Annotated in this window: 216 protein-coding genes, 1 tRNA gene and 3 riboswitches (2 of these 220 running past the window's edge); of the genes, 123 read left to right on the top strand and 94 right to left on the bottom strand. The window is 59.0% G+C overall.

Annotated features, from left to right (window positions below):
- The 4 genes from ACR0FE_RS07545 to ACR0FE_RS07560 all read right to left on the bottom strand — a co-directional run.
- Positions 1-170 carry the 5' portion of a queuosine precursor transporter gene (locus ACR0FE_RS07545; RefSeq protein ID WP_170612918.1) on the bottom strand. The gene continues 475 nt to the left of window position 1, outside the view, so the window shows 170 of its 645 coding nt (coding positions 1-170); the start codon lies at positions 168-170; its stop codon lies beyond the left edge, outside the window.
- A gap of 96 nt (positions 171-266) precedes the next feature.
- Positions 267-1,151, bottom strand: coding sequence for an esterase-like activity of phytase family protein (locus tag ACR0FE_RS07550; RefSeq protein WP_480912117.1), 885 nt, complete (start codon positions 1,149-1,151; stop codon positions 267-269).
- On the bottom strand, positions 1,124-1,987 hold the full coding sequence (gene mepA, locus ACR0FE_RS07555; protein WP_170807062.1) for a penicillin-insensitive murein endopeptidase: 864 nt from the start codon (positions 1,985-1,987) through the stop codon (positions 1,124-1,126). The genes ACR0FE_RS07550 and mepA overlap by 28 nt, the downstream gene beginning before the upstream one ends.
- On the bottom strand, positions 1,984-3,351 hold the full coding sequence (locus ACR0FE_RS07560; protein WP_480912120.1) for an MFS transporter: 1,368 nt from the start codon (positions 3,349-3,351) through the stop codon (positions 1,984-1,986). The genes mepA and ACR0FE_RS07560 overlap by 4 nt, the downstream gene beginning before the upstream one ends.
- A gap of 129 nt (positions 3,352-3,480) precedes the next feature.
- Between ACR0FE_RS07560 and ACR0FE_RS07565 the strand changes: the two genes are divergently transcribed.
- The 3 genes from ACR0FE_RS07565 (at position 3,481) to yaaA (ending at position 6,690) form a co-directional block, all read left to right on the top strand.
- Complete coding sequence (locus ACR0FE_RS07565) at positions 3,481-3,768, top strand: YggT family protein (protein ID WP_170568510.1); 288 nt, start codon at positions 3,481-3,483, stop codon at positions 3,766-3,768.
- Positions 3,769-3,846: 78 nt separating this feature from the next.
- Entirely contained in the window at positions 3,847-5,886 is a 2,040-nt protein-coding gene (recQ, locus tag ACR0FE_RS07570) for a DNA helicase RecQ (RefSeq protein WP_480912122.1), read from the top strand.
- A gap of 33 nt (positions 5,887-5,919) precedes the next feature.
- Positions 5,920-6,690 carry a peroxide stress protein YaaA gene (gene yaaA, locus ACR0FE_RS07575; RefSeq protein WP_480912125.1) on the top strand — a complete coding sequence of 257 codons (771 nt, stop codon included), beginning with the start codon at positions 5,920-5,922 and terminating at the stop codon, positions 6,688-6,690.
- Here the strand turns inward: yaaA and ACR0FE_RS07580 are convergent.
- Together ACR0FE_RS07580 and ACR0FE_RS07585 are read right to left on the bottom strand one after the other, a co-directional pair.
- A complete protein-coding gene (locus ACR0FE_RS07580; RefSeq protein WP_170612906.1) occupies positions 6,681-7,157 on the bottom strand; it encodes a VOC family protein in 477 nt (158 codons plus the stop codon). The genes yaaA and ACR0FE_RS07580 overlap by 10 nt on opposite strands.
- Before the next feature lie 9 nt (positions 7,158-7,166).
- Positions 7,167-9,374 (bottom strand): response regulator, encoded by a 2,208-nt coding sequence (locus tag ACR0FE_RS07585; protein ID WP_480912128.1) that lies wholly within the window; start codon positions 9,372-9,374, stop codon positions 7,167-7,169.
- A gap of 115 nt (positions 9,375-9,489) precedes the next feature.
- Here ACR0FE_RS07585 and ACR0FE_RS07590 point away from each other — a divergent pair, with 115 nt between their 5' ends.
- From ACR0FE_RS07590 to ACR0FE_RS07605, 4 genes are all read left to right on the top strand, one after another.
- The gene (locus ACR0FE_RS07590; protein ID WP_480912131.1) at positions 9,490-14,916 is read left to right on the top strand and encodes an alpha-2-macroglobulin family protein; all 5,427 of its coding nucleotides are present in this window, start codon (positions 9,490-9,492) and stop codon (positions 14,914-14,916) included.
- A 36-nt stretch (positions 14,917-14,952) separates the two neighbouring features.
- On the top strand, positions 14,953-16,989 hold the full coding sequence (pbpC, locus tag ACR0FE_RS07595; RefSeq protein WP_480912134.1) for a penicillin-binding protein 1C: 2,037 nt from the start codon (positions 14,953-14,955) through the stop codon (positions 16,987-16,989).
- A gap of 13 nt (positions 16,990-17,002) precedes the next feature.
- Positions 17,003-17,506, top strand: coding sequence for a hypothetical protein (locus ACR0FE_RS07600; protein ID WP_480912137.1), 504 nt, complete (start codon positions 17,003-17,005; stop codon positions 17,504-17,506).
- A gap of 68 nt (positions 17,507-17,574) precedes the next feature.
- The gene (locus ACR0FE_RS07605) at positions 17,575-17,841 is read left to right on the top strand and encodes a hypothetical protein (RefSeq protein WP_480912139.1); all 267 of its coding nucleotides are present in this window, start codon (positions 17,575-17,577) and stop codon (positions 17,839-17,841) included.
- 1 nt (position 17,842) lies between these two features.
- On the opposite strand, the gene ACR0FE_RS07610 is transcribed toward ACR0FE_RS07605, so the two are convergent.
- The 4 genes from ACR0FE_RS07610 to ACR0FE_RS07625 are packed head-to-tail and all read right to left on the bottom strand — an operon-like array spanning position 17,843 to position 24,520.
- Entirely contained in the window at positions 17,843-19,885 is a 2,043-nt protein-coding gene (locus ACR0FE_RS07610) for a DUF7408 domain-containing protein (RefSeq protein ID WP_480912141.1), read from the bottom strand.
- Positions 19,882-22,644 (bottom strand): DUF4159 domain-containing protein, encoded by a 2,763-nt coding sequence (locus ACR0FE_RS07615; protein ID WP_480912143.1) that lies wholly within the window; start codon positions 22,642-22,644, stop codon positions 19,882-19,884. The genes ACR0FE_RS07610 and ACR0FE_RS07615 overlap by 4 nt, the downstream gene beginning before the upstream one ends.
- A complete protein-coding gene (locus tag ACR0FE_RS07620; protein WP_480912144.1) occupies positions 22,641-23,516 on the bottom strand; it encodes a DUF58 domain-containing protein in 876 nt (291 codons plus the stop codon). The genes ACR0FE_RS07615 and ACR0FE_RS07620 overlap by 4 nt, the downstream gene beginning before the upstream one ends.
- Complete coding sequence (locus tag ACR0FE_RS07625) at positions 23,513-24,520, bottom strand: AAA family ATPase (protein WP_170612890.1); 1,008 nt, start codon at positions 24,518-24,520, stop codon at positions 23,513-23,515. The genes ACR0FE_RS07620 and ACR0FE_RS07625 overlap by 4 nt, the downstream gene beginning before the upstream one ends.
- 64 nt (positions 24,521-24,584) lie before the next feature.
- Between ACR0FE_RS07625 and ACR0FE_RS07630 the strand changes: the two genes are divergently transcribed.
- Positions 24,585-25,157, top strand: coding sequence for a DUF1285 domain-containing protein (locus ACR0FE_RS07630; RefSeq protein ID WP_480912146.1), 573 nt, complete (start codon positions 24,585-24,587; stop codon positions 25,155-25,157).
- A gap of 5 nt (positions 25,158-25,162) precedes the next feature.
- Here ACR0FE_RS07630 and ACR0FE_RS07635 read toward each other — a convergent pair whose 3' ends face one another.
- Positions 25,163-26,107, bottom strand: coding sequence for a DMT family transporter (locus ACR0FE_RS07635; RefSeq protein ID WP_480912148.1), 945 nt, complete (start codon positions 26,105-26,107; stop codon positions 25,163-25,165).
- Positions 26,108-26,279: 172 nt separating this feature from the next.
- Here ACR0FE_RS07635 and ACR0FE_RS07640 point away from each other — a divergent pair, with 172 nt between their 5' ends.
- Both ACR0FE_RS07640 and ACR0FE_RS07645 read left to right on the top strand, forming a co-directional pair.
- The gene (locus ACR0FE_RS07640) at positions 26,280-27,056 is read left to right on the top strand and encodes a hydroxypyruvate isomerase family protein (protein ID WP_480912150.1); all 777 of its coding nucleotides are present in this window, start codon (positions 26,280-26,282) and stop codon (positions 27,054-27,056) included.
- A 41-nt stretch (positions 27,057-27,097) separates the two neighbouring features.
- The gene (locus tag ACR0FE_RS07645) at positions 27,098-27,328 is read left to right on the top strand and encodes a DUF2798 domain-containing protein (RefSeq protein WP_170612884.1); all 231 of its coding nucleotides are present in this window, start codon (positions 27,098-27,100) and stop codon (positions 27,326-27,328) included.
- Positions 27,329-27,378: 50 nt separating this feature from the next.
- Here ACR0FE_RS07645 and polA read toward each other — a convergent pair whose 3' ends face one another.
- The 3 genes from polA to ACR0FE_RS07660 form a co-directional block, all read right to left on the bottom strand.
- On the bottom strand, positions 27,379-30,177 hold the full coding sequence (polA, locus tag ACR0FE_RS07650) for a DNA polymerase I (protein ID WP_480912152.1): 2,799 nt from the start codon (positions 30,175-30,177) through the stop codon (positions 27,379-27,381).
- 93 nt (positions 30,178-30,270) lie between these two features.
- Positions 30,271-30,933: a YrbL family protein gene (locus ACR0FE_RS07655; protein ID WP_480912155.1), complete on the bottom strand. Its 663-nt coding sequence runs from the start codon at positions 30,931-30,933 to the stop codon at positions 30,271-30,273.
- Between the two features lie 34 nt (positions 30,934-30,967).
- Positions 30,968-31,147 carry a zinc-finger domain-containing protein gene (locus tag ACR0FE_RS07660; RefSeq protein ID WP_170807080.1) on the bottom strand — a complete coding sequence of 60 codons (180 nt, stop codon included), beginning with the start codon at positions 31,145-31,147 and terminating at the stop codon, positions 30,968-30,970.
- An 87-nt stretch (positions 31,148-31,234) separates the two neighbouring features.
- Between ACR0FE_RS07660 and ACR0FE_RS07665 the strand changes: the two genes are divergently transcribed.
- On the top strand, positions 31,235-32,227 hold the full coding sequence (locus ACR0FE_RS07665) for an ABC transporter ATP-binding protein (protein WP_480912457.1): 993 nt from the start codon (positions 31,235-31,237) through the stop codon (positions 32,225-32,227).
- Here the strand turns inward: ACR0FE_RS07665 and ACR0FE_RS07670 are convergent.
- Positions 32,224-32,688, bottom strand: a complete 465-nt coding sequence (locus tag ACR0FE_RS07670; protein WP_170612876.1) for a DUF1203 domain-containing protein — start codon at positions 32,686-32,688, stop codon at positions 32,224-32,226. The two genes, ACR0FE_RS07665 and ACR0FE_RS07670, sit on opposite strands and share 4 nt — an antisense overlap.
- A 108-nt stretch (positions 32,689-32,796) precedes the next feature.
- Between ACR0FE_RS07670 and ACR0FE_RS07675 the strand changes: the two genes are divergently transcribed.
- From ACR0FE_RS07675 to ACR0FE_RS07685, 3 genes are all read left to right on the top strand, one after another.
- The gene (locus tag ACR0FE_RS07675) at positions 32,797-35,709 is read left to right on the top strand and encodes an error-prone DNA polymerase (protein ID WP_480912157.1); all 2,913 of its coding nucleotides are present in this window, start codon (positions 32,797-32,799) and stop codon (positions 35,707-35,709) included.
- Between the two features lie 54 nt (positions 35,710-35,763).
- Positions 35,764-36,177, top strand: coding sequence for a group III truncated hemoglobin (locus ACR0FE_RS07680; protein WP_170807083.1), 414 nt, complete (start codon positions 35,764-35,766; stop codon positions 36,175-36,177).
- 153 nt (positions 36,178-36,330) lie between these two features.
- A complete protein-coding gene (locus ACR0FE_RS07685) occupies positions 36,331-37,269 on the top strand; it encodes a DMT family transporter (protein WP_170807084.1) in 939 nt (312 codons plus the stop codon).
- Between the two features lie 31 nt (positions 37,270-37,300).
- Here ACR0FE_RS07685 and ACR0FE_RS07690 read toward each other — a convergent pair whose 3' ends face one another.
- Entirely contained in the window at positions 37,301-38,011 is a 711-nt protein-coding gene (locus ACR0FE_RS07690; protein ID WP_480912160.1) for an NYN domain-containing protein, read from the bottom strand.
- Between the two features lie 101 nt (positions 38,012-38,112).
- Entirely contained in the window at positions 38,113-39,225 is a 1,113-nt protein-coding gene (locus tag ACR0FE_RS07695; protein WP_170612866.1) for an S-(hydroxymethyl)glutathione dehydrogenase/class III alcohol dehydrogenase, read from the bottom strand.
- A gap of 131 nt (positions 39,226-39,356) precedes the next feature.
- On the opposite strand from ACR0FE_RS07695, the gene ACR0FE_RS07700 reads away from it, so the two are divergent.
- On the top strand, positions 39,357-39,644 hold the full coding sequence (locus ACR0FE_RS07700) for an I78 family peptidase inhibitor (protein ID WP_170612864.1): 288 nt from the start codon (positions 39,357-39,359) through the stop codon (positions 39,642-39,644).
- A 67-nt stretch (positions 39,645-39,711) separates the two neighbouring features.
- Positions 39,712-41,364 (top strand): Y-family DNA polymerase, encoded by a 1,653-nt coding sequence (locus tag ACR0FE_RS07705; RefSeq protein ID WP_170612862.1) that lies wholly within the window; start codon positions 39,712-39,714, stop codon positions 41,362-41,364.
- Positions 41,365-41,366: 2 nt separating this feature from the next.
- On the opposite strand, the gene ACR0FE_RS07710 is transcribed toward ACR0FE_RS07705, so the two are convergent.
- Complete coding sequence (locus ACR0FE_RS07710; RefSeq protein ID WP_480912163.1) at positions 41,367-42,092, bottom strand: SDR family NAD(P)-dependent oxidoreductase; 726 nt, start codon at positions 42,090-42,092, stop codon at positions 41,367-41,369.
- A gap of 187 nt (positions 42,093-42,279) precedes the next feature.
- Here ACR0FE_RS07710 and ACR0FE_RS07715 point away from each other — a divergent pair, with 187 nt between their 5' ends.
- From ACR0FE_RS07715 to ACR0FE_RS07735, 5 genes are read left to right on the top strand one after another with little or no spacing between them, the layout of a single operon-like run.
- Complete coding sequence (locus ACR0FE_RS07715) at positions 42,280-43,611, top strand: NAD(P)/FAD-dependent oxidoreductase (RefSeq protein WP_480912165.1); 1,332 nt, start codon at positions 42,280-42,282, stop codon at positions 43,609-43,611.
- Positions 43,565-44,107 carry a hypothetical protein gene (locus ACR0FE_RS07720; protein WP_170680047.1) on the top strand — a complete coding sequence of 181 codons (543 nt, stop codon included), beginning with the start codon at positions 43,565-43,567 and terminating at the stop codon, positions 44,105-44,107. Before ACR0FE_RS07715 ends, ACR0FE_RS07720 begins: the two co-directional genes overlap by 47 nt.
- On the top strand, positions 44,107-45,330 hold the full coding sequence (locus tag ACR0FE_RS07725; RefSeq protein ID WP_480912458.1) for an MFS transporter: 1,224 nt from the start codon (positions 44,107-44,109) through the stop codon (positions 45,328-45,330). The genes ACR0FE_RS07720 and ACR0FE_RS07725 overlap by 1 nt, the downstream gene beginning before the upstream one ends.
- A complete protein-coding gene (locus ACR0FE_RS07730; RefSeq protein ID WP_480912168.1) occupies positions 45,327-45,944 on the top strand; it encodes a DUF3833 domain-containing protein in 618 nt (205 codons plus the stop codon). Before ACR0FE_RS07725 ends, ACR0FE_RS07730 begins: the two co-directional genes overlap by 4 nt.
- Positions 45,941-46,483: a DUF3833 family protein gene (locus ACR0FE_RS07735; RefSeq protein WP_480912171.1), complete on the top strand. Its 543-nt coding sequence runs from the start codon at positions 45,941-45,943 to the stop codon at positions 46,481-46,483. The genes ACR0FE_RS07730 and ACR0FE_RS07735 overlap by 4 nt, the downstream gene beginning before the upstream one ends.
- Before the next feature lie 77 nt (positions 46,484-46,560).
- Here ACR0FE_RS07735 and ACR0FE_RS07740 read toward each other — a convergent pair whose 3' ends face one another.
- From ACR0FE_RS07740 to ACR0FE_RS07750, 3 genes are read right to left on the bottom strand one after another with little or no spacing between them, the layout of a single operon-like run.
- Positions 46,561-48,048: a heme biosynthesis HemY N-terminal domain-containing protein gene (locus ACR0FE_RS07740; RefSeq protein WP_480912173.1), complete on the bottom strand. Its 1,488-nt coding sequence runs from the start codon at positions 48,046-48,048 to the stop codon at positions 46,561-46,563.
- A 10-nt stretch (positions 48,049-48,058) separates the two neighbouring features.
- A complete protein-coding gene (locus ACR0FE_RS07745; protein ID WP_480912176.1) occupies positions 48,059-49,306 on the bottom strand; it encodes a COG4223 family protein in 1,248 nt (415 codons plus the stop codon).
- Between the two features lie 54 nt (positions 49,307-49,360).
- A complete protein-coding gene (locus ACR0FE_RS07750) occupies positions 49,361-50,002 on the bottom strand; it encodes a uroporphyrinogen-III synthase (RefSeq protein WP_480912179.1) in 642 nt (213 codons plus the stop codon).
- 169 nt (positions 50,003-50,171) lie between these two features.
- Here ACR0FE_RS07750 and tsaD point away from each other — a divergent pair, with 169 nt between their 5' ends.
- From tsaD to ACR0FE_RS07775, 5 genes are all read left to right on the top strand, one after another.
- Positions 50,172-51,269 carry a tRNA (adenosine(37)-N6)-threonylcarbamoyltransferase complex transferase subunit TsaD gene (gene tsaD, locus ACR0FE_RS07755; protein ID WP_480813454.1) on the top strand — a complete coding sequence of 366 codons (1,098 nt, stop codon included), beginning with the start codon at positions 50,172-50,174 and terminating at the stop codon, positions 51,267-51,269.
- Positions 51,266-52,228: an NAD(P)H-dependent glycerol-3-phosphate dehydrogenase gene (locus ACR0FE_RS07760; RefSeq protein WP_170612839.1), complete on the top strand. Its 963-nt coding sequence runs from the start codon at positions 51,266-51,268 to the stop codon at positions 52,226-52,228. Before tsaD ends, ACR0FE_RS07760 begins: the two co-directional genes overlap by 4 nt.
- 1 nt (position 52,229) lies before the next feature.
- On the top strand, positions 52,230-52,499 hold the full coding sequence (locus ACR0FE_RS07765; protein WP_170612837.1) for a YciI family protein: 270 nt from the start codon (positions 52,230-52,232) through the stop codon (positions 52,497-52,499).
- Positions 52,499-52,921 (top strand): EVE domain-containing protein, encoded by a 423-nt coding sequence (locus ACR0FE_RS07770; protein WP_170612835.1) that lies wholly within the window; start codon positions 52,499-52,501, stop codon positions 52,919-52,921. The genes ACR0FE_RS07765 and ACR0FE_RS07770 overlap by 1 nt, the downstream gene beginning before the upstream one ends.
- A gap of 440 nt (positions 52,922-53,361) precedes the next feature.
- Entirely contained in the window at positions 53,362-54,405 is a 1,044-nt protein-coding gene (locus ACR0FE_RS07775; RefSeq protein ID WP_480912182.1) for a hypothetical protein, read from the top strand.
- A gap of 236 nt (positions 54,406-54,641) precedes the next feature.
- On the opposite strand, the gene ACR0FE_RS07780 is transcribed toward ACR0FE_RS07775, so the two are convergent.
- A complete protein-coding gene (locus ACR0FE_RS07780) occupies positions 54,642-54,983 on the bottom strand; it encodes a DUF2853 family protein (protein WP_170807098.1) in 342 nt (113 codons plus the stop codon).
- A gap of 191 nt (positions 54,984-55,174) precedes the next feature.
- On the opposite strand from ACR0FE_RS07780, the gene ACR0FE_RS07785 reads away from it, so the two are divergent.
- Positions 55,175-55,822, top strand: a complete 648-nt coding sequence (locus ACR0FE_RS07785) for a DUF899 family protein (protein ID WP_480912185.1) — start codon at positions 55,175-55,177, stop codon at positions 55,820-55,822.
- A 51-nt stretch (positions 55,823-55,873) separates the two neighbouring features.
- Here ACR0FE_RS07785 and ahcY read toward each other — a convergent pair whose 3' ends face one another.
- Together ahcY and ACR0FE_RS07795 are read right to left on the bottom strand one after the other, a co-directional pair.
- Complete coding sequence (gene ahcY / locus ACR0FE_RS07790; protein WP_480912188.1) at positions 55,874-57,262, bottom strand: adenosylhomocysteinase; 1,389 nt, start codon at positions 57,260-57,262, stop codon at positions 55,874-55,876.
- A 101-nt stretch (positions 57,263-57,363) separates the two neighbouring features.
- Positions 57,364-57,678 carry a hypothetical protein gene (locus ACR0FE_RS07795; protein ID WP_170612824.1) on the bottom strand — a complete coding sequence of 105 codons (315 nt, stop codon included), beginning with the start codon at positions 57,676-57,678 and terminating at the stop codon, positions 57,364-57,366.
- 206 nt (positions 57,679-57,884) lie between these two features.
- On the opposite strand from ACR0FE_RS07795, the gene ACR0FE_RS07800 reads away from it, so the two are divergent.
- Positions 57,885-58,478 (top strand): HD domain-containing protein, encoded by a 594-nt coding sequence (locus ACR0FE_RS07800; protein WP_170612822.1) that lies wholly within the window; start codon positions 57,885-57,887, stop codon positions 58,476-58,478.
- A 28-nt stretch (positions 58,479-58,506) separates the two neighbouring features.
- Here ACR0FE_RS07800 and ACR0FE_RS07805 read toward each other — a convergent pair whose 3' ends face one another.
- The 4 genes from ACR0FE_RS07805 to ACR0FE_RS07820 form a co-directional block, all read right to left on the bottom strand.
- Positions 58,507-58,902 carry a DUF805 domain-containing protein gene (locus ACR0FE_RS07805; protein ID WP_170612820.1) on the bottom strand — a complete coding sequence of 132 codons (396 nt, stop codon included), beginning with the start codon at positions 58,900-58,902 and terminating at the stop codon, positions 58,507-58,509.
- A gap of 84 nt (positions 58,903-58,986) precedes the next feature.
- Positions 58,987-59,481, bottom strand: coding sequence for a lactoylglutathione lyase family protein (locus ACR0FE_RS07810; protein WP_170612818.1), 495 nt, complete (start codon positions 59,479-59,481; stop codon positions 58,987-58,989).
- Between the two features lie 131 nt (positions 59,482-59,612).
- A complete protein-coding gene (locus tag ACR0FE_RS07815) occupies positions 59,613-60,167 on the bottom strand; it encodes an ActR/PrrA/RegA family redox response regulator transcription factor (protein ID WP_170612816.1) in 555 nt (184 codons plus the stop codon).
- A gap of 76 nt (positions 60,168-60,243) precedes the next feature.
- Entirely contained in the window at positions 60,244-60,864 is a 621-nt protein-coding gene (locus tag ACR0FE_RS07820) for an SCO family protein (RefSeq protein ID WP_480491025.1), read from the bottom strand.
- A 91-nt stretch (positions 60,865-60,955) separates the two neighbouring features.
- Between ACR0FE_RS07820 and regB the strand changes: the two genes are divergently transcribed.
- The 10 genes from regB (at position 60,956) to ACR0FE_RS07870 (ending at position 73,761) form a co-directional block, all read left to right on the top strand.
- On the top strand, positions 60,956-62,353 hold the full coding sequence (gene regB / locus ACR0FE_RS07825) for a sensor histidine kinase RegB (RefSeq protein ID WP_170612813.1): 1,398 nt from the start codon (positions 60,956-60,958) through the stop codon (positions 62,351-62,353).
- 64 nt (positions 62,354-62,417) lie between these two features.
- Entirely contained in the window at positions 62,418-63,926 is a 1,509-nt protein-coding gene (locus ACR0FE_RS07830) for a PAS-domain containing protein (RefSeq protein ID WP_480912194.1), read from the top strand.
- A 41-nt stretch (positions 63,927-63,967) separates the two neighbouring features.
- Positions 63,968-64,441: a tRNA (adenosine(37)-N6)-threonylcarbamoyltransferase complex ATPase subunit type 1 TsaE gene (gene tsaE, locus ACR0FE_RS07835; RefSeq protein WP_480912196.1), complete on the top strand. Its 474-nt coding sequence runs from the start codon at positions 63,968-63,970 to the stop codon at positions 64,439-64,441.
- A complete protein-coding gene (locus ACR0FE_RS07840) occupies positions 64,438-65,442 on the top strand; it encodes an aminoglycoside phosphotransferase family protein (RefSeq protein WP_480912198.1) in 1,005 nt (334 codons plus the stop codon). The genes tsaE and ACR0FE_RS07840 overlap by 4 nt, the downstream gene beginning before the upstream one ends.
- Complete coding sequence (locus tag ACR0FE_RS07845) at positions 65,439-66,125, top strand: nucleotidyltransferase family protein (RefSeq protein WP_480912201.1); 687 nt, start codon at positions 65,439-65,441, stop codon at positions 66,123-66,125. Before ACR0FE_RS07840 ends, ACR0FE_RS07845 begins: the two co-directional genes overlap by 4 nt.
- Positions 66,118-69,045: a double-strand break repair protein AddB gene (gene addB / locus ACR0FE_RS07850; protein WP_480912203.1), complete on the top strand. Its 2,928-nt coding sequence runs from the start codon at positions 66,118-66,120 to the stop codon at positions 69,043-69,045. The genes ACR0FE_RS07845 and addB overlap by 8 nt, the downstream gene beginning before the upstream one ends.
- Entirely contained in the window at positions 69,042-72,401 is a 3,360-nt protein-coding gene (addA, locus tag ACR0FE_RS07855) for a double-strand break repair helicase AddA (RefSeq protein ID WP_480912206.1), read from the top strand. Before addB ends, addA begins: the two co-directional genes overlap by 4 nt.
- A 60-nt stretch (positions 72,402-72,461) precedes the next feature.
- Entirely contained in the window at positions 72,462-72,782 is a 321-nt protein-coding gene (trxA, locus tag ACR0FE_RS07860) for a thioredoxin (RefSeq protein WP_170612799.1), read from the top strand.
- 269 nt (positions 72,783-73,051) lie between these two features.
- Positions 73,052-73,402 (top strand): Lin0512 family protein, encoded by a 351-nt coding sequence (locus tag ACR0FE_RS07865; RefSeq protein WP_480912209.1) that lies wholly within the window; start codon positions 73,052-73,054, stop codon positions 73,400-73,402.
- Positions 73,399-73,761, top strand: coding sequence for a Lin0512 family protein (locus ACR0FE_RS07870; protein ID WP_170807107.1), 363 nt, complete (start codon positions 73,399-73,401; stop codon positions 73,759-73,761). Before ACR0FE_RS07865 ends, ACR0FE_RS07870 begins: the two co-directional genes overlap by 4 nt.
- Before the next feature lie 57 nt (positions 73,762-73,818).
- Here the strand turns inward: ACR0FE_RS07870 and ACR0FE_RS07875 are convergent, their stop codons facing one another.
- A complete protein-coding gene (locus ACR0FE_RS07875; RefSeq protein WP_170612793.1) occupies positions 73,819-74,013 on the bottom strand; it encodes a DUF1127 domain-containing protein in 195 nt (64 codons plus the stop codon).
- Positions 74,014-74,211: 198 nt separating this feature from the next.
- Here ACR0FE_RS07875 and hslV point away from each other — a divergent pair, with 198 nt between their 5' ends.
- Positions 74,212-74,769 carry an ATP-dependent protease subunit HslV gene (hslV, locus tag ACR0FE_RS07880; protein ID WP_170612791.1) on the top strand — a complete coding sequence of 186 codons (558 nt, stop codon included), beginning with the start codon at positions 74,212-74,214 and terminating at the stop codon, positions 74,767-74,769.
- On the opposite strand, the gene ACR0FE_RS07885 is transcribed toward hslV, so the two are convergent.
- A complete protein-coding gene (locus ACR0FE_RS07885; RefSeq protein ID WP_480912212.1) occupies positions 74,761-76,002 on the bottom strand; it encodes an MFS transporter in 1,242 nt (413 codons plus the stop codon). The two genes, hslV and ACR0FE_RS07885, sit on opposite strands and share 9 nt — an antisense overlap.
- A gap of 116 nt (positions 76,003-76,118) precedes the next feature.
- Positions 76,119-76,520: a DM13 domain-containing protein gene (locus ACR0FE_RS07890; protein WP_321249889.1), complete on the bottom strand. Its 402-nt coding sequence runs from the start codon at positions 76,518-76,520 to the stop codon at positions 76,119-76,121.
- Positions 76,521-76,719: 199 nt separating this feature from the next.
- Here ACR0FE_RS07890 and hslU point away from each other — a divergent pair, with 199 nt between their 5' ends.
- The 3 genes from hslU (at position 76,720) to ACR0FE_RS07905 (ending at position 80,441) form a co-directional block, all read left to right on the top strand.
- Entirely contained in the window at positions 76,720-78,027 is a 1,308-nt protein-coding gene (gene hslU, locus ACR0FE_RS07895; protein WP_170807110.1) for an ATP-dependent protease ATPase subunit HslU, read from the top strand.
- A gap of 96 nt (positions 78,028-78,123) precedes the next feature.
- A complete protein-coding gene (locus ACR0FE_RS07900) occupies positions 78,124-79,224 on the top strand; it encodes an alpha/beta hydrolase (RefSeq protein WP_480813440.1) in 1,101 nt (366 codons plus the stop codon).
- Positions 79,221-80,441, top strand: a complete 1,221-nt coding sequence (locus ACR0FE_RS07905; RefSeq protein WP_480912215.1) for an MFS transporter — start codon at positions 79,221-79,223, stop codon at positions 80,439-80,441. The genes ACR0FE_RS07900 and ACR0FE_RS07905 overlap by 4 nt, the downstream gene beginning before the upstream one ends.
- On the opposite strand, the gene ACR0FE_RS07910 is transcribed toward ACR0FE_RS07905, so the two are convergent.
- The 3 genes from ACR0FE_RS07910 to ACR0FE_RS07920 are packed head-to-tail and all read right to left on the bottom strand — an operon-like array spanning position 80,438 to position 82,718.
- The gene (locus ACR0FE_RS07910; protein ID WP_170612781.1) at positions 80,438-81,025 is read right to left on the bottom strand and encodes a Smr/MutS family protein; all 588 of its coding nucleotides are present in this window, start codon (positions 81,023-81,025) and stop codon (positions 80,438-80,440) included. The genes ACR0FE_RS07905 and ACR0FE_RS07910 overlap by 4 nt on opposite strands.
- Positions 81,025-82,065: a murein transglycosylase A gene (mltA, locus tag ACR0FE_RS07915; RefSeq protein ID WP_480912218.1), complete on the bottom strand. Its 1,041-nt coding sequence runs from the start codon at positions 82,063-82,065 to the stop codon at positions 81,025-81,027. Before mltA ends, ACR0FE_RS07910 begins: the two co-directional genes overlap by 1 nt.
- Complete coding sequence (locus ACR0FE_RS07920) at positions 82,062-82,718, bottom strand: Tim44/TimA family putative adaptor protein (protein WP_170612777.1); 657 nt, start codon at positions 82,716-82,718, stop codon at positions 82,062-82,064. The genes mltA and ACR0FE_RS07920 overlap by 4 nt, the downstream gene beginning before the upstream one ends.
- A 108-nt stretch (positions 82,719-82,826) precedes the next feature.
- Here ACR0FE_RS07920 and ACR0FE_RS07925 point away from each other — a divergent pair, with 108 nt between their 5' ends.
- Positions 82,827-83,327, top strand: coding sequence for an FxsA family protein (locus ACR0FE_RS07925; RefSeq protein ID WP_480912221.1), 501 nt, complete (start codon positions 82,827-82,829; stop codon positions 83,325-83,327).
- 54 nt (positions 83,328-83,381) lie between these two features.
- The gene (gene secB, locus ACR0FE_RS07930) at positions 83,382-83,879 is read left to right on the top strand and encodes a protein-export chaperone SecB (protein ID WP_170612773.1); all 498 of its coding nucleotides are present in this window, start codon (positions 83,382-83,384) and stop codon (positions 83,877-83,879) included.
- A gap of 27 nt (positions 83,880-83,906) precedes the next feature.
- Here the strand turns inward: secB and dnaQ are convergent, their stop codons facing one another.
- From dnaQ to ACR0FE_RS07950, 4 genes are read right to left on the bottom strand one after another with little or no spacing between them, the layout of a single operon-like run.
- A complete protein-coding gene (gene dnaQ, locus ACR0FE_RS07935; protein ID WP_480912224.1) occupies positions 83,907-84,629 on the bottom strand; it encodes a DNA polymerase III subunit epsilon in 723 nt (240 codons plus the stop codon).
- Positions 84,622-85,215 (bottom strand): dephospho-CoA kinase, encoded by a 594-nt coding sequence (gene coaE, locus ACR0FE_RS07940; RefSeq protein ID WP_170612769.1) that lies wholly within the window; start codon positions 85,213-85,215, stop codon positions 84,622-84,624. Before coaE ends, dnaQ begins: the two co-directional genes overlap by 8 nt.
- Positions 85,212-86,045 (bottom strand): shikimate dehydrogenase, encoded by an 834-nt coding sequence (locus ACR0FE_RS07945; protein WP_170612767.1) that lies wholly within the window; start codon positions 86,043-86,045, stop codon positions 85,212-85,214. Before ACR0FE_RS07945 ends, coaE begins: the two co-directional genes overlap by 4 nt.
- A complete protein-coding gene (locus tag ACR0FE_RS07950; protein ID WP_170612765.1) occupies positions 86,042-86,641 on the bottom strand; it encodes a nucleoside triphosphate pyrophosphatase in 600 nt (199 codons plus the stop codon). Before ACR0FE_RS07950 ends, ACR0FE_RS07945 begins: the two co-directional genes overlap by 4 nt.
- Before the next feature lie 404 nt (positions 86,642-87,045).
- On the opposite strand from ACR0FE_RS07950, the gene ACR0FE_RS07955 reads away from it, so the two are divergent.
- From ACR0FE_RS07955 to ACR0FE_RS07985, 7 genes are all read left to right on the top strand, one after another.
- On the top strand, positions 87,046-87,495 hold the full coding sequence (locus tag ACR0FE_RS07955) for a CopD family protein (protein ID WP_170612763.1): 450 nt from the start codon (positions 87,046-87,048) through the stop codon (positions 87,493-87,495).
- 122 nt (positions 87,496-87,617) lie between these two features.
- Positions 87,618-88,889, top strand: a complete 1,272-nt coding sequence (rho, locus tag ACR0FE_RS07960) for a transcription termination factor Rho (protein WP_170619061.1) — start codon at positions 87,618-87,620, stop codon at positions 88,887-88,889.
- 30 nt (positions 88,890-88,919) lie between these two features.
- Positions 88,920-90,206: a tRNA uridine-5-carboxymethylaminomethyl(34) synthesis GTPase MnmE gene (gene mnmE / locus ACR0FE_RS07965; RefSeq protein WP_480912228.1), complete on the top strand. Its 1,287-nt coding sequence runs from the start codon at positions 88,920-88,922 to the stop codon at positions 90,204-90,206.
- A gap of 12 nt (positions 90,207-90,218) precedes the next feature.
- Positions 90,219-92,087, top strand: coding sequence for a tRNA uridine-5-carboxymethylaminomethyl(34) synthesis enzyme MnmG (mnmG, locus tag ACR0FE_RS07970; RefSeq protein WP_480912230.1), 1,869 nt, complete (start codon positions 90,219-90,221; stop codon positions 92,085-92,087).
- On the top strand, positions 92,084-92,704 hold the full coding sequence (rsmG, locus tag ACR0FE_RS07975) for a 16S rRNA (guanine(527)-N(7))-methyltransferase RsmG (RefSeq protein WP_480912231.1): 621 nt from the start codon (positions 92,084-92,086) through the stop codon (positions 92,702-92,704). The genes mnmG and rsmG overlap by 4 nt, the downstream gene beginning before the upstream one ends.
- Positions 92,697-93,500 carry an AAA family ATPase gene (locus ACR0FE_RS07980; RefSeq protein ID WP_321249902.1) on the top strand — a complete coding sequence of 268 codons (804 nt, stop codon included), beginning with the start codon at positions 92,697-92,699 and terminating at the stop codon, positions 93,498-93,500. The genes rsmG and ACR0FE_RS07980 overlap by 8 nt, the downstream gene beginning before the upstream one ends.
- A gap of 20 nt (positions 93,501-93,520) precedes the next feature.
- Positions 93,521-94,414 (top strand): ParB/RepB/Spo0J family partition protein, encoded by an 894-nt coding sequence (locus tag ACR0FE_RS07985; RefSeq protein ID WP_480912234.1) that lies wholly within the window; start codon positions 93,521-93,523, stop codon positions 94,412-94,414.
- Here the strand turns inward: ACR0FE_RS07985 and ACR0FE_RS07990 are convergent.
- From ACR0FE_RS07990 to rph, 4 genes are read right to left on the bottom strand one after another with little or no spacing between them, the layout of a single operon-like run.
- A complete protein-coding gene (locus ACR0FE_RS07990; RefSeq protein WP_170612749.1) occupies positions 94,404-94,757 on the bottom strand; it encodes a YbaN family protein in 354 nt (117 codons plus the stop codon). The two genes, ACR0FE_RS07985 and ACR0FE_RS07990, sit on opposite strands and share 11 nt — an antisense overlap.
- Before the next feature lie 3 nt (positions 94,758-94,760).
- Positions 94,761-95,915: a radical SAM family heme chaperone HemW gene (gene hemW, locus ACR0FE_RS07995; RefSeq protein ID WP_480912237.1), complete on the bottom strand. Its 1,155-nt coding sequence runs from the start codon at positions 95,913-95,915 to the stop codon at positions 94,761-94,763.
- The gene (gene rdgB / locus ACR0FE_RS08000; protein WP_480912240.1) at positions 95,905-96,519 is read right to left on the bottom strand and encodes an RdgB/HAM1 family non-canonical purine NTP pyrophosphatase; all 615 of its coding nucleotides are present in this window, start codon (positions 96,517-96,519) and stop codon (positions 95,905-95,907) included. Before rdgB ends, hemW begins: the two co-directional genes overlap by 11 nt.
- Entirely contained in the window at positions 96,516-97,229 is a 714-nt protein-coding gene (gene rph / locus ACR0FE_RS08005; protein ID WP_170612743.1) for a ribonuclease PH, read from the bottom strand. Before rph ends, rdgB begins: the two co-directional genes overlap by 4 nt.
- A gap of 112 nt (positions 97,230-97,341) precedes the next feature.
- On the opposite strand from rph, the gene hrcA reads away from it, so the two are divergent.
- Both hrcA and ACR0FE_RS08015 read left to right on the top strand, forming a co-directional pair.
- Positions 97,342-98,406, top strand: coding sequence for a heat-inducible transcriptional repressor HrcA (gene hrcA / locus ACR0FE_RS08010; protein WP_170612741.1), 1,065 nt, complete (start codon positions 97,342-97,344; stop codon positions 98,404-98,406).
- Positions 98,407-98,416: 10 nt separating this feature from the next.
- Positions 98,417-98,980: a nucleotide exchange factor GrpE gene (locus ACR0FE_RS08015; protein WP_480912243.1), complete on the top strand. Its 564-nt coding sequence runs from the start codon at positions 98,417-98,419 to the stop codon at positions 98,978-98,980.
- Positions 98,981-99,037: 57 nt separating this feature from the next.
- Here ACR0FE_RS08015 and mutS read toward each other — a convergent pair whose 3' ends face one another.
- Entirely contained in the window at positions 99,038-101,653 is a 2,616-nt protein-coding gene (gene mutS / locus ACR0FE_RS08020; protein WP_480912460.1) for a DNA mismatch repair protein MutS, read from the bottom strand.
- A gap of 162 nt (positions 101,654-101,815) precedes the next feature.
- Here mutS and ACR0FE_RS08025 point away from each other — a divergent pair, with 162 nt between their 5' ends.
- A complete protein-coding gene (locus tag ACR0FE_RS08025) occupies positions 101,816-104,071 on the top strand; it encodes an NADP-dependent malic enzyme (protein WP_480912246.1) in 2,256 nt (751 codons plus the stop codon).
- A gap of 3 nt (positions 104,072-104,074) precedes the next feature.
- On the top strand, positions 104,075-104,947 hold the full coding sequence (locus ACR0FE_RS08030; RefSeq protein ID WP_480912249.1) for a ribokinase: 873 nt from the start codon (positions 104,075-104,077) through the stop codon (positions 104,945-104,947).
- On the opposite strand, the gene msrA is transcribed toward ACR0FE_RS08030, so the two are convergent.
- The 3 genes from msrA to ACR0FE_RS08045 all read right to left on the bottom strand — a co-directional run bounded on the left by msrA (position 104,944) and on the right by ACR0FE_RS08045 (position 107,366).
- Entirely contained in the window at positions 104,944-105,615 is a 672-nt protein-coding gene (gene msrA / locus ACR0FE_RS08035; RefSeq protein WP_170680156.1) for a peptide-methionine (S)-S-oxide reductase MsrA, read from the bottom strand. The two genes, ACR0FE_RS08030 and msrA, sit on opposite strands and share 4 nt — an antisense overlap.
- A gap of 98 nt (positions 105,616-105,713) precedes the next feature.
- On the bottom strand, positions 105,714-105,995 hold the full coding sequence (locus ACR0FE_RS08040) for an SCP2 sterol-binding domain-containing protein (RefSeq protein WP_170612731.1): 282 nt from the start codon (positions 105,993-105,995) through the stop codon (positions 105,714-105,716).
- Positions 105,996-106,139: 144 nt separating this feature from the next.
- On the bottom strand, positions 106,140-107,366 hold the full coding sequence (locus ACR0FE_RS08045; protein ID WP_170680158.1) for an argininosuccinate synthase: 1,227 nt from the start codon (positions 107,364-107,366) through the stop codon (positions 106,140-106,142).
- A gap of 141 nt (positions 107,367-107,507) precedes the next feature.
- Between ACR0FE_RS08045 and ACR0FE_RS08050 the strand changes: the two genes are divergently transcribed.
- Complete coding sequence (locus tag ACR0FE_RS08050) at positions 107,508-108,269, top strand: hypothetical protein (RefSeq protein WP_170612727.1); 762 nt, start codon at positions 107,508-107,510, stop codon at positions 108,267-108,269.
- A gap of 58 nt (positions 108,270-108,327) precedes the next feature.
- Positions 108,328-109,554, top strand: coding sequence for a threonine ammonia-lyase IlvA (gene ilvA, locus ACR0FE_RS08055; RefSeq protein ID WP_480912253.1), 1,227 nt, complete (start codon positions 108,328-108,330; stop codon positions 109,552-109,554).
- A gap of 16 nt (positions 109,555-109,570) precedes the next feature.
- On the opposite strand, the gene ACR0FE_RS08060 is transcribed toward ilvA, so the two are convergent.
- Positions 109,571-109,900, bottom strand: coding sequence for an Hpt domain-containing protein (locus ACR0FE_RS08060; protein ID WP_480912254.1), 330 nt, complete (start codon positions 109,898-109,900; stop codon positions 109,571-109,573).
- Between the two features lie 161 nt (positions 109,901-110,061).
- Here ACR0FE_RS08060 and ACR0FE_RS08065 point away from each other — a divergent pair, with 161 nt between their 5' ends.
- A complete protein-coding gene (locus tag ACR0FE_RS08065) occupies positions 110,062-111,336 on the top strand; it encodes a PP2C family protein-serine/threonine phosphatase (RefSeq protein WP_480912256.1) in 1,275 nt (424 codons plus the stop codon).
- On the opposite strand, the gene ACR0FE_RS08070 is transcribed toward ACR0FE_RS08065, so the two are convergent.
- Positions 111,333-111,776 carry an NUDIX hydrolase gene (locus ACR0FE_RS08070; protein ID WP_170612719.1) on the bottom strand — a complete coding sequence of 148 codons (444 nt, stop codon included), beginning with the start codon at positions 111,774-111,776 and terminating at the stop codon, positions 111,333-111,335. The two genes, ACR0FE_RS08065 and ACR0FE_RS08070, sit on opposite strands and share 4 nt — an antisense overlap.
- A 76-nt stretch (positions 111,777-111,852) precedes the next feature.
- On the opposite strand from ACR0FE_RS08070, the gene hslO reads away from it, so the two are divergent.
- The 8 genes from hslO to ACR0FE_RS08110 all read left to right on the top strand — a co-directional run bounded on the left by hslO (position 111,853) and on the right by ACR0FE_RS08110 (position 121,114).
- A complete protein-coding gene (gene hslO, locus ACR0FE_RS08075; protein WP_480523080.1) occupies positions 111,853-112,839 on the top strand; it encodes an Hsp33 family molecular chaperone HslO in 987 nt (328 codons plus the stop codon).
- The gene (locus ACR0FE_RS08080; protein WP_480912259.1) at positions 112,814-113,428 is read left to right on the top strand and encodes a CoA pyrophosphatase; all 615 of its coding nucleotides are present in this window, start codon (positions 112,814-112,816) and stop codon (positions 113,426-113,428) included. Before hslO ends, ACR0FE_RS08080 begins: the two co-directional genes overlap by 26 nt.
- Positions 113,425-114,579, top strand: a complete 1,155-nt coding sequence (locus tag ACR0FE_RS08085; protein ID WP_480912262.1) for a CCA tRNA nucleotidyltransferase — start codon at positions 113,425-113,427, stop codon at positions 114,577-114,579. Before ACR0FE_RS08080 ends, ACR0FE_RS08085 begins: the two co-directional genes overlap by 4 nt.
- Before the next feature lie 192 nt (positions 114,580-114,771).
- Positions 114,772-116,610, top strand: coding sequence for an ABC transporter ATP-binding protein (locus ACR0FE_RS08090; RefSeq protein ID WP_480907294.1), 1,839 nt, complete (start codon positions 114,772-114,774; stop codon positions 116,608-116,610).
- On the top strand, positions 116,607-118,439 hold the full coding sequence (locus ACR0FE_RS08095; RefSeq protein WP_480912265.1) for an ABC transporter ATP-binding protein: 1,833 nt from the start codon (positions 116,607-116,609) through the stop codon (positions 118,437-118,439). Before ACR0FE_RS08090 ends, ACR0FE_RS08095 begins: the two co-directional genes overlap by 4 nt.
- A gap of 59 nt (positions 118,440-118,498) precedes the next feature.
- On the top strand, positions 118,499-119,728 hold the full coding sequence (locus ACR0FE_RS08100; RefSeq protein WP_480912267.1) for a class I SAM-dependent RNA methyltransferase: 1,230 nt from the start codon (positions 118,499-118,501) through the stop codon (positions 119,726-119,728).
- A gap of 20 nt (positions 119,729-119,748) precedes the next feature.
- Positions 119,749-120,534, top strand: a complete 786-nt coding sequence (locus ACR0FE_RS08105; protein ID WP_480912269.1) for an ion transporter — start codon at positions 119,749-119,751, stop codon at positions 120,532-120,534.
- A 61-nt stretch (positions 120,535-120,595) separates the two neighbouring features.
- Positions 120,596-121,114: a L,D-transpeptidase family protein gene (locus ACR0FE_RS08110; protein WP_170612703.1), complete on the top strand. Its 519-nt coding sequence runs from the start codon at positions 120,596-120,598 to the stop codon at positions 121,112-121,114.
- A gap of 2 nt (positions 121,115-121,116) precedes the next feature.
- Here ACR0FE_RS08110 and ACR0FE_RS08115 read toward each other — a convergent pair whose 3' ends face one another.
- From ACR0FE_RS08115 to cysQ, 7 genes are all read right to left on the bottom strand, one after another.
- Positions 121,117-122,541 (bottom strand): nodulation protein NodH, encoded by a 1,425-nt coding sequence (locus ACR0FE_RS08115; RefSeq protein WP_480912271.1) that lies wholly within the window; start codon positions 122,539-122,541, stop codon positions 121,117-121,119.
- Between the two features lie 6 nt (positions 122,542-122,547).
- On the bottom strand, positions 122,548-124,248 hold the full coding sequence (locus ACR0FE_RS08120) for a DUF5927 domain-containing protein (protein WP_480912273.1): 1,701 nt from the start codon (positions 124,246-124,248) through the stop codon (positions 122,548-122,550).
- On the bottom strand, positions 124,245-125,231 hold the full coding sequence (locus ACR0FE_RS08125) for a glycosyltransferase family 2 protein (RefSeq protein ID WP_480912275.1): 987 nt from the start codon (positions 125,229-125,231) through the stop codon (positions 124,245-124,247). Before ACR0FE_RS08125 ends, ACR0FE_RS08120 begins: the two co-directional genes overlap by 4 nt.
- A 186-nt stretch (positions 125,232-125,417) precedes the next feature.
- A complete protein-coding gene (locus tag ACR0FE_RS08130; RefSeq protein WP_480912277.1) occupies positions 125,418-126,461 on the bottom strand; it encodes a glycosyltransferase family 2 protein in 1,044 nt (347 codons plus the stop codon).
- Between the two features lie 7 nt (positions 126,462-126,468).
- Positions 126,469-127,452 (bottom strand): UDP-glucose 4-epimerase GalE, encoded by a 984-nt coding sequence (galE, locus tag ACR0FE_RS08135; RefSeq protein ID WP_480912280.1) that lies wholly within the window; start codon positions 127,450-127,452, stop codon positions 126,469-126,471.
- 70 nt (positions 127,453-127,522) lie between these two features.
- The gene (locus ACR0FE_RS08140) at positions 127,523-128,323 is read right to left on the bottom strand and encodes a 3-deoxy-manno-octulosonate cytidylyltransferase (protein ID WP_480907278.1); all 801 of its coding nucleotides are present in this window, start codon (positions 128,321-128,323) and stop codon (positions 127,523-127,525) included.
- Positions 128,323-129,120, bottom strand: a complete 798-nt coding sequence (gene cysQ, locus ACR0FE_RS08145) for a 3'(2'),5'-bisphosphate nucleotidase CysQ (RefSeq protein ID WP_480813415.1) — start codon at positions 129,118-129,120, stop codon at positions 128,323-128,325. Before cysQ ends, ACR0FE_RS08140 begins: the two co-directional genes overlap by 1 nt.
- Positions 129,121-129,242: 122 nt before the next feature.
- Here cysQ and ACR0FE_RS08150 point away from each other — a divergent pair, with 122 nt between their 5' ends.
- On the top strand, positions 129,243-130,064 hold the full coding sequence (locus tag ACR0FE_RS08150; RefSeq protein ID WP_170807140.1) for an ABC-2 transporter permease: 822 nt from the start codon (positions 129,243-129,245) through the stop codon (positions 130,062-130,064).
- On the opposite strand, the gene ACR0FE_RS08155 is transcribed toward ACR0FE_RS08150, so the two are convergent.
- Positions 130,061-130,663, bottom strand: a complete 603-nt coding sequence (locus tag ACR0FE_RS08155; protein WP_170612687.1) for an alpha-ketoglutarate-dependent dioxygenase AlkB — start codon at positions 130,661-130,663, stop codon at positions 130,061-130,063. The two genes, ACR0FE_RS08150 and ACR0FE_RS08155, sit on opposite strands and share 4 nt — an antisense overlap.
- A gap of 214 nt (positions 130,664-130,877) precedes the next feature.
- On the opposite strand from ACR0FE_RS08155, the gene dnaK reads away from it, so the two are divergent.
- The 13 genes from dnaK to radC all read left to right on the top strand — a co-directional run bounded on the left by dnaK (position 130,878) and on the right by radC (position 142,579).
- Positions 130,878-132,785, top strand: a complete 1,908-nt coding sequence (gene dnaK / locus ACR0FE_RS08160) for a molecular chaperone DnaK (RefSeq protein WP_321249926.1) — start codon at positions 130,878-130,880, stop codon at positions 132,783-132,785.
- 74 nt (positions 132,786-132,859) lie between these two features.
- Positions 132,860-134,005, top strand: coding sequence for a molecular chaperone DnaJ (dnaJ, locus tag ACR0FE_RS08165; protein WP_170612683.1), 1,146 nt, complete (start codon positions 132,860-132,862; stop codon positions 134,003-134,005).
- A 262-nt stretch (positions 134,006-134,267) separates the two neighbouring features.
- A riboswitch (TPP riboswitch) is annotated at positions 134,268-134,374 on the top strand.
- A gap of 45 nt (positions 134,375-134,419) precedes the next feature.
- Entirely contained in the window at positions 134,420-135,223 is an 804-nt protein-coding gene (thiD, locus tag ACR0FE_RS08170; protein WP_480912285.1) for a bifunctional hydroxymethylpyrimidine kinase/phosphomethylpyrimidine kinase, read from the top strand.
- A complete protein-coding gene (locus tag ACR0FE_RS08175) occupies positions 135,220-136,197 on the top strand; it encodes an FAD-dependent oxidoreductase (protein ID WP_480912288.1) in 978 nt (325 codons plus the stop codon). Before thiD ends, ACR0FE_RS08175 begins: the two co-directional genes overlap by 4 nt.
- Complete coding sequence (gene thiS / locus ACR0FE_RS08180; RefSeq protein WP_170807144.1) at positions 136,181-136,375, top strand: sulfur carrier protein ThiS; 195 nt, start codon at positions 136,181-136,183, stop codon at positions 136,373-136,375. Before ACR0FE_RS08175 ends, thiS begins: the two co-directional genes overlap by 17 nt.
- 1 nt (position 136,376) lies before the next feature.
- A complete protein-coding gene (locus tag ACR0FE_RS08185; RefSeq protein ID WP_480907268.1) occupies positions 136,377-137,147 on the top strand; it encodes a thiazole synthase in 771 nt (256 codons plus the stop codon).
- The gene (locus tag ACR0FE_RS08190) at positions 137,144-137,740 is read left to right on the top strand and encodes a thiamine phosphate synthase (RefSeq protein ID WP_480912292.1); all 597 of its coding nucleotides are present in this window, start codon (positions 137,144-137,146) and stop codon (positions 137,738-137,740) included. Before ACR0FE_RS08185 ends, ACR0FE_RS08190 begins: the two co-directional genes overlap by 4 nt.
- On the top strand, positions 137,737-138,702 hold the full coding sequence (locus tag ACR0FE_RS08195; protein ID WP_480912462.1) for a HesA/MoeB/ThiF family protein: 966 nt from the start codon (positions 137,737-137,739) through the stop codon (positions 138,700-138,702). Before ACR0FE_RS08190 ends, ACR0FE_RS08195 begins: the two co-directional genes overlap by 4 nt.
- 20 nt (positions 138,703-138,722) lie before the next feature.
- Positions 138,723-139,658: an ABC transporter substrate-binding protein gene (locus ACR0FE_RS08200; protein ID WP_480912295.1), complete on the top strand. Its 936-nt coding sequence runs from the start codon at positions 138,723-138,725 to the stop codon at positions 139,656-139,658.
- Positions 139,655-140,329: a thiaminase II gene (gene tenA, locus ACR0FE_RS08205; RefSeq protein WP_480912298.1), complete on the top strand. Its 675-nt coding sequence runs from the start codon at positions 139,655-139,657 to the stop codon at positions 140,327-140,329. The genes ACR0FE_RS08200 and tenA overlap by 4 nt, the downstream gene beginning before the upstream one ends.
- On the top strand, positions 140,326-141,054 hold the full coding sequence (locus ACR0FE_RS08210) for an ABC transporter ATP-binding protein (protein WP_480912301.1): 729 nt from the start codon (positions 140,326-140,328) through the stop codon (positions 141,052-141,054). The genes tenA and ACR0FE_RS08210 overlap by 4 nt, the downstream gene beginning before the upstream one ends.
- Positions 141,051-141,788 (top strand): ABC transporter permease, encoded by a 738-nt coding sequence (locus ACR0FE_RS08215; protein ID WP_170612665.1) that lies wholly within the window; start codon positions 141,051-141,053, stop codon positions 141,786-141,788. The genes ACR0FE_RS08210 and ACR0FE_RS08215 overlap by 4 nt, the downstream gene beginning before the upstream one ends.
- 35 nt (positions 141,789-141,823) lie before the next feature.
- The gene (gene radC, locus ACR0FE_RS08220; protein WP_170612664.1) at positions 141,824-142,579 is read left to right on the top strand and encodes a RadC family protein; all 756 of its coding nucleotides are present in this window, start codon (positions 141,824-141,826) and stop codon (positions 142,577-142,579) included.
- Positions 142,580-142,598: 19 nt separating this feature from the next.
- On the opposite strand, the gene ACR0FE_RS08225 is transcribed toward radC, so the two are convergent.
- The 3 genes from ACR0FE_RS08225 to secA form a co-directional block, all read right to left on the bottom strand.
- The gene (locus tag ACR0FE_RS08225; protein ID WP_170612663.1) at positions 142,599-144,155 is read right to left on the bottom strand and encodes a phosphate ABC transporter substrate-binding/OmpA family protein; all 1,557 of its coding nucleotides are present in this window, start codon (positions 144,153-144,155) and stop codon (positions 142,599-142,601) included.
- A 24-nt stretch (positions 144,156-144,179) separates the two neighbouring features.
- Complete coding sequence (locus ACR0FE_RS08230) at positions 144,180-145,109, bottom strand: hypothetical protein (RefSeq protein ID WP_480912305.1); 930 nt, start codon at positions 145,107-145,109, stop codon at positions 144,180-144,182.
- A gap of 100 nt (positions 145,110-145,209) precedes the next feature.
- Positions 145,210-147,927 (bottom strand): preprotein translocase subunit SecA, encoded by a 2,718-nt coding sequence (gene secA / locus ACR0FE_RS08235; protein WP_480912307.1) that lies wholly within the window; start codon positions 147,925-147,927, stop codon positions 145,210-145,212.
- Positions 147,928-148,103: 176 nt separating this feature from the next.
- Here secA and ACR0FE_RS08240 point away from each other — a divergent pair, with 176 nt between their 5' ends.
- The 14 genes from ACR0FE_RS08240 (at position 148,104) to ACR0FE_RS08305 (ending at position 163,466) form a co-directional block, all read left to right on the top strand.
- Complete coding sequence (locus ACR0FE_RS08240) at positions 148,104-148,952, top strand: peptidylprolyl isomerase (RefSeq protein WP_170612657.1); 849 nt, start codon at positions 148,104-148,106, stop codon at positions 148,950-148,952.
- 5 nt (positions 148,953-148,957) lie between these two features.
- Complete coding sequence (gene argJ, locus ACR0FE_RS08245; RefSeq protein ID WP_480912310.1) at positions 148,958-150,184, top strand: bifunctional glutamate N-acetyltransferase/amino-acid acetyltransferase ArgJ; 1,227 nt, start codon at positions 148,958-148,960, stop codon at positions 150,182-150,184.
- 55 nt (positions 150,185-150,239) lie between these two features.
- Complete coding sequence (gene mutT / locus ACR0FE_RS08250; protein ID WP_170612653.1) at positions 150,240-150,638, top strand: 8-oxo-dGTP diphosphatase MutT; 399 nt, start codon at positions 150,240-150,242, stop codon at positions 150,636-150,638.
- Between the two features lie 224 nt (positions 150,639-150,862).
- Positions 150,863-151,897 (top strand): NADP-dependent oxidoreductase, encoded by a 1,035-nt coding sequence (locus ACR0FE_RS08255; protein WP_170612651.1) that lies wholly within the window; start codon positions 150,863-150,865, stop codon positions 151,895-151,897.
- Positions 151,898-152,514: 617 nt separating this feature from the next.
- On the top strand, positions 152,515-154,458 hold the full coding sequence (locus ACR0FE_RS08260) for an AMP-binding protein (RefSeq protein ID WP_480912464.1): 1,944 nt from the start codon (positions 152,515-152,517) through the stop codon (positions 154,456-154,458).
- A gap of 78 nt (positions 154,459-154,536) precedes the next feature.
- A complete protein-coding gene (locus ACR0FE_RS08265) occupies positions 154,537-155,355 on the top strand; it encodes an ABC transporter ATP-binding protein (protein ID WP_170680230.1) in 819 nt (272 codons plus the stop codon).
- Positions 155,356-155,384: 29 nt separating this feature from the next.
- Entirely contained in the window at positions 155,385-156,371 is a 987-nt protein-coding gene (locus ACR0FE_RS08270) for a branched-chain amino acid ABC transporter permease (RefSeq protein ID WP_170612647.1), read from the top strand.
- Positions 156,372-156,374: 3 nt separating this feature from the next.
- Positions 156,375-156,632, top strand: coding sequence for a hypothetical protein (locus ACR0FE_RS08275; protein ID WP_170612645.1), 258 nt, complete (start codon positions 156,375-156,377; stop codon positions 156,630-156,632).
- A 3-nt stretch (positions 156,633-156,635) separates the two neighbouring features.
- A complete protein-coding gene (locus tag ACR0FE_RS08280) occupies positions 156,636-157,712 on the top strand; it encodes a branched-chain amino acid ABC transporter permease (protein WP_480912315.1) in 1,077 nt (358 codons plus the stop codon).
- 74 nt (positions 157,713-157,786) lie between these two features.
- On the top strand, positions 157,787-159,070 hold the full coding sequence (locus ACR0FE_RS08285) for an ABC transporter substrate-binding protein (RefSeq protein ID WP_480912317.1): 1,284 nt from the start codon (positions 157,787-157,789) through the stop codon (positions 159,068-159,070).
- Between the two features lie 113 nt (positions 159,071-159,183).
- Positions 159,184-160,017, top strand: coding sequence for an ABC transporter ATP-binding protein (locus ACR0FE_RS08290; RefSeq protein ID WP_170612639.1), 834 nt, complete (start codon positions 159,184-159,186; stop codon positions 160,015-160,017).
- Positions 160,018-160,036: 19 nt separating this feature from the next.
- On the top strand, positions 160,037-161,254 hold the full coding sequence (locus ACR0FE_RS08295; RefSeq protein ID WP_480912318.1) for a phenylacetate--CoA ligase family protein: 1,218 nt from the start codon (positions 160,037-160,039) through the stop codon (positions 161,252-161,254).
- A gap of 121 nt (positions 161,255-161,375) precedes the next feature.
- On the top strand, positions 161,376-163,040 hold the full coding sequence (locus ACR0FE_RS08300) for an ABC transporter permease (RefSeq protein ID WP_480912320.1): 1,665 nt from the start codon (positions 161,376-161,378) through the stop codon (positions 163,038-163,040).
- 75 nt (positions 163,041-163,115) lie between these two features.
- Positions 163,116-163,466 carry a DUF2794 domain-containing protein gene (locus ACR0FE_RS08305; RefSeq protein ID WP_170680238.1) on the top strand — a complete coding sequence of 117 codons (351 nt, stop codon included), beginning with the start codon at positions 163,116-163,118 and terminating at the stop codon, positions 163,464-163,466.
- On the opposite strand, the gene ACR0FE_RS08310 is transcribed toward ACR0FE_RS08305, so the two are convergent.
- From ACR0FE_RS08310 to ACR0FE_RS08320, 3 genes are all read right to left on the bottom strand, one after another.
- Complete coding sequence (locus ACR0FE_RS08310) at positions 163,463-164,200, bottom strand: C40 family peptidase (RefSeq protein ID WP_480912323.1); 738 nt, start codon at positions 164,198-164,200, stop codon at positions 163,463-163,465. The genes ACR0FE_RS08305 and ACR0FE_RS08310 overlap by 4 nt on opposite strands.
- Positions 164,197-165,579, bottom strand: a complete 1,383-nt coding sequence (locus ACR0FE_RS08315) for a leucyl aminopeptidase family protein (RefSeq protein ID WP_480912325.1) — start codon at positions 165,577-165,579, stop codon at positions 164,197-164,199. Before ACR0FE_RS08315 ends, ACR0FE_RS08310 begins: the two co-directional genes overlap by 4 nt.
- Positions 165,580-165,642: 63 nt before the next feature.
- A complete protein-coding gene (locus ACR0FE_RS08320; protein ID WP_170613141.1) occupies positions 165,643-166,032 on the bottom strand; it encodes a hypothetical protein in 390 nt (129 codons plus the stop codon).
- Between the two features lie 204 nt (positions 166,033-166,236).
- Between ACR0FE_RS08320 and ACR0FE_RS08325 the strand changes: the two genes are divergently transcribed.
- Complete coding sequence (locus ACR0FE_RS08325) at positions 166,237-166,773, top strand: SRPBCC family protein (RefSeq protein WP_480912327.1); 537 nt, start codon at positions 166,237-166,239, stop codon at positions 166,771-166,773.
- 38 nt (positions 166,774-166,811) lie between these two features.
- On the opposite strand, the gene ACR0FE_RS08330 is transcribed toward ACR0FE_RS08325, so the two are convergent.
- The 4 genes from ACR0FE_RS08330 to ACR0FE_RS08345 form a co-directional block, all read right to left on the bottom strand.
- Positions 166,812-167,603, bottom strand: coding sequence for an endonuclease/exonuclease/phosphatase family protein (locus ACR0FE_RS08330; RefSeq protein WP_480912329.1), 792 nt, complete (start codon positions 167,601-167,603; stop codon positions 166,812-166,814).
- Positions 167,604-167,900: 297 nt separating this feature from the next.
- Complete coding sequence (locus ACR0FE_RS08335; protein WP_321249950.1) at positions 167,901-168,923, bottom strand: aspartate-semialdehyde dehydrogenase; 1,023 nt, start codon at positions 168,921-168,923, stop codon at positions 167,901-167,903.
- A 114-nt stretch (positions 168,924-169,037) separates the two neighbouring features.
- On the bottom strand, positions 169,038-170,105 hold the full coding sequence (locus tag ACR0FE_RS08340) for a glycosyltransferase family 4 protein (RefSeq protein WP_480912331.1): 1,068 nt from the start codon (positions 170,103-170,105) through the stop codon (positions 169,038-169,040).
- Positions 170,105-171,277 (bottom strand): MFS transporter, encoded by a 1,173-nt coding sequence (locus tag ACR0FE_RS08345; protein WP_170612619.1) that lies wholly within the window; start codon positions 171,275-171,277, stop codon positions 170,105-170,107. Before ACR0FE_RS08345 ends, ACR0FE_RS08340 begins: the two co-directional genes overlap by 1 nt.
- Positions 171,278-171,428: 151 nt before the next feature.
- On the opposite strand from ACR0FE_RS08345, the gene ACR0FE_RS08350 reads away from it, so the two are divergent.
- Positions 171,429-172,571, top strand: a complete 1,143-nt coding sequence (locus ACR0FE_RS08350; protein ID WP_480912333.1) for a DUF3095 domain-containing protein — start codon at positions 171,429-171,431, stop codon at positions 172,569-172,571.
- 3 nt (positions 172,572-172,574) lie between these two features.
- On the opposite strand, the gene ACR0FE_RS08355 is transcribed toward ACR0FE_RS08350, so the two are convergent.
- A complete protein-coding gene (locus ACR0FE_RS08355; RefSeq protein WP_480912335.1) occupies positions 172,575-173,990 on the bottom strand; it encodes a pyridoxal phosphate-dependent decarboxylase family protein in 1,416 nt (471 codons plus the stop codon).
- Positions 173,991-174,200: 210 nt separating this feature from the next.
- On the opposite strand from ACR0FE_RS08355, the gene ACR0FE_RS08360 reads away from it, so the two are divergent.
- Positions 174,201-174,899 (top strand): fumarylacetoacetate hydrolase family protein, encoded by a 699-nt coding sequence (locus ACR0FE_RS08360; protein ID WP_480714333.1) that lies wholly within the window; start codon positions 174,201-174,203, stop codon positions 174,897-174,899.
- A gap of 3 nt (positions 174,900-174,902) precedes the next feature.
- On the opposite strand, the gene ACR0FE_RS08365 is transcribed toward ACR0FE_RS08360, so the two are convergent.
- Both ACR0FE_RS08365 and ACR0FE_RS08370 read right to left on the bottom strand, forming a co-directional pair.
- The gene (locus tag ACR0FE_RS08365; RefSeq protein ID WP_480912337.1) at positions 174,903-176,117 is read right to left on the bottom strand and encodes a winged helix-turn-helix domain-containing protein; all 1,215 of its coding nucleotides are present in this window, start codon (positions 176,115-176,117) and stop codon (positions 174,903-174,905) included.
- Positions 176,118-176,121: 4 nt separating this feature from the next.
- Complete coding sequence (locus ACR0FE_RS08370; protein ID WP_170612609.1) at positions 176,122-177,147, bottom strand: LacI family DNA-binding transcriptional regulator; 1,026 nt, start codon at positions 177,145-177,147, stop codon at positions 176,122-176,124.
- Positions 177,148-177,505: 358 nt separating this feature from the next.
- A riboswitch (cobalamin riboswitch) is annotated at positions 177,506-177,705 on the top strand.
- 129 nt (positions 177,706-177,834) lie between these two features.
- Between ACR0FE_RS08370 and ACR0FE_RS08375 the strand changes: the two genes are divergently transcribed.
- The 5 genes from ACR0FE_RS08375 to ACR0FE_RS08395 are packed head-to-tail and all read left to right on the top strand — an operon-like array spanning position 177,835 to position 181,251.
- A complete protein-coding gene (locus ACR0FE_RS08375) occupies positions 177,835-178,620 on the top strand; it encodes a DUF4198 domain-containing protein (RefSeq protein WP_480912339.1) in 786 nt (261 codons plus the stop codon).
- A 6-nt stretch (positions 178,621-178,626) separates the two neighbouring features.
- A complete protein-coding gene (gene cbiM / locus ACR0FE_RS08380) occupies positions 178,627-179,238 on the top strand; it encodes a cobalt transporter CbiM (RefSeq protein WP_480912340.1) in 612 nt (203 codons plus the stop codon).
- A complete protein-coding gene (locus ACR0FE_RS08385) occupies positions 179,235-179,816 on the top strand; it encodes a cobalt ABC transporter permease (protein WP_170680263.1) in 582 nt (193 codons plus the stop codon). Before cbiM ends, ACR0FE_RS08385 begins: the two co-directional genes overlap by 4 nt.
- On the top strand, positions 179,816-180,598 hold the full coding sequence (gene cbiQ, locus ACR0FE_RS08390; protein WP_480912344.1) for a cobalt ECF transporter T component CbiQ: 783 nt from the start codon (positions 179,816-179,818) through the stop codon (positions 180,596-180,598). Before ACR0FE_RS08385 ends, cbiQ begins: the two co-directional genes overlap by 1 nt.
- Complete coding sequence (locus ACR0FE_RS08395) at positions 180,595-181,251, top strand: ABC transporter ATP-binding protein (RefSeq protein WP_170612598.1); 657 nt, start codon at positions 180,595-180,597, stop codon at positions 181,249-181,251. Before cbiQ ends, ACR0FE_RS08395 begins: the two co-directional genes overlap by 4 nt.
- 45 nt (positions 181,252-181,296) lie before the next feature.
- Here ACR0FE_RS08395 and ACR0FE_RS08400 read toward each other — a convergent pair whose 3' ends face one another.
- Positions 181,297-182,325: an AraC family transcriptional regulator gene (locus ACR0FE_RS08400; protein WP_480912346.1), complete on the bottom strand. Its 1,029-nt coding sequence runs from the start codon at positions 182,323-182,325 to the stop codon at positions 181,297-181,299.
- Positions 182,326-182,437: 112 nt separating this feature from the next.
- Between ACR0FE_RS08400 and ACR0FE_RS08405 the strand changes: the two genes are divergently transcribed.
- Genes ACR0FE_RS08405 through ACR0FE_RS08420 form a run of 4 tightly spaced genes read left to right on the top strand, consistent with a single transcriptional unit; the run spans position 182,438 to position 187,767 of the window.
- The gene (locus tag ACR0FE_RS08405) at positions 182,438-184,201 is read left to right on the top strand and encodes an acyl-CoA dehydrogenase family protein (protein WP_170680269.1); all 1,764 of its coding nucleotides are present in this window, start codon (positions 182,438-182,440) and stop codon (positions 184,199-184,201) included.
- A 21-nt stretch (positions 184,202-184,222) separates the two neighbouring features.
- A complete protein-coding gene (gene dmdD / locus ACR0FE_RS08410; protein WP_170612592.1) occupies positions 184,223-185,032 on the top strand; it encodes a methylthioacryloyl-CoA hydratase in 810 nt (269 codons plus the stop codon).
- A gap of 16 nt (positions 185,033-185,048) precedes the next feature.
- Complete coding sequence (locus ACR0FE_RS08415) at positions 185,049-186,662, top strand: AMP-binding protein (protein WP_480912350.1); 1,614 nt, start codon at positions 185,049-185,051, stop codon at positions 186,660-186,662.
- Between the two features lies 1 nt (position 186,663).
- Entirely contained in the window at positions 186,664-187,767 is a 1,104-nt protein-coding gene (locus ACR0FE_RS08420; RefSeq protein ID WP_480912352.1) for a dimethylsulfoniopropionate demethylase, read from the top strand.
- A 102-nt stretch (positions 187,768-187,869) separates the two neighbouring features.
- Here ACR0FE_RS08420 and ACR0FE_RS08425 read toward each other — a convergent pair whose 3' ends face one another.
- The 8 genes from ACR0FE_RS08425 to ACR0FE_RS08460 all read right to left on the bottom strand — a co-directional run bounded on the left by ACR0FE_RS08425 (position 187,870) and on the right by ACR0FE_RS08460 (position 195,279).
- Complete coding sequence (locus tag ACR0FE_RS08425; RefSeq protein WP_480912355.1) at positions 187,870-188,493, bottom strand: hypothetical protein; 624 nt, start codon at positions 188,491-188,493, stop codon at positions 187,870-187,872.
- A 174-nt stretch (positions 188,494-188,667) separates the two neighbouring features.
- Positions 188,668-188,967: a hypothetical protein gene (locus ACR0FE_RS08430; RefSeq protein WP_480523161.1), complete on the bottom strand. Its 300-nt coding sequence runs from the start codon at positions 188,965-188,967 to the stop codon at positions 188,668-188,670.
- A gap of 413 nt (positions 188,968-189,380) precedes the next feature.
- Positions 189,381-190,136 carry an ABC transporter ATP-binding protein gene (locus tag ACR0FE_RS08435; RefSeq protein WP_170680279.1) on the bottom strand — a complete coding sequence of 252 codons (756 nt, stop codon included), beginning with the start codon at positions 190,134-190,136 and terminating at the stop codon, positions 189,381-189,383.
- A 9-nt stretch (positions 190,137-190,145) separates the two neighbouring features.
- Entirely contained in the window at positions 190,146-190,901 is a 756-nt protein-coding gene (locus ACR0FE_RS08440) for an ABC transporter ATP-binding protein (RefSeq protein WP_321250001.1), read from the bottom strand.
- A gap of 10 nt (positions 190,902-190,911) precedes the next feature.
- Entirely contained in the window at positions 190,912-192,117 is a 1,206-nt protein-coding gene (locus ACR0FE_RS08445) for a branched-chain amino acid ABC transporter permease (protein WP_170612578.1), read from the bottom strand.
- 3 nt (positions 192,118-192,120) lie between these two features.
- Complete coding sequence (locus ACR0FE_RS08450) at positions 192,121-193,152, bottom strand: branched-chain amino acid ABC transporter permease (protein WP_170612576.1); 1,032 nt, start codon at positions 193,150-193,152, stop codon at positions 192,121-192,123.
- A gap of 103 nt (positions 193,153-193,255) precedes the next feature.
- A complete protein-coding gene (locus tag ACR0FE_RS08455) occupies positions 193,256-194,602 on the bottom strand; it encodes a substrate-binding protein (protein ID WP_480912360.1) in 1,347 nt (448 codons plus the stop codon).
- Positions 194,603-195,203: 601 nt separating this feature from the next.
- Positions 195,204-195,279: transfer RNA gene (locus ACR0FE_RS08460), tRNA-Lys, on the bottom strand.
- 209 nt (positions 195,280-195,488) lie between these two features.
- Between ACR0FE_RS08460 and dapF the strand changes: the two genes are divergently transcribed.
- Together dapF and mtaB are read left to right on the top strand one after the other, a co-directional pair.
- The gene (dapF, locus tag ACR0FE_RS08465; RefSeq protein WP_480912363.1) at positions 195,489-196,331 is read left to right on the top strand and encodes a diaminopimelate epimerase; all 843 of its coding nucleotides are present in this window, start codon (positions 195,489-195,491) and stop codon (positions 196,329-196,331) included.
- Positions 196,328-197,584: a tRNA (N(6)-L-threonylcarbamoyladenosine(37)-C(2))-methylthiotransferase MtaB gene (gene mtaB, locus ACR0FE_RS08470; RefSeq protein WP_480912365.1), complete on the top strand. Its 1,257-nt coding sequence runs from the start codon at positions 196,328-196,330 to the stop codon at positions 197,582-197,584. Before dapF ends, mtaB begins: the two co-directional genes overlap by 4 nt.
- Before the next feature lie 141 nt (positions 197,585-197,725).
- Here mtaB and ACR0FE_RS08475 read toward each other — a convergent pair whose 3' ends face one another.
- Genes ACR0FE_RS08475 through petA form a run of 3 tightly spaced genes read right to left on the bottom strand, consistent with a single transcriptional unit; the run spans position 197,726 to position 200,456 of the window.
- Positions 197,726-198,511 (bottom strand): cytochrome c1, encoded by a 786-nt coding sequence (locus tag ACR0FE_RS08475; RefSeq protein WP_480912367.1) that lies wholly within the window; start codon positions 198,509-198,511, stop codon positions 197,726-197,728.
- Positions 198,512-198,528: 17 nt separating this feature from the next.
- The gene (petB, locus tag ACR0FE_RS08480) at positions 198,529-199,860 is read right to left on the bottom strand and encodes a cytochrome b (protein WP_170682649.1); all 1,332 of its coding nucleotides are present in this window, start codon (positions 199,858-199,860) and stop codon (positions 198,529-198,531) included.
- Between the two features lie 11 nt (positions 199,861-199,871).
- On the bottom strand, positions 199,872-200,456 hold the full coding sequence (gene petA, locus ACR0FE_RS08485) for a ubiquinol-cytochrome c reductase iron-sulfur subunit (RefSeq protein WP_170612564.1): 585 nt from the start codon (positions 200,454-200,456) through the stop codon (positions 199,872-199,874).
- 487 nt (positions 200,457-200,943) lie between these two features.
- Between petA and ACR0FE_RS08490 the strand changes: the two genes are divergently transcribed.
- A complete protein-coding gene (locus ACR0FE_RS08490) occupies positions 200,944-201,387 on the top strand; it encodes a cytochrome c family protein (protein ID WP_170612563.1) in 444 nt (147 codons plus the stop codon).
- Between the two features lie 13 nt (positions 201,388-201,400).
- Here ACR0FE_RS08490 and ACR0FE_RS08495 read toward each other — a convergent pair whose 3' ends face one another.
- On the bottom strand, positions 201,401-202,015 hold the full coding sequence (locus tag ACR0FE_RS08495) for an FMN-binding negative transcriptional regulator (protein WP_480912370.1): 615 nt from the start codon (positions 202,013-202,015) through the stop codon (positions 201,401-201,403).
- A 53-nt stretch (positions 202,016-202,068) separates the two neighbouring features.
- A riboswitch (FMN riboswitch) is annotated at positions 202,069-202,216 on the top strand.
- A gap of 128 nt (positions 202,217-202,344) precedes the next feature.
- Here ACR0FE_RS08495 and ACR0FE_RS08500 point away from each other — a divergent pair.
- The 5 genes from ACR0FE_RS08500 to cobO all read left to right on the top strand — a co-directional run bounded on the left by ACR0FE_RS08500 (position 202,345) and on the right by cobO (position 206,295).
- Positions 202,345-202,785: a 6,7-dimethyl-8-ribityllumazine synthase gene (locus ACR0FE_RS08500; RefSeq protein WP_170612559.1), complete on the top strand. Its 441-nt coding sequence runs from the start codon at positions 202,345-202,347 to the stop codon at positions 202,783-202,785.
- 126 nt (positions 202,786-202,911) lie between these two features.
- A complete protein-coding gene (gene aroC, locus ACR0FE_RS08505; protein WP_480912373.1) occupies positions 202,912-204,012 on the top strand; it encodes a chorismate synthase in 1,101 nt (366 codons plus the stop codon).
- On the top strand, positions 203,996-204,658 hold the full coding sequence (locus ACR0FE_RS08510) for an HD domain-containing protein (RefSeq protein ID WP_170612555.1): 663 nt from the start codon (positions 203,996-203,998) through the stop codon (positions 204,656-204,658). The genes aroC and ACR0FE_RS08510 overlap by 17 nt, the downstream gene beginning before the upstream one ends.
- 45 nt (positions 204,659-204,703) lie before the next feature.
- Positions 204,704-205,639 carry a DMT family transporter gene (locus ACR0FE_RS08515; RefSeq protein ID WP_480912376.1) on the top strand — a complete coding sequence of 312 codons (936 nt, stop codon included), beginning with the start codon at positions 204,704-204,706 and terminating at the stop codon, positions 205,637-205,639.
- A gap of 56 nt (positions 205,640-205,695) precedes the next feature.
- Positions 205,696-206,295 carry a cob(I)yrinic acid a,c-diamide adenosyltransferase gene (gene cobO, locus ACR0FE_RS08520; RefSeq protein ID WP_321250028.1) on the top strand — a complete coding sequence of 200 codons (600 nt, stop codon included), beginning with the start codon at positions 205,696-205,698 and terminating at the stop codon, positions 206,293-206,295.
- A 395-nt stretch (positions 206,296-206,690) separates the two neighbouring features.
- Here cobO and ACR0FE_RS08525 read toward each other — a convergent pair whose 3' ends face one another.
- The 3 genes from ACR0FE_RS08525 to ACR0FE_RS08535 all read right to left on the bottom strand — a co-directional run bounded on the left by ACR0FE_RS08525 (position 206,691) and on the right by ACR0FE_RS08535 (position 209,107).
- On the bottom strand, positions 206,691-207,056 hold the full coding sequence (locus ACR0FE_RS08525) for an SPW repeat domain-containing protein (RefSeq protein WP_170612549.1): 366 nt from the start codon (positions 207,054-207,056) through the stop codon (positions 206,691-206,693).
- A gap of 108 nt (positions 207,057-207,164) precedes the next feature.
- Positions 207,165-208,115 (bottom strand): AraC family transcriptional regulator, encoded by a 951-nt coding sequence (locus ACR0FE_RS08530; RefSeq protein WP_170613139.1) that lies wholly within the window; start codon positions 208,113-208,115, stop codon positions 207,165-207,167.
- A gap of 125 nt (positions 208,116-208,240) precedes the next feature.
- Positions 208,241-209,107, bottom strand: coding sequence for a branched-chain amino acid aminotransferase (locus ACR0FE_RS08535; RefSeq protein WP_170612547.1), 867 nt, complete (start codon positions 209,105-209,107; stop codon positions 208,241-208,243).
- Between the two features lie 157 nt (positions 209,108-209,264).
- On the opposite strand from ACR0FE_RS08535, the gene ACR0FE_RS08540 reads away from it, so the two are divergent.
- From ACR0FE_RS08540 to dxs, 6 genes are all read left to right on the top strand, one after another.
- Positions 209,265-209,777 (top strand): MarR family transcriptional regulator, encoded by a 513-nt coding sequence (locus ACR0FE_RS08540; protein WP_170612544.1) that lies wholly within the window; start codon positions 209,265-209,267, stop codon positions 209,775-209,777.
- Positions 209,774-210,475: a response regulator gene (locus ACR0FE_RS08545; RefSeq protein ID WP_170612542.1), complete on the top strand. Its 702-nt coding sequence runs from the start codon at positions 209,774-209,776 to the stop codon at positions 210,473-210,475. Before ACR0FE_RS08540 ends, ACR0FE_RS08545 begins: the two co-directional genes overlap by 4 nt.
- A 70-nt stretch (positions 210,476-210,545) precedes the next feature.
- A complete protein-coding gene (locus ACR0FE_RS08550; protein ID WP_480912381.1) occupies positions 210,546-211,472 on the top strand; it encodes a histone deacetylase family protein in 927 nt (308 codons plus the stop codon).
- Positions 211,469-211,711 carry an exodeoxyribonuclease VII small subunit gene (locus ACR0FE_RS08555; RefSeq protein WP_170682639.1) on the top strand — a complete coding sequence of 81 codons (243 nt, stop codon included), beginning with the start codon at positions 211,469-211,471 and terminating at the stop codon, positions 211,709-211,711. Before ACR0FE_RS08550 ends, ACR0FE_RS08555 begins: the two co-directional genes overlap by 4 nt.
- A complete protein-coding gene (locus tag ACR0FE_RS08560) occupies positions 211,712-212,578 on the top strand; it encodes a polyprenyl synthetase family protein (RefSeq protein ID WP_480912384.1) in 867 nt (288 codons plus the stop codon). It begins immediately after the preceding gene.
- Between the two features lie 16 nt (positions 212,579-212,594).
- On the top strand, positions 212,595-214,523 hold the full coding sequence (gene dxs / locus ACR0FE_RS08565; protein WP_480912387.1) for a 1-deoxy-D-xylulose-5-phosphate synthase: 1,929 nt from the start codon (positions 212,595-212,597) through the stop codon (positions 214,521-214,523).
- A 114-nt stretch (positions 214,524-214,637) separates the two neighbouring features.
- Here the strand turns inward: dxs and ACR0FE_RS08570 are convergent, their stop codons facing one another.
- The 5 genes from ACR0FE_RS08570 to ACR0FE_RS08590 all read right to left on the bottom strand — a co-directional run bounded on the left by ACR0FE_RS08570 (position 214,638) and on the right by ACR0FE_RS08590 (position 221,614).
- Positions 214,638-217,202 carry a M10 family metallopeptidase C-terminal domain-containing protein gene (locus ACR0FE_RS08570; protein ID WP_480912390.1) on the bottom strand — a complete coding sequence of 855 codons (2,565 nt, stop codon included), beginning with the start codon at positions 217,200-217,202 and terminating at the stop codon, positions 214,638-214,640.
- 302 nt (positions 217,203-217,504) lie between these two features.
- A complete protein-coding gene (gene arsB / locus ACR0FE_RS08575; protein ID WP_480912392.1) occupies positions 217,505-218,527 on the bottom strand; it encodes an ACR3 family arsenite efflux transporter in 1,023 nt (340 codons plus the stop codon).
- A 17-nt stretch (positions 218,528-218,544) separates the two neighbouring features.
- On the bottom strand, positions 218,545-219,789 hold the full coding sequence (arsJ, locus tag ACR0FE_RS08580; protein ID WP_480912395.1) for an organoarsenical effux MFS transporter ArsJ: 1,245 nt from the start codon (positions 219,787-219,789) through the stop codon (positions 218,545-218,547).
- Complete coding sequence (locus ACR0FE_RS08585) at positions 219,786-220,784, bottom strand: ArsJ-associated glyceraldehyde-3-phosphate dehydrogenase (RefSeq protein ID WP_480912398.1); 999 nt, start codon at positions 220,782-220,784, stop codon at positions 219,786-219,788. The genes arsJ and ACR0FE_RS08585 overlap by 4 nt, the downstream gene beginning before the upstream one ends.
- Complete coding sequence (locus ACR0FE_RS08590) at positions 220,781-221,614, bottom strand: arsenate reductase/protein-tyrosine-phosphatase family protein (protein ID WP_170807194.1); 834 nt, start codon at positions 221,612-221,614, stop codon at positions 220,781-220,783. Before ACR0FE_RS08590 ends, ACR0FE_RS08585 begins: the two co-directional genes overlap by 4 nt.
- Before the next feature lie 854 nt (positions 221,615-222,468).
- Here ACR0FE_RS08590 and ACR0FE_RS08595 point away from each other — a divergent pair.
- From ACR0FE_RS08595 to ACR0FE_RS08605, 3 genes are all read left to right on the top strand, one after another.
- The gene (locus ACR0FE_RS08595) at positions 222,469-223,053 is read left to right on the top strand and encodes a VOC family protein (protein ID WP_480912467.1); all 585 of its coding nucleotides are present in this window, start codon (positions 222,469-222,471) and stop codon (positions 223,051-223,053) included.
- A gap of 79 nt (positions 223,054-223,132) precedes the next feature.
- Positions 223,133-223,651 (top strand): GNAT family N-acetyltransferase, encoded by a 519-nt coding sequence (locus ACR0FE_RS08600; protein ID WP_480912401.1) that lies wholly within the window; start codon positions 223,133-223,135, stop codon positions 223,649-223,651.
- Between the two features lie 155 nt (positions 223,652-223,806).
- The gene (locus ACR0FE_RS08605) at positions 223,807-224,010 is read left to right on the top strand and encodes a hypothetical protein (RefSeq protein WP_480912404.1); all 204 of its coding nucleotides are present in this window, start codon (positions 223,807-223,809) and stop codon (positions 224,008-224,010) included.
- Here ACR0FE_RS08605 and ACR0FE_RS08610 read toward each other — a convergent pair.
- The 4 genes in view from ACR0FE_RS08610 to ACR0FE_RS08625 are tightly spaced (each overlapping or abutting the next) and all read right to left on the bottom strand, a layout consistent with a single transcriptional unit that may run on beyond the window.
- Entirely contained in the window at positions 223,996-224,964 is a 969-nt protein-coding gene (locus tag ACR0FE_RS08610; RefSeq protein ID WP_480912406.1) for a sugar-binding transcriptional regulator, read from the bottom strand. The two genes, ACR0FE_RS08605 and ACR0FE_RS08610, sit on opposite strands and share 15 nt — an antisense overlap.
- The gene (locus ACR0FE_RS08615; protein ID WP_480912408.1) at positions 224,961-225,983 is read right to left on the bottom strand and encodes an ABC transporter permease; all 1,023 of its coding nucleotides are present in this window, start codon (positions 225,981-225,983) and stop codon (positions 224,961-224,963) included. Before ACR0FE_RS08615 ends, ACR0FE_RS08610 begins: the two co-directional genes overlap by 4 nt.
- Entirely contained in the window at positions 225,983-227,011 is a 1,029-nt protein-coding gene (locus tag ACR0FE_RS08620; RefSeq protein ID WP_480912410.1) for an ABC transporter permease, read from the bottom strand. Before ACR0FE_RS08620 ends, ACR0FE_RS08615 begins: the two co-directional genes overlap by 1 nt.
- Positions 227,008-227,145 carry the 3' end of a sugar ABC transporter ATP-binding protein gene (locus ACR0FE_RS08625; RefSeq protein ID WP_480912413.1) on the bottom strand. 1,377 nt of this gene lie beyond the right edge of the window, so the window shows 138 of its 1,515 coding nt (coding positions 1,378-1,515); its start codon lies off the right edge, out of view; it ends in the stop codon at positions 227,008-227,010. Before ACR0FE_RS08625 ends, ACR0FE_RS08620 begins: the two co-directional genes overlap by 4 nt.

A 227,145-nucleotide genomic window follows, 5' to 3' on the forward strand; every position in this document is an offset into this window, starting at 1 on the left:
GGACCCACGCCATAGACGCGGTTCATGATGTCAGTGACCAGAAAGGCCAGCGGATATGTGAAGGCACCCCAGGTCAGCAGGCCGTCAAGGATCAGGAACTGGACCAGGATGTTCGAGGCCACAACGATAGTGGCCATGGCAATAATGCCGGGAATAAAGCTGCGTTGCATTTTCAGATGCCCGTTTTGACAAGGTAGCGGCGACTTGGCCAAGGGTTCATCCCAAGGCAAGCCGCGCTTCTAGCGAGTCGAATCGTGTTTGGCAAGTCATTCGGGCAGCAGGTATTCCACCAGCTCGGTACTCTGTAGGGCCAGAAAATTGTCGTCCGAGATCATCGTCGCCCGCAGACGCCCCTGACCGTCGCGCCAGACCGACAACCCTTCGAGGTTATCATGCGTTCCGGTACCGGTTTCAAACAGGGTCTCTTCGGACATGGGTGTGTCTGCATTGATCTGCCAACGGCGCAGGCGCGAGCGAAAGCCGGTCAGCGATACGGCACGTTCGAGAACATACAATCGGCCATCCGGGCCGAAATCTGCGGACACCGGCAGGAACCGGCCCCGCTGCGGCAGGACAAACGGCATGGACCACGCCTGACCGTTCCAGCGATAGACCGGGATATTGCCTTCGGCGGTGCGGTTCTTTTCCGGCAGGGTATACAGCCGCCCCTGAGTGTCGATCGCCAATCCCTCGAACGATCCGTTGCCCTCCAGACCGTCGAACGCCTTGGGGCGCGGCAGAACGCGCGCGGCACCGCCCGGGCCCGAATAGCGGGCAACACGGTGAACACCTTCGAAAGAGATATAGAAGCTTTCGTCAGGCGCGACGGCGAGTCCTTCTGAATCACCTGTGTAACCGGGCAAGGCGCGCCCTGTGCTGGACAGGACAGGCCAATGCCCCAATACTTTGACCTCGCTGATACGGTCCCCGTCCCGGTCAATCCGCGCGGACACAAGGACAGCCCGGTCGCTGAGCGCGATCAGCTTTCGACCGTTTTCGGACAGATGGATCGCCGAAAAACCGCCAAACCAGCCCGATCCGTGGGTCCACGTAAAACTGCCCAGATGGGTGGCGGCAGGACCCTCGGCTGCCCGAAGAGGCCCCGCCAGCACCAGTGTCGCAATCAGTTGGACTGCAAGACGGCGGTGCATTGCTGGGGCAGATCGGCCAATCGGTATTCGCGGCGTTTCTTGGGGGCCGGTGCGTTTGGATCAGGCGGCGGTGGGTTGAGGATATTCTGCACCCATTGCTGCGCTTCGGCACAGCCATCACCTTTGGGCGGCGTATCCTGATTGACGCAGCCACGCGATCCTCTGGGGCATTTCAGCCGGACATGGAAGTGATAGTGATGCCCCCACCATGGCCTGATCTTGCGCAGATAGGCGCGGTTGCCCTTTTCGTCGTTGCACATCTGAACTTTGGCGCCCGGGAAGACGAATATCCGGGCCACGCGCTTGTCCTTGGCGGCCTCTCGCAGAACAGCATGGTGCTGTTTTGTCCAGTTGCCGTTCACATATGCCCCGTTCGAGCGGCGCAGGGAAATCGACGAGATATTCTCGCGTGCCTTGCGGGACAGCCTCATGTCGTTGCCCGGCAGCATCCATATATCGATGTCCAGACCAAGCTGATGGCTGCGGTGGCCGGATGTCATCGGACCGCCACGCGGCTGGCTGATATCCCCGACATAGAGACCATTCCAACCTGGTTGCTTCGCCGCAAAACGGCTGAGGTCCTGCACGTAATCGATCGCTTCGGGATGCCCCCAATTTCGATTTCGCGACAGACGCATGGCCTGCCATGTCGGCCCGGTTTCGGGCAATTGCACCGACCCAGCCGCACATCCGCGCGAATAACTGCCGAAGGCGGCGGGTTTTTGTTGCGAACTGACTCTCTGCGCCCCGAACAACTGCTTGGCCAGGGGTTGCGCCCCCGCCGCGCCTGCCAGCGTCAAAGTCGCAAGAATTGCCAAAAAACGTAATAAAATCATCTGCTCTGATCCCCTTCCGGTTTAACCCAGCGCATTAGGAACAGGCCCAGAATAAACAACAGAACGATGGGTGACACCCCCAGTCTTGCGCTGCCCGTCGCGGTGGTCGCGATCCCGATCAGCAGGGGCGCGGCAAAGGCGGTGGCGCGACCGGACAGCCCGTAAAGCCCGAAACTCTCGACCGGCGCCTCGGGATCGGTGTGGCGCACCATCATGGATCGGCTGGCCGATTGCAGGATACCGCCCATGCCACCGATCAGGACGCCGCAACCAAAGAAGACCAGATCCGGCAGGTTTGATCCCTCGGGCAACGCGATGCCGTAAATCTGCGTCCGGTCCATCAGAACGACAGTGACGCAGACAAAGATCAGAACCCAGATAGCGACCAAAATAACCGGTTTAGGGCCGTATTTCCGGTCCATCTTGCCGCCAATCCAGGCAAAGATGGCCGAGGCAAGAACGCTGACGATTCCAAACACACCGATCTTGATCAGATCCCATTCCAGCACCAGGCGCGCGTAAACGCCGCCAAAACTGTAAAGCCCGTTCAGCGCGTCGCGGTAAAACATGGACGAACCCAGATAGGCCGCAAGACTGCCCCGGTGCCGCAGGGCAGCAATCGACTTCCCGAGCAGGCGCAAAGCCTCGCCGACACTGCCCTTCTTGTTCGTCTGCGCATCGTCGCGCACCCACAGGAAATAGGGCACCATGAACAGAACGAACCACCCTGCGGTAAAGGGCCCGACAAAGCGCGTGCCCTCACGCGCGCCAGCGTCCAGCCCGAACAACGGCTCCATCCCGATCAGCGTCTTGCCGTTGGGCTGTTCAACAAACAGCGTCAGCATGATCGCCAGCGAGATCAGACCGCCAAAATACCCAAAGGCAAAGCCCGAGCCTGAAATCTCTCCGACTTCATTGTCATCGCCCAGATCGGGAAGCTGCGAGTTGATGAAGATCAGCGCATATTCCGCACCCACAAACCCCAATCCGAAGGCCGACAGCATCAGCCACATGTTCGAACCATCCGGCAGCGTGTACCATAGCGCGGCGGACCCCACCGCATACATCACCGAAAATGCGAAAATCCACGGGATGCGGCGGCCGGACACATCTGCCATGGCCCCCAACAAAGGCGCGCCAAACGCGATGATCAGCCCGGTGATGGTCAGGCAGTTCGCCCAGACTGTCTGCGCCTGCGCGGCGGCGGCTTCTGTTTCCAGTCCGGTATTGGCATAGTATCCGGCTGCGACCCCTGCAAAATAGGGGCCGAACACAAATGTCACCAGCAGCGTGTGATATGGCTGACTGGCCCAGTCGAAAAACCACCATCCCCAGATGCGCTTGCGCTTGGAAATCTCTGCCATCACTGCCTCTTTGTGCGTTTTGCTTCATAAGACGGGGCTTTGCGGCATTTCGCAAGCGTTCTGTTGGCCTGCACTTGCTCTTTGCGGCCGGGGCGCTTAGGTCTCAGCAAACGCGCAAACGGAGTGCCCATGCTGTCGCTGATCCAAATCCTTCTGCTGATCCTGGACATTGTCTGGTTCATCATTCTGGCCCATGTGATCATGAGCTGGCTGATCAACTTTCAGGTGCTCAACCTGCATCAACAGCTTGTGGCGCAGATCTGGTACGGCCTGAACCGACTGTTGGAACCGATCTATGGCCCGATCCGGCGCGTTCTGCCCAACATGGGCGGACTGGACCTGACACCATTGGTAGTGCTGGTCGCGGTCTACGCGCTGCGGATCATCCTGATCAACAATGCGGTCTATTTCGTCTGACCTCTTGTTCACCGAATCTTAGTGTGTGATTGTCCTGTCTTAAGAGCAGATAAACCTTAAAACAGGGCACCCCCGCACATGTTCGACGCCGCACCCCTGCTGCGAAATGTCTTTGGATTCGACGACTTCCGCCCCGGGCAGGAAGAGATCGTCGATGCCGTGACCGCAGGCGAAAACGTGCTGGCGATCATGCCCACTGGCGGTGGTAAATCCCTGTGTTATCAGCTTCCTGCCCTGCTGCGCGACGGGGTGACGGTGGTGATCTCCCCTCTGATCGCCCTGATGCGCGACCAGGTGCGCGGGCTGCAAGAGGCTGGAGTCGAGGCGGGGGCCCTGACATCCGGCAACACGCCCGAGGAAACCGACGCCGTGTGGGAGGCGCTGGAAGCCGGGCGGCTCAAGCTGCTTTACATGGCCCCCGAACGTCTGGCCGCCGGGTCGGCCTTGGGTATGTTGCGGCGGATCAATGTCAGCCTGATCGCCGTGGACGAAGCGCATTGCGTCAGTCAATGGGGGCATGACTTCCGCCCCGACTATCTGCGGATCGGAGAGTTGCGGCGCGCGTTGGATGTACCGCTGGCCGCCTTCACCGCGACGGCGGATGCGGAAACGCAGGACGAGATCGTCGAGAAACTGTTTGACGGCACCGCTCCGCGTAAGTTTCTGCGTGGCTTCGACAGGCCGAACATCCATCTGGCCTTTGCCGCCAAGGACGGGCCGCGAAAGCAGGTGCTCGACTTCGCCGCCGCCCGAAATGGGCAATCGGGCATTGTCTATTGCGGCACTCGCAACAAGACCGAAGTTCTGGCGCAGGCCCTGCGGGCCGAAGGCCATTCTGCCTGCCACTATCACGGTGGCATGGACGCCGAGGATCGCCGCATCGTCGAAACCCGCTTCGCGCGCGAAGATGGCTTGATCGTTGTCGCCACCGTCGCCTTCGGCATGGGCATCGACAAGCCCGATATCCGTTGGGTCGCTCATGCGGACCTGCCCAAATCCATCGAAGCCTATTACCAGGAAATCGGCCGCGCCGGGCGGGACGGCAGCCCTGCGGAAACCCTAACCCTGTTCGGCCCCGACGACATCCGCCTGCGCCGTTCGCAAATCGACGAAGGTCTGGCCCCGCCTGAACGGCGCATGGCCGATCACGCACGCCTGAACGCCCTGTTAGGACTGGCCGAAGCGCTGGAATGCCGCCGCCGGAGCCTTCTGGGTTATTTTGGTGAACAGGCTGAACCTTGCGGTAAATGCGATCTGTGTGACAGCCCGCCCGAAGTATTCGACGGCACCACACCTGTTCGCATGGCCTTGTCCGCGATCCTGCGGACCGAGGAATGGTTTGGATCGGGTCATCTGATCGACATTCTGCTGGGCAACGAGACCGACAAGATCCGTGCACGCCGCCACGATGATCTGTCGACATGGGGTATCGGCAAGGAATGGTCGCGCCCGCAATGGCAGGCGATTTTCCGGCAGATGATGGGCCACGACCTGGTCCGCCCCGATCCTGAACGCCACGGTGCCCTGCGCATGACCGAGGCCGCGAAACCCATCCTCAAGGGCGAGGCGCATATCAACTTGCGTAAGGATACAATACGCAAGGCGACCCGTCGGCCTGCGGTCAAGATGATGGTGTCGGAAGAAGACGCGCCTCTGCTGTCTGCGCTGAAGGCCAAACGCCGGGCGCTGGCGGAATCAGCCCGGGTTCCGGCCTATGTCATCTTCCCTGACCGCACCCTGATCGAGATGGCCGAAAAGCGCCCCGCCACGCTGGATGACATGGCCCGGATCGGTGGCGTCGGCGCGAAGAAACTGGAGCGGTACGGCGATACTTTTCTTGAAGTAATCGCGGGTGCGGTCGAATCCGTGCATCCCGCACGGCGCAAGCTGGCCGGACGCGATCAGGGCGACATCTACGATCGCCTGCTTGAAATTCAGACTCGCTTGTCACGCGGTCCCGACGGGATCGACAAACCGCTGACTTGCTCGGCTTCTCAACTGGCAAAGGTGGCGCAACTCCGCTCTGACGATCCAAGAGCGATCGAGCAGGTTCTGGGAGACCGCCGTCACGAAAGGTTTGGCGCTGCCTTTCTGGACGTGCTGCGTCAGGCGGGCTAGATACCCTGCATCAGGCAAGAAACGAGGGCGGATATGCTGGTAGTCATTTCCCCGGCCAAGCGGCTGGACTGGGCAGAGCGGGATGTCGATGTCACGCAACCGGACTTTCAGGATGATGCGATCCGCCTTTCGAAAACCGCCAGAAACCTGACTCTGGGCGATCTGAAGAAACTGATGGACCTGAGCGACGATCTGGCCCGGTTGAACCGCGACCGGTACCGCGTTTTTTCCGATGCGCCGGACGCAGAAGTGACCCGCCCCGCCGCATTGGCATTTGCCGGTGACACCTATCAAGGGCTCGAAGCAACCTCATTGGACGCCGAGGAATTGGTCTGGGCGCAGGATCATCTGCGCATTCTGTCCGGCCTTTACGGTGTGCTGCGACCGTTGGATGCCATTCAGGCCTATCGGCTGGAAATGGGCAGCAAGCTTAAGACCCGGCGCGGCAAAAACCTTTATGAATACTGGCGCGACCAGTTGAGCAAGGCCCTTAACGCGCAGGGTAGCGCCATTGGGTCTGACATTCTGATCAACTGCGCCAGTCAGGAATATTTCGGCGCTGTCGACCCGAAGACGCTTAAACTGCGGGTTATCACACCGGTGTTCATGGAAGACAAAGCCGGTACGCCGAAGATCGTCAGTTTCTTCGCCAAAAAGGCGCGCGGTGCCATGGCGCGGTATGTTATCCAGCACCGGCTGACCGATCCCATGGGGCTGCTGGATTTCGATACCGGGGGCTATCAGTACCGTCCACACCTATCGGAACAGGACAAACCGGTCTTTGTGCGCCCCTATCAGGCCTGATCCAGCATTGAAGGATCAAAAGCCACCAGTTCAACGGTGTTGCCTTCGGGGTCCTCTGTGAAGACTCCACGCCAGCCGATCCAGCCGAATTTTTCGACGCGGTAGGGTTGTCCTAATTCGGTGTACCAGCGCATGACGGCCTCCTGCTCGGAAAACGGCAGAGAAAGGGCAATGTGATGTAAGGATGACCTGCCTCCGGTCACGGGCTTGTTTGCGCTGTTCGGGTGCAACCCGGGCCGCGGAGCCGCCGTGTGATGAAACAACGCCAGCACCTGTATATGTCCGCCAAACGCTTCGGCGATGCGAAAAAAGGTAATGGCGCTGTTGTGATCGCCCGACAGACGCTCAAGCCCGATCACACTTTCATAGAACGCAACCATCGCGGGCATGTCGGCGCAGCGGATCGCAATCTCGCCCAACGCACGAGGGCGAAATCCGCGGTGATCTGAGGTTTGCTTGCGGGTCATGCGATCAGGCTATTCGACATGTCCGGGTTCGGCAATGACCGGGCAGGCGCCATCGGGACAGTGGTCCAGGATCATCTGAAGTATGCGCTGCTTGTGTAGCGGTTTCGTCAGATAGTGATCCAGCCCGGCTGACAAAATTCCGGTGTCGTCCCCGTCCATCGCATGGGCGGTCAGGGCGACGATGGGTACATGGCGCCCTGTCCAAACCTCGCGCCGCCGAATTTCAGCCGTAGCCTGTTTGCCGTCCATTTTCGGCATCGAGATGTCCATGAAGATCAGGTCCGGGTCAAAATCCAGATGGGCCTGCACCGCATCAATCCCGTTATCTGCAAATCGCAGATAGATATTCGCATCCTTGACCATCTTTTTCAGGATCAGTTGATTGGTGCGATTGTCCTCGGCCGCCAAAACCCGCATCAGACGCTGCCCGGAAGGCAATTTGAGCCGGGTGGGTGCATCGGTGACAGAGACCGCTTCCACTGTTTTGCTGGCTTTTCCAAGCGCCATCAACTGGGAATACAGTTCGGCCCGGGGAATCGGTTTCTGCAAGACACCTTCAACCAGGTGCCGGGACGCGCTGGCGTGGATCAAAGCCGGGTTGGCGGACATGACGACGACGGGTGTGTCACCCAGTCCGCGTTCTTTCAGGATTGCCGCCAATTCAAGCCCGTCCATATCGGGCAGGTCATGGTCGCATAGTAGCAGGTCGACCGTCTCATCCACGATTTTCAATGCCTCTGACCCGGTCTCGCAAACTGTGACCCTGAATCCCAGGCGCCCCAACTGCTTGCTCAGGATGGCTCGATTTACAGCCAGATCCTCAACCACGACCACATGACGCAAACGTCCCCCCAGATCAGGTGGCTCCGGCTGTGGTCCCGGCATGGTCGGCAAAGAGATGCGAAACCCAAAACACGACCCCTTACCAGGATCGCTCTCGACCCAGATGGTCCCATCCATCAGGGTGATCAGTCGCTTGGTAATGGCAAGCCCCAGGCCGGTCCCCTCGAACAGCCGGTTTCTTTCATCTTCCACCTGGTTGAATTCACCGAATATGTGGCCGATCTTGTCTTCGGCAATTCCGATCCCGGTATCTTCGATCGCGACATGGATGTCGCACGTCTGCGCCTTGGCATTGGGGACTCCGGTTACGCGGATCAGGACGTGGCCCTGTGCGGTGAATTTCACCGCGTTGCCTACCAGATTGGTCAGAACCTGCCGAATACGCCCCGGATCGCCCATGAACAACGTTGGAAGAAACAGATCATAATCCACCAGTAAGGTCAGGCCTTTTTCCCGAACGCCGGGCTGCAGCAGCATCGCCACTTCGAGAATGCACCGTTCGAAATCGAACTGCTCGGGGTGCAGGGTCAGCCTGTCTGCTTCGATCTTTGAATAATCCAGCACATCATTGATGATGACCAGTAGCGCCTCGCCCGAGTTCCGGATGGTGTTGACGTATAAACGCTGCTCTTCCCCAAGCTGCGTCTCGGCCAGCAACTCGGTCATGCCGACAATGCCGTTCATCGGGGTTCTGATCTCGTGGCTCATATTGGCCAGAAACGAGGATTTGGCGCGGTTGGCGGCTTCGGCCCGTTCCCGCGCCGCCGTCAGTTCGGCCTCATGCCGGACCGAGGCGGTTATGTTCAACGCCAGGCTGACCACGTCCCCGCCATTGCCGCGTTGATCGATGAGCTTGATATACTGGCCATTCCAAAGCTGAATGACCACAGGTTCGGGGTTTGCCTGCATCCACCGCGACTGCATCCGCGCCTGCCAGTCGGCCGCGCACTCGGGTCCGGTATCGACGATCCCCTCGGTGGTCAGGATCTCGAGGATACGCGCGTAGGATATGCCCGCAGCGATCTCTTCCAAGCCTTCGAACACGCTCAGATACGCGGCATTGGCTCCAATCAGGCTGTGGTTTGCGTCAAAGAAGGCAAACCCGTCCTGAATGGTCTGGATCGAATGCCACAGACGCCGCTCGGCCACTTCGATCTTGGCGTGGGCGACGGTCAGGTCGGACTTGACCCGTTCGTTCTCGCCGCGAACCGCCTCAACCTCGGCCTGGGTTTCGCCGATGCGTCTGGTCAGGGCGATGGCGTGCTGGCCCAGTTTGCGGTTCGCTGCCGACAGTTCTGCCTGTTTCAACTCCAACAACCGTTCGGCTGCCAGCCGCGCACGCCGTTCCTGCGCCAGTTTGTTTGCAAGACTCATTTCTGATGATCCCGGAACACATTCCCGCACCATCCCGCCAGACCGTGAAGAAGTGTTTAAGCCGTTGCCAAACAAGCGGGCCACATGCGAGGGTTGCTGCAAATAGGAGGTTGCGATGCACCGCTTGGTTTTGATTGCAATAGTTTATTTTCTTTCACATTTTTTCCAGCCAGCCCCAGGTCAGGCACAAACTGCCGCGCCAGAGTTCCGATACATCACGACCCGCGACGCTGATTTAATCGGAACCGATCTGAATGCGCTGTTCGACACGGATCTGAAATCCTGCATTCAGGCGTGTTCGGCCATCCAAAGCTGTACCGCATTTACCTTCAACACTCGTTCGGATGCCTGCTTTCCAAAGAAGGACATAACCCGGCAGGAACCCTACAACGGCGCTTTGTCCGCACAGAAGGTTTCAACGCCAGAATCGACCCTAACACTGGCCGATACCCGCAAAGGCACGCTGGATTTCCTGCGACCGACCGATTTTGAACGGGCTCGTGACCAGGCCAGGAATCTTGGATTTCTGCACTCGGCCGGCGGGTTCAATGTCGAAGACGCGATGAACGCGGCCCGCGCCGCCAATACGCCGGCACTGGCCATGCAGTGGACCGGTGTGGCCCTGTCGATCAATGATACCTCTGACCTGTGGACAGATTACGCCCGCCTGCTGCTTGCCATCGAAGCGTCGGGTTGGAACGAAAAAAATGTCCTTCACGATCGGGCGCTTGGCGCCGCCATAAACGGATACTTGCGCGCGGAATCAGAGGGCGCTCAGGTATCAGCACTGATAATCCTGTCGAACGCGCTTGAAGCTGTCGAACGCGGGCGTGACATGATCCCTGCGCTGCGACTGGCCCAGCAGCTTCAGCCGCGCGAGGATGTTCTGGCCGCTCTGGATCAGGCGATCGGCAAATACGGGTTCCGGGTTTTGGACAGCAGCGTTGAAAGCGATGCCGCTGCGCCGCGCATCTGCGTTGAATTCTCGGAACCGCTTGTCAAAGCCGGTGTCGACTATGACCCCTTTGTTCAGCGCAGCGTCGATGGTCTGGTGGTGCAGGCAGACGAGAAGCAGCTTTGCGTCGATGGTGTCGCGCATGGTGCGCGGTATCAGTTCACCTTGCGCGAGGGGTTGCCAGCCGCCTCGGGAGAAGTGCTGAACCGCAACGTCAGCCTGACCCACTACGTGCGCGACCGTTCGCCAACGGCCCGGTTTCCCGGGCGCGGATATGTGCTGCCTAAGTCAGCGGATGCGGCCTTGCCCGTTGAAACGGTCAACGTCGCCGAACTGGATCTGACCTTGCGCCGTATCAGTGACCGGAACCTGTTGCGTGCGGTTCAGCAGGGCTTTTTCGGCCGCCCCCTCAGCGAATGGGAGGAACGCGAGTTCAGCAACGAGATTGCCGAGGATATCTGGACAGGTACAGCGGAAGTCAAAAACCAGCTGAACCAGACCATGACAGCGCGCCTGCCGCTGGCCGAGGCGATTGCTGATCAACCGGCCGGTATCTACACGCTGTCCGCGCGGGTACCCGGCAGTGACCCTTACGACGACCCGTCAGCCACGCAGTGGTTCGTTCTGTCTGATCTGGGTCTCTCAACTGCTCAAGGCACGGACGGCCTGCATGTCGCGGTCCGTGGCCTGACCGACGCCGCACCCCGCGAAGGGATCGAGGTTTCGGTGATCTCGAATGCAAATGCGGTTATTGCCCAGGCCAAGACGGATGCCGACGGCCATGCCTTGTTTGATGCCGGTCTTGTTCGGGGAACGGGGGCAAGCTCGCCCGCGCTGGTCGTGGCTGTCGATGGTGACAGCGATATCGGGTTCCTGTCGCTGACCGACCCGGCCTTTGACTTGTCCGACCGTGGTGTCGAGGGTCGGGCACCAGCAGGACCAATCGATGTCTTTCTGACCACCGACCGGGGCGCCTACCGCGCCGGTGAAACGATTCACCTGACGGCCCTGACGCGTGACGATCAGGCGCAGGCCATCGAGGGTTTGCCGCTGACTGCTAAACTGCACCGCCCGGACGGGGTTGAGTATCGACGCGCCGTGTCGGACGGCGGTGTTGCCGGAGGTCAAGTTTTTGCGTTGCCCGTGGCTGTGGATGCACCGCGCGGAACATGGCGGATCGAAGTCAAGTCGGACCCGAAGGCTGATGCGCTGGCGCAGCAGACCGTACTGATTGAAGACTTCCTGCCCGAGCGGATCGACTTCGACCTGTCCTTGCCGGACGCCCCGCTGCACCCTGGCGACAACCCGCCCCTGCGGATCGAAGCCCGCTATCTGTTCGGCGCACCAGGGTCGGATCTGAGCATCGACGGCCAGGTCCTCGCGCGCCCGGCGGAAGCGGTTTCCGGATATGACGGATATCGGTTTGGCCGCTATGACGCAGCTGTTTCCACCAAAAGCACCTATTTTGGCAATACGCGCACCGACGCCGCCGGTCTGGCAACTGTCGCGGTGGAAATCCCCGTATTAGAGACTGAAGGGAAGCCAGTTGAAGCCACGGTGATTGCCCGGCTGGCAGACGGGTCTGGACGACCGGTCGAGCGTCGCATGACGGCTCCGGTCCGGCCAACGCAGCCGGTCATAGGAATCAAACCACTGTTTGACGGTGTTGTGCCTGAAGGCACCGAAGCCGGATTTCAGGTCGTCGGACTGTCGCCGGACCTGTCGGCAACCCCGATGCGCCTGCGCTGGACCCTGAACCGGATTGAAACCCGGTATCAGTGGTACCAGCTGTACGGAGAATGGAAGTGGGAACCCACCACTCGGCGCACACGGATCGCCACCGGAGAGGCCGAGTTTCAGTCAGACCCGCTGACTTTGACATCTGCGGTCGACTGGGGCCGGTACGAGCTTGTGGTGCAGCGGATCGATGGCGCATACGCCGAAGCGGCCTTCGATTTCTACGCGGGCTGGTACCAGGCCGCCGACGCCACAAGCACTCCGGACAGGTTGCACATGTCATTGGACCGTGACAGCTATCGCCCCGGTGACACCGCTCAGTTGAGGATTGTGGCCCGCATGGCAGGTGTTGCGCAGATCGACGTTCTGTCGAACCGGCTGATCCAACGCCAGATGATCGAAGTCCTTGAAGGGGAAACCGTTGTTCCCATCGATGTCACGCCGGAATGGGGCGCGGGCGCCTATGTCGCCGCCACCCTCATCCGGCCGATGGACGTATCCGCCGGCCAGAACCCGGCCAGGGCCATGGGGATCGCTCACGCCAGTGTTGAACCGGTCGGGCGCAGGCTGCAGGTCGGGATTGAGGTGCCCGAACTTACGACGCCAAGACAGGTGCAAAAGACCCGCATCAGGGTCGAAAACGCCCCGGCCAATGATCCCGTCTGGCTGACGTTGGCAGCGGTAGATGTCGGTATCCTGAACCTCACGGGTTTTGAAACACCGGACCCGCAATCCTATTACTTCGGGCAACGCCGTCTGGGCGTCGAATTGCGGGACGTCTATGGCCGACTGATCGACGGGATGAACGGGACCATGGGACTCGTTCGTTCCGGAGGTGACAGCGACGCTGGTATGCGGCGGCAGTCGCCACCGCCGACACAGGATCTGATGGCCGTGTTCAGCGGTCCGGTTCAGGTCGGTGAAACGGGCGAAGTCGAACTGGACATTCCTCTGCCCGATTTTAACGGCACCGTGCGTCTGATGGCCGTCGCCTGGTCGCGCAACGCGGTCGGTCAGGCGGAAGCTGAGATGGTCGTTCGCGACCCGGTTGTCGTATCGGCCAGCCTGCCACGTTTTCTGGCCCCTGGCGACCAAAGCCGGATGCTGCTGGAGATCGTGCATGCCGACGGTCCGGCAGGTGAAATGGCACTGGGTCTGGCGGCTTCGGCCGGGCTGGAACTGGCCGCAACCCCGACCAGTTTCACGTTGCAACCCGGCGGCAAGACCGTTTTGGAAGTTCCAATTCGCGCAACTGCGGTTGGTGACCCTGAGATCAACCTGTCAATCACAACACCGGACGGCCGCGATCTGTCTCAGACGTTGCGGATGCCGGTTCGCGCAAACGATCCTGCCGTTGCTCTGACACGCCGGTTTTCGCTGGGCGCGGGTGACAGCTTTCTGTTTTCGCAGGATGTCTTCGACGGATTCCGGCCCGGATCGATCAAGGCGATCCTGTCCGCCGGTCCGCTGGCGAAATTCGACACGCCCGGCCTGCTGGATTGGTTAAACAGGTACCCATATGGCTGCACCGAACAGATCACCAGTCAGGCGCTGCCGCTGCTGTATTTGTCTTCGGTCGCCCAGGCCTCGGGGCTGGGGAACGGACCGGCGATCGAAGCGCGGATCAGCACGGCCATCCGCAGCATACTGACCCGGCAAACCTCGAATGGTGCCTTTGGGCTGTGGCGCGCCCAAGGCGGCGAATTCTGGTTGGATGCTTATGTCACCGACTTCCTGTCCCGCGCCCGTGCGCAGGGTCATACAGTGCCGGACCGTGCCTTTGCACAGGCGATGGACAACCTGCGAAACAGGATCAGCTATGCCCCTGATTTCGATGAAGGCGGGCAAGACATCGCTTATGCGCTGATGGTTCTGGCCCGCGAAAGCGCGGCATCCATGGGCGATCTGCGCTATTACGCCGACGTCAAGGGCGATGCTTTCGCCACGCCTCTGGCAGCCGCTCAGCTTGGGGCGGCGTTGGCATCTTATGGGGATCAGACACGAGCCGACAGGATGTTTGCCCGCGCTGCCCAGCTATTGGCCGAACGGTCGGATCAAAGACAAACTTACTGGCGCACCGATTACGGAACCGAACTGCGCGATGCGGCCGGACTGCTGACGCTGGCCGTGAACGCAGGCAGCGAGGTGATCGACCGGGACGATCTGATCCGGCGGGTCAGTTCCGCCCCGGCGCATTTGTCAACGCAAGAGGCATCATGGTCGCTGCTGGCGGCGCATGCGCTGATCTCAAACCCGGAAAGCGCCGGGCTGCGTGTGAACGGTGCGCCGGTCGAGGGACCGTTTGTGCAGGTCCTGCATTCGGACAGCGACGATGTTCTGAACATAACTGCCGCAGACGGGCAGGCCACGGATATCACGATGACGGTGACGGGAATACCCGACATCCCACTTGCGGCGGGCGGCACCGGATATGCGATCGAGCGTGTGTATTTCTCAATGGAAGGTGAACCGCTGGAACAGTCCGCACTTTCAGTGGGCACGCGATTTGTCACGGTTCTGACCGTCACGCCGTTCGAGGATGGCGGTGCGCGCCTGATGATCGACGACCCGCTGGCCGCTGGTATCGAGATCGACAATCCCAACCTGTTGCGTTCGGGTGATGTGCGGTCGCTGGACTGGCTGGATTTGTCCGAAGCCAGGCATACCGAATTCCGGTCTGACCGGTTTTTGGCAGCGGTTGACTTGCAGGACCGCAAGCCGGTCACGCTTGCGTATGTGGCACGCGCCGTAACACCCGGTGCCTTTCATCACCCGGCGGCCTCGGTCGAGGATATGTATCGCCCGCAGAACCGGGCGCACACCAACACTGGGCGCGTTTTAGTCGAATGAACGGGGGTCAAACATATCGAAGTTTTGGCAAGGCCGATGCCTAGGGCCAACCTTCTTTTATTGGCACTTGCGGGGCTATTGTATGTGACCGGCTTTGCCCGCGACCGCTTCGCGGACTGGGTCGACGCCACATCGCTGCCTGCGGTTCTGACAGAAACCTCGGTCGAGATGCGGGACCGGAACGGCGATCTGCTGCGCGCGTTTTCAGTGGCGAACGGCATCTGGCGGATGCAGCATGGCCCGGTCGATCCGGGTTTTGTCAACATGCTGATCCGGTACGAAGACAAACGGTTTCGCGCTCACTCCGGCATCGATCCGCTGGCCATGGCGCGGGCTGCCGTGCAGTCGCTTTGGAACGGCCGACCTGTTTCCGGCGGATCGACCCTGACCATGCAGGTTGCCCGCCTGATCGAGGATGGCCCGACAGGTCGGTGGAGCGGTAAGCTCCGCCAGATCCGGGTGGCTTTGGCGTTGGAACAGCGCCTGAACAAGGATCAGATCCTGTCGCTGTATCTGACCCATGCCCCTTATGGTGGCAATCTTGAAGGGATCCGGGCGGGCAGTCGGGCGTGGTTCGGCAAGGATCCGTCCCGTTTGACGCCTGCGCAGGCGGCCTTGTTGATCGCCCTGCCACAATCCCCCGAGGCACGGCGACCCGACCGCAATCTTCAAGCAGGGCGCAAAGCCCGCGACCGGGTTTTGCAACGGCTACATCGCAATGGTCTTTTGTCCAGACCCGAGACGCAAAGCGCCATGGCAGACCCGGTGCCAACCAGAATGCGGCCCTTTCCCCAGCTGGCACCCCACCTGACGGACCGGGCCCGTGCGGGGTTGCCCGAAGCTCTGGCGCAGGACCTGACACTGGACGGGGCATTGCAGGCAAAGTTGGAACCGCTGATCGCGCAGGCCGCCAAACGGGCCGGACCCCGCGTTTCCGGCGCGATGATCGTGGCTGACCATGAAACCGGCGCGATTCTGGCTTCGGTCGGGTCGGCGGGTTATCAGGACGCGCGTCAGGGGTTTGTGGACATGACGCAGGCGTTGCGTTCACCCGGATCAACCCTGAAACCCCTGATCTATGGACTGGCCTTCGACCAGGGTCTGGCGCATCCGGAAACCCTGATCAGCGACAGCCCGGTGATGTTCGGGCGATATGCACCCCGCAACTTCGACGGCGTGTTCAGGGGTGACGTGCGTATTCGCGATGCGCTGCAACTGTCGCTGAACATCCCCGTGGTGCGCCTGACGCAGGAACTGGGACCTGCCCGCGTTATGGACGCCCTGCAGCGTGCCAACACCGAACCGCGCCTCAACGGAGGCGCACCGGGTCTGGCGATCTCGCTTGGTGGTGTCGGGCTTAGCCTGCAAGATCTTGTGCAGCTTTTTGCGGTGGTGGCGGCAGGTGGCCAAGGCCCCGTCTTGCACTATCGGGCATTGGATGGCGACGATTATACGCGACGTGTCCTGTCGGAACCGGCGGCCTGGCAGGTTGGCAATATTCTGACCGGACTGACCCCGCCATCAGGTGCGCAATCCGGTGTATTGGCATATAAGACCGGAACCTCTTACGGGCACCGTGACGCCTGGGCGATCGGCTATGACGGCCGTCACGTCATCGGTGTCTGGCTGGGGCGGGCGGACGGCACACCGGTGCCCGGTGCGTTTGGCGGCGCGCTTGCGGCCCCAGTTTTGTTTGAAGCCTTCGGTCTTCTGAAACCCAAATTCACTCCGATGCCGCCGCCGCCGCCATCAACCCTGCTTGTCGGTGCCGCGCAACTGCCCCAGCCTTTGCGGCGGTTCCGCCCTCGCCAAGCTGCTTTTGAGGCGGACCCTTCTGCGCCGCAATTATTGTTTCCGCCCAAGGATGCCTTGTTAGAGACAAATGGAGCCTCCCTTACGCTGAAGCTGAGGGGCGGAACCGGGCCGTTTTCCGTCCTGTCTGACGGCGTGCCCGTCGTAACCGGCCAGCACCACAGAGAGATTGAAATTCCCAACCCCGGGCCCGGACACACCGCCCTTGTCGTGTTGGATGCACTGGGCAAATCCGACAGGGTTTCGTTCAAGATCAGATGACAGGAGAAAACGAATGCGCAATTGGCTTGTTTTACTTCTTGCTTTGACGGCCACTCAAACAGCGGCTGAATGCGCGTCTGACGCCCAGATCGACCGGTTTGTTCAGGACTATCTTGCGAACACACCTACCGTTGCTCTGACCCCGGACGGAAGCATGGCGGATGCGCTTTGCACGCAGGCGAAACTTGTCACTGCGATGCAGCCGCATCTTGGACCGTTGATTGGCTACAAGGCGGGCCTGACCAGCAAACCCGCGCAGGACAGGTTTGGAGCAAGTGAACCGGTTCAGGGTATTCTGTATCGCGACATGATGCTGGATGACGGGGCAAGTGTTTCAGAAAACTGGGGGGCCCGTCCGGTATTCGAGGCGGACCTGATCCTGGTGGTCGGCGACGCAGCGATCAATCAGGCAACCACACCCAACGAAGTGATGGAACATGTCTCGTCTGTTCGCCCCTTCATCGAACTGCCTGACCTGACCCTGGCCGACGGAGAACCCATTACCCCGTCACACTGACCGCAATCGGGGTTGCGCCGAAACTCGGCGTTTTAGGGTCTGAAATCGCCGTCACCGATCCCGCCGCCATGTCGCAGGATTTGATGGGCATGACGGTCACGCTGAGTGCTGCCGACGGTGAGGTTCTGGCACAGGCGCCTGGCACAGCCGTGTTGGGTCATCCGGCAAACGCGGCACTCTGGCTGATGTCAAAAGGGATCGAATTTGCGCCCGGCGATCTGTTTTCGGTTGGGTCGTTCGGACCGCTGTTTCCACCTGCCAAAGGCAAAGGCGGCGCGTCCGTCAGGTATGACGGCCTGCCCGGCAATCCTACCGTCAGCGTGACATTCGAGTAGCTTATCGCCGCCCCTCACGCAGCCAACCAGCCAGCAGGAACCCGCCAGCCAACAGCAAGACCAGCCAGGGCGGCAGCAACCCGGCCTGTGTGACATCGCGCGTCTCATAGGCGTTTCTTTGGGTCAGACCGATCCAGCCGCGCCCCGAGGCCGGCCGCCCGGCGCGCACATTGCGGATCGACGGCAGCCCGTCCTCCAGACGGACAACACCACCGCGCAAATCTGCCAGAAGCGGTTCCAGCAGGTCGCCGGTTGCTATGGTCTGCTCGAACTCTTTCGGCGCAGCGGGCCCAAGACCGATCACCGCTGAATTCTCACCTTCTTCAAGGCGGTAGAGCCCGATCTCAGGTCCGATATATTGGGCCTCGAACCGTCCCGGTGACACCTCCTCAAGCGTGATGTCCAGCGTTTCGCTATTTGGGCGTGTCACGGTCACGGTCCCAACCTCATCGCTGAGCGTCTGGCGGATGATGCGCATGACCTGACCGTTAGCTTCGGCCCACAGGGCTTCTTCCTCAAGTTCGGGTTCTTTCATCATCCAATGCGCAAGCCTGCGCAGCAGTTCCAGTTGTGGGCCACCGCCTTCGAAGCCCCGGCTCCACAGCCAGGCGTGGTCCGACGCCAAAAGCGCCACGCGTCCTTCGCCCACACGGTCGAGCACTAGCAACGGCCGATCATCAACCCCGGACATCAACGCCTCACCTGACCGGTGTTTGACATCGATCTGACGCAGCCACGCGCCCCAGGTTTCGGGATCGCCGAGATCGGTTGTAACCGGGTGGCGCTGACCAAGATCCGTGACTTTCGGCACATAGCGTTCCTCGATCACACGCGCTGTCGGCTGCGCGGGCAGGATCGGAGCAAGCGGAGATCGGAAAATGCTGTCAGCCGTCGCAAAATCCGGCCCGGCCGCAATTAGAACCGCACCACCTTCGTTGATGTAGTTGGTGACATTGTCCAGATAGATCGCGGGCAGGATGCCGCGTCGCTTGTAGCGGTCAAAGATGATCAGGTCGAAATCGTTGATCTTTTCAAGAAACAGCTCGCGCGTCGGGAAGGCGATCAAAGACAGCTCGTCCACCGGCACCCCGTCCTGTTTTTCCGGTGGACGCAGGATAGTGAAGTGGACGAGATCAACAGAACTGTCCGATTTCAGAAGGTTACGCCATGTCCGCCCGCCCGGATGCGGTTCTCCGGAAACAAGCAGAACCCGCAGCCGATCACGGACACCGTTCATCTGAATCAGCGCGGTATTGTTGCGATCGGTCAGCTCGCCCTCGGCCTGCGGCACCGAGAACTGGATGACGTTCCGCCCACCATGCGGCAGCGTTATGGGAAGCTCGACATCCACCCCGATGGGAATGCTGAAGCTTTCCGGCGCGGCCCCGTCGACCGAGATTTCAAGCGGCGCGGTGGCTGCTCCGGTAGGTGCGGCGCCGCTGTCCTCGACCCGCAAGGTCAGCGTCACGGGCTCTCCGATAATGGCAAAGGCAGGCGCGTTGCGGACAATCAGCCGACGGTCCCAATCGCTGGCACGGCCGGTTTGCAGCAGATGCAATGGCGCGGGCAGGTCCGGGGCCTGATCGACGTCATGCACGATACCGTCCGAGACCACCAGCATCCCGGCGATGCGCGCACGGGGTTCTTCCGCCAGCGCCTCGTTGAGGGCAGCCATCACCCGCGTGCCTTCATCCCCGTCACCGTCGCCGACGGCGATGCGGCGCAGTTCGGTATTGTCGCGGGATTCGATTTCTGCCGCCAGTTCCTCTGCGGCCCGTGCCGTCTGATCGGCGCGATCCGACAGGGTCTGACTGGCGCTTTCATCCTCGATCATCAGGACGATATCCGTCAGAGGCGCGCGATCCTCGACCTGATAGACCGGACCGGACAGCGCCGCGACAACGACCAAAGCCGCCAACCCGCGCAAGGCCCAGCCGGACAGACCACGCAACAGCGCAAGAATGACGCCGCCCAGCGCAACCCCGGCGACAATGGCCAATACCGGCCATGGGATCAGCGGATCGAAGATGACGGTTCCGGTCATTGCCCCAACCTGTCTAGCAAAGCGGGCACATGGACCTGATCGGATTTATAGTTCCCGGTCAGAACATGCATCACCAGGTTCACACCAAAACGGTTGGCCAGTTCGCGCTGACGTTCGCCGGCATAACCGCGGCCAACCGGCAGCAGGGCCTGCCCGTTTCGGTCGATGGCCCAGGCACCGGCCCAGTCATTGCCGCCGATCACCACCGGGGTGACATTGTCGTTGAGGTTTCGGAACGGCATCCCTTCGATCTGTTCCGCATCCGGCGGCGCGGCTTCGACCCAGACCTCTGCCCCGCCATATCGTCCCGGAAAATCCTGCAGCAGATAAAAGGCACGTGTCAGAACATGATCGCGCGGAACAGGCTCTAACGACGGGATATTCAAAGGTCCGGCCAATTGTTGAAGCTTGCGCCCGTTTGGACTGGCGGCGCCAAAACGGGCCACATCCGAGTCGCGGGTATCAAACAGGATCATTCCACCCGAGCGCAGATACGCGTTGAGTTTCGCGTACGCCTCGGAGGAAGGCTGAGGCTGGTCCGGTGTAATGGGCCAGTACAAAAGAGGAAAGAACGCAAGTTCGTCGCGTTCCAGATCGACGCCGATTGGCTCGGCTGGTTCCACGGAAGTTCGGAACAACAGTGTTTGCGAAAGCCCGCGCATACCGGCCCCGGCAATCGCATCCACATTCTCGTCACCCGTCAGTACATGAGCCAGAACCAGTTCCTGCGTGGCGCTTAGCGCAAATTCGGTGTCTTCGGGTGATTGGGCCTGTACCTCGGGGGTCAGCATCAATGCGCCAAGGGCCACCACCGCCGTACGCGCCATGCCCAACCGCCCGGACAAGGCCAGCGAGGCGATCACGTCCACCGTCAGTAACAACAGCGCAAGGCTCAGCAACAGGCCCCCGATCGGGGTTTCCGTGTTAACCTCCTGACCCCTGATCGTCACATCCCCAGACCAAACCGCCGGTTGAAATGTCGCGTCATCGGTCAGCGCGTTCAGCGCCAGTTTCTGTTTACCGCTTTCATACAGTCCCGGCCGCAATTCCGGACCGACCGCCCGAGATACTAGATCAACACCGTCCACCCCGGCCAGATTGCCCGCATCCGAAAGCGACCCGAACCCGTCCAGAACTTGAATCGGCTCCCAGACGGTGCCCTGCAACTGAGCCTCTTGCCGGGATTTTGCGGCCGAGGCCACGGCCAGACGGTCCAGCATTTCAACAAACAAACCGGACAGTGGAACAGTCGACCATTCCGCGTCAGCCGTGACGTGAAACAGGACGACCTGGCCCAGACCCAATGTCTTTCGCGTGACCAGCGGCGTTCCGTCAGACAGCGATGCAATCACCCGATCGGCCAGATTAGGGTCTGGTTGGGCCATGACCTGCGTAGTGACAGTCACATCACCGGGGATCTGCAGGCCATAGAATGGCGAGCCTTCGACAAATGGCGCCAACCCCTTGGCTTCTCCCCAACTCATCGCGCCGCCGACCGAACGCCCGCCGCTTCGCAGACGAACCGGCAGCAAGGCGTCCTCATCCTTGCGGCCCAGATCACTTGCCGCCATGCGCGGGCCGGCAAAGCGCAGCAACAGCCCACCCTGTTCGACCCATTGAACCAGTTCAGCCTGTTCCGTGTCAGAGAGTTTGGCCACATCGGCCAGCACGATCACATCAGGGTTAGCAGGCAACACGTCCAGCAGACCGCCATCGACAAAATCAGCGGTCGGTCTGAGAACCTGCGTGAGATAATGCAGCGGTGACAATAACTCCAACCCCTCGCGGTTCAGCGTACCGGCGATCAGGGCAACCTCGCGCCGCCTCAGGCTGTCATCGGTCAGCGTCGTGGTCCCGGCTGAGCGCTGGCCTTGAATTTCGAACCGCGTAATCCGGGCGCGCAACTCGGAAGGCAGTGACAGATCAACCTGCGCCTGGCTTTCACCATCCTCGAACGTCACATCGACCGATTGCAGAACGCGCATTGCACCTGCGGGGTCGCGGCCCTGAGCCAGGATCGTCAGCGACATGGCCGGTCCGGGTTCCGACCGCAGCGCTATCACCTGAATAACGCCGTCCTGATACGCTGCGGGCAATAGTGCAAAAATCGGCGCAGACGGGCGGTAGACCGTGACGCTCCCGCGCCCCTGTAGGGCGGACAACATCCGGTCGTGGCCGGGGTAGTTCAGCCGGTCGCTGAACCAGCGTGTCTCGAACCCGCCGTCAACATCGGCTAGCGCCGCCAATACCTGATCCAACTGTTTCGGGTTGGGCTGCCAAGGCATCGGCATCAGGCCAGGCAGGCGCCCGCGCCATGCCTCAGCGGCCTGAAATACAGGTGTTTCCGGGTCGGTCAGGCGTAAAATCGATACGGGGCGACCGGCACGGCCGGCCTCGGTCAATTGCGCGTCGATCTGATCCAGCGTAGCTGACCAACGCGTTCCACCGGCCCAACTGGCGTCCAAAACCATCAGAAGCGGCCCCGGTCCTGCCTGATCGCGCGACGGGTTCAGAACCGGCCCGGCCAGCCCGATGATGATCGCCGCCGCCGCCAGCATCCGTAACAGCAGCAGCCACCACGGGGTCCGGTCCGAGACGCTTTCGTCATCTTTCAACCCAAGTAGCAATGTAACCGCCGGGAACAGTCGGCGAATGGGTGCCGGTGGCACGGCGCGCAGAATCAGCCACAGGATCGGCAGGGTCAGAAGGCCCAGCAGCACCCATGGGGCTGTAAATCCGATGCCTGCCAGAACCGTCATCGCGTACCCCCGTCCAACGCACGATAGAGCCACAACAGAGCCGCTTGCGCGCTTTCACCGGTGTGGTGCTGACCCAGTTGCCAGCCAGTTGCACGACAAAGCTGTGTCAGCGCATCCTTGCGCGCGGCCAACCTGCCAAGATAGCGGTCGCGCAGATCTCCGGCCTTGAGGGTTTCATGCCGGACCGAGCCGCCGACGCTTTCGAAAATAGTGCGGCCCTGGAAGGGAAAGGTCTCCTCGCCGGGGTCCAGAACCTGCAGCAACACACCGCGAACGCCGCGATCCGCAGCCTTGGTGAGCGCCAGTTCAACCTCATCCAGCGGACCCAGGAAATCAGAGATGAACACAGCCCGGGCATGCGGAACCATGGCCCGGTGTTCCGGTGGTGCATAGTCGACCTCGGTGTCCTCGGACCAGGCTTGCGCCAGCCGGATGATCTGGGCGTTGCCCCGCCGCGGCGGCAGCGTGGTGCCGGTCAGTCCGACGCGCTCACCACCCCGCACCAGCAAGATCGCTGTCGCCAGACCCAGCAGCCGCGCCCGGTCCGCCTTGGTCGGCAGCGCCCTGTCCGAGGCAAACCGCATCGATGCACCCTGATCGACCCATAGCATGATCGACTGGGCGATCTGCCATTCCCGCTCGCGCACGAACTGCTGATCCCCCCGCGCCGAGCGTCGGTGGTCGATCAGACGGCGGCTGTCACCGGCCTGCGCCGGGCGGTATTGCCAGAAATCGTCACCCAGGCCCGAACGCCGTCGCCCGTGGTCACCCAGCAGGACGGTTCCGGCCAGGTGTTCGGCCCGCGCCAAAAGGGGCGGCAGCCGGGACGCCTCGGCCTCGGATCTTTCACGAAGGGTCAGCGCGGCATTCACGCCGCGGCCTCGGTACGCACCAATCCGGCGGCGGTGGTGTCGATCAGGCTGGCCAGACTGTCGCCACGCGCACGCGCTGCAAAGTTCAGCGCCATGCGATGGCTGAGTACCGGACGCGCCATGTCCAGCACATCCTCGGCATTGGGCGCCAGACGCCCCTGCAACATCGCGCGGGCGCGTACGGTCATCATCAGCGCCTGTGCCGCACGGGGGCCAGGGCCCCAGGCGACTGTTTCAGAAACACGGTCCGAAACGCCCGGTTCTTCGGGGCGGAAGGCGCGGACCAGATCAAGGATCAGTTCGACCACCGATTCACCCACCGGCATCCGGCGCAACAGGACCTGTGCCGCCAGCAATTCCTCTTTGGTGAAAATCTGGCTGGCCTCGTCTTCTTCCACGCCTGTCGTCGCCAACAGAATGTCCCGTTCGGTTTGGCGATCCGGGTATTCAACATCGATCTGAACCAGGAACCGGTCCAGCTGCGCTTCGGGCAATGGATAGGTGCCTTCCTGTTCGATCGGGTTCTGCGTTGCCAGCACATGGAACGGGACACCCAGCGAGCGATCTTCGCCCGCGACCGTCACCGTGCGCTCCTGCATCGCCTGAAGCAGCGCCGACTGGGTGCGCGGGCTGGCGCGGTTGATCTCGTCCGCCATCAGCAATTCGCAGAAAATCGGGCCGGGGATGAACCGGAAATGACGGCTGCCATCATCGGCGGTATCCAGAACTTCGGACCCCAGAATATCGGCAGGCATCAGGTCAGGCGTGAACTGGATGCGATTGCCATGCAGGCCCATCACGGTCGACAGCGTTTCCACCAGCCGCGTTTTACCCAGCCCGGGCAGACCGATCAACAATGCGTGACCACCACATAAAAGCGCCGTCAGGGTCAGGTCCACGACCCTCTCCTGCCCGATAAAGCGGCGGGTGATCGAGGTCTTGGCCTCTTGCAGCTTGTTTTCCAGCGCTTCGATCTCGGCGACGAGGTCGGCAGGTTCGGACATGGTTTTCCCTTCCGTGGACGAATATGATTGAAGTGTATCGCGCTGACAGGAAATGGCAAAAGCAATGAGCGGACAAAAACCTGTGACACCTTCTCCCGATGGTCTTGCGGCCTCGGTCAAATCAGTCAAAAGGCGGGGTTTACCGCCCGTTCACCTTTGGAATCCTCCGTATTGCGGCGATCTGGACATCCGTATCGCCAAAGATGGTTTGTGGAGTTATTTAGGCTCACCCATCAACCGTTTCGAGCTTGTGAAGCTTTTTTCCTCAATTCTTAAGAAAGAAGACGGGAAGTATTTTCTGGTGACCCCGGTCGAAAAGGTGGGAATCACCGTCGAGGATGCACCCTTTGTCGCCGTGGACTTTGACAACACCAATGAAAGCGGTGTGCAAGTCCTGACGTTCACAAGCCAGGTGGGCGATACCGCTGTTGCAGGGCCCGATCATCCGATCCGCATTGTCATCGATCCGGAAACGAATGAGCCGTCCCTTTACATATTGATGCGCGCAAACCTTGAAGCGCGTGTTGACCGCAAAAGCTTTTACCGCCTTGTAGACATTGGCACTGACCATGACGGCTGGTTCGGCGTCTGGTCAGGGGGCGTTTTCTTTCCCCTGATCCAGTCTGATGCGCTGTAGCGTAACTAGGCCAGGCGCACGGACCTTCGGTCTTGTGCCAGCACAACCGCCAACGCGACGATGCCCGCGCCCAGCGCGCGGGTCCAGTTCCACTCATCTCCAAGCATCACCATGATCAGCATTACGTAGAACGGCGCGATGTTGATGTGAAACGAGGCCAGCGCGACGCCCAGCCTTGCGATGGAACCGACAAACAGAATCTGACTGATCCCCATCGAAATCAGCGCATAGATCGCCAGCATCCCGACCTGATCAACGTCAATCGGAGCAGACGGCAGAATATCCATCCCCAACTGATGCGACACGATCATCAGAATGGTCGCCATGACCAGACCACCGACAAAAACGATCGTGGTGCGCCCGGTCTGGCTCAGTTCGGGGAAATCCCTCGCCGTTGCCTGACTAGCCCAACAGAACAGAGCCGTTGAAAGCACGGCGCAGACCGCGCCCAAGCCCAGCTGCGCCGGGGCCATTGAACTGGTGGCGATCAGGCCTCCGATAATCGATACAGCAACGCCAAGGGCAAAGTTCCACTTGAGACGCCGCGTACCTGCGGCAAGCTCGAGCAGGGTCGCCGTCAGCGGGGCGCAGGACGCGATGATCGCGACGGTGACGGGATCCGTCAGTTTCTGTGCGAGGATGATCAGGAACATGCCGGTGCCTATGCCAAGCCCGCCCACCAACAGCGCGTGCCGCCACCGTGCGCGAAGAACACGTGTCGGACCGTCGATCAGGATCCAGACCGGCACCAGAACAAGCACCGCCAAAGCCAGGCGCGCCGCCAACAGGGCGACCGGGGGCCAGCTTTGAAGCAAAACCTCAGCTGCCGGAAACCCGGCAGCCCAGCACAGCATGGACGCAACCGCCAGGCCATTGCCCGACAAGGCAGAGCTCTGGCCTTGGGGCACAGACGCGGATTGACCGCGAACGGTTTCAGAGCTCATCGCCATGAATTTCAGACCTTCTGTTGGCAGGGCGTCGCAAAATTGATTCGCCGCACAGGCCCGACGGTCGGCGATGTGCCACCGCTATTCTGGTCGATTTTCGACAATCTGTCGTTTTCAGTCCCTTTCCCGGACATCACCCCGGGTCTAAGGTCCCGGCGAAAGGAACACCGAGCACATGCCAAGATTTGCCGCAAATATCTCGCTTCTGTTTGCCGAACTTCCCTATCTGGACAGGTTCGAGGCGGCCGCGCGTGCCGGGTTTTCGGCCGTGGAAATACTGTTTCCATACGATCTGGCGGCCCGTGAAACCAGCCGCGCCCTGCTGGAGAACGGGCTTGAGCTATTGCTGATCAATGCCCCACCGCCCAATTACACAGGCGGACAGCCCGGCTATGCCGCCGTTCCGGGCGGCGAAGCCCGGTTTCAGACCGATATCCGCCGGGTCCTGAGATATGCGCAGGTGCTGCGCGCGGGTCAGATCCACATCATGTCCGGCTATGCAGAAGGCTCAGCAGCGTTTGAGACCTTTGTGCGAAATCTTCAATGGGCCGCTGATTTCGCGCCCACGCAGAAATTCACGATCGAACCGCTGAACACGACGTCGCAACCCGGATATTTTCTGAATGACTATGATCTGGCCGCCAATGTGCTGGACCGCGTGGATCGCCCAAATCTCGGCCTGCAATATGACAGCTTTCACGCAGAAATGATCCACGGTGATGCGCTTGCCATCTGGGACCGTTTTCACCCCCTTGTTACTCATGCGCAGATCGGGGCGGCCCCAGACCGCGCTGAACCGGGGCGTGGTGAAACGGATTTTCCCGCGCTTTTCGATGCAATGGATCGCTGCGGCTATACCGGGTGGGTCAGCGCCGAATACACCCCGTCAACAGACCGAACCGCAGCCTCGCTGGGCTGGATGCAGGGATGGGGTACTGGAATTCAGGCCTGAAATGCCACACATGGGGGGCAATCAACTGACAGGATAACCGGATGATACCCGCTCGTTACGCTCATGCCCTGTACGGCCTAATCATGTCTGGTCTGATGTCCTGCATGGTGACCGGCATTGCCACGGTTAAGGCGGTGGGGTTTGGGCCGGGCACACTGAGCGACTGGATCTCATCCTGGATGTTTTGCTGGCCAATCGCATTTACCGTGATCCTGCTGCTGGGTCCCGCAGTGAAACAGCTGGTAGAACGACTGGTCAGGCCCGAAGCCTGACCCGCCGCAAAGATGGCCCGCCGGGCCTGATGCGCGGCGCGTTCCCCGGGTTAGTGCGCATCGGCCCAGTTGGCGCCCTTCCCTGCATCGACAACCAGTTTGACATCCAGCCTGACCGCGGGATCGGACGCGCCTTCCATCACATCGCGCGCGATACGGATCGTTTCGTCCACAGCGTCTTCGGCCACTTCGAACAACAATTCGTCATGCACCTGCAGCAACATCTTGGCGGGCAACCCCCTGATCGCTTCCGGCATCCGCACCATAGCGCGGCGGATCACGTCCGCCGCCGTGCCCTGAATCGGCGCATTGATCGCCGCGCGGCGCGAAAACCCGGCATGCGGCCCTTTGGCGTTGATCTCGGGCGTATGGATTTTGCGCCCGAACAAGGTCTGCACATAGCCATGCTCTTTGGCAAAGGCGACCGTGTCATCCATGTATTTCCGTATCCCGGGGAACCGTTCGAAATAGCGGTCGATAAAACCCTGCGCCTCGGCCCTTGGGATACGCAGATTGCGGGCCAGACCAAAGCCCGAGATTCCGTAGATCACACCAAAGTTGATCGCCTTGGCCTGACGGCGAATATCCGGTGTCATTTCGTCCAACGGCACGTCGAACATTTCGGACGCGGTCATGGCGTGAATGTCCAGCCCATCAGAAAACGCCTGTTTCAAGGCGGGGATATCGGCAATATGCGCCAGAATCCGCAGTTCGATCTGACTGTAGTCCAGACTGACCATCACATTTCCCGGCTCGGCGATGAACGCCTCACGAATGCGCCGCCCTTCCTCGGTCCGCACCGGAATGTTCTGCAGGTTCGGATCGGTCGAGGCCAGACGGCCCGTATTGGCCCCGGTGATCGAATACGACGTATGCACCCGGCCTGTATCCGGGTTGATATGGGTTTGCAGCGCGTCGGTGTAGGTCGATTTCAGTTTGGACAACTGCCGCCAGTCCAACACCCGGCGCGGCAGTTCGTGCTCGGTCGCGAGATCCTCCAGAATATCGGCCCCAGTCGAATACTTCCCGGTCTTGCCCTTCTTGCCGCCCTCAAGCCCCATCTTGTCGAACAGGATTTCGCCCAACTGGGCAGGAGAACCGACGTTGAAATTCTCACCCGCCAGTTCGTGAATATCAGCCTCTAATCCGGCCATTTTCTGTGCAAATGCGTTGGACATTCGGCTCAGAACATCTCGGTCGACCTTGATGCCGTGCATTTCCATTTCGGCAAGTACCGGGACCAGCGGGCGTTCCAGCGTTTCATAAACCGTCGTCACCTGAACCTGATGCAGTTGCGGCTTGAACAGCTTCCACAGGCGCAAGGTTATGTCCGCATCCTCGGCGGCATAAGCCGTCGCCTCGTCAATCGGAACCTTGTCAAAGGTAATCGCCGATTTTCCGGACCCCAGCAGCGGTTTGATCGGGATCGGTGTGTGGCTCAGATACCGTTCGGACAGCGTATCCATGCCATGGCCATGCTCTCCGCCATGCATGGCGTAGGACATCAGCATCGTGTCATCGATCGGCGAAACGTTGACACCATAGCGCGCAAAGATCTTGGCATCGTATTTCATGTTCTGCCCGATTTTCAGGATCGAAGGATCCTCGAACATCGGTTTCAACAGAGTCAGAGCCTCATCCAGCGGCATCTGCCCCTCGGCCAGTGCATCCGAACCGAACAGATCATCAGCGGATCCATCGCGGTGCGTCAGCGGAATGTAACAGGCCTCGCCCGCCTCCACGCACAGCGATATGCCAACAAGACCGGCGATCATTTCATTGAGGCCGGTGGTTTCGGTGTCCACGGCGACCCAGCCGCGTTCATAGGCCTGATCGATCCATTTCTGCAGCGCGCCTGCGTCCCTGACGCATTCGTATTTCGACGCATCGAACGGAACCGCTTCGGCTTCCTCAACCTCGGCGGCAGGCGCGGGCGCATCTGCAATGACAGGAGCCTCGGCCCCGAGCTTGTCAGCAATACGCTTGGTAAGCGTCCGAAATTCCATCTCGGCCAGAAAACCCAGCAGGGTTTCGGCATCCGGGTCCTTCACCTCCAGATCGTCCAGCGAGAAATCCAGCGGCGTGTTTTCGTCCAGTTGCACCAGTTTCTTCGACAACTCGATCTGGTCACGCTTCTCGATCAGGGTCTGGCGGCGTTTGGGTTGTTTGATCTCTTCCGCACGGTCCAGCAGGGTTTCGAGATCACCAAATTCGTTGATCAGCAGCGCTGCGGTCTTGACCCCGATCCCCGGCGCGCCTGGCACGTTATCCACACTGTCCCCGGCAAGCGCCTGCACATCCACCACGCGCTCCGGCCCGACGCCGAATTTTTCGACTACGCCGTCGCGATCGATACGCTTGTTTTTCATCGCATCCAGCATCTCGACCCCGTCACCGACCAGTTGCATCAGGTCCTTGTCAGAGCTGACGATGGTCACACGGCCCCCCGCCGCACGCGCCTGAACCGCCAGCGTGGCGATGATGTCATCCGCCTCATAACCCTCCAGTTCCTTGCAAGCGATATTGAAGGCGCGCGTCGCTTCACGGGTCAGAGGCATCTGCGGGCGCAGGTCTTCGGGCATTGCCTCGCGGTTAGCCTTGTACTGATCATAAAGATCATTCCGGAACGTGTGCGAGCCCTTATCGAAGATCACCGCCACATGAGTCGGCGCATCCGCCCCGGCGTTCCCTTCCACATATTTCTGCAGCATGTTGCAAAAGCCCGACACAGCACCGATCGGCAAGCCATCGGATCTCCGCGTTAGCGGCGGCAGCGCGTGGTAAGCCCTGAAAATAAAGGCCGATCCATCGATCAGATGCAGGTGACACCCTTTTCCGAAATTGCTCATGCGCGCTCTCCCTGTCGGTCAGGGATGGTTCTGCCACAGGGGCGCTCGGGTGGCCAGTCAAGAAGGTGATCTATCTGGCGCAGATATGTCGACCTACGCTGTGCTGAACGCCCTGCGTGCCTTGTCCCAACGCAACCCCGTGCGATCTGCGATCATCTGCATCTGCTTGTTCAGCGAGCGATCATTCAATCGGCGGTTCAGCGTGCGCAAGGGAATGAGGTTACGTTCCCCGTACCCATCAATCAAAAGAAACATGCGGACCTGACCACGCAGCCCGTAGACGATGTTCTGTTCGTGGATATCGCGCCCCACGATCTGATATTCGAACAGCTTTTGAACAAATCGATTGAGGTCGGCCAAGACTTCCTCGGTCAGCTTGTGCTGCTCACACATCCACAACAGATGTTTTGCCAGTTTGGAGTCTTCGGATTGAACACGCTCCACCACAACCCCCGGCCCGACATCCGTCTGTACGACGCCAAACGACCGCGCCAAAGGCAGTTGCGCAATGTCCTCACCGCTTTTCAACGCGGCTTTCAGCTCACACTCGATCTCTTTCAGGGCGTTACGATATGCGGTGTCCGGCATGATCCGCCTGATCAGCCGCTTGGAAAACGAACGGTTTCGACGTGTTCGCGGGCGCGTTACCTTGATCAACAGGTCAGGGTGGCCCGGATACGCGTAAACGTTTCTGTGGCCGCCTTTTGCCAAGGGCTCCTGATCTGACAGGTGCAAAAGCTGTACTGCACAAAGCATCCGGCCTCCGTTCCGCGCGGCACGTGTCACGCTGTCAGCTGTGTGCCTCGCTGCCAGACAGCACGTATTTGCAGTCGCAATAGGGGCATTCAACCCAGCCGGTATCCTCGGGGATCTGCAACCAGACGCGCGGATGGCCCAATGCCCCCTCGCCGCCATCGCAGGCGACACGAGCGGTTTCGACGATCTTGGTTTCCGGCGCTTCGATGGTCACGGCTGGCGATCCTTCTTCGGTTGTCGGCCTCGCGGGCATGTATTAGGTGCGTTTATGAGCGATGAGCAAACCGGGGGCAAGAGCCACATGAGCGATGCGGCAATCAGGATCGAAGGGTTGCGCAAGACCTATCGCGGCGGCAAGGGCCAGCCCGAAAAGCAGGCGCTGAAAGGTATTGATCTTACGGTTCCGCGTGGATCGGTTTTTGGTCTGCTGGGACCGAACGGGGCCGGGAAGTCCACCCTGATCAATATTCTGGCCGGGTTGGTGATAAAATCCGCGGGCAACGTGTCGATCTGGGGCTTTGATCAGGATCAGCATCCCCGCCAGTCGCGGGCGGCCATCGGCGTGATGCCGCAGGAATTGAACCTTGACCCCTTCTTCACACCGCGCGGCGCTTTGGAGGTTCAGGCAGGTCTATATGGCGTTCCCAGGGCGCAGCGCCGCAGCGATGAGATTCTCGAACTGGTTGGCCTGAGCGACAAGGCCGAAGCCTACGCCCGCACCCTGTCGGGTGGTATGCGGCGGCGGTTGTTGCTGGCCAAGGCACTGGTCCACCACCCCAAGATACTGGTTTTGGATGAACCGACGGCCGGCGTGGATATCGAACTGCGCCAGATGCTTTGGGCCAATGTCCGAAAGCTGAACGAGCATGGCATGACCATTATCCTGACCACGCACTACCTGGAAGAAGCGCAGGAGATGTGTGACGAGATCGCCATCATCAACCATGGCGAAAAGATCGCGCAGGACAGCACCGCGAACCTGCTGGGCCGCATGGACAGCCGCACCATGGTGATCGTGCCGGACAACCCGGTCGCCGACCTGCCCGCGACGCCGGGGGTTGGGGCCACGCTGCGCGAAGATGGCAACCTTGTCCTTCAGTATCGAAGCGCCCAGACCAGCGCCGAACAGGTTCTGGAATCGGTGCGCGCGGCCAATATTCGTATCCGCGATGTCCGTACCGAAGAGGCCGATCTCGAGGATGTGTTCCTCGCGCTGACGTCCAGCCGCACGGATGATCCCCCGGCTGCCGATCAGGACCAGCCGCGCCGGGGCATGCACCGGGTCAAGCTTTAGGCCCGGTCTATCCGCGCCTGATAGCAGTTGTTTCGTGCAGACCGGACGTGGATATATGCAACGTCCGGGCGAGTGAAAATCTCCGTGACCTTTTTACTGATCTGATCCGTTGCGGTGATCGCGCCGGTGCCATAGACGATCCGGTCGTCCTGCCCGTAGCCCTTGATCAGATAGTCGGGCGATGTGGTCAGAATCTCGGGCAGCGCTTCACCCCCGTACTGCTCGCAAGGGGCGGCACATAAGAAGATCGGGCCGGTTTCGGCGTAGGGATGTGTCTCTAAAAAAGGCCTATGTGCCAATATCAGCATTTCCTCGCCCTCAGGAATGTTCTTCAGACAGTGTCGGCAGGGATTCCCAGCCCCGGTGGAAACAACACGTTCCGGGGTGGCGCCATAGGCATCCGGTCCTCCTTTCTGAAGGGCGCGTACATTTTCGGTCGGTAATGCGGTGATTTTGAACATTTCGGTTCTCCTTTTGGCAACCATGCCCGTGACCTCAAGCCCAGGCGACCCGTTTCCTGCGCAAAGGACTCGAAAAAGAACAAAACGTGAATATAATATGGAATCGCCATGTATGCCGAACTGTCGATCACATCGAATTTCACCTTCCTCACCGGAGCTTCGCACCCCGAGGAGTACATGGAACGTGCCGTCACCCTGGGCCTGCCCGCCATCGCGATTGCCGATGACAACTCGGTCGCCGGCATCGTCCGCGCCCACACGCAGGGACGCGAGATCGCCCGCAAGGTGCGTGAACGGCTGGAGTGGGAGGCGCAGAACACCTCGATCGGCCCGCCCTGCCCCGATCACATCCCCAAACCGCCCTCTTATCCGGTCCATGCAGTGCCACGCCTGATCCCGGCGGCGCGGCTGATCTTCACCGATGCGCCCACCGTCACCGCCCTGCCCCTGAACCGGCAGGGTTGGGCCAACCTGTGCCGTATCCTGTCAGCGGGCCGCCTGCGCGCCGAAAAGGGCGACTGCATCCTGCATCTGTCAGACCTTCTGGAGTTCTCCGACGGTCTCCACCTGCTGCTCTGGCCACAGGCGATCCGGTCCCGGGGCGGCGCGAACGCATGGCGGACACAGGCACAACAGCTGACGCGCCGCTTTGCCGGGCGCATACACCTGTTGATGCACCCCCGATATGATGGCGCGGATAGCGCATATTTCTCTTTGTTAGAGGCTGAATCCAAGCAACTTGACCTCCCCACACTTGCCAGCGCCACACCGATGATGCATCACGGTGCACGCCGCAAGCTGGCCGATGTGGTGACCGCCATCCGCCTGCGCCGCAAGGTCGACGAACTGGGCCGCGATGCGCTGACCAACGGGGAACAGCGCCTGCGATCCGAGGCCGAGATGCTGCGCATTTTCAAAGGCCATGAGGGTGCTGTTGCCCGCGCCCATGCGCTCAGCGAAGAACTCACCTTTTCGCTCGACGAGTTACGCTATGAATATCCCAGCGAGGGTAGCGAGCAGGAAACCCCGACTCAACGCCTGCATCGACTGGCGCATGAAGGGCTGAAATGGCGTTACCCTGCAGGCGCGTCCGAGAAAGCCAAGAAGATGCTGGCGCATGAGCTCACCCTGATCGGCAAGCTCAAATACGAACCCTATTTCCTGACGGTCCGCGACATCGTCAAATTCGCCCGGTCCCGCGATATCCTCTGCCAGGGGCGTGGCTCGGCGGCCAACTCTGTCGTTTGCTTCTGCCTCGGCATCACCGAAGTCAGCCCCGAGATGGGCACAATGGTCTTCGAACGTTTTGTCTCGGAAGCCCGCGATGAGCCACCCGATATCGACGTGGATTTCGAACATGAACGCCGCGAAGAGGTGATTCAACATATCTATGACCGCTACGGTCGCGAACGCGCAGGCCTCTGCGCGACGGTCGTGCATTATCGCGGCAAGCGCGCCATACGCGAGGTCGGCCGCGCCATGGGCCTGACCGAAGACACCATATCTGCGCTCTCGTCACAGCTCTGGGGATTCTTCTCGGCTGCCGGGCTCGAGGCGCACCGGATGCGCGAAATCGGCCTCGATCCCGAAGACCGACGGCTAAAACAGACTCTAATGTTGGTATATGAGATCGATGGCTTCCCCCGCCACCTGTCGCAGCACGTGGGCGGGTTCATCATTACCGAGGGGCGGCTGGACGAACTTGTCCCCATCGAAAACGCCACCATGGAAGGCCGTACGGTTATCTGCTGGGATAAGGATGATATCGACAGCCTGGGCATCCTCAAGGTCGATGTTCTCAGCCTCGGGATGCTGACCTGTATCCGCAAGGCGTTTGATCTGATCGGGCAGCATCATCAGACCGATTACACATTGGCCACCATGCCGCCCGAGGATCCGGCGGTTTATGACATGCTGTGTGTGGCCGACAGTGTGGGCGTGTTTCAGGTGGAAAGCCGGGCGCAGATGAACTTTCTGCCGCGGATGAAGCCGCGCAAATTCTATGATCTGGTGATCGAGGTCGCCATCATCCGCCCCGGCCCCATTCAGGGCGACATGGTCCATCCCTATATCCGGCGGCGGAATGGCGAAGAGCCGGTTGTTTTCCCGTCTGATGCGTTGGGTGAGGTGCTGGGCAAGACCATGGGCGTGCCGCTGTTTCAGGAACAGGCGATGCAGATCGCCATCGTGGGCGCGGGTTTCACCCCGGAACAGGCTGACCGATTGCGCCGTTCACTGGCAACATTCAAGAAACATGGCAATGTCAGTGAATTCCGCGCCCTGTTTCTGCGCGGCATGAAGCGCAACGGCTATGAGGATGATTTTGCCGAGCGTTGCTTCTCGCAGATCGAAGGCTTCGGCTCATACGGCTTCCCCGAAAGCCACGCGGCCAGCTTTGCGCTGCTGGTCTATGCTTCGGCCTGGATCAAATGCCACCATCCCGGCATCTTCGCCTGCGCGCTGCTGAACTCGCAGCCGATGGGGTTCTATGCCCCGGCCCAGATCGTGCGTGATGCGCGCGAGCACGGGGTTCAGGTCCGCCCGGTCTGCATCAATGCCAGTTTCTGGGACAATGTGATGGAACCCGATGGCCATGGTGGGTTGGCCCTGCGGCTGGGGTTCCGCCAGATCAAGGGTCTCAGCGAGGAAGACGCCAGTTGGCTCACCGCCGCGCGCGGCAATGGCTACCATCAGGTCGACGATGTCTGGCGTCGTGCGGGCCTTGGCCCCTCGGTGATCGAACGCCTGGCCGAGGCCGACGCCTTTGCCGCCTGCGACCTGACCCGGCGCGAAGCGCTGTGGCAAGCCAAGGCGATTGCGACCGCCAAACCCTTGCCGCTGTTCTCGCAGGATCTGGAAGGTGAGGCGCTGGATGAGCCCGAAGCCTACCTGCCACAGATGACATTGGGCGAGCAGGTGGTCGAGGACTACGTCGCCACCCGTCTCAGCCTCAAGGCGCATCCGGTGGCCTTGCTGCGGCACCTGCTGACGCCGGGCCAGCGCGACAAAACCACCCTGTAGCCTGACCAGATAACCGGATATTGCCCAAGAACAGAGTCGAATCCCAGGATCGTCATGACCCGCCCCACCCTACCCCCACGCTTTCCGGCGACACCGGACCAGATCAACGCGCAAGTCCGCGCTTTCTATGCACGTGTGCGCGAGGACGTCGTACTTGGCCCGATCTTTGCCAACCATGTCGACGACTGGCCCGCGCATGAGGAAAAGATCGCCGCCTTCTGGCGCAATGCCATCCTGTTCGAGCGCAGCTATGACGGTAACCCGCAGCGAGTCCATATCGAACGACCCGATGTGAAACCCGAACTTTTCGCCCGCTGGCTCGACCTGTTCGAAGAAGTCGCCACCCAAACGCTACCGCCTGAAACCGCCACGCCGTGGGTCGCATTGGCTCGTCGCATCGGCGTGGGGATGAAGGCCGGGGTGCAATCGGCACGCCAGCCCAAGGACGCGCCGCCGATCCTGCAATGACCTCCGATCATGGCGGCTTTGCCATGTTAGCGTTAAAATAGGGGCTATCCGCCCCCGGAAAATGTGTTTAGTCAAAGGAAAAGCCAGCCCGAGAATTCATCCGGGCTGCCGCGTCGATCGCAACCACACCGACCCACGACCCGAGGCCAACTGATGAGCACTCAAAACTCCACCCTTCGGGGACTTGGCTACGCGTTTCTGGGCTTTGCGGTCTTTGCCAGCCATGACGCGCTGATCAAGGTCCTGGGCGGCACCTATTCGGTGATGCAGATCATCTTTTTCGCCACGCTGTTTTCCTTTGTCCCCATGGCGGTCACGATCCTGACCGACCGGACGACAGGAAACTTTCTACCCCATCATCCATGGCTGGTCCTGCTGCGGTCCGGACTGATGGTCACGGCCATGTCCTGCGCGTTCTATGCATTCTCGGTCCTCCCGCTGGCCGAGGTCTATTCGCTGCTGTTTTCCTTCCCGCTGATCGTCACGGTCCTGTCGATTCCGATTCTGGGCGAGGTGGTTCGCGCGCAACGCTGGGCCGCGGTCGGCGTGGGCCTGATCGGTGTGCTGATCGTTCTGCGCCCGGGCACAACGGATATCACGCTGGGCCATCTGGCCGCCCTGACGGCCGCCTTCTGCAGCGCCTTTGCCTCGGTCCTGGTGCGCAAGATCGGAAACGAAGAACGCTCGGCCGTTCTGATCCTCTACCCCATGCTGCTGGCCATCGTGGTGATGAGCCTCGCCCAACCGGCGGTGTACCTGCCTCCATCACTGCTGCACCTGGCGATGATGGCCCTTGTCGGCGTGTTTTCGGTGATCGCACAGCACCTGATCATCATGGCCTATCGTTCAGCACCTGCAGGGGTGGTTGCACCCAGCCAGTACAGCCAGATCATCTGGGCCACGATATTCGGCGTGGTCTTCTTTGGCGAACAGCCCGACGGCTGGGTCGCAGTCGGCGCCAGCATCATCATTGCATCAGGCGTTTTTGTGGTCTGGCGCGAAAGCCGGTCCAACACCACTTCGGCTAACACCCCGGTTCTGCGGGTGCGATCACCAAGGTCGGATACGGGGGCGTCGAGACCGGGAGAGTAAGTTGTGCTCTGCTGTTTCGGTTTCCAATAAGTTACTTTCCAGCCTTCAGTCTGATTTTGTAGTCGCCATTTGCTCCTTTCTCATCAAATTTTCCTGTGGCACGAACCAAATCGCTTAGCTTGGAAAACCCATAGGTTCTAGGATCAAAATCCGTATAGATTTTGTTAAGCTGGCTACCCACACGCCCCAGTTTCAACCAACCTTCTGGCTCGTCAGAATTCCGCACTACGTTCCCGATCAACTGGAACGCGTGATTCAATTCCCGCTTCGGTTCTTGGTTATCAGCTTGTTTTTTGTGAGATACGCCTGCTTCGATATTCTCGATGTAGATGAACCTTTTGCAAGCCGCTACAAACGCTTTCGGGGCTTTCCGTTCCCCTATTCCAAAAACGTCCAGCCCCTGCTCTCGAATACGGCTTGCCAGACGCGTGAAATCACTGTCGGAGGAGACCAGCACAAATCCGTCAAAGCGGCCAGTATGCAGGATATCCATAGCGTCAATCACCAGCGCAATATCGCTGGCGTTTTTGCCTTTCGTGTTGGCGAATTGCTGATGGGGAACGATGGCGAACTCTACCAGAGTATTGGCATTCCAACCCCGGGGCGAGCTATTGGAGAAATCCCCGTAAATCCGCCTTAAACCTGCTTCGCCCAATATGGCGATTTCATAAAAAATTTCAGCAGCGTGTTTTGCGGGAACGTTGTCCGCATCAATTAGAACCGCCAGCCGGTCCGTACTCATTGTCGTCACTTCAATTCCTCAAATCAGAATTTAATTCGTAATGAGGAATGTATGCACGAAAAGAGGCGGGAAAATGCCCGCCCCGTGATTTTTTAATCTGATCAGTAAACTACCACCGAGCGGATACTTTCACCCTTATGCATCAGATCGAAGCCGTGGTTGATGTCATCCAGCCCCATGGTGTGGGTGATCATCGGATCGATCTCGATCTTACCTTCCATGTACCAGTCGACGATCTTGGGCACGTCGGTCCGGCCACGGGCGCCACCAAAGGCGGTGCCGCGCCACGAACGACCGGTGACCAGTTGGAACGGACGGGTCGAGATTTCGGCCCCCGCAGGGGCCACACCGATGATAATCGATTCACCCCAGCCCTTATGCGCCGATTCCAGTGCTGCGCGCATCACGCCGACATTGCCGGTGGCGTCAAAGGTATAATCCGCGCCGCCTTTGGTCAGATCGACCAGGTAAGGCACCAGATCGCCTTCGACTTCGTTCGGGTTCACGAAATCGGTCATCCCGAACTTGGTGGCCATCTCGACCTTGGACGGATTCAGGTCGACGCCGACGATCTGATCCGCTCCGGCCAGACGCAGGCCCTGAATCACGTTCAGGCCGATGCCACCCAGGCCAAACACGATGGCACGGCTGCCAATTTCCACCTTGGCAGTGTTGATCACCGCGCCGATGCCGGTGGTTACACCGCAGCCGATATAACAGATCTTGTCGAAGGGTGCGTCCTCGCGCACCTTGGCCAGCGCGATTTCCGGCAGAACCGTGTGGTTCGAGAAGGTCGAACAGCCCATGTAGTGCAGGATCGGATCGCCATCCAGCGTCGAAAAGCGCGAGGTGCCGTCGGGCATCAGGCCCTGACCTTGCGTGCTGCGGATCGCCTGGCACAGGTTGGTTTTGGGATGCAGACAGTATTCACACTCACGACATTCCGGAGTGTAAAGCGGGATCACATGGTCGCCCGGCTTCAGGCTGGTCACACCCGGACCAACCTCAACCACAACACCTGCGCCTTCGTGGCCCAGAATGGCCGGGAACAGGCCTTCGGGGTCAGCACCTGAAAGGGTGAATTCGTCAGTATGGCAGATGCCGGTGGCTTTGATTTCAACCAGAACCTCGCCCGCCTTGGGGCCTTCAAGGTTCACGTCCATCACTTCCAAAGGTTTGCCCGCCTGAACGGCAACGGCGGCACGGGTACGCATGGTGTTTGTCTCCCTGTCTTAAATTGCCCCGACCCTGCGTCAATTGCAGAGCGTTTTCAACTGCGCTTTGATGGCTAATTGGCTAATTGTTTGATATTGCAGAAACGACATTGTCAGAAAGAGGAACGCCAATGCTTCGATTAATCCCGCTTGTGATCCTTCTGGCAGCCTGTACCGACACCAGCATTCCCGAAGATGTCGCCGCCACCCCCCAAGCCGCTTCGGTGGAACTGGCCTTTTGCAAGGGGGAACCCTTTGCCGATTCCGTTGGCCAGCCGGTCTCGAGCATCCGGGCGGATCTGCCCGAGCGAGCCCGTGTACTGGGCCCGGATGACATCGCCACACAGGATTACCGCATCGACCGGCTGAACGTTTACGTGAACGGGGCCGGGATCGTTCAGCGGCTGGCCTGCGGGTAGGGGTCGGACTCGACTCTGGCATCGATTCTCAGATAAGAACAAAATGAGAACACTTTGATGTCTGCCGATGCCCAAACGCCGAATACTTTCGCTGTGGTTCCCCCGTCTGGGGGCTGAACGGCTGGTCCGCGCCGCGCGGGGCCTGCAGGATGGGCCTTTGGCCGTGGTGGCCGAGCAGTCCAATATGCAGGTCGTCACCTCGCTGAACGCCGAAGCCCAGGCCGCCGGTCTGCGCGTGGGTCAGCCGGTGCGCGACGCCCATGCCATGTGTGCAGCACTTGTGACACGCCCCCGTAATGCCCCGGCCGAGGCCGCGTTTCTGACCGCGCTGCGCCGCTGGGTGGGCAAGTTCAGCCCTTGGGTGGCCGAGGAATCACCGGACGGGCTGATTGTCGACCTGTCGGGCTGCGCGCATCTGTTCGGTGGCGAAGAAGCGTTGCTGAGCGTGATCGAGACCGACTGCGCCGATATGGGGCTGAGCGTGCAGATGGGCATCGCCGACACGTTGGGGGCCGCCTGGGCTTTGGCGCGCTATGCCGGGCAAGAGGCCACGTCCGACCGCAACGGTGACGCCATCAGCCAAGAGGCCCGCGCCACCCGCGCCCGTGCAGGAAAGCGACGGCACTGGACCAAAGGCGGGGCCGCGCCGCAGGTGATGGCACTGGGTGGCGGCGCACGGATCGCAGCACCGGGGCAATCCTATGGCGCGCTCAGCCCCCTGCCCATCGCAGCGTTGCGGCTCGAGGATCAGGTGGTGGCGCAACTGAACCGGCTGGGCCTGCGCCGGATCGGCGATCTGCTGGGCCAGCCCCGCGCCTCTCTGGCGCGGCGGTTCGGGCGAGGGCTGGTGCTGCGGCTGGATCAGGCGATGGGCAGCGCCCCCGAGCCGGTCTCGCCCGCCCGTCCGCCGCATCACTTTGCGGTGCGGATGACCCTGCCCAACCCGATCGGATTGGTCGAGGACGTGATGGCCGCCATCGATCGTATTCTGCCCACGCTCTGCGCCAGATTGGAAGAGAAGGGCCGCGGCGTCCGTACCCTACGGCTCGAAGCGCATCGTGCGGATCAGGCGGCCGAGATCATCGAGGTCGGTCTGGCCCGCCCAACCTATGACAAACACCGTATTCGCCCTTTGTTAGAGATGAAAATCGACAAGATCGACGCAGGTTATGGCATCGACATGCTGCGACTTGAGGCGGTTCAGTCCGAGCCCATCCACGCCCGGACCCGAACCGGCCATGCCGAAGCCAGCCGCGCCGCCCGGGAACGGCTGGAGGGCAACAGAGCCGTCGAAGACCTGATCGGAAAACTGGGCGCGCGGGTGGGTCTGGAGGCGATCACACGGCGCCACCCGGCGGCTTCTCACATCCCCGAGAAAACGGCTCAGACCCTGGCCGCCGCGTGGTCGGAACCCGCCCGCAACTGGCCCGTCCCGCCACGCCCCCGGCCTTTGCAGATGTGGCAGCCCGAACCGGTGATGGCCCCGGAAACCCCAGAAGTGCCCGGCGCCTTTCGCTGGCGCGGGCGGGACTGGCAGTTGGCGCAGGCCACCGGCCCGGAACGCATCGCGCCCGAGTGGTGGCTGGACGATCCCAACTGGCGCAGCGGGGTGCGCGATTACTGGGTGGTGGTGACGGAACAGGGTGAGCGGCTTTGGCTGTTTTACGGCCATGGCGGCACCCTGTCGGCGGGCTGGTTCTGTCAGGGGCAGTTCGGCTGATACTACCTGCCGCGAAACACCAGAAAGTCCGGCAGATAATCAAACAACCGAACCAGCCACGAAAACGGAGCCGGAAAATCGGTGCGAAACCGGCGTCGCGACATCGCCTTGACCACACGGTTTGCCGCGTCTTCCGGCGTCATCAGCATCGGCATCTTGAATTTGTTCTTCTCGGTCAGCCGGGTCTTGATGAAACCGGGGTTGACGATGCGCACAGTCACACCGGTGCCGGCAAGATCAAGCCGCATGGATTCCGCCAGCGAAATCAGCGCTGCCTTGCTGGCGCCGTAACCAATCGCCGCCGGTAACCCACGATAACCCGACAACGACCCGATCAGCGTGATATCCCCGCGACCAGCCTGAACAAAGCCCGGCAATGTTTCGCCAAGAACCCGCAGGGCACCCGTGAAATTCACGTCATTCATCGCAAGAACGGCCTCGGTATCCCAGTGTTTTGCGGGCATCGGCTCGTAGATGCCGGCATTGTAAACCAGTCCGTCAACCTCTCCGACCTGTTGCCGCGCACGGCGAACCGCCTCAAGGTCCGCGACATCAAATGGAACGGCGCGCGCATTGGGCAGCGACCCGCAGATTTCTTGCAGACGTTCGGCGTTGCGGGCGGACAGGACCAGATGCGCCCCTTTGTTGCTCAGCGCCTCGGCCAGCGAGCGGCCCAGCCCTTCACTTGCGCCAATGATCCAATAGGTCTTTCCATCAAAATCGATCATGCCTTTTCATTCCGGTTGTGACAGTCGTTTTACGCATCGGTGACCCGAAAGGATCACCCACGGTCCGGACCCGGGGATGCCTCCTCAAACAGCCTTGGGATGCTAAGATACAGCAAAGCATTGCTTTTTATTGATCCACTGTCTTTGGCCCCGCGTATCTCAGTAAATAACGCATATCGAGGATGGAATGTTCGACGAAACCCCGCGTGTACGCAAGAAAATCGCAGTCATCGGCGCAGGCATTTCAGGCCTCTCTGCAGCTTATTACCTTTCCGAAGACAACGACGTAACCGTGTTCGAGGCCGAGCCCCGGCTGGGTGGTCACGCCCGAACGGTTATGGCTGGAAGGAACGGCGACCAGCCCGTCGACACCGGGTTCATTGTGTTCAACTACGTCACTTACCCGCATCTGACGCGCCTGTTCGATGAACTGAACGTTCCCGTCAGCAAAAGTGAGATGAGTTTCGGTGCAACCATCGACAACGGCCGGATCGAGTACGGACTGAACAACCTGCGAACCTTGACGGCGCAGAAGCGTAACCTGACGCGCCCTGCCTATTACAAGATGATTGCGGACATTTTGCGCTTTGGCAAAGAAGCACCCGATGCGGCCAAGGATGACGAAACCACAATTGGCGAACTGGTTGACCAGTTGCGCCTGGGTCACTGGTTCCGCCACAACTATCTGATGCCAATGTGTGGCGCGATCTGGTCCACTCCGGTCGAGTTCGTCGACCAGTTCCCGGCCCGTTCACTGGTTCAGTTTTTCCGCAACCACGCACTTTTGGCCTCTGGCCGCGCCAATCAGCATCAATGGTACACGGTCACGGGCGGAAGTATCGAATATGTCCGCCGGATCGATGCCGCACTGCGTGCGCGTGGCTGTGAGATCCGCCTGGCCGCACCGGTTGATCACATTCAGCGCAGCGATCTGGGGGTTACAATTCACAGCCAGGGTGTCTCGGACCTGTTTGACGAGGTGATACTGGCCACGCATTCGGATCAGTCACTTGCCATTCTGGGCCAGGGCGCCACTGCATCAGAGAAGGCTGCATTGGGCGCAATCCGGTATCAGCCGAATGTCGCAACGCTTCACTGCGACCCCGCCCAGATGCCGCGTCGGCGCGCCTGCTGGTCCAGCTGGACCTACCGGTCGCAAGCCGGACAGGTAGGCGTGACATACTGGATGAACCGGCTTCAGAACATTCCTGATCGCGATCCTCTGTTCGTTACGCTGAATGCGCCGACCGAAATCGGCGACGACAAGATCTATGATCAGGTGGAATTTGCGCATCCGGTCTTCGACAAGGCCGCCATAAAGGCTCAGACGCAGATTCGAAACATGCAGGGGCAAAACCGGACATGGTTTGCCGGAGCCTACAACCGGCATGGGTTCCATGAAGACGGGATTGCCAGCGCAATGCATGTTGTCGGGCTGATCAAAGGAAACTCGCAAACACCCGGAGCTGAACATGGCGTTCCTCAAGAAGCTGCCATCCCTGTTTCAACCGACGCATAACAGCTGGCGTGCCGCGCTGTTGTCCGTCGCGATGCTTGCCCCCGGCGGGCTGGCGGCGTCTCCGGTCTTTGGTGTTCTGGACAATGCTCAGACGCGCGGCGCGGCGACCTTCCGGTACCTGGGCTTTCCTCTGTATGACGCGCAACTGTTCACGCAAGGTGGGGCGCCGCTCAGCTGGAGCAGGGATTTTGGCCTGGAATTGCGTTATCGGCGGAACCTGACAAAAAAAGCGCTCGTGAACTCGACATTGGATGAAATGAAACGCATCGGGCGCGCCGCGCCGGTTCGGCAACAGCTGGATGGTTGTTTCGACGCCGTCAGCAAAGGCGACACCTTTCTGGCCGTGTCCCAGGGCCCGGACAAAGTGAGCTTCTGGCTCAACGGTCGCAAGACATGCACGATGGCTTACCCGGGGATCACACGCAGCTTCATGTCCATCTTCGTGGGCGAAAACACGCGCTCCGCCGCTTTCACCCAGTCGCTGTTGGGAAAATGATGCTTTATCCGCGGGTCAGCCTGTATGCGCTGATGCTTGCTGCGGCCGGTATCCCGCTGTACATACATTTGCCTCGGTTTGCGGCCGTCAATCTGGGCATTGGACTGGCCACGATCGGCACGGTACTTCTGGCGATCCGCCTGATCGATCTGGTGCAGGATCCACTGATCGGCTGGGCCATAGACCGTTGGCCAGGTGCGCAGGTTCTGTTTGCGGCCATGGCCATGGCGGGTCTGGCGGTCGGATTTCCCCTGCTGTTCTCATTACCTCAGGGCGCAAGTGTGGCGGCTTTGGTCGCCATTCTGATCCTGTTGTTTTCAGCCTATAGCCTTGGCACTATCCTGCTTTATGGCCGCAGCGCGACACTTGCCAAACGGCCTGACCCGAAAGAGCTGATGACGCTGGCCGCCTATCGGGAAAGCGGGCAATTGGCCGGAGTGATCCTTGCCGCAGGTGCGCCGGCATTGCTGGCGGCCCTTGGGGCGCAATCGCAAGGATATCCCGCATTTGGGCTGTTCCTTGGGATAATGGCTATTCTGTCAATTGTCTTAACATTTCCCATGTGGCGGCGACCGCCGATAACCGGACAGGGACTGACATATTCCGGCCTGGGCCAGGCTGGTGCGCTCAGGCTGCTGGTGCTTGCTCTGGTAAACAGCCTGCCTGTGGCAATAACATCCACACTCTTTCTTTTCTTTGTCGAAGACCGGCTGCAACTGCCTGGTAAAGCGGGACCTCTTTTGATCCTGTTTTTCCTTAGCGCAGGCGCAAGTGTTCCGTTCTGGGCGCGTCTCAGCAACCGAATTGGCCCAAAACAGACTCTGATTATTGCGATGCCTCTGTCGATTGCCAGCTTTGTCGGGGCGGCCCTTCTGGCTACCGGGAACCTCACGGGGTTTGCGTTGATCTGCATGACCTCGGGCGCGGCGCTGGGGGCAGACATGGTGGTCTTGCCCGCCATGTTCTCGGTGGTTCTGACACGTGCCGGGCTGAATGCTTCGGCTGCGTTCGGCATCTGGTCATTCGCTGGGAAACTGGGCCTGGCCTTGGCCGCCTTCTTCACATTGCCCCTGCTTGAACGCAGCGGATTCACCCCCGGACAGGCAAACTCGGCCCAGGCATTGAAAACACTCAACCTGGCTTACGCCGTGCTGCCCTGCATTCTGAAACTTGGCGCGTTTGGATTGGTCCTGACGTTGCCCTCAAAGGAGCCCGTCCAATGAAACTCCTTGCAATTCTCCTGTTTGCCCTGCTTGCCCTGTTGTTTGCAAAAAGGCGCTATTTCAGCTTTCGGTCTCAATCACCCGCAGATTATTCCGACACAGGCCCGAAGTTTTCGCTGAAAGAGCAACTGAACGGGGAAATCCTGTCCGAAGGGCTGATCTTTGGGCCAAACGGAAAGATGTCCAACAGCTTTGTCGCGCGCATGGTGGGGGAATGGACCGGAAATTCCGGGACGCTGACCGAGCATTTCACCTATTCCAATGGCAAACAAATTACCCGCAAATGGTACCTGACCCTGGGCACCGGCAACACTTTTTCGGCAACCGCAGACGATATTGTCGGAGAAGGAAATGGCGTTATCGCAGGCTCGACCGTCAGGCTTTCCTACCGGATCGTGCTGCCTGAAGACGCCGGCGGGCATATTCTGGACGTCACCGACTGGATGTATCTGACCGAAAACGGCGCTATCATGAACCGGTCCGAGATGCGGAAATTTGGGGTGAAGGTCGTCGAGTTGATAGCGACCATGCGCCCCGCCCCAGCGGTCAAGACCAACCACCTGAACGGTGCACATGGCCGGGACGCGGCGACTGAGGCGAGGCCAATGCAATGACCTTTCGCCGCTTTCTGGCAGGCTGTATAGCCATTGCCGCGCTTATGATCCTTGCCACCTGTTCCGCCAAGCCAAAGGTTCCCAAGACCTTTCTTTCTGATCGCCAACTGAACCTTGAGGAATTCTTTGACGGTCAGACGGCGGCCTATGGGCAGTTTCAGGATGTTTTGGGCAATGTCTCGCGCCGCTTCACGGTCGATATTGAAGGCAGTTGGACCGGCGAAACACTGACATTGGTCGAAGACTTCACTTATGACGACGGCGCGACCGAGCAGCGCGTCTGGACCCTGACAAAAACAGGTAAGGATACTTGGACTGGAACAGCCCCGGGTGTGCTGGGCACCGCATCAGGCATCGAGCGGGGCGACACATTCAACTGGAAGTACAGCATCGACCTGCCGGTCAAAGACGGCACGATGCGGGCCGATTTCGATGACTGGATGTGGCTGCTGGACGACGACAGGCTTCTCAATCGTGCATACCTGTCACGATTTGGTGTCCGTTTGGGCGAGGTTATACTGTTCTTCGAAAAGAAGTAGTTCGGGCGTGAGCGGCCACGGTCATGCAACCGCAGCCTGACGCAACAATCGGCTAGGCACCGAATTCTGTCTGAACACTAGGCCGACTTTTCAGTTTTGTCCTCGACTGGCTCAGCATCCATTTCGATCACGTCCGCCTCGTCACTCGAAACATCCACAACGTCTTGTTCCGTCTCGGATTTATCCTCGAGCGCGCCGACGATCAGAGGCAGCATATGCACCCCTGTGGCACTGGCGATTTCCGGTGTTTGCGGCGTTTGCCAGCTGAGCGTATCAAAGCTGTGACAGTTCTGGCAGACCGGAGCCCACTCAGCCTGAATGTCGTGACAGTTGTCACAGACCCATTGCGGACCGCGCGGCGCGTTCAGCGCCTTGGCCAGCCACCCTTGCACCACCGCGTCCGACGAACCCTCGCCCCGCTCAATTGCAGCCATCAGCGTATAGGCCCGGGCATCTGACTGTTTTTCCACCACATCGCCCAGCGCGCGGCGGGCTTCGGGGAAATCTTCGGCAACGATATTGAGTTCCGCAAGTATCAGCCGGGTTTCCTGATGCTGAGGATGAATGCGGGTCAGTGCCGTAAAGCGCTTGATCCGTTCGGATGGCGTTTCATCCGGCACGATCTCGGCAAAGGCATGCGCCAGATCGGGGTGAGGCTGAACCTCCCAGGCTTTTTTCAGAATCTTGGTTGCCGCCCGGGGCTTGCCCTTGGCGATATAGGCCCGCGCAGCCATTGCAGCGGCCGGAACCAGATCGGGTGACAGCCTGTTGGCTTCTATCGCGTGCTCCTGCTGTTCGAGAGTCGCATCTTCGTCCAGAATATCCTTGGCCTCGGACAGGGCCAGAACTGCATCGCGGCGCTTGAACACGTCGCGCGGCAGGTGGCCCGCTTTCAGTTTGGCCGTCAGGGTTGAACGCGCGCCGGCCCAATCCTGCGCCTTGGTCTGGAGACCCAGCAGAATATCCTGCGTTTCCTGATGCCGCGGTTTGATCGCCAGCGCCTTTTCGGCCAGCTTGCGCGCGGTTTCATCATCACCTTCGGCAAGTTTCTGTTTCATGATGCCGCGCACACCGACAAAACGGGTCGAGTTGTTCGTAACCAGTTTCTTGTAGGTCTCTGACGCCTTTTTGGTGTCGCCATTCAATTCGGCCGCCTGCGCCACCAGCAGGTTCGTCAGCTCGGGCTTGTTCAACAGTTTTTCGGCCTTTGTAGCCTTGTTCAACGCTATGCGTCCTTCCCCCGAAGCCAGCGCCATCAGACCATCAGCCAGTGCCTGATAGCCGCGCTGCTCGCGACTGCGGTCGAAATAGCGCGACAAGGCGGTTTCGTCGCCATTCAGGAATTTCAGCGTCGCAACCAAAAGGCTGAGCAACTTGAAGAACAACCAGACACCCAGGACCAGCAGACCCAGCCCAATCACTGATTGAAGCGGCCCTAACGTGTATTCCGTGCCCCCGGCCGTGATCTGAACACCGCCGCTGGTTTCCATAAGGAACCCTGCGCCCATGGCCAGCAGACCGATAATCGCAACAAAAACAAGAATCTTAAACAATGACCACAGCATGGCAGGCCCTTCAGTTCGAGTTTGCGCTTGGTTGAAGCGCATTTGCGGCGGCTACAGCGGCGACCCGTGTCTGAGCCGCCTGTTCCCAGTCTGCCATTGCCGATTGTCCGGCTTCAGGCAGGGATTTGAGTTCATTCAGCGCCGCCGGCAGGTCCCCGCTGGCCAAAGCGGCCTGCGCCCGCGACAGGATCGCGTCCGGGCTGTCCCCATCCTGCGGTGTAACTGACCGGGCGCCGGTCTGGCGCTGCAAAAATGCAATCACACCCGCACCTTTGTCCGCATCACGAGCGTCCGCCAGCGCCGCCCGGGCCGCCGGATCAAACGAGGCCCGCAGGCTGGACAGGCTGTCCACACCCTTGTCCGACGGACCCGACAAGGCGTCAGGCACATCCACGCCGTTGGCTGTCAGTTCGGCCACCAGATCGGCATAAGGCTGACCCGCATCCAGTTGACCCTGCAGGCGCGACACGATCGCTGCGTTGGTCGCAGCCAGTGCTTCGGCCGAAGCTTTCGCCTCAAGCGCCTGTGCGTCGCTTACCATCTTCTCGACCTCGGCGCGCTGTGCGGCCAGGGAATCCTGCAGCTTTTTCAACTCAGCCTCGAAGGCAGCTGATGTTTCCTGAGATGCCCCCTGGGTCAGAGCGTTGCTTTCAAGATCACTCAGGCGGGTGTCCAGAGGAGCAACCTTGTTGCTGAGGGTGTCGACACTGGATTTCAATTCACCCAGATCCGTTTCGACCGGAGCCAGCTTGTCAGCCAGAGCCGTCACCTGATCGGAAAGACCGGAAACATCTGGAGCGTCCGCAAGAGATTTCGAAAGCTTCGCAATCTGGTCTGACTGTTCGGCCAGTTTCGCCTCAAGCGCGGAAAGAGCGTCTTCTGAACCCGAGCCATTGGTCAGATACCCGCTGCCCACGACATAGCCGACAGCCGCCGCGACCACGCCGCCGATCAGGGCCGGCACGAACCCACCCTTCTTTTCCACAACCCGTTCGACAGTTTTTTCTGCAACCGGCGCAGAGGCGGCTTCGGCTTCGGCTTCGGCTTCGGCTTCGGCTTCGGCTTCGGCTTCGGCTTCGGCTTCGGCTTCGGCTTCGGCTTCGGCTTCGGCTTCGGAAACTACGTCGTTCGGCTGGTCAGCCGCGTCAAGGGGCTTACTATCCGGTTGATCCGTGGCTTCAGTTTCGACGCTGTCGGCAATATCTTTCGACTTAGGGTCTTTCTCCGGCTCCTGATCGGATTTCTTTTTACCAGCCACCGTCACATTCCCCTTATCGATTCCAAAAAATCCTGAACAACAGACCTGACCAAGTTAATCCGTGCTCTCTTTTCCCTCAACCCGCATCGCGTGTTTCACAAGCTTTTTCACGGCTTTCCGCATTTTCCCGGGCGTCGGTTGTTTCGCAACCTTCAGCCGGGCATAGTCCAATGCATAAAGCGGTTCAGCCGTCGCTTCGCTGATTGCCGCCAGCCATAAAGGGGCAGAACCGGACCAGATATCGGCAAATTGTCGCGCCGAGCGGGGGGAAAACAACGGCGCAATGATCGGATCATCGTTGTGCACCATTTCCTCGGCCTCGGACGACAGCGGCAGCAGCTTTTGCTGATAGACCGGCTGCTCATGCACGGTCAGGCCGGATTCGGTCAGCCGCTCGGCGATATTGCCCCGGCTGTGTTCCCCCCGAAGGTGCAGCAATGGGGTCTGCGGCCTGAGTTGCAGCAGATTTCCCATCAATTCCTCTGCCGTCTGCCCCGCCATCCGGGCAGTCCATCCGGCGGACAGGGCCGCGGACGTTGTTGCGGGACCGACGCAAAAGGCGGGAAGGTTCCGCGTTACGCCCAGCGACGCCGCTGCATTGACCCCGTTTGCGGAGGTGAAGATCAACCCGCGCATTCCCTTTGTGTCAACCTGAACGGCAAGCGGCCTGATATCCAGAATCGGGGAGTAAATCACTTGAACCCGCGATCTGACGCGGTTTGGCAACTGCGCAACAAACCTTTCGGATGCGGCATGAGGGCGGGTCATCAACAAATACAACTATCGGCGCCTTCGGCCTTGGGATTGTTTGCGTCCGCGCAGGGTGATACCCCGCTTTGCAATCATGATGCAACGGATCAGGCCAATGGTGCAAACACTTACCGTTCTGGGGCTGGAAAGCAGCTGCGACGATACGGCCGCCGCCGTGGTGCGCCAGACGGAGGGTGCGCGGGCCGAAATCCTGTCCTCTGTCGTGCATGGCCAGACAGAGCTTCACAGCGCCTTTGGCGGCGTCGTGCCGGAAATCGCCGCGCGGGCCCATGCTGAAAAGCTGGATGTTTGCGTGGCGCAGGCCCTGAACGAATCCGGCCTGAACCTTCGCGATATGGACGCGATTGCGGTGACCGCCGGCCCGGGACTGATTGGCGGGGTAATCTCGGGTGTCATGTGCGCCAAGGGGTTGAGTGCTGCAACCGGCATACCCCTGATTGGGGTGAACCACCTTGCCGGGCATGCCCTGACACCGCGCCTGACGGACAGCATTGCATTTCCTTACCTGATGCTTCTGGTGTCGGGCGGGCATTGCCAATATTTGATCGCCCATGGCACGGAGCATTTCACCCGTCTGGGCGGCACGATCGATGACGCGCCAGGGGAAGCGTTCGACAAGACCGCCCGATTGCTGGGACTGCCGCAACCCGGCGGCCCCTCGGTCGAGGCTGAAGCCCGTATGGGCAACCCGGACCGGTTCCGCTTTCCCCGGCCCTTGCTGGATCGTCCGGGCTGTGATCTGTCATTCTCGGGCCTGAAAACCGCATTGATGCGCATGCGGGACCAGATCGTAAGTGAAAAAGGCGGCCTGACCCGTCAGGACCGCGCCGACCTGTGCGCGGGCTTCCAACAGGCCGTCGTCGATACTCTGGCGGAGAAGACCCGTCGGGCGATTACCCACTATCTCGGCGAAAAGCCATCTGAACCTGTCATTGCAGTGGCAGGTGGTGTCGCGGCCAACAGGGCAATTCGGGCAGCGTTAGAGACTGTTTCCGCGGAAACCGGCGCCCGGTTCACGGCACCCCCAATGAACCTGTGCACGGACAACGCGGCCATGATCGCCTATGCCGGGCTGGAACGGTTCCGCAGTGGCGCACTTGATGGAATGGACCTGACCGCCCGCCCGCGGTGGCCATTGGACCAAACCAGCCCGGCCATGCTGGGAAGTGGCAAGAAGGGCGCCAAAGCATGAGCGTTTCGGTCCTAGGCTCCGGCGCGTTTGGTACAGCGCTGGCCGTGTCACTTGCCGGGAATGGGCCTGTGACGCTGTGGTCGCACTCGCAGGATCAGGCGCGGGCCATGCAGGACGGGCGCGAGAACGCGAAACGCCTTCCCGGCATTCAGCTCGGCCCGAATATCGCCGTGACGTCGGATATCAAAGTCGCTGCCGGCAACGATGTTCTGTTGCTGGCCGTACCCATGCAGCAGCTTCGCGCAGTCATCACGGAACATGCACCTTTGTTGCGGCACAAGACGCTTGTGGCCTGCTGCAAGGGGATTGAACTGACAACCGGGCTTGGACCGGTTTCGGTCACCCGCCAGACCGCCCGCGATGCAAGACCCGCTTTGCTGACCGGTCCCAGCTTTGCCGACGACATCGCGCGCGGCTTGCCCACTGCGCTGACACTGGCCTGCGATGAGGATGAATCGGGCCAGCACCTGCAACACGCGCTTACAACGACCAACCTGCGCCTGTATCGGACAACTGATCTGATCGGCGCCGAATTGGGTGGGGCGCTAAAGAACGTGATGGCCATCGGTTGCGGGGCCTGTATCGGCGCCGGTCTTGGCGACAGTGCTCGCGCGGCGCTGATGACACGGGGGTTCGCGGAAATGCAGCGCTTCGCGGCCATGCGCGGCGCACGGCCCGAGACCTTGATGGGCCTGTCGGGATTGGGGGATCTGGTCCTGACATGTTCATCCGAGTTGTCGCGAAACTATCGTTTTGGCCTTAGTTTGGGTCGAAACGAAAGTTTCGACCCCGGAACAACAGTGGAAGGTGTGGCCACCGCAAAAGCCATGTCCGACATTGCCCGGGCCGAGGGGCTGGACATGCCCATCAGTACAACAGTGGCGGAACTCAGCCATGGTGAATACAGTGTAACCAAGGCGATTCAATCGCTGCTCAATCGCCCTTTGAAGGAGGAATAATATGCTGATCGCTCTGATCGCCCGCGACAAGGACGGGGCGCTGCAAACGCGGCTGGACAATCGTACTGCGCACCTGGCCTATATCGAAGAAACCGGCGTTGTGGCACAGGCCGGTCCGCTTCTGAACGGCGACGCGATGATTGGTTCGCTGATCATTCTGGAAGTTGAAGATCTGGCGGCCGCGCAAAGCTGGGCCGACAACGACCCCTATGCCAAAGCCGGGTTGTTCAAATCGGTCGAACTGGTTCCCTGGAAGAAGGTCATTGGCTGATGGCGTATTGGCTGTTCAAATCCGAACCTTCCACCTGGAGCTGGGATCAACAGGTCGCCAAGGGCGAGACGGGCGAGGAATGGGACGGCGTGCGCAACTACCAGGCCCGCAATTTCATGCGTCAGATGGCCTTAGGCGATCGCGGCTTTTTCTATCATTCACAGAAGGAAAAGGCCATTGTCGGCATCGTCGAAGTCTGTGCCGAGGCGCACCCCGATAGCACGACGGATGACGACCGGTGGGAATGCGTAGATATCAAAACCGTTCGCCCTTTCGAGACTGCAGTCACTCTGGAACGGATCAAGTCGGATGAGCGTCTGGCCGAAATGGTTTTGGTCAAAAACTCCCGACTTTCCGTGCAACCGGTCACGGAATCGGAATGGGACGCCATTTGCGCGTTGGGGCAAACCCGCCCTGATTGAAACGCTTCTTGGGCCTAAACCTTCTCAAGCGACCTCCAAAATGCTATAACCCAATGGAATTCGCCTGTTGGGGGCATCTCGGTTGTGGTTTTGGCGATACCTTAATTTCTGGTGTTGTTTGTTCATAGTTTGATCTTGTTCGAAAGTCTGAGCCCATGTCTGACGCCAGAGGCAGTACTGGGAAGTCCAAGCCGCGAAACCCAAAAAATTGGGAGGCGCGACTTGAAGAGGCGCGAAAGCAGCGGCGGAAGGCGCTGGCGCGTACGAATGGGTCAGCCCCCAGGAATGGCGTAGCCAAAATTCCAACTGTCGCACGATCAAAGGATATTGCGCAGGCAATCCCGGAACCTGCGCCCGATCCAGCGGTTTCGGAACCTGTCCATCCGGAAGTTCGACCAAATAAGAAACGCAATCGCGGCACGACAAGGCTCCTGCTTGTTGTGCTTATCGCAATGACATGCGGCGCGGCCCTGCAATGGGGCGGCGCCAAGGTCACCACCAAATGGTCTCAGGCTGCTGAAGATGAAGCCATTCTGGACGCGGCGCTGGGCGATCCCGATTTGCCCGCTGAGGTTGCTGCCCCCGAGAATGAGCCTCCGGTCAGGATTGCCGCACCGGACACTATTGCAACTGAACCGCCGGCCTCCCGAAAAAAGGTGTACCCGCGAAGCCAAGTGGCCAGCATCAACCTTCCCGGAGCGGAACTGATGCCCCTTCAACGAGGGAGCCCTGCCTTTTCCAACAGTGTTGCACAGCTGGATCCCAAGTTGTCTGCCCTGTCTGAAGAAGCGCAAAGCGTGCCTGCGCCTCAGGAAGACCAGAGTCCCCCGACCGATCAAGTCGAAGCAGTCGTGGTCGAAACCCCGGTCGTCGAAGACGCCATTGTAGAAGCCGCAGTTATCCAAGACTCAGTTGTTGAAGACCCAGTGGTTCAAGACGCAGTTGCAGAAGATGCAGCAGCCCCAGACGCAGTTATCGATGATGCGGAAGTCGCAAAAACAGAGGTTGAAAACCTGCCCGATGAACCGCAGGTCAGCTTGGTGGCGTTGAACCCTGATCCGCCAGTCAGCACGATTGTCGAGCCTGCATTGCCCGATGAAGTACTGCCTGACTTGAAACCGGAACTGGATATCGAGGTCGCGCTGATTGTGCCAACCCGAGTGTCAGAGGATGCGCGAAACGTGGCGCTGAAAGTTCTGGCCGACGGTGAAGCCAATGTGGTGGCGTCAGCCCGGGTGGGATATTCGGTCAAGGAAACCCAGGTTCGGTTCTATCACCCAAACGATGCGGAAATGGCGGCACTGACTGCGAAAGCCCTGGGAGCAATTTCCCGAGACTTTACGGATTCCAACGTGAAAACCAGGCCCGGACGCATTGAGGTGTATCTGGCTGGACGTGGCGGCGGCAGCAGCAAAAGCGACGGCGACGAAAAACAAACCAGATTTGACCAGTTCATCGCCCGCCTGTTGGGCGGCGCAAACTAAAATATGCGGGAAGGTTCCGACGATGCAGAACCTTCCCTACCCCACGTGCTCCCAACTCACCACACGTGTATAGAATTCTTGGCTCTGACCGTCCTGGTCCTGAACTGAACCTACCCGGTTTCTTGCAGGTCGTTCAACAATCAAGTGTTTAGAATAAAAGTAAAACTAAGCACACCCGCCGTAAGATCAGCGGGTGTCGATTCCCGTTCAGGCGCAATCAGATTCGGAATCCGGGATCAGCCGTAGACCGACTCTTTGCCGAAATGCTTTGTCAGCATGTAATAGACGACAGCACGGTATTTGTTGCGCTCGGACATGCCGTAGGTTTCCATGGCCTTGTTGATCGCTTCCATCAGTTCCGGACCATCGGACAGACCAAGTTTCTTGATCAGGAAATTGTTTTTGACTGTTTCCAGCTCGCTTTCCTGGCTGGCAGCCACGGTCGCGGCGTCTGCGTCATAAATGGCGGGACCACATCCAATCGTAACCTTGGTCAGCAGGTCCATGTCCGGGTCCATGCCGCATTTGGATTTCAGGTCATCGGCATACTTGGCGATCAGGTCGTCGCGTTTTCCCATTTTCGTCTCCTGTTAGATGTTCATGTCCTGTCCATTCAGCACAGCACATACGGTAGCGGGCGCGGAGATTTGCACAAAGGGGAAAAAACCGCGCTTTCCCCCCTAAGGTAAACGCCATTGGATGAGCAGGGGTTGATCGAAACGCTGCTTTAATTTAACTCATCTGTTAAATAATGAAAGCGGAGGTAGCAATGACCGTATCCCTGCCAAACGAAAGTTCCGAATATCGCAATGCCAGGAATGCTTTGTTGACGGCTGAAACCGAGCTAAGAGCGCAGATCGAATCCGTCGCAGCCATGCGTCGCAGCCTGCCAAAAGGCGGGCAAGTACCAGACGACTATGCGTTCAGGTCGCTGGACGGTGAAGCCGCGAAGATGTCTTCATTGTTTGGGGAACATGACACACTTGCCATCTATTCTCTAATGTACGGGCCGAATGCCACCAGCCCTTGCCCTATGTGTTCGGCATTTCTGGATGGGCTGAACGGGCAAGTCACCCATATCCGAAGGAAAATATCGATTCTGGTCGCGGCCGAGAATACGCCTCAGAAGCTGGCAGCGTTAAAGAAGCAGATGGGCTGGAATGACCTGCCCCTGTTTTCAGCGTTGGGTACGGGATACCAGCGCGACTATCTGGCTGAAACGGAAGACGGTAATCAACTGCCGATCCTGAACGTGTTTCAACGGGATCAGGACGGTATTCATCATTTTTGGGGATCCGAGCTGTTCTTTGAGCCCAGCGACTGGCATCCGCGGCACATAGATGCGGCATGGCCGCTTTGGAACATCCTTGATTTCACACCGCAGGGTCGTGGAGATTTCATGCCGCCACTGCGCTGAAACAAAAAACGGCGGCCGGATCGACCGCCGTTTTCCTGAGTTTCACTGCAATCAGTAGCGGTAATGTTCGGGCTTGTAGGGGCCTTCCGGCTTTACGCCGATATACGCCGCCTGCTCGCTGTCCATCTGGGTCAGCTTCACACCGATCCGGTCCAGATGCAGGCGCGCAACTTTCTCGTCCAGATGCTTGGGCAGGATGTAGACTTCGTTTTTGTATTGGTCACCCTTGGTGAACAGTTCGATCTGCGCCAGAACCTGGTTGGTGAACGAGGCCGACATCACGAAGGACGGGTGGCCGGTGGCGTTGCCGAGGTTCAGCAGGCGACCTTCGGACAGCAGGATGAGACGGTTGCCCGAGGGCATCTCGATCATGTCCACCTGTTCCTTGATGTTGGTCCACTTGTGGTTTTTCAGGCTGGCCACCTGAATTTCGTTGTCGAAGTGGCCGATGTTGCCGACGATGGCCATATCCTTCATCTCGCGCATATGCTCGATGCGGATCACGTCCTTGTTGCCGGTGGTGGTGATGAAGATATCTGCCGATGCAACTTCGTCTTCCAGCAGGGTCACTTCAAACCCGTCCATGGCGGCCTGCAGCGCGCAGATCGGATCAACTTCGGTGACTTTCACTCGGGCGCCTGCACCGCGCAGCGAAGCGGCCGAACCTTTGCCTACGTCGCCATATCCGCAGACCACGGCGACCTTCCCGGCCATCATGGTGTCGGTGGCGCGGCGAATGCCGTCGACCAGCGATTCCTTGCAGCCATATTTGTTGTCGAACTTCGACTTGGTGACCGAGTCGTTCACGTTGATCGCCGGGAACGGCAGATGGCCGTCTTTCACCAGCTGATACAGGCGGTTCACACCGGTGGTGGTTTCTTCGGACACGCCCTGGATCTGGTCGCGCATCTTGGTGAACCAGCCCGGGCTTGCCGCCATACGCTTGGCAATCTGCGCCTTGATGACTGCTTCCTCTTCCGAACCCGGAACACGGATGATGTCCTCTCCCGCTTCGGCACGGGCGCCCAGCAGGATGTACAGCGTCGCATCGCCGCCATCATCCAGGATCATGTTGGGGCCGTCTTCGAACAGGAAGGATTTGTCCAGATAATCCCAGTGCTCCTCCAACGTCTGACCTTTGATGGCGAAGACGGGGATGCCCGCCTCGGCAATCGCGGCGGCTGCGTGATCCTGGGTCGAGAAGATGTTGCACGATGCCCAGCGCACATCGGCGCCCAGCGCAACCAGCGTTTCGATCAGAACGCCGGTCTGAATGGTCATGTGCAGCGAACCGACAATGCGCGCACCGTTCAGCGGCTTGGCTTCGCCATATTCCGTACGCAAGGCCATCAGGCCCGGCATCTCGGTTTCGGCAATATCCAGCTCCTTGCGGCCAAACCCGGCCAATGAAATGTCTTTGACGATATAGTCCCCGGCCATCAGGTGCTCCACTCCGGTAAATCACGAACCGGAGTGCCCTAGCATTCCTTTATGCAGGTGGCAACTTGGATAGCCGGATACAGGAAGTTATGCCGTCAAAATCAGCTTGGCGTACCCTCAGGCTTGATAATCGGGATCGCCTCGAAGAAATCTGTGCCAACGGCGACAATACAGGTAATGCCATTGGCCTGTGTCACCAGAACGGTATAGCTGCCTGTTTCCTTTGAGGTCCAGACCTCCATGACCGATTGCGCACCGCGCGATTTCTGCAGACCGCCAAAGGCGAGTTCCTCGGCATATTTGTCCTGCAGATTGGAAATCACGTGTTCGCGCACTGCGCAGCTTTGGGCCAACACCGGCGGCGCTGTCGCGGCCATGCCGAATGTCAGGGCTATTGAGAACAATCGCTTGAACATGACAAGCTCCTTTCGTTACGGGTTTCGTTACGAGAGGGGCACACCGGGAGGAGCGCGTGCCCCCCTCAGTTCTTTATGTCGGGATTGACTGTCATTCCTTCAAAGCACGAATGCTCAAGAAAACGTTGGCAGCCAGTGATCCAGACAGGTACATCATACCCTAAAAATGAGGCGCAATCGCGGCGGGTCGCGAGAGGTATGGTATAATGGCAACACAACCCCGGGCATGGCAGAGGATGCTGTCAGGTCGGCGTCTGGATCTGCTGGATCCGACGCCCGTGGACATCGAAATCGAAGATATCGCCCACGGACTTGCGTTTGTGGCCCGCTGGAACGGGCAGACGGACGGGGATTTCGCCTATTCCGTGGCCGAACATTCGCTTTTGGTCGAAGAGTTATTCGGCCGGATTGTCCCCAAGGCGCCGGCAAAATGGCGGCTGGCTGCTTTGTTACATGATGCGCCCGAATACGTGATCGGAGATATGATTTCCCCGGTGAAATCTGCCGTAGGGCCAGATTACGGCGCGCTGGATGATCGACTGGCTGCTGCCATCCACATCCGGTTCGGCCTGCCTGCCGAGGTGCCGAAAACAGTGAAACGTCAAATCAAAAAGGCCGACAAGATCAGCGCCTGGATGGAGGCGACGCAGATCGCGGGGTTTTCCGAGGCTGAGGCGACGAAGTTCTTTGGGCGACCGGATAGGGCGGTCATAGAAGGTTTGGAAATCCGGTTGCGCCCGGCGGTTGAGGTTCGGCGGGCGTATTCTGCGCGTCACGAGGAACTTTTAAAGAAACTGTAGCCCAAATCCCCGTATTCCACCTGGAACTTCAAGGGAAAGTGTCAGGTTCTCCAAACTGGTTTAAACCACTCTCGCTTGGCTGAATGTAGAAGTAGATCAAAACCAAGGTTCCGATCAGCGGAATGAAGGCAATCAATAACCACCAAGCGGTTCGCCCGATGTCGTGCAAACGTCTGGCCCCGATCGCCACATTGGGAAGCAACAGCCCAAGTGACACCAAAACTGAGAGCGGCTGGCCCGCGCTCGGTTCAAACGCGCCAAATCCAAGCATCGGCGCGATCAATGCACCATCGACAATTCGCGTCACCAAAAGAACAAGAAATACGGCCAGGACCCACCACCAAAAGGTCGCGCGCGAAGCGCGACCGTGGAAGTTGGCGTAATTTGACAGTGCCCGCCGAAATGCCGTCGAAAGATTATTCATGCCGCCCTCCGCAATTGGGCGGTATTCACATATCACTTTTTCTTGTTATTTGATATGCAGCCGTCTGTGCGGCCGCCGACAAACCTATACGTACGCGCCCGCCGAATAAGTCAGTTCGTACGAGTGGCTATAAAGTTCAAATACGTTCCCAAACGGGTCTTCCATGTAGACCATTCGATAAGGCTTTTCGCCAGGATAGTATTTTCGGATCTGGCTCATGCGTTGTTTTCCGCCTAACTCTTCTATGATCTTAACCCGCTCTTCCAGATTGGCGTCTTGCACGCAGAAATGAAAAAGACCGCGACGCCAATACTCAAACGGCCGTTCCTCTTCGATCGTGTTCGGAAACTCAAAGAGTTCAATGCCGGTTCCATCCCCCATCGACAGGTGGGCAATGCGGAATGAACCCCAGCCTTCACCAAAAACATCGTCACACATCTGGCCTATGGCGCTGTCGTCATGCAGCACTTCGGTGGGTTCCATGAGGACATAAAGCCCAAAGGCCTTGGAGTAGAACTCGACCGCTTTTTCAAGGTCCGGAACGGTTATTCCGATGTGGGAAAATGTTAGTGCAGACATCTTTGGAAACTCCTCGTTCAACAGCAAACAAGAGGAAGGGTATCAGCAGCCCTTGCCAATACCTTCCGAAATAGTGCGCTTGTTTGAGTTTCCACATCCAGAGAAGGGAGAATGCCAGCTTAGGTTCGATCTTAACGCGGGCTGCGCTTCGCCAAAATCCGCTGCAATGTCCGGCGGTGCATGTTCAGCCGCCGTGCAGTCTCGGATACGTTCCGGTCGCACAGTTCATACACCCGCTGGATATGCTCCCAGCGGACGCGGTCCGCGCTCATGGGGTTTTCCGGGGGCGGGGGCAGTTCGTCGCCCTTGGCCAGCAACGCGTTGGTGATGTCGGTAGCATCGGCAGGTTTCGACAGGTAATCGGTCGCGCCGATCTTCACAGCGGCCACTGCAGTCGCGATCGCACCATATCCGGTCAGCACCACGACCCGGCTGTCGGGGCGCTTTTCACGCAGCACTTCAACCACATCCAGGCCGTTGCCATCCTCGAGCCGCAAATCGACCACGGCATAAGCCGGGGGCCGAGCGGTGGAAATGGCGCGCCCTGCCGCGACCGAGCCTGCGGTTTCAACTTCGAATCCGCGTTTTTCCATTGCTTTGGCCAGACGTCTCAGGAACGGCTCGTCATCATCGACCAGAAGCAATGATTTATCGGGCCCGATATCATACTGAGGACTGTCCGCCATATTCCGCTCTTTCCGCTGTTTCCTGCCTTCGGCCTAGCACTAAGTCATAGCAGCGCCATGACAAAGGTCAAACCGATCACGTCTGATCCAGAAAGCAGCCGACCTTGTCAGCAATCTGCTCCGCAGTGTCGTCACGTTTGAAAAACTCAAGGAACCCGTCCTCGGGCGTGACCAGATAGGTGAAGGTCGAGTGGTCGACCAGATAATACTCGTCACTTTTGTCCTGCGCCTTGTAATAGGTCTTGTAGGCCTTGCTGGCGGCCTTGACCTGTTCGGGCGAGCCGGTCAGCGCGATCATCCGTTCATGCAGGTTAAAGGCATAGTCCCCGACCACTTCGGGCGTGTCGCGATCCGGGTCGATCGAGATGAACAGGGGTGTCACAGACTGCCCGCGCTCGGCCAAGATGTCGATCGCTTCGGCATTGCGCGACATGTCAAAGGGGCAGACATCGGGGCAGAACGTATAACCGAAATAGACCAGTGTCGGTTCGGTGATCACATCCTTGTCGGTGACAGTATCGCCATGCGCGTTCACCAGTTCAAACGGCCCGCCAATGGCTGCTGCGCCACCGGCGATCTGGCTGGACCGGCATTGGGCAAACTTGTCGTCCGACGCTGAACCCTGCACCAGCAGCCAGACGGCGCCCAATCCAACGGCAAGAATGACGGTAGCGAGAATGGCGTAAAGGCGGATCATGACGTTATCCTGATACCAGAGGGGTTGTTGATCGTTTCGGTCGGGACACCTATCAACATGAGGAACCGGTGCAATAGGACATAATTGACCCATGGCAGATTCCAACATCACATTTTGGCATGGTCAGGAACGCAGCAGCTGGATCCGGTTGCGCACCCTGATCCTGTTGCGCTGGGTCGCCATCGTCGGGCAGATCACGGCAATCACCGTGGCGCAGCAAACCTATCATGTGCAGCTCGAGGCCGGTTTGTGCTACCTGGCCATAGGCGTTTCGGTCATGGGCAACCTGACCGCAATTCTTCTGTTTCCCCGCAGCAAACGCCTGTCGGAGTTTGAGAACTTTCTGATGGTGTTGTTCGATCTGCTGCAGCTGGCCTTCCTGTTGTACCTGACCGGCGGGCTGAACAATCCGTTCGCCTTGCTGCTGGTCGGCCCGGTGACGATCTCGGCCAGCGTTATGAGTACCCGTTCCACCCTGATTGTCGGGGCCGTGGCAATCGTCCTGACCACGCTGCTGGCCGAGTTTCACCTGCCCTTGCGCACCAATCTGGGGCTCGAATTGCGAATCCCCGATATCCTGCTGTTCGGCAACTGGGCGGCGATCGTGATCGCCATCGTTTTTCTTGGCGCGTATTCGCACCGGGTCAGTTCCGAGGTGCAGTCCATGTCCGAGGCGCTTTCGGCCACGCATATGGCCCTGGCGCGTGAACAAAAACTGACGGATCTGGGGGGTGTCGTGGCTGCCGCGGCACATGAGCTGGGTACGCCGCTTGCCACAATCAAACTGACCAGTTCCGAGCTTTTTGAAGAGCTGGACGACAGGCCTGATCTCAAAGAAGACGCGGCCCTGATCCGCGAACAGGCCAACCGGTGCCGCGATATTCTGCGCAATATGGGTCGGGCAGGCAAAGACGACCTGCATCTGCGCCAAGCGCCGCTTTCAACCGTCACTTTTGAAGCGGCAGAGCCGCATATCAACCGGGGCAAACAAGTGCATTTTGCCGAAGGTCCGGCGCAGGGCGGCGATGTCCAGCAGCCCTCGATCCTGCGCAAACCCGAGATCATCCACGGATTGCGCAACCTGATTCAGAACGCCGTGGATTTCGCCCGCGCCAATGTCTGGGTCGAAGCCGAGTGGACCGAAGACAGGATTACCGTCAACATCATGGATGACGGGCGCGGATACCCCTCGCAGATGATCGGACGCATCGGTGATCCGTTCATGCGGCGGCGCAGGACCGAAACCGATCAGCGGACCCGCCCGGAATACGAAGGGATGGGCCTGGGTCTGTTCATCGCGAAAACCCTGCTTGAGCGCAGCGGTGCGGAGCTGGAATTTGCCAACGGTTCCGACCCCTACCAGTCGCTGACCGACAATCCCGAACGGCGGGGTGCCATCGTCAAAGTATCGTGGCCGCGCAACCTGATTGACGCGCAGACCGGGGATACGCCGGTACCGTCCGGGCTCAACCAGCCGATCGAGGTGTGAGTTAAGAAACCGTTAACCAATCAAGACCATAGTCCGGCCCAACTTTACTGGTGTCGGAGATCATATGGCCGACTGGATCATCCTTGTCGCAATCAGTCTGGTTTCATCCTGTTTCGCAGTGCAGTGGCTGTTGCCCCGCAAGGCGCAATACGATGCCAGTTTCGGACTGGCTTCGCCTTCGTCTTTGTTCGACACCGTCTTCCTGTTTGACGAAAGTCGCCTGATCAGCCACTCGGACATCGCTTTGACAGGGTTCGACAAAGTCGCCGAGTGGGGCGATCTGCGCCGGTTGCTGCATCGGGATTTCCCAAGCTTTCCCGAAACGCCGGATTGCGTCCGAAGCGCCGGGACGCTGGTGGTCCCGGCGATCGATTGCACGGTCGGGCGCGAGGTGGTGTGTGAATGGATCGACGGCGTTGTGCGGGTTCAGTTGCGGGAACAGTGCAATGCCGCCACCCATGTAAGACGCGACGCCAATGACCCGATCCGACTTGCCATGGACCAGGCCCCCTATCCGGTTTGGCTGCTGGATCAGCAGGCCAGTGTCCGGTGGTGCAACGCAGCCTATGTTTCACTGGTCCGAAAAGTGCGCGGACAGGATGCCGATTTGACAGACCCTCTGTTTCAAACGCTGGCCGACGATACGCGCCTGAATACGAGGATCCGGGTTTCTGCAGACGTCAAAGAAAGTGACAGCAAGCTTTGGTTCGATCTGACGCTGGTCGATCACGCCGAAGGGCGGCTGTGCTATGCCGTTGACATAAACGCCATTGTCGCCGCCGAAAACACGCAGCGCAAATTCGTACAGACGATGACCAAGACCTTTGCCCAGCTGTCCATCGGTCTGGTCATCTTCGACCGCAACCGGCAACTGGCCCTGTTCAATCCGGCCCTGATCGACCTGACCACCCTGCCCCCGGATTTCCTGAGTTGCCGCCCCAGCCTGTCAAGTTTCTTTGACCGCCTGCGCGATCAACACATGATGCCCGAACCCAAGAATTACCGCAGCTGGCGCCGCCAGATGAATGACCTTCTGGAAGCCGCCGAGGACGGGAATTATCAGGAAACATGGTCTCTGCCCTCCGGGTCCGTCTATTCGGTCAGCGGGCGACCTCATCCTGACGGGGCGGTTGCGTTTCTGTTCGAGGATATCACCGCGGAAATCACGTTGACCCGAAGGTTCCGTTCGGAAATGGACCTGATGCAATCGATCCTGGACAAGCTTGCAGATGCAATTGCGGTGTTTGCCGATGACGGGACGCTGGCCTGCACGAATGATGCCTATCGCGTGTTGTGGCAGGACACAGGCCAGACCGGGTTCGAACCGGAATCGGTTCTTGAGGTCACACGGAGATGGCAACAACGCTGTGCTGCAACGCCCTTGCTGGGCGAGATCCGTGATTTTGTTGAAATGCGAGACAATCGGGCCGAATGGTCCGGCGAGCTGTTCATGCGCGACGGAACGCACATCCTTTGCACCGTCAGTCCGATGCAGAATGGCGCAACCATCGTGCGCTTTGCGGACGGGAAAACCGTCAGCAAGCCTATGGTGCGACAACAGATCAGCGCCTGAACCGGGTTGCAGCCGAACGGGCGCAGGTCCATTGTGGCGCCATGACACGAACCCCACTCTCGATCACCTTGAATTCGCCGGAAGAAACTGCGGATTTCGCAACCCGGGTCGCAACCGGCTTGGCGCCGGGCGACACCCTGTTGCTGGAAGGTGAGATTGGCGGCGGCAAGACTCATTTTGCCCGCAGTCTGATCCAGTCCTTGATGGATGTACCCGAAGACGTACCCTCGCCGACTTTCACGCTGGTTCAGGCCTATGACACCCCGGCCGGAGAAATCTGGCATTGCGATCTGTATCGGTTAAGTGCCGTTGAAGAGATCGAGGAGCTGGGCCTGACCGAGGCATTCGACACTGCAATCTGCCTGATCGAATGGCCCGAGAAACTGGGTCCGCTTATGCCTTACGCGGCCCTTGCGTTGAAATTTCGCACCGACCCTGATTTACCCGACACAAGACACCTGACCCTGTCCTGGTCCGACCCGAAATGGGCACCCAAACTGGAGACCGCCGCATGACCAACCGCGCAGTGCTGGCCAAAGCGCTGATTGAGCAAACACCCTGGGCCAACGCCTCACGCGCAGCATTGGCAGGTGATGCGTCAAATCGCCGTTATGAGCGCCTGACAGACCCGGATACCGGGCGCACGGCCGTATTCATGGACGCCCCGCCGGACAAGGCCGAGGATGTCGCGCAATTCGTGCGCGTCGCGGAATATCTGAGGTCAAACGGTCTGAACGCACCCGAAATCTATGCCGAAGACATGGAGTTCGGGTTTCTGCTGCTCGAGGATCTGGGCGACGATCTGTTCGCCCGTGTTCTGGAAAAGAACCCCAAACAGGAACTTGCCTTGTACGAGGCCGCAACCGACGTTCTGATCCATCTTCACAACGCGCCGACACTGTCTTTGCCGTCGTACGGGCCTTCGCTGATGACCGAGCTGGCCGCGTTGTCCTTTACCAAATATGCACAAGGCATTCTGGGTTCGCATGACGAAGACGCGCGCGACCTGTTTGAACGCCGGTTCCAGGATATCCTGCACCGCGAAACTTCGGGCGCGAAAGTTGTTGTGTTGCGGGATTATCATGCAGAAAACCTGATCTGGATGCCCGATCGGGACGGTTTGCACAAAGTGGGTTTGCTGGATTTCCAGACCGCCATGCTGGGCCATCCCGCCTATGATCTGATGTCGCTGTTGCAGGATGTGCGCCGTTCAGTCTCGCCGGGTACCGAAATGCGCATGGTCAACCGGTACATCGCCGCAACCGGAATGGATGATCACGATTTCCGCACCGCGTACAGCGTTCTGGGGGCACAGCGGAACCTGCGCATTCTGGGCGGGTTCGCGCGTCTGGCGACCGAATATGGCAAACCGCACTATGTCGATCTGATCCCGGCCACGTGGTCGCATCTGATGCGGGACCTCGAGCACCCGGCGCTGGTATCAGTGGCTGATCTGGTGCGCGAATCCCTGCCCGCGCCGACACCCGAAAACCTGGCCAGGCTAAGACCGCAATGACCCGACCGCCCGAAGCTGTCATGCTGTTCGCCGCCGGGTTTGGTACCCGTATGGGGGCATTGACCAAAGACCGGCCCAAACCGCTGATCGAAGTTGCCGGCAAACCGCTGATCGATCACGCACTGGATCTGGTTAACGATCTTGGCCCTCAGCGTGTCGTTGCCAATCTGCACTATCATGCGAATCAGCTCGCGGCGCACCTGGCTCCTCGGGGGGTATTATTGTCGCTGGAATCGCCAGAAATACTGGAAACCGGTGGCGGATTGCGGGCGGCTTTGCCTTTGTTAGGGTCTGATCCGGTCTTTACTCTGAACACTGATGCAATCTGGTCGGGGCCGAACCCGCTGACATTGCTGCGCGCAGCATGGGACCCTGACCGGATGGACGCGCTATTGATGTGTATCCCGATCGCGCAGACAATCGGACATTCTGGATCGGGCGATTTTGCGGCAGACGAAACAGGACGCATCACGCGCGGCGGAGGGCTGGTATATGGGGGTGCTCAGATCCTTCGAACGGACGGTTTGCACGGGTTTCAGCAACCGGCCTTTTCGCTGAACCTGTTGTGGGATCAGATGCAACAGCAGGATCGTCTGTTCGCCCTGACCTACCCTGGTCGCTGGTGCGACGTTGGCCGCCCCGAAGGCATCGCAATGGCCGAAGGGTTGCTGGACAATGTTTGAACCCGGCATCCTGCCCCGTGTTTTTGCGGTTCCGCCCGGGGCAGACTTTCCAAAAGTGCTGGTGCAGGGGTTAAGGGCGCGCAGTGCGGATCTTCCGCCCGAAGCGCTGGCGCGGGTGCAACTGGTGGTGAATACCCGCCGCATGGCCCGCCGCGTGAGGGACTTGTTCGATCAGGGACCGCCCTGCCTGTTGCCAAGAATCTCGCTGGTGACAGATCTGGGGGAATCGGTTGATCTGGCGCAGGTGCCTCCGGCCATTCCAGCGCTGCGTCGGCGGCTGGAACTGACCCAGCTGGTGGCGAAACTGCTGGACCAACAACCCGATCTGGCGGCAAGGTCTTCCATCTTCGATCTGGCGGACAGTCTGGCCAGCCTGATCGACGAAATGCAGGGTGAAGGCGTTTCGCCCGACGCCATCCGGCAACTGGATGTCAGCGACATGTCCGGCCATTGGGCCCGCGCACAGCAATTCTTTGGCATCGCCGATCGATTCATCAACACCGGCGAAGACGCCCTGGACGCGCAGGCACGGCAACGGCGCGTCGTCAATAACCTGATTGACCGCTGGCGGAACGACCAGCCCGAACACCCCATCATTCTTGCCGGGTCAACCGGATCGCGTGGCACGACCCTGATGCTGATGGAAGCCGTCGCAAGGCTGCCACAAGGCGCGCTGATCCTTCCGGGCTTCGATTTCGATCAACCGAATGAAGTCTGGGAAGGACTGGATGAGGCGCTGACCTCGGAAGATCACCCCCAGTTTCGGTTTCGAAAGCTGATGACCCTGCTGGGTTTGACACCCGGCCAAATCACCAGTTGGACCGCCGACCAGCCACCCTCACCCGCGCGCAACAAGCTGATTTCACTGGCATTACGCCCGGCACCCATCACCGACGCGTGGATGACAGAGGGCCCGCGACTGACCGATCTGGCCGGTGCAACACAGGATTTGACCCTTGTCGAGGCCGCATCCCCCCGGGGCGAAGCATTGGCCATCGCGCTGCGGTTGCGCGAGGCGGCGGAAACCGGCCAGACCGCCGCCCTGATCACACCTGACAGAATGCTGACCCGTCAGGTCAGTGCCGCGCTGGACCGCTGGAACATCCTGCCGGATGACAGCGCCGGCCTGCCCCTGCAACTGTCGCCGCCCGGCCGTTTTCTGCGCCACGTTGCCGGATTGTTCGTCCGACGACTTGAAGGTGAGGCCCTCCTGACCCTGCTCAAACACCCGCTGTGTCATGATGGCGCCGAGCGAGGGGCGCATTTGCTTCATACCCGCGATCTGGAACTGGATCTGCGGCGGTACGGCCCGCCGTTCCCCGACAGTACCAGCCTGAGTGTATTTGCGATCCGCAAGGATGTTTCGGACGACTGGGTGCGCTGGGTCACCACTCATTTCTGCGATCAGGTGGTTGCAGGTGAGCGTCCGTTGGCGGAATGGGTGGAAAACCTGCGCGCACTTGCCGAAGCGATTTCTGCGGGCAGTAAGGGCGACCCAGGCACATTATGGGACAAGAACGCTGGCCAAAAGGCCTTGTCCGTTTTGACCGCGCTGGAGAACGAGGCCCCATATGGCGGCCAGATGAACGCCCATGATTTCGCCGATCTTCTGGGCGCGTTGCTGGCAACGGAAGAGGTGCGCGACCGGGACGCGCCGCACCCTCATATCATGATCTGGGGCACCCTGGAGGCACGCGTGCAAGGCGCTGACCTGCTGATCCTTGGCGGGTTGAACGAAGGCAGCTGGCCCGAGGCCGCCGCCCCTGATCCGTGGTTAAACCGGCAAATGCGTAGTCAGGCCGATCTGCTGCTGCCCGAGCGTCGCATTGGACTGTCAGCCCATGATTTCCAGCAGGCCGTCGGCGCGCCCGAAGTGTGGCTGACCCGGGCAACCCGGTCGGATGACGCGGAAACCGTCCCGTCGCGCTGGCTGAACCGCCTGACCAACCTGTTGCAGGGCCTGCCGGATCAGGGTGGGCCCGATGCCCTGTCCGAAATGCGGGCGCGCGGCCAAAGCTATCTGCGTTGGAGCGAAGCGCTGGAACACGCGCCCGATATCGCTTCTGCGCATCGCCCCTCGCCACGCCCCCCGGTTGCCGCACGTCCGCGCCGTTTTAGCGTCACCGAAATCAAGCGGCTGATCCGCGATCCTTATGCCATATACGCCAAACACGTGCTGCGGCTGAGGCCGCTGGATCCACTCGTACAGGCTCCGGACGCGTTGTTGCGCGGCATTGTCATTCACGAAATCCTGGAGAATTTCATCGAAGACAGTGTTCTGGATTCCGCCTTGCTGACGCGCGAGAATTTCCTCAAACGCGCAGCGGCGTTGCTGGACCGGCACGTCGCGTGGCCGACTGCGCGGAAACTTTGGCTGGCGCGTCTGGAAAGGATCGCCGACGCATTCCTGCTTGCCGAAACCGGGCGGCGAAGCGATGGCGGACCAGTGGCCTTCGAAACGGCAATGAAGCTGGTTCTTGCACCGCTGGACTTCACGATCGCCGGGCGCGCCGACAGGATTGATCGCAACAGCCGCGGCGCCCTGCGCATCATCGACTACAAAACCGGTGTGCCGCCGACCGAAAGCCAACAGGCCAAATTCGACAAACAGCTTCTCATCGAGGCCGCAATGGCCGAGCAGGGCGGCATCGAAGGATTCGACCCCTTGCCAGTGGCCGAGGCGGCGTTCATCGGTATGGGCGGCACCTACAAAGAGGTGCCCGCGCCGCTGGCCAAGGAACCTGCCGACAAGGTTCTGGCCGAGCTGAAAGAGCTCATTTCAGCTTATTTAGAGCCTGATCAGGGCTTCTCGTCGCGCCGGATGCTGCACAAGGACACTGATATTGGCGACTATGATCATCTGGCGCGGTTCGGGGAATGGGATCGCACTGACGAAACGGTGCCCGAGGACCTGACATGAAAGCCCGCAACGATGCAACCGAACGGCAGGTGCAGGCCGCGCGACCCGATGCCTCGACCTGGCTTGCGGCCAACGCGGGGTCCGGCAAGACGCGGGTTTTGACCGACCGGGTGGCGCGGTTGCTGCTAGGCGGCGTGCAGCCGCAGCATATCCTGTGCCTGACCTACACCAAGGCCGCCGCCAGCGAGATGCAGAACCGGTTGTTCAAACGCCTTGGCGAATGGGCGATGTTGGGCGATTCGCAGTTGTTGGCGCAACTGACCGAACTGGGGGTTCCGGGCATCATTGACCCCGGGCGGCTGGCGCAGGCCAGAACCCTGTTCGCACGTGCCATCGAAACACCTGGCGGGTTGAAGATACAGACGATCCACTCATTCTGCGCATCGCTTCTGCGGCGCTTCCCGCTTGAGGCTGGCGTCAGCCCCCAGTTTGCCGAAATGGAAGACCGCGCAGCCGCCCTTTTGCGGGAAGAAATCATCGAGGACTTCGCAGAAGGTCCACAATCCGGGTTGGTCGAAGACATTGCCCGGTTTGTCACGGATACTGGTTTCGACAAGTTGACGGCCGCCATCACGCAAAAGAGGAACCTGTTTTCTCATCCTCTGAATTGGGACGCGCTGCTGAAACGCTTTGACCTGCCGCCTGGTTTCGACGACGACGCCCTGTCGCGCAGCGTCTTTCTGGGCGGTGAGGTCGAGCTGATCCAGTCACTACTGCCTGCGTTGATCGAAAGTGGCGGCAACAATGCCAAGGCGGCGGCCAAGCTTACAGGATTCACCGAGGCGCGGATTGGGCATCTGCCGCTACTGGAATCCGTTTTGCTGACGGGAAAAGGCGCAAAAGAGCCCTTTACCGCCAAAACCAACAGCTTCCCGACCAAGGCCCTGCGCGAGGGCGCCCTTGCGGACCGGACGCCACAGCTTAAGGCGCTGATGCTGCGTGTCGAAGCCGCGCGGGAAAAGCGGCTGGCATTGACGGCGGCGCAGAAATCGCGGGTTCTGCATCGTTTCGCAGCCGCGTTTCTGCCGGAGTACGAAAGACGCAAGCAATTGCGCGGCTGGCTGGACTTTGATGACCTGATCCTGCGCGCGCGCCAAGTGCTGAACGATCCTGCCGTGGCGGAATGGGTGTTGTATCGATTGGATGGCGGCATCGACCATATCCTTGTGGACGAGGCACAGGACACAAGCCCGGATCAATGGGATGTGGTTGAAAAACTGGCACAGGAATTCACCAGCGGGGAAGGGGCCCGGTCCGGGGTCGAACGTACGATTTTTGTAGTCGGTGACAAGAAACAGTCGATCTATTCCTTTCAGGGCGCCGACCCGCAGGCCTTTGACCGGATGCAGGCAGAATTTGGGCGAAAACTCCAGGAATCAGGCTCTAAACTGTGGGATTCCACACTTGAATTCTCGTTCCGGTCCTCCAGCGCCATTCTGACGCTGGTCGATATCCTGTTTGAAAACAAGACAGATGCAGGGTTTCACAAGGACTCGCTGCACCGCGCCTTCAAGACAGATCTTCCCGGTCGCGTCGATCTGTGGCCGGTCGTGGAAAAGGTCGAGGATGAAGAGGACGGCGACTGGACCGATCCGGTCGACCGGCCCGGCGCACGCCATCACACAGTCATTCTGGCGGAACAGGTGGCACATTCGATCAAGGGCATGATCGAAAGTGGTGAAACCATTCCGGAAGATGGCGAAGACCCAGGCAGCTTTGTACGTCGACGGATTGAACCGGGCGATTTCCTGATCCTGGTGCAGCGCCGCTCGGACCTGTTTGCCGAAATTATCCGCGCCTGCAAGGCACAGGGCTTGCCCATCGCCGGAGCAGATCGGCTGAAGGTCGGGGCGGAACTGGCGGTCAGGGACCTTGCCGCGTTGCTGAGTTTTTTGGCCACGCCCGAAGACAGCCTGTCACTGGCCACGGTTCTGAAATCCCCGTTGTTTGGATGGTCGGAACAGCAGCTTTTTGATCTGGCGCACCGCAGGTCCGAGGAGTTTCTGTGGGCAGCGCTTCGCAGGCGGGCAGATGAGTTTCCCGAAACCTGTGCCGTTTTGAACGATCTTCGGGCTCAGATCGACTTTCTGCGCCCCTATGACCTGATCGAGCGTATCCTTACGCGTCATGACGGACGGCGCAAACTGTTGGGCCGTCTGGGGGCCGAAGCCGAGGACGGTATCAACGCGCTTTTGTCGCAGGCGCTGGCCTATGAGCGGACGGACATTCCCAGCCTGACCGGATTTCTGGTCTGGATGCAGACCGACGATCTGGAAATCAAGCGCCAGATGAGCGGTGTGGGCAACATGATCCGCGTTATGACCGTTCATGGCTCAAAAGGGCTGGAAGCCCCAATCGTGATCCTGCCGGACACCGCCAAGCGACAGCCGCCACGCGATGCCGAGATCATGGTTGCGGATGATTTGCCCTTGTGGAAAGTCCCCTCGGACGCCTCGCCTGTGCTGATCTCGCAGGCGCGAAACACGGCGCGGGAACGGGAAGAAAACGAACGGCTGAGATTGCTATATGTGGCTCTGACACGGGCCGAAAAGTGGCTGATAGTGGCTGCGGCCGGCGATGTGGGGCCGACTGACGGCAGTTGGTATCAGATGGTCAAGGGCGCATTGGAACAGGCAGGCGCCACCCGGCTGCCGGAAACAGACACACTCAGGTTGGCGCATGGCGACTGGGACGGACTGGCTCTGACGGAACAGGAGCAGTACGTGGCAAGCACGACGGACTTGCCGCAGATGTTTCTGCAGCCCGCCGGGGAAGCACCCAAAACAGCGGAGACAATAAGCCCTTCTGATCTGGGCGGTGCCAAGGCTTTACCCGGTGATGCAGGTCTGGACGAAGACGCCGCCAAGCTGCGCGGAACGCAATTGCATCTGCTGCTCGAACACCTTCCATCCGTTTCTCAGGAACGCTGGGCTCAGCTTTGCGCCCGCCTACTGCCTGATATGCACGAAGCGAAGAGGCTGGAGCTGATGGCAGAGGCAACGCGCGTGCTGACCTGCGACCAGCTATCCTTGGTGTTTGCGCCAGATACTTTGGCCGAAGTTCCGATCTCGGGCGCATTGAACGGCCAACGGATGCACGGTGTCATTGACCGCCTGATCGTGACGGAAACCGAAGTTCAGGCGATTGATTTCAAATCGAATTTCACTGTCCCTGACACTGCAGAGCAATGCCCCGAAGGCCTGTTGCGCCAAATGGGCGCCTATGCCTGCGCGCTGTCGCAGATTTATCCCGGGCGCACCATCCGCACCGCGATCCTTTGGACCCGAACCGCGCGGCTCATGTGGCTGACACACGATCTTGTGACAGATGCTCTGACCCGCTCCCGCGTATCTTGACGTTACCTGCATCGGCCCCTACGTTCTCAGCCCGAGTTTACCCCATTCAGGAGACAGAATATGTCGACCGTTGCCGTTACTGACGAGACCTTTGACGCCGAAGTCAAGAATTCGGATATCCCCGTTGTAGTGGATTTCTGGGCAGAATGGTGCGGACCCTGCAAGCAGATCGGTCCGGCCCTGGAAGAACTGGCTGCAGAATATGGCGGCAAGGTAAAAATTGCCAAAGTTGACGTGGACAGCAACCCGAACGCTGCCGCCGCCATGGGCGTGCGCGGTATTCCGGCCCTGTTCATTTTCAAGGACGGTCAGGTGGTATCCAACCGCGCTGGTGCGGCACCGAAGGCGGCGCTGCAAAGCTGGATCGACGAATCCATCTGACCCTGTGAATTTCGGCAGAAGACGCCCCGTTTCCGCGGGGCGTTTTTTTTGGCCATCTGGTCAGGAGGGGCTGCGATATTGTCAGCGCTTCCTGGACTGCCCGACATCGCACGACTGGATATTTGACCCAAGCCCCGCAACTGTCACCAAAGGGCCATTGCACAACACCTGCATCACTTGTCCTTACCTGAAAGGGCGTATTTCAATGCGTTAGCGCATCCGGTTTTCAGGGTGCCCTGGCCAAAAGTCTGACAGGAGGGTCGTCAAATATGGCAAAAACTCGGGTTCTGGTTGAATTCGGCATGGGGACGTCTTTGCGGCGCAAGGACTATACCGAGGCTGCGGTGCGGGCCATCAAGGATGCATTGTGGCACAACTCCGTCAATATGGCCGAGCTGTTTGATTTCCCAAGGCAAGCAATGATCATCGATGCGCAAATCGGTGTGCAGCAGCCGGACAAAGTCGACACCCAGATTCTGAAAGACCTGTTCCCTTACGGGCAGCCCAATATCACGGTGATACATGGCGGTCTGGACATCGACAAACCGAATTCCGATGGCTGCACGGTCATCGCCAACGCGGCCGTCATCGTTTCCTTCGATATGGAGCCTGCGCAATGACCGAAAAACGCATCATTCTGGAAATGGGAACCGGAAATGACCTGTACGGTCAGGATTACACAAAGGCTGCGCGCCGGGCGGTTCAGGACGCGTTGCATCATTCTTCGATCACGCTGTTTTCGAAGCTGGGTATCGATCACTCGGAAATGCGGGTCCAGGTGACAATCGGCGTTCAGAACCCAGATCTGGTGGATTGCGATCTGGTCGCCGCCGATCTGCCCCGGGGGCGGGCGCAGGTGCGCGCCGTCAAGGGCGGACTGGATATCGAAGACAGCGACGCCGGCACCCGGCACGTTGTTGCAACCGCCGCCATCGAGGCCTTTTTACCGGATCAGTCGGGAAAGTTCGTGCAGTCCTAAAAAAGAAAAAAGCCGCTCGGTCGAGCGGCTCATCTCATGGTCTGACTTGCCTTGAAATCAGAGGTTTTTGATGTCGGCGCGGGTCAGGCCGATATCATCCAACTGGGCGTCGGACAGAACTGACAGCGCCTTGCGGGTCTTGCGGGATTCATTCCACTGTGCGGCAGCTTCGAAAGCTCCGGTGAATGCGTCCACTACGTGCAGGATGGTAGCTGCTCCGAGCGGCGCATGGATGTTTGCGGTGGTTGCCATTTGCGCATTCCTTCTAACAGAAACAGCCGACCCGTTGTCGGTTGTGATCCTCATCTAGTATGCCCGGCACGGACTCACAAATGCTGGTCTGGTAAACCCGCAATGCATTTTGTGCATATCAATTAGGCACTTCGGGAAGCGGTTGCGCATAACATCAGCGCAGCCCATATATGAGCCCGGACAACAACGGAGACTTTCATGGCGGACAGCGACTTTCCCGGATGGCACGGCACAACGATCATCGGCGTCAAAAAGGGCGGAAAGGTTGTCATTGCCGGTGACGGGCAGGTCAGCCTGGGGCAGACCGTGATCAAGGGAACGGCCCGCAAGGTGCGCCGTCTGTCGCCCGGCGGGTTCGAGATTGTTGCAGGCTTTGCCGGTTCCACCGCAGATGCCTTTACCCTGCTCGAGCGGCTGGAGACCAAGCTTGAGGCGACGCCGGGCCAGCTGGCGCGCGCCTCGGTCGAGCTTGCCAAGGACTGGCGGACAGACAAATATCTGCAAAAGCTCGAGGCGATGCTGATTGTCACCGACGGCAAGGATCTGTTCGTGATCACCGGGGCAGGGGATGTGCTTGAGCCTGAACACAACGTGGCAGCCATTGGATCAGGCGGAAATTTCGCTCTGGCCGCTGCGCGCGCGATGATGGACAGCGACAAGTCGGCGGAAGACATCGCCCGGCAATCCATGGCGATTGCGGCGGACATTTGTGTGTACACCAACGGCAAGCTGACTGTTGAAACGATCTCAGGCTAACAGGGCTGAGATCTCTTTCCCCTTCCAGCGGCGGTGCATTCCGATCAGGCCCAGTATCGCAGCAATGACCACGATGTAATAGGGCACGCGGATGTCGATGCTCATCAAGCCGCCGCCGACCAGCGACATGATCCCTCCGGCCAGGCAGAATACTGCGGTGGTCACGCCCATGACCCAGCCCTGATCCGTTTCGCTGACCGATGAAGAGAATAGGCCCAGCATGGTCGGATAGGCCACGCCGAACAGGAAGTAGAAGAAGAACACTGGCACATAGCTGAATACACCGCTTGGGCTGAACGCAAAGGCAATGCCGCAGATGATCATGACCACAAGCGATGTGTAGATAATGCTGTGTTTGCTGAATCTCTCCTGTGCTGGTTTCACAAGGAACGTGCTTGAGAACGCCAGTGCAAAGCCGATAACCACCATCGCCATACTGCCGCCAATCACGCCGTAGCCGAAAGCGCTGGTCAGGAAATTATCCACGAACACATAAAACGTGACGTTGGCGATCATGAAGAACGAATAGACAGGCAGGATCTTCAACACCATGGGATGCCCACGGACTGCGATCAGGCTGTCGGTGACGTCACGGGGACGGAAGACAAAGGCCGTGCGTTCGGTTCTTGTGTCCTTGAAATAGAACAGCACCAGGAAAATCGCGATCAACACCAGAACGAAGGCTCCATAGAACGGCGTTTTGAGTGTGGCCGCACCACCCAACAGAGCAGCATCCGACAGGACCGCACCAATGATCGGGCCGCCCACCAGACCAAAGCTGACGCCGGTCACGATATAGCCCATGTTTCGGTCCCGATCCGCCGCATCCGTACTGCCATCAATCATTGCCGCCTGTGCAATGGGTTGGTTTCCGGCGGTAAAGCCGGTGATTGACCGGCCGGCAATCAGCAGCAGCAAACTGTTGAGGTAAAGCGCCGCGATGGTGATGGCGTACCCCGCAAGCGCTCCGCTCAGACAAACCAGCAAAGCGTTCTTGCGCCCGATCGAATCCGAGACTTTGGACACGTAGACAACGCCCAGAAACCAGGACAGGAAAAAGCAACCAATCACTAGGCCATAGTAGAAATGCCGCCGACCGACCGGCGTATTTTCCGGCAGAAACCCGGACTTCGTCTCCATGATCAGTGAGTTGATGATGGGAAAGACCAGTCCCTGTCCGATCAGATCTACAAATACAATAAACAACAAAGTGATTTTGGCAATCTTCGTCATGCAACCCGCCCCGTTTCTTCAAATGGGGTGAGTGTAGCAGACAGGTGTTCTGACACCTAACACCATGCAAAAGGCCGGGTTTTACCCGGCCCCCGGCAGTCCTGATCGCGTGTGGATCAGTTCAGCGACGCCACGCCCAACGGCACGCCCGCGACCTCGCACCAGATGTAAACTTCGTTGTAGCCGGAAACGTCCATGGTCGGCGGAACGGCATAGGATTGTTTGCCGGTCAGGTTCAGCAGCGCACCCAGCTTGCTGTCAGGATCATATGATCCGTCCTTGCCGAAAGCGACACGCGGGTCGGGCCCGCCATCCAGTGAGAAATCGTCGCCCAGTTCGACAATGTAGCGGTCTCCATTCTTGACCAGCTTCACCGAACCCGAGGTGATGTGCTTCGAACGGCCCTCGAACGTGCCTTTCTTCTTGGCACCGCCAGCAACGGCGGCATTGGCACTGGTCAATGTCAGTGCCGCGCCGGCTGCAGCGGCTTTCACAAAGAGCGAGCGACGAGTCATCATGATGAGTTTTCTCCATTGGTAGACACGGACTGGTTTGCCCGATGTTGTCCGTTATGCCGCAGGCCTCGCCGCATACTCCAATCACTTCGGGACGAATTTCTGTGTGCGCGCCGTGTGTTGGCGTGATGTTTTCGTGATCGGCTTGTGTTTTCGCGCCTTATGATTAGGTTCCGCTTCGAAACAAACGGATTGAGTGCATATGACCGACCTGACCCCGCGCGAGATTGTCTCGGAACTGGACCGCTTCATCATTGGCCAGAAGGATGCCAAACGCGCGGTTGCCGTCGCGCTGCGAAACCGCTGGCGGCGCAAGCAGTTGCCTGACGACATCCGGGACGAGGTCTATCCGAAGAACATCCTGATGATCGGCCCCACCGGCGTCGGCAAGACCGAGATCAGCCGTCGTCTGGCCAAACTGGCCCGCGCGCCTTTCATCAAGGTCGAAGCCACCAAGTTCACCGAGGTTGGCTATGTCGGGCGCGACGTAGAACAGATCGTGCGGGATCTGGCGGACGCCGCCATCCTGCAGACCCGCGAGTTCATGCGCGAAGACGTCAAGGCGCGCGCCCATCAGGCTGCCGAAGACCGGGTCATCGCCGCCATAGCCGGGGAAGACGCCCGCGAAGGCACGCGCGAGATGTTTCGCAAAAAACTGAAATCCGGTGAGCTGGACGATACGGTGATCGAGCTGGAACTCTCGGACACCTCGAGCCCGATGCCGATGTTCGACATTCCCGGCCAACCCGGCAGCCAGATGGGGATGATGAACCTGGGAGATATCTTCGGCAAGGCCTTTGGCGGGCGCACGGTCAAACGCAAGATGACTGTCGCAGAAAGCTATGACGCTCTGATCGGGGAAGAGGCCGACAAGCTGCTGGATGATGAAACCGTCAACCGCGTGGCGCTGGAATCCGTCGAACAGAACGGCATCGTGTTTCTGGATGAGATCGACAAGGTTTGCGCCCGCTCTGACGCACGCGGCGCTGATGTCAGCCGGGAGGGGGTTCAGCGGGACCTCTTGCCCTTGATCGAAGGCACAACCGTGTCCACCAAGCATGGCCCTGTCAAAACAGACCACATCCTGTTTATCGCCTCCGGGGCGTTCCACATCGCCAAGCCCTCGGACCTGTTGCCGGAACTTCAGGGGCGTCTGCCGATCAGGGTCGAACTGCGCGCCCTGACGGAAGAAGACTTTGTGCGCATCCTGACGGAAACAGACAACGCCCTGACCCTTCAGTATACCGCGCTGATGGGGACCGAGGATGTTACTGTCCAGTTCAGCGAAGATGGCATCGCGGCGCTTGCCCGCATTGCAGCGGACGTGAACCAGAGCGTCGAAAACATCGGTGCGCGGCGGCTCTACACCGTGATGGAACGCGTGTTCGAAGAATTGTCTTTCGCCGCCCCCGACAAAGCCGGAACGGAAATCACGGTCGACGCGGAATTTGTCAGCAGCAATCTGGGTGAACTGACCAAATCCACCGATCTCAGCCGTTACGTTTTGTAACACGCTCAGCCGGATTTTGCCTTTCTTCTACCCCGCGCCGCTGGACGTGGGGCGAGAATTCGATAGCTTGGCGCAAACCTGATCCGGGGATTGTCCGTGTTGCGCCATCTGATCCTGCTGCTTGCCTGTCTTTCACTCAGCGCCTGTGTCGACAGGACGGTGTCTGAAATCGTGCCTTCGGCTGCGGTTGTCGGTACGCCCAAAACGATCCTGGCAACCACGACCCGCGCCAAAGAGGCGAACGGATCATACGGGTTCCGTCGCGGTGAATCCTTGCGCTATCTGGAAACCACGGTTTCGATTCCGCCAAATCACACTCCGGGAACCCTGAAGTTCTCCTACGCCAACCCAAATCCGAAGAAAGAGTTCGTGTTGGCGAACGTCAGCGAACTGGATGGGCCGCAGGACCTGAAAACCCATTTGCGCGGCAAAGAAGACGTCACAATTTTTGTGCACGGATACAACTCGACCCAGACCGAGACCTTGTTTCGGGCCGCACAACTGTCCCACGATATCGGCCTGCCCGGAAACACTCTGGTCTATTCATGGCCCAGCCGTGCGACAGGCTTTGGCTATGCCTACGATCTGGACAGCATGCTGTTCGCCCGTGACGGGCTGGAACAGACCATTCGCTCTTTGAAATCAATGGGGGTCAAGCGGGTCATTCTGGTCGCGCATTCCATGGGCAGCGCCCTGACAATGGAGATGATGCGCCAGGCCGAGTTGCAGGAACCCGGCTGGGCCAAAAGGAACCTGGAAGGCGTGGTTCTGATTTCACCGGATCTGGACGTGGATCTGTTCCGCTCGCAGATGGAGCGGATCAAGTCCCCGCCAGATCCGTTTCTCGTCATGGTTTCGCAAAAGGACAGGATTCTGAACATCTCGGCCCGTTTGCGCGGAACGGATGAGGGTGAGCGGTTGGGCAACATCAGCTCGATCGACAGTCTTGAAGAATTTCCGATCAGCGTGATCGACACCACCGCATTCAACAGCGATGCGGAATCATCGCATTTCGTGGCCGCGACCTCTCCGGCGTTGCTGGCGATCCTCAGCTCGCTCAGACGTGTCAACAACACGTTCGGGCCGGAAGATAGGCCGGCTATCGACATCCTTGTCCCGCCAAGCCAGCGGAACCCGGACGGTGCAACCGAAATAGTCCTGACAGAAACAGGGCAGGCCGAGGTTACGACTCCGTGAACCCGGGCGGCCTGCGTCGGTATCTTGTCCAGAACGCAAGCTGGCTGAGCGCGGGGGCGCTGCTGACCTTTCTGTCGAGTTTCGGACAGACCTTCTTTATCTCGATCTTCTCGGGCCAGATCCGGTCCGAATTCGGCCTGAGTCACGGTGCATGGGGAAGCCTCTATTCGCTGGGTACCCTGATGTCTGCGGTAGTGATGGTCTGGGCCGGAGGGCTAACCGATATTTTTCGCGTGCGGGCGCTGGGCCCGGCGGTTCTGACGGGGCTGGCGGTTGCGACAGCGGCGATGGCGCTGAACGAGTTGGTTGTTCTGCTGCCATTGGTCGTTTTCCTTCTCCGCCTGTTTGGACAGGGGATGAGCACCCATCTGGCGCTGGTCGCCATGGCGCGATGGTTTACCGCAACGCGGGGCAGGGCGCTTGCCATCGCCTCGGTCGGGTTTTCCATCGGCGAAGCGCTTTTGCCCCTGATCTTTGTCGCCGCAATGGCCCATTTCAACTGGCGAACACTGTGGTTGGTTTGCGCTGCCGTCTCTGCGTTCGGAATACCGATCCTGATCCGACTGCTACGCCAGGAACGAACACCTCAAAGTCTGGCCAGTGAATATACCGCCACCGGCATGCAGGGCCGCCACTGGACCCGCCGGGACGCGCTTTTGCATCCGCTGTTCTGGTTCATGGCACCTGCATTGTTGGGTCCGTCCGCCTTCATCACGGCCTTCTTTTTTCATCAGGTTCATCTGGCCGAGGTCAAAGGCTGGCTTCATATCGAACTGGTGGCCCTGTTCCCGGTCTTCACCGCAGTCGGCGTGCTGTCTATGTTTGCGGCGGGCTGGGCGTTGGACAAATGGGGTACGACGCGCATAATGCCGTTTTACCAGTTGCCCATAGCGCTGGGGTTTCTTGTTCTGTCCTTCACCGGTTCGATTGGAGGCGCCCTGACCGGTCTGGTCCTTCTGGCGCTGACCGTCGGGGCCAACAGCACGCTGCCCAGCGCATTCTGGGCCGAGTTTTACGGAACGCGCCACATCGGTGCGATCAAGGCACTGGCAACAGCGATCATGGTGCTTGGGTCGGCCATCGGCCCCGGACTGACGGGCATTCTGATTGATACCGGCATTCCGCTTGCGACCCAGTTTCTCTGGATCGGAGGGTTTTTCATTCTGGTCTGCGGGGTAACTTGGATCGGTATCACACAAGCCGCACGCACACTTTAACGCGTTCGGCGCAGATACACGTAATAGGCTCCGTCGCCCCCGTGGCTGATATGGGCGGGTGTTATCTGAAGGACGGCCTGCGCCAGTGGCGGCAAAGACAGCCATTGCGGAACCTGATTGCGCAGGACACCCCGCGGCGTCGGGATCGGTCCGGGCTCATCCCTGTCTTTCCCTTTGCCGGTGACAACCAGAACTAGACGCTTGCCTGATGCCTGCGCGGTCAGAACAAACCGCACCAGAGCCGGATGTGCCGTGTCTACGCGCATTCCGTGCAGGTCCAGCTTGCCTTCCGGCTTCAGCTTGCCGCGCTTCATTCGCGCAAAGGCCTTGGTGTCCATCTGCACAGGACTTGCACGTAGACTGTCTCCAATTGCGGGTTTCAGGGCATGTTGCGCCGGCTTTGTTGTTGCTTTCTGCCCCAGTTCAAACTCGTCAAATCGCGGTTTTGGCTGCCGGTTCGGCTTGGGTTTCGGCAAAACGGTCGGGTGGATCGTCTGCGGAATCTCGGGGTGCAAACGCTCGGCCCGTTTCGCGACCTTTCGCCACAATTCCACCTCTTCTGCAGTCAGCTTTCGGCGGGACATCAGAACTCATCCGGCGACATGGCATAAGCGCGCTGAATTGGCAGCAACACAACCATGCGGCCCGGATCCTTCAGCCTCCCTGCAGCCTGACCGGCGGTGTCGCCGGTTCCGAAAAAGATATCGGCGCGCTGCGCGCCCTTGATGGCCGCACCAGTGTCCTGCGCGATCATCAGGCGGCGCAGCGGATTTGCCCCATCCTTTTCCAACCAGACTGGTGCCCCCAACGGCGTATAGGCTGGGTCCGTCGCAATACTGCGCATGGTCGTGACCGATCGGTTCATGGCACCCAGCGGACCCCGGTCAGGAGCGACCCGTGTGACTTCGCGGAAGAACACATAGGACGGGTTGTGAAACAGCAGTTCCGCACCAGCCTCGGGGTTCTTGCGTACCCAGGCCCGGATCATCTGGGCGCTGACCTCGTGTGCGCCAAGAACACCGCGCCTGATCAGTTCGACCCCGATCGACCGATAGGGGTGGCCGTTCGCGCCGCCATATCCGACGCGCAAGGCGCTGCCATCGGGCAGACGAATTCGCCCCGATCCCTGAATCTGAAGAAAGAACAGTTCAACCGGATCGTCGACCCACGCAATCTCAAGCCCGCGCCCCGCCATGGCCTCGCCAGTCAGGATTTCGCGGCGGCTCAGCCATTTGTCGGCAGCGCGTGCCTCGGGCGGAATTTTGTACAGCGGATATCTGAATCGGTCCGATCGGGTTCTGGACCCGTCCAGTTCCGGCTCGAAATATCCGGTGAACAAAGCCTCCTTGCCGTCTTCGACAAGAACCGGGCGAAAGAACAGTTCAAAGAAGGCCCGGGCTGCGTCAGGGGAATAAGTCTGGGCCACACCGCACAGCGCCCGCCAGTCCGGGTCATTCAGATCGTTGCAGGTGTTCAGAAAAACCGAAAGGGCCGCCCCGTGATCGTCGGCGACCCAGCCATCCAGATCGTCGAATGACAGGATGGATCGCGTCGCCTCGGCTCCGGCGGCGCTGGCGGCGGTCATCGCGCCCACCAGTAAGAGCGACCGGAGCGTGGCAATCATGCGTCCGTGGCGACAAGCAGCCAGTTCGGATCATCCGAGCCCATGACGCGGGCAAAGGTCCAGCTGTCCTTCTGGCGTTTGACGGTGTTGGGGCTACCTTCGATGATGTCCCCGCCACGATCCCGCACGACCGAAGTCAGTTCACCCACAAACTTCATGGTGATCTCGGCCTGATTGGTGTCCTTGTCGAAATGGGCATCGGCCAGCGCGGTTTCACGCACACCGATGAATTCGGCTTCGATGGTCAGGCCCCGGTCTTCGCGGTCGGCCACAACGGAAACGAAAGTGTCAAAGACCTCTTCCGACAGGAAAGGTTGGATTTCGTCCAGGTTACCCTTTTCGAACCCCATAACGATCATCTCGTAAGCGCCGCGCGCGCCCTGCACGAATTCGGTGACGGAAAATCCGGGCTCGATCCGTTTCATCGCCGCCAGTGTCTGGGCCTGCTCGCTGTCTTCGGGAACGTGGTCGGTGATGTCATGATCCGGGCCGCCGTCGATCACTTCAAAATCGCGGCGTGCCTTGTTGGAACCGGGCTGCTGCAGAGGAGGTTTTTCGAAACCTTCACGCGTACCCAGAACGCTTTTCAGGCGCAGGATCAGGAAAACGGCAATTCCGGCCAGGACCAGCAGCTGGATCATGGGTTCGTTCATTTCATCCTCTTTTCAGAACCGCGACTTTGTATACGCGGCCTCATGTCACTATGTAGGTGACAGTTTAGGGCAAGTCCACTGCCCTGCACACGCGAAAGGATGACGAAAATGTATCTGTTTCTGGCATTTCTGTTGGTGCCGATCATCGAGATTGCCCTGTTCATTCAGGTTGGCGGTCTGATCGGACTTTGGCCGACACTTGCAATCGTTGTCCTGACAGCCTTTCTGGGCACCGCTTTGGTGCGGACGCAAGGCCGCATGGCGCTGGGTGAATTACAGAGAACATTCAACAATCTCGATGACCCGACCGAGCCCCTGGCCCATGGCGCCATGATCATTCTGTCAGGCGTATTGTTGCTGACGCCCGGCTTTTTTACCGATGCCGTGGGCTTTGCGCTGCTTATCCCCGGCGTAAGGGTTGCCGTGTTCCGGTATCTGAAATCCAAAGTAACGGTGACGCATTTTCAGATGGGCACCGGTGTACAATTTCACCAGGGCAATGATCCCTTTGGTCAGGATGACGTGATCGATGGCGAATTTACCGAGGTTCACCCCCGTAAGGAACCAACAAAACCGTCGAAATGGGTGGATGGTCCGCACGAGCATTGAGGTGCCGCGCCCAACTTGATAAGCAGTGGCGAAATTCAATTTTGGAGTAGATCCATGGCCGAAGAAAAAGCCGCAGACAACGCTGCGTCACAAACCGCCCCGCAGGTTCAGATGCGGGTTCTGGGGCAATTCATCCGCGATATGTCCTTTGAAAACGTGATGGCGCAAAAGGGTGTATCCGGCGATGTGCAGCCCGAGATTGCCGTACAGGTCAATCTGGACGCGAAAAAGCGCCCGGCAGACCACCAGTTCGAGGTTTCGATCAAGCTGAACCTCACCTCGAAAGCCAAGGGCATGGAAGACATCCTGTTCCTGTGCGAAATCGACTATTGCGGACTGTTCCACGTGGAAGGTGTGCCCGAGGATCAATTGCACCCGTTCCTGATGATCGAATGTCCGCGGATGTTGTTCCCGTTCCTGCGCCGCGTTGTCAGCGACATCACCCGCGACGGTGGTTTCCCGCCGGTCAACCTGGACACAATCGACTTTGTCGGCCTCTACCGTAACGAGTTGATGCGCCGCCAGGCCGAAGCTCAGAAGGCCGAAGCCTGATCAATCTGACCCGCGCCGGACACTGGTTCAGGCGCGGGTCCAAAGGGCGTTTTCGCCCAGTTTTTCCACAAATTCCTGATGTGCGGCGCGTTCATCTTCGGTGATCCGCGGCGCAAGCGGTGTTGCGCGTGGCGTCGGACGCCAATCCTCGCTGCCGCCGGAGGTATTTGCGTTAGACGCCGACAGGCCGAAATCGGGTTGCCGCCCGCCGATCAGTTCCAGATACACCTCAGCCAGAATTTCCGAGTCGAGCAGAGCGCCGTGCAGAACACGGTTCGAGTTGTCGATGCCGAACCTGCGGCACAGCGCATCCAGCGAAGCAGGCGAGCCCGGAAACCGCTTTCGTGCAATGGCCAGCGTATCCAGCGCCTGATCCATCGGAATCGGGGCCAGGCCCATCCAGCCCAGTTCGGCGTTCAGGAATTTCATATCGAAGGATGCGTTGTGGATCACCAGTCGCGCATCGCCCACAAAATCGCGGAAACCCTGACCAACTTTGGCGAATACAGGTTTGTCCTTCAGCGTCACCTGGCCTTTTTCTGGCGGGCGGGGCGGATCCAGCAAATCCGGACCGATCCCGTGCACACCAAATGCCTCTTCCGGCATCGAGCGCTGGGGGTTGATGTAGACATGATAGGTTTCGCCCGTCGCGACGTGATTCCACAGCTCGACCGCGCCAATTTCCACGATCCGGTCGCCGCTTTCGGGATCAAAGCCCGTGGTTTCGGTGTCGAGAACGATCTCACGCATTTGCCAGTCCTGCCCTGATCTGCCTGACCACATCCTGCACCTGCGCGCGCGCATGGTCCAGCGTATCGGTGACAATCACGAAATCCGACCGCGCACATTTTTCTTCATTCGGCATCTGCTTGGCGCGAATTTGCTCGAATTGCGCTTCGGAAATTGTTCCGCGGGCCATCACGCGGCGTTTTTGTTCCTCGGCCGGTATCGAGACACAGGCAACGGCATCCATCGCGACGTTTCCGCCCGTTTCGAACAGAAGCGGAATGTCGAACACCAGAATATCCTCGGTCGCGGTTTCCCGGAACCTGGCTCGATCCGCAGCAACCAGCGGGTGCACTATGCTCTCTATGGTTTTCAGAACGGAGGGATCAGAGGTGATGATCCGTTTCAACGCATCCCGGCTGACAGCGCCGTCAAGGACAGCCTCGGGAAACACAGCAGCCATCGGCGCAACTGCCGCCCCACCTGCGGAATAAAGCTGGTGGACTGCCGCGTCCGCGTCCCACAGCCCGCAGCCTTCGGCCACGAACATCTGCGCCGTCGTGCTTTTGCCCATGCCGATCGAGCCGGTCAGGCCAAGGGCAAAACTCATGCCAGGGCCGCCGCGCGGGTTTCTGCGGTGACCTCGGGGCGCACTCCGAACCAGCGCTCAAACCCCGGAACCGCCTGATGCAACAGCATGCCCAGACCGTCCACCGTTGTGCATCCGGCTTCTTCAGCCTGTTGCAGCAATCGGGTGCGCAGCGGGGCGTAGACCAGATCATTCACCACGGTGCCGGGCTGCAAGCCATCCAGCGGCACGCGCAGTTCGGGCTGACCCTGCATTCCCAGCGAGGTTGTGTTCACCACTAGCTCGGCCTCTTCAATGACATTTCCAGCCTGCACCCAGTCAATCACGGTAATGCGCTGGCCGAACTCTTCTTTCAGATGATCGGCACGAGTGCGGGTTCGGTTGGTCAGCAGAATCTCGGGGACGCCAGCATCCGCCAGGGCGGACAGAATGGCGCGTGCTGCACCACCGGCACCAAAGACAACGGCCGGCCCGTCCTGCGGGTTCCAGTCGGACGCGCCTGCGCGCAGGTTCTCCATAAAGCCATACCCGTCTGTGTTATCGGCATGGATCGAGCCATCGTCGCGAAACACAAGCGTATTCGCTGCCCCGATGACCGAAGCCCGGTCAGACACATGATCGGCCAGACGCAGTGCGGCTTCTTTATGCGGAACCGTTACATTCGCACCCACAAACCCGGCTTTCGGCAAACTCCGCAAAACAGTTTCCAGATCCGCGGGCGTGACATCCATGGGAACATAATGCCCGGCCAGACCATAGGTCTGTAGCCAATGACCGTGCAGCTTGGGCGACCGGGAATGCGCCACCGGGTGCCCGATCACCCCGGCCAGAGGAATACGATGTTCCGTCATTGATCGATCACCCCTTTTACAGCCAGATAATTGAGCAACTCCAACAAGGGCATACCCAAGACGTTAAAATAGTCGCCGTCAATGGTGGCGAACAGCCGCGCGCCTTCTTCTTCCAGCTTATAGGCACCTACGGCGTATCGGATGCTGTCCCAATTGCGCGCCACATAATCCTTCAGATAGGCATCAGAACTGGCCCGCATCCGCAGACGGACCTGCCCCACATGTCGCCAGATCGGTTCCCCGTTTTGATAAATGACGGCAGCCGACAGCAACATGTGCCGTTTCCCCCGCATCGCCTTCAACTGGGCCAGTGCGTCTTCAGGCGTCTCCGGCTTGGACAACAAACGGCCTTCGAAGTCCAGAACCTGATCGCATCCCAGAACCATGGCCCCCGGATTCTTGTCGCTGATTTTTCGCGCCTTCATTTCGGCCAGCGCATCAGCAATATCGCGCGGTGATGCCTCTTCCGCCAGCAGCGCGCGTTTCATGCTGTCTTCATCTACACGCGCGACCTGAACGGAAAACGGGACACCTGCGTTCTCCAGAAGTTGTGCTCGGATGGCCGAGCCCGAAGCGAGTATGATGGGGACAGGCATGTGGAAAACCCCGTGGGCAAAGCGTTGAGTGATCTGGGACGTTTTGTATGGTTTTCAGGTTGACACGCAACCCTGCGATTTCGGCGCGGATCTTCCCCGAGTCGCCCGAAAACTGTCAAAGCAGGACAAGAATAACTTTGGAAATCGGGAAAACCACGATGTCCCCAGTTGGTCATCGAGTTATCCACAGTGAAGATCGCGGAATAGTATACTAACCATATGAATTTAATTGATAAATTATTACACTAACAAGATCATCGGCATCGCGGTCAACTCTATCCACCTGGGGAAAAGTGAAGGGTAAAAAAGTAATCCACGGATTCTATTCGCCCTACAAAACCATCATCCTTTCTCTTTTCTTATTTTTTTATTAGGGAGAGTTCCGAGCAACGCCCGGAGCCAGAATGACCGATCTTCTTTTCACGATTTACCCGTGGGTGAAGTCTTTACATATCATGGCCGTGATCTCTTGGATGGCAGGTTTGTTCTATTTGCCCAGACTGTTCGTCTATCACGTGGAAAAGGCGCAATCCGTCGACGGGGCTGAACAGATTTTCTTTGAAATGGAAGAAAAGCTGTTACGGGTCATCATGCGCCCGGCAATGATCGTAGCCTGGGCCTGTGGCCTGATCATGGTGTTTACTCCGGGTATCGTCGGCTGGGATTGGTCCTGGCCCTGGGTCAAAGGCGCAGCGGTGATCGGTATGACCTGGTTCCATCACTGGCTGATGGCACGTCGAAAGGACTTTCTTGAAGGCCGAAACAAGCTCACAGGGCGCCAGTATCGCATGATGAACGAGGTACCGACCGTTTTGATGGTTGCCATCGTTCTGGCGGTCATTCTGAAGTTCTGAAGGCCTGTTTGACTCCGCCAGCCGTCGCGCTTATGTAGGGATCAACACGCCCGTCCGGGCGGCGTATCTTCCGTACTGAAATTCCACTTCGTGCCGCGATGCCAGCGGTGAAGGTATATATCATGACAACTGAAGCCCTGAATCTGGCTGACCTGAAAGCCAAAAGCCCCAAAGATCTTCTGGCGATGGCCGAAGAACTGGAGATTGAAAACGCCTCGACCATGCGGAAAGGCGAGATGATGTTCCAGATTCTGCGCGAACGCGCGGATGATGGCTGGACCGTTGGCGGTGATGGTGTGCTTGAAGTGTTGCAGGACGGTTTTGGCTTCCTGCGCTCGCCCGAGGCGAACTACCTGCCGGGTCCGGACGATATCTATGTCTCGCCTGACATGATCCGCCTGCACTCGCTGCGGACCGGGGACACGGTTGAAGGCGAGATCAAGGCACCAGATGAGAACGAACGTTATTTTGCGCTGACCAAGGTCACCAAGATCAACTTCGAAGATCCTGAGAAGGCCAAGCACAAAATCCTGTTCGACAACCTGACGCCGCTGTATCCGGATGAGCGTCTGAAGATGGAAATCGAAGATCCCACCATCAAGGACAAATCGGCGCGTGTCATCGACCTGGTGTCCCCCATCGGTAAGGGTCAGCGTTCGCTGATCGTGGCGCCGCCACGGACCGGTAAGACGGTGATCCTGCAGAACATCGCGCATTCGATCGAACAGAACCATCCTGAATGTTATCTGATCGTCCTGCTGATCGACGAACGCCCGGAAGAGGTGACCGACATGCAGCGCTCGGTGAAGGGCGAGGTTGTATCCTCGACCTTTGACGAACCGGCGACTCGCCACGTCGCCGTGTCCGAGATGGTCATCGAAAAAGCCAAGCGTTTGGTCGAGCATAAACGAGATGTTGTTATTCTTCTCGACTCGATCACAAGACTTGGTAGGGCATTTAACACAGTAGTGCCATCCTCAGGTAAAGTTCTGACCGGTGGTGTGGATGCAAATGCTCTGCAACGTCCCAAGCGATTCTTTGGTGCGGCGCGGAACATTGAAGAGGGTGGTTCGCTGACCATCATCGCAACCGCCCTGATTGATACCGGCAGCCGGATGGACGAGGTTATCTTTGAAGAATTCAAAGGTACAGGCAACTCGGAGATCGTTCTGGATCGCAAGATCGCGGACAAGCGCGTGTTCCCGGCGATCGACATCCTCAAGTCGGGTACTCGGAAAGAGGACCTGCTGGTCGACAAGGGCGATCTGGCCAAGACATTTGTTCTGCGACGCATCCTCAACCCGATGGGCACCACCGACGCGATCGAATTCCTGTTGTCGAAGTTGAAGCAGACCAAGACAAATGGCGAGTTCTTCGACTCGATGAATACCTGACACAGGTCTTAACCGACGCGAGGCCTTCGAATGGATACGATATTCGCCTTGGCCAGCGCGCAAGGCAAAGCAGGGGTGGCGGTCATCCGCCTCTCTGGTCCACAGGCGCATAAGGCCGCGGCAGAACTGACCCGCGGTACATTGCCTTCCCGCGGCATGCACCTCCGATCCCTGTATGCGCAGGACGGTGGGCGGTTGGATGATGGCCTTGTCCTGACCTTCGAAGGACCGGCCAGCTTTACCGGCGAAGATGTGGCTGAGCTGCAGATCCATGGCAGTACGGCTTCAGTGAACGCCGTTTTGCGCTGTCTGTCTGATATGGAAGATCTGCGGCTGGCTGAACCCGGAGAGTTTACGCGCAGAGCGTTGGAAAACGGCAAGATGGATTTGACGCAAGTCGAAGGTCTGGCCGATCTGATAGACGCGGAGACCGAAGCTCAGCGTAAACAGGCGCAAACGATTTTGGCCGGTGAATTGGGTGTTCTGGCCGAGCGCTGGCGTCGTGACCTTATCCGCGCCGCGTCCTTGTTGGAGGCGGTTATCGACTTTGCCGATGAAGACGTGCCGACAGATGTTACGCCTGAGGTGCGGTCGCTTGTATTGGGTGTCATGGATGACCTACGCCGGGAAGCGGAAGGCGTAAAAATAGCCGAACGAATCCGAACAGGATTTGAGGTGGCCATCGTTGGTCTGCCGAATGCGGGCAAATCCACTTTGCTGAATGCCTTGGCCGGGCGGGAAGCTGCAATAACCTCGGAATTTGCCGGAACAACCCGTGATGTGATCGAGGTTCGCATGGATCTTGCCGGGTTGCCGGTCACATTGCTGGACACGGCCGGGTTGCGCGAAACCAAGGACCACGTAGAAAACCTAGGGATCGAACTGGCGCGAAAACGCGCCGAAGCTGCTGATTTGCGAGTATTTTTGGCTGATTCTCCGCAAGATCTGGGTGTTCCGATGAGCAAAGGAGATATCCATGTCTTTCCTAAATCCGACCTGCGTTCACATTCAAAAGGAGGAATATCAGGGAAAACCGGGGAAGGGATAGATCAGCTAATCTCCCAGATATCGTGTGTCTTGGCGCAGCGATATACCAGCCATGGTATCGCCACGCGCGAACGGCACCGTGTATCGCTGAACAAAGCTCTGCAATCCTTGTCCTACGCAACAAGCGTTCTTGAATCAGGCCCGGATCTGTATGATATCGCAGCCGAGGAACTACGCTCAGCCATACGCGCCCTTGAATCACTGGTCGGCAGAATAGATGTAGAAAACCTGTTGGATGAAATATTCTCCAGCTTCTGCCTTGGTAAGTAGGGAGTGTTTCACGTGAAACATTCAATGTTTGATGTCGTCGTAATTGGTGCCGGTCACGCCGGAACCGAAGCCGCACATGCCGCAGCCCGGTTGGGTGCCACCACCGCATTGGTCACCTTGTCTGAAACGGATATCGGGGTAATGTCCTGCAATCCGGCAATCGGCGGGCTGGGCAAAGGGCATCTGGTTCGGGAAATTGATGCCCTGGGGGGCGTCATGGGTCAGGTCGCCGATCAGGCTGGTATTCAATTTCGCCTGCTTAATCGCCGCAAGGGTCCGGCCGTGCAGGGGCCCCGAACACAGGCTGACCGCGCGTTGTATCGGTCCGCCATGCAAGCGACAACGAAAAGACAGGAAAACCTGTCCGTGATTACCGGGGAAGTCGTCGATTTCCTGATGGATGGATCACGAGTTGCCGGAGTTCAGCTGGCTGATTCATCAGAGATTCACGCAAAAACTGTTATTCTGACCTCAGGTACTTTTCTTCGGGGCGTGATACATATCGGAGATGTGTCAAAGCCCGGAGGTCGGATGGGGGACCGGCCATCGGTGAAACTGGCGGAGCGCCTGGACGGATTTGATCTTCCGATGTCACGTCTCAAAACCGGGACACCACCGCGATTGGACGGCAGAACCATCGATTGGTCGGGACTGGACGAGCAAAAGGGTGATGAAGATCCAACATTCTTTTCGTTTCTGACAAAAAGGGCTGCTGCTCCACAGATTTCATGCGGGATCACCCATACCAACGAACGTACCCACGAGATAATTCAAAACAATCTGTCCCGTTCGGCGATGTATGGCGGTCACATAGATGGCGTTGGGCCCAGATATTGCCCGTCGATCGAAGATAAAATCGTTAGGTTTGCTGACAAGGATTCCCATCAGGTTTTCCTTGAACCAGAAGGTGTAAAAGACCACACAATCTACCCGAATGGAATTTCGACATCTCTGCCTCAGGATGTTCAACTGGCCTATGTGCGGTCCATAAAGGGACTTCAGGCCGCTGAAATACTACAACCTGGATACGCGATCGAATATGACTACGTGGATCCACGTGTTCTGACGAGTTCACTGTCTTTGCCTGATGTACCGGGTCTATATCTTGCGGGTCAGATTAACGGTACCACAGGATATGAGGAAGCGGCGGCACAAGGTATGGTCGCAGGTCTGAATGCGGCCTTGGAAGCGCAAGGGCGGGATCCGGTACACTTTACAAGGGCCGACAGCTATATCGGTGTCATGATCGACGATCTAACAACGCGTGGTGTGGCAGAACCCTATCGAATGTTTACATCCCGGGCAGAATTCAGGCTGTCCCTTCGTGCTGACAATGCAGATCAACGGTTGACACCCATTGGGATGAAAATGGGTTGCATCGATGAACGTCGAAGAATCCAGTTTGAAGAAAAAGTTCAAAAATTGGATCAGGTTAAGTCGCGCCTGAAAGAACAAAGCTTCACGCCAAAGGAAGTGCGAGCTGCGGGAATCAATGTCAACCAGGACGGAAACCGCAGGGATGGAATGGCAATCCTAGCCTTCCCAGATGTCAGTTTTCCGGGCTTGATCCCGCTACTCCCGGATCTTGAACAGGTCGAAGATGAAATTCGGTTGCAGGTCGAGCGAGACGCGCTTTATGCGAATTATATCGCGCGCCAGCAAAGGGATGTCGAAGCTATGAAGCGGGATGAATCCTATGAAATCCCACGAGATTTCGACTATTTCGGGATGGACGGGCTTTCTTCAGAGATGAAGCAAAAACTCTCGTCAGCAAGGCCCGAAAATATCGCACAGGCCAGCCGGGTCGAAGGCGTTACTCCTGCCGCTCTGGCACTGGTTCTTGCAAAACTAAGGCGCAGCCTGAAGGCCCGGAAAGCATGAGTTCAGAGTTTGCCTTGTTTGACGGGCTGAATGTTTCACGTGAAACATTTGCTCGGTTTGAGACCTACGTAGATTTGGTGAATCGCTGGAACCCTAAGATCAACCTTGTTTCGAAAAACAGTCTTTCGGATATCTGGACACGCCACATCCTGGACTCCGTGCAGGTATTCCGTTGTGTCAAGAGCTTTGGGCATTGGGTGGATCTGGGTAGCGGAGGGGGCTTCCCGGGCATGGTTTGCGCACTTATGGCCATTGATGAAGCACCTGATACCAGATTTACTTTCCTGGAAAGCGATCAGCGAAAATCGGCTTTCTTGCGAAACGTAGCCCGCGAATGCGGGGCAAATTGCACTGTAGTTTCTGAGCGGATCGAGTTGGCGGAACCTACCGGGGCAGATGTGCTATCCGCCAGAGCATTGGCCGATCTGAGCAAGTTATTGTCGTTCTGCGACAGGCATTTAGCCGATTCCGGCGTAGCGCTGTTCCCAAAAGGCGTAAACTGGAAAAAAGAACTGGAAGAAGCGCGAGAGGAATGGAATTTTGGTGTTGAGCCAATTAGAAGTTTAACCGAACCCCAAGCCGTTATCCTTAAGGTCAAAGGAGTATCACGTGGTTGATCTGTCTCGCCCGATAGGGCCTCGGATAATTGCGGTTGCCAATCAAAAGGGTGGGGTAGGGAAAACCACAACAGCGATCAACTTAGCGGCAGGCCTCGCCGAAGCGGGGTGTAAAGTTCTGGTTGTGGACCTTGATCCGCAAGGGAACGCATCAACCGGTCTGGGCGTCGAGGATCGCGACTGGACGACCTATGACCTGATTCTTGACGATGCTCCGCTGGAGGCGGTGATCCAGGAAACGGAGATTGACGGGTTGTTTGTTGTCCCTGCCACTGTCGATCTGAGTTCAGCCGACATTGAGCTTATTTCCAATGAAAAACGCAGCTATCTGCTTCACGATGCGCTACGTCAAACCGCAATTGACAAATTTGAGTTGGATTATGTGCTGATCGATTGCCCGCCGTCCCTGAATTTGCTGACGGTCAACGCCATGGTTGCGGCCCATTCGGTGCTGGTTCCGCTGCAAAGCGAGTTCTTCGCACTTGAGGGGCTGTCTCAGTTGATGCTGACTATTCGAGAGGTTCGCCAGACCGCAAATCCGGACCTGAGAATCGAAGGTGTTGTGTTGACCATGTATGACAACCGCAACAACTTGTCCCGCCAGGTTGAAAAAGACGCGCGTGACAATCTGGGTGAGATGGTATTTAAAACCAAGATACCCAGAAATGTTCGGGTCAGCGAAGCGCCGTCTTATGCGTTGCCGGTCTTGCAGTACGACTCGGGGTCTCTGGGGGCGATGGCCTACCGTCATCTGGCCCGGGAAGTCATGCAAAAAAATAACAGAGCCGCAGCCTAAGTAGCAGTGAGGAGGCCGACGTGAACGTCAAAAAAACAAAATCCCGGGGATTGGGGCGGGGATTGTCGGCCCTTATGGCTGATGTCGCAACTGAAACAGATGGGCGCGGCTTTTCTGAATCCCGCCGCCCTGATCTCAAGGTTCCGATCGAAAAACTGCGTGCGAACCCGAACCAGCCACGCCGGACTTTCTCAACCGATCAATTGGATGAACTTGCGGCGTCGGTTAAAGAAAAGGGCATCATCCAGCCGCTGATCGTGCGCCAGATCAATGGTAGCGAGTATGAGATCGTTGCGGGTGAGCGACGGTGGCGGGCCGCACAGATGGCGCAGCTGCACGACATCCCGGTCATTGTTCGGGACTTTGACGATACCGAGGTTCTGGAAGTTGCCATCATTGAAAACATCCAGCGCGCTGATCTGAACGCGGTGGAAGAGGCCGCTGGCTATAAACAGTTGATGGATCGCTTTGGTCACACGCAGGAAAAGCTTGCAGAAGCCTTGGGCAAAAGCCGCAGCCACATTGCCAACCTTCTACGCCTTCTGTCTCTGCCAAATGATGTACAAACCCTTGTTATTGAAGGGAAATTGTCTGCAGGACATGCAAGGGCGCTGATCACGGCCGAAAACCCGTCTGAATTGGCAAAAATTGTCGTCCGAGATGGGTTGTCTGTACGAGCAACCGAAGCTTTGGTCAAAAAGAAGCAAGACGGTCCGGCAACAACGACACCCAGGGCCAGAAATCTGGATGCGGGCAAGGATGCGGACACCCGAGCGCTGGAAAAGGATCTTTCGGCAATCCTTGCGATGAAGGTGTCCATCAATCACAAGGCCGGAACGGAATCGGGTCAGGTTGTCTTAACCTATGAAAACCTGGATCAGTTGGACGATTTGTGCGCCAAGCTCAGCCGTTAGGCCGGGTCCAGATGAAACCCATCACTCCGCCCAGAACCAGGGCCTGAATGATCAGGACGTGGGCTGGTAGGGAAAGCAGAACAGACAATCCAAACACGGCGGCAACCGACAAAGTTGCCGCCTTTTTCGCGGCCGGGCGGATGGCACCGGAGCTTTGCCAATCCAGAATCATTGGGCCAAAGGTCCTGTGGGTGATCAGCCAATTGTGCAACCGGGATGAGGAGCGCGCGAAGAAAAACGCTGCAAGCAGCAAGAACGGCACCGTTGGAAGCAACGGCAGGACAATCCCCACAACCGCCAGTGCCACGCATAGCAACCCCAGTCCGGCCCAAAGAAACTGCATGCGCTACTCCAACAATTCGCGGATCACGGCGTTCAGCACCGCGCGACCGTCTTTGGTTGCAAAAAGTCGGTTTTGATCACGTCTGATCATCCCGTAGGACTCGAGCTCATCCAATTTGTCCGGATTCAACGGGGCTTTGGAAAGGGTTGCGAACCGGTCCATGTCCAGCCCCTCGGCAATGCGCATCCCCATCAAAAGGTATTCATTTGCCTGATCTTTTGATGACAGGGCGGTTCGGGACTTTTCGCCATTGCCGCTCAAAGCAGCCGTCAGCCACCTGGTCGGAGACAAATAGGTTTCTGTCGCCATCTTTTGCCCAGATAGCGTCAGGCGCCCATGTGCACCGGGGCCAATGCCGACGTAATCTCCGTACCGCCAGTATATAAGGTTGTGTCGGGATTCCGCGTCTGTGCGGGCATGATTTGAAATCTCGTATGCCGGCAGACCATGAGCTTCGCAAATCTCCTGCGTGGCCAGATACATGTCTGCCGCACTGTCATCTTCCGGAAGCCCGCGCAGTTTGCCGACTGCATAGCGGTCACCGAAAGCCGTGCCTTCTTCGATTGTGAGTTGATAAAGCGACAGGTGGTCCACCGCCATATTCAGTGCTTCGGTCAACTCCGATTTCCACGCCTCCAGCGTTTGGTGCTGGCGGGCATAGATCAGGTCGAAGCTGACGCGGTCAAAACAATGACGGGCAATGTCGAACGCCGCTTGCGCTTCGGCTACTGTGTGAATGCGCCCCAACCGGCGCAGATCATCATCGTTCAGGGCCTGAATGCCCATCGAAATGCGATTGACCCCGGCGTCACGATAGGCGGCAAAGCGTCCGACCTCGACCGAACCGGGATTGGCTTCCAGTGTAATTTCAAGGCTGTTAGACGGGCGCCACAGGCTGCGCGCCTGCTCGATCACACCAGCAACGCTTTCCGGCGCCATCAAAGATGGTGTTCCGCCGCCAAAGAAGATCGTGTTCAGAACCCGGCCTGGCGTTTCGGCGGCCGAGCGGGTCAGCTCAGCAAGAAACGCCTCAAGCCATTGTTTTTGATCTATATTTCTAGAAACATGGCTGTTGAAGTCACAATAGGGGCATTTGGCCTGGCAAAAAGGCCAATGCACATAAAGGCCAAAGCCCCCGTTGCGCCAATCATCCGCCAAAGCAGCCTTTCACGAACATCTCCACCGCGCGCCCACGATGGCTGATCTTGTTCTTTTCCCAACGGTCCATTTCGGCAAAGGTAATGTCGTATCCGTCGGGGACAAACATCGGGTCATACCCAAATCCGCCTTCGCCACGGATGGGCCAGACCAGGTGGCCGGGTGCGATACCTTCGAACACTTCATCATGTCCGTCGGGCCAGGCCAGAACCAGCGTGCTGCGGAATTGCGCGATCCTGGGGTAGGGCGCGTTTTTTTCCTCCAGCTCGTTATGCGCGCGGGTCATCGCCATAAGGAAGTCGCGTCCGTTGCCGGTTTCGGCCCAATCGGCGGTGTAGACGCCCGGCGCGCCGTCCAGCGCGTCGATGGTAATTCCGGAATCGTCCGACAGGGCAGGCAGGCCGGTGGCCTTGGCAGCGGCATGAGCCTTGATCCGGGCGTTGCCGACGAACGTGTCCTCGGTTTCTTCCGGTTCGGGAAGATCCATTTCACCGGCGCCCACGACGGACACTCCAAAGGGTTCGAGAAGATGCGCCATCTCCTCGAGCTTGCCTTTGTTATGCGTGGCCACCAGCAGCCTGTCGCCGTCGAACTTGCGGGTCATGCGGCGGCGGCCTTTTGTGCTGCAGCCAATTCAGCCACGCCCTTTTCCGCCAAATCCATAAGCTGGTCCATCTGAGTGCGACTAAAGACAGACCCTTCGGCACTCATCTGTACTTCAATCAGTTTGCCCGACCCGGTCATGATAAAGTTGCCATCGACGCCGGCTTCGCTGTCCTCGGGGTAGTCCAGATCCAGTACCGGCTGGCCTGCGTATATACCGCAAGAAACAGCCGCGACAGGGTCCACCAGGGGGTCCGAGATCACATCGCCAGTTTTCATCAGTTTGTTGACTGCCAAACGCAAGGCAACCCATCCACCGGTGATCGAAGCGCAGCGAGTGCCGCCATCGGCCTGGATCACATCACAGTCCACGGTGATCTGACGCTCGCCCAGCGCAACCCGATCCACACCGGCGCGCAGGGCGCGGCCGATCAGGCGCTGGATTTCCACGGTGCGCCCGCCTTGCTTGCCCGATGCCGCCTCGCGCCGCATTCTTGTATTGGTAGCACGGGGCAGCATGCCGTATTCGGCTGTGACCCAGCCAAGGCCCGAGCCTTTGATAAAGGGCGGCACACGATCCTCGATCGTGGCGGTACACAACACATGGGTATCGCCCATCTTGATCAGACAGGAACCTTCGGCATGTTTGGTAAAGCCCGTTTCAATTGAAACCGGCCGCATTTCGTTTAGATCACGTCCAGAGGGTCGCATTGAAAATCCTTTGTTTGCTGGCTTGGGGATAACGCCCCCTTGGCTTACGATGCAACCCCGATTGACCTTTCAATTGCCTGCGATTTAATGACGACCCAGCAGGGGACCGCCGATGAGCGAAGCAAGTAAAATTCTGAACGAGATGAATGACCGATCGCGCGAAGTGTTCCGGCTGATCGTTGAGAGTTATCTGGACAGTGGTGAGCCCGTAGGCAGCCGGACCCTGACTCGCACCCTGTCGGAAAAAGTCAGCGCCGCGACCGTGCGCAACGTGATGCAGGATCTGGAGTTTTTGGGCTTGCTCGACAGCCCGCATATCAGTGCTGGTCGGGTGCCCACGCAAATGGGCCTGCGGATGTTTGTCGATGGTCTGCTTGAGGTTGGCGATCTGAGAGCGGATGACCGGCAAAAGCTGGATGAGACATTAGGCTCTAACGCGGGTGATGTAGGGGGAATGCTGGACCGGGTCGGCTCCGCCTTGTCACACGTGACACATGGCGCATCACTGGTTTTGACCCCAAAGCACGAATCCGAGATCAAGCATATCGAGTTTGTATCGCTGGCTCATGACCGGGCCCTGGTGGTTCTGGTTTTTGCGGACGGACATGTTGAGAACCGGCTGTTCACACCACCGCCCGGTCAGACACCCAGTTCGATGCGGGAGGCTGCAAATTTCCTGAATGCGCTGATTGAGGGCCGGACGCTGAGCGAAGTGCGGCGCCAGATGCAGACCCAGATCGATGCGCGGAAGCAGGAAATCGATGTGCTGGCGCGCGGGATGGTCGAAAGCGGCATGGCCGCCTGGGACGGCGATGCGGGCGACTCGGCCCGTTTGATCGTGCGGGGGCGGGCGAATCTGTTGGGGGAGACCGGCGCGACCGAGGAACTGGACCGCATTCGAACGCTGTTTGATGACCTGGAACGCAAGCGGGACATCGCGGAATTTCTGGAACTGACCGAAGAAGGCGAGGGTGTGCGCATTTTTATCGGCTCAGAGAACAAACTTTTCTCACTTTCGGGTTCCTCTTTGGTGGTGTCTCCATATATGAACGCTGATCGTAAGATAATTGGTGCGGTCGGGGTCATCGGGCCCACGCGTCTGAATTATGGACGGATCGTGCCGATCGTGGATTATACGGCGCAACTGGTCGGCAAGCTGATATCCGACCGGAGCTAGAGGGTAAGAGATGGCAGAGCCCAAGAACGAAGAATTTCTGGATGATATCGCAACCGCCGAGGCGGAAGAACTTGCTGAGGAGCTGATGGATATCAGCGAAGAGGCGCTGGAGATCGATGCGCTGCGCGCTGAGCGGGACGATTTCAAGGACAAGTTCATGCGCGCCCTGGCGGATGCAGAAAACGCGCGCAAGCGGGGCGACAAGGCGCGCCGCGATGCGGAACAGTATGGCGGTTCGAAACTGGCCCGTGACATGCTGCCGGTATACGACAACATGAAGCGCGCGCTTGAGACTGTGACGGATGAACAGAAAGAGGTTGCCGCCGGTCTGATCGAAGGCGTTGAACTGACCATGCGGGCCTTGAAGGACGTGTTCCAGAAGCACGGAATCGAAGTGATCACGCCCGAGGTTGGCGACCGGTTCGATCCGAATGTGCATGAAGCGATGTTCGAAGCCGCGGTGCCGGGGACTCGTGCGGGTGATATTATTCAGGTTTCGGCCGAGGGGTTCATGCTTCATGACCGCCTGCTGCGTCCGGCGCAGGTCGGGGTATCGTCGATGCCTGCGAACTGATTGGCTTCTTTGAAGCCAAGCCTTCGGCGAGAGTATTTTGAAAAGATGAAGGGGCGGTCAGGATCTGGCCGCCTCTTTCAGTTTGTAGATCAGGTCGAGTGCGTCCCGCGGGGTCAGTTCGTCCGGCAGAACTTGATCCAGCAGGTCGGTAACGGGCGAGGCTTTCGGTGCCGGTGGCGGTGGAGGTGGCGCAGCCGAAAACAAAGGCAGGTCGTCGATCAGGGCCTTTTGTTTGCCGCCTTCGCGTTCGGTTTTTTCCAGCTGGTCCAGAACAATGCGGGCCCGTTCGACCACAGATGCCGGCAGTCCGGCGAGCTGCGCAACCTGAACTCCGTAGGATCTGTCGGCTGCACCCTTGTGAACTTCGTGAAGGAAGATGACTTCACCCTCCCATTCCTTGACGGCGACAGTCGCGTTTTCGACGCCTTCCAGTTGTCCGGCAAGAGCGGTCAGTTCGTGGTAGTGCGTGGCAAACAAGGCGCGGCACTGGTTGGCGGCGTGCAGATGTTCCAGCGTGGCCCATGCGATGGACAGACCGTCATAGGTGGCGGTGCCGCGACCGATTTCATCAAGAATGACCAGCGCGCGGTCATCCGCCTGATTGAGGATGGCGGCGGTCTCGACCATTTCGACCATAAAGGTCGAGCGTCCACGGGCCAGATCGTCTGATGCTCCGACGCGGCTGAACAACTGGCTGACAAGACCGATATGCGCCTGTTCAGCGGGGACATAGCTGCCCATCTGGGCCAGCAAAGCAATCAGTGCATTCTGGCGTAGAAACGTTGATTTACCGGCCATGTTTGGACCGGTCAGCAGCCAGATGGCCGCGCCGCCATTGGCGCTGAGATCGCAGTCATTCGCGATGAAGGCGTCACCGCTTTGCTGGCGTAATGCGTGCTCGACAACCGGATGTCTCCCCCCCTGTACATCGAATGTACGCGAGGCGTCGACTTGCGGGCGACACCAGTTTTCACCACGCGCCAGATCCGCCAAAGCGGTGGTCAGATCCAGTTCAGCCAGCCCTCGTGCCGCCTGGTTTAGGCGCGCGGCTTTGTCCAAAATTTCGTCAGAAAGTCTTTGATAGAGCCGCTTTTCGATCTCCAGCGCCAGATTTCCTGCGTTCAGGATGCGGGTTTCGATCTCAGACAGTTCAACCGTGGTGAAGCGTACTTGGTTCGCGGTCGTCTGGCGGTGGATATAGGTTTCACTGAACGGCGGGCTCAGCATCTTCTGGGCATGGGTGGCCGTCGTTTCAATGAAGTAACCCAGTACATTGTTGTGCTTGATCTTTAGTGACGTGATGCCGGTATGTTCCGCGTATTTCTGCTGAAAGCCCGCGATGACCGAGCGGCCTTCGTCGCGCAGCGTACGGGCCTCGTCCAGCTCTGTGTCATACCCCGGGGCGATGAAACCACCGTCGCGGGCCAGCAGCGGGGGTTCTGCGACAAGGGCTTCATCAAGCAGGTTCAACAGGTCGTCGAAACCAACCAGATTTTGCAACGCCGTCGCCAGAAGGACAGGCAGGTCCCGGTCCGCACAAAGCTCGGCAATTGCCGCTGCCTGTGTCAGGCCGTTGCGAATGGCCGCGAGATCGCGCGGACCGCCGCGATCCAGTGACAGGCGAGACAAGGCCCGATCCAGATCAGAGGTTTTCCTCAGCGCCTCGCGCAGGTCCGAAGCGATCAGGCTGTCTTCGGCCGCAAAATTCACTGCGTCCAACCGCCCATGGATGACATTCAGATTGCGGGAGGGGCTGGAGAGGCGTTGTTCCAGCAGTCGAGCACCGCCCGGTGTCACGGTTCGGTCGACCACAGACAGCAGAGAGCCAGCGCGGCCTCCAGACATGGATCGGGTGAGTTCCAGATTGCGCCGAGTTGCGCTGTCGATCTGAACAACGCGGTCTTCGGATTCCTTGAGCGGGGTCTGCAGCAGCGGCAGTTTGCCCTTTTGTGTGATTTCCAGATAGGCGATCAGCGCGCCCATGGCCGAAATCTCTGCGCGCCCAAAACTGCCGAATGCGTCCAGGGCGCTTACGTGAAACAATCCGCAGATACGCTTTTCCGCCGCGGTGCTGTCAAAGCTGGCGCGCCCGATCGGGGTTAGCGAGACACCAAGATCACGGGCAGGTTCGTTCAGTTTGTCCTGAACTCCATCGGCCACGATCAACTCGGATGGTGCCAGCCGGGCCAGTTCAGGGCTAAGGCGCACCGAGGTCAAAAGCATCACGTGAAACGCCCCGGTCGAGATATCGGCCCAGGCCAAGGCGGCTCCATCCCGGACCTCGGCATAAGCGGCCAGAAAGTTGTGGCGGCGAGCCTCCAACAACGCGTCTTCGGTCAACGTGCCGGGTGTAACAAGACGCACAACATCGCGCTTTACGACCGATTTAGAGCCTCTTTTCTTCGCTTCCGCCGGGCTTTCCATCTGCTCGCAGACGGCGACTCGGAAACCTTTTCGGATCAGTGTCAGCAGATACCCTTCGGCGGAATGCACGGGCACGCCGCACATGGGGATGTCGGCTCCGTTGTGCTTGCCACGCTTGGTCAACGCGATATCCAGCGCCTCGGCGGCGTTGACGGCGTCTTCAAAGAACATCTCGTAAAAATCGCCCATGCGATAAAACAGCAGGGCGTCGGCATGGGCCTCTTTGATTTCGAGATATTGCGCCATCATCGGCGTGACTGTGGACAAGGCTGATCCCTTCTGGCGTATTCCGGACGCGACCTTACAAATCCCGCATCTTCTGTAAAAGCCGAAAACTCATTCCCGTTGAGGCGCGCGTTCTCCTGCGCTATGAGGCAATCGTCCCGCAGATGTAAAGAAACGACCCATCACATGCCCAAAGCGAAGATCACCAACGAAGAGGCGCTGGCCTTTCACCTGGAACCAACCCCCGGAAAGTGGGAGGTGCAGGCCACCGTTCCCATGACCACGCAGCGGGACCTGTCGCTGGCCTACAGCCCCGGTGTGGCCGTTCCCTGTGAAGCCATCGCTGAATCGCCCGAAACGGCCTATGACTACACCAACAAGGGCAACCTGGTGGCCGTGATTTCGAACGGGACCGCTGTGCTGGGTCTGGGAAATCTGGGCGCGCTGGGCTCGAAACCGGTGATGGAAGGCAAATCGGTCCTGTTCAAACGGTTCGCCGATGTGAACTCGATCGACATCGAACTGGATACCGAAGACCCGGACGAGTTTTGCCGCGCGGTGCGGCTGATGGGACCGACCTTTGGCGGCATCAACCTCGAAGACATCAAGGCGCCCGAATGCTTCATCATCGAACAGCGTCTGAAGGAAGAGATGGACATTCCGGTCTTCCACGACGACCAGCACGGCACGGCGGTGATCTGTGCGGCGGGCCTGCTGAACGCGCTGCATATCTCGGGCAAGAAGATTGAAGATGTGAAGATCGTCCTGAACGGTGCGGGTGCTGCAGGGATCGCCTGTATCGAACTGCTCAAGGCGATGGGCGCGCGGCATGACAATTGTATCGTCTGCGACACCAAGGGTGTAATCTATCAGGGCCGCACCGAGGGTATGAACCAGTGGAAGTCGGCCCACGCTATCTCGACGGAGCTGCGTACGCTGGACGAGGCCATGATGGGTGCCGACGTCTTCCTGGGTGTGTCGGTCAAGGGTGCGGTCACGCAGGACATGGTGGCCAGCATGGCCGACAATCCGGTGATCTTTGCGATGGCGAACCCCGACCCCGAGATCACTCCGGAAGAAGCGCACGAGGTTCGGGTAGATGCCATCGTCGCCACCGGGCGTAGCGACTATCCGAACCAGGTGAACAACGTTCTGGGTTTTCCCTACTTGTTCCGTGGGGCGCTGGATATCCATGCCCGTGCCATCAATGACGAGATGAAAATCGCTTGTGCCCATGCTTTGGCCAATCTGGCACGCGAGGACGTGCCGGATGAGGTTGCGATGGCCTATGGCAAATCTCTGACATTCGGACGGGATTACATCATTCCGACGCCGTTTGACCCGCGCCTGATCCATCGTATCCCGCCTGCCGTGGCCAAGGCCGGGATGGATACCGGTGCGGCGCGGCGTCCGATCGTCGACATGGACGCCTATGAGCTGAGCCTGAAGTCCCGCATGGACCCGACGGCCAGCATCCTGCGCGGTCTGAACGCCCGCGCCCGCGCCGCGCAAAGCCGGATGATCTTTGCCGAGGGTGACGATCCCCGTGTGTTGCGCGCAGCCGTGATGTATCAGCGTTCGGGCTTCGGCAAGGCCCTGGTCGTTGGCCGACCCGATGACGTCAAGAAAAAGCTCGAGGACGCTGGCCTCGGGGACGCAGTGCGTGAGTTGGAGGTGGTGAATGCGGCAAACACCACGCATCTCGAGACTTACAAATCTTTCCTGTACAACCGGCTTCAGCGTAAAGGCTTTGATTCCAAGGATATTCACCGCCTTGCCGCGCGGGACAGGCATGTGTTTTCATCCCTGATGCTGGCCCACGGCCACGCAGACGGGCTTGTGACCGGTGCGACGCGTAAATCCGCGCATGTTCTGGATCGTATCAATCACGTGTTCGATGCCGACGCCACCCATGGTGCGGCCGGGGTTACGGCGCTGCTGCACAAGGGGCGCATCGTTCTGATCGGCGACACGCTTGTCCATGAATGGCCGGACGAGAACGACCTGGCCACAATCGCCGAACGCTCGGCCGCCGTGGCGCGCCATATGGGGATCGAGCCGCGGGTCGCCTTTGTCAGCTTCTCGACCTTCGGGTATCCGGTCTCGGAGCGGGCGGAAAAGATGCACCGCGCGCCAGCGGTTCTGGACCAGCGCGGCGTCAACTTCGAATACGAAGGCGAGATGACCGTGGATGTTGCGCTGAACGTGGATCAGCAGGCGGCCTACCCGTTCTCGCGCCTGACCGGCCCGGCCAATATCCTGATCGTGCCTGCGCGTCACTCAGCGTCGATTTCAACCAAGCTGATGCAGGAAATGGGCGGCGCGACGGTGATTGGCCCGATCCTGTCCGGGGTCGACAAGCCGATCCAGATCTGCTCGACCGTATCGACGGCGAATGACATTCTGAACATGGCCATCCTGGCCTCTTGCGATATCGGGTAAGTCATGACGATCTGGAACCTCGGTTCAATCAACGCGGATATGGTTTACGCACTGCCGCACCTGCCTGCGCCGGGGGAAACTCTGGCCGCAAATGGGCTGGAGCGTTTTTTGGGCGGCAAAGGGGCGAACATGTCCGTCGCCGCCGCTCGGGCCGGGTCGCATGTCTGCCATATCGGGGCGGTTGGTCTAGATGGGCGCTGGGCAAAGGACCGGCTGACAGAATACGGCGTGGACACCCGCCACATTGCCGAAGTTGACACACCTACAGGCCATGCGATCATCGCGGTGGATGCGCAGGGCGAGAACCTGATCGTCCTGTACCCTGGCGCCAATCATGCATTGCAGGCGGATCAGTTGGGCCAAGCACTGTCCGCGACCGATACCGGCGATCTGCTGGTGATGCAGAACGAAACCAACGCGCAGGTCGAAGCGGCCCGGCTGGGGCACGAACTGGGTCTGACCGTCTGTTACGCCGCAGCCCCGTTTCAGGCCGATGCGGTCAAGGCGGTTTTACCTTACCTCGATTTCCTGATCCTGAACGAGGTGGAGGCCGAGCAGCTACAGCAGGAAACCGGTCTGAACGCCAATGATCTGCCCGTCCGGCATGTCATCGTAACCCTCGGATCAAAAGGCGCGCGCTACTATCAACGGGGTGCCGAACCACAGGACTTTCCAGCCCATGCGGTCAAGGCTGTCGATACAACAGGCGCGGGGGATACATTCACCGGCTACGTACTGGCTGGAATGGACCGGGGGCTGCCGATGGAGCAGGCCATCGCACAGGCGACCCGCGCCGGCGCCCTGATGGTCATGCGGCACGGGACGGCTGACGTTATTCCCGATCTGAAGGAAGTGCGGGCAGCTCGGTTCGACTAGGACCCGGCGAAGGGCGCATCACTGCCCCACAGTTGTTTGACCCGCGCATCGCGTCCGCATGCTTTGCGGTAGGCCTTGTAAGCGCTGCTCTGACGTTTGGGGCCAAAGCGGGTTAAGACCAGTTTGTCGCCTTTGTAATAATCCTGATGGTATTTTTCGGCCGGGTAGAACGTGGATGCGTTCAGAATGGGTGTGACCACCGTTTGCCCCAATGCTGATTGCGCATTGGACTTGGCTTTTTCCGCCAGCACCTTTTCCCCTGTGTTAGAGACGAAGATGGCCGTCCGATAGCTGTCGCCCCGGTCGCAGAACTGCCCACCGGCATCGGTTGGGTCGACCGAGCGGAAAAACATGTTCAGCAGCGTTTCACGTGACACACGCGACGGATCGAATGTGATCTGAACGGCTTCGTAGTGACCTGTTCCTCCACGTGTCACCTGTTTGTAGGTCGGATTGTCCACCGTGCCGCCCGTATAACCCGAAACGGCGCCGGTCACGCCGGGGACGGATTCAAAATCGGATTCAACACACCAGAAACAGCCACCCGCAACCGTCAGTGTCTCGGTCCCGGCGGCAGGCGCGGGCAGTGCGCGCAGCAGCGCGGCCAGAACGATCAGAATGAACAGCAGGGTCGGTTTGAAACAAACGGCATTTGCAGTCCGGGTCATGGCAGGTCTCCTTCCAGAGACAGGCTGCCCCGTGTTCCCCGATCATGCAATCCGCTGACATCGTTTGTCACATGCTGGTGAAACGAAGTTATCGCGCGCTAACCCAGCAACTGCCCCAGCTTCATCGCCACGCCCATGTTGCCCGAGATTTTCAGCTTGCCCATCGCGATGCCCGTCATCGGGTTCAGCTTGCCGGTCAGCAGCTTTGTCAGGTTGTCCCTGGAAATCCGAATGGTGCAGTCAGTGTCCTGATCCGTCGTCGACGCCATGTTGTCCGCCAGAACGATGACGCCATCCGCGCCGCAATCGAATTTGAGCGATCCGTCAAAGCTTTTGCCGTTCAGACCTTTCTGAATTCCGTCGGCGATCTCTTGCAGCATGTGTTGTCCTTTTCCCAATTGACCTTTGCGTAAGGACAAACGGGGGCCGCGGGCAAGGGTGACGCAACAGGAACCGCAGCACGCAACAAAATAACCCCGGCACCGGATTGCGGGCCGGGGTTTTAGAATTCGGTCGAGCAGGGCTTATTTTGAAAGCCGCTTGTCCCGCGCCGCCAGTAGTTTCAGGCGCAGGGCGTTCAGCTGGATGAATCCGGCTGCGTCCTTCTGATCATAGGCACCGGCGTCTTCCTCGAAGGTCACATGCGCCTCGGAATACAGCGAATGATCCGACCAGCGGCCCACGGTCGAGGCCAGGCCTTTGTACAGTTTCACACGCACGGTGCCGGTGACGTGTTCCTGAGACCTGTCAATTGCGGCCTGCAGCATTTCCCGCTCGGGCGAGTACCAGAAGCCGTTGTAGATCAGCTCGGCATATTGCGGCATCAGCTGGTCTTTCAGATGCATCGCGCCGCGGTCCATTGTAATGGACTCGATCCCGCGATGCGCCTCCAGCAGGATGGTGCCGCCCGGCGTTTCATAGATGCCGCGCGATTTCATGCCCACGAACCGGCCTTCGACCAGGTCCAGACGGCCGATACCGTGCTTGCCGCCATATTCGTTCAGCTTGGTCAGGATGGTCGCGGGGCTCATCGCCTCACCATTGATGCTGACCGCATCGCCTTTTTCAAAGCCGATTTCGATGAATTCCGGCTCGTTTGGCGCATCCTCGGGGTGGACGGTGCGTTGGTAGACATAGTCGGGCGCCATATCGGCGGGATCTTCCAGAACTTTGCCCTCGGACGAGGTGTGCAGCAGGTTGGCGTCGACCGAGAAGGGTGCTTCACCGCGTTTGTCTTTGGCAATCGGGATCTGGTTCGCCTCGGCAAATTCCAGCAGCTTGGTGCGGCTGGTCAGGTCCCACTCGCGCCACGGGGCGATGACCTTGATGTCGGGGTTCAGCGCATAGGCCGCCAGTTCAAAGCGGACCTGATCGTTGCCCTTGCCGGTTGCGCCATGGGCGACGGCATCGGCACCGGTGGCTTGTGCAATCTCGACCAGACGTTTTGAAATCAGCGGACGCGCGATCGAAGTGCCCAGCAGGTACAATCCTTCGTACTGCGCATTGGCGCGGAACATCGGGAAGACGAAATCGCGCACGAACTCTTCGCGGATGTCCTCGATATAGATGTTTTCAGGCTTGATCCCCAGCAGCTCGGCCTTTTGGCGGGCGGGTTCCAGTTCCTCACCCTGACCCAGATCGGCGGTAAAGGTCACGACCTCACAGCCATACTCGGTCTGCAGCCATTTCAGAATGATCGAGGTATCAAGGCCACCGGAATAGGCCAGAACAACTTTCTTGGGCGCGGACATCTGACTTCCCCTTATGCGTAGAACGCTTGGCCCCTAGCGGGTTTTGGACCCGGGGGCAAGCTGTGTGGATTGACGCAGGGCGGGAATTGGGGTGAAACAGTTGGAAAGAGAACAAGGATTGGTTGAGAGGGCGGTTTTCAGATGCTGGGCTGGGAGATTTTTGCGCATTCGGTGCGGATGGTATTCGGGAATTTCAGACAGGTTTTGCAGATCGCACTGGGACCGGCCGTGATCGCAACCGCCGTGATCGTCGGGCTGTTTCTGCTGCTGGGAATTCCACTCGAGTCGTTTGATGACACCGCCAATGCGTCGCCAGAAAACCTTGGTTCGATTACGGTCTTTACCTTTTTGGTTGTCGTCGTGGTGTTCATCGTGATGTTCTGGATCGCCGTGTCCTGGCACAGGTTCATATTGTTGGAGGAATACCCCAGCGGGCTGTTGCCCACATTCCGCTTCGACAGAATTCTCGCTTATCTGGGCCGCTTTGTTTTGTTGGGCCTGTTGATGGCAATCGGGTTCATACCGGTCGGGCTAATTCTGTCTGTCCTGGGTGAAAGCGCCGGACTGATCGCGGTTGTCATAAGCTTCGGTGCCGCACTAGTTCTGGTTGTTTGCTTCTACCGCTTGTCCATCATCCTGCCGGCTGCCGCGATCGGCAACCCGATTACACTGGGCGATGCATGGAACCGAACATCGGGTGTGGCTGGCGCGATTGTTGTTCTGCTAGTGGTCAGTTTTGTGTTTCAGATTCTGGTGCAGTTTGCGCTTGCGGCGCTTGCCATTATCCCGGTTCTGGGCGTTTTGCTGACCGTGTTTTTCGGATCTCTCATTCTGCCGATGATCAATGTCAGCATCCTGACCACGATGTATGGGATCTTTGTCGAAAAACGCGAACTCACCTGAGCCGCGTACACATATGTATTCCTTGCCCTTCTCGCACTGATGCGGCACTGAAACGGTCATGACTGATTTCATGACCCGCGCCCGTGCCGCCGAACAGGCGATGCGCACCGTGTTTCCGCCAACGCCGTTGCAGCGGAACGCCCATCTGTCCGACCGGTTTGGGGCTGATATCTGGCTCAAGCGTGAAGACCTCAGCCCTGTGCGGTCTTACAAGATCCGGGGCGCGTTCAACGCCATGCGCAAGCAACCGGGTCAGGATCTGTTTGTGTGCGCCAGTGCGGGCAATCACGCGCAGGGCGTGGCCTATATGTGCAAGCACATGGGTGTGAACGGTGTGATTTTCATGCCCGTGACCACCCCGCAGCAAAAAATTCAGAAAACCCGCATCTTTGGCGGCGACAATATCGAGATTCATCTGACCGGGGACTATTTCGACGACACGCTGAAGGCGGCGCAAAAATGGTGTGCGGAAAAAGGCGGGCATTTCCTGTCGCCGTTCGACGACGCAGACGTGATCGAAGGGCAGGCCTCGCTTGCAGTCGAGATCGAGGAACAGCTGGGCGGTGTGCCTGATCACCTGCTGTTGCCGGTGGGCGGCGGCGGGATGTCGGCGGGTGTGGCGACCTGGTTCGGGGATCGCACCCATTGCCTGTTCGTGGAACCGGCAGGCGGGGCCTGCCTGCGCGCGGCGCTGGCGGCGGGTCATCCGGTGGCGCTGGATCGCGTCGACACATTTGTCGATGGCGCCGCCGTCGGCCAGATTGGCGAAAAGCCCTTTGAACTGCTGCGCAATTGCCACCTGTCGGATGTTCTTGTGATGTCCGAAGATCGCATCTGCGCCACCATGATCGAGATGCTGAATGTCGAAGGCATCGTTCTGGAGCCCGCCGGTGCGCTGGCGGTCGAGGCTGTGACGGATGTTCAAAGCTTTGTGCGCGGCAAGACCGTGGTCTGTGTCACCTCGGGCGGCAACTTCGATTTCGAGCGTCTGCCCGAAGTGAAGGAGCGGGCGCAGCGCTATTCCGGCGTCAAAAAGTATTTCATCCTACGCCTGCCCCAGCGCCCCGGTGCGTTGAAAGAGTTTCTGGGCATTCTCGGCCCCGAGGATGACATCGCGCGCTTCGAATATATGAAGAAATCGGCGCGCAATTTCGGCTCGGTCCTGATCGGGATCGAAACCCGCAAGCCGGAAAACTTCATGCGGCTGTTTGCGCATCTGGATGAGGCCGGGTTCACCTATACCGACATAACTGAAGACGAAACACTGGCCCAGTTTGTGATCTGAGCGCAAAAAGCAGCCTCTAACTAAGGCTCTCTGCCCGGTTTGCTAAAAATACTGCCCGGGATTCATCGTAGGCGGTCAGAATTGCGTTCAGATCCACATTGTCGCCTTCACCGGCTGCTGCCCGCCGTTCGCCATCCTGGCAAAGTTTGGAAAACTGATCGAATCCCAGGCTCAGCGCGCTGCCCTTCAGGAAATGCAGATTTTGTTCCAGTTCTGCCCGCGTGGTATCATTGTGCAAACGCGCAAGAGCTTCCTGAACCTCATCCAGAAAGATCTGCGCCACCTCGTCAAACTCGTCGGCGCCAACCTCATCCCGCAATTGTCTGACCCTGTGCCAGTGGATCATGGCGCCCTTCCCGCCTCGTTCTGTTGGCCATGGAATTAACATCTGTGCGGTAAAGGTCCGGTTAAGCCGGTCGAAGAAACCTCGGATTGCACCTTCATCGGATGTTAAATCACCGCGCGCTAGGGTTGTGACATTCGAAAACGCGTGCGGTGCAGAGGGTGATGGTGTCAGGACCCGGACAGGCGGAAGCCAGCGCAGAGCTGGAGTTTGGTGCGATCCGCAGGGTGCTGGTCGTGGATGACAGCCGCCTGCAACGGCGCATTCTGGTCGCATCCCTCAGAAAATGGGGGTTCGAGGTGATCGAGGCGGACGGCGGTGAAGCCGCCATTGCCTTATGTGCCGAAAGCCTTCCGGATCTGGTTGTCAGCGATTGGGTCATGCCGGGGATGAGCGGGCTGGAATTCTGCCGCGCCTTCCGGGCGCTGGGCGGCGATCACTACAGCTATTTCATCCTTCTAACTTCCAAAAGCGAAAAGCAGGAGGTCGCGCGCGGGCTGGATGCCGGTGCAGACGATTTTCTGATCAAACCGCTCGAGGCGGATGAGTTGCGCGCCCGTATCTCGGCCGGTGCACGCATTCTGGATATGCAACGCGAACTGTCGGAAAAGAACCGTCTGATCGAAAACGCGCTGAACGAGTTGAAGCAGGCCCACGACGCCATCGACAAGGACCTGATGCAGGCCCGAAAGATCCAGCAGTCACTGGTGCCCGAGTTCAGCCGGGAATTCGGCAATTCCCGGGTCAGCCTGTTGCTCAAACCATGTGGCCACATTGGCGGTGACCTTGTTGGCATGTTTTCCCCCGGCATCAATCGCCTTGGGTTTTACAGCATTGATGTGTCCGGGCACGGTATCACTTCGGCGATGATGACAGCGCGTCTGGGCGGGTATCTTTCCAGCACACATTTCGATCAGAACGTGGCGATGGAGCGTCGGTTCGACAAGTTCTATGCCTTGCTTCCACCGGAACAGGTCGCTGCAACGCTCAACTCACGCCTGATGGCGGATGCCGGTGTCGAAGAATATTTCACGATGGTCTACGCCATTGTCGATCTGCGCAACGGTCATGTGAAAATGGTGCAAGCAGGGCATCCGCACCCGCTTCTGCTGCGGCAGGATGGCAGCGCTGAGTTTCTGGGTGAGGGCGGTCTGCCGATCGGCTTGCTGCCGGATGTTCACTTCCAGCAGACCGAACTCTACCTCAAGCCCGGCGACAAGCTGATGCTGTATTCTGATGGGTTCACGGAATGCCGCCTGGCCGATGGCGGTTTGCTGGACGAATCCGGATTGCAGCAAATGGCGCTGGGCTGCGCGTCGGACCGGGCAGGAAGCGAGTTTCTGGACGACATGTTCTGGCAGCTCACCCAGGCCGCTTCGCCCGGTGAAGGCATGGACGACGATGTCTCGGCCGTTTTTTTTGAGTTTAATGTTTGTTAGAGCCTGTTCAAATGAAGTCTGGCAAAGTGCCGATCGCCGCCGTTGCCCAACATCTCAACCGCGTCCGCGCCATGCATCCACAATGCTTCGTGAAAGGGTTCGCTGGGCGGGCCCATGCGGCGCACAGGCCTTGCGCGATAGATCAGGCAAACCTTTTCGGCCCACAGATCATATTCCGGCATGAACGTGAACCGTCGGAACGCGCCGATGCGCCGGGGCGCGGCGATTTGCCAACCTGTCTCCTCGTAAACCTCGCGGTGCAGCGCAGTGATCGGGGATTCGCCGGGATCGATACCGCCACCGGGTAACTGAAGGTCTGGCCCAGGTTCGGTCTGGCAGGTCAGCAACAGGTGCCGGCCTCGCGGCAGCAGACCGTAAACGCCCACCCTGCGTATGTACTTGCGCCCCGGTTCCGGGGTTTCACCGAACCGTCTGATCATGTATGGCCCCTTACAACCCAATCTGTTCGACCTATATGGTGGCGGTATGCCAACCCGTGGCGTGTAAGGAAACCCCATGTCTCTTGGAACGAAAATCGCGTGGGACGACACCGTCCTGCCCTTTCAACTCGATGTATCGGATATGCGCGGCCGCGTGGCCCGTCTGGATGGCGTTCTGGACGGCATCCTGAAACAGCACGACTATCCCGAAAAGGTCGAGGCATTGGTGGCCGAGATGGCCCTGCTGACCGCGCTGATCGGACAGACCGTCGCGTTGCGCTGGAAGCTTTCGCTGCAGGTACAGTCCAAGGGTGCGGTGCGGATGATCGCAACGGATTATTACGCGCCTCAAAAAGAGGGTGAGCTTGCCCGCATCCGCGCTTATGCAAGCTTTGACCGCGATCGGCTGACCGATGCCGCGCCGTTTGATCAGGTGGGCGAAGGCTATTTCGCGATTCTGATCGATCAGGGGAAAGGCACACAGCCCTATCAGGGCATCACACCGCTGGCCGGCGGTTCGCTCAGCGCCTGCGCCGAGGCATATTTTGCGCAATCCGAACAATTGCCAACCCGGTTTTCGCTGAGCTTTGGCAAATCGACTGAACCCGGCGTCGGCGAACACTGGCGCGCGGGTGGTGTCATGTTGCAGCATATGCCCAAGGCTTCGCCCTTTGTGGCGAGCAGTCAGGGCGAAGGCGAAATCCTGACGGCAACGGATCTGGTCGACGGGGAAGAAGGCGAAAACTGGGGCCGTGTCAATATCCTTCTGGATACGGTCGAAGATCTGGAGCTCATCGGGCCTTCGGTGGCACCCACCGACCTGCTGATCCGCCTGTTTCACGAGGAACAGCCCCGCGTTTATGACGCGCAAGCCGTGCAGTTCGGCTGTACCTGTTCCGAGGACCGTGTACGGCAGAGCCTGTCGATTTATTCCGCCAAGGACATCGAAAAGATGACCACGCCCGAAGGTCTGGTGACGGCTGACTGCCAGTTCTGTGGCGCACATTACGTGCTTGACCCCGAAACCGTGGGTTTCGATGCCAAAGAGTCCGGCGGTGCATGACCTGACTGAACAGCTCAGGGCGGCCCTGCGCCGACCGGGCGGTGGGTCCAGCGATTTTGACCTGAACCCGGATGCGGTTCTTCCGCCGGGGCGGAAACTGCGTCCTGCGGGTGTGCTGGTGCCAATTTCGCTGGTCGGAGACCAGCCGCGCCTGATCCTGACCAAACGGTCGTCGGCCCTGAAACACCATCCCGGGCAGATCGCCTTTCCGGGTGGCAAGCAGGACGGTGACGATGCCGACGTCACTGCCACGGCCCTGCGCGAAGCCCGCGAAGAGATCGCGCTGCCACCTGAACTGCCCGAAATCCTGGGACACCTGCCCGCGCATGAGACCGTGACATCGTTTCAGGTGACACCGGTCGTCGCCATATTGCGGCGGCCATTCACCCCGATCCCCGAACCCGGTGAGGTGGAGGAAGTTTTCTCGGTTCCGCTTGCACATGTCCTCAACCCTGCGAATTATATCGTGGAATCGCGTCGTTGGAGGGGCCAGAGACGGCACTATTTCACGGTTCCGTTCGGTCCTTATTACATCTGGGGCGCAACGGCCCGCATGTTGCGGGGATTGGCAGCACGGTTGAATGAATGAAGCGGATTATTGAACCCTGGGTTACGGAACCGGCAACGCAGAAGGTCTGTGCGGCCCTGACAGAAGCCGGGGCGCAGGCGTTGTTTGTCGGTGGTTGCGTGCGCAACGCTTTGTTGGGCGAACCGGTGTCGGATATCGACATCGCCACAGATGCGCCGCCGGAACGGGTCATACAACTTGCACGGCATGCGGGCCTCAAGGCTATCCCTACCGGAATTGATCACGGAACCATAACGGTTGTTTGTCACGGCATCGCGCATGAAATCACCACGTTCCGCCGGGACGTGCAAACGGACGGTCGCCGGGCCGTGGTGGCATTTTCGGATAAGGTGGAAGAAGACGCCGCCCGCCGTGATTTCACCATGAATGCTATCTATGCCGCGCCGGACGGGACGGTTCGTGACCCGTTGAACGGCCTGCCGGATCTGAAGGCGCGCCGGGTCCGTTTTATCGGAACCGCCGAACACCGCATTCGCGAGGATTACCTGCGATCCCTGCGCTTTTTCCGGTTTCACGCCTGGTATGGCGATCCGCAGGCCGGGTTCGATCAGGATGCGCTGGCGGCGATTGCGGCTAACCCGGACGGGCTGCGTCAACTGTCGCGCGAACGGGTCGGGGCCGAGTTGCTGAAGCTGCTGGCAGCCCCTGATCCCGCACCGTCGGTGGCGGGAATGCGCAGTACCGGCGTTCTGATGCAAGTGCTGCCCGGGGCGGATGACAGATCACTGGCGCCGCTGATTGCACTGGAACAGCAGGCGGGCGCGTCCCCTGACGCAGTGCGCAGGCTGGCAGCCATTGCAACACCCGAAGACGCCGCGACCCTGCGCCTTAGCCGGGCGCAACTGCAGCGGCTGACCCGAATGCGGGAAGAGGCCTCGGGGACCGCAAGCGTGGCCGAGTTGGGTTATCGCTATGGCGAAGAGGGTGGATTGCACGAAACCCTGTTGCGCTGTGCGTTGCTGGAACAACCCTGGTCGGATGACCTGAAACAGCAGTTGAAAGCTGGCGCGGCGGCCCGTTTTCCAATCGGTGCAACGGACCTGATCCCCGATTTTTCCGGGCCCGCACTGGGCCAGAAACTTGCCGAACTGGAGCGCCGTTGGATCGAGTCGGGCTTCCGGCTAAGCCGCAAAGAGCTGCTTGCCGATTAGCGCGAGGTCTCAAAAAGGGATGACAAGTCAAATCGTTTGTGGTTACTTGCCCCTGTCACATGGATGGAGGAATGCGAATGTATTACGGGATCTGGTTCGGCTAAAGCCGGAACACTTTGACCCGTAAGGGTGGTGTTCTGGCGCCATCTTTCTTCGCACGCCCCTAGTTTATGCTCAATCGGAGCACTCTCCATGTTTCGCTATTTCGAAAACCTTGTTGACCCTTTTGTCGCCTATACCGAGACCGACACACCGCCGACGCGGCTGTGGCCATTCATGCTGGACTATTCGAGCCCGTTCTACAGGATCTTCATCTGGACGGCGCTGATTTCTGTCATCGTGGCCGGGGTCGAGATCGGTCTGATCTACTATATGGGGCGCGTCGTGGACCTGCTCAGCGGATCGCCCACCGAGGTTTGGCAGGCGCACGGCACGGAACTGATCCTGATGGCGGTCTTTGTCCTGTTCCTGCGGCCTTTGTTGCATGTGGTGGACGTGCTGCTGCTGAACAACGCGATCCTGCCGAATTTTGGCACCCTGATCCGGTGGCGCGCGCATAAACACGTGCTGCGCCAGTCTGTTGGCTGGTTTGAAAACGACTTTGCCGGACGTATCGCAAACCGGATCATGCAAACCCCTCCGGCTGCTGGCGAGGTGATTTTTCAGGTCTTCGACGCGATATCCTTTTCGCTGGCCTATCTGATCGGTGCGGCAATCCTGCTTTATGCGGCAGACGCGCGTCTTCTGATCCCGCTGCTGATCTGGTTCGCGCTCTATGCAGCTCTGGTCCGGTGGACCGTGCGGCGAGTGCAACCGGCGTCAAAGGCGGCGTCTGATGCGCGTTCGAACGTGACCGGGCGGGTGGTGGACAGCTACACCAACATCCATTCCGTGAAGATGTTCGCGCACGATACGCAGGAGCTCGACTACGCCCGCGAAGCGATCGAGGAAACGCGGCGGACCTTTCAGATCGAGATGCGGATCTTCACCGTGATGGATGCCGTACTGGTCACGCTGAACGGTCTGCTGATCGTCGGCGTTGTGGGCTGGGCCATTTCCCTGTGGATGCAGGGCAGCGCAACGGTCGGTGTGGTTGCCGCCGCCACCGCCCTGACCTTGCGGCTGAATGCCATGACCGGCTGGATCATGTGGGCGCTGACCAGTTTTTTCCGCCAGCTCGGTATCGTTGCCGAAGGGATGGAAACGATTGCGCAGCCCATCGACTTGCTGGACGCACCGAAGGCCGACGATTTGCAGCTGACCAAAGGCCAGATCGAAATCCGCGACCTGTCGCATCACTATGGCCGTGAAACCGGTGGTCTGGATCACGTCGATTTGACAATCCGCCCGGGTGAAAAAATCGGCCTGATCGGGCGGTCGGGGGCCGGGAAATCGACCCTGGTCAAGCTGCTTTTGCGGTTTTACGACGTCGAGAGCGGTGCAATCCTGATCGACAATCAGAACATCGCCAACATCACGCAGGACAGTCTGCGCAGCCACATCGGCATGGTCCAGCAGGACAGTGCGCTGTTGCATCGATCGGTGCGGGACAACATCCTCTATGGTCGACCCGACGCCACGGAAGATCAGATGATCGCTGCCGCCAAACAGGCCGAGGCGCATGACTTCATCCTTGACCTGCAGGACCCGCAAGGGCGCACCGGCTACGATGCCCATGTCGGTGAACGCGGAGTGAAACTAAGTGGCGGTCAGCGTCAGCGGGTCACGCTGGCGCGGGTGATCCTGAAGGACGCGCCGATCTTGTTGTTGGACGAGGCGACTTCTGCCCTAGATTCCGAGGTCGAAGCCTCAATTCAGGAAACTCTTTACGGCATGATGCAAGGTAAAACCGTAATCGCCATCGCCCACAGGCTCAGCACCATCGCGCAGATGGATCGCATTCTGGTGATGGATGGGGGCCGAATCGTGGAACAGGGCAGGCACTCTGAACTGCTGTCGCAGGGCGGGCTTTACTCGCAGTTCTGGGCGCGGCAGTCTGGCGGCTTCCTGAACCCTGAGGCTGCTGAATGAGGCTTGCAAACCTCATCGACCCATTCAAAGGCTCTGAAACGCCCCCACCGCAGAAGTTGGGGGCGTTCATTCGCTGGTGCCTGGCGGGGTCCTGGCCGATTCTGTTTGTGGCGGCGTTCCTGTCCATGCTGGGCGGAGCAGCAGAAGTGGCCACCGCGTGGATACTGGGAAAGGTGATCGACATTGCCACCACCAGCGGGCCGGAGAACCTGTTTGAAGAACGGAATCTGTGGGCCTTCGGTGGTGCCGCAATCTTTTTGATGCTGTTGCGGCCGATCATCGCGGCCTTGTCGTCCTTCTCGAACAATTACGTTGTGATGCCCAACATTACGCCGCTGGTTCTGGCCCGGTTGAATCGTTGGACGCTGGGCCAATCGACGACCTATTTCGACGACGATTTTGCCGGCCGGATCGCCCAGAAACAGATGCAGACGTCGAATGCAATGGCGTCAGTGGTGTCGGATGTCATCAGTGCAATCGTTTTTGCGCTGGCCTCGCTTGCGGGATCTTTGCTTTTGTTAGGGTCGATTCATCCGCTGGTCATGCTGCCTTTTGCCGGATGGCTTGCGGTGTATCTGCTGTTGATCCGATGGTACTTGCCACGCATCCGCCTGCGTTCAGCCGCGCGGGCAGGAGCCCGGGCAATGGTGTCCGGGCAAGTGGTGGATACCATCACGAACATCAAGACGGTCAAACTGTTCGCCCATTCCGACAACGAGGATCAGGCCGCACGTGACGCCATGATGACCTTGCGCGAAAGGTCACTGGATTTCGGTTGGCTCTCGGCCAGTTTCCGATCCATCCTGATGGCGTTGGCAGGCGTGTTGCCGGTGCTTTTGCTGGGAGCCACGCTTTGGTTGTGGCAGGCAGGCATTGCCACGGCGGGCGACATCGTCGCGGCAGGCGCGGTGTCGATCCGGATCGCGCAGATGACAGGCTGGGTCAGTTTCACGCTGATGGGCCTTTATGCCAATGTCGGCGAGATCGAGAATGGCATGAAGACACTGACCAGGCGGGACCGGATCGAAGACCGCAGCGGCGCAACGCATCTGAGCGTCACTGAAGGTCGCATCTCTTTTGAAAACGTCAGTTTCGCCTATGGTCGGGATATCGGCGGGGTTGCAGACCTGAACCTGACCGTCGCGCCCGGCGAAAAGCTGGGTGTGGTTGGTGCCTCGGGGGCCGGAAAATCGACTTTGGTTTCCCTGCTGCTAAGGCTTTATGATCGGGAAGAGGGCGCAATCCTGATCGATGGTCAGGACGTTTCTAAGGTGACGCAGGACAGCCTGCGCAGCCAGATCGGGATGGTCACGCAGGAAACGGCGATGTTCAACCGCTCGGCCCGTGAAAATATTCTGTATGGCCGACCCGACGCCACGGAACCCGAACTGATCGCCGCCGCGCGGAAGGCCGAAGCGCATGAATTCATCCTCGGGCTTGAGGATGCGCAGGGTCGAACCGGTTATGAAGCGCATCTGGGGGAGCGGGGCGTCAAGCTTAGCGGTGGTCAGCGCCAGCGAATCGCACTGGCCCGCGCCATTCTGAAGGATGCGCCGATACTGGTTCTGGACGAGGCAACCTCGGCGCTGGATTCCGAGGTTGAGGCATCGATCCAGGCCGCCTTGCATCGCGTCATGCAGGGCAAAACCGTTCTGGCCATCGCGCATCGCCTGTCGACCCTGATCGAGATGGACCGGATTATTGTGCTGGATCATGGACGCATCGTGGAAAGCGGCACCCACGAGGCGCTGCTGGAACAGGATGGGCTTTATGCCCGGTTCTGGAACCGGCAGTCGGGTGGCTTCATTCAGGCCGAAGCGGCGGAATAGGGCGCAAAGCGTTCGGTCAGGGGTTTTGTTGCGTGCGCAGCCCCGGTATCAGGCCACGCATGACGCAGCAATTCATCATCACCCGTCTTGGCCATCAGGGCGACGGCATCGCCGAAGGCCCGGTCTATGCGCCACGCACCCTGCCGGGAGAAGTGGTCAGCGGTACTTTGCAGGGCCAGATTCTCGGCGATATCCGCGTGGACGCGCCATCGGAAAACAGGGTCAAGGCGCCATGCCGCCACTACAAAGCCTGTGGCGGATGCCAGTTGCAACATGCGGCCGACAGTTTTGTCGCGGACTGGAAGGTCGAAGTGGTGCGCAACGCACTGGCCGCACAGGACCTGAGCGCGCCCATGCGTCCGATACATACGTCGCCGGAACGGTCGCGCCGTCGGGCAACAATCGCGGTGCGTCGAACGAAAAAGGGAACGTTGGCCGGGTTTCACGGGCGCGCTTCGGGCACGATCACCGAGATCCCCGATTGCCAGCTGCTCGACCCGGTGCTGATCGCTGCCATCCCCGTTGCCGAAGCGTTGGCCGTTCTGGGCGGCAGTCGCAAAGGCGTGCTGGCCGTGACGCTGACATTGTCCGAGGTCGGCCTGGATGTATCCGTTCAGGGCGGCAAGCCGCTGGACGGCCCGCTGGAACTGGCGCTGGCGCAGGCGACTGAGGCATACGGGCTGGCAAGACTGGCCTGGGATGGCGAGGTGATCGCCATGCGTACGCCTCCGTTCCAGAGGTTTGGTCAGGCGGAAGTCACCCCGCCGCCCGGCGCATTCCTGCAGGCCACGAAGGACGGAGAACAGGCTCTGATACAGGCGGTTTTGCAGGCCACGCAGGGCGCGAAGCGCGTCGCCGATCTGTTTGCGGGTTGCGGTACGCTCTCGTTACCGCTTGCGGAACAGGCCGAGGTTCACGCCGTCGAAGGCGAAGCGGCGATGACCAAGGCGCTGGACCAGGGCTGGCGCAAAGCCAAAGGTCTGAAACGGATCACGACCGAGGCCCGCGATCTGTTTCGCCGACCCCTGATGCCGGATGAGCTCAAGTCCTTTGACGCCATTGTGCTGGACCCGCCTCGTGCGGGCGCGCAGGCGCAGGTGGCCGAACTGGCGCAGGCGCTGCGTCCGGTCGTGGCCTATGTGTCCTGCAACCCCGTGACCTTTGCGCGGGATGCAAAAATTCTTGTTGATGCCGGATATGCCCTTGAATGGGTACAGGTCGTTGACCAATTTCGGTGGTCGTCACACACCGAACTTGTCGCGCGGTTCACTTTAGGCCCAGCACAATGATCAGACCGGAGATATTCACAATGGGGATCACCCAGCGCCTTTCGACTGTCATCGAAGCCCCGGCATTCGGGCGTTTCATCACCGGTGTCATTATCTTTAACGCCACCTTGCTGGGCATGGAAACTTCGCCCAGCTTGATGGAACGCGCAGGCCCCCTGATCGTGACGCTGGACAGCCTGTGCCTGACAGTCTTTGTGGCCGAGATAGCCATGAAGCTTGTGGCAACCGGTCGGCGGTTCTTTCAAAGCGGCTGGAATATTTTCGATTTTCTGATTGTGGGTATCGCCCTCATTCCCGGTGGTGCGGGCCTGTCAGTGCTGCGGGCGCTGCGTATCCTGCGGGTTCTGCGTGTCATTTCGGTGGCCCCGCGCCTGCGCCGCGTTGTCGAAGGGTTCATCTCGGCGCTTCCGGGTATGGCCAGCGTGTTTCTGCTGATGGCGATCCTGTTTTATATCGGCGCCGTCATCGCGACCAAGCTGTTCTCTCAGTCTTTCCCGGACTGGTTCGGTGATCTGGGCCTGTCCGCCTATACGCTGTTTCAGATCATGACGCTGGAAAGCTGGTCGATGGGCATCGTCCGCCCTGTGATGGAGGTCTATCCCTACGCGTGGATTTTCTTTGTGCCCTTCATCATGGTCACGACCTTTGCCGTGGTGAACCTGCTGGTCGGTCTGATCGTCAACTCGATGCAGGATGCCCACCATGCCGAGGATGAAGTTAAAACCGATGCCTACCGCGATGAGGTTCTGGAGCGTCTGGAAACCATCGAGCGCCACCTGAGCAGGCAGTTGAACAGCAAAAAGTGATTTCAAATTTCGCGTTTTCTGGCATAATCATCGCAAAAAAGCAGAAGCAGGCAGTGAACATATGGATCGTCGAGTATTTGGATTAGGGGCGATGGCGACGCTGGCCCTTTCGGCATGTGCATCCGCCAACCCGAAATTTCTGACATATCGCGGACCCGAGGTGACGTCGCTGGTCGTCAACAAGGGCGCGCGCAAGCTGTATCTGTTGCACAACGAACGGATACTGAAAGAATACGATGTCGCGCTGGGCTTTGCGCCCCAAGGCACCAAGACAAAACGCGGCGATGGCCGCACACCCGAAGGGTCGTACCTGATTGACCGCCGTAACCCGCGCAGCCGCTATCACCTGTCGATCGGGATTTCCTACCCGAATTCGGAAGACATTGCGCAGGCCAAAGCCGCAGGCGTCGATCCGGGCGGCGACATCTTCATTCATGGTGAGCCCAGCCTCAGGTCAGAAATCCGCCGCTCCCGTAAGACGCCCGACTGGACGGCAGGCTGTATCGCCGTAAAAAACAAAGAAATCGAAGAGATTTACGCGATGGTGAACAAAGGCACGCTGATCACCCTGCGCCCCTGATCCTAGACCGGTTTCCAGTCTCCAAACCCGAATTGCTGATAGTCGCGCTGGTAGGTTTCGACCGCCAGCGCTTCCAGTTCTGTGTCATAAATCTGATCCAGCGCGTAGGGGGTGTCCGGCGCACATGTTGCCGGTTGGGGGGGTGACGGATGGCCCGTTTTACGCGCCAGTTCCGGCAGGGCGGCGGCCAGTTCATCTTCCCGCAGGATCAGATCTGGCAGCGCAAAGGCCGACATCCCCTCCAGCGCCTGCGCCTGACTGCACCAAACGCCGTCCACCCGAATGGACGTTTGCCCGGACAGATTGTGGTGCAGGAACTTCAGAAAGGCCGCAAACGCCTGATAGTGCTGTTCCAAGGGGTAATTACCGCCACGGATCTGGCCGGGAATGGGCAGTTTGAAACGGTTGCGCAGGGTGTTTCGGATGGAAGCATAAGCGCCTGGATCGGTACTTAGAATCTTTGAACAGAACGCGGTATGGGCCCGCGCCAGCGGGTGGCGCAAGACACTGAATTTCCGGTGTCCGGGATTGGCCTCCAGCCATTGTCGGATTTGCCTGCGATTGCGGTTCGTGACCGGCGCGCTGCCATCAAGATCGGCCATCCATGCCGTCACCGCGTCGTCGTTTCCGCCGCGCAAGGGAAGATACATCAAAGGTGTCCGGGCGGCAGTAACGTATTGGCCTACTGCTGGCCCGCGGCGCGGCTCGAATCCCGGGTTACGATGCAGGTTGAACGTGTCCATTCCGGACAACGCCTGTTCCAATTCCTCCGGGTTTGAGACTTTTGACAATGCCGGGCCGGGATTCTGGGGTTTGAGCGTGTCGTCCAGCGCCGTCAGCCGCGCCTGTATCCCCAGCCACGATGCCAGACCGTTTAGAATATCCAGCCGGTTCAGGTCGTCATAGGCCAGAAAAAATGCGGTCTGCCCGGTTTTCTGCAGTTGGTTCAGCAGCATCAGTTGAAATTCCTGCTGCTGATCCAGGTAGTCCGAGAACTCTTCAGCCTGAAACGTGACCAGAGCATCGCGGCGGCGCTTTATGTTCTTCAACTGCCATTGCATGGTCTCCCGCGCAATTTTCAGTGAGATGTAGCTGTCCAGCGGATTTCGCGTCAGAACAATCTTGGCACAGCGCGGGTCGTTCAGCGCAGGCTCCAGCACGCGGGGATCGTGCCCCTGAAAATAGCGAAACCCGTTCAGTGCTCCGGGGGCTGCTTTGATGGCGTCCAGTAACAGGTCGGGATTTTGGTCGCGTTCGTCCAGCGAAACACCCAGCAATTCCTCGGACTTCAATCGGCCGATAAAATGCGGATTGAACGCTTCTCCGTGGCAGGTCACGCCCTCCAGAGCGTTCAGATTGGCTTCCAGCAGGTTGGATCCCGTGCGCATGGCGCCAAGAACGATGAAGTAATCCCAGGGACCGGACATGGCGACTTATTGAACCAAATAAGGTTTTCGGAACGGTTTGGTCTGGCTGCCAAACACGTCGTCCACCGGGAAATCGCCCATCAGATACGGGTGCATTCCTTGGTTCTTCAGGTTTTGCAGGAATTGACCGAAGCCGGACAGATCAACCATCTTCGGCGCCTCAATCAGGTGGCTCGGTTGCTGGGTCCCGATCTCGTCTATCACCTCGTGCAGCGCCTCGATCGGAGATTCGACAAACTCTGCCAGACACCAGGTGCGCACCCGCGCCTTGGTCCAGACCGAGGTCAGAACCTCAAGCTGTTTGCTTTCGATCTGTTGCAGGCGCGCGGCCTCGTTGCGGATGTCGGCGAAGTTCCGGTTCGACCGGAACAGAGGAATTGCCCAGGCTCCGGTGATCACTGAAATCTGTGCGTTCTTGTCGCGCGCCAGAAACCAGTTGATATCCTGCGTGTCCGCCGGGCCGAACTGAAAACACTGTCTTTCGCCGCGAGTATTCCAGATCAGGTTCGACAGGAAAGCCTTCGTGTTGTAGTCGCGCAATGTCGCGCAATCGCTGAGTGCGCCGTTGGTGATCGTCTGATCACCCGCAAACTCCGCCCGTTCAGGGCTGAACACATGACCATGCACGCGTGTGTTTGTTGTGTTTTTCAGCCAGGTTTCGAAATCTTCAAAAAGGTCGGAAAAGCCCTGAAATACCGAATATGGAAACGACGTCAGGCCGTTTTCGCTGCCATGTCGGGGAAACCGGCTTTGCATGTACAGCCCGTCGCGCCCGCGCATGCGCCGCTCGACCGCTTTGGAAAATACCCGGTCGATCTTGCCCGGATTTGGCTCGGCCGGTTTCATCGCCCCAGCCTGATCGGTCAGAAACGACTGATACAGCCGGTCGGCCTTCCACCAGATCTTGCGGGCCACAAAACAGTCCGAACGGCGCAGCAATTGCAGGTGGTCATCATAGAATATGTGCGGCCGACCCTGATAGTCGAACTTGGACAAGGTCAGCGAGCGGCTTTCGATATGCGTTGAATAGAGCCTTGCCAGCGTCTGGAAATAGCTTTCATCGGGTATCCAGACGCGGCGGAAATAGCGGTCATACACGGGGCGTTTGGGGTCCTGCAGGATGGCCGACAGGGTCTGCCGGGTCAGGCACCACCACTGGCTGCCCATATGCGGGACCAGCCCGTCCGGGATACGACGCCGCAAGCCCAGGGCACGTTGAAATTTGACGTAAGTGTCAAACAATTTGCGGCGCTTGCGCCAGGAAAACGGGAACCGCAGGGTGAACCGTTCATGATCCAGACCGCCGATGGTCCAGCTGACATCGGCGGTGGTCGCGCTTTCGATGAAATCGACGCGCGGGCGGTCCGACAGATAGTCGATCAGCTCCTGCACGGGCCGCAGGGGCAGACAGGCCCCGGACGACAAAAATACGTGACGCACATCCGGGAACTGTTCGAGCATCAGCGTCGCCGCGCATTGCGAGGCTGCGACGATGCCCCAGCCGCCCCATTCGCAGGCATGCCGGTCCGAGAATACAATCAGGGGATTGTCGGCGCAGGCCTCGGAAAACTCGGCAAATGCCTTGTCGGGAACCTTGCGATCCACGTGGATCACTACCGGGCAGCCGGACGTTGTCCAGTGGCGCGCGACCTGCTCGGCCCGATCCAGTGCTGTATGCACCAGCATGACGACGCCCAGACCGCTCATGCCCAGTTTCCTTTCGACATGAGGCCCAGAATCTCAAGCTGTCTCCAGTTGATGTATTTCTCGGACCAGTCGCACCAGAAAACCGGTTTGCCTTCCAGCCGCTGGGCATAGGCCCGGTACTCGCCCGAGCCGCGATAATGCTGGCCGCGCTGTAGTTCTTCGCGCGCCTTGTCGCCCAGAGTGTTGATCAGCTTGGCATGCAGCAACGCGCCGCTGGCCTTTTCACCGCCCCATTCGTCATAGACCTGGTTCAGCCCGCGCGGCAGCAGGGAATGGGTCGAGCTGACATAGACATACCGCTTGTCCCATTTGACCAGCGGTATTTTGTTCAGCGCCGGAGCTTTTGAGGGATTGTCCTGAAAGAACACCCGCGCGCGGGGGCCGCCTTGAATCCACAGATTTCCATAATCGGGGTTCCGCGTAATCATGTAGTTGCCCGAGTCGAACCAGTTCGCGATTTCGAACGGATCCTGCCCTTCTTGATATGGCGCCTCATCGACCGGACCTTGCGGATACATGTCGATCAGCATGGTGCCAAAGCTGCGCACGGCACAGCCATCCAGCCAGTCCGTCAACGCGCGGATCGGGCGGGTGTCACAAAACGGGTAAATGAAGAACTCATCCGGGTCGACCGTCAGGACCCAGTGATCGGGCGCGTATTTGCGCAGCAGATAGTTGGACCAGTCCAGACCAAAGGATGCGCGTTTATAGCTAGCCTCGGCCTGCCAGACGGACACATCCGGCTGCGCCTCAAGAAAGGCGCAGGTTCCGTCATCGCTGTCGTTATCGACAAACAGGAAGTGATTGATGCCCAGGTTGCGATAATAGTCCAGAAAGAACGGCAGCCTGATCTTTTCGTTGCGCACAACGCTCATCAGCAGGACATCGCCACGCTGTATTCTCGCGGTGTTGTTCGAAACCGCGCGCAACTCACGCCGTTTACGCACACAGCGCACCAGACGGCGCTTGCGCCGAAGCCTCATTCTATATGAATCCAACAGGCTCACGCGACTGCCCAACCCTTATTATTACGCGAGCAGGCCCGGGGCCTGTTCAAGCCTGAGTGGATCCGAGCCATTGCCGTTTTATGCCACCTATGCATCTTGCGAGGCAACGGGTTTAAAAGTTGTTAGCCGGGGGCGTTGCAATTCTGTCGGGAAGGCGGCAATTCAGTTCCAGCCCCCGTCATTCATCAGCCCCAGCGATCGCAATTGCTGCCATCCGGCGTAGTGCTCTGATCGCTCTGTCCACATGACAGGCTGCGCAATTATGCCATCGTAATATGGCCCGAATTGGTCCGGATCATGAAAATGCTGACGCCTGGTCTTCTCTGTTTCGGACCTGTCGACGACATCCGGCAGGAATTTGGTGTGCAGCAGGATACCCGAGGCCACAGTCCCCCCCGGGCCGTCATAGGTGGTGTTCAACCGGCGCGGCAGCGCGGAATGGCACGAGTTTACAAAGGCATAATGCCGGGACCAGCGTACAAGAGGGATCTTGTTCAGCGTGGGCGACCGACGCGGGGCATTTGAGAAAAACATCCTCTCGCGGGCTCCGCCCTGCACCCAAAGATTACCCAGCGGGCTTTGACGCTGCACCCGGTAGGGACCGCTGTCGAACCCGTCCAGTACCCGGGTCGGGTCGGTCTCGGGGTCATAGCTTTGATCCCCCAGCGGCCCTTGCGGATACAGATCCAGCATCAGCGCGCCAAAGGCCTCCTGCCCGTGCGACTCCAGCCATGCGGTCAGATCATGTAGCGATCTGGTCTCGTGATGGGCGTAAATCAGCAACTCGTCCGCATCAGCCATCAAGGTCCAGTGCCCGTGCCCGTATCTCATCTGCAGCCAGGTCAACCAGTCCAGGCCAAACCGCGCGGCACGGTAGCTGGCCGTCGTGTTCCAGACCGAAACATCGGGTTGTTCCAACAGATATTCGGTCGATCCGTCGTCGCTGCCGTTATCCACGATCAGAAAATGATCCACGCCGTGGGTTCGGTAGTGTTCAAAAAACCACGGCAGCCGCGTCATCTCGTTGCGCAGTGTGGTAAAGGCCAGAATATCTCCCTTACCGATTTTCTCCGTGCGGTCCTCAAGACAGGACAGCTGGCGGCGGCTTCGGAATGAGCGCCACAAGAGCCCACGGCGTTTCAGCCGCAACCGGTACATCTGCGCCCAGCCAATGGATGGCAGATCCTGTACCGGGTGCGCGGTCACATGACCCTCATTTCTCGTAGTGTCCGGTCTGGTGCCAGCGCCATGCGTCCCGGACAATCGTCTCTAACGTTGATCTTTTCGGCCGCCAGCCCAGTTCCTGTTCCGCCCGGTCCGAGCCCGAAACCAGCCGCGTACAATCCCCGGCGCGACGGGGTCCGATCGTATGGGGCACTGTTCGGTTGGTGACCGCGCCGGATTGCTCGATCACTTCCATTACCGAAAACCCGGACCCGGTCCCCAGGTTGAACACCCGGCTGCCTTTACCGTTTTCCAGCCATTTAAGCCCCAGAACATGGGCATCCACCAGATCGCAGACATGAACGTAATCGCGGATACAGGTGCCGTCTGGCGTATCGTAATCGGTTCCGAACACGGTCAGACCATCCCGGTTGCCGTCGATGGCATCCAGCATCAGCGGCACCAGATGGGTTTCGGGCCGGTGAAACTCGCCAACTTCTGCGTCAGGATCAGCTCCTGCAACATTGAAATAGCGGAAAATGACGTGATTCAGCCCGTGCGCGGCCCCGAAATCATGCAGAATATCCTCAATCGCGCGTTTCGAGGAGCTGTAGGCATTCACCGGGTTCTGTGGCGCGTTTTCGTCCAGCACCACGTTGTCCTGATCGCCGTAAGTGGCACAGGTCGACGAAAAGACGAATTCCAGACACCCGGCTTCGACGGCTGCTTCGATGAGGTTCAGCGAACCGGTGACATTGTTCGCCCAGTATCTGCCGGGTTGCGCCATCGCTTCGCCCACCTGGCTGAGGGCGGCGAAGTGCATCACCGCAGCGGGACGGTATTTGGCAAAGACCTGATCCAGCCTGTTTCGGTCCAGCAGATCACCATGCTCGAACGGCCCGAATTTCACCGCGTCCTGCCAGCCGGTAACCAGATTGTCATATGTCACAGGCGTATAGCCTGCGGCAGCAAGGGCCTTGCAGGCATGCGACCCGATATATCCGGCGCCGCCGGTGACAAGAACAACTGTCATGGGTGATCCAATTTCCGAATGTCAAAAAACACTAGGCCATGAAAGGAAACGGTGAAATGGGGAAAAACGCTCAATCCAACCCCATCGCGGCCATCATTTCTTCGATCTTGGGCACGTCTTGCGGGTTGTTCAGTTCCCAGAACTGGCGGCCCTTGGCCTCAACCTCGACGCACAGAACCTTGCGGCCGTTCTCCATGAACCGAAGCTGCTCCAGTCCTTCCAGTTTCTCCAACGGCCCCACCGGCCAGTCGGGATAAGCGGCCAACGCATCGGGTCGATAGGCATAAACACCCACGTGATGGAACACCGGGGTTGGCTCGTCACCCGCATAAGTGGCCGTGGTAAAGGGGACTACCTCTTTCGAGAAGTACATTGCGCTGTGATCTGCCCCAAAAACGGCGGTTGTTCCGCCGACCCGTCCGTTCCTGCGATCATTCAGCAGGCTGTTCAGCGCATCACCGTCACAGCGCAGGACCGGCGTGGCCACACCCGCGTCAGGGGCCGTACGTAACCCCGCAATCAGATCTTCGACGAACCAATGCGGTGTCAGCGGTGCGTCTCCCTGCAGATTGACGACGATCTCGTAGCCCGAACCCAGATTGGCATGGGTTTCGGCGCAGCGTTCCGTGCCGTTGCCGCAGGTCTCGGATGTCATGACCACTTCCGCCCCAAACCCTTCGCACACGTCACGAATGCGGTCATCGTCTGTGGCCACTACAACGCGGTCCACGCCGGATACCGAACACGCAGCGCGCCAGGATCGTTCGATCAGGGTCATGGACACGCCACTTGCACCGGTCAGTGGCACCAGCGGTTTGCCCGGATAGCGGGTCGATGCGTAACGGGCGGGTATTGCGATCAGTACAGACATCAGGCTTCCTTCAGTTCCACACCCGGAGCGTAGGCAATGAAGAACGGATTTGCATAGTCTTCCTTGCCATAGGTCAGCGGTGAATGATCGTCGAAGCGAACGACCTTGCCCCCGGCGCCGGCCAGCACCGCGTGTCCGGCCGCGGTGTCCCACTCCATCGTGCGGCCAACCCGTGGATAGATGTCGGCCTCGCCAGTGGCCACAAGGCAGAACTTGAGCGACGAGCCGGCGCTTTTGCTGTCCTTCACCTGATATTTGTTGATGTAATCCTCGGTCGCCTGGTCCCGATGCGATTTCGAGGCCACGACCAAAAGGGCGGAATTGTCCGGTTCAGACACTGAAATTGGCGTAACGTCCCCGATAATGTCCATCTCAAGCGCACCTGTTTCTTCGACCGACCGGCCATCGGCCTGCGTGTAGAACATGCGGCCCCGGGCAGGTGCATAAACAACGCCGCGCGTGGGAACGCCGTTTTCGACCAGCGCGATATTGACGGTGAAATCACCTCGCCGGTTGATGAATTCCTTAGTGCCGTCCAGCGGGTCGACGATCAGGAACGTGTCGCCCTTCTGCGTGTGCGAGGCCGCCTGTTCCTCGGTCACCAGCAGGGTATCGGGAAAGGCTTCGCGCAGACCGGCCGAGATCAGGGCATCTGCCGCCTCGTCCGCTTCGGTCACGGGGCTGCTATCGGATTTGACCTTCACGTCGAAATCATCCGCCTCATAAATCTGCATGATCTTGTTCCCTGCTTGCAGGGCAAGGCGTCTGATGACGGGAATTAACGCGTCGTAGGTCACAAAAATGCTCCGTTCCTGGGATTTGTTGATCCAATGTCCTGTTGGACTTATGATGTGACGGTTACGGAACGGCAAGAATTTCGTGCCAGTTTTTGGGCAAAGAAGCAGGAAAGACGCGTCGGGTGTTTTATTACAAGCGCAACCAAACGCTTTTGGGCGGTGCCTTCACCACGGCGGAACTGGTGTTTCACGCCGTCGTGCGGCAGATACGCTCGCAACATTCGAATGCTGTTATCGCGATTTTCATCAACATCATGCAGATCGTCATTCTGGCCACTGTCTTCTACCTGATCCTGTCATTCATGGGGGGACGTGTTGCCAAAATCCGCGGCAACTTCGTGCTTTACATGCTGTCCGGCGTTTTCATGTTCATCATGCATGTAAAGTCGGTATCCGCGATTGCCGGTATTGCGCCGGGGAACAATCCGATGATGCTGCATTCGCCGATGAATCCGATGATCATGCTTTTGGCGGCGGCCTTCGGCGCGCTTTACACGCAGCTCGTTTCAATACTGGTGATCCTGTTCGTGTATCATGTCGCGGTTGAACCTTTGGATATTCTGGACCCAGGCGGCGCCTTCGGAATGCTGATCCTGTCTTGGTTTGTGGGATGCACGGTGGGATTGAACCTGATGGCCCTGAAGCCGTGGTTTCCAAGGACGGCGGAGATGTTGAAAAACATCTATCGGCGTCTGAACATGGTGTTCTCGGGCAAGATGTTCGTCGCCAATGCGCTGGGCGGCTATATCCTGATGATGTTCGCCTGGAACCCGCTGTTTCACATCATCGACCAGGCCCGGGGCTTCATTTTCCGCAACTATTTTCCACGGAACACAAACTGGGAATATGCCTTATGGGTCGGCATAGCGCTGCTGATGATCGGGCTGTTGGGTGAGTTCTTTACACGCAAGCACGTGTCGCAAAGTTGGGACGCACGCCGCTAACGGGCCACCCGCAGCGTCAGGTTGATCCGCCCGCCTTTTGGCAAGAGTTTGGAAGATCCGAAACGGATGCGATCGATCCCGTGATAGGTCAGCCGTGCCGGCCCGCCCATGATGACAACGTCGCCCGAACTCAGCCAGATCGACTCGGTCTTGCCGCCTCGGGTGGTGTTGCCGATCCGAAAAAGCGCATCATCCCCCAGCGAAACCGAAAGAACCGGCCAGGAAAAATCGGCCTCGTCCTTGTCCTGATGCAGACCCATCCGGGCGCCTTCCCCGTAATAATTGATCAGACAGCAATCGGGGTCGCGTTCGCGGCTGGCAAGGTCGTGCCACAGGTTCAGGATCGGCTCGGGAATGTCGGGCCAGGCCTTCCCTTGCGGGTGCTGTGTTTGATACCGGTAGCCATCCCGGTCCGTGACCCAGCCAACGGCCCCGGCCGAGGTCATGCGGACCGACATCGCCTTGCCTTGCGGCGTCACCGGCCGCACCAGTGGCGCTGCTTTCAGAATCGGGCGCAGCGTTTCGATCAGTTGCGTCTGGGCCGATGCATCCAGCCAGCCCTTTCTGATGTCGAATCCGCGCAAAATCAGCCGGGCCATCCCAGAATCCTCAATCCTTGCCAAAACCTTGCCGAAAAAGGCCACAAAATCCCGAAAACCTGCGTTTTACACCGCTTGCAGGCCTTTCGTCGCGCCCTTATATACGCCGGGACGCGCAATGGTGTAGGGCCATTACGCAATGCAGATCGGGGCAGGGATGCCATAACGGGTCCCGGCCTCGGGACATCGCCTTGAAGAGAAAGGGATTGAAAATATGGGTAAAGTAATCGGGATTGACCTTGGTACCACAAACTCGTGCGTGGCCATCATGGACGGCTCGCAGCCGAAAGTCATCGAAAACGCCGAAGGGGCGCGGACCACGCCCTCGATCGTCGCCTTCACCGAAGATGAGCGACTGGTCGGTCAGCCCGCAAAACGTCAGGCGGTCACCAACCCCGACAACACGATCTTTGGCGTTAAGCGTCTGATCGGTCGTCGTGTGGATGATGCCGAAGTCGAAAAAGACAAGAAAATGGTGCCGTACGCCATCGTTGATGGCGGCAATGGCGACGCGTGGGTCCAAGCCCGCGGTGAAAAGTACTCCCCAAGCCAGATTTCGGCCTTCACTCTGGGCAAGATGAAGGAAACAGCCGAGAGCTATCTGGGTGAGGAAGTCACGCAGGCTGTCATCACCGTTCCGGCATACTTCAACGACGCGCAGCGTCAGGCCACCAAGGACGCCGGCAAGATCGCCGGCCTGGAAGTGCTGCGGATCATCAACGAACCGACAGCTGCCGCGCTGGCCTATGGTCTGGACAAGAAAGACACTCAAACCATCGCGGTCTATGACCTTGGCGGCGGTACTTTCGACGTGACCATCCTGGAAATCGACGACGGCCTGTTCGAGGTCAAATCGACCAACGGTGACACCTTCCTGGGTGGTGAAGACTTTGACATGCGCATCGTCAACTACTTGGCGGACGAGTTCAAAAAGGAACACGGCGTCGACCTGTCTGCCGACAAGATGGCGCTGCAGCGTCTGAAAGAAGCTGCTGAAAAAGCCAAGATTGAGCTGTCCTCGACCTCGCAGACCGAAATCAACCAGCCGTTCATCTCGATGGGTTCGAACGGCCAGCCGCTGCACATGGTCATGAAACTGACCCGCGCCAAGCTGGAATCGCTGGTTGGCGACCTGATTAAGAAGTCGATGAAGCCCTGCGCGGCCGCTCTGAAAGACGCCGGTCTGTCGGCTGCTGACGTGGACGAGGTTGTTCTGGTCGGTGGTATGACCCGGATGCCGAAAGTGATCGAAGAGGTGACCAAATTCTTCGGTAAAGAGCCGCACAAAGGTGTGAACCCGGACGAAGTTGTTGCCATGGGTGCCGCCATTCAGGCCGGTGTTCTGCAGGGCGACGTCAAAGACGTGGTTCTGCTGGACGTGACCCCGCTGTCGCTGGGCATCGAAACCCTGGGTGGCGTGTTCACTCGTCTGATCGACCGCAACACCACGATCCCGACCAAGAAGTCTCAGGTCTTCTCGACGGCCGAGGACAACCAGAACGCCGTAACCATCCGCGTGTTCCAGGGTGAGCGTGAGATGGCTTCGGACAACAAGATCCTGGGTCAGTTCAACCTCGAAGACATCCCGCCGGCACCGCGTGGCATGCCGCAGATCGAGGTGACCTTCGACATCGACGCCAACGGCATTGTCTCGGTTTCGGCCAAGGACAAAGGCACCGGCAAGGAACAGAAGATCACCATCCAGGCCTCGGGCGGTCTGTCCGACGAGGACATCGAAAAGATGGTCAAGGACGCTGAAGAGAACGCGGAAGCCGACAAGGAACGCCGCGAGCTGGTCGACGCCAAGAACCAGGCGGAAAGCCTCATCCACTCGACCGAGAAGTCGATGGAAGAGCATTCCGACAAGGTCGACCCGACCACCATCGAGGCCATCGAGCTGGCAATTGCCGCGCTGAAAGACGAGCTGGAAACCGAAAACGCCGACAAGATCAAATCGGGCATCCAGAACGTCACCGAAGCGGCCATGAAACTGGGCGAGGCCATCTACAAGGCGCAGTCCGAAGAGGCCGAGGATGAACCGGCAGCTGCGGACGCCGCTCCGGGTGATGACGATATTGTCGACGCCGAGTTCGAAGATCTGGACGACGACAAGCGTAACTAACGGGTAACCGGGCCAATTCGGGCCGGTCCGGATACCGGGCCGGCCCGTTTACGTTGAGGCAGAAGGAAACACTGATGTCAAAACGCGACTATTACGATGTACTCGGCGTGTCCAAGGGTGCATCGGCGGACGAGATCAAGAAAGGTTTTCGCAGGAAAGCCAAAGAGTTGCATCCCGACCGCAACAAGGACAACCCGGAAGCCGAGGCGCAGTTCAAGGAAGCGAACGAAGCCTATGACGTTCTGAAAGACGCAGAACGCAAGGCTGCCTATGACCGTTTTGGCCATGCCGCGTTTGAAAACGGCATGGGCGGCGGCGGCCGGCCCGGCGGCGGCTTTGGTCAGGGCGATTTCTCCAGCGCGTTTTCGGACGTGTTCGACGACCTGTTCGGCGATTTCATGGGTGGCCAGCGCGGTGGCGGTGGCCGTCGTGCCGCACGCGGTTCCGACCTGCGTTACAACCTGCGCGTCTCGCTGGAAGAGGCGTTTGCGGGTCTGCAAAAGACTATCAACGTGCCCGCTGCCGTGGCCTGTTCGGCCTGTGATGGATCGGGCGCTGAAAGCGGCGTTGAACCGACCACCTGTCCGACCTGTTCGGGTATGGGTAAGGTCCGCGCGCAACAGGGCTTTTTCACCGTTGAACGCACCTGTCCGACCTGCTCGGGATTGGGTCAGATCATCAAGAATCCCTGCAAATCCTGCGGCGGCGCGGGGCGGGTGGAAAAAGAACGGGCGCTGTCCGTCAATATTCCAGCCGGTGTCGAAACCGGAACCCGCATCCGTCTGGCGGGTGAGGGTGAGGCCGGAATGCGTGGCGGCCCCCCGGGCGATTTGTATATCTTTGTTGAAGTGTCCGATCACAAGCTGTTTGAGCGCGACAGCATAAACCTCTATTGCCGCGTGCCGGTCAGCATGGCCAAGGCCGCTCTGGGTGGTTCGATCGAAGTGCCCACCATCGATGGCGGTCGTGGCCGGGTGCAGATCCCGGCAGGCAGCCAGTCGGGCCGCCAGATGCGTTTGCGTGGCAAGGGAATGCCGGCCCTGCGTGGCGGTGGCGTGGGTGACATGTTCATCGAACTGGCTGTGGAAACACCGGTCAACCTGACCAGTCGCCAGAAAGAACTGCTGCGTGAGTTTGACGATCTGGGAGAGGACAACCACCCGGAATCAAAAAGCTTTTTCTCGTCGGTCAAGTCTTTCTGGGATGGGATGAAAAGCTAAGGGAACCGCTTTCCCGACCAAAGCCGCCCGGTTTCGGGCGGCTTTTTTGTTGCAGGGGGCGCTGCCCCCGCCGCCCTTTGGGCGCCTCCCCCGGGATATTTCTGGCCAGATGAAGGAAAGATCCCTTGTTCATCTGGCCCCAAATATCCCGGAGCGCGAGGCAGAGCCTCGCAAATACCTTTGGCCTTACCCAAGGGATCAGGGTGGCCATAAAACAGATCAAATTCAGTCTTGTATTTTTTTGATGTGCCTGTGATTGTCCGGTCAACCGTTGGGGTGCCCTGATCGAAGGGCTGAGAGGCGTCAATGCGCTAACCCATCGAACCTGATCCGGGCAATACCGGCGTAGGGAACGGTCTCAGATTGTCAGACGTTTTCAATGCGCGCGTTGCCCAATTTTGATGGAGCAACGATATGACGCCTATTGCGCTGACAATTGCAGGCTCGGACAGTGGCGGTGGGGCCGGAATACAGGCTGACATCAAGGCAATGTCTGCCTTGGGGGTTTATGGTGCCAGCGTGATCACCGCCGTGACCGCGCAAAACACACGGGCCGTTACCGCCGTTCACGGGATCCCGCTGAATACTGTAGCCGCACAGATCGATGCCGTTCTGTCTGATCTGAGCGTGGGCGCCGTCAAGATTGGCATGTTGGCGACGCCGGACATCATCCGATGTGTTGCAGACAGCCTTGCAGGGTTCCGTGGTTCCATCGTTCTGGATCCTGTGATGATCGCCAAATCCGGCGATGCCCTGTTGACGGAAGACTCGGTTGAGACATTACGGGCGGTGCTCGTGCCCATAGCCACGCTATTGACGCCGAACTTGCCCGAGGCCGGACGCCTTTTGGATTGCCCGGCTGCGGAGACGCCGGATCAGATGGTAGAACAGGGGCTTGCCTTGTGTGACATGGGCGCAGGTTCCGTTCTGATGAAGGGCGGGCATGGATCCGGCGACATTTGCCATGATCTCTTGATCGACGCTTCGGGCTTGGTGGCAGAGTTCACGGCACCGCGCCGAAATACCAAAAACACGCATGGCACCGGTTGTACATTGTCCGCGTCAATTGCTGCCGGCCTGGCGCTGGGAAAAACGCTGATGACGGCCGTTGCAGATGCACACAGCTATCTGCAAGGCGCGATAGCCCGGTCCGATGATCTGGACATTGGTCGCGGGCATGGGCCAGTTCATCATTTTCATCAGCTTTGGCCCGCATGACTGTCTGGTCGGTCATAGGTGCCGGAGTAGCCGGTCTGACTGTTGCAACCGAGTTGGTATCGCGCGGCGCTGACGTGCAGATATTCGACCCTGCAGGTGCGCCGGGTCCACATGGCTGTTCCTGGTGGGCGGGTGGCATGCTTGCCCCCTGGTGTGAATACGAAAATGCCGAGGAGCCGGTTCTGCGGCTTGGACAAACAGCGATTGACTGGTGGGCCGCCAGAACGCGGGTGCATCGTTGCGGAACGCTGGTTGTTGCGCATTCGCGCGACCTACCGGATCTGCGCCGCTTTGCACGCCGAACGGATGGGTATTCAGAAATCGGAGGTGGAAAAATCTCCAATTTAGAGCCTGACATGAGCAATTTCGGTAACGGTCTCTTCTTCCGGGCGGAGGCCCATCTTGATCCCCGGCAAGCGTTGCGGGACCTCTACAGCCACCTCAGGGACAGAGGTGTACCCTTTCACCGTAAACTGGCCCCTTCCCGGTTGGAGAATGCGATCGATTGCCGGGGGTTGCACGCGCGTGAGATCTTGCATGATCTGCGTGGCGTCAAAGGCGAGATGCTGGTGATCCGCTGCCCGGATGTCACTCTCTCTCGCCCTGTGCGACTGCTGCATCCGCGCATGCCGCTTTATGTCGTCCCGCGGGGTGACGGGGTCTACATGCTGGGCGCAACGATGATCGAATCCGAGGACAGCGGCCGGATTACCGCCCGCTCGATGTTGGAGCTTCTCAGTGCGGCTTATGCGCTGAACCCGGCCTTTGGTGAGGCTGAGATCCTGGAAATCGGTGTCGATCTTCGCCCCGCTTTTCCCGACAACCTGCCTCGCATCCGCCGGTTGGGTCGAACGATCTATGCCAATGGCCTGTATCGCCATGGCTACTTGCTTGCGCCCGCGTTGGCACAGGGCGTCGCCGATCTGGCGCTGGAAAACAAACATTCGGAGATGGTCGATGAAGATCGTGCTTAATGGCGAGGCGCGCGAAAGCCGCGCAGAAACCCTGTCAGATTTGTTGGTGGAATGTGGATTCTCGGGCTGCGTAGCTACCGCTGTGAATGAACAGTTCGTCCCTTCAAGCCTTCGACTGGCACTAAAACTCGAAGATGGTGACCGGGTCGAAGTTGTCGCCCCGATGCAGGGGGGCTGACGTGAAGACCTTTTACGGCACAGAACTGCCCAATCCGCTGATGCTGGGCACGGCGCAGTATCCCAGTCCGGCCATTCTGGAACAAGCGTTTCGCCTCAGCGGGGCCGGTGTTGCCACGGTATCCCTGCGCCGTGAAGGCGCGGGTGGGGCCGGGCAGAGCTTTTGGCGGATGATCCGCGACCTGGGTGTCATTGTCCTGCCCAACACCGCCGGATGCCACACGGTGAAAGAGGCTGTGACAACCGCCCAGATGGCGCGCGAGGTTTTTCAGACCAATTGGATCAAGCTGGAACTGATCGGTCATACCGACAGCCTGCAACCGGATGTGTTTCAACTGGTCGAAGCCGCCCGCATCCTGACGGAAGATGGATTTCAGGTCTTTCCCTACACAACGGACGATCTGATCGTCGGTGAACGCCTGTTGCAGGCGGGTTGCGAGATTCTGATGCCGTGGGGCGCGCCCATCGGGTCCGGGCGCGGTCTGAACAACGAATATGCGCTGCGGGCGCTGCGGGCTGCGTTTCCCGATGTACCGCTTGTCATTGATGCCGGTATCGGCCGTCCAAGCCACGCCGCGCATGCGATGGAGCTGGGCTATGATGCTGTTCTTCTGAACACGGCGGTGGCCCGTGCCGGTGATCCGGTCGAGATGGCGCGTGCAATGGCATTGGCGATTCAGGCCGGCCAATTGGCCCATAAGGCCGACCCGATCGAGGCACGCGACATGGCTGAACCCTCAACCCCCGTGATCGGAAAGGCATTTCTGTCATGACGCTGGACCGGTTCTATCCGATCTTCGATCACTCCGACTGGCTGCACAGGATGCTGCCTCTGGGCGTCAAACTGGTGCAGTTGCGGATCAAAGACCAACCGGACGATGCGGTGCGCGCCCAGATTATGATCTCGCTCGAACTGTGCCGCAGCCACGGCGCCCGACTGGTCGTGAACGACCATTGGCAGCAGGCAATAGAGGCAGGCTGCGACTGGGTCCACCTGGGGCAGGAGGATCTGGATGATGCCGATCTGCATGCCATCCGCCGGGCAGGCCTGAAACTTGGTGTTTCAACCCATGACGATGATGAGCTTGAGCGGGTTCTGTCGATGGACCCCGACTATGTGGCGCTCGGACCTATCTATCCGACCATCCTGAAAAAGATGAAGTGGCGGCAGCAAGGTCTGCCCCGCGTGACCGAATGGAAAGCGCGGGTGGGGCGTATCCCATTGGTCGGCATTGGTGGAATGACCGTCGAGCGCGCGCCGGGCGTGTTCGAGGCTGGGGCCGATATTGTCGCGGCAGTAACCGACATCACGCTGAACCCTGACCCCGAAGCGCGGGTACGCGAATGGATCGACACCACGCGATGAACCGTTACGAACGCCAGATGATCCTGCCCGAAGTGGGGCCCGAAGGGCAGGCGGGCCTGTCCGCTGCACGAGTACTTGTCGTCGGAGCCGGAGGGCTGGCTGCGCCGGTTCTGCCGCTGTTGGCAGGGGCAGGGGTGGGTCACATCATGGTTGTTGATGGCGATGTCGTTGATCTGTCGAACCTGCACCGGCAAACGCTTTTCACGGAACGGGATGTCGGCTTGCCAAAGGCTGAAGTTGCGGCGCGGCGCTGTCGCGACCTCAACTCCAAGCTTGAAGTCACCAGCCAAAGCCAGGCCCTGACATGCGAAAACGCGGCAAATCTGGTGTCGCGGTCGGATGTGGTCCTGGATTGTGCGGATAGTTATGCGGCCAGTTATGTCCTGTCGGACAGCTGTCTGGCACAGGGAAAGCCGCTGATCAGTGCCTCGGTGCTCGGGTTTTTAGGTTATGTGGGCGGCTTTTGCGGCGGCGCGCCGTCTTTACGGGCGCTGTTTCCAGACGCGCCCGACAGTGGTGCCAGCTGCGCCTCAGCAGGTGTTTTGGGTCCGGTTGTCGGTGTGATCGGCGCGATGCAGGTGCAAATGGCGCTGAGCGTGATCCTGGGCCTGCAACCATCGCCGCTGGGCCAGATGGTGAACTTTGATGCCCGCACCCTGCGCAGCAACAGTTTCCGTTTCGATGATGCGCCAGAACCCGCAAGCTGTTTCCGTTTCCTGTCTGCCAGCCAACTCACGGCCGAAGACCGGATCATCGAACTTCGCGGCACGGATGAAGCGCTGGTTCCGATACACCCCGGCGCGGAACGGCTAACGCCCGAAGGATTGCCATACATAGATCCTAAACAAGGGAAAAGACTGGCCCTTTGCTGCGCCACTGGTCTTCGGGCGTGGCGCGCAGCCGAACGGATTCAATCGGATTGGCCGGGCGAGATTGTCCTCGTCGCGGCCTCAACCTCGTGAACAGGAAGGAAACGCGAGTTATGAAGAAACTGATCACAGTCATATCGCTGCTGGCCGCTGCGCCGGCCTGGGCTGACGACAAGATGACCATTTTGCTGGACTGGTTCATCAACCCCGATCACGGCCCCATTATCGTGGCGCAGGAAAACGGCTATTTCGCCGAACAGGGGCTTGAAGTTGAAATCATCCCGCCTGCGGACCCGTCCGCACCGCCGCGTCTGGTTGCTGCGGGGCAGGCCGATCTGGCTGTATCCTACCAGCCGCAACTGCACCTGCAGATCCACGAGGGTCTGCCCCTGAAACGTGTCGGCACGCTAGTCGCGACCCCGCTCAACTGCCTTCTGGTATTGGAAGATGGCCCGGTCAAAACCCCGGCAGACCTGAAGGGCAAAAAAATCGGCTTTTCTGTCGCGGGCGTGGAAGAGGCGGTTCTGGGCACCGTTCTGGGCAAATATGACATCGCACTGACCGATGTCGAAATGATCAACGTCAACTTCTCGCTTTCGCCGTCGCTGATGTCGGGGCAGGTAGATGCGGTGATCGGCGCCTACCGCAATTTCGAGCTGAACCAGATGGACATCGAAGACCATCCCGGCACCTGCTTCTATATCGAGGAAGAGGGCGTGCCGTCCTATGATGAACTGATCTATGTCGCGAACCCGGACACAATGGATACCGACAAGATCGCCCGTTTTCTGGCCGCGACGGAAAAGGCAACACAGTTCATCGTCAACAACCCCGAAAAAAGCTGGGAAATCTTCGCAGCAACCTCGCCCGAGCTGCAGGATGAGCTGAATGCCCGTGCCTGGTTCGACACGCTGCCGCGTTTTGCCCTGCGCCCGGCCGGGCTCGATGCCGGTCGGTACACCCGGTTCGAGGTTTTTCTGAAAGACAGCGGCATGATCGACAGCATCAACCCGGTCAGCGCCATCGCCATCGACGTGACTGCGCAATGAATGAATATGGCAAGGCCTTCGCGCTGATGCGCGATGCGGCGCAGGGGCCGTGGCGGGATTATACCCGCCACGCCTTTGTCGAAGGGTTGAAGGACGGAACGCTTCCGCGCGCGGCATTCCTTCACTATCTGCGGCAGGACTGTGTATTTCTGATCCATTTTGCCCGTGCCTGGGCGCTTGCGGTGGTGAAATCGGAAGCCCACGAAGAGATGCTGGCCGCCTCGCGCACGGTGAACGGTCTGATCAGCGAAGAGATGAAACTGCATATCGGTGTCTGCGAGGCGGCGGGCATTTCACAGCAGGACCTGTTTGCGACGCCCGAGCGTGCCGAGAACCTGGCCTATTCGCGCTTTGTGCTCGAGGCAGGCTACAGCGGTGACTTGCTGGACTTGCTGGCAGCGCTTGCGCCTTGCGTCATGGGCTATGGCGAGATTGGCGCGCGTCTGGCAACCGAGGCCACGTCCGAAACCTATCGGGACTGGATCAACGCCTATGCCAGCGAAGACTATCACGCTGCATGCAAGGCGGTTGGAGAGTTGCTCGATCAGGCTCTAACATGGCGCATTGGTCAAGATTTTGAAGCCTCCCCTCGCTGGGACCGCCTGAGCCGGACGTTCCGCACCGCGACCGAACTTGAAGTCAGTTTCTGGCAGATGGGCATGACGCCATGATGTCTGCCCTCGCCCTGACCATCAGCGGACAGGCCACAATCGGCGGCGCGACCCTGTTCGCGCCGCTTTCGCTTACACTGGCGGCAGGGGAATGGACCTGTCTTCTGGGCGGTTCCGGCGTCGGAAAAACCACCATCCTGCGCCTGATCGCGGGATTGCAGACCGGGGCGAAGTTCTTAGGGCAAATCACGACCGACGATGGCTTGCCGGTGCCAGAACGTGTCGCGTACATGGCGCAGGACGATCTGTTGCTGCCTTGGGCAAGTGTGGCTCGGAATATCACGCTGGGCGCACAGTTGAGGGCGGAAAAGGCCGATCTGAACCGGCGCGACCGTCTGATCAAACGGATGCGCCTTTGGGATCACCTGACCACGAAACCGTCGGAACTGTCAGGTGGTCAGCGCCAGCGCGTGGCTCTTGCCCGAACGCTGATGGAGGACCGCCCTTTCGTATTGCTGGACGAGCCGTTTTCGGCCCTTGATGCCCGAACCCGCGCCGATATGCAGGATCTCGCGGCCGAGGTGTTGCGGGGCCGCACCGTTTTGCTGGTCACCCACGATCCGGCCGAAGCCGCCCGGCTGGGGCAAACCATTATTGTCATGACCCGGCACGGGCTGACCAAATGCCAGCCGCCCCGGGCTCCGGCCCCCCGCAAAGTGGACGACCCGGACTCGTTGGCCACGCAAGGCGCATTGTTGCGCCTGCTGTTACAGGAGGCAGCATGAAATACCTGTCTCCGCTTGCGGCCGCGCTTTTTGCCCTTGTCGTCTGGCAGGGCATCGTCACCTTCACGGGCTGGCCGAAATTCATCCTGCCCGGCCCGGCCATTGTCGCCGAAACATGGTGGGACAACCGGTGGATCATCGCAAAGGACACCTGGGTGACGGCCATCGAGGTTCTGACCGGCTTCGTTTTTGGTGTAACCTTGGGCGTTGTCACAGCCGTCTCGCTGGCCAGTTCGCGCATGACCCGGATCCTGGTGCGACCCTTGCTGGTGTTCACGCAAGCCCTGCCGGTTTTTGCCCTGGCACCGCTTTTGACGCTTTGGCTGGGGTTTGATCTTTGGTCGAAAGTGGCAATGGCCATGCTGATCATCTATTTTCCGGTGACGTCATCCTTTTTTGATGGATTGATGCGCACTCCGGCAGGATATCTGGACCTTGCACGCACCATGCAGGCCAGCCCGCGCGCAGTTTTGTGGCATATCCGAATACCGGCCGCCCTGCCCTCGTTGGCTTCGGGGATGCGGCTGGCGGCTGTCTACGCACCCATCGGGGCCGTGATCGGAGAATGGGTCGGTGGCTCGTCCGGGGGGTTGGGGAACCTGATGCTGCTGGCCAACGGGCGGGCCAAGACGGACCTGATGTTCGCGGCCATGCTGACGCTGGGTGTATTTTCGATCCTGCTGCACATGGTGGTGCACCGCGCCACGGCGCGCATGGCGGGTGAGGTGCGTTAACGTTTCGGAAAGCAATTCTGCGCCAGTCTGCGCGTATGACCAACGACGCCTTTGCCGAAGCCCCGATGCTTTTTGAAAACGACGAAGCCCCGGTGCAGCCGCTGCCGGCAGGCCGGTTGCCGTCTTATATCAAGGACCATCGCAAAAGGCTGCGCGAACGGTTCATGTCTGGCGGTTCTGCAGCGATGCCGGATTATGAGCTGCTGGAGCTGGTCCTGTTCCGCTCGATCCCCCGACAGGACGTAAAGCCCCTGGCCCGGGCCCTGATGGACGAACTGGGCGACTTCAACCGGGTGCTGACCGCGCCCGAAGAACGGTTGCGACAGATCAAGGGTGTCGGCGACAGCGTGATCACGGATCTGAAGATTCTGGAAGCCTGCGCCCATCGCATGGCCCGCGCACGGGTGATGCAACGGCATGTGATCTCGGGCTGGAACGCATTGCTGGATTATTGCCACACCACCATGGCCCATCGCGAGACCGAGCAGTTTCGCGTGTTCTACCTTGATCGCAAGAACGTCCTCATCGCGGATGAGGAACAGGCCAAGGGCACGGTGGACCATGTTCCCGTCTACCCGCGCGAGGTGGCGAAAAGGGCGCTGGAACTGAATGCCTCGGCTTTGATCCTGGTGCACAACCACCCGTCAGGTGATCCCACGCCATCACAGCCCGACATCGACATGACCAATCGCATTCATGATGCCTGTACAGCGCTTGGCCTGGTGCTGCACGATCACCTTATCATCGGAAAATCGACAGAGCTGAGTTTCCGGTCGCAGGGCTATCTGTAGCTGTCGGTGGGATTCGAAGTCACTCGATCCAGACTTCGACCCGGCGGTTGATCTTGCGGCCCCATTCGGTGTCGTCGCAGGCCATGGGCATGGCTTCGCCGAACCCTTCGACCGAGATCTCGACACTGTCTGGGATCGCGGTCTCAACAGCGGCCAGAACTGCGTTGCGCACTGTTTTGGCCCGCAATAGCGCAATGCGGGCGTTCCCCGCCGCTGGCCCGTCACCATCGCTGAATCCCACGAAGGTCAGCTTTCGGGCCTCGTAGGCACCGGCCTCAAGCGCCTGCGCCAAGTGCAGAATGTTCGCGCGGGACTGGGCATCCGGGCGCGAAGACCCGGCCTCGAACCGGAAAGACAGCGACAGGCGTGACATCGGGCGCAGCGTTTCGATCATCTGTTTCAAGCTGTCCAGGCCAACTTCGTCCCCGCCGTTTGCGATTGCGTTGGCAAGGCGGTCCCCCTGCAATCCGATACGCATGGTCTCGGGTGCCTGATCCACGAAACCGGCCTGCCGTATCGCCATCTGAGCTTCCGGGCTTTGGGTATAGGCCAGAAACTGTCGTGCGATCCGGGGCAGGCGGTATGACGGCAGGTACAGGAACATAGGTGAGGTTAGCGGATAATCCTCGGTCTTGATCGATTGCCGGGTCGCCGTCAGCGCGTGGCCGCAGCCCCCGGCAAGCGGCAGCGCGCGAACCTTGTCAGCTTCGGCCCGGCTGGCGATTCCGATGGCAAACGGATCCTCGGCCACTGCGTGAACCAAGTCGTTGCTGCGCCCATGCCGCAGGACCGTGTCGGACAGCGCCACGCCAGCGGGCGCAAGCAACTGATCCTCGAAGGCCTGGGACAAGCCCGATCCTATGTCCGGCAGATGTAGCGCAATCGGCGCATCGGCCCCGCCCAGTTCGGCCCAGTTCAGGATTTCGCCGGAATACACGCGTGCCAGATCCGTGGGCGAGATCTGTCGTATTGCGTTGACGGCGGACACCACAGGCACCATCGCATCCAGCGCCACGACCCGGGATCGCCGCGCTTTTGTCAGATCGCCCATCCCGGCGTCTTCCGCAGCCAGTCGCTCACCCGGACGGATTTCGCGCAAGGCCATGACGATATCGGTTTCATTCGCGCTCAGATCGGAAAACCCCCGGCCTGTATTGCCCACGCGAAAGAAGAACCGCCCCAAAGGTCTGGGTCGCCCGGGTTGAAACAGCTCGTAGGCAAAGGTTGCCGAGTCAATCCGTGATGGGGTCGCCGACAACTCTTCTTGTTGGGCAAAACCAAGAATCAGGGCAGGCATGACTTTCTCGGCCATGACGGACGACCCGGAGAACCGGACCTCTGCCACAAAATCGGTCAGATTGGGGCAGGCGGGGCCATCGCAGGTCACGCCGGACCCGTCCACCGTCAGTTCACCGAATTGGGTGTCGATGCGATAGAACTCGCCATCATATCCCAGCAGGTTTCCAGTTACCTCGACCTTGCCGTCATGCGAGGTCAGCGTGATGTCCTGCGCCTGGGCACCGGGCGCCAGCGTTGCCAGAAAAAGTGCAGCCACTGCTGCACGTAAGGATGTCATAGGAGTTTCGAGCCTGCCTGCGGTTTACTTTGCCGCGATTGTCAGGTCTTGGAACAGATTATTCAACACCAGAAACTCTCCGACCTGCGAACAGTCGGGCAGGTTCAGCACCAGATCGCGTGAGCGTAGGCGGCGGTCGGCGCGCAGTTCCAGCGACTGTACGCTCAGATCCGAGCCGCAATTGGCCTTGGTCACGTCAGCCTCGACCGTCAGGCCGATGGCACCCGATTGCGCAGACTGGCCGGAAGGGAAGGAATAAATCTCGATATTCTGCGTGGTGCCAAGACCCGGCTGGCCCATATGGACAACCTCGCCGACACCCGTTGCCGAGCTGTCCGCCCAGACATGCCCGTCACCGCCATAGCTGGCACCAAACTCCAGCGCGTGAATCTGTAGATCGGTCGTGCCCTTCCATTGCAGCGCGACGCGGTCGTACTGGCTTATGTCCGGCACGTGCGTCGTTGCCACCGTACCTTTTTGATCGTCGAAGGAAATCAGAAAAATCGCGTATTCCGACAGCACCGGCATCGTCAGATCCAAGGCGCCGTTTTCATCCGTCTGTTGAGAAACGGCCAGCCCGCTGTGATGAACCTCGATCCGTTGGTTGGCGTGGCAGGGGGCCTTGACGATCAACCTTGCCGCTGCACCGGGCACTGCGGTGGCGCGCGCGCTCAGGTTGCAGTCGGTCACTACTTCGGGGCCGGTTTGGCCGGGTTGCAGGCTGCGCTGCGAGGGTGCCGGAGCAGAAAGTGACGCGGTGCTTGCAGAAGACGAGGTAAGCGCGAACTGCTCGAGCCCGGCCAGCCCAACAGGCTGTCCCGCGGCAGAAGCCACAGAGATACCGGCCTGATTTCCATCAGGTTGCGCGGCAGATCCATTCTGCATCAGGTAACCGATGGCGAGCGCGCAGACGACAGTGCCACCCATGGTCACGTAGTTTCTTACAACGAACAAGACACCCTCCCCAGTTGAAGGAGCGAGTCACACTTTCCCGGTCAATCGCGGCCAATTTGTGACCGCGACGCGAAGTCATTGTGTTCGAATTTAGGTGACGTTAGGTCAGCCTGCCGTGACAGTGTTTGAACTTCTTTCCGGATCCACAGGGGCAGCGGTCGTTGCGCGACGGGTTACCCCAGGTCGCCGGATCGCTTTCGTCAAATCCGGGCCGGGCATCACCCGAGGCGTCGGCTTCTGCGACTGCTTCGGCCTGACCGGCGGCCTGTTCGACCGCCTGTTGCGCCTGGGCCTGCTGCGCCGCCATCTGGGCCAGCATCTCACGCTGCTCTTCCTCGGTCAGCGGGCGAACACGCGACAATTGCTGGGTTACGGTTTCGCGCAGGCTGTCCAGCATCCCTTCGAACAGCTGAAAACTTTCGTTCTTGTACTCGTTCAGCGGATCGCGCTGGGCATAGCTGCGGTAGCCCACGACCGAGCGCAGATGTTCCAGCGTCAGAAGATGCTCGCGCCACTTGCCGTCGATGGTCTGCAGCAACACCTGCTTTTCGATGTTGCGCATGTTCTCGGGGCCAAACGCGGCGGCCTTCTGGGCCATCATCTCGTCGGCGGCTTTGATCAGGCGCTCGCGCACCTGCTCGTCATCGACGCCTTCCTCGGCGGCCCAGTCCTGAACCGGCGCGTCGATGGTCAGCTTGTCCTTGATCGCCTCGTGCAGACCGTCGGTGTCCCACTGGTCGGCATAGGTTTTCGGCGGCATATATTCGTCGATCAGATCATCGATCACCTGTTCGCGCATGTCCGATACGATTTCCGAAAGGTCACCGGTCGACATGATCTCGCGCCGCTGGCTGAAAATCACCCTGCGCTGGTCGTTCATTACGTCGTCGAACTTCAGAACGTTCTTGCGCATGTCAAAGTTGCGGCCTTCGACCTTGGACTGGGCGCGTTCCAGCGACTTGTTCACCCATGGGTGGATGATCGCCTCGCCTTCTTTCATACCCAGTGTGGTCAGCACTTTGTCCAGCCGTTCCGAGCCGAAGATGCGCATCAGATCGTCTTCAAGGCTGAGGTAGAACACGGTGCGGCCCGGGTCGCCCTGGCGGCCCGAACGGCCACGCAGCTGGTTGTCGATGCGGCGGCTTTCATGCCGTTCCGAGGCCATGACATACAGGCCACCGGCCTCAAGCACCTTCTGTTTTTCCTCGGCGTGACGCGCCTCTTCCGCCGCGCGCAGTTCGGCGGGGTCCGCTTCGGGGTTCTCGGCAAGTGCCTGCAGAACCTTCATTTCCACGTTGCCGCCCAATTGGATGTCGGTACCGCGTCCGGCCATGTTGGTGGCGATGGTCACCGCACCCAGACGACCTGCTTCGGCGACGATTTGCGCTTCCTGCTCGTGCTGGCGGGCGTTCAGCACGTTGTGCTGAATGCCTTCCTTGGTCAGCAACTGGCTCAGCACCTCTGATTTTTCAATCGAGGTGGTGCCCAGCAAAACCGGCTGGCCCTTCTCGACCGCCTTTTTGGTTTCCTTGATCATCGCGCCGTATTTTTCGGGGGCAGTGCGATAGACCTGATCGTCCTCGTCCAGACGGGCGATCGGCTTGTTGGTCGGAACTTCGACCACACCCAGCCCATAGATCTCGGCAAATTCCTCGGCTTCGGTCAGCGCGGTACCGGTCATGCCGCCCAGCTTGTCATAAAGACGGAAGTAATTCTGGAACGTCACGCTGGCCAGCGTCACGTTCTCGGGCTGAATCTGCACGCCTTCCTTGGCTTCGATGGCCTGATGCAGGCCTTCGGACAACCGGCGGCCCGGCATCATCCGCCCCGTAAATTCGTCGATCAGCACCACATTGCCGTCGCGGACGATGTAGTCCTTGTCGCGCTGAAATAGCTTGTGCGCGCGCAGGCCCTGGTTGACGTGATGCACCACGGTCGTGCTTTCGGGGTCGTACAGCGAATGACCTTCAGGGATCAGGTCGTTTGCCAGCAACTGCTGCTCAAGATACTCGTTGCCTTCATCGGTAAAGGTCACCGAGCGCGACTTTTCGTCCAGCGAATAGTGATCGTCCTGCAGCAACGGGATCAGCGTATCGATCGCGGTATACAGGTCCGACCGGTCCTGCGATGGACCCGAGATGATCAGCGGTGTCCGCGCCTCGTCGATCAGGATCGAGTCGACCTCGTCCACGATCGCGAAATTGTGGTGCTTCTGATAGACGTCGTTCAGGTCCGCCTTCATGTTGTCGCGCAGGTAGTCGAAGCCCAGCTCATTGTTGGTGGCATAGGTGATGTCGCAGGCATAGGCCGCCTTTTTCTCTTCGTCCGGCTGACCGGACCAGATCACACCGGTCGTCATGCCTACGGCCGAGAAAACCTTGCCCATCCATTCCGCGTCGCGCTTGGCCAGGTATTCGTTCACCGTGACCACGTGCACACCTTTGCCGGTCAGCGCGTTCAGATAGGCCGGGAGGGTGGCAACCAGCGTCTTTCCCTCACCCGTTTTCATTTCCGAGATGTTGCCCTGATGCAGGAATGCGCCGCCCATCAGCTGCACGTCGAATGCCCGCAGACCCAGCGCCCGCTTAGCACCCTCGCGCACGTTGGCAAAAGCTTCGGGCAGCAAGGCATCCAGGCTCTCGCCATCCAGCGCGCGTTGGCGCAGCTCTTTGGTCTTCTCGATCAGACCCTCATCCGACAGTTTCTCAAACTCCGGCTCCAGCGCGTTGATCTTTTCGACCAGCGGGCGGGTCGCCTTGATCTTGCGGTCGTTCGGTGTTCCGAACACCTTTTTGGCAAGCGTTCCGAGTCCCAGCATGTTCACTCCAGCGGATCTGTTCTTGTCTTGGTTGCGACAGGCTTGCCCACCTTGCGCGCAACCCATAGATACGGGGGGTGAAAGGCGGCCCTGTCCAAGGCTTCAAAGCGATGTAAGCGGCAGGTTCCAGAGTGTCAACGCTGCGCCCTGTCGCGGCATGGAAATAGGATAATTCAATGCCCAAAGGCCTCACTTTTCTGCCATCGCTGGCCCTGACCGCCGTGATGGCCCTGCCACTGGCCGCCCAGACCCAGCCGGATGCGACCACTGTGGTTGCGCGCGTCAACGGGGACGAGATCACTTTGGGTCACGTGATCGCCACCGCCGCAAGCCTGCCGCAGCAATACCAGCAGATGGAAGACCAGGTTCTCTTTGACTTCATCGTCGAGCAGCTGGTCCAGCAGCAATTGCTCAGCCAGGAACAGGAAGGCCTTTCCACCTACAACGCCCTGACACTCAAGAACGAGGAACGTTCGCTGAGGGCCGTGCAGACGGTTGCCGAAATCACCGGCGGTCTGGTGACGGACGAGTCGATTCAGGCCGCCTATGACGCGCAGATCGCCGAGTTTGAAGGCGAGGACGAGTACGAGGCCAGCCACATTCTGGTAGAAACCGAGGATGAGGCCAAGGAAATCAAGACCCAGCTGGACGATGGCGCGGATTTCGCGGAGCTCGCCAGGGAAAAGTCCACCGGCCCGTCAGGCCCCAATGGCGGCGTGCTGGGTTGGTTCGGCAAGGGCCGCATGGTGCCCGAGTTTGAGGCCGCCGTGCTGGAGCTGGAAGTAGGCCAGATCTCGGATCCTGTGCAGACCCAATTCGGCTGGCACGTGATCATCCTGAACGATCAGCGCAAGTCCGAGGCCCCTGAACTTGCCGAGGTTCGCAATGAACTGGCCCAGACCATCCAGCAGGAAGCCATTCAGGCCCGTATCGACGAACTGACCCAGAAAGCCCAGATCGAGCGTCCGGCGCTGGAAGGTGCCGGTCCGGAAATCATGCGGCAGCTGGATCTGATTCAGGAGTAAGCCCCTTGGCCAATATCACTAAAGTGTCGCCGCTGGCACCTGCGGCCTTCCCCGACCTTCCGGCCATCGACGGCGTGCGTTTCGCGACCGTCGAGGCCGGTGTGCGCTATCAGGGTCGTACCGATGTCATGCTGGCAGTGCTGGATCCGGGCACATCCGTGGCCGGGGTATTCACCCGCTCGGCGACCCGCTCGGCCCCGGTGCTGGATTGTCAGAACAAGATTGGCGGATCCAGCGAAGGACCGGCAGCGATCGTTGCGAACTCGGGCAATGCCAACGCCTTCACCGGCCATTATGGCCAGACCTCGGTGGCAGAAGTAACCCAGGCCGTTTCCAAGGCCACCGGCGTTCCGGTCGAACGGGTCTTTACCTCATCAACCGGCGTGATTGGTGAACCGCTGCCTCATGAACGCATCGTGGCTCAGCTTGAGACGCTGAAGGCGGGGCTCAGCCGTCATGCGATCGAGGATGCCGCCCGCGCCATCATGACCACCGATACCTTCCCGAAAGGAGCCTCAGCGCAGGTTCAGATCGATGGTAAAACAGTCTCTATTGCAGGGATTGCCAAGGGCTCCGGCATGATCGCGCCGGACATGGCGACGATGCTGGTCTACATCTTCACGGATGCCCGGGTCGAGCAATCGGCACTGCAGGCGATGCTGCGCGCGCAGACGGACCGGACGTTCAACTGCATCACCGTCGACAGCGACACCTCGACTTCGGACAGCCTGCTGTTGTGCGCGACGGGGGCCTCGGGGGTGGACGCCACCGGCAATGCGGCGTTTGCCGAGGCGCTGGAAGGCGTCATGCTGGATCTGGCACAGCAGGTGGTGCGCGACGGTGAAGGCGCAACGAAATTCGTGGAAATTCGCGTGACTGGTGCGGCCTCGGATGCGGATGCCAAGGTGCATGGGCTGGCTATCGCCAACTCTCCGCTGATCAAGACGGCCATCGCGGGCGAAGACCCCAACTGGGGCCGCGTGGTCATGGCTATCGGTAAGTCCGGTGCCGCAGCGGATCGGGACCTGCTGAGCATTTCCTTCGGGGATATTCTGGTGGCCGAGAAAGGCTGGGTCAGCCCCAACTATCGCGAGGAAGACGCCGCCGCCTATATGAAAGGTCAGGATTTGGTCATTGCCGTTGATCTGGGGCTGGGCGAGGGCAAATCCACCGTCTGGACCTGCGATCTGACCCACGGCTATATTGAGATCAACGCGGACTATCGCTCGTGAAACCGGAGCAATTCCAGCAAAAGTGGAGCCCGGTTTTGCGTCCGGGATTGCGACCATGAAAACCGTGTTGGTGTCTGCGGTCGCTCTGATCGATATCGAGGGCCGGGTTCTGTTGGCGCAGCGCCCAGAGGGTAAATCCATGGCTGGCCTGTGGGAGTTCCCCGGTGGCAAGATCGAACCCGGCGAAACCCCCGAGGCCGCTTTGATCCGCGAATTGCATGAGGAGCTGGGCATCGATACCTGGGCGTCCTGCCTGGCCCCGCTGACCTTTGCCAGTCACAGCTATAGTGACTTCCATCTGCTGATGCCGCTGTTTGCCTGCCGCAAATGGCAGGGCATCCCGCAGTCGAAAGAAGGACAGGCGTTGAAATGGGTCCGCGCGAATGATTTGCGCAGCTACCCGATGCCTGCGGCGGATGTGCCGCTGATCCCGATCCTGCGGGATTGGTTGTAGAGTGGAATGCATAAGACAGTTAGAGTGATCAGCCTGGACGCCGGGTATGCGGACCCAGAGACGGCTTGGAGCGCACCGCCGATGTTCGGAACACGGCCAAAAGCCAATGTCGCATTGATCGGACCCGAGTTTTCCCGCAAAGAGCATGTTTCACGCCACGCGCCTTCTGCACCGGCCCATAACGTGGCAATGTCTTTGTGGTTCGGCAACAGAAGGAGGCCAAAATGGCACAGACATCGGATATCAACCGTCAAATTGTTCTCGCCGAGCGACCAAAAGGTCAACCAGACGACAACACACTGAAATTGCAGACAACCGATGTGCCAGTGCCCGGCGAAGGCGAAATGCTGGTGCGCACGGTTTACCTGTCCTTGGATCCCTACATGCGGGGGCGCATGAATGATGCCAAGTCCTACGCCGAGCCTGTGGCGATCGGAGAAGTCATGACTGCCCAGGTCGTTGGGCAGGTGGTGACTTCCAATCTCGAGGGCTACGAAGAAGGCGACTTCGTGCTTTCCGGCAGTGGCTGGCAAGACTATGCGATCTCCGACGGAGTTCAGGTGATAAACTTGGGTAAGAACCCGCAGAACCCATCCTGGGCTTTGGGTATACTTGGGATGCCTGGCTACACCGCATACGCAGGACTTTTGAAAATTGGAGAGCCAAAACCGGGCGAAACCGTCGTTGTGGCAGCGGCAGCTGGGCCGGTCGGGGCAACAGTCGGGCAAATCGCAAAGCTGAAAGGATGCCGGGTCGTTGGTATTGCCGGAGGGCCCGAGAAATGCGCTCACGTGGTCGAAACCCTCGGGTTTGATGCCTGCATTGATCACCGGTCGGATGATTTGGCCACCGAATTGCGCGAAGCATGTCCGAACGGGATTGACGTGTATTTCGAAAACGTTGGGGGCAAAGTGCTTTACGCGGTTTTGCCGCTGCTTAACCCTTTTGCTCGTATCCCCGTGTGTGGCGTGGTGGCTTGGTATAATTTGCCTGGTCTTCCAAAGGGACCTGATATGGGACCGGCCATCATGGGCACCATACTGCGTATGAAGGTTAAGATGCAGGGCTTTATCATCTACGACAGTTTTCCGCTGTCGCTGTACAAAGAGTTTGCTCGGGACATGACCGCTTGGCTTCAAGATGGGTCCGTCAAATACAAAGAGCACGTCGTGGAAGGGCTTGAAAACGCTCCTGCGGCCTTTAATCAACTGCTGGTTGGCGGGAATTTTGGAAAGATGGTTGTCAAAGTCGGGTCGTAGGCACCCGACTACTCCGATCGGAGCTGCCTTTTGCCGAAAGATGCTTCCACAGAAGTTATTGGGCTCAGTTGGCGGCGCGGGGTTAATGTCTTCATCCGCGACGATCCTAAGCATCAGTTTTCAAACGGTTTTGAACCTTGGCAAGCTGCGGCCAATCACTCGTGACCGCAGCCTAGAAACTGGGGCTGGCAATTCATCCAGATTAAGCTTCCTGTGCAATTTGGGCTACCGAGCAATCACAGTTGGTCATAGTTCGCAATACTTGCGCAGTTTCTGTTCCGGGACCGTTCAAATCACCCGCGCACCCCGCCTCCAACCCGCCGCAATGTCAGTGACCATTTGAAGAATGGGCCGTCCTTTCTCCGCCTCGCTCTTGCCGGAAGCACTCTTTCTCTAAGTGTGCGCTTTGTACAAATCAGAAGATCACCACTCTACCCCTGTTACAATTCGTAAGAATTGAGAAAACATCAGGAAAAAGTTGACGCTGATTGTGCCACTGTCCCAAATCGGGGCATTGGCGTTCGGACCCTGTTCCGAACCCGCCATTTCCGCCCCGGGGAGAGGGGTCGGATGGGGAGGAGAAAAGATTGGCTCAGACGCAGTCGGGCGCCGAAGGGATGCAGTCTCTTCCGGCGCTGTTACACCGCAATGTGACCCGGTTCGGGGATGCCCCGGCCTATCGGGAAAAAGAATTCGGGATCTGGCAATGCTGGACCTGGGCAGAAGCGGCCCGGGAAATCCGCGCCATCGCGCTGGGCTTTCTGGAGCTTGGCGTCGAGAAGGGCGACCATATCGCGGTGATCGGCCGCAACCGCCCGGCGCATTACTGGTCCATGGTCGCGGCCCAGATGGTGGGCGCGGTTCCGGTGCCTCTCTATCAGGATTCGGTCGCCAAAGAGATGGCCTATGTTCTGGAACATTGCGGCGCGAAATACGTCGTCTGCGGTGATCAGGAGCAAGTCGACAAGGTCATCGAAATCCAGGAAAAAATGGATCAGGTCAAACACATCCTCTATACCGACAAGCGGGGGATGCGGAAATACGACCACAGTCAGATGAACGCTTTGGCCGATATCATGGCCGAGGGCAGCGCCGGCCATGCGCGGTTCGATGAGGAACTGGACAAGCGCATCTCAGAGATCACCTATGACGACACATGCGTGATGCTTTACACCTCGGGCACCACCGGCAAGCCCAAGGGTGTGGTGCTGTCGAACCGCAACGTGATCGAAAGCGCCAAGAACTCGGCCGATTTCGATCATCTGACACGGAACGAAGACATTCTGTCCTATCTGCCGATGGCGTGGGTGGGGGATTTCATCTTTTCGATCGGACAGGCCTATTGGTGCGGCTTCTGCGTGAACTGCCCTGAAAGCGCCGACACGATGATGACGGACCTGCGCGAGATCGGACCGACTTACTTCTTTGCCCCGCCGCGCGTGTTCGAGACCCAGCTGACCAACGTGATGATCCGGATGGAGGATGCGAGCAAACTGAAGCAGCGCATGTTCCACCACTTCATGGCGCATGCCAAGAATGTCGGAGGCCTGCTGCTGGACGGCAAGCCGGTGGGTTTCGGCGACCGGATGAAATACGCGCTGGGCAATCTGCTGGTGTATGGTCCGCTGAAGGACACGCTTGGTTACGGTCGCTTTCGCGTCGGCTACACGGCGGGTGAGGCAATCGGGCCGGAGATTTTCGATTTCTACCGCTCGCTGGGCATCAATCTGAAACAGCTTTACGGCCAGACCGAGGCGACGGTCTTTATCACCGTTCAGCCGGATGGAGAGGTTCGGGCCGACACTGTTGGCGTTCCTGCGCCGGATGTCGAACTGAAGATCGACGACAAGGGCGAGATTTACTACCGCTCGCCCGGTGTGTTCATCGAGTATTACAACAACCCGGAATCGACGGCATCGACCAAGGATGCCGAAGGTTGGGTGGCGACCGGGGATGCCGGATTTATCGAAGAAAGCAGCGGCCATCTGCGGATCATCGACCGCGCCAAGGATGTGGGCAAAATGGCCGATGGGTCCATGTTCGCGCCGAAATATGTCGAAAACAAACTGAAGTTCTTTCCTGACATTCTTGAAGTTGTCCTGTTCGGCAACGGCAAGGATCGCTGCGTGGCCTTCATCAATATCGACCTGACTGCTGTCGGCAACTGGGCCGAACGCAACAATGTGGCCTATGCGTCATATCAGGAACTGGCGGCGCATCCCCGTGTGTTAGAGACGATTCGCGGCCATGTGGAAGAGGTCAACAAGTCCGTAGCCGCAGATGAGATGCTGTCGGGCTGCCAGGTGCATCGCTTTGTGGTTCTGCACAAGGAACTGGATGCAGATGACGGTGAAATGACCCGGACCCGCAAGGTGCGGCGCGGCTTCGTCGAAGAGAAGTTCCACGACATCATCCAGGCACTTTATGATGGGTCCGAGAGCATTTCGACGACCACGGAAGTGACCTATGAGGATGGCCGCAAAGGCGCGATCAGCGCGACCTTGAAGATTGTCGATGCGCCGGTCGTGCCTGTCACGCAGCACAAGGTGGCGGCAGAATGAGGGCCGGTCGTACGCCGCTCGACCTGCGGTCATCGCCCCGCCCGCCGTCCCGTTTTTCCAAACGTCAGGGAGCGACTGATGCTGGATAATTCCGAAGGATATGTCACCGAAGACGGCCGCAAGATCGGCGGTGTGGTGATGGAAATGAAGAACATCACCCTGCGCTTTGGTGGCGTCGTGGCGATCAAGGATATCTCTTTTGACATCCGCGAAGGTGAAATTCGCGCGATCATCGGGCCGAACGGGGCCGGTAAATCCTCGATGCTGAACGTGATTTCCGGGTTCTATGTTCCGCAGGAGGGTGAGGTCTGGTTCCACGGATCGAAACGCCCGGCGATGCGCCCCTACGAAGTGGCGCGCCAGGGCATTGCGCGCACGTTCCAGAACATCGCCCTGTTCGAGGGGATGAGCGTGCTGGACAACGTTATGACCGGCCGCCTGAACTTCATGAAGACCAACGTCCTTCAACAGGCGTTCTGGAAGGGTAAGGCCGAGGCGGAAGAGGTCGAGAACCGCGAGGCGGTCGAGAAGATCATCGACTTTCTTGAAATTCAGCACATCCGAAAGACGCCCGTGGCGCGCTTGCCATACGGGTTGAAAAAACGCGTCGAGCTGGCCCGTGCGCTGGCTGCGGAGCCCAAGCTGTTGCTGCTGGATGAACCGATGGCGGGCATGAATGTCGAAGAGAAAGAGGACATGAGCCGCTTTATCCTCGACGTGAATGACGAGTTCGGCACCACGATTGCCCTGATCGAACACGACATGGGCGTTGTGATGGACCTGAGCGACCGGGTGGTCGTGATGGATTACGGCAAAAAGATCGGCGACGGCACACCCGACGAGGTGCGCAACAATCAGGAAGTCATCGACGCCTATCTGGGGGTCAGCCATGACTGAAGCCTTGGCAGAATTGGGGAGGGGCTGACATGCCTGAACAACTCGTATTTGCGATGGAGGTCATCCTCAACGGTCTGATGGCCGGGGTGCTTTATGCACTGGTCGCGCTGGGCTTTGTGCTGATCTACAAGGCGTCCGGGATTTTCAATTACGCGCAAGGGGTTATGGCCCTTTTTGCGGCGATGACACTGGTCGGGATCATGAACGGTCAGGTGCCCTTTGCGCATCTGATCAACGCGATCTTCGGCACCCATGTCCACTATTTCGGCTGGAACGTGCCCGCGTTGCTGGCGATCATTCTGACAATGGCGGTGATGGTCCTACTGGCCTGGGCGGTGCAGCGGTTCGTCATGCGCCATCTGGTCGGGCAGGAGCCAATCATTCTGTTCATGGCGACCATCGGTCTGGCCTATTTCCTTGAAGGCGTGGCCGACCTGATGTGGGGATCCGAGATCAAGACGCTGGATGTTGGCCTGCCGCAGGGTATCAACCTATGGATTGACGAGACGACGTTCAACATCTTTGATTACGGCTTCTTCATCGACAATCTGGATATCGTGGCGACGGTCATTGCGGCGCTGCTGGTCGCGGCGCTGGTGGCCTTCAGCCAGTACACCAAACAGGGCCGGGCCATGCGTGCCGTTGCGGATGATCACCAGGCCGCGCTGTCGGTCGGCATTTCGCTGAACTTCATCTGGGTCATGGTCTGGTCGGTGGCCGGATTCGTGGCACTGGTCGCAGGGATCATGTGGGGCACCAAGTCCGGCGTGCAGTTCTCATTGTCGCTGATCGCGCTCAAGGCGCTGCCGGTGTTGATGCTGGGCGGGTTCACCTCGATCCCCGGTGCGATCGTGGGCGGGCTGATCATCGGTGTGGGAGAGAAGCTGTTCGAATTTGCGATCGGCCCGATGGTGGGCGGCGCGACCGAAAACTGGTTCGCCTATGTTCTGGCGCTGATCTTCCTCGTGTTCCGGCCTCAGGGTCTGTTCGGTGAGAAGATCATCGAAAGGGTTTAGGTCGTGCAGAAGCTGATCGCCATCATTAACGTCATCGCCTGGGCCGGGTTCTGGGCCTTCGGCTACATCGCGATCACAGCCGAGGGGCTAACGGACGGCCAGTTGATGATCGCTGCGATCCTGGCGTTTGCCGGTCTGGTGACGGGCGTGCTGGCCTATATGAAACTGGTGCGCAACACCGAGCAGAGCGGTTACGCCAAGTCTTCAAAACAATTGGACGCTGCGACCCGGAACCGGGCGCAGGAAGAATGGGGAAAGTAAGACATGTTCTATCGTGAAGCCGGGGACTTCAAAGTCTCGTACGTGGATGACAGCCAGACTTTCCCGATCAAGTTTGATCGGTACCGCTACTACGTGGTGCTGGCGGTGGCGTTCGGGATCATTCCGTTCATCATCAACGATTATTGGGCCAATGCGCTGCTGTTGCCGTTCCTGATCTACGCAATTGCGGCCATCGGGCTGAACATTCTGGTGGGCTATTGCGGGCAGGTATCGCTGGGGACCGGCGGGTTCATGGCTGTGGGCGCATATGCCTGCTACAAGCTGATGACGGCCTTTCCCGATGTCAGCATGTTCATCCATGTCCTGCTTGCCGGAGGCATTACGGCCATCGTGGGTGTGCTGTTCGGTCTGCCTTCGCTGCGGATCAAAGGGTTCTATCTGGCAGTGGCCACGCTGGCGGCGCAGTTCTTTCTGGTCTGGCTGTTCAACCGGGTGCCGTGGTTCTACAACTATTCCGCTTCGGGTCAGATCAATGCGCCCGAACGTGATGTGTTCGGCATCATCATCACGGGGCCGAATGCTCCGGCCTGGGCGACCTATCTGTTCTGCCTGATCTTCCTGACGGTCAGCGCGCTGATTGCCCGCAACCTGACGCGCGGCACCACCGGGCGCACATGGATGGCGATCCGCGACATGGACATCGCAGCCGAGATCATCGGGGTGAACCCGCTGAAAGCCAAGATCAGCGCCTTCGCCGTCAGTTCGTTCTTTGTGGGCATCGCTGGTGCGCTGTTCTTTTCGGTCTATCTGGGCGCGGTCGAAGTGGGCGAGGTGTTCGGCATCCAGAAGTCGTTCCTGGTGCTGTTCATGGTGATTATCGGCGGATTAGGCTCTATTTTCGGATCCTTTGCCGGGGCTGCGTTTCTTGTGCTGCTGCCGGTGGTTCTGAAGGTTGTCGGGGTCGACGTTTTGGGCTGGCCCACCGATATCGTGGCGCATCTTCAGCTTGTGATCGTCGGTGCGCTGATCATCATGTTCCTGATCCTGGAACCACACGGGCTGGCGCAGCTGTGGCGCGTGGCCAAGGAAAAACTCAGACTCTGGCCGTTCCCGCACTAAACGGAACCGGCCCAATCATAAGACGGGTGCAAAGCCCGAAACCGCATCGGAATAACCAAGGGAGGAAACACCCGATGAACAAGAAACTGGCAACTATGGCGCTGTGCGCTCTGATGGCCGCAGGGCCCGCTTTGGCGGATCTTGTGATCCCGGACCTCAGCTATCGCACAGGGCCTTATGCTGCGGGCGGTATTCCGTTCTCGGATGGCTACAACGACTATTTCACTCTGTTGAATGAGAGGGATGGCGGTATCGGCGGTGTTCCCGTTCGTGTTGTCGAATGCGAGACCGGCTACAACACCGAAAAAGGTGTGGAATGCTATGAATCGACCAAGGGCGAGGGCGCGCTGATCTATCAACCGCTGTCGACCGGCATCACCTATCAGCTCATCCCGAAAGTGACGGCCGATGACATCCCGCTTCACACCATGGGATATGGCCGGACTTCGGCCCGCAACGGCAAGGTGTTCAGCCATGTCTTCAACTATCCCGCCAATTACTGGGACGGGGCCTCGGGCGCGGTGAACTATCTGCTGGAAGAAAATGGCGGTGATCTGAACGGCAAGAAAATCGCGCTGGTCTATCACAACTCGGCCTACGGCAAAGAGCCGATCCGCACGCTGGAAGAGCTGTCCAAGAAGCACGGTTTTGAACTGTCCACGCTGCCGGTCGATCACCCCGGTCAGGAGCAGAAGTCGCAATGGCTGCAAATCCGCCGTGAAAAGCCGGACTACGTTCTGATGTGGGGCTGGGGCGTGATGAACCAGGTCGCAATCCAGGAAGCCGCGAACATCCGTTTCCCGATGGAAAACTTCATCGGCGTTTGGTGGTCGGGTGCGCAGCATGACGTGCTGCCCGCAGGTGACAAGGCGAACGGGTACAAGGCCGTCACCTTCCACGCGGTCGGTAATGACTTCCCCGTATTCGATGACATCAAAACGCATGTTGTCGATGCCGGTAAGGCCGCAGGCGCAGGCGATCAGGTCGGTACCGTTCTGTACAACCGCGGTCTCTATTCCGCGATGCTGGCCGCCGAAGCGATCAAGGACGCGCAAGAGGCCAACGGAACAGGCGACGTCACACCGGGCATGGTGCGTGACGCGATGGAGAACCTCAACATCACCGAAGAGCGTATGGCCGCACTGGGCATGCCGAACTTTGGCCCAACCTTCCAGGTGTCGTGTGACAACCATGGTGGCCCAGGCCTGATCGGTGTGTCCCAATGGGATGCCGGCACCAAGACCTGGAGTCTGATTTCCGACTTCAAGCCAACCGATGGCGAAGTGATCGGCGCGCTGGTTGCGGAAGATTCGAACGCGTACGCAGCTGAAAACAACGTCGCAGCCCGCTGCGAATAAGAAAAGGGCCCGCGCCCCGGAGCGATCCGGGGCCGCCAAACAATCGGAGCGGCAGCGCGCCTGCCGCTCCTGATGAACCGCCCCGGATGGGGCAGGCATGAGGAAACACGCTGATGCTGGATGCGGCACAAACCACTGACGTGCAGGCGGAAACCCTGCTTGAAGTCAACAATATCGAGGTGATCTACAACCATGTGATCCTCGTGCTGAAAGGCGTCAGCCTGACTGTGCCCAAGGGCGGCATCACGGCCTTGCTGGGCGGCAATGGTGCAGGCAAGACGACGACGCTCAAGGCGGTGTCGAACCTGCTGCATTCCGAACGGGGCGAGGTGACCAAAGGTTCCATCAAATATCGCGGAACCAGTGTTCACGAAAGCGATCCGGCCGATCTGGTGCAGAAAGGCGTGATCCAGGTGATGGAGGGTCGCCATTGCTTCGAACACCTGACGGTCGAGGAAAACCTGCTGACCGGTGCCTATACCCGCAAGGATGGCAAGGCCGCGATTCAGCAGGACCTTGAGCTGGTCTACACATATTTCCCCCGCCTCAAGGAACGCCGCCGAAGCCAGGCCGGTTATACCTCGGGTGGCGAGCAGCAGATGGTTGCGATGGGACGGGCGCTGATGTCCCGGCCCGAGACAATCCTGCTGGACGAACCGTCGATGGGATTGGCGCCGCAGCTGGTCGAAGAGATTTTCGGCATTGTGAAGGATCTGAACGAGAAAGAAGGCGTGTCCTTCCTGCTGGCCGAACAGAACACCAACGTAGCGCTTAGGTTTGCGCATTACGGATACATTCTGGAATCGGGTCGCGTCGTGATGGACGGCCCCGCCGCAGAATTGCGCGAAAACCCGGACGTAAAGGAATTCTATCTCGGCATGTCGGATGAAGGCCGCAAGAGCTTTCGGGACGTGCGCTCTTATCGCCGCCGCAAGCGGTGGCTGTGAGCGGATGGAGGATTTGGCGATGACTTACTTCGATGCACTCGAAACCCGCTCGGCCGATCAGCGTTTGTCTGATCAGACCCAGACATTGCGCGCGCAATTGCAGCGGGCGAAATCGGCACCGGGATTTTCGGCTCATTTCGCGGATGCGGATGTCGACGCGGTTACCTCGATCGAGGATCTGGCGAAACTGCCGGTTTTGCGGAAGTCCGACCTGACACAGGGGCAGGCCGCACGTGCGCCATTTGGTGGGTTTACGGTAAAACCGGCGCGTCATTTCCACCATGTGTTTCAATCGCCGGGTCCGATATACGAACCGGGCAGCACGGATCACGACTGGTGGCGCATGGGCCGGTTTCTGCACGCCGCCGGAGTCGGACCCGGAGACATCGTGCAGAACTGTTTTGGGTATCATCTGACACCGGCCGGAATGATCTTTGAGAACGGCGCGCGGGCCGTCGGCGCTGCCGTGTTGCCAGCGGGCACCGGCCAGACCGAGCTTCAGGTCACTGCTGCCCGTGATATCGGATGCACCGCATATGCGGGAACGCCGGATTACCTGAAAGTGATCCTGGATAAGGCTGACGAGATGGGCGTTTCGCTGACTTTCTCGAAGGCGGTTGTGGGCGGGGGTGCGCTGTTTCCCTCATTGCGGCAGGACTATGCCGACCGGGGTATTTCCTGCCTGCAATGCTATGCCACGGCGGATTTGGGCAACATCGCCTATGAAAGTGCCGCGATGGAAGGGATGATCATCGACGAACATGTCATCGTCGAGATCGTCACCCCCGGCACCGGAATTCCGGTTGCACCCGGCGAGGTTGGCGAGGTTGTGGTCACGACCTTCAACCCGGATTACCCGCTGATCCGCTTTGCCACCGGTGATCTATCGGCCATCATGCCGGGCCAGTCCCCCTGCGGGCGGACAAATACCCGCATCAAGGGCTGGATGGGCCGCGCCGATCAGACCACCAAGATCAAAGGCATGTTCGTGCGTCCGGAACAGGTTGCGGCGCTGGTGGACAAGCACGAGGAGATCGTCAAGGCGCGTGTGATTGCAGCCCGGCAGGGCGAGATGGACATGATGACGGTTCAGATCGAAAGCCCCTGCGAAAACGACGCGGCCTATGCCAAGTCGGTGGTCGAGGTCCTGAAGCTGAAGGGCGCGGTCGAGGTGGTGGCACCCGGCTCGCTTCCCAAGGATGGGCTGGTGATCGAGGATCAGCGCGTCTACGAATGACGCATCGGAACAGTCTGCGGCAGTAAGTGCCGCAGAATTGTTGCCCCGCCTACTGGCTTTTCCGAGCGTTTTGGTCAATGAAAGACCAAACCTGCGCATTTGCCACTCATTAGCCGGGACAATGGCCGAAATAGAGTATTCAGAACACGGATCCCGCAACCGCGGCGTATTGGGCACCAGGATTGTCGGCGGGGTCGCTCTTTTTGTGGCTGCGGCCTGTCTGCTGCCGATGATGGCGGTTGTTCTGGCGGCCGCAACCGGTGGTACGGCCACGATCTCGCATCTGATGTCCACGGTTCTGCCCGGATACGCGCTGACCACGGCGGTTCTGGTGGTCCTGGTTTCGGCGGGGACCTTTTCGATCGGTGTCGGTGCCGCGTGGCTTGTGACCATGACACGCTTTCCCGGTGTGCGACTTCTCGAGATCGCTCTGGTTCTGCCCCTGGCCTTTCCGGCCTATGTTCTGGCTTATGCATACACCTTCATTCTGGATCACCCCGGCATTGTTCAAACCAACCTGCGGCAGATAACGGGCTGGGGGCCGCGCGACTACTGGTTCCCCGAAATCCGCTCGACCGAAGGGGCGGCGGTCATGCTGATCCTGGTACTGTATCCCTACGTCTATCTGCTGGCGCGCGCGGCGTTCATACAGCAAAGCGGTTCAGCCTTTCTGGCGGCCCGGGCGTTGGGCAACAGCCCGTGGATGGCATTCTGGCGCGTGTCCCTGCCGATGGCGCGCCCGGCGATTGCGGGCGGTGTTCTGCTGGCAGTGATGGAGACCATCGCCGATTTTGGAACAGTCGCCTATTTCGGCGTTCAGACTTTTGCCACCGGGATCTATACAAGCTGGTTTTCCATAGGCGACCGCGCCGCTGCCGCTCAGCTGGCCCTGTGCCTGCTTGGGTTCGCGCTGCTGATGGCCGTGGCCGAACGGACCCAGCGCGGCAAAGCCAAATACTATCAGGCCGGTAAAAGCCACGCCGCGCTGCCAACAGCACATTTGAAAGGCTGGCAGTCGGTCGGGGCATTTGTCCTGTGCATCATACCGGTTGTCCTGGGTTTCCTTCTGCCGGTGATCATATTGGTGCAGATGGGGATGACCTCCGAACAGAACCTTCTGTCGCGGCGCTATATCGGGTTCATCCAGAACTCGCTGACTTTGGCCGGTGTTGCCGCAGTGGTGACCGTGTTCGCCGCCATTTGCGTGGGCTTTTATCAGCGCCTGAGACCGGGGCGCGTCTCGTCAGCGGCGGCTTATCTGGCGCGGCTGGGATACGCGGTTCCGGGCGGTGTCATTGCGGTCGGTCTGATCGTGCCTTTTGCCGGGTTCGACAACGCGCTGGACGCGTGGATGCGCAAGACCTTCGATATTTCGACCGGGTTGCTGATCACCGGTTCGATATGGTTGCTGGTCGCGGCGTATATGGTGCGGTTTCTGGCCGCCGCGCTCAGCGCCTATGAAGGCGGACAAAGCACGGTTCACGCAAATATGGATGCCGCGTCGCGGTCTTTGGGCCAGACGCCGCTGGCGACGCTGCGGCGGGTGCACCTGCCGATTCTGACGCCATCGCTGCTGACCGCGCTGCTGATCGTGTTTGTCGATGTCATGAAGGAACTGCCCGCGACGCTGATCATGCGGCCCTTCAACTTCGACACGCTGGCAGTGCAGGCTTACAGATTGGCGTCTGATGAGCGGCTGGAAGGGGCTGCCGTACCCTCGCTTGTGATACTGGCTGTTGGATTGTTGCCGGTAATCCTGATCTGCCGGCAGGTTGGCCGCAGGTAACAGGTTCAAGGCAAAATGAACCAGCGTGTCTGCCTCGGGGTTGATTAAAATAGAATTTCCGGCAAGGCTGAGAGTATGAACATGCAGCCACCCAGCGGGTTTTCTGCCAGCCCGGCTCAGATGCCAGTCGCTTTTGACCGGCGCGAGATGACCCAGATCCTGTCTGTTTATGGCCGAATGGTCGCCGCCGGAGAATGGCGCGACTATGGCATTTCAAACCTACGGGATACGGCAGTTTTTTCGATCTTCCGACGCACGGCCGAGCATCCGATTTATCGGGTGGAAAAACACCCCCGCCTTCGGCAGCGGCAAGGAATGTACTCGGTCATTGGCATGGACGGTCGCATTCTGAAACGCGGGCATGACCTGCGCACCGTGTTGCGCGTGCTTGAGCGGAAGCTTATCCGGGCGGTTGACCCGGATTAGAGCCTTTTATGTGACGTAACCGGCCCGTCGCCCTGTTCCCGGATACGGGCAATGGCCCGATCCATCGGTTCATTTACGACCGCCATATCGTGGGCGTTGGCGTGCAGCAGCATGTTGTCGCCGCTGACCCAGGCCACATGTCCTTTCCAGAATATCAGATCGCCCCGTTTTGCGGGCGCATCCTGCGGCACCAGGTGTCCTAACGCCCTTTCCTGATCGCCACTGTCACCGGGGCAGGCAATGCCACAGGCCAGCAACCCGGCCTGAACAAGCCCCGAGCAATCCAGGCCAAACCGGCTGTTGCCACCCCAAAGATAGGGCGCGCCCAAAAACAGTTCGGCTACGGCAACCGGGTCGGTCAGTATTTCGGAAATCGTGGTGGCGTGGGTGGACGGAATGAACCCCAGCTCGGTTTCAAGAAACCCGTTTTGCTTGGCAAGAGCCTGAACCTTGCTGCCAAAACTCAGCGATGCCCGATCCGCGCTTTTGATGTCCGCCCACACATAGGTATGAGTCGACGGGGCCGTGATCCAGTGGGTCGGTGACGCCTCAGCCCCCAAACGGTCTGTCGCAACCCAGCCCTGATATCCGTCCTTGTCCGAGGAGACGCGGCTCCACCCTTTCCGGTTTTCAAGGATCTCTACCGTATCACCATACAGCAATTGACGGTCGCGCGGTCCGTTGGGTTGGCGCAGAAGGTCAACAACCGGTTCGATGATGCGAAGACGGCTCATAGGTCCAATAACTCCGGCAACGCGGCCAGCAAGGCCCGCGGTCCCTGCCCAAGGCCACCTTTGCTGCGTCCCGGCTCCTTGACGCGTTGCCAGGAATAGATGTCAAAATGCATGTAGCGACTTTGGCCTGCAAAGCGTCGCAGAAACAAGGCCGCAGTGATCGAACCTGCGAACCCGCCCGATGGGGCATTGTCCAGATCTGCTATGCCGGGTTCGATCAAGGCTTCATAAGGTTCGTGGAACGGCATCCTCCAGACGGGATCCGCCGCTAACCGCGCCGCGCCGGTCAGGATTTCCGCCGCGCCATCGTCATCGGTGTAGAATGGAGCCAGATCCGCTCCGACCGCAACGCGCGCCGCGCCGGTGAGCGTGGCCATCGAGATCAGCAGGTCCGGCTGCCCCTCATCCGCCAATGCCAGGGCATCGGCCAGAACCAGCCGCCCCTCTGCATCGGTGTTGTTGATCTCGACGGTCAACCCCTTGCGCGAGGTCAGGATGTCGCCGGGACGGAATGCACTACCCGAAACCGCGTTTTCCACGGCAGGGATCAAGACCCGAAGCTGTAGCGGAAGGTTCAGGGACATGATCATGCGGGCCAGACCCAGCACATTGGCCGCCCCGCCCATATCCTTTTTCATCAGTCCCATCGCCGCCGCCGGTTTCAGATCCAGCCCACCGGTATCGAAACAGACACCTTTGCCCACCAGCGTCAGTTTGGGGCCGCTGGTGCCCCAGTTCACTTCGATCAGCCGAGGTTCCTGCGCGGCGGCACGACCGACAGCGTGGATCATTGGAAAGTTGTTTTCCAGCAGAGCGTTGCCTGCGATCACGTTGCAAGAGGTCCCGAATTCCTGCGCGAGCGTTTCCGCGGCGGCCTGCAACTGATCCGGCCCCATGTCGGACGCGGGCGTATTGACAAGATCTCGGATCAGCGCCTCGGCGGCAGCGATCGCTTCGATCCGTGCGCTGTCCAACCCGTCGGGTGCAACCAACCCGGCACCAACAGGAGACTGGCTGGCGTAGCGATCAAAAGTGTATCCGGTCAAAAGCCAGCCAAGGCTTTCTGTGTCCAGCGCATCCTCGGGAACACCTGACGCAATGCGGTAGTTGCCTTGGGGCAACGCTTCGGCCGCGGCCGCCAGAGGAAAACGTTTGCGCGCCCGCGTGGCGCCCGTTCCGTATCCCGCAACTGCGCAGCCCGGCACACCATCAGTGTCCGGTATCAACAGGGCCTGTCCCAAAGCACCGGTGAAACCGTTGACGGCAATCCATGATTGCACTTTCGCGCTCTGGTTTTTAAGCCAGTCCTCCAGCCGGGATTGTTCGATCACATGAAGCGGCAAGGACGGTTCAGAGGCAGGTGCAAAGGACAGGGTCATAGGGTTCTCGGCTGGCTCGGTTCGCGCCCAGACTAGCCACCGGACGCGCGCCTGCAACCCCCGTCAAACGGAAAGATCCTGCTGATCCCAAATTGCCGTCAGCGATCGCTCGCCCACACGGATCAGACGGCACAGCGTCGCCCCCGAGGCCACCGCGTCCCCGGCATCCACTGTCCGGGCCACATCGCTTGCCACATGGGCCAGCGCCGTCATTCCGATCTGATCGGCAATCGCCACCAGTGATCTGGCGCATTTGCGAAGATCGGCCCAGTTGCGTTGCCGCCAGAATCGTTCGCAGTTCGAAAGCCGCACGGCCAGTTCTTCAACGGTTCGGCACATGACATCCAGCGCGTTCTTGTCACCAAGTTGACGGCACAAGCCGCCAATGCGATCCGGATCCAGCCGCACGGATTCCGTGTGCTCCAGCGTGATTACATTATCCACCACGTTCACCCCTATGTTTATGCCCCCACGGCACGGGCAGAGAATGGGCCCCATAATCTTTGCAAATCCTTGCAATGGGTCGGGAAAGTTCTTCGAATTTATGTTGAATTCCGTTTGCGTGGCGCGGCAAAGTCAAGCTGGCGCGGCTCTGGCGCAATCTGGCGCCGCCGGTTTTTGAACATGAGATTATTCTGCTTGGAATCGGAGACAGCCATGCGATGGATAAAACGAATTCTTCTGATTTTTCTTGTATTGATACTGGTTCTGGTGGGCGCGTCCTATCTGCTGCCCGGTAAGGCCGAAGTTTCGCGAAGCGTCATCGTCAACGCACCGGCTGCTGCCATCTTTCCATTTGTGAACTCGATGCAGGCGACCGAGAAATGGTCGCCTTGGCTGTCGCGCGATCCGGAAACCAAACTGGCCTACAGCGGCCCAGAAGCCGGCGTCGGGAATACCCTGAGCTGGAGCTCTGAGCATCCTCAGGTCGGATCGGGATCACAAGAAATCATCGAAAGCGTTGAAAACCAGTTTGTCAGAACCGCGCTGGATTTCGGATCCATGGGGACGGCAAATGCGTCGTTTACTCTGCAGCCTGAAGGCGATCAGACCGAGATTACGTGGGGCTTTGAAAGTGATCTTGGTATGAACCCCATGTCGCGCTGGATGGGGCTCATGATGGATAAATGGGTCGGCGGGGATTACGAGCGCGGGTTTTCCAACCTCAAAGAACTGATCGAATCCGGCCAGTAAGGCACAAACAGGCTCTAAAAAGCTGAAAATATGAGTTCTCAGGGCAGGCTGATGCGGGCCCTGATTCCCATATGGTCGGATCCCATGAACGGGCGCAGTTCCGCCGTGCCCGTCGTGCCACTCGGCACCAAAAGATTGTCGATTGGCATCGGCATCATCCAGTTGCCAAGAATGTGCGTGTTCATAACTGCGCCAAACACGTGATTGCCGGCAGCCATACCGATACGGCGCACGCTGCTGCCCCAATGGGCCATGTTGAAGTCCCCGGCGATCAGAACAGGGCCGTCCAGTTGTTCGATTTTGCGGGCGATCTTTTTGCTCTGTTCGAACTGGCCATAAGGGTAGGGCCAGTTGAGGTGAACGGAGACAACCCAAACCGGCTGACCACCCGGACCGATGACCTGAAGACCCACCAGTCCAAGCCCCTGTAGGCAAAATTCTGAATCCTCAACAATGGCCAGTCTGGTCAGTATCGCAACGTTCTGCTCGGGCCTGAACTCACATATTGCCGATGTCGGGTAATTCCCGAACAGGTTTTCCATATATTGCCGGTTGTGGCTGGAAACTTCCTGAAGTGTCACGATGTCCGCGTCCGAAGAAAGGATGTCGTCGGCAAGGGAATACCGGGGCCATGCCACAGACATCAGGTTCTTTTGATACAAGGTCACACAAGGATCATCGCATTCGTCTGAAACAGGTACGAGCCCGGCCGCAACGGACCCCACCGCAATCACTGCGAAAGCAAGGGAGGCCAACGCGAAACCCCTGGCACGCACGGCCATGAGGATCGCGGCAAAGACGATCAGCAGCACGCCAATCTGGGGTCTCATCAGGGCGACCGAGTCACCGGGTGCAAAATACCGTCCGGTGAACCCAAAGATCACCAAACCCATGAGAAGCGTTGCACAACCCAGAATAGCGGATCGAGCAAACCTGTTGTTGTTCAGGAAACGCACGTTCTGCCTCAATCGAAATGCTCAGGGCAAACACTGTGCATTTTGTGGTGTATACGTCCAGTTGAAACTGGTGTGAGGGTCTCGAACATCCGGCCGATCACCGGGCCGGGGCCGAGAAAAAAGGGCCACTTCATGTGAAGCGGCCCCTTCGTACATTCGGATGGGAAGAATTCAGCCCTTTTTCAGAACCTCACGGCCCAGCAGCTCGGCAATCTGAACGGCGTTCAGGGCCGCACCCTTGCGCAGGTTGTCCGACACACACCACAGGTTCAGGCCGTTTTCGACGGTCGAGTCCTGACGGATGCGGCTGATGAAAGTGGCGAAATCACCGACGCATTCAATGGGCGAGACGTAGCCACCCGCCTCACGCTTGTCGATCACCATGATGCCGGGTGCCTCGCGCAGGATGTCGCGGGCTTCGTCTTCGTCGAGGAATTCCTCGAACTCGATATTCACCGCCTCGGAATGGCCGACAAAGACCGGAACACGAACGCAAGTGGCCGTGACCTTGATCGACGGATCGACGATCTTCTTGGTTTCGACAACCATCTTCCACTCTTCCTTGGTCGAGCCGTCTTCCATGAAGACGTCGATCTGCGGAATGACGTTGAAAGCGATCTGCTTCTGGAACTTCTTCGGCTCAACCTCGTTGATCGGGTTGTACACGGCCTTGGTCTGATCCCACAGCTCGTCCATGCCTTCCTTGCCTGCGCCCGAAACCGACTGATAGGTCGACACGACAACGCGCTTGATCTTGGCGCGGTCATGCAGCGGTTTCAGCGCCACAACCATCTGCGCGGTCGAGCAGTTGGGGTTGGCGATGATATTCTTGTTCTTGTAGTCGTGGATCGCCTGCGGGTTACATTCCGGCACGATCAGCGGAATTTCAGGGTCATAGCGATACAGCGACGAGTTATCGATCACCACGCAGCCGGCAGCCGCGGCTTTGGGCGCATAGTCCTTGGTTGCCGCTGAACCCACGGCAAACAGCGCGATGTCCCAACCGCTGAAATCGAATGTATCCAGATCCTTGGTCGTCAATGTCTTGTCGCCAAAGCTGACCTCGGTGCCCAGCGAACGGCGGCTTGCCAGCGCGGCAAGTTCGTCCACGGGGAACTGGCGTTCAGCCAGGATGTTCAGCATTTCGCGGCCCACATTGCCTGTGGCGCCAACGACGACGACGCGATAGCCCATATCATGTCTCCTGAAGTCTAAGGACGCGCGTTCATAGCCGCGTTGCGGCGAAGAAAAAAGACTAATCGAAGCGAATTTCGGCGCGGAACACCAATTTGACACCGTTGGAGCGGGTCAATGCTCCTCCAACAAGGATCGATAGACCCGAACGATGGCTTCCGCCTCGCCCTCGATTCGATAATTCTGTTCGACATGGGCCCGTGCAGCCTGCCCGGCCTGCGCCAGCTTTTTGCGGTCATCCAACATGTCCTGCAACGCGCCCGCGAGCGCCTTTGCATTGTCTTTCTCGACCAGACGGCCGGTCACACCATCTTTGATCTGCGCGCTGAATGCGCCAACACCGTGACAGGCGATGGCAGGCACACCCGACGCCATCGCCTCGAGCGGGGTCAGGCCGAAGCCTTCGTGCCGTGCCGGGGCCACGAACAGGTCCAGCGCGCGATAGGTTTCCACGATCTCTTCCCACGGACGCTCGCCCAGAAAATGCACCCGGTCCGCCAACCCGGCGGCCTTGAGCTTTTTTTCCTGTTCCTGCTGAAAGCCTTCGAACTCTTTGGTGGCCCGGCCGGTGAAGATAATCTGCGCGTCGGGGTGGGACGGCAGAACCTCGATTGCGGCGTCCACCAGAAGGTCCACGCCCTTTTGCGGGCGGATACGGCCAAAACAGCCGATCAGAACGCCATCGGGCAGACCGAGCTTCTGGCGCAGGGCTTGCTTGGATTGTGCGGGATGAAACAGGTCCGTGTTCACCCCGTGCATGATGACAGTTGCGGGGTGTTTCAGAAACGAAGCCGCCTGCGGCGTTGTCGCGATCAGCGCATCCATCTTCGAGATCAGCCACTTGGTAAACCCCGAATGATCGCGCTGCGCGGCCGAAGTGAAGAGCAGGCGGAAATTGCGCCGGAACAGATGTTTCAGCACCAGTCCTGCCAGCATCTCGGTGTTGCGCCGGGCATGCCAGACCCGTTGTACCCGGTTTGACAGAAACGGGACCTTCCAAAGCCGGATGTGCGGCAGATCGTCGGGCAGTCCGGGTCCCGTCGCGCGAATTTCGATCATGTCGCGTTGGATCGGTAAAAGCCGAATGATCGTTGTGGTCACGCCTGACAGGCTGTGTTTCAGGTTGGGTGCGATGACCTCGATTTCCCGCACTGTGATCTCCTGTTCAGGGTTGATTGGCATCAGTCTATGCTGTCGCGGCTGAATAGGTAAATCAGGCAGCCAATCGCAACTGTTATGGCAAAGAACCCGAAAATGGCCGTATAGGGCGCAGCGGGCCCCGCGCCTTCTGTAGCGGCATGAAGCCGCCCGGTGGCAAACTGCGCCACGCCAACGCCGCCAATTCCAAACAGGTTCAGCAGGGTGACGCCACGGCCGACCAGATGCGGGGGGATGAACGCGCGGCCATGCGCCATGATCACGGGAAATGTGGCGCCGGTAAATCCGATCAGGGCCAGCAGGATGACGGACACCCAGACCGCGTCGGCGACCCAGATACACAACAGGATCAGGGACACAGCGCTCAGCGCGTTGCCGCCGAAGATCACCCATTTGCGTGTGCCAAGAATGCGGTCAAGCGGGCCATAGACAAAGGTTCCCGCAATCATCGCCGCGCCCATTACCAGGGTTGCCTGCCCGATTTGCGCGGTGCCCAGGCCAAAGACGTCCTGCAGGTACGGCCCGGCCCACAATCCTCGCAGCGCCCCGGAAGGCGCATAGGCCACCAGCATCAACGGAAGTATCGTCCAGAGCGCTGGTTCCCTGAGCAGATCCAGCAACGATCCTTTCTGTTCTGTTTCGATCTTATGCGGATCGTGGACCGTCAGCCAGATTCCAATCGCCACAAAGCCCGAGATCGCCGCCAGTCCGGCCAGCGTTGCGCGCCAGCCCATCAGTTCGACCGCCAGTGCCGTCGGGTACGAGGCCACCAGATTACCGACGGAACCGACACCCAGCATGACGGCGGCCAGTGTGGCAAAACGGGCGGGAGGGAACTCGCGCGCGAAGATATAGTACGAGGCCATCAGCACGGGAGAACACCCGATCCCGATCAGGGCCATCGCGATACTGATATGCAACGGCGCAGTTGCCATCGCAAAAACAGCGGCCCCTCCTGCACCGCCGATCAGCAGCAACAAGGAAGCGGTCAGGCGGGGTCCGATCCGGTCAAGCGCCCAGCCGACCGGAATCTGCATCAGGGCAAATATGAAGAACCACAGGCCCGAGGCAAAGGCCAGGTCCTCGGGCGTGGCCCCCAGGTCGCGGCCCAGATCCACGCTGAGTACAGCCAGAAAAGCGCGAAAAAACTGGCTGAGCACATAGGCCAGACACAAAACCACCAATCCTGCCTGCATGATCTGCCCTCAACCTGAATACGGGCCATGCTTGGCATGTCGTGCCATCATGCACAAGCGCGTGTGCTATGCTGAATTTGGCGGACAGACATCACAATCGGGCTATTGTTCAAATCAGGAACCGACACAAGGCACCAACGCTGAGGGGACAATGAAAGACGTTCATTCCGATTTCTATGAATCCCTGCCGCTGTTGTGGGACTTTACCGAACTTGCAAAGCCTGCACGATTTACACCGGTACCGGATGACTGGGTCGTCGGGGTTGCGGATATCGTCGATTCGACCGGTGAAATCGCGCGGGGCCGGTACAAGACCGTGAACATGGTCGGTGCGGCGGTGATTTCGGGCATGATCAACGCATTGGGCGGCAAGCTGTTTCCCTATATCTTTGGAGGCGACGGCGCGGGTTTCGCTGTCCCGGCCAGCGCAGCGGATACAGCCCGCGCCACCCTGTCCGCTTTGCAGCGCTGGGCGCATGAAGAGTTTTCGATTTCCCTGCGCGGCGCCGTGGTGCCGGTTGCGGATATCCGGAATGCGGGGCGGGATGTGCGCGTTGCCCGCTATGCGCCATCGTCGGGCGTGGACTACGCGATGTTCTCGGGCGGTGGGCTGGCCTGGGCCGAGATGCAGATGAAGTCGGGGCAATACACCGTGCCGGATGCGGCACCCGGCGCGCACCCGAATCTGACGGGCTTGTCCTGCCGGTGGTCCAACAGCCCGGCGAAACATGGCCAGATCGTATCGCTGGTTGTGCAACCGACCGCGACCGCGACAGAAATCGATTTTGCCGATCTGGCGCAGTCGGTGCTGTCCGTGTCCGAGGCGCTGGATCGCGCGGGCCACCCGGTGCCGGTCAACGGGCCGCCAATCTCGTGGCCGCCGCCGGGTATTGCGATCAACGCGCGTGTCATGCGCGCCGGCGGCAACATTCTTTGGCACACCGTGAAGATGTTGGGTGAAAACCTGCTCATCTTTCTGCTGTTTCTGTCCGGTAGGCGACTGGGCAGTTTCGAGCCCGAACATTACAAAGAAATGGTCAGCAAAAATGCGGATTTCCGCAAATTCGACGACGGCCTCAAGATGACGCTGGATTGCGACCAGGCCACGCTGGCACGCATCCGGCAGATGCTGGAACGGGCGCGCCAGCAGGGCAAGATCCGCTATGGCATCCATGCTCAGGACGAGGCGATGATGACCTGTTTTGTGCCCTCTGCCGTTCGCGATGATCACGTGCATTTTGTTGACGGTGCATCCGGCGGTTACGCCCAGGCCGCCGCCGGGATGAGGGCTTAGTCTCTAAGGAGTCAGGCCACGGGCAATGTCCGTTATGACGTCATAGGCCATCATCACGTCCTGTTCCGTGGTTTCGAATTGTCCGGCCTGGAACCGGATGACCAGATCGCCATCCACACGTGTTTGTGTCAGATAAATCCGTCCGTCATCATTGATGGCGTTGACCAGCCGCAAATTCAGATCATCCGGGTCGGCGCAGCCTTCGGGCATGTACCGAAATGACCAGAGTGACCACATGGGCGCCGTCGTGATCTGAAAATCCGGTTCCGACGCAAGTTTGTCATGCAGCGCTTTGGACCAGTTGACGTGATTTCGCATCCGCTGGCGCAGGCCTTCCAGCCCGTAGGTGCGTATCACGAACCACAGTTTCAGCGCGCGGAAGCGACGCCCCAATGGAACGGACCATTCCGAGTAATTGACGATCCCGTCTTTACCATGTGTTTTCAGGTATTCCGGACTGATAGCCAGCGTCTGGACCAGATCTTCGGGGTTCTTCAGGAAATGCGCGCAGCAGTCGAACTGTACCCCCAGCCATTTGTGGGGGTTGAAGACGATGCTGTCAGCCTGTTCGATCCCGGGCCAGTAGTGCCGGTACTCGGGGCAGATCATGGCCGACCCGGCCCAGGCTGCATCGACATGGGAATAGAGGTCGTATTCGGCGGCGATTTCTAAGCAACGATCCACAGGATCGGTTGCCCCGACGCCGGTTCCGCCGACGCACAAAATGACGCCCGCAGGCTGTAAACCAGAGTCTAAATCTGCCTGAATGGCCGCTTCCAGCGCGTCGGGGTCCATTCCGCGCCAGTCGCCCTTGATGGGAACACGCACAAGGTTGTCTTCGCCAATTCCGGCAACCCAGATGGCCCTGTCGATTGAGGTGTGAACCTCGGATGAACAATAGATGCGCAGGGGTTTCTGCGCGAACAGCCCCTGTTTGTTGCCCTGCCAGGCCAGTGCCTTTTCCCGCATCGTCAAAACGGCGGCCAGCGTCGCCGACGAGGCCGAGTCCTGAATCACTCCGGCGAAACCGTCCGGCAGATCCAAAGCCTGCCGCAACCAATCCATCATCCGGGTTTCCATCTCGGTCGCGGCAGGCGAGGTTTGCCACAACATGCATTGCGGTGCGATGGCGCTGGCCAGAAACTCACCCAGAACCGACGGGGCCGAGGCGTTGGAGTTGAAGTAGGCAAAGAACCGGGGGTGCTGCCAATGGGTGATGCCGGGCATTACGATCTGCTCAAAATCCCGGAAGATGTCTTCCATGGGCTGGGCGGTTTCGGGCGGTTCAGACGGTAACGCATTCAAGACCTCACCCGGTTCGCACCGTGCCCGGACGGGCCTGTCGCCAACGGTTTCGTGATAGTTCTGCGTCCAGTCAGCGACTTTTCGGCCCCATTCCGCGAATTCGTTCCACTGCATGCTATTCCCCGTGTTTCCGTCTGATCCGGGATGTCCCGGGTGTTTGAATTTCCGGGGCAGTGAGAGTTATCCGGAGCGAAAGGTCAATGCGTCTAAGAAACCCGAAGTCTTGAATGTCAGGTCAAAACAGTGTGCATCCCGGTCGCCAACGTCTTGCCAGTGATGGGAAGACACCTAAGATGCCGGCGATGTTTCAAACTGGGGGCTGTCATGCAGGACAAGCTGTTTTCTCTTCCCGAACCTGTTGCGATACCGGTTGTCGGCGAGCAGGCCGAATATCCGGTGGGCCGGATTTTTTGCGTCGGGCGGAACTATGCGGCCCATGCGGCTGAAATGGGAAATACTGTGGACCGCGAGGCGCCGTTCTATTTCACCAAGTCCGCACCCAACGCCATCCTGACCGGGGCGACCGTGCCATATCCGCCGGGTACCGAAAACTATCATCACGAAATGGAACTGGTGATTGCAATCGGTCAGCCGGTGTTCCGCGTCAGTCGCGAGCAGGCTTTGGGCGCGGTGTTTGCCTATGGGTGCGCGCTAGACATGACCCGCCGCGACCTGCAAATCCGTGAACGGAACAAACAGCGCCCGTGGGATCTGGGCAAGGATCTGGAAAACGGTGCCGTTTTTGCGCCGCTGACCCGGTCGGAGAGCTGGTCGCCTGACAAAGACAAGCGCATTCATCTGAGCGTCAACGGTGAAGTCCGGCAGGATGCGACCCTGGACGAACTGATCTGGAAAATAGATGAGATCGTGAGCCATCTTTCAAATTACTATCACCTTCGTCCGGGCGATCTGATCATGACAGGTACCCCGGCCGGTGTCGGTGCGGTCCAGGCCGGTGATGTGATTGATGGCGGAATTGACGGTCTTGAATCGATCCACCTAACCCTGTCACAGGTTGAATAGAGCCTATTTAGGGTCTTTCAGCCAACCGTCGGCAAGCTCAACACGATCAAGGCCGGCAAACCTGCGCACCCGGTCCAGCTCGGCCTCCAGACGGCGGGTGCGCGCCTCTGACCAGCGCAACTTTCGCTCGGGCCAGACGGATTGTACCCGCAATTCGCCGCTATCCCTGTGGGCCTTCATGTCGATCCGGCCGATCAGCCGATCACCTTCGAGCAGGGGGAAGACATAATAGCCGTAGGTTCTTTTGGGCGCGGGCACAAACACTTCTATCCTGTAGTGAAACCCGAACAGGCGTTCGGCGCGGTTTCGATCCCGCAGCATCGGGTCAAACGGGCTGAGCACGCGAATTCTGCCCGGTGGCGCGGGCAGTTCAGGGGCCTCTTCAACCAATCCCGGGCGGGAAAACACTTTCCTTGTACGCCCATCCGCGCAATTGATTTCGACTTCCTCAATTGCGCCGTTTTTCTGGGCCGCGGCGCACCAGTCTTTCGCCTCGGCCGGGCTGACCGTATCCCAGAACGCAGCCAGTTCGCCCGATGTTGCAAACCCCAACCTGTCGAGGGCGGCGTTGCACAACCAGTCCACCGTTCCTTCGGCATCGCATGGTGCATGACCGGGGCACAGATGAGTTTCTATCACCCGTTCCGTCAGGTCGTAGCGTTTCTGAAAGCCATCCCGACCAATGACGGTCAGCGCACCCGAGCGCCACAAGAACTCCAGCGCGGTTTTGGACGGGTGCCAGTCCCACCAGCCGCCCGATCCTTTCTTTTCGTCCTTTCCCACATCGGACGAGGATACCGGACCGTGATCGCGGATGTGCAGCAGAACCGAGGCGAACTGTTGTTCAAATCCATCCCGCCGCCAATTCTTCCAGCGGGCCTTCAACAAATCCGCGTCGCGCTGAAACCGCAGGTGCCAATGCCGGTAAAACTCCATCGGAATGACGGCGGCGTCATGCGTCCAATGTTCGAACAGCGCCCTGTCCCGTTCATACAGGCGCTTCAGATGTGTGCTACGATAGGTGGGCCTGCGCGAAAACAGGATCATGTCATGGGCGCGGGCTACGGTGTTGATACTGTCCAGCTGAACAAAACCAAGCCGTCGGATCAGGTCCAGAAGATCCGCGCCTTTTGCGCTGCCCGACGGGGTCTCGGACAGCAAGTGACGATCCATGAACACCGCACGCGCTGTCCGGTTGTCCAGTTTCGGCAGTGCCAAGACTCTAACGCCGCTTCAGTGTGTCGCCGTAGCTGATTTTTGGCGTCAGGGTCACGCGGGTTTCAATCTCGGCTTCCGGGTCGGCCAGCTGTGCCGCGATGATCCCTGCGGCCTGACGGCCGATTTCCAACCGGCAGGCATCCATGGTTGCCAGTTTGCGAGGCAGACCTTGCAGCAGTTCGACATTGTTGAACCCTGCCAGCCCGATTTGACCAGGGATGTCTATCCCCTGATCCAGCAGGTACAACAGTCCGCCAGCGCCGATCATATCATTGGAATAATACAGAAAATCCAGTTCCGGCGACCGTTCCAGCATCGCCTGCGTCATCTCGCGCCCCTTGGCCAGTGCCGACCCGCCCGAGTAGAACTCGCGATCCTCGATCTCGATCCCGTGTTTGCCCAGAACTTCGGTAAAGCCTTCGAAACGTTTGCGCGCGCGGTGGTCCAAAGGCATCTTGGTCCCCATGAAACCGATATGCTGGTATCCGGCCTTCAGAATGGCCTGCGCCATTTCGCGACCGGCACGGCGGTGCGAAATGCCGACCATCGCATCCACGGGTTTGCCGTCGGTGTCCATGATTTCGACCACCGGAATGCCCGCGGAATCCAGCATTGCCCGGGCCGCTTCCGTGTGTTCCAGCCCTGCGATGATCACGCCCGAAGGCCGCCACGAGAGCATCTCGTAAAGGACCTTTTCCTCTTTTTCCGGCAAATAATCGGTTACGCCGACCACTGGCTGCAATTCGGTGTCTTCCAGAACCTGATTGATGCCGGTCAGGACCTCGGGGAAGACCATGTTGGACAGTGAGGGGATGATGACCGCGACCAGATTGACCCGGCTGGATGCTAGCGCGCCCGCAATCTTGTTGGGCACGTATCCCAGCTCTTTCGCGGCGGCCAGAACCCGTGTTCGGGTCGCATCCGAAACATCACCCCGATTGCGCAGGACCCTGCTGACCGTCATTTCGGATACCCCCGACGCTTCCGAGACATCGCGAAGGGTAAGCGGGCGTTTTGTTTCTGTGGTCACGAGGCACCTGCACTGTTGTTTTGCCCGATGGTAGCGTGAACACGGCAACAAATACAACAACTCTGCTTCGGCGTCGAACGCTGGGCCGGTCGGACCTTTTGTGCATCGGAGCGACCCTACATATTTGCGGTGAGTTCAATTTTACACGCGAGTCAACGCCCGCAGTTTCAGGCCTAAAAATCTCAAGTCCGCGAACTGAACCGACGACTATTGAACGCGGAAAGAGATCTAGGAAAATAAACACACTCGCGGTGGCGCATACCAAACCGCGTAGCAAGCGCGAACATGCAATTCCTGATTTCGCAAATGGCGCATGCAACGCCGCAATCAATTGTTGACCGTGTCTTACATATTCTGGCATGAACGCGCCATGTTCGGTTCCGGGGACATCCTCGGAAGCAATAGGGAATGCAGTGCGGCACATTTCGCCAACTCTGCAACTGCCCCCGCAACTGTAGGCGGCGAGCGCGGCTGATAATGCCACTGGGGTATCCCGGGAAGGTTAGTTTAGCGCTTTGACCCGCAAGTCAGGAGACCTGCCGAACATGCGCCCTTGGAAGGGGCGTTCATCATCGGCGACGGGGTGTGCGCCGGATCTGTTTGCCCGACAAGGCAGATGGCTTCGCGTTCCCCATCGTCAAAGTAAATTTGCGCCGGGGATGGCGCGACGTGAGAAGGACTCGATTTGTGAAAAAACTGCTGGTGGCTGCCACGGCTGCTTTGGCGATGCCTGCATTGGCGCAGGCCCATTTCCTGCTGGAATATACCGACGACACGATGATCGAACGCCCCGGTGACGTTCCGGTCAAACTGGTTTTCTGGCACCCGTTTGAAGCCGGTCACGTGATGACCCTGGAAAAACCGGAAGAATTCTTTGTAATCCACAACGGTGAAAAAACCGATCTGATGGATACGCTGGAAGAAACCACTTTTGAAGGACCGGACAACATTGCCAAAGCGTTCCTGGGCTCGGTTCCGGTTAAACGCTCGGGTGACTATGTGGTGGTTACAGTTCCTGCGCCTTACTACGAAGAATCAGAGGATATCTATATCCAGCAGATCACCAAGGCTTACCTCAACCGAAACGAACTGCCGACCGACTGGGATCAGCCGCAGGGGCTGGCCACCGAGATTCTGCCGCTGAACAAGCCTTACAACATCATCGCCGGGTCAACCTTTACCGGTCGCGTGTTGAGCGAGGGACAGCCCGTCGCCGGCGCAGAAATCGAAATCGAGTACATCGCCGCAGCACCGGACATGACCGGCACCGGCGCGAAGGACGCCACCGTGTCCCCATTGCCGGGCGGCGCGTTGGTCGCGATTTCGGATGACAACGGATATTTCACTTTTGGTGTGCCAAAAGCCGGGTACTGGGGCTTTGCCGCTTTGGGCGTGGGTCCGGAAACCGAGCATGAAGGCAAAGAGCTGAGCCAGGATGCGGTCATCTGGATCCGCGCCTGGGATCTGGAGTAAGCCTGAATGCACATCGTCGACGGAGCCCTTTCAAACCCTGTCGTGATCGGCGGTGCGGTCGTCGCGGCTGGCGGGATCGCATTGGGCCTGAAATCGCTGGATCTGGATCGCATTCCCACGGCGGGCGTGTTGTCGGCCAGCTTTTTTGTCGCCTCGCTGATCCATGTGCCGATTGGCCCGTCGTCTGTGCATTTGATTCTGAACGGCCTGGCCGGGCTTCTGCTCGGCTGGGCCGCCTTTCCGGCCCTTTTTGTCGGCTTGCTGCTGCAAGCCGTGTTCTTCGGTTTTGGCGGATTGACCGTGCTGGGGATCAACACGGTGAATATCGCCCTTCCGGCGGTGCTGACCTGGATGATCTTTGGTCGCCTGATCGCACATGGCTCGCCTGTTCAGGGGGCGATCTGGGGCGGCGTCGGTGGCGCGTTTTCGATCGCCGCCACGACTGCTTTTGTCGCGGTCTCGCTGGCGCTGTCCGGCGATGAGTTCCTGCCCGCTGCCAAGCTTGTCTTTTTCGCCCACATTCCCGTCATGGCTATCGAGGCCGTGCTGACAGGTTTTGCCGTTCTTCTGGCCCGCAAGGTCAAACCGGAACTTTTTGTAAAGGTTGCGTCCACATGAAACAGTTGATCCTTGTTTGTACGCTTGCTCTCGCCCCGCTCCCGGCTCTTGCGCACAAGGTTATAGCGGGCGTTTTTCCGGCAGGCGACGCAATCGAAGGCGAGCTGGGGTTTTCCAATGGCGATATGGCCGCAGACCAGGAAGTCATCGTCTATGGCCCCGACGGCTCTGAACTGGGACGCACAGTAACCGATACGGACGGTTTCTTTCTCTACAGCCCGACCAGAGCTGTGACTCATACATTCAGGGCAGATCTGGGTGCAGGGCACGTCGCCGAAGTTGCCATGCCGGCCGACGAAGTGGCCGAAATCATGGGGGTCGAAGCCGAGCTTTCTGAAACAGCCACGCCGGTTGCATCTGCGGATGGCGCGGCAGCGGTGACTGTGGCCTCGCTCTCGGATGAGGAACGCGCCGCCATCGCCAAAGCGGTGCGCGACGAAACCCGCCCACTGCGGCGCGAGATCGCTGCCTACCGCGAGCACAATGATCTGCAGAACATCTTGGGTGGTATTGGTTATATCATTGGTCTGTTCGGCATCGGCTTTTATCTGGCCGCGCGCAAAAAGATGGCCACCTGATGGCACATGCGCTGGAACCACAGGCCAAAACACTGGCCGAGGCAGGCAGAGCCGCCCATTTCGGGATGATCGGAGACTACGATCCCCGTATGCGCATCGTTTTGGCCTGCATCTTTGCCATCGTCACGGTTGCCCTCAATAGTGTTCCGGCGCTGATCGGCGCTTTGTCCGTCTCGCTTGGGTTACTGGTGATGTCACGCTTGCCAGTCGGCCGGACCCTCAAGCGTATGGCCATGATGGACAGTTTCATCATTTTCATGCTGGTGTTGCTGCCATTCTCAATGCCCGGTGACGCGATGTTCACGGTTTTTGGCTTTCCGGCCAGTTGGCAGGGCCTTTGGAAAGCTGTCGAGATTGCACTGACGGCCAACGCGGTCATCCTTGCGCTGATGGTTCTGGTCGGAACGATGGAGCCCGTGACGCTGGGACACGCTTTGCACAAGCTGCGCTGCCCCGAGGTGCTAGTGCACCTTTTGATGTTCACCATCCGCTACATCGAGGTGTTGCGGGAAGAATACCTGCGCCTGCGCGCTGCGATGAAGATCCGCGGATTTCGCCCCGGCACAAACTGGCACACCTACCGAAGCTTCGGGTATCTGGTCGGCATGATGCTGGTGCGCGCGATCGAACGGTCCGAGCGGATTCTGGCGGCGATGAAATGCCGGGGGTTTTCCGGGCGTCTTTTGTTGCTGCAGGACTTTAACATGACACGACGCGATCACATGTTCGCCGCGATGCTGTGCACCGTTTGCCTTGGCCTGCTGTTCCTGGATTATCTATGACGATCCTCAAGCTTGAAGACATTTGTTTTGCGTACCCTGGCCAGCCACCAGTGCTGGACGGCGCTTCGCTGCAGCTTGAACCGGGGCAGCGCCTCTCGATTGCGGGCCCGAATGGCGCGGGAAAATCTACCCTGTTTCGTATTGCCCTTGGCCTGCAAACACCAAGCGCCGGGCGCGTGACCGTCCTGGGAAAGGAAAGGCGCGTCGAGGCGGATTTTCACGAAGTCCGCCGCCAGGTCGGGCTGGTTTTTCAGGATCCTGATGATCAGCTGTTTTGTCCGACAGTGGCGGAAGACATCGCATTTGGTCCTCTCAACCTCGGGCGCAGCAAGTCCGAGGCGCTGGCCATCGTCGACAGGGTGCTTTCCGATCTGGATCTGTTAAGTCTGCGTGATCGCATTACGCACAAGCTCTCTGGTGGAGAGAAGCGGCTTGTGACCCTTGCAACCGTTTTGGCGATGGAGCCGGAGGCGCTGCTTTTGGATGAGCCTACCAATGCGCTTGACGCCAAAAATGAAGCGCGACTTCTGGAAATTCTGCGAAGTCTGCCGCAGGCTATACTGCTGGTAAGCCACGCACCATCGTTTCGCGCGGCATTGGCACCAGACACGCTGGAACTGCGAAACGGGCGGATTGTCAGCCCAAGTGAATGACCTGTTCGCACGAGCTATGCGAATGTCCGCGACAGAGCGCCGTCGTCAGGAAGCCTGCGCGTGCAAGCGGTATGACCCGGGGGTCCGGCTGGTCCACTTTCGAAAGGCGCGGTGAAAATTCGCCGGAGCCGAAAACCCGGTGTCAAAGGCGATCTGTTCAATACTGAGCGTACTTTGCTGAAGCGCGCGGATGGCAATGTCGCGGCGCAGTGCATCCTTGATGTCCTGAAAAGAAGTCCCTTCTTCTTTCAAACGCCTGTTCAAGGTCCGCGGCGTCATTTTCAGGGCACGCGCTGCATCAGGTAGCTGGCAGGTTTGCCATGTTGCGCCGTAGAGAAACGCGCGGACGCGAAGGCTGTTTGTATGCGCGCGCGAACCGGTAAAGATCCAGTCCAGCGGCGCACTTTCAAGGAACACGGATGCCTCAGCCGAACTGCGGGTTATCGGGCGGGTGAACAGACGCGGGTCGAAAAGGATACTGGTCTGCCGAGCGTCAAACTCGACCGCGCATGGGAAGACGACGGCGTAGTCGGCGGCAAATTCCGGGCGGGCAAAGGCAAAGCGAACGGCTTTTACCGGTGTTTCCGTCCCGCCAAGCCAGGACAAAAGCCCATGCGCCAGTTTCAGGATCAGCATGTGGCCGAAACGCTGCGGGCGGGTGTCGTCCGAATATGGGACCAACGCCAGTTCCATCTCGTCGGATTTGCTGTGCAAGTCCAGGTGGAAGTCATCCAGAAGCAGGTTCCAAAATGTCGAGAAGCGATAAAGTGCCGAGGTCAGGCTGCTCGCTTCGCGCTGTACCGTCACCAGATGCTGCAGGGCGCGGGGCCGGATCGGACGGCTCCAGAGCCCCATCATTTCGTCCTTGGTTTCGGGCGCGGCAAGCTGATAAAGCCGGGCGATTTCATTCAGTGTGACGCGTTGAGAAGGTGCCATCGGGTTGGCCTGCAAGCCCGAACGCTCTAACAGCGATGTCATCTCAGCCGGAGTGCAACGGGACTTTAGCGCATCCAGCCAATCCTGGACAAATCCCGCCGATACAGTCGTCAGAGATATCGGGTCATGGCTGGTCATCTGAACCTCAGGTTGGCGTAATCGGATACCATTTTGTCAAGAAATGAGCTTATCGGCAAACCATTGGGCGGGTAGATGACGCGAAACCATAGTCGCCGCAGGGGAGCCTGGCATGTCCTATCAGCCGCCCGTACAGGATTTGATGTTTTGCATCGAACACTTGTCCCACTGGGAAAAGGTGTCCCGGGTGGAAGTGTATTCGGAATACGACCTGACGGATATTGGTGCCGCTCTCGAGGGATATGCCCGGTTCTGCAGCGAACAGATCGCGCCATTGTCACATATCGGGGACACGCTGGGCGCGCAGTTCGACAGTGGCCGCGTGTCGATGCCCGAAGGTGATGCGCAAGCTTACGCGCAGTTCGTCGAAATGGGGTGGCAGGCGCTGACCCATCCGGTGGAATATGGCGGGATGGGATTGCCGCGTGCCGTCGGCGCGGCTGCCGTTGAAATGCTGAATGCCGCTGATATGAGCTTTGGTCTTTGCCCGCTGCTGACCGACGGGGCGATTGAGGCGTTGCTGCTGACCGGTTCGGACGAACAGAAAGCCACCTATCTGGAACCGCTGATCGCAGGGCGCTGGTCCGGCACGATGAACCTGACCGAACCGCAGGCAGGCAGTGATCTGGGCCGCGTGGCGACCAGGGCGGCGCAGCGTGGGGATGGCAGCTACGGCGTCTCTGGCACCAAGATCTTCATCACATATGGCGCGCACGATCTGACCGAGAACATCATTCATCTGGTGCTGGCCCGCACACCTGACGCGCCTGCCGGGCCGAAGGGGCTGAGCCTGTTCATCGTTCCGCAAAAACTGGTGGGGCCGGATGGCACTCCGGGCGTCGAGAACACGGTCAATTGCATAAGCATCGAACACAAACTGGGCGTTCGTGCCAGCCCGACGGCGGTTCTGGAATACAAAGACGCCACCGGTTTCCTGATCGGCGAGGAAAACCGCGGACTGGAATACATGTTCATCATGATGAACGCCGCTCGGTTTTCTGTTGGGGTTCAGGGCATCGCGACCTCTGAACGGGCTTACCAACGCGCTCTGGCTTATGCGCGCGACCGGGTGCAGAGCCGTCCCGTGAATGGTCAGGCCAAAGACGCGGTCGCCATCATCGAACACCCGGACGTACGCCGTATGCTCATGCGGATGCGCGGCCTGACCGAAGGTGGCCGGGCTATGGCGGCCGCAACGGCAGGCCTGCTGGACATCGCGCATCTTCAGGACGATCCGGCAATCGCTGCGCTGGCCGAATTCATGGTCCCGCTGGTCAAAGGCTTCTGCTCGGAACGCGCGGTCGAGGTCGCCTCGCTGGGCGTGCAAATCCACGGCGGCATGGGCTTTATCGAAGAAACAGGAGCCGCGCAGCACTACCGCGACGCCCGCATTCTGCCGATTTACGAAGGCACCACAGCCATTCAGGCCAACGATCTTCTGGGCCGCAAGGTGATGCGCGACGGAGGAGAAACCGCCCGCCGGTTCGCCGCCCGAATAGCCGAGACTGAAGCGCAACTGGCAAAAGGAGATGCCAGCGCGCAGGCAATTGGCGCAAGTCTTGCTCAGGCGCGCGGCGCATTTGAGGCCGCGCTGGATTGGTTGCTGGAAAACAGCCGAAAGGATATCGACGCTGCCTTTGCAGGCTCTGTCCCGTTCCTTATGCTGGCCGGGACACTCGCGGCAGGGTGGAAACTGGCAAAGGGTGCCGTGGCTGCGCAAAGTGCACTGGACGCCGGGCAGGATACACAATTCATGACCCAGAAAATCGCCACTGCCCTGTTTTTTGCCCAGCACATTCTGCCTGAATGTGCAACCGAACACGCCCGCATCCTGCATGGCTCGCGCAGTCTGCTTGACGCGACTTTCCCCGAATAACGCCTGGATAGGATCTGACCCATGAATGACGTCGTGAACCCCGACACATATGAGAACCTTGCGATTTCCGAGCGTGAGAACGGTCTGTACGTCGTGACCCTGAACCGTCCCTCTAAGCGCAACGCACTGGATGTGGCCACGATCGAGGAACTGATCCGCTTTTTCAGCGGCGCGCGTATGGCCGGTGTCAGAGCTGTGGTTCTGGCCGGCGAAGGAAACCACTTCTGCGCGGGCCTTGATCTGGTCGAGCATTGGAAGGCCGACCGCAGCCCGGATGACTTCATGCATGTCTGTCTGCGCTGGCATGAAGCGTTCAACAAGATGGAATATGGTGGTGTGCCGATCATCGCCGCGCTGAAGGGCGCGGTAGTGGGCGGAGGACTGGAACTGGCCAGCGCGGCGCATATCCGTGTGATCGACCCCGGCACCTATTTTGCCTTGCCTGAAGGCCAGCGTGGGATTTTTACTGGGGGCGGGGCAACCATCAGGGTTTCGGATATGATCGGCAAATACCGCATGATCGACATGATCCTGACCGGCCGTGTCTATCAGGGGCAAGAGGCCGTCGATCTGGGGTTGGCGCAATACATAACCGAAGAAGGCGGCAGCATGGCCAAGGCGATGGAGCTGGCGGGACAAATTGCGCAGAACCTGCCTTTGACCAATTTTGCAATCTGCTCGGCAATCAGCCACCTGAACAACATGTCCGGCATGGACGCGGCGTATGCAGAAGCTGTGGTGGGCGGAGTGGTCAATACCCAGCCCGCCGCCCGCGAACGGCTGGAAGCCTTCGCCAACAAGACCGCCGCTCGCGTGCGGCCTAACAGCTGATAAAGGCGGTACCGGGATGCGTCACCATTTCGAAGCTCTTCAGAAGACACGGGCCAACCATGTGCCTCTGTCGCCGTTGTCTTTTCTGCACCGCGCCGAAAACCTGCATGGAGCCCGCACGGCGGTAATCTATGGCGACATCCGGCGAAGTTGGGCTGAGACCACCCCCCGCGTTCGCGCGGTGGCCGGTGGGTTGGCGGCACTTGGTGTGCAGAAAGGTGATACGGTTTCGGTGCTCAGCCCGAACATCCCAGAGCTGTTCGAGTTGCACTTTGCCGTACCGCTGACAGGCGGAGTGCTCAACACTCTGAATACACGCTTGGAACCGGAAACCATCGCCTACATCCTGGATCACGCGGACACGAAACTGGTGATCGTGGACCGGGAGCTTGTGCCGCTTCTGTCCAAAGCGTTTGATCTGCTCGGTCGGACCTTGCCAGTGGTCGAGATCGTCGATCCCGCTGCAACAGGCCAAAGCCTTGGTGGCCAGACCTATGAGGCGCTGACCAAATCCGCCCCTGTGCCGATGGACCTGCCCGAAGATGAGTGGGATGCGATTGCGCTGAACTACACCTCTGGCACGTCCGGGCGCCCCAAGGGCGTCGTCTATCACCACCGCGGAGCTTATCTGATGGCACTCGGCACCGGGACAGCGTGGCAGATGCCGCCCTATCCGGTCTATCTGTCGGTGGTGCCGATGTTCCACTGCAACGGTTGGGGGCACCCCTGGTTGATGGCCATGCTTGGGGCGACGGTTGTATTCACACGCGTTCCGGCAGCAGACCGTATTCTGGATGCGATCCGCACCCATGGTGTGACCCATTTTGGTGCGGCGCCCATTGTGTTGCAGATGCTGGCCGAAGCCGAAAGCGGTGCGGCCCCCTTTGATCCCGCGATCCGCGTATTGACGGCCGGAGCGCCGCCGCCACCGTCGGTGCTGGAAAAGACGCGATCCATGGGATTTGACGTCATGCAGGTCTATGGCCTGACCGAAACCTACGGACATATTTCACAGTGTCTCTGGCAGGATGAGTGGGACGATCTTAGCCCCGCAGAACAGGCCGAGTTACAGGCGCAGCAGGGCATTGCCTTTCCTATGGTCGAAGACGTCTCGGTTATCGACCGCACCAGCGGCACGCCGGTCACGCGCGATGGGTCCACGCAGGGCGAGATTGCTATCCGGGGCAACACGGTCATGGCGGGGTATTACAAGGATGCCGAGGCCACCGCCAAAGCCTTCGAAGACGGATGGTTCTGGTCTGGTGATGGTGCGGTCGTACACGAAAACGGCTATATACAGATCCGCGACCGCCTGAAGGACGTGATCATCTCGGGCGGAGAAAACATCTCATCCGTCGAGGTCGAAGCGGTGCTTTATCGTCATGACGCCGTGCAGGCTGCGGCCGTGGTAGCAATGCCGCACGAGAAATGGGGCGAAGTCCCCTGCGCGTTTGTCGAACTGCGTGAAGGCGCCAGGGCAACATCTGACGAGATCATTGCGTTCTGCCGAGACCACCTTGCCGGGTTCAAGGCCCCCAAGGCTGTTGTGTTCGAAACCCTTCCCAAAACCTCCACCGGAAAGATCCAGAAGTTCCAGCTTCGGGATCGTATCAAATCAATGGACCTTTGATATGCGTCTGCTGTCCCAATCCCGCCGCCTGCGCCAGACGCCCTTTTCCGAAGGGGTCGAAGACAAGGGCGTCACCGCCTACACCGTCTATAACCGGATGCTGTTGCCCACGGTGTTTGAGAGCGTCGAGGCCGACTACCGACACCTGAAATCTCATGTTCAGGTCTGGGATGTGTCCTGTGAACGGCAGATCGAGCTGAACGGTCCGGATGCTGGCCGGCTGATGCGTCGGCTAACCCCCCGCAACCTGGAGAAAATGCAGGAAGACCAGTGCTACTACGTGCCGATCGTTGATGAGAACGGCGGCATGTTGAACGACCCGGTGGCGATCAAGCACAGCGAGGATCGCTGGTGGATTTCCATTGCGGACAGCGACCTGCTTTTGTGGGTCAAGGGGCTGGCTGTCGGTGCGGGCATGGATGTGCAGGTGTTCGAGCCCGACGTTTCACCCCTGGCCGTTCAGGGCCCAAAGTCGGATGACCTGATGGCGCGGGTCTTTGGAGGCGAGGTGCGTGACATCCGCTTTTTCCGCTACAAGCGGCTGGCTTTTCAGGACACGTCCTTTGTGGTGGCGCGGTCCGGGTATTCCAAACAAGGCGGCTACGAGATCTATGTTGAAAATGGTGCCTATGGGATGCCACTGTGGAACGCCTTGTTCGAGGCGGGCGAAGATCTGAATGTGCGCCCCGGCTGTCCGAACCTGATCGAACGGATCGAAGGTGGCCTGTTGAGCTATGGCAACGACATGACAATGGAGAACTCGCCATTGGAATGCGGATTGGGCAAATTCTGCAATCCGTCAGAGGGTAGCGACCATATCGGCAGGGACGCGCTATCGCGCGAGGCCGCCGCAGGTCCGGCACGGCAAATTCGCGCGATTTCTATCCCCGGTGATCCGGTGCCGCCGGCCCGGTCGGCCTGGCCGCTGTACAAAGACGGAAAGCGGGTTGGGCAGGTCACGTCCGCCGCCTGGTCGCCTGATTTCGAAACAAATGTCGCAATTGGCATGGTCGATGCCAGCCACTGGGACGCCGGGACGGTGCTTGAGGTTCAAACTCCAACCGGGGATCGGCGGGCCGAGGTGCAGAAGGCGTTCTGGGGATAGCCACATCTCGTCCCGACGCAGGCGAGAACAGGCGGATTCAACATTGTGCTTGGGGGGAGCGGCCCTTTGATAGTATGTCAAATTGCCCAAGTCGTTCCGGCGTCAGTTGATGCCGATCCCGATGTCAAAGGCAATCGGTTGTGCGCCCGCGTTCACAACTTCAATGATAAGTTCGCCCGACTGCCATAGCTGACCCTGATACGGCTTCTCCGAAGAAATCAAATCCAGCAGCAAAGTGCCGTCGGGATTGAAGATCCTGTAGTCCAGAGCGCCACCATGTGATCCGACGTCCACGTTCAGAAACTGACCGTCGTTTGCCCCCAGAACGTAACGCACCGACGTGCCGGCCTGAAGTGTGGCGCTTAGGGTCGTGCCACTTGTGCCGGCATCAAACTTGACGATCTGATCCCCTGAAACTGTCGGCGCAGTGTCAGAGGCACCATCAAATGCGCCGCCTCCATCATTGGCAGTGTCAGTGCCTTCACCCACGCGTCGTAAATCGGCGACTTCGGGTCCGGACCAAACGATGCACTCATACTCGACACCGGTGCCATCGCGAAGCCGGACCATGATGGCGGCTTGGCTGAATTCCTGGCCAAGGACCTCACCGCCAACATTGCCAAAGCGGGATATCAACTCATCGATGCAAGCGTTCGCCTCATCAGAGATGTCGGAAAACGCGGGCATTGGGAAAAATGCAAGCGCCCAAAAGAACTTCTTAAACATCACAATTCCCTTCTGTTTGGCAGAATGTTTGTCCTGGCGCGTTCAAGCGGCGAAGCGTGTCGCACCTGCGAGGCCGCAAAAAGCGCTCGCTTCGTCTTTCCGGGGCTGGAAAGCCAAGAGCACGGTCTCAAGCGGCTAGACCGAGCCTCGAAGTTGCGACAATCACGCAAAAGATCAAAGCGCGCCTTCGTCGCTGAGCGATTCAATACCCGCCGTTGCACCATCAGTGTAAGCGATACAATTCCATGGTGCCTGATCCGGACCGACCCCAACTTTTACCAGGGTTCCGGCCTCGCTGAACTCGGACGAAAGCACAACAACTTGCGTGTTGTTGGTTGCGGCGGCCACGTCGCGCAAACAGGCTTGTTGTGCGGGAGTGACTTCGGTGGACCCGCTTGTGCCACTGGTCTCGTCACACGCAGAAAGCGCCAAAGTCGTTGCGCCCAGCAAAGTAAATACGCTGAATCTTGTCATTGAAAATTTCCTTCCGTAGCTCTGCAAAAAGCCCAGGATGCGGGCTCAACAAGTGAAAAAAACTTATTCAAAACTGTCAATGCGTTGATCTTGGCTGAGCAAGGCGCGTGCGCAAAATTTGCAGCTGCGCCCGCATAACAGACGGTCCGCGTACCAAAATCGTGATCAGAATAAGCTCAAAGCAGACCCTGATTTCGTAACGCGAAACAGGTTTCAGTTTCGCCTGAACTGATCAGGTTTGCGCGTGAACCGACAGTGACGCGCCCCCGAAATCCAGTATTTCTGCCATCGCTGTTATCGCGTTTGTATCGCTCTGCCGAGGAAACCTGATCAGTCTGACCCGGAATCGAGAGCTTTCGAGAAATCCAGCTCGTAGTCCGAAAACGGCGCCAGTCTTCGAACTCGAAGCAAGCTTAGATCGCCAGATACTCTTCACGAAGATTAGTGTCTTCAAGCACCTCTTTCGCGGTGCCGTCGAAAACAATAGTCCCCGTATCCAGGATAATAGCACGGTCCGCCAATTCCAAAGCGCGAACTGCGTTTTGCTCGACTATGATCGTTGTCATACCCTGCTGTTTGACGTGGATCAGTGTTTTTTCGATTTCGTCGACGATGACAGGGGCCAAGCCTTCATAAGGTTCGTCCAGAAGCAGGACCTTGATATCTCTGGCCAAGGCTCTGGCGATTGACAACATTTGCTGTTCACCGCCCGACAAGGTTATTCCCTCTTGTTTCCGGCGCTCGCCCAGTCGTGGGAACAACTCGTAAAGCCGGTCCAGTGACCAGCCGATTGGCGGCGCAATCTGCGCAAGCTGCAGGTTTTCCTCGACAGTCAGGCCTGGGATGATTCTTCTGTCTTCCGGCACCAGACCAAGGCCAGCCGCCGCCGCTTCGTAACTTGTCATTTTGTGGAGCGGTTGATGGTCAAGCCAGATTTCGCCATGCCGCACTTCCGGCTCGCCCACTCTGGCAATGGAACGGAGTGTCGAAGTCTTTCCTGCACCGTTGCGCCCGAGCAGGGCAAGAATCTCGCCTTCGTGCACGTTGAAGCTGACGCCCTGCACGATATAGCTTTCTCCGTAGTAGGAGTGCATGTCCCACACCGAGAGAAATGCAGGCGCAGTGCTGGCCAAATTGGCGTTTTTTGAAAAGTCAGGTTTCTCGTTCATAGCTTTTCCTTACGCAGCTTCGCCGAGATAGGCTTCGCGGACCTTGGGGTTTCCGCGGATATTTTCCGGAGTGTCTTCAACAAGGGGCGTGCCCTGCGCCAGCACTGTGATGCGCTCGGCCAGGCTGAAAACCACGTGCATGTCGTGTTCGATGATGGCGATGGTGATGTCGCGCTCGTCCTTGATTTGCTTCAGCAGATCAATCGTGTTGTTGGTATCGGCCCGCGCCATGCCCGCCGTCGGTTCGTCCAAGAGCAACAGTCGGGGATTCTGGCTGAGGCACATGCCGATCTCCAACCGCCGTTTGTCGCCACGCGACAGTGCGGCAGCATGCATCTCGCGCTTGTCGGCCATGTTCATCTCTTCCAGCATCGCCTCGGCCTGTTCGACTATGGCCTTTTCGTTGGCAATGGTCTCATAGGCGTGCATCCGGAACGCGCCGTCCCGCATTGCAAAGATCGGGATCAGCATGTTTTCCATCACCGTCAGTTCGCCAAAAATCTCCGGCGTCTGAAACACGCGGCTGATGCCCATCTGGTTGATCTGGAAGGGTTCAAGCCCCAGAACCGAGTTGTTGTCGAACAGCACCGAACCAGTGTCCGGCATCAGTTTGCCCACAAGACAGTTCAGCAGGGTCGACTTGCCCGCCCCGTTTGGTCCGATGATCGCGTGAACCGAGTTCTCCTCGACATTGAGGTTCACATCCGTCAGCGCCTTGAGGCCACCGAAGCGTTTGCTGACATCTTTGACTCTTAGTATTGCCATGGTCCGCCCCTTACTCCGCCGGTTCCGTTTTGCCCGACGGCGCATCGTCGGTACCCGATTTCTTGCGCTTCAAGCGGTTCAGCAATCGTTGACCACCTTCAACAAGGCCACCCGGCAGGTAGATCACCACCAGCATGAACAGGATGCCCAACGTAAGGTGCCAGCCTTTGCCGATGAACGGATGGATCAGGAACACCACCGCGTCCTCCAGCCCGTCGGGAAGGAAGGCGAACCAGCTGTGCAGGACGTTGTCGTTGATCTTCGAGAAGATGTTCTCGAAATACTTGATGAATCCAGCGCCCAGAACCGGACCGATCAAGGTGCCGGTGCCGCCAAGAATGGTCATCAGAACAACCTCGCCCGAGGCGGTCCACTGCATCCGCTCGGCCCCTGCCAGCGGATCCATTGCCGCCATCAGACCACCGGCCAGGCCAGCGTACATGCCCGAGATGACAAAGGCCGCCAGGGTGTAAGGTTTGGAGTTCAGGCCGGTATAGTTCATCCGTTGCTGGTTCGATTTCACCGCGCGCAGCATCATTCCGAAAGGCGAGCGGAAAATACGGATCGAAAGATAAAACACAACCATCATGATTACTGCACACAGGTAATAGCCCGCGTTGAAGTCAAAGCTCCACGCGCCGACATCCATCGTGTAGGTCGCGCGCATCGGCAGGCCGAACAAGTGTGGCAGATCCGGCGCGTTGGCCCCCTGCAGAATTTGGGGATCGTCGGCATAGACCTGCAGACCGGTTTCCCCGTTTGTCAGGTTGAACTTGGGGTTCGACAGCACCGAATAGGCCAGCGCAAAACTCATCTGTGCAAAGGCCAGCGTCAGGATCGAGAAATAGATGCCGGACCGGCGCAAGCTGACAAAGCCGATCAGCAGCGAGAATAGCCCTGCCACCACTACGCTGAGCGCTATGGCCGGGATGATGTTGTAACTCAGCAGCTTGAACATCCACACGGCCGAATACGACCCCACGCCCAAAAAGGCCGCGTGACCGAAGGACAGGTATCCGGTCAGACCGAACAGGATGTTGAACCCGATGGCAAAGATGCCAAAGATAACAAAGCGCTGCATCAGGTCCGGATAGCCCGCGTTGAACTGCGCCATGGCGCTGCCTTCCGGGAACGGGTTCAGGATGAAGGGGGCCAGCAGGGTAAGAAGGCCGACGATGATCAGAAGGCTGGTGTCTTTCTTGTTCAGTCCCAACATCGATTATTCCTCCATCACGCCTTTGCGTCCCATCAACCCGCGCGGGCGTGTCAGCAGCACGATAATGGCAATAAGGTAGATGATGATTTGGTTGATTCCGGGGATTGTTGTGGTGGCCCAGGTCGTTGAGGCAAAGCTTTCAAGAACGCCCAGCAGGAAGCCAGCCAGCACCGCTCCGGGCAGCGAACCCATGCCGCCGACAACAACCACAACAAAGCTGAGGACCAGAAAGTCCATCCCCATGTGATAATTTGGCGGGTTGAGCGGCCCGTACATTACACCGGCCAAGCCAGCCACAGCGGCCGCGATGCCGAACATGATGGTAAAGCGGCGGTCGATATTGATACCCAGCAAGCCCACCGTCTCGCGGTCGGCCATTCCGGCGCGGACAACCATGCCAAAGGTCGTGAACTGCAGGAACGAGAAGACGGCACCGATGATGGCGACGGCAAATCCGAAGTAAACCAGGCGCCAGATCGGATAAATGATCGCGTTGGGATCGAAGCCGATCATTGTGCCAAGGTCGACAGAGCCGCTGAGTGCGTCGGGCGGCGGCGTCTGGATCGGGTTGGCGCCGAAGAAATACTTCACGATTTCCTGCAACACGATCGCCAAACCAAAGGTGACAAGGATCTGGTCCGCGTGGGGGCGCTTGTAGAAATGCTTGATCAGCCCGCGCTCCATCACATAGCCGACGAACAGCATGATCGGGATCGCGAACAGGATGGCCAGCGGAACAGACCAGTCGATGATCGTCGCGCCGAACTCGGGACCGAACCAGGCCTCGACATAGGGTGTTTCGACCTTCAGCGGGTTGCCCAGAAAGTCGGTTTGGGTTTCGTCGATGGTCACGAAGCTCAGGTTCATGAGCTTTTGCAAGGTTACGGCACAGAACGCACCGATCATGAACAGTGCCCCGTGGGCAAAGTTCACAACGCCCAGCGTTCCGAAAATAAGGGTCAGTCCCAAGGCAATCAGTGCATAGGCCGAGCCTTTGTCCAGACCGTTCAGGATTTGCAGTAGGATGGCGTCCATTGGCCCACCTCAGGCTTGGTCAGTGTGGAGTGTGGTGCGACAGGATCAGCCCTGCCGCGAATGTCTGGCCGCCGATGGGGCGGCCAGACTCAAACACAGGGGCTTACGCGCCCGGGTTGCATTCTCCGAGTGCGCCACCGGCGAACATCGGATGCTCCGGATCGTACTCGACCTGAGCACGCGGCGTGATCTCGACGATTTCCAGCGTGTCGTAAGCGTTGGTCGGGTTCTCGTTGCCGCGAACGACCAGCACGTCCTTGAAGCACTGATGGTCGGCGCCGCGATACCAGGTTGGGCCGTTGCCCAGACCGTCGAACTCGAAGTCTTCCAGAGCTTCAACAACACCGCACGGATTGAAGGTACCCGCACGCTCGCAGGCATCCGCATAGAGCAGCACCTGCGCATAGCAGGTCTGTGCCGAGTTGGACGGCGGTTTGCCGTACTTTTCGCCAAAGGACTTCACGAAGGCCTTGGTGCCCTCATCCTGCAGCTGCCAGTTCCAGTTCATCGAACCCAGCACGCCTTTGATGTTCTCGCCCGCACCGGCGGCCATCAGTTCCGAGTACAGCGGCACGACGATCTTGAAGTCCTTGCCGTTGGCCACCTTGTCCAGCAAGCCGAACTGGATCGCATTGGTGAGCGAGTTCACCATGTTGCCGCCGTAGTGGTTCAGGACCAGAACGTCTGCGCCCGAGTTCAGAACCGGCGTGATGTAGGACGAGAAGTCCGTTGACGCGAGTGGTGTCTTGACCGTGTTGACCGTTTCCCATCCCAAGGCTTCGGTCGATGCGACGATCGACTCTTCCTGGGTCCAGCCCCAGTTGTAGTCGGCCGTCAGGTGGTAGGCGCGGCGTTCCTTGCCCATTTCCGCTGCCAGCACGGGGGCAAGTGCTGCGCCCGACATGTATGCGTTGAAAAAATGGCGGAAACCGTTGGCTTTCTTGTCCTTGCCTGTCGTGTCGTTGGCGTGGGTCAGACCCGCCATGAAAATCACGCCTGCCTCCTGGCACAGACCCTGAACGGCAACGGCCACGCCCGAGGACGAACCACCGTTAATCATGATCGCGCCGTCTTTTTCGATCATCGACTTTGCCGATGCGCGTGCGGCGTCTGACTTGGTCTGCGTGTCGCCTGTGACGAACTCGACCTTCTTGCCCAGGATGCCGTTCCCTTTCAGCGCCTTGGACGTAAAGGTGTTCAGGCAGCCGCCATCACCCTCACCGTTCAGATGCTCGACCGCAAGCTGTTGCGCCAGCAGTTCGTCATTGCCTTCCTCGGCATAAGGCCCGGTTTGTGGGACATTGAAGCCCAAAGTGACGGATGACCCCGTCGGTTCGTTGGTAAAAGCAGCAGCCGACGAAGCCGTGAAGATCGTAGGCAGGGCCAGACCGGTACCTGCAACGGCACCAGACTTCAGCACGCCGCGGCGTGTGATAGATTTGTTGGTCATTAATTCCTCCCATTTCCCTTTCTTTCGCCGTCTGGCTCCTCTTCCAGCAGACGAAAGCGCACTTATGTGCATTTCAATAATGGAAAGCGGGTGGAAAATTTCACAATAAATAACTGGATTTGAAACAAAATTTTGTAAACAAATTTACGAATAATTGGCGATCTTGAAAAATTTCAGAAGCGCACTGTCACAGTAACTATGAACTTCAGATGTTTAGATGTGAATTCCCGCAGTGACAGCCGTCTGACGCGGACTCTTACAAATTCAGAGAGCCATTACTGAGGGAAAATGCCAATTGAACTGATGTCATCATGGCTGAATTCTGAGAGAGGTGCTGGCACACCCCCGCCGGATAATGACAAAAACTTAGGGTCAATCGAAGAAGATCGGTATCACACAGCATTCAAATTCGAGGCGGATTATATGGCTCGGATGCCGTTCAAATCGAAAGGAAAGCTGGGCACTACGAGTTCGGAGTTTGGGAAACAGGGCTTGATCAAGACCAAAGGCGTGAACTTTCGGAAGCTGGCTTTCACGACGCGGAGCGACCGGGTTTCAACTTCACCTCAGCCATCTGCGTGCAGGCCTGATTTTGAAAAAGTGGTGAGCCGTGCAGGATTCGAACCTGCGACCCACTGATTAAAAGTCAGTTGCTCTACCAACTGAGCTAACGGCCCACTCTTTTTTGGATCTCGTCGATCCGTGGCGCTCTTTAAGGCAAGTTCCCGGTTGGGTTCAAGACCTTTTTTGCACCTCGTTCCGCTTGAAAAATCAGTGTTTCAGGCGACCCGATAGGCGGCCTAATTAGGCAGGTGGCGCAGGGGGGTCAACCCCTTTTTTCACGAATCTTCCTGTCAGGCTGGATTCATGTCCTGCGCAGGGTTATATGCGCGCCATGCAGCTGAGACTCGATACCGGATTGCCATTCATGAAGATGCACGGGCTGGGAAATGACTTCGTCATTCTCGACGCACGTGCGGCGTCGGTGGAGATGACGCCCGCCCTGGCGCGGGGAATCGGGCATCGTCAGATGGGTGTGGGTTTCGACCAGCTTGCCGTCATTCAGCAAGGCGAAGAAGACGCGCATCTGGTGTTTTACAATGCAGATGGGTCGACGTCTGCGGCTTGCGGGAATGCCACCCGCTGCATTGCCCGGTTTCTGATGGAGGAGACCGGAAAATCCAACCTGACCCTGACAACAGAACGCGGTACGCTTGTTGCGCGGGATGTGGGCGACGGGCTGACTGCAGTGAACATGGGGCCTCCGCAGTTGGACTGGCACGAGATCCCGCTCGCAGAAGATGTCGATACGCTGGAACTGCCGATCGAGGGCAGCCCGAGCGCCACCGGTATGGGCAACCCGCATTGCACCTTTTTTGTCGAGGACGCCGAGGCGATTCCCCTGACGGAGTTCGGCGCGCGATACGAGCATCACCCCCTTTACCCCGAACGCACCAATGTACAGGTGGTGCAGGTCATCGGACCGGATCACCTGCGTATGCGCGTGTGGGAGCGTGGCGTGGGTATCACTTTGGCTTCGGGCTCTTCTTCTTGCGCGACGGCCGTTTCAGCCGCGCGCCGGGGCCTGACCGGGCGCAAGGTTCAGATCGAACTGGACGGCGGAACAATCTGGATCGACTGGCGCAAGGATGGCGTCTGGATGACCGGGCCGACCTGCCATGTCTTCTCGGGTACGCTGACGCCTGAATTCCTGGGGTCGCTGGGATGAACCCGCCCAAATTCACCACACTGGGCTGCCGCCTGAACGCCTATGAAACCGAGGCGATGAAAGAACTGTCGCGGGAGGCGGGGCTGACAGATGCTGTTGTCGTGAACACATGTGCTGTCACGGCCGAGGCGGTGCGCAAGGCCCGGCAGGAAATCCGCAAGCTTCGGCGGGAAAACCCCAATGCGCGTCTGATTGTCACCGGTTGTGCGGCCCAGACCGAGCCCGAGACATTTGCCAGTATGGACGAGGTCGACGCGGTGATCGGGAATACCGAAAAAATGCAGCCCGCGACATGGAAAAGCATGGCTGCCGACTTCATCGGCGAGACCGAATCCGTGCAGGTCGACGACATCATGTCCGTGACCGAAACCGCCGGGCACCTGATCGACGGGTTCGGCACGCGCTCGCGCGCTTATGTGCAGGTCCAGAATGGCTGTGACCATCGGTGCACTTTCTGCATCATCCCTTATGGCCGTGGCAATTCGCGTAGCGTCCCGGCGGGCGTTGTGGTCGACCAGATCAAACGGCTGGTGGAGCGGGGGTACAACGAAGTTGTCTTGACGGGTGTAGACCTGACCTCGTGGGGGGCAGACCTGCCGGCGCAGCCCAAGCTGGGTGATCTGGTGATGCGCATTCTGAAGCTGGTACCGGACCTGCCGCGCCTGCGGATAAGTTCGATTGATTCCATCGAGGTGGATGAAAACCTGATGCAAGCGATCGCGACCGAGCCGCGCCTGATGCCGCATCTGCACCTGTCGTTGCAGCATGGCGACGATCTGATCCTGAAGCGCATGAAGCGCCGCCACCTGCGCGATGATGCAATTCGCTTCACGGAAGAGGCCCGCAAACTGCGCCCCGATATGACCTTTGGCGCCGATATCATCGCGGGTTTCCCAACCGAATCCGAAGCGCATTTCGAGAACTCGCTGAAGCTGGTCAAAGATTGCGACCTGACCTGGCTGCACGTCTTCCCGTATTCCAAACGCGATGGCACTCCTGCGGCCCGAATACCGCAGCAGATCAACGGCAATGTCATCAAAGACCGCGCCGCCCGTTTACGCGCGGCAGGAGCGGTTCAGGTCTCCAAACACCTGACCGCCCAGATCGGCAGTACCCATCACATCCTGATGGAGAACCCGAACATGGGCCGGACCGAGCAGTTCACCGAAGTGACGTTTTCCACACCGCAAACCGAAGGCCAGATTGTGACAGCCACCATTAGGGGTACCACAGATACCCAACTGACGGCCTGATCCGCTTTTCATCTGGCCAGAAATATCCCGGGGTTGAATTGGCCGCAGGCCAAGAAGGGGCTGGCCCCTTCCCTCAGGCCACAACAAAAAACCCCCGCTGCCAATGGCGGGGGGGTTTCTTCGTTCTTTGCGGGTCAGTGCTTAGTGCAGCTTCTTGCCTTTGTGGGGAGCCCAAAGGCGCTTGTTGACCAGATACAGCAGGACCGACAGGACCGACAGGAACAGAACTCCAACGAAACCGGCATTCTTGCGGTCCATCATCTTGGGCTCGGCGGTCCACATCAGGAAGGCGGCGATGTCCTCGGACATGGCTTCGACGGTGGCAGGGTGGCCATCGGCGAACTCCACCTGATCTTCGGCCAGCGGCGGTGCCATCGAAATCCAGCCACCCGGGAAGGCGGTGTTTTCGTACAGAACCGCACCTGCCTCTTCCTTTTCCTTACCGGTATAGCCATCCAGCAGCGAGGCGATGTATTCCGCGCCGCCCATGCCTTTGAACAGCTGGTTGATGCCCAGACCATAAGGGCCGTGGAAGCCGGCACGGGCCTTGGCCATCAGGCTCAGGTCCGGTGCGCCAACGCCGTCATTGGCCGGGAAGTGGTCAGTCGGGATCGCCGGACGGAAATCGTCAAGCTCGGGATCGAACACTTCAAAGTTGCCAGCCGCATAGGCGATGACTTCTTCTTCCGAATATCCCAGCGCCTCAAGGTCGCGCAGGGGTACGTATCTTAGGCCGTGGCAGGCCGCACAGACTTCAGTGTAGACCTGAAGACCACGCTGCAGCTGGTTTTGATCCCAGGTGCCAAAGGGGCCTTCGAACGAGAAGTCGAAGTCTTCGATGTGCTGCTCGCCGCCACCTGCCGCGAGGGACGCAGCAGGGGTAAGGGCGATGGCAAACGCGGCACCGATTGCAAGTTTCTTGAACATGTTTCCGGTCCCTCTTCTTACTCGGCCGGCGTGGCGTCGGCGTCTGCCTTGCCATAATGCGCGTTGAAGTCTTCTTCGATGGTTTCCGGCTGCGCCTCGGGTTTTTCGATAACACCCAGGATCGGCAGGATCACGAAGAAATAGGCGAACCAGTAGGCGGACGCGATCAGCGAGAAGGTTGCGTAAGGCTCTTCCGCGGGCATCGCACCCAGCCACATCAGGGCGAAGAAGTCGATGATCAGCAGGTAGAACCACCATTTGAACATCGGGCGGTACTTGCCCGAACGCACGGTCGACGTGTCCAGCCAGGGTGCCAGAGCCATTGCCAGGATCGCACCGAACATCGCAATCACACCAAAGAACTTGGCGTCGACGATACCGCCGGTGATGAAGCTGGCGAACTGAACAACCCAGACCTCACCAGTGAACGCACGCAGGATCGCGTAGAACGGCAGGAAGTACCATTCGGGAACGATGTGCGCAGGCGTAACCAGCGGGTTGGCTTCGATGTAGTTGTCCGGGTGGCCCAGGTAGTTCGGCATGAAACCGACAATCGCCCAGAAGATTACCAGGATCACGGCCAGCGCAAACAGGTCCTTGATCACGAAGTAGGGCCAGAACGGCAGCGTGTCTTTCTCGGCCTCGGCCTTCGAGCCACGACGCACCTCAACACCCGTGGGGTTGTTGTTTCCGGTGGTGTGGAAGGCCCAGATGTGCACGATGACCAGCGCCGCGATGATGAATGGCAGCAGGTAGTGCAACGAGAAGAAGCGGTTCAGCGTGGCGTTGTCCACGGCGGGTCCGCCCAGCAGCCAGGTCTGGATCGCATCGCCAACGAACGGGATCGCGCCAAACAGGCCGGTGATCACGGTCGCACCCCAGAAAGACATCTGACCCCAGGGCAGAACGTAGCCCATGAAGGCAGTGCCCATCATCATCAGGTAGATCAGCATACCGATGATCCACGTGATCTCACGCGGGGCTTTGTACGAGCCGTAGAACAGGCCGCGGAACATGTGAATATAGACCGCAACAAAGAACAGCGACGCGCCGTTCATGTGCAGATAGCGGATAAAGTAGCCGCCATTCACGTTGCGCATGATGTGTTCGACGCTGGCAAAGGCCAGATCGACATGCGGAGTATAGTGCATCACCAGGATGATGCCGGTGACGATTTGCAGCGCCAGGCAGAACGCCAGAACGATGCCCCAGATCCACCACCAGTTCAGGTTCTTGGGGGTCGGGATCATGAGGGTGTCATACAGCAGGCCGACGATGGGAAGGCGGCTGTTCAGCCACTTTTCGCCGTTTGTCTTCGGCTCGTAATGATCGTGGGGAATTCCGGACATCTGGGTCTCCCTTAGCCGAGTCTGATGGTGGAGTTATCCGTCCACTCCGCAGGCGGAACGGGCAGGTTTTCAGGCGCGGGGCCTTTGCGGATACGACCGGCAAGATCATAGTGCGAACCGTGGCAGGGGCAGAACCAGCCGCCAAAATCGCCGGCATCACCCAAAGGCACGCAACCCAGATGGGTGCAGACGCCCATCTGAACGATCCATGCGCCCGGTGCTTCGCCTTCAGGCGAAGGCATAACGCGGTTGGCGTCGGTTGCCGGCGCATCAGCGTTCAGGTTGAAGTTGCGGGCCAGCGGATCCGGCAGTGCGTCAACGCCTTCGGCGTCCTGCTCCTGCGCTTCCTGGATCTCGGCACCGGTGCGGTGACGGATGAACACGGGCTTGCCCAGCCACTTGACTGTCAGCTGCGTACCCGGCTCAACCCCGCTGACATCCACGCGGATCGAGGACAGCGCCTGAACGTCTGCCGATGGGTTCATTTGGTTGACCAGGGGCCAGACGGCCGCCCCCGTTGCAACGACACCTGCGCCGCCAGCGACGTAGTAGAGGAAATCTCTGCGGGTGCCTTCGTGGTCTTCTGCGTGGGACACGAGGTTTTCTCCGATTCCGACGCCCGGGTGGACCGGGCAAACATGCATCAGCACCGCATCAAATACGGCGTCTCATCGCGGCTATCTATCCGGGAGAAAACGGTTCGTCCAGCGGTCATAGGCGCGCACTACGCCGCATCTGGGCATTCATGTCACAACGAAGGGGCATTTTTTCAAGATAGCGGTGGGGTTAAGCGGGGAAATTTGCCGATCACCGCAGATCGGGCGCAACGTGATTCGGGGTCACATATCGAAACGGGGAACCTGTCCTGATGCTGACACCGGACGTGCCACAAGGTCCCCGGTCTGCATACTCCTGACCAGATTTCGCCGCACAAATTTCCACTTTAAGGGCCTCCACCGTCACGTAAATTTTGAGTTGAAAATACATATTTTTCAATAACTTAGTTGTGACTGTTTTCGGTTGCACTTTTAACGGGAATCCCGGAAGGGCGGGGGAAACCTCACCCGCAACAGGACGTTCTCTATGTCAAAGCTCTTTGCAACCGTCGTGACCCTGGCGCTGGCCGCTGCATCTCAGGCCACTGCCGCCGGCGATCCGGAAAAAGGCGAAAAACTCTACAACCGCTGTTCTTCCTGCCACGCAATCATCAAAGATGGCGAGGTTTTGGTCAAAGGCGGCATAACCGGTCCGAATCTCTTTGGTGTCGTAGGTCGCGTTGCCGGAGCCGAAAATGATTATCGCTATGGCAGCGAGCGTCTGCCAATTGGCATGTTTACCGACGACATGATACGGGCGGGCGAGGAAGGGCTGGTTTGGACCGAAGAGAACATTTCTGCCTACTCCCAAGATCCGATTGGCTTTATCAGGGAGTACCTTAATGACGAAACCGCGCGTCCGAATATGAGCGTCAGGCTGAAAAAGGGCGCCGACGATATCGCGGCCTATCTGGCGACCTTCAGCGAATGACCGATCCGGCTGGTCATGTTCCCCGCATCAATGTGGCCAGCAATCCGGTCTCGCTGCCAAAACCATCCGCTTCAACGTAATCGGCCGCAGAATGCCGCATCTTGTCGGTTTTGTTCTGATTCAGCTTCCAGGTGCCCTGAATGTCGCCCACCTGCAGTCTGCACGGGACAATCATCCGCATCATGCGCTCCAACGCGTCCGAGTTCATCTTTCCGGCGGTCCAGGGCGGCTTGGGCCGCAGGCGCTCTTCGTAGAAAGCGGATTGGCGATCCAGCAAATCCCGCAATTCAGAATGTGGCAGTACCCTGATCCGGCCTGTCAGGTGCACGGCGACATAGTTCCATGTCGGCACCTGGTCCTCGGCCCCGTACCAATCGGGTGAGATGTACCCGTCCGGCCCGGACACGGCGATCCGGGCAACACGCGGCTGTTTCAGTGCGTGCACAATCGGGTTCGATCGCACCAGATGCAGGTCGGCAACGGCCCCATCTTCGCTAATTAAGAAAGGCACATGGCTGAGCAACGGCGCCTGATCTGTAGAAAGGGCCAGAACCCCGAACGCCCGTTCTCGGGCAAAGGCGATATGGCGCGCAGTGTCTTCAGCGCGGAAGGCAGGGTTCGGGTGCATGTCTATCCTCCTGCGAAATCTCTTGCAGAACCGCCCGCACCTTGGCAAGGTCCGCGCGTTCTCAGGGCGGGGCGGAATTCCCCACCGGCGGTATGCGGGTCACGACCCGCAAGCCCGCGAGCGGCCCCGGCGACCGGGGTGTCAGCAGATCTGGTGAGAGGCCAGAGCCGACGGTTACAGTCCGGATGAAAGAGAACGTGCTGGCGCGCCGCCAAACGGCGCGGCGGCTCGTGATCGCCTTGGGTGACGTGTCATGCCGGGCTGGCAGCGAAAAGTGGGAACCGGTTCTCGTGACAGCCAGTTGGCAACCAAACCGAAAGGAGATCTTGATGACACACACCCGCTATGCATTCGTCAAAGCCAACTGGCATTCGGACATCGTTGACCGGGCGCTCGACGGGTTTCTGGAACTGATCCCTGCCGATCAGGTCGATGTTTTCGACGTGCCGGGCGCGTTCGAGATGCCTCTGCTGGCCCGCGATCTGGCCCAAACCGGGCGCTACGCCGCTGTTGCCTGCGCCGCCTTTGTCGTGGATGGCGGCATCTACCGGCATGATTTCGTGGCACAGGCCGTGGTCGACGGGCTGATGCGCGCCGGAATGGACACGGGCGTTCCCGTCCTCTCGGTCTCGCTCACGCCGCACCAGTATCAGGAAACCGACCACCACAACGCCATCTATCGTGCGCATTTCGTTAAAAAAGGGCGCGAAGCCGCACAGGCCGCTCTCAAGATCACCGAATCCCGTGCAGAGATTGCGCAAGTCGCCTGAACTTCATCTTTTCAAAAATACTCAAAACGCGCTGCCCATCGGGCAGCGCCCCCCGGACCAATCAGCAAATCCGCTTGAGGCCGGGCCCCGCGACCGCTAATCACATCGCGCAAAGGAGCACGCCTCATGTCGATGAACAGCTTTGGCCATCTTTTCCGCGTCACCACCTGGGGTGAAAGCCACGGACCCGCTTTGGGTGCGACCGTCGATGGCTGCCCGCCGGGCGTCGCGATCGACGAGGGAATGATCCAGCACTGGCTGGACAAGCGCAAACCGGGGCAGAACAAGTTCACCACTCAGCGGCGTGAACCGGATCAGGTGAAAATCCTCTCGGGTGTGTTCGAAGGCCAGACCACCGGGACCCCCGTGCAGCTGATGATCGAAAACACCGATCAGCGCTCGAAAGATTACGGCGACATCATGGACAAGTTCCGCCCGGGCCACGCCGATATCACCTACTGGCAGAAATACGGCATCCGCGATTATCGCGGTGGTGGGCGCAGTTCGGCCCGCGAAACGGCCTCTCGTGTTGCGGCCGGAGGTCTGGCGCGTGAGGCGATCAAACAGATTGCCCCCAATGTTCAGATCACCGGTTACATGACGCAGATCGGACCCCACAAGATTAATCGCGACAATTTCGACTGGTCCCAGATCGAACAAAATCCGTTTTGGACCCCGGATGCGCACGCGGCCGAGGGTTGGGCGGCTTTTCTGGACGATCTGCGCAAATCCGGAAACTCGGTTGGTGCCGTGGTCGAAGTGGTGGCGCGCGGCGTTCCTGCCGGTCTTGGTGCGCCGGTTTATGCCAAGTTAGACACTGATCTGGCCGCCGCGATGATGTCGATCAATGCGGTCAAGGGCGTCGAGATCGGCGAGGGCATGGCCGCGGCGGAACTGACCGGAGAGGCCAATGCAGATGAGATCTTCATGGGCCAGAACGGCCCGCAATTCAGTTCGAACCACGCGGGCGGTATTCTCGGCGGTATCTCGACCGGACATGACATTGTGGTCCGTTTCGCGGTCAAGCCGACCTCGTCCATCCTGACCACTCGCAAAACGATCACCAAATCCGGGGAAGAGACCGAAATCATCACCAAAGGCCGCCATGACCCCTGCGTCGGCATTCGCGCTGTCCCGGTAGGCGAGGCGATGATGGCTTGCGTGATCCTAGACCACCTGCTGCTGCACCGCGGCCAGATCGGAGAGAACCGTGGACGGATCGGCTGATCTGCGGACACGCCTGCGCGGCATCGTTGCGCAGCGGATGGAGACCGACCCTGCCCATGATCTGGCCCACCTAGACCGGGTCTGGGTGAATGCGCAGGCCATCGCGGATCGCGAAACGGATATGGCCGTGCTTCTGGCCGCAAGCTATCTGCATGATCTGGTGAACCTGCCAAAAGATGACCCTTGCCGGCATCTGGCCTCGCGCCGGTCCGCGACGGAATCAGAGACTGTTCTGAGGGAACTGGGCTATCGCCCGGATCAGATCCGCGCCATTCAGCACGCAATTGAATCCCACAGCTTTTCGGCCAACATCACGCCTGAAACGGATGAGGCCCGTATTCTGCGGGATGCCGACCGGCTGGATGCGTTGGGCGCGATCGGCGTGGCCCGCAACTTTTCTGTTTCGGGCGCGTTGGGGCGGTCGCTTTATGACCCGGCCGACCCGTTTGCAGAACACCGGCCTCTGGATGACCTGCACTTCTCGGTCGACCATTGGAAAGTCAAGCTTCTCAGCCTGCCGAATGACATGCTGACCGAGACCGGAAAACAGATCGCGCAGCAGCGGATCGGCCGGATGATCCGTTTTCTTGAAGAATTCGCGGAAGAGATCGGCAGTACCTTGCCGCCAAGCTGGACAGACCGCTGATTCCAGCCGTTGATCTTTGCGCCGCAAAGGCGCAGGGTCGCGCCGATGGCAAAACCCTTAACATCGCATCGACCCGTACTGGCCGTGGCGCTGAAACTCAGCGCCCTTTTTCTGTTCACCTCGATGTCGGCGCTGGTCAAGGCATTGTCAGAAGATTTTCCACCGGGTGAACTGGTTTTTTTCCGGTCGCTCTTTGCCATTCCGGTCATCATCATCTGGCTGATATCGCGTGGGGAACTGGCGCAGGGCTTCGTGGTCAAAAAGCCGATGGGTCATTTCTGGCGCGGTGTTCTGGGCACGACCGCAATGGGTTTGACTTTCACTGGGCTCAGCCTGCTGCCGCTGCCCGAAGTGACTGCCATTGGCTACGCAACCCCGATCTTCACCCTCGTTCTAGCAGCGGTCATGTTGGGCGAACGTATCCGTTTGATCCGTATTGGTGCCGTCGTTCTGGGCCTTTTGGGTGTTCTGATCATGCTGTGGCCGCGGCTTGGCAGCACCGAACTGGAACTGGCAGCCACAATTGGTGCGCTTTGCGTGCTGGGCGCAACAATCGCGCGGGCCTTTGTGCAGATTCACATCCGGCAATTGGTTCAGGTCGACCATCCGGCTGCGATCGTTTTCTACTTTTCGGTTACGGCGACCGCCCTGTCCGGGCTGACGGTATTCTGGGGCTGGGCTGTGCCGACATGGGAGCAGCTGGCGATACTGATTGCGATGGGACTGACCGGGGGGGTCGCGCAAATCCTGGTGACGTCCTCGTACCGGTTTGGACAGGCCTCGATGCTGGCCCCATATGACTATACCACCATGTTGTTTGCCATCGGCATCGGCTATGTCTGGTTCGATGAGCTGCCAACGCTGGCCATTCTGCTTGGGGCAGTTCTGGTCATCGCCGGCAATGCGGTGGTGATCTGGCGCGAGCATCAGCTGGGGCTGGAGCGCGGCAAGGCCAGATCTGTCACGGACCCCAAAGCGTGACTTTACCTTTCGCCATCTTTCCCTAGTTTGGGCGCGACAAACAACGAGGTTTCCCGATGAGTGACGCACAGGATCACAAGGAAAAGATGCAAAAGGTGCAGGCTGAGCACCGTAAGAAGGTTTCCGAGGCGGTCGATCCCGAACGCGGCCTGGTTCTGATCAACACAGGCAAGGGCAAAGGCAAATCCTCGGCCGCATTTGGTGTCGTGATCAGGGCGCTGGGCTGGGGTCAGCAGGTTGCCGTCGTACAGTTCATCAAGGGCAAATGGAAAACCGGTGAACGGCGCTTTTTCGAAGAGCGCGATCTGGTGACATGGCACACCATGGGCGAAGGTTTTACCTGGGATACACAGGACAAGGAACGCGATATCGCCGCCGCAAACGCTGCTTTCGACAAAGCGTGCAAGCTGATGAGCAGCGGAGATTATGATCTGGTCGTGCTGGACGAGATCAACATCGCATTGCGCTATGAGTACCTTTCGGTCGAACAGGTGATCGACGGGCTGAAGAACCGGTCAGGGCGTACCAGCGTCTTTCTGACAGGTCGCGACGCGCCTCAAGCGCTGCGGGATTATGCCGATCTGGTCACCGAAATGAACGTGGAAAAACACCCGTTTCAGGCCGGTATCAAAGCCCAGCGCGGCGTCGATTTCTGATATCGGGTCGGTTTGGTCAATCATTCACCGGGCCGCTTCGTGCGGCTCGGGCTTCAAACACACGGCGCACTGACTCGCGTAGACGGGCTGACTCTTCTTCGGAAACTCGGGTGTCTGTATCTTTACTGATTGGCCCGTTCTGATCGAGATAGGCGGCATAATCTTTATTGCAGCCACACCCGCAGGAGGTCGCGGCCTCGTGTTTGGACATGAGTTCATCAAACGGGCGACACATCCCAAACCTCTCATAGTCGTTTTCGGGGCGGTGGCGTGCCGTCACCTTGTGCTGCGCTAAGCTCGCAGACCGCCCCGAAACCTGATGCCGAAACAGATGCATCCGGCGCTTCTTAATAATCTGACTGTTTTAGTCGGAATACTCAAGTCTGAATTTGCACTCAGGCGGTGACGCCTTGCTCGGGCGCGCTGAGTGAAATGACAACAACCACGGCCGCACCGTTCAGCCAGTAAAAGACTGCGTCCAGCCCGGTGAAACCAAAAAGGCTGGGTGCCAGCAGAAAGGTGATCCCGACAATCAGGTCCACCGTGAGATGGAGCTTGTAGGGCAGGACCCGCCATATCCCAAGGTGATGATCGGTCAGAACGGTCAAAACAAATGCGGCGACGCCCGTTGTGACGGACAGCCACAAGGCGATCGGGTTTGATTGACCCAATCCCAGAACAAAAGGCAGGATCATAAGGGCCAGGGCGACCGGGTAATCAAGATAGGCGTGCACGGTGCGCGTTACGAAACGAAGAGACATGATGTTTCCTTTCCTTGCTTGGAGTAGCCCCAAGATAAGGGTGCAATTCAGGACGTATTAGCTCTTGGCGTTCGCAGTTCTTTGCAGATCGTTCAGCAGATCGAGGTATTAGTTCATCGCCCGATAGGCCGCGGGAGATAGGCCGATCTGTTTTTTGAAAACGCGGGAAAACGCAGCCTCCGAGGCATAACCCACTTCGGCGGCGGCATCAGCGACGTTCCAGCGGCTTTCGGTCAGGCCATGGCAGGCAATCTGCATGCGCCAGTTGGTCAGATACTGCATGGGTGTCGTTCCCATCTTCTCGGCAAACAACTGTGCGAATGCCGTGCGCGACATTCCTGCCTCGCGGGCCAGTGTCTCCACGCTCCACTCCTGTGCGGGGGCGCGGTGAAACGCGGTAAGCGCGCGCGAAACCCGCTGGTCGGCAAATCCCGCCAGAGCGGCGTTACTGGGGCTTTGGTGTTCCAGATAGGCACGGATTGCCTGTGCAAACAGGACCTCGGACAGTTTCAGCGCGATCAGGTCGCCCCCGATCCGGGCCCCGCTCACTTCTGACCCGATCATGCGCAGGGTAGCCTCGATCCAGGCGCCCGCCTCTTCGCCGTAATTTTCGATCAGAATATAGGGCGGCAGCCGATCAATCAGCATATGTCCTGTTCCGCGTCGCCCCGGTGGCGCGGTGAAAGAGAAATGCCCGCAGATCAGCTGCGTGTCGCGATCCTTGTCCTCGCCCCCATAGACCAGAACACCGTCACCCTGATAGCCGGACTGCTGCAGCACCTGCTCCAGTGGCAGCGCATCGAATGGTCTGACCTCGTTGCACAACAACGCATGGGCCGCCCCATGCGGAACAAGGATCAGATCCCCTTGTTTGAGGCGCAATGTGTCTCCGGTTGAAGACACATGAACCTTCAATTCCCCGCGTTGCACGAAATGGAACCGAGCCACGTTTTCAAAGGCCGGAACCTGAATTCCAAAGGGGGGCGTAAAGGATGTGCGGAAATAGAACGTCCCGCGCAGGGACAGGCGTGTGAGGATATCGCTGAGCAGGTCCAACATGACAGCACTGTACACATCCTTGCGCAATCGTCCATCCGGCTGAACGTTCAGCAAGGAAATCCGGACAACCTGCAAAGAAAAACCCCCGCCAAAAGCGAGGGTTTCAATGGTTCTCGGGCTCGGGATTAGGCGCGGACGAGGGCTTCGTAGTCTGCCGCGATTTCGCGGGTAAGATCGCCAACTTCGAACGTATAGTCGCCGATCTGCCCAACCGGGGTGACCTCAGCAGCGGTGCCGGTCAGCCAGCATTGCTCGAAATCGGCCATCTCTTCCGGTTTGATCCGGCGCTCGTGCACGGTAATGCCTTTGTCCTTCAGCATCTGAATGACCGTTTGGCGGGTGATGCCGTTCAGGAAGCAGTCGGCCAACGGAGTGTGGACCTCGCCATCCTTGACGAAGAACACGTTGGCGCCGGTTGCCTCGGCCACAAACCCACGCCAATCCATGAACAGGGCGTCCGAGCAGCCTTTGGCTTCGGCTTTGTGTTTCGAGATCGTGCAGATCATGTAGAGGCCCGCCGCCTTGGCGTGAACCGGTATGGTTTCCGGGCTGGGCCGCTTCCATTCGGCGATGTCCAGCTTGGCGCCCTGCATCTTGGCGTCACCATAATATGCGCCCCAGGGCCAGACCGCGACAGCCATCCGCACCGGGTTTCTGGCCGAAGCCACACCCATATCGTCACCCGAACCGCGCCAGACCAGTGCGCGTACATAGGCATCCTGAAGACCGCTGGCTTTCAGCGCCTCTTCCTTGGCGGCTTCGATTTGATCGACGTCATAAGGCATGGGCATATCCAGCGCCTCGGCCGAGGCGATCAGACGTTTCGAATGCTCGCGACTTTTGAAAATTTTGCCGTTATACGCCCGTTCGCCTTCGAATACGGACGAGGCATAATGCATTGCGTGGGTCAGAATATGCACATTGGCCTCGCGCCAGGGTACAAGTTTGCCATCCAACCAGATGACACCGTCACGATCGTCATATCCCGCCATGCGAACCTCCTGAGCCGGTAATTGTTTCCGATTGTTGCGCAAGTTTTGCCTGAAATGGACATGAAATTGCGCAAAAACTGGGAATCGATTCCTGTGTGCACTTGGAATGTCAATATCACTGACATAAAGTCAACCCGAGTAACGAATGAGGCGCAATATGTCCGACACCCGCCCGACTCAGGTCTTTGGTGGAGAAAGCCTGCTGTTTCTGACTGACGAGCAGTTGCGGCAGGGGATCGAGGCGATGTTCTTTGCGTATCGCGGCTTTACCGCCGATCCGGATCGCATTCTGGCGCAGATGGCCTATGGCCGTGCGCATCACAGGGCCATCCATTTCATCAACCGCGCGCCGGGGACAACGGTCAATAATCTGCTGGCCATACTAGGGGTGACAAAACAGTCTCTGAACAGGGTCTTACGCACTTTGATCGAAGACGGTTTGGTGGAAAGCCGGGTCGGAACAGTGGACAAACGGGAACGACACCTATTTCTGACAGAGAATGGCAGGGCACTGGAGGCGACGCTGTCCGAGGCGCAGCGCGTTCGGATGCGCGCGGCTTACAAGGAAGCCGGACCCGAGGCGGTCTCGGGCTTTCGCAAAGTGCTTGAAGCGATGATGGATGCTGATATGCGTCATGCATATACGAAATTGCGGGATACGACTTCATGAGCGAAATGGACGCCCATCTGCTGATCGTCGATGATGACGAGCGCATTCGTGATCTCCTCAAGAAATTCCTGATGCGTAACGGATTTCTGGTCACAGCGGCCCGGGATGCGGCGCACGCCCGGCGGGTGCTGTCCGGACTGGACTTTGACCTGATCGTTCTGGATGTGATGATGCCCGGCGAGGACGGCGTCAGCCTGACGCGGTCCCTGCGCGAAACTCATGCGACACCAATCCTGCTGTTGACGGCAAAGGGTGAGACCGAGCATCGGATTTCCGGGCTGGAAGCGGGCGCGGACGACTACCTGTCCAAACCCTTTGAGCCCAAGGAACTGCTGCTGCGGATCAATGCGATCCTGAGACGGATGCCAGACACGCCTGCACAGGACAGCGCAGCCAAGATTTTGCAACTTGGACCCATTCGGTACGATATTGAGCGCGGAGAGATGTGGCAGGGCGAGAACCCGGTACGGCTGACGGCGACGGAAAGCCAGTTGATGAAGATTTTTTCGGCCCAGCCGGGTGAACCGATCAGCCGCGCCAAACTTGTCGAGGATTTGGGCCGGGACAAAGGCCAGGCACAGGAGCGGGCGGTGGATGTGCAGATCACCCGCCTGCGCCGCAAGATCGAACAGGACCCGAAACAACCGCGCTATCTTCAGACGGTGCGCGGGGCCGGGTACATGCTGGCGCCGGACTAAGAAGTGCCGCTGCGCGGCGACTTGAAGCCTTCGGCGAGGGTATTTGTAGCCAGATGAAGAAGGGATCCCCATGAAAACAGCCCTTTTGACCCACGCGGATTGCCTTGGGCATGTAACACCCGACGGGCACCCCGAACGTGTCGCACGGCTGGAGCATATTCTGCATGCGCTTGAACCCCTGGACCTGAATCGGGTGACCGCGCCCTTGGCGGCGGATGACGATCTTTTGCGCATACACCCGCAAAGCTACATCAGCGACCTGCGCAAAATGCGCCCCGTCGACGGGTTTGCCCAGATTGACGGGGACACGTTTCTGTCTCCGGGTTCGATCGACGCTGCCTATCGCGCCGCCGGTGCGGTTGTTCGGGCCGTGGACATGGTTTTGGAGGGAGACGCCGGAAACGCCTTCTGCGCCATCCGGCCCCCGGGGCATCATGCCGAAACTGACACGGCCATGGGGTTCTGCCTGTTCGGCAACGCTGCGCTGGCGGCCAAACATGCGCTGGACCATCATGGCCTTGGCCGGGTGGCGGTGGTGGATTTTGATGTACATCACGGCAACGGTACGCAGGAATTGCTTTGGGACGAGCGGCGCGCGTTGCTGATCACCAGCCAACAGATGCCATTGTGGCCCGGATCGGGTCGTCCGGATGAGACCGGCGCCTTCGAGACAATCCTGAATATTCCGCTGGCGCCCGGTACGGGCGGCCCTGAAATGCGCAGGGTCTACGAAACGCAGGCCTTTCCGCGTTTGCGTGCATTCAAGCCGGAACTGATCATTATCTCGGCCGGGTTCGACGCGCATCAAAACGATCCCCTGGCCAATCTCAACTGGTCGACCGCCGACTTCGCCTGGATCACGGCCGAACTGTGCAGGATCGCCGATGAGGTTTGCGGTGGCCGCATCGTCTCGACTCTGGAAGGCGGATATGATCTGAACGCACTGGCCGAGGCGACACGCGCCCATGTGGAAGAACTGATGAAGGCAGCACGATGACCGATACCCCAGTTGAGCAGATGACTTTCGAACAGGCGATGAAAGAGCTTGAGGCCGTGGTCGGCCAGCTGGAGCGCGGCGACGTGGCGCTGGACCAATCCATCGCGCTGTATGAGCGTGGCGCGCAGCTGAAGAAGCGCTGCGAGGACGAGCTGAAGCGGGCCGAGGAAAAGGTGGCTGCGATCACTCTGGACGCCGACGGGCAGCCGACCGGGACGACCCCTGTCGAAGGTCTGTAGATGTTTCAGGACATTCTGGCGCAGGATGCCGCGCGGATTCAGCACCAGTTCGATCTGGTGCTGGGGGCGCTGGACGATCTGGATGTGACCCGGGCGATGGCCTATGCCACCGAGGGCGGAAAGCGCCTGCGCGGGTTCCTGGTACTGGAAAGCGCACGGTTACATGGAATTGACGCCGCGCAGGCGATCTGGCCCGCAACCGGGATCGAGGCGTTGCATGCTTATTCACTCGTCCATGACGATCTGCCCTGCATGGACGACGATGATATGCGCCGAGGTCGCCCGACAGTGCACGTGAAATGGGACGAAGGCACTGCCCTTTTGACCGGCGATGCCTTGCAGACGCTGGCATTTGAGTTGTGCTCCCTACCCGAGGTCGGAACCGCCGAGGTGCGCGCGGAACTGGCCGTGACATTGGCCAAGGCGAGTGGGGCGCAGGGGATGGTGCTGGGTCAGGCGCTGGATATTGCGGCGGAAACGGCGGAAACGCCGCTGACACTGGATGAAATCACGCGCCTGCAGGCGGGCAAAACCGGCGCACTGATCGAATGGTCCGCCTGTGCGGGTGCGCGCCTGGCGCAGATCGACCCAGAGCCGATGCGCCAATATGCCCGTGCCCTTGGACTTGCCTTCCAGATTGCTGATGACATCTTGGATGTAGAAGGTGACGCCGAAAAAGCCGGTAAGCGCCTGCAAAAGGATGCGGCGGCCGGAAAGGCGACCTTTGTCTCGCTGCTGGGTCTGGACGCGGCCAAGGCTCGTGCCGTGGACCTGGCAAATCAGGCCTGTGCCGCGCTGGATGGGTATGGTCCGCAGGCAGAAACCTTGAAGGACGCCGCCCGCTTCGTTATTGCCCGGGACAGCTAAGCCAGGAACGCGCCAAATGTCTGACCGCCCGAATACGCCCCTGCTGGACCTTGTGAACCGCCCTGCGGATCTCAGGCGGTTCTCGGACGCGCAGTTGCATCAGGTGGCGCAGGAGCTGCGGGCCGAGACGATTTCGGCGGTTTCCGTCACCGGCGGGCATCTGGGTGCGGGATTGGGCGTGGTCGAACTAACCACGGCGTTGCATGCGGTTTTCGAAACACCGCGCGACAAGATCATCTGGGACGTCGGCCATCAGTGCTATCCGCACAAGATTTTGACCGAACGCCGCGACCGAATCCGGACCCTGCGCCAGAAAGATGGCCTGAGCGGGTTCACCAAGCGCAGCGAAAGCCCATATGACCCCTTTGGCGCGGCGCATTCCAGTACATCGATCAGTGCGGCGCTGGGCTTTGCCGTGGCGCGCGATCTGGGCGGAGTAACACCCGAAGGTCTGGGTGACGCGATTGCCGTGATCGGCGACGGGTCGATGTCGGCGGGCATGGCCTTTGAGGCGATGAACAACGCCGGCCATCTGAAGAAACGCCTGATCGTCATTCTGAACGACAATGAGATGAGCATTGCGCCACCGGTTGGTGCGCTCTCCAACTATCTGTCGCGAATTTACGCCGAAGAACCTTTCCATGATCTGAAAGCTGCCGCCAAAGGCGCGGTCTCGCTGCTGCCGGAACCGTTCCGTGAAGGCGCAAAGCGCGCCAAGGAGATGCTGAAGGGGATGGCCGTAGGGGGCACGCTGTTCGAAGAACTGGGCTTTTCCTATGTGGGACCGATCGACGGGCATGACATGGACCAGTTGCTGCCGGTGCTGCGCACCGTCAAGGCGCGGGCAACCGGGCCGATCCTGATCCATGTGTTGACCAAGAAGGGCAAAGGTTTCGCCCCGGCCGAACAGGCCCGCGACAGGGGGCACGCGACGGCGAAATTCGACGTGGTGACGGGCGAACAGAAAAAGGCACCATCCAACGCGCCGTCTTACACTTCGGTTTTCGGCAAAACGCTTGTGGAAGAGGCCGCGCGTGACGACAAGATCGTTGCGGTCACAGCCGCAATGCCGGATGGTACGGGCCTGAACCTGTTTGCCGAACGATATCCTTCCCGTTGTTTTGACGTGGCGATTGCCGAACAGCACGGCGTAACCTTCGCCGCTGCGCTGGCGGCCGGTGGGATGAAGCCGTTCTGCGCGATGTACTCGACCTTTTTGCAGCGCGGGTATGATCAGGTTGTGCATGATGTTGCCATCCAGCGGTTGCCGGTGCGATTTGCAATCGATCGTGCCGGGCTGGTGGGCGCGGATGGCGCGACACATGCCGGTTCGTTTGACATCGCTTATCTGGCCAATCTGCCGGGCATGGTGGTGATGGCCGCCGCTGACGAGGCGGAACTGATGCATATGGTTGCGACTGCCGCAGCCCATGATGACGGCCCCATCGCGTTCCGCTATCCCCGTGGCGAAGGTGTTGGCGTAGAACTGCCGGAACGCGGTGAAATTCTGGAAATCGGCAAGGGACGCATGATCCGGAAGGGCGCGCGCGTGGCGTTGCTGTCATTTGGCACGCGCCTGGCCGAGGTAGAGAAGGCGGCGGAATCTCTGACAGGCAAGGGCATTTCACCGACCATTGCCGATGCCCGCTTTGCCAAACCGCTGGATCGGGACCTGATCCTGTCGCTGGCTGAGGATCACGAGGCCCTGATAACCATCGAAGAAGGCGCAGTCGGCGGGTTCGGCAGCCACGTTGCGCAACTGCTTTCGGACGAAGGGGTGTTCGACCTCGGCCTCAGGTATCGCTCGATGGTTTTGCCTGACACGTTCATCGATCAGGCCAACCCGGCGGATATGTATGCCGAGGCCGGAATGAATGCCGAGCACATCGAAGCAAAAGTACTGGATGTGCTGGGTATCGCGACAATCGGCGAAAAACGCGCCTGATTTCAGTGGGCGGTTTTTAGGCCAGATCCCGGGTTTTTTACGCTTACTGCAAAATGGCCGCAGTCATCTGTTTGACGGCGGCCATTCTCTTTTGTTTTGCAATCAGATCTCTGATCAGATCAGGAATGCATCTTCTTCCAGAGGGTCAAAGACTTCCAGCTCATCCTCCGAATGGTGTTCGAGGCTATCACCGTGCTCTGGCTGAGTTTCCGAAATGTTTCGTGCGGCAAGTTCGCCATCTGTCTCGAAGAAGGGCTCCGTTTCTTCGGCGTCTTCCAGTTCCGCGACGAAGACCAGATTGTCCGTATCTTCCTCATCGACGGCCAGAAGCAGATCGGCGACAAATTGGTTTGCAACAGGCTCCAGAGCATCGGGGTGGGCCAGTTTCGGTTGGGCAAATCCGACCGTTCCGCTGCCATCGATATCCCACTGATAAAAGACTTCGACGGCGACAACATCAGGAACCAGGGCACCGCCCGCATATTGACCTGAACCATCCAGATACCATTCTGCATAGCTGCCATCGGTGTTTTTCCACAAAAGCCTGTAACCGCCACCAGAGGCTTCGACATGAATGGCGTTCCATCCGCTCACACTGCCGGGGCCGATATTTGCGCCGTTCAATGTAACCGCAATGGTCCCGTTGATCATGTACATACCTTGTGTCGAAGCCCCCAAATCCGTCGATCCGGCGGTTTCGATGGAGTTTATCGTGTGCCCCGTGGTACCATCACCGTTGATGTCAGCCCCATAGAAGATCTCAAGATCAACGACGTTGCCAACGGCACCGCCGCCGCTGTACTGACCTGCGCTGTTCAGGGTCCATTCGGCATAACTGCCGTCGCTATTCTTCCACAGCAAACGATACTCGAAACCTGACGCTTCGACCTGAACAGCATCCCATCCAGCCAGACTGCCAGGCGCAACAATGGTGCCATCCTGCAGCTTTACCGGGATACTGCCGTTGATAAGGTAAGAGCCCTGGGTCCAGAGGGACAGTGTTGTCGACCCGTTACTCTCAATAGGTATCGCCACGTGTCCTGTGGTGCCATCACCGTTGATATCGGCCCCATATACGATCTCAAGACTGTAGATGTTGCTGACTATCGACCCATTGAGAAAATGCCCCTGTCCGTTGGTGATCCAATCGGCGTAACTGCCGTCTGTGTTCTGCCAAAGTACGCGATAGCCACCACCGCTGGCCTCGGCGTGAATGGCCTGCCAGCCGCCCAGCGTGTTCTGGCCGACCGCTTGTCCGTTGTAAGTCAGCGCGACATTCGACGATCCACCGTCCAGTACGTATATCCCTTGATTTGCATGCTGAAGCACCGTGCCGACCGTTTCAACGTTCACGACACCCATGGCCGCTACAACCCCGGCGCTGTCAAACGATTGCGCGCCATCCGAAAATTGAAACTGTTCCACGTCCGACGAAACAGAGAATGTTGCTCCGTTCGCGACGCTTTTGAATTGGTAGGTGCTGCCGTTCTGAATTAGCAGATAACCGCTTGTTGCGCTGACAAATCGAACGGTATCGGTACCCGCCCCTCCTGAGAACGTGCCGTTGTTGCTGGTGACGATGGCCATATCATTGCCGTCGCCGCCCTGAACGGTGTCTGCTCCGGTTCCGGGGGCAACAAAAATCGCATCGTTACCGCCGCCGCCGATAATCGTGTTGTTGCCGCCTGTACCAATCAGAACATTGTTCGCACTGTTCCCGATAAGCGTATCGTTGCCCCATCCGCCCGTGGCGTTTTCGATCACGGTGCCTTGAGCGATTGTGAAACCGCCCATAACGCCACCGACGTTGGAGACAATCCCGCCACCGGTCGCTGAGTAGTCTATCGTAGCTGCACGCAGATCGATCAGCGCGCCTGTGCTACCGAGATTCTGGATCGTATCGATGCCACCTGTGTCCCAGATCGACTGATAGCCTGTCCCGCTGACGTTGGCTGATGGCAGAGTATAAACGGTGTTACCGGAATTGTGCGTTGTATTCGCACCATAAAGAGCTTGCAGGGCCGCAATATCCAACGCGCCCAACCCGGTCGATCCGCCAAACTGCGCGTATGGGGATAGATTGCCGTTCACTTGCGTCCAGCCGTCATTGTAGGACATGACGGTGTAAACGCCCTGATTCAGATTGTTTGTACCGTAGTCATTGAAGGGCGACGTCACCCCGCTCATGACAGTTGTGGACAACCCCGTGTCATGCGGATGCCCAAGACCAAGCGCATGACCGATTTCATGCAGGATCGTCGTGAAAAAATACGCCCCGGGTGTTCCGTTGCCCCCCGGCCCGGCCGCCCACCAGTTGGTGTTGAAGGCACCTTCAGACGGGCCGTAGTTGGGGAAGTAATGATATCCCAGCGTATAGGGGGAAAACCCCTGGCCAGTAAAGAAACTGCTCGGGGCGATATACTCGACAAGATCGGCGGCAAAGACGTTGGCTGTTTCAACGAATCGGATATTTGCGACCGATTCTATGACCGCAAGGGCCTGCTTGAACTCGTTCTTATATGCGTCTGTCCAAAACGAAGTGCCGAATTTATCGTAGAAATCCCCAAAATGATACGTAATCGTCGTGACGGTCGCCGGGTTGCCATCACCGTAAGCTCTGTCACCTTGAATTGCGCTGAGGGGAGAGGATGACGGGGGTTGCGGCGGGAACGTAAGCATCTGAGGACCTCAAAGAAAATTCGTTTCAAAGCTGAATTCAGTTTCAAATTGTCATTTTCATGGCAATTGAAGATTGCGGATTCAAAAATATCTGAACAAATCGTTAAGTCCAGAACCTCCAAACGATGTAGGGCTGAATCGCAGGTTCTGAACCCGGTATCCGAGAACCCAGGAATTACCTGTTTTTCAGGAATTACCTTGTCTTTCATCGACTTGGTCAACCGCGTTGTGTCCGAAGACTGGCCTGCTTATATTACTTGTCATCCGGCGCTTTTTTTGCGCACCCGTTCAATACTGCGACTTCAGCTTTCTGCGCGCTGTTGAACCGAAACGCGCGTCCTGTTGGCGAAAGCAACCAGGGACAGCATCACCGGAACTTCGACCAGAACCCCGACCACAGTCGCCAAGGCGGCGCCGGAATTGAGGCCGAACAGGCTGATGGCGACGGCAACCGCCAGTTCGAAAAAATTCGAGGTTCCGATCATGGCGCAGGGTGCAGCGATGCGATGCGGAACTTTCAGCGCATAGGCCGCGCCATAGGCGAGCGCGAAGATACCATAGCTCTGAATGAGGATCGGCACAGCGATCAGCAAGATGACAAGCGGCTTCGAGAGGATCGTCTCTCCCTGCAGGCCGAAAAGGATGACGACCGTTGCGATCAGCCCCATGACCGACCACGGCTTGACACGCGCTGAAAAGGCGTCAATCGCCGCTTGCGAGCCCAGTTTGCGACGGGTGATCAGCCCGGCGATCAGGGGCAGGACCACGTACAGCACGGTTGCCAGAACCAGGGTTTGCCACGGCACCGAGATGTCCGTTACGCCCAGCAGAAAGGCAACAATTGGCGCGAAAGCCACGACCATGATGAGGTCATTTACCGACACCTGAACCAGCGTATAGGTCGCATCGCCCCGGGTCAGTTGAGACCAGACGAACACCATCGCCGTGCAGGGCGCCGCGCCAAGCAGGATAAGCCCCGCTGTGTATTGGGCAGCATCCTCGGGTTCGATCCACGGGGCAAAAACGTAATCGAAGAACAGGACCGCCAGCAGCGCCATGGTAAAGGGTTTAATCAGCCAGTTGACCGTCAGGGTAACGATCAGACCGCGGGGTTGGCGTGCTACGCCCGCCACCGCGCCGAAATCGACGCCGACCATCATCGGATAAACCATTGCCCAGATCAGCACAGCCACCACAAGGTTGACACTGGCCACCTCGGCCGAGGCAATCAGCCCGACCAGCCCGGGCGCGGCAAGGCCGATCAGGACACCTGCGACCATGGCAAGGGCAACCCAGACGGACAGGTAGCGTTCAAAAATAGTCATGAGAGAGCCTCGGAGGTCTAATCGGTGAGTTTGCCGGATGTCAGAGCAGCAGCGGCGACCATCACCGCCGCCGTTCCCAGAACCAGCGGCAGGCCCCCGACCTGATAGGTGAGGCCGGACAGGACGGTGCCGATCAGGCGGCCAGTCGCGTTGGCCATGTAATAAAACCCCACATCCATCGTGACCCGCTCCGAATGGGTGAAGGCCAGGATGAGGTAGGAGTGCAATGCGGAATTGACGGCGAAGATCGCGCCGAACGCCAGCAAGCCCAGAACCAGCGTCGCGGTCAGCCATGTCTCGGGACCCGAGGACAGCAGAACCACCAACGTTAGAGCCGCAGGAACGCAGAACAGGGTCGCGGCCCAATTGCGTGCGGCCTGGATCAGGTCGCCCTCGCTGCGCTCTGCCGCGCGCAGGATTTTCGGCGCACTGGCCTGTACTGCCCCGTACAGGATCACCCACACAGCCATGAAGGTTCCGATCATGAAGAACGCGGCGCGGTTGCCTTCGTCAGTTCCGTCCGACAAAACGGCATAAAAATAGATCGGGATACCGACCACAAACCAGACGTCCCGCGCGCCGAACAGAAAGACGCGTGCCAACGACAGCCAGTTCACATTGGCGGATTTCGAGAAGACCTCAGAGAATTTTGCGCCTTTGCGTCCTTTGGGCAGGCCGGGCGGCATCAGAACGAAGACTGCGATCAGAATGATTGCAAGCACAATGGCCATGGCCAGCGTGGCCCACATAAAGCCCAGCGTCGCCAGCAACCCGGCCCCCAGCAGAAAACCCAACCCCTTCACCGCATTCTTCGATCCGGTGAGGATGGCGACCCAACGAAACAGCCCGTCGCCTTCGGCCGGCGCCAGCAGCTTCACTGCGGATTTTGAAGACATTTTGGCCAGATCCTTGGCGATCCCGCTCGCCCCCTGAACGATCATCACAAAGGCTACTTTGGCCGAAATATCCCAGTTAGGGTCTAACTGCGCCAGGGCAAGCAGCGCCGCGACCTGCAAGCAAAGCCCCGCGTAAAGCGTTGATGCCAACCCGAACCGCGCCGCGATCCAGCCGGCCGCCAGGTTCGTGCCCATCCCGGCGACTTCATACAGGACAAACAGATATGCCAGCTGCACCGGCGAGAACCCCATGGTATGAAAGTGCAGCAACACCAGCATACGCAAGGCTCCATCGGTCAGCATAAAGGCCCAATAGGCCGCCGTGACCGCGATATAGGCCGACAGTCCTTCGGGCCGCTGGGTCACAGCGCGTTTCCAACCATCATTGCGACGTCCACCAGACGGTGTGCGTAACCCATTTCATTGTCGTACCACGCGTAGACCTTAACCTGCGTCCCGTTCACCACCATGGTCGACGGCGCATCGATGATCGAAGACCGTTCGTCATTGGTGTAGTCGGTCGAAACCAGCGGCCGGGTTTCATAACCCAGAATACCTTTCAGCTCACCTTCGGCTGCAGATTTGAAGAATGCATTGACCTCCTCGGCGGTGGTTTCACGTTCCACTTCGAATACGCAATCGGTCAGCGAGGCGTTCAGCAGCGGCACCCGCACTGCATGGCCATTCAACCGCCCTTTCAGTTTCGGATAGATCAGCGTGATCGCCGTGGCCGATCCGGTGGTGGTCGGAATCAGCGAGTTCAGCGCGGACCGGGCGCGGCGCAGGTCTTTGGCGGGGCGGTCTACAATGGTCTGTGTGTTGGTCACGTCATGGATTGTCGTCATTGAACCGTGGCGGATGCCGAGGTTTTCGTGAATGACCTTCACAACTGGCGCCAGACAATTGGTGGTGCAGGAGGCCGCCGTCACGATGTGATGCGTGGCGGGGTCATAGGTGTCTTCGTTCACGCCCATGACGATATTGGCGGTGGGGCCGTCCTTGACCGGGGCCGAAACAACGACCTTCTTCACGCCCGCCTCAAAATACGGAGCCAGCTTGGCTTCGGTTTTGAATACGCCGGTGCAGTCGATCACCACATCGACACCGTCCAGTGGCAAGGCGTTCAGGTCTTTGGTTCCGATGAAGGGCAGGCGCGTCCCGTTGACCGTGACGCTGTCCGCATCATGCGCAAATGTTGCGTCCCAGCGCCCGTGCACAGTGTCGAACTCCAGCAGATGCGCATGCATCGCCGGGTCGCCAACTGCGTCATTGATCCAGGCGATCCTGGCGCCCTTGTCCAGCAAAGGCTTCAGCGCCAGTTTTCCCATCCGGCCCAGGCCGTTCACAGCATATGTCGTCATTTCATGTCCCCGGCGACATTCCTGCCGATGTCATCGACAGCAGATTGCAATGCGATCCGGTCGAGGCTTTCGACCGGCAACGATATAAAGGTTTCGATGCGCCGTTTGAGCGCGCCGTAAGCGTTCTGAAAGGCCAGCGCTTTTTCCGCGTCGGTACCCTGCGCCTTGACAGGGTCGACCATGCCCCAATGGCCGCTGATCGGCTGGCCCTCCCAGGCCGGGCATTCCTCGTTGGCTGCCTGATTGCAGACGGTAAAGACAAAATCCATTTCCGGGGCGTCGGCCTCGAAAAACTCGGACATATGTTTGGAACGCAGGAACGAAACGTCATGTCCCTTATCCTTCAGAACCTGAACGGCGAACGGATTCAGTTCAGAGGTGGGCTGGGTTCCTGCGGAATAGACATTGAAACGATCCGGTCCAAGGGACCGCAGCAACGACTCCGCAAATATCGAGCGGGCGGAATTGCCGACACACAGAAACAATACGTTGTACTTGCGCTCGGTCTTGGCACCATCTCCTTTTGTGAAGGGCATGCAGATATCCGGCCGGCCACGGCAGCAATCGACGATCAGAAAGTCGAGCATGCGCTGCACGTTCGTCATTTCAACCGAATAGAGCAAAGAGGTTCCGGACCGCGTTTGTGACACCAGGCCCGACCGCTGCAGAGCGTTGAGGTAGTTGGACATCGTGCTGGGCTTGATGCCCAGTTCGGTTGCCAGCTCTCCTGCGGGCACAGTATCGGGAAACCGCCGCATCAACATGCGGAAAACGGTTATCCGCTGCGGGTGTCCCAGGATTGACAACTGTTCTGTGATTCTTTCTATCATAATTCATGAAATATAGAAATAATAGTAACGCGTCAATCGGTATGACAAAGGGGGGCATAAAATCGGAACCCGTTGATTCCGGTTTGACCTCATGATCCACGGTTCAAAACAGCATTGGAGCCGTCTGATCTATTCTGTCTGGCGGGTGCCAAGATCGTGGATCTTAAAAGTTGCTTCCCCACACCTCATGGAATGCCTCACTTCAGTGAAAGGCGGGTCTGGAGTGGAAAGACCTTCGATGATTCCAAGGGCAAAACAGCGCGATTCACCGGCGAAGTGGAAACCGCAATGATCAACGTACCTTTTATAGAAGCAAGCAACACCCACTCGACCAGTTCATGTCCGCTGGACAAGTCTGCGCGAAGGCATTCCCGAACAGCGCACCCAACATCGACTGACCACTTGTAAATGGGGTCATTAAACCGGCCGGTTCCAAGAAGGGTTGAAAGGCCAAGGGATACAGAGCTTCATCCTTGGACCAAAGTAAGGCAAGTAAGCCGTGAAATTTGACAAGCATCGATGTACTCGGCGCAACAGTTTCCTGACCATGTTCGGCTGGCTCAATAACACGCGACGCGTCGCGACCCGATCCGGCAGTCAACCGAAAGTCTACATTTCCACCATCGCCCTCGCGGCAACCATCATCTAACGGCGTTGAAAGTCAACGAGTCATAACTCTGCAAATAGGCTCGGACTTAGCTTTGCGGAGGACATTGCTGAGTTTTTCCAGGGCAATCCGCCAAGTGAGATGGTCCGCAAAGCAGTCGAAGCCAACGGTTCGTTCGCGCGTTTTGCCGATCTGTGCTACCTAGAGACAAAACAGGGTGGTAACGGAAATGGAAAAGAGCGACGAACTGCGAAAAATCCAAACCCAGGGAGTTCACCATATCACACTTGTCGGAGCGGATCGGCAAACCTCGATCGACTTTTGGGAAGGTGTATTGGGTATGCCGTTTGTCTTCGATCAACCGAACCTCGACAATCCGAACGAAGGGCATCTTTACTTCGATCCCGGTGACGGTCGATTGATTACTGTCTTCACAAATGAGGACCGCAAGCCTGACCCAACCGTTGTTCCCGAAAACACCGGGTCACTGCACCACCTTGCCCTGAAAGTCAGCCAAGCGACATTCTGGCAGGTCCCAGCAAGGCTTGATGCGCGCGGCGTCGTGCATACCGGTCCTGTCGATCGCGGATTCATGGATTCGATTTACTTTCGTGATCCGCTCGGGCTGCGGATCGAATTGGCCTCGTACCGCTTTGAGCCACCCGAAGGCTGCCGGCACGCCGACGTTATGATAGAAGCGCACCGCATCCGGGTGGCTCGCGGAGATCACCATATCGACAAGGAACATCTTGCTGACGCCATTGAGCTTCTGGTGCGAAGGGATCAGCAGAGCCTGTCCGCAGACCGCTCGGCCAGAAACCCCTACTCCTGATCGATGCAGGGGATCTTTGCGAGAACGCCTGAATCATATTGACCGTGTTCCAACAGATTGAAGTGGGCAGGCTGAAACAATGGAAGTCTTGATACGAATGGCATCGAGTGAGGCCGAATTCGAACAAGTCCGCGACTTGTGCCGACAGTGGTTGGACTGGCATTGGAAAAACTACCCAGCCGACTGGCCAACCGAAGGAAACCCGATGGACCCGGACCGGTTTCAGGCAATTCTTTGCAATCTCCCGTCACTACATGCGAGACCACGAGGAGGTATCCTTCTCGCGTTGCTCGATGACAAGCCGGTTGGATGCGTGATGTACAACGAGGCGCGTCCCGGAGTTGCCGAGTTTAACCGCATGTTCGTGAACGACAATGGTCGTGGCTTTGGAATTGGTCGCCAGCTATTGAGCCACATGTTCGAGCAATTGATCAAAGACGGATATCAACGTGTGCGCTTTTCTTCAGCGAAGTTTCTCACGCACGCCCGATCAATGTATGAAGCTGCCGGCTTCGTGGACGCACCACATTCCGAGGGATTTCCTAGCGAATGGCAGCCGTATGTCTATTTCATGGAGCGTCCTCTTACCGAAGGCTAGCAGCTTTCCGGCTCAAGAAGGTCGGCTCGGGCTCAGGGGGACATCGACCGCATCGGCGGTGTGATGCGAGGTTCGAATTACGGCGGCTGGTTGCGTCCGTCTCAGCCGTATTTTCAGTCACCAACAGCAACAGTTGAGTTTCTGATGGTTAAGGAATGTCTCGTCTGGAAGCGATCCGGCCAAACAGTATTGTGGAGCAAACCTGTTATCGCTGGAAGAAGAAATGCGGCGGAATGGGCGTTTATGACTTGAAGGAACCTCAGCGCTTCCGGAACGAAAACGAACCGCCAAAAAGGGCAGTTCTTTTGACGATAGACAAGCTGATTCCGCCCGAAGCAGAAACATTATTCCTTCGCTGAACTATCCAATACTGACTGAGCGGTTATGTCATCAACCACCAAGGTATTGACGTGTTCGCCATTCAATGCCGCCAGGATCGGCTCAACCTTTTCTTTTCCACTTGCCACGCCAATACGGATGGGAACCAACTTGGCATCTGAAAGCGGCAGGCTGACCAGTCTGGAATTTAGTTCACTGCTGCATAGCTCACCTGCGGAATTGACCAGATGCCCCAGCAGCTCGGCCCTGACGCCGCTGTCATACAGCTGAATCCTGTCCTCTTCTGACAGGGGGTGAGCTTGGTAGTAGGTTGCATCCTCTCCGGTCACGGCGCCCAATCCCAAAAGCGAGACATTTGCGTTTCGCGCGTGATTCAGCACATCCCGTACCGCTCGGACCGACATAAGCATGTCACGCTCTTCTTGGGTATCGGCGTGCAGGGGGATGTGTATGAGGGTAGCCAAACCGCCAAGCCCGTCCGCAATGCGCGTCGCAATATGGTTTACATCCGTATAGTGTTGCCCCTGAACGCCGCCGGTCATTGGAATGACCCTGTTTGATGTGGACCTCTTGGGCCGCAGGTGGTTGGCCACGACGCTCAGCGCCTTGCCGCCCGAGATTGCGATGACGTCGTCTTCTTGCACGATTTCCTGAAAGTATTGGGCCGCAGCCTTGCCGACCAGATCCAGTGTGGTGCCCGCATTCTCGGTGACCGTATCGACGACCAGAAATTCGACACCGGACCATCGCTGCTTCAGTTGGTTTTCCAGATCAAACAACCGTTGGAATGGGCTGTGGATCCGAAATTCGACCATACCCATCTCGCGGCCTTGCTTGATGAGTCGGTTCACCTTGGCGGTCGATAGCCGAAGGTTCTTCGCAATCTCGGCTTGCAGCTGACCTTCCTGAAAATGCAAGGTCAGGACGCGGGCAATCAGGCGCAGGGTATCGGGATCGGGTCCGCTGGCGTTCAACTCTCGTTGTCCTTTCTGCTCACCAAATGGTTCGACGCGGCCGCCAGCAACAACACGGTGCCCACGACCAGAGTTTGGAAATAGGCGGGCACAAGTGTCAACATGCCAACTGTCAGGGACATGATGATCAACGCGCCGATGAAGGATTTCAAAACACGCCCCTCACCGCCGCTGAAGGCTGTACCACCCAACAGAACCACAAGTATAGCGGTTAATTCCATGCCGTCGCCTGACAGCGGATCACCCAGCGACATAAAGCTGGACCGGGCAATCCCGGCCAGCGCAGCGCAGATGCCGACCAGCACGTAAAGGATGATCACCGTGCGAGCCGTATTGATGCCCGAGAGTTTCGCCGCCGTTGGGTTGCCTCCAGTTGCCGCCGCGTATTTGCCCAGCTTCATCCGATCCTGCGCAATGATCATCGCAATCGTCACCAGAACGGCCACCCAGAAGGCCCAGGGCAGGCCAAACAGGACGCCATCGCGCCCGTAGTCGTTGAACCAACTCGGCATTTTCAGTCCGCCGCCGGATTTGATGGCCGAGATGCCATCTTCGACCAGCAGCAGCGCAATGCCCTTATAGAGGCTCAGTGTGATCAGCGTTGCAATGACCGGTGTGATCTTCAGCCGGATCACCAGAAATCCGTTGATCGCGCCCAACAGAACCCCCACCAGAACCGTTGCAAGAAAAGCGGGCAGGAAGGGCACCCCGTTGATGGCCAGAAGGGCGTAGACGACCGCGCTCAGGCTCATGGCGCTGCCCACGGACAGGTCGATATAACCCGAGATCATCAGCAGCGTGAAAGCTCCTGCCAGTGTCAGGATCGGGGCCGAGATACGCAGGATGTTGATGATATTTCGCTCGCTCAGGAAGTTGCCGCGCTCGAACAGCGGGAACTTGTCCAGGTTGGCGGTGCTCAGCAGCACGACGACGAGGATGAGGACCAGATAGATGTAGTAGTCTTTCAGGAACCGTTTCACACGGTCTCCGGCCTTGGGGTGTTGGGTAAGGTCGGTCATCACGCGTGCCTCCGCGCCAAAGCCCATGTCTGGGCCATGATTGCGATAAACACCGCGATGGCCTTGAGGGTGAACTGCCAGTCGGGTGACAGCACCAAACCCGTCGCGGCCGAGGTCACGGTGGCCAGAACGATCGCCCCAAAGAACATGCCGATGATCGACCCAAACCCGCCGGCAATCGCAACCCCGCCCAGCAGAGAGATGACCAGCGCGTCGAATTCCATCAGTGTGCCGCGGTTGGAAAAGCCCGATTTGAACTCGGATGCCAGCAGAATCCCCACGGCCCCGGCAACAAAGGCGCTGAACAGGTAGAGCTTCACCACATGCCGCGCGTTGTCGACGCCAGACAAACGTGAGGCCACCGGGTTCGCGCCGATCAGATAGGTCAGCCGTCCGAACACCGTCTTACGCTCAACAAAAACGGCCACGAGGATCAGAATCGCCATCAGCACCACCGGCAGTTTGATCGAGGTGCCGAACATGGTCATGTTCCCCAACGTTCCGAAATCCGAGGGCAGGTTGGTGTTGCGTTGCGAGCCTTGGGTGATTACCTGCGCAATTCCGCGCGCCAGCATCATGGTGCCCAACGTGACGATGATCGACGGCACCCGCAGAACAACCACGAAGACAGCGTTGATGGCTCCGATCAGCATGGCCCCGATCAGCGCGCAGAACATCGCCAGCGACGTCGGCATCCCCCAGCCTGAAGAAAGTGCATTCGCCCCATCCGTAGACTGCGCGAACCACACCGCCAATACGCCCGACAACGCCACGATACCGCCCGCCGACAGGTCGAAGTTTCCCGAAACCAGCAAGAACGTGACCCCAACGCCCAGCGAAATCACTGCCCAGTTATTGGTCACCAGATTCACGACGTTCTGAAACTGGAAGAAGTTGGGCACCAAAACGGAGGCGAGCGCGAAAAGTGCCATGGCGGCCCCCGCTACCAGAGAGGTGATGAACATCTCGTCACTCAGACTGTTGTCCCGCTCAGCCAGCCTTCGGCCCTGAATTGCCTGATCGGTCATGAGTTTTCACCGCCCCCACCGGTAACGACATTCAGGATACACGGAATGTCGACCTCTGCCCCGTTTTTGATCTCGGCCTCGATGCGGCCATCATACATCAGAAAGACCCGGTCGCAGATGCCCAGCACCTCTTC

It is taken from the genome of Ruegeria sp. K7, from assembly GCF_056531785.1.

Excerpts from the sequence above, each read along its gene's own strand:
- ACR0FE_RS08330 (WP_480912329.1), bottom strand. The coding sequence starts at position 167,603 with ATGAGACCCCAGATTGGCGTGCTGCTGATCGTCTTTGCCGCGATCCTC.
- ACR0FE_RS08270 (WP_170612647.1), top strand. The coding sequence starts at position 155,385 with ATGCCTGAACAACTCGTATTTGCGATGGAGGTCATCCTCAACGGTCTG.
- ACR0FE_RS08215 (WP_170612665.1), top strand. The coding sequence starts at position 141,051 with ATGAAATACCTGTCTCCGCTTGCGGCCGCGCTTTTTGCCCTTGTCGTC.
- ACR0FE_RS07670 (WP_170612876.1), bottom strand. The coding sequence starts at position 32,688 with ATGTTCAAAATCACCGCATTACCGACCGAAAATGTACGCGCCCTTCAG.
- dmdD (WP_170612592.1), top strand. The coding sequence starts at position 184,223 with ATGAATGACGTCGTGAACCCCGACACATATGAGAACCTTGCGATTTCC.
- ACR0FE_RS08400 (WP_480912346.1), bottom strand. The coding sequence starts at position 182,325 with ATGACCAGCCATGACCCGATATCTCTGACGACTGTATCGGCGGGATTT.
- ACR0FE_RS07830 (WP_480912194.1), top strand. The coding sequence starts at position 62,418 with ATGGCCGACTGGATCATCCTTGTCGCAATCAGTCTGGTTTCATCCTGT.
- thiS (WP_170807144.1), top strand. The coding sequence starts at position 136,181 with ATGAAGATCGTGCTTAATGGCGAGGCGCGCGAAAGCCGCGCAGAAACC.
- ACR0FE_RS07785 (WP_480912185.1), top strand. The coding sequence starts at position 55,175 with ATGACCGTATCCCTGCCAAACGAAAGTTCCGAATATCGCAATGCCAGG.
- ACR0FE_RS08550 (WP_480912381.1), top strand. The coding sequence starts at position 210,546 with ATGAAAACAGCCCTTTTGACCCACGCGGATTGCCTTGGGCATGTAACA.
- ACR0FE_RS07560 (WP_480912120.1), bottom strand. The coding sequence starts at position 3,351 with ATGGCAGAGATTTCCAAGCGCAAGCGCATCTGGGGATGGTGGTTTTTC.
- ACR0FE_RS07990 (WP_170612749.1), bottom strand. The coding sequence starts at position 94,757 with ATGCAGTTTCTTTGGGCCGGACTGGGGTTGCTATGCGTGGCACTGGCG.
- radC (WP_170612664.1), top strand. The coding sequence starts at position 141,824 with ATGACCAACGACGCCTTTGCCGAAGCCCCGATGCTTTTTGAAAACGAC.
- ACR0FE_RS07665 (WP_480912457.1), top strand. The coding sequence starts at position 31,235 with ATGAGCGATGCGGCAATCAGGATCGAAGGGTTGCGCAAGACCTATCGC.
- addB (WP_480912203.1), top strand. The coding sequence starts at position 66,118 with ATGTTTGAACCCGGCATCCTGCCCCGTGTTTTTGCGGTTCCGCCCGGG.
- ACR0FE_RS08090 (WP_480907294.1), top strand. The coding sequence starts at position 114,772 with ATGTTTCGCTATTTCGAAAACCTTGTTGACCCTTTTGTCGCCTATACC.
- ACR0FE_RS08525 (WP_170612549.1), bottom strand. The coding sequence starts at position 207,056 with ATGTCTCTTCGTTTCGTAACGCGCACCGTGCACGCCTATCTTGATTAC.
- thiD (WP_480912285.1), top strand. The coding sequence starts at position 134,420 with ATGACGCCTATTGCGCTGACAATTGCAGGCTCGGACAGTGGCGGTGGG.
- pbpC (WP_480912134.1), top strand. The coding sequence starts at position 14,953 with ATGCCTAGGGCCAACCTTCTTTTATTGGCACTTGCGGGGCTATTGTAT.
- dnaK (WP_321249926.1), top strand. The coding sequence starts at position 130,878 with ATGGGTAAAGTAATCGGGATTGACCTTGGTACCACAAACTCGTGCGTG.
- ACR0FE_RS08025 (WP_480912246.1), top strand. The coding sequence starts at position 101,816 with ATGCCCAAAGCGAAGATCACCAACGAAGAGGCGCTGGCCTTTCACCTG.
- ACR0FE_RS08115 (WP_480912271.1), bottom strand. The coding sequence starts at position 122,541 with ATGTCCGGTCCCTGGGATTACTTCATCGTTCTTGGCGCCATGCGCACG.
- ACR0FE_RS08425 (WP_480912355.1), bottom strand. The coding sequence starts at position 188,493 with ATGTTTAAGAAGTTCTTTTGGGCGCTTGCATTTTTCCCAATGCCCGCG.
- ACR0FE_RS07945 (WP_170612767.1), bottom strand. The coding sequence starts at position 86,045 with ATGACGGAACATCGTATTCCTCTGGCCGGGGTGATCGGGCACCCGGTG.
- ACR0FE_RS08490 (WP_170612563.1), top strand. The coding sequence starts at position 200,944 with ATGTCAAAGCTCTTTGCAACCGTCGTGACCCTGGCGCTGGCCGCTGCA.
- mepA (WP_170807062.1), bottom strand. The coding sequence starts at position 1,987 with ATGATTTTATTACGTTTTTTGGCAATTCTTGCGACTTTGACGCTGGCA.
- secB (WP_170612773.1), top strand. The coding sequence starts at position 83,382 with ATGGCCGAAGAAAAAGCCGCAGACAACGCTGCGTCACAAACCGCCCCG.
- tsaE (WP_480912196.1), top strand. The coding sequence starts at position 63,968 with ATGACACGAACCCCACTCTCGATCACCTTGAATTCGCCGGAAGAAACT.
- ACR0FE_RS07760 (WP_170612839.1), top strand. The coding sequence starts at position 51,266 with ATGAGCGTTTCGGTCCTAGGCTCCGGCGCGTTTGGTACAGCGCTGGCC.
- ACR0FE_RS08345 (WP_170612619.1), bottom strand. The coding sequence starts at position 171,277 with ATGCAGGCAGGATTGGTGGTTTTGTGTCTGGCCTATGTGCTCAGCCAG.
- ACR0FE_RS08265 (WP_170680230.1), top strand. The coding sequence starts at position 154,537 with ATGCTGGATAATTCCGAAGGATATGTCACCGAAGACGGCCGCAAGATC.
- ACR0FE_RS07720 (WP_170680047.1), top strand. The coding sequence starts at position 43,565 with ATGGCGTTCCTCAAGAAGCTGCCATCCCTGTTTCAACCGACGCATAAC.
- ACR0FE_RS08360 (WP_480714333.1), top strand. The coding sequence starts at position 174,201 with ATGCAGGACAAGCTGTTTTCTCTTCCCGAACCTGTTGCGATACCGGTT.
- ACR0FE_RS07705 (WP_170612862.1), top strand. The coding sequence starts at position 39,712 with ATGCCCAAACGCCGAATACTTTCGCTGTGGTTCCCCCGTCTGGGGGCT.
- ACR0FE_RS08285 (WP_480912317.1), top strand. The coding sequence starts at position 157,787 with ATGAACAAGAAACTGGCAACTATGGCGCTGTGCGCTCTGATGGCCGCA.
- ACR0FE_RS08315 (WP_480912325.1), bottom strand. The coding sequence starts at position 165,579 with ATGACCCTGTCCTTTGCACCTGCCTCTGAACCGTCCTTGCCGCTTCAT.
- ACR0FE_RS07865 (WP_480912209.1), top strand. The coding sequence starts at position 73,052 with ATGGCAAAAACTCGGGTTCTGGTTGAATTCGGCATGGGGACGTCTTTG.
- ACR0FE_RS07800 (WP_170612822.1), top strand. The coding sequence starts at position 57,885 with ATGGCAACACAACCCCGGGCATGGCAGAGGATGCTGTCAGGTCGGCGT.
- ACR0FE_RS07820 (WP_480491025.1), bottom strand. The coding sequence starts at position 60,864 with ATGATCCGCCTTTACGCCATTCTCGCTACCGTCATTCTTGCCGTTGGA.
- ACR0FE_RS07815 (WP_170612816.1), bottom strand. The coding sequence starts at position 60,167 with ATGGCGGACAGTCCTCAGTATGATATCGGGCCCGATAAATCATTGCTT.
- dxs (WP_480912387.1), top strand. The coding sequence starts at position 212,595 with ATGTCTGACCGCCCGAATACGCCCCTGCTGGACCTTGTGAACCGCCCT.
- coaE (WP_170612769.1), bottom strand. The coding sequence starts at position 85,215 with ATGAGTTTTGCCCTTGGCCTGACCGGCTCGATCGGCATGGGCAAAAGC.
- ACR0FE_RS07765 (WP_170612837.1), top strand. The coding sequence starts at position 52,230 with ATGCTGATCGCTCTGATCGCCCGCGACAAGGACGGGGCGCTGCAAACG.
- ACR0FE_RS07710 (WP_480912163.1), bottom strand. The coding sequence starts at position 42,092 with ATGATCGATTTTGATGGAAAGACCTATTGGATCATTGGCGCAAGTGAA.
- cobO (WP_321250028.1), top strand. The coding sequence starts at position 205,696 with ATGAGTGACGCACAGGATCACAAGGAAAAGATGCAAAAGGTGCAGGCT.
- ACR0FE_RS08445 (WP_170612578.1), bottom strand. The coding sequence starts at position 192,117 with ATGTTGGGACTGAACAAGAAAGACACCAGCCTTCTGATCATCGTCGGC.
- ACR0FE_RS08065 (WP_480912256.1), top strand. The coding sequence starts at position 110,062 with ATGGTGTCAGGACCCGGACAGGCGGAAGCCAGCGCAGAGCTGGAGTTT.
- tsaD (WP_480813454.1), top strand. The coding sequence starts at position 50,172 with ATGGTGCAAACACTTACCGTTCTGGGGCTGGAAAGCAGCTGCGACGAT.
- ACR0FE_RS08495 (WP_480912370.1), bottom strand. The coding sequence starts at position 202,015 with ATGCACCCGAACCCTGCCTTCCGCGCTGAAGACACTGCGCGCCATATC.
- rsmG (WP_480912231.1), top strand. The coding sequence starts at position 92,084 with ATGAGTTCAGAGTTTGCCTTGTTTGACGGGCTGAATGTTTCACGTGAA.
- ACR0FE_RS07910 (WP_170612781.1), bottom strand. The coding sequence starts at position 81,025 with ATGTCCCGCCGAAAGCTGACTGCAGAAGAGGTGGAATTGTGGCGAAAG.
- ilvA (WP_480912253.1), top strand. The coding sequence starts at position 108,328 with ATGACTGATTTCATGACCCGCGCCCGTGCCGCCGAACAGGCGATGCGC.
- ACR0FE_RS08155 (WP_170612687.1), bottom strand. The coding sequence starts at position 130,663 with ATGGCCCGGCTGATTTTGCGCGGATTCGACATCAGAAAGGGCTGGCTG.
- ACR0FE_RS08340 (WP_480912331.1), bottom strand. The coding sequence starts at position 170,105 with ATGCCAATCAACCCTGAACAGGAGATCACAGTGCGGGAAATCGAGGTC.
- ACR0FE_RS07680 (WP_170807083.1), top strand. The coding sequence starts at position 35,764 with ATGACCCGCCCCACCCTACCCCCACGCTTTCCGGCGACACCGGACCAG.
- ACR0FE_RS07955 (WP_170612763.1), top strand. The coding sequence starts at position 87,046 with ATGACCGATCTTCTTTTCACGATTTACCCGTGGGTGAAGTCTTTACAT.
- secA (WP_480912307.1), bottom strand. The coding sequence starts at position 147,927 with ATGCTGGGACTCGGAACGCTTGCCAAAAAGGTGTTCGGAACACCGAAC.
- ACR0FE_RS08395 (WP_170612598.1), top strand. The coding sequence starts at position 180,595 with ATGACGATCCTCAAGCTTGAAGACATTTGTTTTGCGTACCCTGGCCAG.
- hslU (WP_170807110.1), top strand. The coding sequence starts at position 76,720 with ATGACCGACCTGACCCCGCGCGAGATTGTCTCGGAACTGGACCGCTTC.
- polA (WP_480912152.1), bottom strand. The coding sequence starts at position 30,177 with ATGAGCAATTTCGGAAAAGGGTGTCACCTGCATCTGATCGATGGATCG.
- mnmE (WP_480912228.1), top strand. The coding sequence starts at position 88,920 with ATGGATACGATATTCGCCTTGGCCAGCGCGCAAGGCAAAGCAGGGGTG.
- dnaQ (WP_480912224.1), bottom strand. The coding sequence starts at position 84,629 with ATGCGTGAGATCGTTCTCGACACCGAAACCACGGGCTTTGATCCCGAA.
- ACR0FE_RS08500 (WP_170612559.1), top strand. The coding sequence starts at position 202,345 with ATGACACACACCCGCTATGCATTCGTCAAAGCCAACTGGCATTCGGAC.
- ACR0FE_RS07925 (WP_480912221.1), top strand. The coding sequence starts at position 82,827 with ATGTATCTGTTTCTGGCATTTCTGTTGGTGCCGATCATCGAGATTGCC.
- arsB (WP_480912392.1), bottom strand. The coding sequence starts at position 218,527 with ATGACTATTTTTGAACGCTACCTGTCCGTCTGGGTTGCCCTTGCCATG.
- hslO (WP_480523080.1), top strand. The coding sequence starts at position 111,853 with ATGTCTCTTGGAACGAAAATCGCGTGGGACGACACCGTCCTGCCCTTT.
- ACR0FE_RS07580 (WP_170612906.1), bottom strand. The coding sequence starts at position 7,157 with ATGACCCGCAAGCAAACCTCAGATCACCGCGGATTTCGCCCTCGTGCG.
- ACR0FE_RS07810 (WP_170612818.1), bottom strand. The coding sequence starts at position 59,481 with ATGTCTGCACTAACATTTTCCCACATCGGAATAACCGTTCCGGACCTT.
- ACR0FE_RS08195 (WP_480912462.1), top strand. The coding sequence starts at position 137,737 with ATGAACCGTTACGAACGCCAGATGATCCTGCCCGAAGTGGGGCCCGAA.
- ACR0FE_RS08120 (WP_480912273.1), bottom strand. The coding sequence starts at position 124,248 with ATGAGCGGTCTGGGCGTCGTCATGCTGGTGCATACAGCACTGGATCGG.
- mtaB (WP_480912365.1), top strand. The coding sequence starts at position 196,328 with ATGAACCCGCCCAAATTCACCACACTGGGCTGCCGCCTGAACGCCTAT.
- ACR0FE_RS08570 (WP_480912390.1), bottom strand. The coding sequence starts at position 217,202 with ATGCTTACGTTCCCGCCGCAACCCCCGTCATCCTCTCCCCTCAGCGCA.
- ACR0FE_RS08545 (WP_170612542.1), top strand. The coding sequence starts at position 209,774 with ATGAGCGAAATGGACGCCCATCTGCTGATCGTCGATGATGACGAGCGC.
- ACR0FE_RS08475 (WP_480912367.1), bottom strand. The coding sequence starts at position 198,511 with ATGTTCAAGAAACTTGCAATCGGTGCCGCGTTTGCCATCGCCCTTACC.
- ACR0FE_RS07550 (WP_480912117.1), bottom strand. The coding sequence starts at position 1,151 with ATGCACCGCCGTCTTGCAGTCCAACTGATTGCGACACTGGTGCTGGCG.
- ACR0FE_RS08540 (WP_170612544.1), top strand. The coding sequence starts at position 209,265 with ATGTCCGACACCCGCCCGACTCAGGTCTTTGGTGGAGAAAGCCTGCTG.
- ACR0FE_RS08050 (WP_170612727.1), top strand. The coding sequence starts at position 107,508 with ATGCTGGGCTGGGAGATTTTTGCGCATTCGGTGCGGATGGTATTCGGG.
- ACR0FE_RS07585 (WP_480912128.1), bottom strand. The coding sequence starts at position 9,374 with ATGAGTCTTGCAAACAAACTGGCGCAGGAACGGCGTGCGCGGCTGGCA.
- ACR0FE_RS07840 (WP_480912198.1), top strand. The coding sequence starts at position 64,438 with ATGACCAACCGCGCAGTGCTGGCCAAAGCGCTGATTGAGCAAACACCC.
- ACR0FE_RS07605 (WP_480912139.1), top strand. The coding sequence starts at position 17,575 with ATGTCGCAGGATTTGATGGGCATGACGGTCACGCTGAGTGCTGCCGAC.
- ACR0FE_RS07615 (WP_480912143.1), bottom strand. The coding sequence starts at position 22,644 with ATGACGGTTCTGGCAGGCATCGGATTTACAGCCCCATGGGTGCTGCTG.
- recQ (WP_480912122.1), top strand. The coding sequence starts at position 3,847 with ATGTTCGACGCCGCACCCCTGCTGCGAAATGTCTTTGGATTCGACGAC.
- ACR0FE_RS08260 (WP_480912464.1), top strand. The coding sequence starts at position 152,515 with ATGCAGTCTCTTCCGGCGCTGTTACACCGCAATGTGACCCGGTTCGGG.
- ACR0FE_RS07625 (WP_170612890.1), bottom strand. The coding sequence starts at position 24,520 with ATGTCCGAACCTGCCGACCTCGTCGCCGAGATCGAAGCGCTGGAAAAC.
- ACR0FE_RS08355 (WP_480912335.1), bottom strand. The coding sequence starts at position 173,990 with ATGCAGTGGAACGAATTCGCGGAATGGGGCCGAAAAGTCGCTGACTGG.
- ACR0FE_RS08290 (WP_170612639.1), top strand. The coding sequence starts at position 159,184 with ATGCTGGATGCGGCACAAACCACTGACGTGCAGGCGGAAACCCTGCTT.
- ACR0FE_RS08430 (WP_480523161.1), bottom strand. The coding sequence starts at position 188,967 with ATGACAAGATTCAGCGTATTTACTTTGCTGGGCGCAACGACTTTGGCG.
- ACR0FE_RS08105 (WP_480912269.1), top strand. The coding sequence starts at position 119,749 with ATGGGGATCACCCAGCGCCTTTCGACTGTCATCGAAGCCCCGGCATTC.
- ACR0FE_RS07645 (WP_170612884.1), top strand. The coding sequence starts at position 27,098 with ATGATACCCGCTCGTTACGCTCATGCCCTGTACGGCCTAATCATGTCT.
- ACR0FE_RS08240 (WP_170612657.1), top strand. The coding sequence starts at position 148,104 with ATGCCCAAAGGCCTCACTTTTCTGCCATCGCTGGCCCTGACCGCCGTG.
- ACR0FE_RS08615 (WP_480912408.1), bottom strand. The coding sequence starts at position 225,983 with ATGACCGACCTTACCCAACACCCCAAGGCCGGAGACCGTGTGAAACGG.
- ACR0FE_RS08620 (WP_480912410.1), bottom strand. The coding sequence starts at position 227,011 with ATGACCGATCAGGCAATTCAGGGCCGAAGGCTGGCTGAGCGGGACAAC.
- ACR0FE_RS07950 (WP_170612765.1), bottom strand. The coding sequence starts at position 86,641 with ATGCCTGTCCCCATCATACTCGCTTCGGGCTCGGCCATCCGAGCACAA.
- ACR0FE_RS07685 (WP_170807084.1), top strand. The coding sequence starts at position 36,331 with ATGAGCACTCAAAACTCCACCCTTCGGGGACTTGGCTACGCGTTTCTG.
- ACR0FE_RS08560 (WP_480912384.1), top strand. The coding sequence starts at position 211,712 with ATGTTTCAGGACATTCTGGCGCAGGATGCCGCGCGGATTCAGCACCAG.
- msrA (WP_170680156.1), bottom strand. The coding sequence starts at position 105,615 with ATGACCCGGACTGCAAATGCCGTTTGTTTCAAACCGACCCTGCTGTTC.
- mutS (WP_480912460.1), bottom strand. The coding sequence starts at position 101,653 with ATGATGGCGCAATATCTCGAAATCAAAGAGGCCCATGCCGACGCCCTG.
- ACR0FE_RS08455 (WP_480912360.1), bottom strand. The coding sequence starts at position 194,602 with ATGACCAACAAATCTATCACACGCCGCGGCGTGCTGAAGTCTGGTGCC.
- mltA (WP_480912218.1), bottom strand. The coding sequence starts at position 82,065 with ATGATTGCCACGCTCCGGTCGCTCTTACTGGTGGGCGCGATGACCGCC.
- ACR0FE_RS07875 (WP_170612793.1), bottom strand. The coding sequence starts at position 74,013 with ATGGCAACCACCGCAAACATCCATGCGCCGCTCGGAGCAGCTACCATC.
- ACR0FE_RS08175 (WP_480912288.1), top strand. The coding sequence starts at position 135,220 with ATGACTGTCTGGTCGGTCATAGGTGCCGGAGTAGCCGGTCTGACTGTT.
- ACR0FE_RS08310 (WP_480912323.1), bottom strand. The coding sequence starts at position 164,200 with ATGAGCCGTCTTCGCATCATCGAACCGGTTGTTGACCTTCTGCGCCAA.
- ACR0FE_RS08030 (WP_480912249.1), top strand. The coding sequence starts at position 104,075 with ATGACGATCTGGAACCTCGGTTCAATCAACGCGGATATGGTTTACGCA.
- ACR0FE_RS07730 (WP_480912168.1), top strand. The coding sequence starts at position 45,327 with ATGAAACTCCTTGCAATTCTCCTGTTTGCCCTGCTTGCCCTGTTGTTT.
- dapF (WP_480912363.1), top strand. The coding sequence starts at position 195,489 with ATGCGCGCCATGCAGCTGAGACTCGATACCGGATTGCCATTCATGAAG.
- ACR0FE_RS08225 (WP_170612663.1), bottom strand. The coding sequence starts at position 144,155 with ATGACATCCTTACGTGCAGCAGTGGCTGCACTTTTTCTGGCAACGCTG.
- rho (WP_170619061.1), top strand. The coding sequence starts at position 87,618 with ATGACAACTGAAGCCCTGAATCTGGCTGACCTGAAAGCCAAAAGCCCC.
- ACR0FE_RS08450 (WP_170612576.1), bottom strand. The coding sequence starts at position 193,152 with ATGGACGCCATCCTACTGCAAATCCTGAACGGTCTGGACAAAGGCTCG.
- ACR0FE_RS08200 (WP_480912295.1), top strand. The coding sequence starts at position 138,723 with ATGAAGAAACTGATCACAGTCATATCGCTGCTGGCCGCTGCGCCGGCC.
- ACR0FE_RS07740 (WP_480912173.1), bottom strand. The coding sequence starts at position 48,048 with ATGCTGTGGTCATTGTTTAAGATTCTTGTTTTTGTTGCGATTATCGGT.
- ACR0FE_RS07675 (WP_480912157.1), top strand. The coding sequence starts at position 32,797 with ATGTATGCCGAACTGTCGATCACATCGAATTTCACCTTCCTCACCGGA.
- ACR0FE_RS07795 (WP_170612824.1), bottom strand. The coding sequence starts at position 57,678 with ATGTTCAAGCGATTGTTCTCAATAGCCCTGACATTCGGCATGGCCGCG.
- ACR0FE_RS07890 (WP_321249889.1), bottom strand. The coding sequence starts at position 76,520 with ATGATGACTCGTCGCTCGCTCTTTGTGAAAGCCGCTGCAGCCGGCGCG.
- ACR0FE_RS08350 (WP_480912333.1), top strand. The coding sequence starts at position 171,429 with ATGAAAGACGTTCATTCCGATTTCTATGAATCCCTGCCGCTGTTGTGG.
- trxA (WP_170612799.1), top strand. The coding sequence starts at position 72,462 with ATGTCGACCGTTGCCGTTACTGACGAGACCTTTGACGCCGAAGTCAAG.
- ACR0FE_RS08280 (WP_480912315.1), top strand. The coding sequence starts at position 156,636 with ATGTTCTATCGTGAAGCCGGGGACTTCAAAGTCTCGTACGTGGATGAC.
- ahcY (WP_480912188.1), bottom strand. The coding sequence starts at position 57,262 with ATGGCCGGGGACTATATCGTCAAAGACATTTCATTGGCCGGGTTTGGC.
- ACR0FE_RS07690 (WP_480912160.1), bottom strand. The coding sequence starts at position 38,011 with ATGAGTACGGACCGGCTGGCGGTTCTAATTGATGCGGACAACGTTCCC.
- addA (WP_480912206.1), top strand. The coding sequence starts at position 69,042 with ATGAAAGCCCGCAACGATGCAACCGAACGGCAGGTGCAGGCCGCGCGA.
- ACR0FE_RS08015 (WP_480912243.1), top strand. The coding sequence starts at position 98,417 with ATGGCAGAGCCCAAGAACGAAGAATTTCTGGATGATATCGCAACCGCC.
- ACR0FE_RS08060 (WP_480912254.1), bottom strand. The coding sequence starts at position 109,900 with ATGATCCACTGGCACAGGGTCAGACAATTGCGGGATGAGGTTGGCGCC.
- ACR0FE_RS08420 (WP_480912352.1), top strand. The coding sequence starts at position 186,664 with ATGCGTCTGCTGTCCCAATCCCGCCGCCTGCGCCAGACGCCCTTTTCC.
- ACR0FE_RS07610 (WP_480912141.1), bottom strand. The coding sequence starts at position 19,885 with ATGACCGGAACCGTCATCTTCGATCCGCTGATCCCATGGCCGGTATTG.
- ACR0FE_RS08325 (WP_480912327.1), top strand. The coding sequence starts at position 166,237 with ATGCGATGGATAAAACGAATTCTTCTGATTTTTCTTGTATTGATACTG.
- ACR0FE_RS07630 (WP_480912146.1), top strand. The coding sequence starts at position 24,585 with ATGAGCGGACAAAAACCTGTGACACCTTCTCCCGATGGTCTTGCGGCC.
- ACR0FE_RS08085 (WP_480912262.1), top strand. The coding sequence starts at position 113,425 with ATGAAGCGGATTATTGAACCCTGGGTTACGGAACCGGCAACGCAGAAG.
- ACR0FE_RS07640 (WP_480912150.1), top strand. The coding sequence starts at position 26,280 with ATGCCAAGATTTGCCGCAAATATCTCGCTTCTGTTTGCCGAACTTCCC.
- ACR0FE_RS08385 (WP_170680263.1), top strand. The coding sequence starts at position 179,235 with ATGAAACAGTTGATCCTTGTTTGTACGCTTGCTCTCGCCCCGCTCCCG.
- ACR0FE_RS08305 (WP_170680238.1), top strand. The coding sequence starts at position 163,116 with ATGAACATGCAGCCACCCAGCGGGTTTTCTGCCAGCCCGGCTCAGATG.
- ACR0FE_RS07725 (WP_480912458.1), top strand. The coding sequence starts at position 44,107 with ATGCTTTATCCGCGGGTCAGCCTGTATGCGCTGATGCTTGCTGCGGCC.
- ACR0FE_RS08080 (WP_480912259.1), top strand. The coding sequence starts at position 112,814 with ATGCCAAAGAGTCCGGCGGTGCATGACCTGACTGAACAGCTCAGGGCG.
- ACR0FE_RS08210 (WP_480912301.1), top strand. The coding sequence starts at position 140,326 with ATGATGTCTGCCCTCGCCCTGACCATCAGCGGACAGGCCACAATCGGC.
- ACR0FE_RS08405 (WP_170680269.1), top strand. The coding sequence starts at position 182,438 with ATGTCCTATCAGCCGCCCGTACAGGATTTGATGTTTTGCATCGAACAC.
- ACR0FE_RS07590 (WP_480912131.1), top strand. The coding sequence starts at position 9,490 with ATGCACCGCTTGGTTTTGATTGCAATAGTTTATTTTCTTTCACATTTT.
- ACR0FE_RS08040 (WP_170612731.1), bottom strand. The coding sequence starts at position 105,995 with ATGCTGCAAGAGATCGCCGACGGAATTCAGAAAGGTCTGAACGGCAAA.
- ACR0FE_RS08515 (WP_480912376.1), top strand. The coding sequence starts at position 204,704 with ATGGCAAAACCCTTAACATCGCATCGACCCGTACTGGCCGTGGCGCTG.
- yaaA (WP_480912125.1), top strand. The coding sequence starts at position 5,920 with ATGCTGGTAGTCATTTCCCCGGCCAAGCGGCTGGACTGGGCAGAGCGG.
- ACR0FE_RS07735 (WP_480912171.1), top strand. The coding sequence starts at position 45,941 with ATGACCTTTCGCCGCTTTCTGGCAGGCTGTATAGCCATTGCCGCGCTT.
- ACR0FE_RS08535 (WP_170612547.1), bottom strand. The coding sequence starts at position 209,107 with ATGGCGGGATATGACGATCGTGACGGTGTCATCTGGTTGGATGGCAAA.
- ACR0FE_RS07565 (WP_170568510.1), top strand. The coding sequence starts at position 3,481 with ATGCTGTCGCTGATCCAAATCCTTCTGCTGATCCTGGACATTGTCTGG.
- rph (WP_170612743.1), bottom strand. The coding sequence starts at position 97,229 with ATGCGACCCTCTGGACGTGATCTAAACGAAATGCGGCCGGTTTCAATT.
- ACR0FE_RS08530 (WP_170613139.1), bottom strand. The coding sequence starts at position 208,115 with ATGTTGGACCTGCTCAGCGATATCCTCACACGCCTGTCCCTGCGCGGG.
- regB (WP_170612813.1), top strand. The coding sequence starts at position 60,956 with ATGGCAGATTCCAACATCACATTTTGGCATGGTCAGGAACGCAGCAGC.
- ACR0FE_RS07700 (WP_170612864.1), top strand. The coding sequence starts at position 39,357 with ATGCTTCGATTAATCCCGCTTGTGATCCTTCTGGCAGCCTGTACCGAC.
- mutT (WP_170612653.1), top strand. The coding sequence starts at position 150,240 with ATGAAAACCGTGTTGGTGTCTGCGGTCGCTCTGATCGATATCGAGGGC.
- ACR0FE_RS07845 (WP_480912201.1), top strand. The coding sequence starts at position 65,439 with ATGACCCGACCGCCCGAAGCTGTCATGCTGTTCGCCGCCGGGTTTGGT.
- dnaJ (WP_170612683.1), top strand. The coding sequence starts at position 132,860 with ATGTCAAAACGCGACTATTACGATGTACTCGGCGTGTCCAAGGGTGCA.
- aroC (WP_480912373.1), top strand. The coding sequence starts at position 202,912 with ATGTCGATGAACAGCTTTGGCCATCTTTTCCGCGTCACCACCTGGGGT.
- ACR0FE_RS08255 (WP_170612651.1), top strand. The coding sequence starts at position 150,863 with ATGGCACAGACATCGGATATCAACCGTCAAATTGTTCTCGCCGAGCGA.
- ACR0FE_RS07885 (WP_480912212.1), bottom strand. The coding sequence starts at position 76,002 with ATGACGAAGATTGCCAAAATCACTTTGTTGTTTATTGTATTTGTAGAT.
- ACR0FE_RS08440 (WP_321250001.1), bottom strand. The coding sequence starts at position 190,901 with ATGGCAATACTAAGAGTCAAAGATGTCAGCAAACGCTTCGGTGGCCTC.
- petB (WP_170682649.1), bottom strand. The coding sequence starts at position 199,860 with ATGTCCGGAATTCCCCACGATCATTACGAGCCGAAGACAAACGGCGAA.
- ACR0FE_RS07920 (WP_170612777.1), bottom strand. The coding sequence starts at position 82,718 with ATGAACGAACCCATGATCCAGCTGCTGGTCCTGGCCGGAATTGCCGTT.
- ACR0FE_RS08435 (WP_170680279.1), bottom strand. The coding sequence starts at position 190,136 with ATGAACGAGAAACCTGACTTTTCAAAAAACGCCAATTTGGCCAGCACT.
- ACR0FE_RS07600 (WP_480912137.1), top strand. The coding sequence starts at position 17,003 with ATGCGCAATTGGCTTGTTTTACTTCTTGCTTTGACGGCCACTCAAACA.
- ACR0FE_RS08100 (WP_480912267.1), top strand. The coding sequence starts at position 118,499 with ATGACGCAGCAATTCATCATCACCCGTCTTGGCCATCAGGGCGACGGC.
- ACR0FE_RS08140 (WP_480907278.1), bottom strand. The coding sequence starts at position 128,323 with ATGTCTGTACTGATCGCAATACCCGCCCGTTACGCATCGACCCGCTAT.
- ACR0FE_RS08190 (WP_480912292.1), top strand. The coding sequence starts at position 137,144 with ATGACGCTGGACCGGTTCTATCCGATCTTCGATCACTCCGACTGGCTG.
- ACR0FE_RS07805 (WP_170612820.1), bottom strand. The coding sequence starts at position 58,902 with ATGAATAATCTTTCGACGGCATTTCGGCGGGCACTGTCAAATTACGCC.
- ACR0FE_RS08590 (WP_170807194.1), bottom strand. The coding sequence starts at position 221,614 with ATGATAGAAAGAATCACAGAACAGTTGTCAATCCTGGGACACCCGCAG.
- ACR0FE_RS08045 (WP_170680158.1), bottom strand. The coding sequence starts at position 107,366 with ATGTCCGCGCCCAAGAAAGTTGTTCTGGCCTATTCCGGTGGCCTTGAT.
- ACR0FE_RS08585 (WP_480912398.1), bottom strand. The coding sequence starts at position 220,784 with ATGACGACATATGCTGTGAACGGCCTGGGCCGGATGGGAAAACTGGCG.
- ACR0FE_RS08295 (WP_480912318.1), top strand. The coding sequence starts at position 160,037 with ATGACTTACTTCGATGCACTCGAAACCCGCTCGGCCGATCAGCGTTTG.
- ACR0FE_RS08415 (WP_480912350.1), top strand. The coding sequence starts at position 185,049 with ATGCGTCACCATTTCGAAGCTCTTCAGAAGACACGGGCCAACCATGTG.
- ACR0FE_RS07695 (WP_170612866.1), bottom strand. The coding sequence starts at position 39,225 with ATGCGTACCCGTGCCGCCGTTGCCGTTCAGGCGGGCAAACCTTTGGAA.
- ACR0FE_RS08335 (WP_321249950.1), bottom strand. The coding sequence starts at position 168,923 with ATGGGCTATCGCGTCGTCGTCGTTGGCGCCACAGGCAATGTGGGCCGC.
- tenA (WP_480912298.1), top strand. The coding sequence starts at position 139,655 with ATGAATGAATATGGCAAGGCCTTCGCGCTGATGCGCGATGCGGCGCAG.
- ACR0FE_RS07770 (WP_170612835.1), top strand. The coding sequence starts at position 52,499 with ATGGCGTATTGGCTGTTCAAATCCGAACCTTCCACCTGGAGCTGGGAT.
- rdgB (WP_480912240.1), bottom strand. The coding sequence starts at position 96,519 with ATGACCCGCAAGTTCGACGGCGACAGGCTGCTGGTGGCCACGCATAAC.
- hslV (WP_170612791.1), top strand. The coding sequence starts at position 74,212 with ATGGCGGACAGCGACTTTCCCGGATGGCACGGCACAACGATCATCGGC.
- ACR0FE_RS08110 (WP_170612703.1), top strand. The coding sequence starts at position 120,596 with ATGGATCGTCGAGTATTTGGATTAGGGGCGATGGCGACGCTGGCCCTT.
- ACR0FE_RS08600 (WP_480912401.1), top strand. The coding sequence starts at position 223,133 with ATGGAAGTCTTGATACGAATGGCATCGAGTGAGGCCGAATTCGAACAA.
- ACR0FE_RS08070 (WP_170612719.1), bottom strand. The coding sequence starts at position 111,776 with ATGATCAGACGGTTCGGTGAAACCCCGGAACCGGGGCGCAAGTACATA.
- ACR0FE_RS07715 (WP_480912165.1), top strand. The coding sequence starts at position 42,280 with ATGTTCGACGAAACCCCGCGTGTACGCAAGAAAATCGCAGTCATCGGC.
- cbiQ (WP_480912344.1), top strand. The coding sequence starts at position 179,816 with ATGGCACATGCGCTGGAACCACAGGCCAAAACACTGGCCGAGGCAGGC.
- ACR0FE_RS08300 (WP_480912320.1), top strand. The coding sequence starts at position 161,376 with ATGGCCGAAATAGAGTATTCAGAACACGGATCCCGCAACCGCGGCGTA.
- ACR0FE_RS08095 (WP_480912265.1), top strand. The coding sequence starts at position 116,607 with ATGAGGCTTGCAAACCTCATCGACCCATTCAAAGGCTCTGAAACGCCC.
- ACR0FE_RS07870 (WP_170807107.1), top strand. The coding sequence starts at position 73,399 with ATGACCGAAAAACGCATCATTCTGGAAATGGGAACCGGAAATGACCTG.
- ACR0FE_RS07655 (WP_480912155.1), bottom strand. The coding sequence starts at position 30,933 with ATGCTTTGTGCAGTACAGCTTTTGCACCTGTCAGATCAGGAGCCCTTG.
- galE (WP_480912280.1), bottom strand. The coding sequence starts at position 127,452 with ATGACAGTTGTTCTTGTCACCGGCGGCGCCGGATATATCGGGTCGCAT.
- ACR0FE_RS07635 (WP_480912148.1), bottom strand. The coding sequence starts at position 26,107 with ATGGCGATGAGCTCTGAAACCGTTCGCGGTCAATCCGCGTCTGTGCCC.
- ACR0FE_RS07780 (WP_170807098.1), bottom strand. The coding sequence starts at position 54,983 with ATGGGAAAACGCGACGACCTGATCGCCAAGTATGCCGATGACCTGAAA.
- ACR0FE_RS08605 (WP_480912404.1), top strand. The coding sequence starts at position 223,807 with ATGTCTCGTCTGGAAGCGATCCGGCCAAACAGTATTGTGGAGCAAACC.
- ACR0FE_RS08555 (WP_170682639.1), top strand. The coding sequence starts at position 211,469 with ATGACCGATACCCCAGTTGAGCAGATGACTTTCGAACAGGCGATGAAA.
- ACR0FE_RS08125 (WP_480912275.1), bottom strand. The coding sequence starts at position 125,231 with ATGAGGCTTCGGCGCAAGCGCCGTCTGGTGCGCTGTGTGCGTAAACGG.
- hrcA (WP_170612741.1), top strand. The coding sequence starts at position 97,342 with ATGAGCGAAGCAAGTAAAATTCTGAACGAGATGAATGACCGATCGCGC.
- cbiM (WP_480912340.1), top strand. The coding sequence starts at position 178,627 with ATGCACATCGTCGACGGAGCCCTTTCAAACCCTGTCGTGATCGGCGGT.